This is a genomic window from Halovibrio sp. HP20-59, from assembly GCF_033052795.2.
GTDB lineage: Bacteria > Pseudomonadota > Gammaproteobacteria > Pseudomonadales > Halomonadaceae > Vreelandella.
Genome location: NZ_JAWJUW020000005.1, coordinates 1 through 230,686, shown reverse-complemented (window position 1 = coordinate 230,686; position 230,686 = coordinate 1). Strand labels below are relative to the sequence as shown.

215 protein-coding genes, 1 other RNA gene, 1 pseudogene and 1 riboswitch (1 of these 218 cut by a window edge) are annotated in these 230,686 nt (G+C 55.6%); of the genes and pseudogenes, 71 read left to right on the top strand and 146 right to left on the bottom strand.

From position 1 onward, the window contains the following. Positions 1-408: the end of a 3-deoxy-7-phosphoheptulonate synthase gene (locus RZA33_RS08290; protein WP_317507375.1), read on the top strand. The gene continues 669 nt to the left of window position 1, outside the view; the window shows 408 of its 1,077 coding nt (coding positions 670-1,077); its start codon lies beyond the left edge, outside the window; its stop codon occupies positions 406-408. A gap of 76 nt (positions 409-484) precedes the next feature. Here RZA33_RS08290 and dinG read toward each other — a convergent pair whose 3' ends face one another. Together dinG and rhlB are read right to left on the bottom strand one after the other, a co-directional pair. After that, positions 485-2,614 carry an ATP-dependent DNA helicase DinG gene (dinG, locus tag RZA33_RS08285; RefSeq protein WP_317507374.1) on the bottom strand — a complete coding sequence of 710 codons (2,130 nt, stop codon included), beginning with the start codon at positions 2,612-2,614 and terminating at the stop codon, positions 485-487. A 5-nt stretch (positions 2,615-2,619) separates the two neighbouring features. After that, positions 2,620-3,894: an ATP-dependent RNA helicase RhlB gene (gene rhlB / locus RZA33_RS08280; protein WP_317507373.1), complete on the bottom strand. Its 1,275-nt coding sequence runs from the start codon at positions 3,892-3,894 to the stop codon at positions 2,620-2,622. Between the two features lie 145 nt (positions 3,895-4,039). Here rhlB and RZA33_RS08275 point away from each other — a divergent pair, with 145 nt between their 5' ends. Together RZA33_RS08275 and xthA are read left to right on the top strand one after the other, a co-directional pair. Beyond that, entirely contained in the window at positions 4,040-4,297 is a 258-nt protein-coding gene (locus tag RZA33_RS08275; protein ID WP_317507372.1) for a hypothetical protein, read from the top strand. Next, positions 4,297-5,127 (top strand): exodeoxyribonuclease III, encoded by an 831-nt coding sequence (xthA, locus tag RZA33_RS08270; protein ID WP_317507371.1) that lies wholly within the window; start codon positions 4,297-4,299, stop codon positions 5,125-5,127. Before RZA33_RS08275 ends, xthA begins: the two co-directional genes overlap by 1 nt. Positions 5,128-5,138: 11 nt before the next feature. On the opposite strand, the gene RZA33_RS08265 is transcribed toward xthA, so the two are convergent. From RZA33_RS08265 to RZA33_RS08200, 14 genes are all read right to left on the bottom strand, one after another. Then, a complete protein-coding gene (locus RZA33_RS08265; RefSeq protein ID WP_317507370.1) occupies positions 5,139-6,218 on the bottom strand; it encodes a hypothetical protein in 1,080 nt (359 codons plus the stop codon). A gap of 4 nt (positions 6,219-6,222) precedes the next feature. Continuing rightward, positions 6,223-6,987 (bottom strand): TonB family protein, encoded by a 765-nt coding sequence (locus RZA33_RS08260; RefSeq protein ID WP_317507369.1) that lies wholly within the window; start codon positions 6,985-6,987, stop codon positions 6,223-6,225. Next, entirely contained in the window at positions 6,984-7,391 is a 408-nt protein-coding gene (locus RZA33_RS08255) for a biopolymer transporter ExbD (protein WP_317507368.1), read from the bottom strand. The genes RZA33_RS08260 and RZA33_RS08255 overlap by 4 nt, the downstream gene beginning before the upstream one ends. Then, a complete protein-coding gene (locus tag RZA33_RS08250) occupies positions 7,384-7,926 on the bottom strand; it encodes a MotA/TolQ/ExbB proton channel family protein (protein WP_317507367.1) in 543 nt (180 codons plus the stop codon). Before RZA33_RS08250 ends, RZA33_RS08255 begins: the two co-directional genes overlap by 8 nt. Before the next feature lies 1 nt (position 7,927). After that, positions 7,928-9,286, bottom strand: coding sequence for a MotA/TolQ/ExbB proton channel family protein (locus RZA33_RS08245; protein ID WP_317507366.1), 1,359 nt, complete (start codon positions 9,284-9,286; stop codon positions 7,928-7,930). After that, positions 9,283-10,065 carry a DUF3450 domain-containing protein gene (locus RZA33_RS08240; protein ID WP_317507365.1) on the bottom strand — a complete coding sequence of 261 codons (783 nt, stop codon included), beginning with the start codon at positions 10,063-10,065 and terminating at the stop codon, positions 9,283-9,285. Before RZA33_RS08240 ends, RZA33_RS08245 begins: the two co-directional genes overlap by 4 nt. A 209-nt stretch (positions 10,066-10,274) precedes the next feature. Next, complete coding sequence (locus RZA33_RS08235) at positions 10,275-10,676, bottom strand: NUDIX domain-containing protein (RefSeq protein WP_317507364.1); 402 nt, start codon at positions 10,674-10,676, stop codon at positions 10,275-10,277. A 64-nt stretch (positions 10,677-10,740) separates the two neighbouring features. After that, complete coding sequence (gene nrdF / locus RZA33_RS08230) at positions 10,741-11,712, bottom strand: class 1b ribonucleoside-diphosphate reductase subunit beta (RefSeq protein ID WP_317507363.1); 972 nt, start codon at positions 11,710-11,712, stop codon at positions 10,741-10,743. Positions 11,713-11,830: 118 nt separating this feature from the next. Further along, the gene (gene nrdE / locus RZA33_RS08225; protein WP_416337854.1) at positions 11,831-13,936 is read right to left on the bottom strand and encodes a class 1b ribonucleoside-diphosphate reductase subunit alpha; all 2,106 of its coding nucleotides are present in this window, start codon (positions 13,934-13,936) and stop codon (positions 11,831-11,833) included. Positions 13,937-14,001: 65 nt separating this feature from the next. Next, positions 14,002-14,451, bottom strand: a complete 450-nt coding sequence (gene nrdI, locus RZA33_RS08220) for a class Ib ribonucleoside-diphosphate reductase assembly flavoprotein NrdI (protein WP_317507361.1) — start codon at positions 14,449-14,451, stop codon at positions 14,002-14,004. 9 nt (positions 14,452-14,460) lie between these two features. Beyond that, positions 14,461-14,682 (bottom strand): glutaredoxin-like protein NrdH, encoded by a 222-nt coding sequence (gene nrdH / locus RZA33_RS08215; RefSeq protein WP_096280553.1) that lies wholly within the window; start codon positions 14,680-14,682, stop codon positions 14,461-14,463. Between the two features lie 249 nt (positions 14,683-14,931). After that, a complete protein-coding gene (locus tag RZA33_RS08210) occupies positions 14,932-15,543 on the bottom strand; it encodes a superoxide dismutase (protein ID WP_317507360.1) in 612 nt (203 codons plus the stop codon). Between the two features lie 201 nt (positions 15,544-15,744). Further along, positions 15,745-16,671 (bottom strand): electron transfer flavoprotein subunit alpha/FixB family protein, encoded by a 927-nt coding sequence (locus tag RZA33_RS08205; RefSeq protein WP_317507359.1) that lies wholly within the window; start codon positions 16,669-16,671, stop codon positions 15,745-15,747. Between the two features lie 57 nt (positions 16,672-16,728). Beyond that, positions 16,729-17,478 (bottom strand): electron transfer flavoprotein subunit beta/FixA family protein, encoded by a 750-nt coding sequence (locus tag RZA33_RS08200; RefSeq protein WP_317507358.1) that lies wholly within the window; start codon positions 17,476-17,478, stop codon positions 16,729-16,731. A gap of 487 nt (positions 17,479-17,965) precedes the next feature. On the opposite strand from RZA33_RS08200, the gene RZA33_RS08195 reads away from it, so the two are divergent. Further along, on the top strand, positions 17,966-19,630 hold the full coding sequence (locus RZA33_RS08195; protein ID WP_317507357.1) for an electron transfer flavoprotein-ubiquinone oxidoreductase: 1,665 nt from the start codon (positions 17,966-17,968) through the stop codon (positions 19,628-19,630). Positions 19,631-19,701: 71 nt separating this feature from the next. Here RZA33_RS08195 and RZA33_RS08190 read toward each other — a convergent pair whose 3' ends face one another. From RZA33_RS08190 to RZA33_RS08105, 18 genes are all read right to left on the bottom strand, one after another. Further along, entirely contained in the window at positions 19,702-21,879 is a 2,178-nt protein-coding gene (locus RZA33_RS08190; RefSeq protein WP_317507356.1) for a putative bifunctional diguanylate cyclase/phosphodiesterase, read from the bottom strand. Positions 21,880-21,988: 109 nt separating this feature from the next. Next, entirely contained in the window at positions 21,989-22,426 is a 438-nt protein-coding gene (locus tag RZA33_RS08185) for a phosphate ABC transporter substrate-binding protein (RefSeq protein WP_317507355.1), read from the bottom strand. A 12-nt stretch (positions 22,427-22,438) separates the two neighbouring features. Further along, positions 22,439-23,668 carry a porin gene (locus tag RZA33_RS08180; protein ID WP_322976194.1) on the bottom strand — a complete coding sequence of 410 codons (1,230 nt, stop codon included), beginning with the start codon at positions 23,666-23,668 and terminating at the stop codon, positions 22,439-22,441. Positions 23,669-23,828: 160 nt separating this feature from the next. Next, on the bottom strand, positions 23,829-26,039 hold the full coding sequence (locus RZA33_RS08175; RefSeq protein WP_317507353.1) for an ATP-dependent helicase: 2,211 nt from the start codon (positions 26,037-26,039) through the stop codon (positions 23,829-23,831). Beyond that, complete coding sequence (locus tag RZA33_RS08170) at positions 26,036-26,608, bottom strand: DUF1285 domain-containing protein (protein WP_317507352.1); 573 nt, start codon at positions 26,606-26,608, stop codon at positions 26,036-26,038. Before RZA33_RS08170 ends, RZA33_RS08175 begins: the two co-directional genes overlap by 4 nt. 37 nt (positions 26,609-26,645) lie before the next feature. Then, positions 26,646-27,476 (bottom strand): TatD family hydrolase, encoded by an 831-nt coding sequence (locus RZA33_RS08165; RefSeq protein WP_317507351.1) that lies wholly within the window; start codon positions 27,474-27,476, stop codon positions 26,646-26,648. 43 nt (positions 27,477-27,519) lie between these two features. Further along, positions 27,520-27,855, bottom strand: a complete 336-nt coding sequence (locus tag RZA33_RS08160; protein WP_317507350.1) for a PilZ domain-containing protein — start codon at positions 27,853-27,855, stop codon at positions 27,520-27,522. A 57-nt stretch (positions 27,856-27,912) separates the two neighbouring features. Then, positions 27,913-28,899: a DNA polymerase III subunit delta' gene (locus RZA33_RS08155; RefSeq protein WP_317507349.1), complete on the bottom strand. Its 987-nt coding sequence runs from the start codon at positions 28,897-28,899 to the stop codon at positions 27,913-27,915. Then, entirely contained in the window at positions 28,890-29,543 is a 654-nt protein-coding gene (tmk, locus tag RZA33_RS08150; RefSeq protein ID WP_317507431.1) for a dTMP kinase, read from the bottom strand. Before tmk ends, RZA33_RS08155 begins: the two co-directional genes overlap by 10 nt. Positions 29,544-29,595: 52 nt before the next feature. Continuing rightward, positions 29,596-30,603 (bottom strand): endolytic transglycosylase MltG, encoded by a 1,008-nt coding sequence (mltG, locus tag RZA33_RS08145; protein ID WP_317507348.1) that lies wholly within the window; start codon positions 30,601-30,603, stop codon positions 29,596-29,598. Positions 30,604-30,680: 77 nt separating this feature from the next. Then, positions 30,681-31,508, bottom strand: coding sequence for an aminodeoxychorismate lyase (pabC, locus tag RZA33_RS08140; RefSeq protein ID WP_317507347.1), 828 nt, complete (start codon positions 31,506-31,508; stop codon positions 30,681-30,683). A gap of 21 nt (positions 31,509-31,529) precedes the next feature. Then, a complete protein-coding gene (gene fabF, locus RZA33_RS08135; RefSeq protein ID WP_317507346.1) occupies positions 31,530-32,768 on the bottom strand; it encodes a beta-ketoacyl-ACP synthase II in 1,239 nt (412 codons plus the stop codon). Between the two features lie 192 nt (positions 32,769-32,960). Then, positions 32,961-33,194 carry an acyl carrier protein gene (gene acpP, locus RZA33_RS08130; RefSeq protein ID WP_317507345.1) on the bottom strand — a complete coding sequence of 78 codons (234 nt, stop codon included), beginning with the start codon at positions 33,192-33,194 and terminating at the stop codon, positions 32,961-32,963. A 124-nt stretch (positions 33,195-33,318) separates the two neighbouring features. Continuing rightward, entirely contained in the window at positions 33,319-34,062 is a 744-nt protein-coding gene (fabG, locus tag RZA33_RS08125) for a 3-oxoacyl-ACP reductase FabG (protein WP_317507344.1), read from the bottom strand. 73 nt (positions 34,063-34,135) lie between these two features. Next, positions 34,136-35,095, bottom strand: a complete 960-nt coding sequence (fabD, locus tag RZA33_RS08120; protein ID WP_317507343.1) for an ACP S-malonyltransferase — start codon at positions 35,093-35,095, stop codon at positions 34,136-34,138. 137 nt (positions 35,096-35,232) lie between these two features. Beyond that, entirely contained in the window at positions 35,233-36,258 is a 1,026-nt protein-coding gene (gene plsX / locus RZA33_RS08115; RefSeq protein WP_317507342.1) for a phosphate acyltransferase PlsX, read from the bottom strand. A 43-nt stretch (positions 36,259-36,301) separates the two neighbouring features. Further along, positions 36,302-36,472 carry a 50S ribosomal protein L32 gene (rpmF, locus tag RZA33_RS08110; protein ID WP_317507341.1) on the bottom strand — a complete coding sequence of 57 codons (171 nt, stop codon included), beginning with the start codon at positions 36,470-36,472 and terminating at the stop codon, positions 36,302-36,304. A 35-nt stretch (positions 36,473-36,507) separates the two neighbouring features. After that, complete coding sequence (locus RZA33_RS08105; protein ID WP_317507430.1) at positions 36,508-37,038, bottom strand: YceD family protein; 531 nt, start codon at positions 37,036-37,038, stop codon at positions 36,508-36,510. A gap of 183 nt (positions 37,039-37,221) precedes the next feature. On the opposite strand from RZA33_RS08105, the gene RZA33_RS08100 reads away from it, so the two are divergent. Further along, entirely contained in the window at positions 37,222-37,839 is a 618-nt protein-coding gene (locus tag RZA33_RS08100; protein ID WP_317507340.1) for a nucleoside triphosphate pyrophosphatase, read from the top strand. A gap of 18 nt (positions 37,840-37,857) precedes the next feature. Here RZA33_RS08100 and sppA read toward each other — a convergent pair whose 3' ends face one another. From sppA to RZA33_RS08085, 3 genes are all read right to left on the bottom strand, one after another. Then, positions 37,858-38,976: a signal peptide peptidase SppA gene (gene sppA / locus RZA33_RS08095; protein WP_317507339.1), complete on the bottom strand. Its 1,119-nt coding sequence runs from the start codon at positions 38,974-38,976 to the stop codon at positions 37,858-37,860. Between the two features lie 28 nt (positions 38,977-39,004). Further along, positions 39,005-39,655: an HAD-IA family hydrolase gene (locus RZA33_RS08090; RefSeq protein ID WP_317507338.1), complete on the bottom strand. Its 651-nt coding sequence runs from the start codon at positions 39,653-39,655 to the stop codon at positions 39,005-39,007. A 71-nt stretch (positions 39,656-39,726) separates the two neighbouring features. Continuing rightward, positions 39,727-40,668: an RluA family pseudouridine synthase gene (locus tag RZA33_RS08085; protein WP_317507337.1), complete on the bottom strand. Its 942-nt coding sequence runs from the start codon at positions 40,666-40,668 to the stop codon at positions 39,727-39,729. Between the two features lie 731 nt (positions 40,669-41,399). Here RZA33_RS08085 and rne point away from each other — a divergent pair. Beyond that, complete coding sequence (gene rne / locus RZA33_RS08080; protein WP_317507336.1) at positions 41,400-44,645, top strand: ribonuclease E; 3,246 nt, start codon at positions 41,400-41,402, stop codon at positions 44,643-44,645. Positions 44,646-44,724: 79 nt separating this feature from the next. Here rne and murB read toward each other — a convergent pair whose 3' ends face one another. Genes murB through RZA33_RS08045 form a run of 7 tightly spaced genes read right to left on the bottom strand, consistent with a single transcriptional unit; the run spans position 44,725 to position 52,360 of the window. Then, on the bottom strand, positions 44,725-45,732 hold the full coding sequence (gene murB / locus RZA33_RS08075; RefSeq protein ID WP_317507429.1) for a UDP-N-acetylmuramate dehydrogenase: 1,008 nt from the start codon (positions 45,730-45,732) through the stop codon (positions 44,725-44,727). Positions 45,733-45,757: 25 nt separating this feature from the next. Then, complete coding sequence (locus RZA33_RS08070; RefSeq protein ID WP_317507335.1) at positions 45,758-46,222, bottom strand: low molecular weight protein-tyrosine-phosphatase; 465 nt, start codon at positions 46,220-46,222, stop codon at positions 45,758-45,760. Between the two features lie 11 nt (positions 46,223-46,233). Then, entirely contained in the window at positions 46,234-47,037 is an 804-nt protein-coding gene (kdsB, locus tag RZA33_RS08065; protein ID WP_317507334.1) for a 3-deoxy-manno-octulosonate cytidylyltransferase, read from the bottom strand. Continuing rightward, complete coding sequence (locus RZA33_RS08060) at positions 47,037-47,246, bottom strand: Trm112 family protein (protein WP_317507333.1); 210 nt, start codon at positions 47,244-47,246, stop codon at positions 47,037-47,039. Before RZA33_RS08060 ends, kdsB begins: the two co-directional genes overlap by 1 nt. Continuing rightward, entirely contained in the window at positions 47,239-48,276 is a 1,038-nt protein-coding gene (gene lpxK, locus RZA33_RS08055; RefSeq protein WP_317507332.1) for a tetraacyldisaccharide 4'-kinase, read from the bottom strand. The genes RZA33_RS08060 and lpxK overlap by 8 nt, the downstream gene beginning before the upstream one ends. A gap of 24 nt (positions 48,277-48,300) precedes the next feature. Further along, a complete protein-coding gene (gene msbA / locus RZA33_RS08050) occupies positions 48,301-50,037 on the bottom strand; it encodes a lipid A export permease/ATP-binding protein MsbA (RefSeq protein WP_317507331.1) in 1,737 nt (578 codons plus the stop codon). Between the two features lie 55 nt (positions 50,038-50,092). Further along, complete coding sequence (locus RZA33_RS08045) at positions 50,093-52,360, bottom strand: DNA internalization-related competence protein ComEC/Rec2 (protein ID WP_317507330.1); 2,268 nt, start codon at positions 52,358-52,360, stop codon at positions 50,093-50,095. A 97-nt stretch (positions 52,361-52,457) separates the two neighbouring features. On the opposite strand from RZA33_RS08045, the gene RZA33_RS08040 reads away from it, so the two are divergent. Beyond that, positions 52,458-53,015: a DUF2062 domain-containing protein gene (locus tag RZA33_RS08040; protein WP_317507329.1), complete on the top strand. Its 558-nt coding sequence runs from the start codon at positions 52,458-52,460 to the stop codon at positions 53,013-53,015. 31 nt (positions 53,016-53,046) lie between these two features. Here RZA33_RS08040 and RZA33_RS08035 read toward each other — a convergent pair whose 3' ends face one another. Next, positions 53,047-53,766 carry an ABC transporter ATP-binding protein gene (locus RZA33_RS08035; protein ID WP_317507328.1) on the bottom strand — a complete coding sequence of 240 codons (720 nt, stop codon included), beginning with the start codon at positions 53,764-53,766 and terminating at the stop codon, positions 53,047-53,049. Between the two features lie 13 nt (positions 53,767-53,779). Then, positions 53,780-55,021 (bottom strand): lipoprotein-releasing ABC transporter permease subunit, encoded by a 1,242-nt coding sequence (locus RZA33_RS08030; RefSeq protein ID WP_317507327.1) that lies wholly within the window; start codon positions 55,019-55,021, stop codon positions 53,780-53,782. Between the two features lie 213 nt (positions 55,022-55,234). On the opposite strand from RZA33_RS08030, the gene RZA33_RS08025 reads away from it, so the two are divergent. Both RZA33_RS08025 and RZA33_RS08020 read left to right on the top strand, forming a co-directional pair. Next, entirely contained in the window at positions 55,235-56,323 is a 1,089-nt protein-coding gene (locus RZA33_RS08025; protein ID WP_317507326.1) for an agmatine deiminase family protein, read from the top strand. Between the two features lie 28 nt (positions 56,324-56,351). Beyond that, on the top strand, positions 56,352-57,254 hold the full coding sequence (locus tag RZA33_RS08020; protein WP_317507325.1) for a carbon-nitrogen hydrolase: 903 nt from the start codon (positions 56,352-56,354) through the stop codon (positions 57,252-57,254). Positions 57,255-57,348: 94 nt separating this feature from the next. On the opposite strand, the gene RZA33_RS08015 is transcribed toward RZA33_RS08020, so the two are convergent. The 4 genes from RZA33_RS08015 to RZA33_RS08000 all read right to left on the bottom strand — a co-directional run bounded on the left by RZA33_RS08015 (position 57,349) and on the right by RZA33_RS08000 (position 62,931). Continuing rightward, the gene (locus RZA33_RS08015) at positions 57,349-58,305 is read right to left on the bottom strand and encodes a Nudix family hydrolase (protein ID WP_317507324.1); all 957 of its coding nucleotides are present in this window, start codon (positions 58,303-58,305) and stop codon (positions 57,349-57,351) included. Positions 58,306-58,412: 107 nt separating this feature from the next. Continuing rightward, positions 58,413-59,642 carry a bifunctional glutamate N-acetyltransferase/amino-acid acetyltransferase ArgJ gene (gene argJ, locus RZA33_RS08010; RefSeq protein ID WP_317507323.1) on the bottom strand — a complete coding sequence of 410 codons (1,230 nt, stop codon included), beginning with the start codon at positions 59,640-59,642 and terminating at the stop codon, positions 58,413-58,415. 58 nt (positions 59,643-59,700) lie between these two features. Further along, positions 59,701-62,433, bottom strand: coding sequence for a preprotein translocase subunit SecA (gene secA, locus RZA33_RS08005; protein WP_317507322.1), 2,733 nt, complete (start codon positions 62,431-62,433; stop codon positions 59,701-59,703). A gap of 126 nt (positions 62,434-62,559) precedes the next feature. Next, positions 62,560-62,931, bottom strand: coding sequence for a hypothetical protein (locus tag RZA33_RS08000; protein WP_317507321.1), 372 nt, complete (start codon positions 62,929-62,931; stop codon positions 62,560-62,562). Positions 62,932-63,051: 120 nt separating this feature from the next. Between RZA33_RS08000 and RZA33_RS07995 the strand changes: the two genes are divergently transcribed. Beyond that, on the top strand, positions 63,052-63,543 hold the full coding sequence (locus RZA33_RS07995; protein WP_317507320.1) for a DUF721 domain-containing protein: 492 nt from the start codon (positions 63,052-63,054) through the stop codon (positions 63,541-63,543). A gap of 161 nt (positions 63,544-63,704) precedes the next feature. Here RZA33_RS07995 and RZA33_RS07990 read toward each other — a convergent pair whose 3' ends face one another. Continuing rightward, positions 63,705-64,148, bottom strand: a complete 444-nt coding sequence (locus RZA33_RS07990; RefSeq protein WP_317507319.1) for an Hsp20/alpha crystallin family protein — start codon at positions 64,146-64,148, stop codon at positions 63,705-63,707. A gap of 166 nt (positions 64,149-64,314) precedes the next feature. Between RZA33_RS07990 and RZA33_RS07985 the strand changes: the two genes are divergently transcribed. After that, entirely contained in the window at positions 64,315-65,619 is a 1,305-nt protein-coding gene (locus RZA33_RS07985) for an ATP-grasp domain-containing protein (protein ID WP_317507318.1), read from the top strand. Between the two features lie 4 nt (positions 65,620-65,623). Further along, on the top strand, positions 65,624-67,636 hold the full coding sequence (locus RZA33_RS07980) for a CocE/NonD family hydrolase (RefSeq protein ID WP_317507317.1): 2,013 nt from the start codon (positions 65,624-65,626) through the stop codon (positions 67,634-67,636). 85 nt (positions 67,637-67,721) lie between these two features. On the opposite strand, the gene lpxC is transcribed toward RZA33_RS07980, so the two are convergent. The 17 genes from lpxC to rsmI form a co-directional block, all read right to left on the bottom strand. After that, positions 67,722-68,633 carry a UDP-3-O-acyl-N-acetylglucosamine deacetylase gene (gene lpxC, locus RZA33_RS07975; protein ID WP_317507316.1) on the bottom strand — a complete coding sequence of 304 codons (912 nt, stop codon included), beginning with the start codon at positions 68,631-68,633 and terminating at the stop codon, positions 67,722-67,724. A gap of 135 nt (positions 68,634-68,768) precedes the next feature. Then, a complete protein-coding gene (ftsZ, locus tag RZA33_RS07970; RefSeq protein ID WP_317507315.1) occupies positions 68,769-69,944 on the bottom strand; it encodes a cell division protein FtsZ in 1,176 nt (391 codons plus the stop codon). Positions 69,945-69,978: 34 nt separating this feature from the next. Further along, a complete protein-coding gene (gene ftsA, locus RZA33_RS07965; protein ID WP_146873899.1) occupies positions 69,979-71,268 on the bottom strand; it encodes a cell division protein FtsA in 1,290 nt (429 codons plus the stop codon). 327 nt (positions 71,269-71,595) lie between these two features. Next, a complete protein-coding gene (locus RZA33_RS07960; protein ID WP_317507314.1) occupies positions 71,596-72,309 on the bottom strand; it encodes a cell division protein FtsQ/DivIB in 714 nt (237 codons plus the stop codon). Between the two features lie 24 nt (positions 72,310-72,333). Continuing rightward, positions 72,334-73,269, bottom strand: a complete 936-nt coding sequence (locus tag RZA33_RS07955) for a D-alanine--D-alanine ligase (RefSeq protein WP_416337853.1) — start codon at positions 73,267-73,269, stop codon at positions 72,334-72,336. A gap of 2 nt (positions 73,270-73,271) precedes the next feature. Further along, positions 73,272-74,720 (bottom strand): UDP-N-acetylmuramate--L-alanine ligase, encoded by a 1,449-nt coding sequence (gene murC / locus RZA33_RS07950; RefSeq protein WP_317507428.1) that lies wholly within the window; start codon positions 74,718-74,720, stop codon positions 73,272-73,274. A 17-nt stretch (positions 74,721-74,737) separates the two neighbouring features. Further along, positions 74,738-75,835, bottom strand: a complete 1,098-nt coding sequence (gene murG, locus RZA33_RS07945; protein ID WP_317507312.1) for an undecaprenyldiphospho-muramoylpentapeptide beta-N-acetylglucosaminyltransferase — start codon at positions 75,833-75,835, stop codon at positions 74,738-74,740. Positions 75,836-75,868: 33 nt separating this feature from the next. Next, positions 75,869-77,050 (bottom strand): putative lipid II flippase FtsW, encoded by a 1,182-nt coding sequence (ftsW, locus tag RZA33_RS07940; RefSeq protein WP_317507311.1) that lies wholly within the window; start codon positions 77,048-77,050, stop codon positions 75,869-75,871. Then, entirely contained in the window at positions 77,037-78,437 is a 1,401-nt protein-coding gene (gene murD / locus RZA33_RS07935; RefSeq protein WP_317507310.1) for a UDP-N-acetylmuramoyl-L-alanine--D-glutamate ligase, read from the bottom strand. The genes ftsW and murD overlap by 14 nt, the downstream gene beginning before the upstream one ends. 55 nt (positions 78,438-78,492) lie before the next feature. Beyond that, positions 78,493-79,575: a phospho-N-acetylmuramoyl-pentapeptide-transferase gene (mraY, locus tag RZA33_RS07930; protein ID WP_317507309.1), complete on the bottom strand. Its 1,083-nt coding sequence runs from the start codon at positions 79,573-79,575 to the stop codon at positions 78,493-78,495. A 9-nt stretch (positions 79,576-79,584) separates the two neighbouring features. Further along, a complete protein-coding gene (locus tag RZA33_RS07925) occupies positions 79,585-80,943 on the bottom strand; it encodes a UDP-N-acetylmuramoyl-tripeptide--D-alanyl-D-alanine ligase (protein WP_317507308.1) in 1,359 nt (452 codons plus the stop codon). Next, the gene (locus RZA33_RS07920; RefSeq protein WP_317507307.1) at positions 80,943-82,436 is read right to left on the bottom strand and encodes a UDP-N-acetylmuramoyl-L-alanyl-D-glutamate--2,6-diaminopimelate ligase; all 1,494 of its coding nucleotides are present in this window, start codon (positions 82,434-82,436) and stop codon (positions 80,943-80,945) included. Before RZA33_RS07920 ends, RZA33_RS07925 begins: the two co-directional genes overlap by 1 nt. A gap of 17 nt (positions 82,437-82,453) precedes the next feature. Continuing rightward, a complete protein-coding gene (locus RZA33_RS07915; protein WP_317507306.1) occupies positions 82,454-84,160 on the bottom strand; it encodes a peptidoglycan D,D-transpeptidase FtsI family protein in 1,707 nt (568 codons plus the stop codon). Next, on the bottom strand, positions 84,157-84,492 hold the full coding sequence (gene ftsL, locus RZA33_RS07910) for a cell division protein FtsL (RefSeq protein ID WP_317507305.1): 336 nt from the start codon (positions 84,490-84,492) through the stop codon (positions 84,157-84,159). The genes RZA33_RS07915 and ftsL overlap by 4 nt, the downstream gene beginning before the upstream one ends. A gap of 8 nt (positions 84,493-84,500) precedes the next feature. Then, a complete protein-coding gene (gene rsmH, locus RZA33_RS07905; RefSeq protein ID WP_317507304.1) occupies positions 84,501-85,457 on the bottom strand; it encodes a 16S rRNA (cytosine(1402)-N(4))-methyltransferase RsmH in 957 nt (318 codons plus the stop codon). A gap of 84 nt (positions 85,458-85,541) precedes the next feature. Then, positions 85,542-85,900, bottom strand: an RNA gene (gene rnpB / locus RZA33_RS07900) — RNase P RNA component class A. A gap of 32 nt (positions 85,901-85,932) precedes the next feature. Next, entirely contained in the window at positions 85,933-86,790 is an 858-nt protein-coding gene (gene rsmI, locus RZA33_RS07895) for a 16S rRNA (cytidine(1402)-2'-O)-methyltransferase (protein WP_317507303.1), read from the bottom strand. A 134-nt stretch (positions 86,791-86,924) separates the two neighbouring features. Between rsmI and RZA33_RS07890 the strand changes: the two genes are divergently transcribed. From RZA33_RS07890 to RZA33_RS07875, 4 genes are read left to right on the top strand one after another with little or no spacing between them, the layout of a single operon-like run. Further along, the gene (locus tag RZA33_RS07890) at positions 86,925-88,445 is read left to right on the top strand and encodes a penicillin-binding protein activator (protein WP_317507302.1); all 1,521 of its coding nucleotides are present in this window, start codon (positions 86,925-86,927) and stop codon (positions 88,443-88,445) included. Then, positions 88,435-88,806 carry a YraN family protein gene (locus tag RZA33_RS07885; protein WP_317507301.1) on the top strand — a complete coding sequence of 124 codons (372 nt, stop codon included), beginning with the start codon at positions 88,435-88,437 and terminating at the stop codon, positions 88,804-88,806. The genes RZA33_RS07890 and RZA33_RS07885 overlap by 11 nt, the downstream gene beginning before the upstream one ends. Positions 88,807-88,842: 36 nt before the next feature. Continuing rightward, positions 88,843-89,433, top strand: coding sequence for a phosphoheptose isomerase (locus tag RZA33_RS07880; RefSeq protein ID WP_317507300.1), 591 nt, complete (start codon positions 88,843-88,845; stop codon positions 89,431-89,433). Between the two features lie 54 nt (positions 89,434-89,487). Next, complete coding sequence (locus RZA33_RS07875; protein ID WP_317507299.1) at positions 89,488-90,060, top strand: BON domain-containing protein; 573 nt, start codon at positions 89,488-89,490, stop codon at positions 90,058-90,060. Positions 90,061-90,160: 100 nt separating this feature from the next. Here RZA33_RS07875 and RZA33_RS07870 read toward each other — a convergent pair whose 3' ends face one another. From RZA33_RS07870 to zapE, 8 genes are all read right to left on the bottom strand, one after another. Further along, entirely contained in the window at positions 90,161-90,691 is a 531-nt protein-coding gene (locus RZA33_RS07870; protein ID WP_317507298.1) for a ClpXP protease specificity-enhancing factor, read from the bottom strand. A gap of 66 nt (positions 90,692-90,757) precedes the next feature. Further along, on the bottom strand, positions 90,758-91,384 hold the full coding sequence (sspA, locus tag RZA33_RS07865) for a stringent starvation protein SspA (RefSeq protein ID WP_317507297.1): 627 nt from the start codon (positions 91,382-91,384) through the stop codon (positions 90,758-90,760). 168 nt (positions 91,385-91,552) lie between these two features. Beyond that, positions 91,553-92,320 (bottom strand): cytochrome c1, encoded by a 768-nt coding sequence (locus RZA33_RS07860; RefSeq protein ID WP_317507296.1) that lies wholly within the window; start codon positions 92,318-92,320, stop codon positions 91,553-91,555. Continuing rightward, positions 92,320-93,579, bottom strand: a complete 1,260-nt coding sequence (locus RZA33_RS07855; protein WP_317507295.1) for a cytochrome bc complex cytochrome b subunit — start codon at positions 93,577-93,579, stop codon at positions 92,320-92,322. The genes RZA33_RS07860 and RZA33_RS07855 overlap by 1 nt, the downstream gene beginning before the upstream one ends. After that, a complete protein-coding gene (gene petA / locus RZA33_RS07850) occupies positions 93,579-94,178 on the bottom strand; it encodes a ubiquinol-cytochrome c reductase iron-sulfur subunit (protein WP_317507294.1) in 600 nt (199 codons plus the stop codon). Before petA ends, RZA33_RS07855 begins: the two co-directional genes overlap by 1 nt. A gap of 207 nt (positions 94,179-94,385) precedes the next feature. Further along, positions 94,386-94,775, bottom strand: a complete 390-nt coding sequence (gene rpsI, locus RZA33_RS07845) for a 30S ribosomal protein S9 (protein WP_146873943.1) — start codon at positions 94,773-94,775, stop codon at positions 94,386-94,388. A gap of 13 nt (positions 94,776-94,788) precedes the next feature. Continuing rightward, on the bottom strand, positions 94,789-95,217 hold the full coding sequence (gene rplM / locus RZA33_RS07840; protein ID WP_146873944.1) for a 50S ribosomal protein L13: 429 nt from the start codon (positions 95,215-95,217) through the stop codon (positions 94,789-94,791). Between the two features lie 182 nt (positions 95,218-95,399). Beyond that, on the bottom strand, positions 95,400-96,584 hold the full coding sequence (zapE, locus tag RZA33_RS07835; RefSeq protein WP_317507293.1) for a cell division protein ZapE: 1,185 nt from the start codon (positions 96,582-96,584) through the stop codon (positions 95,400-95,402). A gap of 206 nt (positions 96,585-96,790) precedes the next feature. Here zapE and RZA33_RS07830 point away from each other — a divergent pair, with 206 nt between their 5' ends. Beyond that, entirely contained in the window at positions 96,791-97,249 is a 459-nt protein-coding gene (locus tag RZA33_RS07830) for a YhcB family protein (RefSeq protein WP_317507292.1), read from the top strand. Between the two features lie 70 nt (positions 97,250-97,319). Here RZA33_RS07830 and RZA33_RS07825 read toward each other — a convergent pair whose 3' ends face one another. After that, entirely contained in the window at positions 97,320-98,081 is a 762-nt protein-coding gene (locus RZA33_RS07825) for a Nif3-like dinuclear metal center hexameric protein (RefSeq protein ID WP_317507291.1), read from the bottom strand. A gap of 131 nt (positions 98,082-98,212) precedes the next feature. Between RZA33_RS07825 and RZA33_RS07820 the strand changes: the two genes are divergently transcribed. Beyond that, complete coding sequence (locus RZA33_RS07820; protein WP_317507290.1) at positions 98,213-99,472, top strand: Do family serine endopeptidase; 1,260 nt, start codon at positions 98,213-98,215, stop codon at positions 99,470-99,472. Positions 99,473-99,522: 50 nt separating this feature from the next. On the opposite strand, the gene hisD is transcribed toward RZA33_RS07820, so the two are convergent. The 9 genes from hisD to RZA33_RS07775 all read right to left on the bottom strand — a co-directional run bounded on the left by hisD (position 99,523) and on the right by RZA33_RS07775 (position 106,397). After that, positions 99,523-100,875: a histidinol dehydrogenase gene (hisD, locus tag RZA33_RS07815; protein ID WP_317507289.1), complete on the bottom strand. Its 1,353-nt coding sequence runs from the start codon at positions 100,873-100,875 to the stop codon at positions 99,523-99,525. 13 nt (positions 100,876-100,888) lie between these two features. Next, the gene (gene hisG / locus RZA33_RS07810) at positions 100,889-101,542 is read right to left on the bottom strand and encodes an ATP phosphoribosyltransferase (RefSeq protein ID WP_317507288.1); all 654 of its coding nucleotides are present in this window, start codon (positions 101,540-101,542) and stop codon (positions 100,889-100,891) included. An 89-nt stretch (positions 101,543-101,631) separates the two neighbouring features. After that, a complete protein-coding gene (gene murA / locus RZA33_RS07805) occupies positions 101,632-102,894 on the bottom strand; it encodes a UDP-N-acetylglucosamine 1-carboxyvinyltransferase (RefSeq protein ID WP_317507287.1) in 1,263 nt (420 codons plus the stop codon). An 11-nt stretch (positions 102,895-102,905) separates the two neighbouring features. Beyond that, a complete protein-coding gene (locus RZA33_RS07800; RefSeq protein WP_146873961.1) occupies positions 102,906-103,157 on the bottom strand; it encodes a BolA family protein in 252 nt (83 codons plus the stop codon). A 93-nt stretch (positions 103,158-103,250) separates the two neighbouring features. Further along, a complete protein-coding gene (locus RZA33_RS07795; RefSeq protein ID WP_317507286.1) occupies positions 103,251-103,589 on the bottom strand; it encodes an STAS domain-containing protein in 339 nt (112 codons plus the stop codon). After that, positions 103,586-104,245 carry an ABC transporter substrate-binding protein gene (locus RZA33_RS07790; protein WP_317507285.1) on the bottom strand — a complete coding sequence of 220 codons (660 nt, stop codon included), beginning with the start codon at positions 104,243-104,245 and terminating at the stop codon, positions 103,586-103,588. The genes RZA33_RS07795 and RZA33_RS07790 overlap by 4 nt, the downstream gene beginning before the upstream one ends. Before the next feature lie 48 nt (positions 104,246-104,293). Then, positions 104,294-104,758 carry an outer membrane lipid asymmetry maintenance protein MlaD gene (gene mlaD, locus RZA33_RS07785; RefSeq protein ID WP_317507284.1) on the bottom strand — a complete coding sequence of 155 codons (465 nt, stop codon included), beginning with the start codon at positions 104,756-104,758 and terminating at the stop codon, positions 104,294-104,296. Positions 104,759-104,774: 16 nt separating this feature from the next. After that, positions 104,775-105,575 carry a lipid asymmetry maintenance ABC transporter permease subunit MlaE gene (gene mlaE, locus RZA33_RS07780; protein WP_317507283.1) on the bottom strand — a complete coding sequence of 267 codons (801 nt, stop codon included), beginning with the start codon at positions 105,573-105,575 and terminating at the stop codon, positions 104,775-104,777. Then, a complete protein-coding gene (locus RZA33_RS07775) occupies positions 105,576-106,397 on the bottom strand; it encodes an ABC transporter ATP-binding protein (RefSeq protein ID WP_317507282.1) in 822 nt (273 codons plus the stop codon). Between the two features lie 282 nt (positions 106,398-106,679). Between RZA33_RS07775 and RZA33_RS07770 the strand changes: the two genes are divergently transcribed. The 10 genes from RZA33_RS07770 to RZA33_RS07725 all read left to right on the top strand — a co-directional run bounded on the left by RZA33_RS07770 (position 106,680) and on the right by RZA33_RS07725 (position 113,918). Next, positions 106,680-107,666: a KpsF/GutQ family sugar-phosphate isomerase gene (locus RZA33_RS07770; protein WP_317507281.1), complete on the top strand. Its 987-nt coding sequence runs from the start codon at positions 106,680-106,682 to the stop codon at positions 107,664-107,666. A gap of 41 nt (positions 107,667-107,707) precedes the next feature. Continuing rightward, complete coding sequence (locus RZA33_RS07765; protein WP_317507280.1) at positions 107,708-108,250, top strand: KdsC family phosphatase; 543 nt, start codon at positions 107,708-107,710, stop codon at positions 108,248-108,250. After that, entirely contained in the window at positions 108,251-108,820 is a 570-nt protein-coding gene (gene lptC / locus RZA33_RS07760) for an LPS export ABC transporter periplasmic protein LptC (protein WP_317507279.1), read from the top strand. It abuts the gene before it with no gap. Between the two features lie 11 nt (positions 108,821-108,831). Continuing rightward, positions 108,832-109,350 carry a lipopolysaccharide transport periplasmic protein LptA gene (gene lptA, locus RZA33_RS07755; protein WP_317507278.1) on the top strand — a complete coding sequence of 173 codons (519 nt, stop codon included), beginning with the start codon at positions 108,832-108,834 and terminating at the stop codon, positions 109,348-109,350. A gap of 44 nt (positions 109,351-109,394) precedes the next feature. Further along, positions 109,395-110,120, top strand: a complete 726-nt coding sequence (lptB, locus tag RZA33_RS07750; RefSeq protein WP_317507427.1) for an LPS export ABC transporter ATP-binding protein — start codon at positions 109,395-109,397, stop codon at positions 110,118-110,120. 144 nt (positions 110,121-110,264) lie between these two features. After that, positions 110,265-111,686 (top strand): RNA polymerase factor sigma-54, encoded by a 1,422-nt coding sequence (locus RZA33_RS07745; RefSeq protein ID WP_317507277.1) that lies wholly within the window; start codon positions 110,265-110,267, stop codon positions 111,684-111,686. A gap of 97 nt (positions 111,687-111,783) precedes the next feature. Continuing rightward, positions 111,784-112,092, top strand: a complete 309-nt coding sequence (gene hpf / locus RZA33_RS07740) for a ribosome hibernation-promoting factor, HPF/YfiA family (RefSeq protein WP_007114683.1) — start codon at positions 111,784-111,786, stop codon at positions 112,090-112,092. Positions 112,093-112,096: 4 nt separating this feature from the next. Then, positions 112,097-112,567: a PTS sugar transporter subunit IIA gene (locus RZA33_RS07735; RefSeq protein ID WP_317507276.1), complete on the top strand. Its 471-nt coding sequence runs from the start codon at positions 112,097-112,099 to the stop codon at positions 112,565-112,567. 103 nt (positions 112,568-112,670) lie between these two features. Further along, positions 112,671-113,603, top strand: coding sequence for an RNase adapter RapZ (rapZ, locus tag RZA33_RS07730; protein WP_317507275.1), 933 nt, complete (start codon positions 112,671-112,673; stop codon positions 113,601-113,603). Between the two features lie 45 nt (positions 113,604-113,648). Continuing rightward, entirely contained in the window at positions 113,649-113,918 is a 270-nt protein-coding gene (locus RZA33_RS07725; protein WP_317507274.1) for an HPr family phosphocarrier protein, read from the top strand. Positions 113,919-113,931: 13 nt separating this feature from the next. On the opposite strand, the gene pmbA is transcribed toward RZA33_RS07725, so the two are convergent. Further along, the gene (gene pmbA, locus RZA33_RS07720; RefSeq protein WP_317507273.1) at positions 113,932-115,272 is read right to left on the bottom strand and encodes a metalloprotease PmbA; all 1,341 of its coding nucleotides are present in this window, start codon (positions 115,270-115,272) and stop codon (positions 113,932-113,934) included. Positions 115,273-115,367: 95 nt separating this feature from the next. On the opposite strand from pmbA, the gene yjgA reads away from it, so the two are divergent. Further along, positions 115,368-115,901: a ribosome biogenesis factor YjgA gene (yjgA, locus tag RZA33_RS07715; protein WP_317507272.1), complete on the top strand. Its 534-nt coding sequence runs from the start codon at positions 115,368-115,370 to the stop codon at positions 115,899-115,901. A 21-nt stretch (positions 115,902-115,922) separates the two neighbouring features. Here yjgA and tldD read toward each other — a convergent pair whose 3' ends face one another. The 7 genes from tldD to RZA33_RS07680 form a co-directional block, all read right to left on the bottom strand. Next, positions 115,923-117,374, bottom strand: coding sequence for a metalloprotease TldD (gene tldD, locus RZA33_RS07710; protein ID WP_317507271.1), 1,452 nt, complete (start codon positions 117,372-117,374; stop codon positions 115,923-115,925). After that, on the bottom strand, positions 117,371-121,219 hold the full coding sequence (locus RZA33_RS07705) for a YhdP family protein (RefSeq protein WP_317507270.1): 3,849 nt from the start codon (positions 121,217-121,219) through the stop codon (positions 117,371-117,373). The genes tldD and RZA33_RS07705 overlap by 4 nt, the downstream gene beginning before the upstream one ends. A gap of 3 nt (positions 121,220-121,222) precedes the next feature. Beyond that, positions 121,223-122,686 carry a ribonuclease G gene (rng, locus tag RZA33_RS07700; protein ID WP_317507269.1) on the bottom strand — a complete coding sequence of 488 codons (1,464 nt, stop codon included), beginning with the start codon at positions 122,684-122,686 and terminating at the stop codon, positions 121,223-121,225. A 69-nt stretch (positions 122,687-122,755) separates the two neighbouring features. Then, positions 122,756-123,337 (bottom strand): nucleoside triphosphate pyrophosphatase, encoded by a 582-nt coding sequence (locus RZA33_RS07695; protein ID WP_317507268.1) that lies wholly within the window; start codon positions 123,335-123,337, stop codon positions 122,756-122,758. Continuing rightward, positions 123,334-123,822 carry a rod shape-determining protein MreD gene (mreD, locus tag RZA33_RS07690; protein ID WP_317507267.1) on the bottom strand — a complete coding sequence of 163 codons (489 nt, stop codon included), beginning with the start codon at positions 123,820-123,822 and terminating at the stop codon, positions 123,334-123,336. Before mreD ends, RZA33_RS07695 begins: the two co-directional genes overlap by 4 nt. Continuing rightward, entirely contained in the window at positions 123,822-124,811 is a 990-nt protein-coding gene (mreC, locus tag RZA33_RS07685; RefSeq protein ID WP_317507266.1) for a rod shape-determining protein MreC, read from the bottom strand. Before mreC ends, mreD begins: the two co-directional genes overlap by 1 nt. A 24-nt stretch (positions 124,812-124,835) precedes the next feature. Next, positions 124,836-125,873, bottom strand: coding sequence for a rod shape-determining protein (locus RZA33_RS07680; protein WP_146874007.1), 1,038 nt, complete (start codon positions 125,871-125,873; stop codon positions 124,836-124,838). Positions 125,874-126,102: 229 nt separating this feature from the next. Here RZA33_RS07680 and gatC point away from each other — a divergent pair, with 229 nt between their 5' ends. The 3 genes from gatC to gatB all read left to right on the top strand — a co-directional run bounded on the left by gatC (position 126,103) and on the right by gatB (position 129,389). Further along, positions 126,103-126,390 carry an Asp-tRNA(Asn)/Glu-tRNA(Gln) amidotransferase subunit GatC gene (gatC, locus tag RZA33_RS07675; protein WP_317507265.1) on the top strand — a complete coding sequence of 96 codons (288 nt, stop codon included), beginning with the start codon at positions 126,103-126,105 and terminating at the stop codon, positions 126,388-126,390. Positions 126,391-126,474: 84 nt separating this feature from the next. Further along, complete coding sequence (gene gatA, locus RZA33_RS07670; protein ID WP_317507264.1) at positions 126,475-127,935, top strand: Asp-tRNA(Asn)/Glu-tRNA(Gln) amidotransferase subunit GatA; 1,461 nt, start codon at positions 126,475-126,477, stop codon at positions 127,933-127,935. Further along, positions 127,935-129,389: an Asp-tRNA(Asn)/Glu-tRNA(Gln) amidotransferase subunit GatB gene (gene gatB, locus RZA33_RS07665; protein WP_317507263.1), complete on the top strand. Its 1,455-nt coding sequence runs from the start codon at positions 127,935-127,937 to the stop codon at positions 129,387-129,389. Before gatA ends, gatB begins: the two co-directional genes overlap by 1 nt. A 52-nt stretch (positions 129,390-129,441) precedes the next feature. On the opposite strand, the gene sixA is transcribed toward gatB, so the two are convergent. The 4 genes from sixA to RZA33_RS07645 form a co-directional block, all read right to left on the bottom strand. After that, the gene (gene sixA / locus RZA33_RS07660; RefSeq protein WP_317507262.1) at positions 129,442-129,924 is read right to left on the bottom strand and encodes a phosphohistidine phosphatase SixA; all 483 of its coding nucleotides are present in this window, start codon (positions 129,922-129,924) and stop codon (positions 129,442-129,444) included. Beyond that, the gene (locus RZA33_RS07655) at positions 129,917-131,044 is read right to left on the bottom strand and encodes an NAD(P)H-dependent glycerol-3-phosphate dehydrogenase (protein ID WP_317507261.1); all 1,128 of its coding nucleotides are present in this window, start codon (positions 131,042-131,044) and stop codon (positions 129,917-129,919) included. Before RZA33_RS07655 ends, sixA begins: the two co-directional genes overlap by 8 nt. Positions 131,045-131,193: 149 nt before the next feature. After that, positions 131,194-133,113 carry a molecular chaperone HtpG gene (gene htpG / locus RZA33_RS07650; RefSeq protein ID WP_317507260.1) on the bottom strand — a complete coding sequence of 640 codons (1,920 nt, stop codon included), beginning with the start codon at positions 133,111-133,113 and terminating at the stop codon, positions 131,194-131,196. Between the two features lie 119 nt (positions 133,114-133,232). Then, positions 133,233-133,565 carry a YkvA family protein gene (locus RZA33_RS07645; RefSeq protein WP_317507259.1) on the bottom strand — a complete coding sequence of 111 codons (333 nt, stop codon included), beginning with the start codon at positions 133,563-133,565 and terminating at the stop codon, positions 133,233-133,235. 132 nt (positions 133,566-133,697) lie between these two features. Between RZA33_RS07645 and RZA33_RS07640 the strand changes: the two genes are divergently transcribed. Next, a complete protein-coding gene (locus RZA33_RS07640) occupies positions 133,698-135,662 on the top strand; it encodes a transglycosylase SLT domain-containing protein (protein ID WP_317507258.1) in 1,965 nt (654 codons plus the stop codon). Between the two features lie 34 nt (positions 135,663-135,696). Here RZA33_RS07640 and RZA33_RS07635 read toward each other — a convergent pair whose 3' ends face one another. Beyond that, positions 135,697-136,353 carry a LysE family translocator gene (locus RZA33_RS07635; protein WP_317507257.1) on the bottom strand — a complete coding sequence of 219 codons (657 nt, stop codon included), beginning with the start codon at positions 136,351-136,353 and terminating at the stop codon, positions 135,697-135,699. Between the two features lie 133 nt (positions 136,354-136,486). Here RZA33_RS07635 and RZA33_RS07630 point away from each other — a divergent pair, with 133 nt between their 5' ends. Beyond that, positions 136,487-136,690, top strand: coding sequence for a cold-shock protein (locus RZA33_RS07630; RefSeq protein WP_007114660.1), 204 nt, complete (start codon positions 136,487-136,489; stop codon positions 136,688-136,690). A gap of 72 nt (positions 136,691-136,762) precedes the next feature. On the opposite strand, the gene RZA33_RS07625 is transcribed toward RZA33_RS07630, so the two are convergent. From RZA33_RS07625 to RZA33_RS07610, 4 genes are read right to left on the bottom strand one after another with little or no spacing between them, the layout of a single operon-like run. After that, positions 136,763-137,548: a hypothetical protein gene (locus RZA33_RS07625; protein WP_317507256.1), complete on the bottom strand. Its 786-nt coding sequence runs from the start codon at positions 137,546-137,548 to the stop codon at positions 136,763-136,765. 44 nt (positions 137,549-137,592) lie between these two features. Beyond that, positions 137,593-138,552: a lipid kinase YegS gene (yegS, locus tag RZA33_RS07620; protein WP_317507255.1), complete on the bottom strand. Its 960-nt coding sequence runs from the start codon at positions 138,550-138,552 to the stop codon at positions 137,593-137,595. A gap of 47 nt (positions 138,553-138,599) precedes the next feature. Beyond that, positions 138,600-141,233, bottom strand: coding sequence for an aminopeptidase N (gene pepN, locus RZA33_RS07615; protein WP_317507254.1), 2,634 nt, complete (start codon positions 141,231-141,233; stop codon positions 138,600-138,602). A 58-nt stretch (positions 141,234-141,291) separates the two neighbouring features. Continuing rightward, entirely contained in the window at positions 141,292-141,777 is a 486-nt protein-coding gene (locus RZA33_RS07610; RefSeq protein WP_317507253.1) for a YajQ family cyclic di-GMP-binding protein, read from the bottom strand. A gap of 250 nt (positions 141,778-142,027) precedes the next feature. On the opposite strand from RZA33_RS07610, the gene cobO reads away from it, so the two are divergent. Then, positions 142,028-142,627 (top strand): cob(I)yrinic acid a,c-diamide adenosyltransferase, encoded by a 600-nt coding sequence (gene cobO, locus RZA33_RS07605; protein WP_317507252.1) that lies wholly within the window; start codon positions 142,028-142,030, stop codon positions 142,625-142,627. Between the two features lie 99 nt (positions 142,628-142,726). Here cobO and RZA33_RS07600 read toward each other — a convergent pair whose 3' ends face one another. The 11 genes from RZA33_RS07600 to RZA33_RS07550 form a co-directional block, all read right to left on the bottom strand. Continuing rightward, complete coding sequence (locus RZA33_RS07600; RefSeq protein ID WP_317507251.1) at positions 142,727-144,022, bottom strand: adenylosuccinate synthase; 1,296 nt, start codon at positions 144,020-144,022, stop codon at positions 142,727-142,729. Then, the gene (locus RZA33_RS07595) at positions 144,022-145,218 is read right to left on the bottom strand and encodes an ATP phosphoribosyltransferase regulatory subunit (RefSeq protein WP_317507250.1); all 1,197 of its coding nucleotides are present in this window, start codon (positions 145,216-145,218) and stop codon (positions 144,022-144,024) included. Before RZA33_RS07595 ends, RZA33_RS07600 begins: the two co-directional genes overlap by 1 nt. Positions 145,219-145,418: 200 nt before the next feature. After that, entirely contained in the window at positions 145,419-146,306 is an 888-nt protein-coding gene (hflC, locus tag RZA33_RS07590; RefSeq protein WP_317507249.1) for a protease modulator HflC, read from the bottom strand. Continuing rightward, a complete protein-coding gene (gene hflK, locus RZA33_RS07585) occupies positions 146,307-147,557 on the bottom strand; it encodes an FtsH protease activity modulator HflK (protein ID WP_317507248.1) in 1,251 nt (416 codons plus the stop codon). Between the two features lie 147 nt (positions 147,558-147,704). Beyond that, positions 147,705-149,015 (bottom strand): ribosome rescue GTPase HflX, encoded by a 1,311-nt coding sequence (gene hflX, locus RZA33_RS07580; RefSeq protein ID WP_317507247.1) that lies wholly within the window; start codon positions 149,013-149,015, stop codon positions 147,705-147,707. A 37-nt stretch (positions 149,016-149,052) separates the two neighbouring features. Then, positions 149,053-149,301, bottom strand: a complete 249-nt coding sequence (gene hfq / locus RZA33_RS07575; RefSeq protein ID WP_317507246.1) for an RNA chaperone Hfq — start codon at positions 149,299-149,301, stop codon at positions 149,053-149,055. A 189-nt stretch (positions 149,302-149,490) separates the two neighbouring features. Next, positions 149,491-150,429, bottom strand: a complete 939-nt coding sequence (gene miaA / locus RZA33_RS07570) for a tRNA (adenosine(37)-N6)-dimethylallyltransferase MiaA (protein WP_317507245.1) — start codon at positions 150,427-150,429, stop codon at positions 149,491-149,493. Positions 150,430-150,475: 46 nt separating this feature from the next. Beyond that, positions 150,476-152,407 carry a DNA mismatch repair endonuclease MutL gene (mutL, locus tag RZA33_RS07565; RefSeq protein WP_317507426.1) on the bottom strand — a complete coding sequence of 644 codons (1,932 nt, stop codon included), beginning with the start codon at positions 152,405-152,407 and terminating at the stop codon, positions 150,476-150,478. Between the two features lie 18 nt (positions 152,408-152,425). Then, positions 152,426-153,886 (bottom strand): N-acetylmuramoyl-L-alanine amidase, encoded by a 1,461-nt coding sequence (locus RZA33_RS07560; protein WP_317507244.1) that lies wholly within the window; start codon positions 153,884-153,886, stop codon positions 152,426-152,428. Beyond that, positions 153,877-154,374: a tRNA (adenosine(37)-N6)-threonylcarbamoyltransferase complex ATPase subunit type 1 TsaE gene (gene tsaE, locus RZA33_RS07555; RefSeq protein WP_317507243.1), complete on the bottom strand. Its 498-nt coding sequence runs from the start codon at positions 154,372-154,374 to the stop codon at positions 153,877-153,879. Before tsaE ends, RZA33_RS07560 begins: the two co-directional genes overlap by 10 nt. A 10-nt stretch (positions 154,375-154,384) precedes the next feature. Further along, positions 154,385-155,878, bottom strand: coding sequence for an NAD(P)H-hydrate dehydratase (locus RZA33_RS07550; RefSeq protein ID WP_317507242.1), 1,494 nt, complete (start codon positions 155,876-155,878; stop codon positions 154,385-154,387). 117 nt (positions 155,879-155,995) lie between these two features. Here RZA33_RS07550 and queG point away from each other — a divergent pair, with 117 nt between their 5' ends. Continuing rightward, positions 155,996-157,129 (top strand): tRNA epoxyqueuosine(34) reductase QueG, encoded by a 1,134-nt coding sequence (gene queG / locus RZA33_RS07545; RefSeq protein WP_317507241.1) that lies wholly within the window; start codon positions 155,996-155,998, stop codon positions 157,127-157,129. Between the two features lie 13 nt (positions 157,130-157,142). Here the strand turns inward: queG and orn are convergent, their stop codons facing one another. Further along, positions 157,143-157,727 carry an oligoribonuclease gene (gene orn / locus RZA33_RS07540; protein ID WP_317507240.1) on the bottom strand — a complete coding sequence of 195 codons (585 nt, stop codon included), beginning with the start codon at positions 157,725-157,727 and terminating at the stop codon, positions 157,143-157,145. A gap of 156 nt (positions 157,728-157,883) precedes the next feature. Here orn and rsgA point away from each other — a divergent pair, with 156 nt between their 5' ends. The 3 genes from rsgA to asd are packed head-to-tail and all read left to right on the top strand — an operon-like array spanning position 157,884 to position 160,607. Next, positions 157,884-158,903 (top strand): small ribosomal subunit biogenesis GTPase RsgA, encoded by a 1,020-nt coding sequence (gene rsgA / locus RZA33_RS07535; protein WP_317507239.1) that lies wholly within the window; start codon positions 157,884-157,886, stop codon positions 158,901-158,903. Between the two features lie 18 nt (positions 158,904-158,921). Continuing rightward, positions 158,922-159,764: a sulfurtransferase gene (locus RZA33_RS07530; protein ID WP_317507238.1), complete on the top strand. Its 843-nt coding sequence runs from the start codon at positions 158,922-158,924 to the stop codon at positions 159,762-159,764. 9 nt (positions 159,765-159,773) lie between these two features. Beyond that, positions 159,774-160,607 carry an archaetidylserine decarboxylase gene (gene asd / locus RZA33_RS07525; protein WP_317507237.1) on the top strand — a complete coding sequence of 278 codons (834 nt, stop codon included), beginning with the start codon at positions 159,774-159,776 and terminating at the stop codon, positions 160,605-160,607. On the opposite strand, the gene epmA is transcribed toward asd, so the two are convergent. Next, positions 160,604-161,584: an EF-P lysine aminoacylase EpmA gene (gene epmA / locus RZA33_RS07520; protein WP_317507236.1), complete on the bottom strand. Its 981-nt coding sequence runs from the start codon at positions 161,582-161,584 to the stop codon at positions 160,604-160,606. The two genes, asd and epmA, sit on opposite strands and share 4 nt — an antisense overlap. 82 nt (positions 161,585-161,666) lie before the next feature. Beyond that, positions 161,667-162,233 (bottom strand): elongation factor P, encoded by a 567-nt coding sequence (efp, locus tag RZA33_RS07515; RefSeq protein ID WP_317507235.1) that lies wholly within the window; start codon positions 162,231-162,233, stop codon positions 161,667-161,669. A 134-nt stretch (positions 162,234-162,367) separates the two neighbouring features. Between efp and epmB the strand changes: the two genes are divergently transcribed. The 8 genes from epmB (at position 162,368) to atzF (ending at position 173,557) form a co-directional block, all read left to right on the top strand. Further along, on the top strand, positions 162,368-163,390 hold the full coding sequence (epmB, locus tag RZA33_RS07510; RefSeq protein WP_317507234.1) for an EF-P beta-lysylation protein EpmB: 1,023 nt from the start codon (positions 162,368-162,370) through the stop codon (positions 163,388-163,390). Between the two features lie 232 nt (positions 163,391-163,622). Beyond that, positions 163,623-163,745: riboswitch (guanidine-I (ykkC/yxkD leader) on the top strand. Between the two features lie 57 nt (positions 163,746-163,802). Further along, a complete protein-coding gene (locus RZA33_RS07505) occupies positions 163,803-164,906 on the top strand; it encodes a putative urea ABC transporter substrate-binding protein (RefSeq protein ID WP_317507233.1) in 1,104 nt (367 codons plus the stop codon). A 60-nt stretch (positions 164,907-164,966) separates the two neighbouring features. Further along, positions 164,967-165,794 (top strand): ABC transporter permease, encoded by an 828-nt coding sequence (locus RZA33_RS07500; RefSeq protein WP_317507232.1) that lies wholly within the window; start codon positions 164,967-164,969, stop codon positions 165,792-165,794. Then, positions 165,791-166,585 carry an ABC transporter ATP-binding protein gene (locus RZA33_RS07495; RefSeq protein ID WP_317507231.1) on the top strand — a complete coding sequence of 265 codons (795 nt, stop codon included), beginning with the start codon at positions 165,791-165,793 and terminating at the stop codon, positions 166,583-166,585. Before RZA33_RS07500 ends, RZA33_RS07495 begins: the two co-directional genes overlap by 4 nt. After that, complete coding sequence (locus tag RZA33_RS07490; RefSeq protein WP_317507230.1) at positions 166,582-167,313, top strand: urea amidolyase associated protein UAAP1; 732 nt, start codon at positions 166,582-166,584, stop codon at positions 167,311-167,313. The genes RZA33_RS07495 and RZA33_RS07490 overlap by 4 nt, the downstream gene beginning before the upstream one ends. A 15-nt stretch (positions 167,314-167,328) precedes the next feature. After that, positions 167,329-167,970, top strand: a complete 642-nt coding sequence (locus tag RZA33_RS07485) for an urea amidolyase associated protein UAAP2 (RefSeq protein WP_317507229.1) — start codon at positions 167,329-167,331, stop codon at positions 167,968-167,970. A gap of 80 nt (positions 167,971-168,050) precedes the next feature. Continuing rightward, positions 168,051-171,665: an urea carboxylase gene (gene uca, locus RZA33_RS07480; RefSeq protein WP_317507228.1), complete on the top strand. Its 3,615-nt coding sequence runs from the start codon at positions 168,051-168,053 to the stop codon at positions 171,663-171,665. A 71-nt stretch (positions 171,666-171,736) separates the two neighbouring features. Beyond that, positions 171,737-173,557 carry an allophanate hydrolase gene (atzF, locus tag RZA33_RS07475; protein WP_317507227.1) on the top strand — a complete coding sequence of 607 codons (1,821 nt, stop codon included), beginning with the start codon at positions 171,737-171,739 and terminating at the stop codon, positions 173,555-173,557. A gap of 73 nt (positions 173,558-173,630) precedes the next feature. Here atzF and RZA33_RS07470 read toward each other — a convergent pair whose 3' ends face one another. Next, on the bottom strand, positions 173,631-173,855 hold the full coding sequence (locus tag RZA33_RS07470; protein ID WP_317507226.1) for a type II toxin-antitoxin system prevent-host-death family antitoxin: 225 nt from the start codon (positions 173,853-173,855) through the stop codon (positions 173,631-173,633). A 217-nt stretch (positions 173,856-174,072) separates the two neighbouring features. Between RZA33_RS07470 and RZA33_RS07465 the strand changes: the two genes are divergently transcribed. From RZA33_RS07465 to RZA33_RS07455, 3 genes are all read left to right on the top strand, one after another. Beyond that, positions 174,073-174,438, top strand: a complete 366-nt coding sequence (locus RZA33_RS07465; RefSeq protein WP_317507225.1) for a hypothetical protein — start codon at positions 174,073-174,075, stop codon at positions 174,436-174,438. A gap of 13 nt (positions 174,439-174,451) precedes the next feature. Beyond that, positions 174,452-176,470: a pyrroloquinoline quinone-dependent dehydrogenase gene (locus tag RZA33_RS07460; RefSeq protein ID WP_317507224.1), complete on the top strand. Its 2,019-nt coding sequence runs from the start codon at positions 174,452-174,454 to the stop codon at positions 176,468-176,470. Between the two features lie 219 nt (positions 176,471-176,689). Continuing rightward, positions 176,690-176,908, top strand: a complete 219-nt coding sequence (locus tag RZA33_RS07455; protein WP_317507223.1) for a hypothetical protein — start codon at positions 176,690-176,692, stop codon at positions 176,906-176,908. A 48-nt stretch (positions 176,909-176,956) separates the two neighbouring features. Here RZA33_RS07455 and RZA33_RS07450 read toward each other — a convergent pair whose 3' ends face one another. After that, positions 176,957-178,075 carry a hypothetical protein gene (locus tag RZA33_RS07450; RefSeq protein WP_317507425.1) on the bottom strand — a complete coding sequence of 373 codons (1,119 nt, stop codon included), beginning with the start codon at positions 178,073-178,075 and terminating at the stop codon, positions 176,957-176,959. A gap of 272 nt (positions 178,076-178,347) precedes the next feature. Between RZA33_RS07450 and ftsH the strand changes: the two genes are divergently transcribed. Then, a complete protein-coding gene (gene ftsH, locus RZA33_RS07445; protein ID WP_317507222.1) occupies positions 178,348-180,246 on the top strand; it encodes an ATP-dependent zinc metalloprotease FtsH in 1,899 nt (632 codons plus the stop codon). Positions 180,247-180,259: 13 nt separating this feature from the next. Here the strand turns inward: ftsH and leuA are convergent, their stop codons facing one another. Next, positions 180,260-181,966, bottom strand: coding sequence for a 2-isopropylmalate synthase (gene leuA / locus RZA33_RS07440; RefSeq protein ID WP_317507221.1), 1,707 nt, complete (start codon positions 181,964-181,966; stop codon positions 180,260-180,262). A gap of 15 nt (positions 181,967-181,981) precedes the next feature. Further along, positions 181,982-182,884: an ion transporter gene (locus tag RZA33_RS07435; RefSeq protein ID WP_317507220.1), complete on the bottom strand. Its 903-nt coding sequence runs from the start codon at positions 182,882-182,884 to the stop codon at positions 181,982-181,984. 182 nt (positions 182,885-183,066) lie between these two features. On the opposite strand from RZA33_RS07435, the gene RZA33_RS07430 reads away from it, so the two are divergent. The 6 genes from RZA33_RS07430 to RZA33_RS07405 are packed head-to-tail and all read left to right on the top strand — an operon-like array spanning position 183,067 to position 188,934. After that, positions 183,067-185,907: a monovalent cation/H+ antiporter subunit A gene (locus tag RZA33_RS07430; protein WP_317507219.1), complete on the top strand. Its 2,841-nt coding sequence runs from the start codon at positions 183,067-183,069 to the stop codon at positions 185,905-185,907. Beyond that, positions 185,907-186,239: a Na+/H+ antiporter subunit C gene (locus RZA33_RS07425; RefSeq protein WP_317507218.1), complete on the top strand. Its 333-nt coding sequence runs from the start codon at positions 185,907-185,909 to the stop codon at positions 186,237-186,239. The genes RZA33_RS07430 and RZA33_RS07425 overlap by 1 nt, the downstream gene beginning before the upstream one ends. Continuing rightward, positions 186,236-187,747, top strand: coding sequence for a monovalent cation/H+ antiporter subunit D (locus RZA33_RS07420; protein ID WP_317507217.1), 1,512 nt, complete (start codon positions 186,236-186,238; stop codon positions 187,745-187,747). Before RZA33_RS07425 ends, RZA33_RS07420 begins: the two co-directional genes overlap by 4 nt. Beyond that, positions 187,744-188,241, top strand: a complete 498-nt coding sequence (locus RZA33_RS07415; protein ID WP_317507216.1) for a Na+/H+ antiporter subunit E — start codon at positions 187,744-187,746, stop codon at positions 188,239-188,241. The genes RZA33_RS07420 and RZA33_RS07415 overlap by 4 nt, the downstream gene beginning before the upstream one ends. Next, positions 188,235-188,504 (top strand): K+/H+ antiporter subunit F, encoded by a 270-nt coding sequence (locus tag RZA33_RS07410; RefSeq protein WP_317507215.1) that lies wholly within the window; start codon positions 188,235-188,237, stop codon positions 188,502-188,504. Before RZA33_RS07415 ends, RZA33_RS07410 begins: the two co-directional genes overlap by 7 nt. A gap of 43 nt (positions 188,505-188,547) precedes the next feature. Then, complete coding sequence (locus RZA33_RS07405) at positions 188,548-188,934, top strand: Na+/H+ antiporter subunit G (RefSeq protein ID WP_317507214.1); 387 nt, start codon at positions 188,548-188,550, stop codon at positions 188,932-188,934. A 285-nt stretch (positions 188,935-189,219) separates the two neighbouring features. On the opposite strand, the gene serB is transcribed toward RZA33_RS07405, so the two are convergent. The 4 genes from serB to pgi form a co-directional block, all read right to left on the bottom strand. Continuing rightward, the gene (serB, locus tag RZA33_RS07400; RefSeq protein ID WP_317507213.1) at positions 189,220-190,140 is read right to left on the bottom strand and encodes a phosphoserine phosphatase SerB; all 921 of its coding nucleotides are present in this window, start codon (positions 190,138-190,140) and stop codon (positions 189,220-189,222) included. A 3-nt stretch (positions 190,141-190,143) separates the two neighbouring features. Next, the gene (parC, locus tag RZA33_RS07395; protein ID WP_317507212.1) at positions 190,144-192,396 is read right to left on the bottom strand and encodes a DNA topoisomerase IV subunit A; all 2,253 of its coding nucleotides are present in this window, start codon (positions 192,394-192,396) and stop codon (positions 190,144-190,146) included. Positions 192,397-192,402: 6 nt separating this feature from the next. Then, positions 192,403-194,298 (bottom strand): DNA topoisomerase IV subunit B, encoded by a 1,896-nt coding sequence (gene parE, locus RZA33_RS07390; RefSeq protein ID WP_317507211.1) that lies wholly within the window; start codon positions 194,296-194,298, stop codon positions 192,403-192,405. Between the two features lie 271 nt (positions 194,299-194,569). After that, positions 194,570-196,252 (bottom strand): glucose-6-phosphate isomerase, encoded by a 1,683-nt coding sequence (pgi, locus tag RZA33_RS07385; RefSeq protein WP_317507210.1) that lies wholly within the window; start codon positions 196,250-196,252, stop codon positions 194,570-194,572. A 147-nt stretch (positions 196,253-196,399) separates the two neighbouring features. On the opposite strand from pgi, the gene cmoA reads away from it, so the two are divergent. From cmoA to cmoB, 3 genes are read left to right on the top strand one after another with little or no spacing between them, the layout of a single operon-like run. Further along, positions 196,400-197,140, top strand: a complete 741-nt coding sequence (gene cmoA / locus RZA33_RS07380) for a carboxy-S-adenosyl-L-methionine synthase CmoA (protein WP_317507209.1) — start codon at positions 196,400-196,402, stop codon at positions 197,138-197,140. Further along, the gene (locus RZA33_RS07375) at positions 197,137-198,567 is read left to right on the top strand and encodes a phospholipase D-like domain-containing protein (protein WP_317507208.1); all 1,431 of its coding nucleotides are present in this window, start codon (positions 197,137-197,139) and stop codon (positions 198,565-198,567) included. Before cmoA ends, RZA33_RS07375 begins: the two co-directional genes overlap by 4 nt. Before the next feature lie 25 nt (positions 198,568-198,592). Further along, positions 198,593-199,579: a tRNA 5-methoxyuridine(34)/uridine 5-oxyacetic acid(34) synthase CmoB gene (gene cmoB / locus RZA33_RS07370; protein ID WP_317507207.1), complete on the top strand. Its 987-nt coding sequence runs from the start codon at positions 198,593-198,595 to the stop codon at positions 199,577-199,579. A 19-nt stretch (positions 199,580-199,598) separates the two neighbouring features. Here the strand turns inward: cmoB and RZA33_RS07365 are convergent, their stop codons facing one another. The 4 genes from RZA33_RS07365 to RZA33_RS07350 all read right to left on the bottom strand — a co-directional run bounded on the left by RZA33_RS07365 (position 199,599) and on the right by RZA33_RS07350 (position 203,031). Further along, entirely contained in the window at positions 199,599-200,273 is a 675-nt protein-coding gene (locus tag RZA33_RS07365) for a zinc metallopeptidase (protein ID WP_064236477.1), read from the bottom strand. A gap of 65 nt (positions 200,274-200,338) precedes the next feature. Then, positions 200,339-201,457 (bottom strand): App1 family protein, encoded by a 1,119-nt coding sequence (locus tag RZA33_RS07360; protein WP_317507206.1) that lies wholly within the window; start codon positions 201,455-201,457, stop codon positions 200,339-200,341. Beyond that, positions 201,457-202,020, bottom strand: coding sequence for a type 1 glutamine amidotransferase domain-containing protein (locus RZA33_RS07355; protein WP_317507205.1), 564 nt, complete (start codon positions 202,018-202,020; stop codon positions 201,457-201,459). Before RZA33_RS07355 ends, RZA33_RS07360 begins: the two co-directional genes overlap by 1 nt. Before the next feature lie 123 nt (positions 202,021-202,143). Next, positions 202,144-203,031, bottom strand: coding sequence for a helix-turn-helix transcriptional regulator (locus RZA33_RS07350; RefSeq protein ID WP_317507424.1), 888 nt, complete (start codon positions 203,029-203,031; stop codon positions 202,144-202,146). A gap of 138 nt (positions 203,032-203,169) precedes the next feature. Between RZA33_RS07350 and RZA33_RS07345 the strand changes: the two genes are divergently transcribed. From RZA33_RS07345 to RZA33_RS07335, 3 genes are read left to right on the top strand one after another with little or no spacing between them, the layout of a single operon-like run. Next, a complete protein-coding gene (locus RZA33_RS07345; RefSeq protein ID WP_317507204.1) occupies positions 203,170-203,874 on the top strand; it encodes an ABC transporter permease in 705 nt (234 codons plus the stop codon). Next, complete coding sequence (locus tag RZA33_RS07340; protein WP_317507203.1) at positions 203,871-204,602, top strand: ATP-binding cassette domain-containing protein; 732 nt, start codon at positions 203,871-203,873, stop codon at positions 204,600-204,602. The genes RZA33_RS07345 and RZA33_RS07340 overlap by 4 nt, the downstream gene beginning before the upstream one ends. Positions 204,603-204,630: 28 nt before the next feature. Beyond that, on the top strand, positions 204,631-205,440 hold the full coding sequence (locus RZA33_RS07335) for a substrate-binding domain-containing protein (protein WP_317507202.1): 810 nt from the start codon (positions 204,631-204,633) through the stop codon (positions 205,438-205,440). An 81-nt stretch (positions 205,441-205,521) separates the two neighbouring features. On the opposite strand, the gene cysN is transcribed toward RZA33_RS07335, so the two are convergent. From cysN to RZA33_RS07305, 6 genes are all read right to left on the bottom strand, one after another. Further along, positions 205,522-206,964 carry a sulfate adenylyltransferase subunit CysN gene (gene cysN / locus RZA33_RS07330; protein ID WP_317507201.1) on the bottom strand — a complete coding sequence of 481 codons (1,443 nt, stop codon included), beginning with the start codon at positions 206,962-206,964 and terminating at the stop codon, positions 205,522-205,524. A gap of 1 nt (position 206,965) precedes the next feature. Beyond that, a complete protein-coding gene (gene cysD, locus RZA33_RS07325; RefSeq protein WP_317507200.1) occupies positions 206,966-207,928 on the bottom strand; it encodes a sulfate adenylyltransferase subunit CysD in 963 nt (320 codons plus the stop codon). 203 nt (positions 207,929-208,131) lie between these two features. Beyond that, entirely contained in the window at positions 208,132-208,878 is a 747-nt protein-coding gene (locus RZA33_RS07320) for a phosphodiesterase (protein WP_317507199.1), read from the bottom strand. Then, positions 208,878-209,324, bottom strand: coding sequence for a DUF1249 domain-containing protein (locus RZA33_RS07315; protein ID WP_317507198.1), 447 nt, complete (start codon positions 209,322-209,324; stop codon positions 208,878-208,880). Before RZA33_RS07315 ends, RZA33_RS07320 begins: the two co-directional genes overlap by 1 nt. Before the next feature lie 2 nt (positions 209,325-209,326). Further along, the gene (locus tag RZA33_RS07310) at positions 209,327-210,031 is read right to left on the bottom strand and encodes an NUDIX domain-containing protein (RefSeq protein WP_317507197.1); all 705 of its coding nucleotides are present in this window, start codon (positions 210,029-210,031) and stop codon (positions 209,327-209,329) included. 72 nt (positions 210,032-210,103) lie between these two features. After that, complete coding sequence (locus RZA33_RS07305; RefSeq protein WP_317507196.1) at positions 210,104-210,763, bottom strand: TRAP transporter TatT component family protein; 660 nt, start codon at positions 210,761-210,763, stop codon at positions 210,104-210,106. Between the two features lie 171 nt (positions 210,764-210,934). On the opposite strand from RZA33_RS07305, the gene greB reads away from it, so the two are divergent. Continuing rightward, the gene (gene greB, locus RZA33_RS07300; protein WP_317507195.1) at positions 210,935-211,465 is read left to right on the top strand and encodes a transcription elongation factor GreB; all 531 of its coding nucleotides are present in this window, start codon (positions 210,935-210,937) and stop codon (positions 211,463-211,465) included. Positions 211,466-211,520: 55 nt separating this feature from the next. Here the strand turns inward: greB and RZA33_RS07295 are convergent, their stop codons facing one another. The 5 genes from RZA33_RS07295 to RZA33_RS07275 all read right to left on the bottom strand — a co-directional run bounded on the left by RZA33_RS07295 (position 211,521) and on the right by RZA33_RS07275 (position 216,751). Continuing rightward, entirely contained in the window at positions 211,521-212,249 is a 729-nt protein-coding gene (locus tag RZA33_RS07295; RefSeq protein ID WP_317507194.1) for an SIMPL domain-containing protein, read from the bottom strand. A 159-nt stretch (positions 212,250-212,408) separates the two neighbouring features. Next, positions 212,409-214,046 carry an altronate dehydratase family protein gene (locus tag RZA33_RS07290; RefSeq protein WP_317507193.1) on the bottom strand — a complete coding sequence of 546 codons (1,638 nt, stop codon included), beginning with the start codon at positions 214,044-214,046 and terminating at the stop codon, positions 212,409-212,411. After that, positions 214,043-215,080, bottom strand: coding sequence for a zinc-binding alcohol dehydrogenase family protein (locus tag RZA33_RS07285; protein WP_317507192.1), 1,038 nt, complete (start codon positions 215,078-215,080; stop codon positions 214,043-214,045). The genes RZA33_RS07290 and RZA33_RS07285 overlap by 4 nt, the downstream gene beginning before the upstream one ends. Before the next feature lie 23 nt (positions 215,081-215,103). Continuing rightward, positions 215,104-215,946 carry a fumarylacetoacetate hydrolase family protein gene (locus RZA33_RS07280; protein ID WP_317507191.1) on the bottom strand — a complete coding sequence of 281 codons (843 nt, stop codon included), beginning with the start codon at positions 215,944-215,946 and terminating at the stop codon, positions 215,104-215,106. A 64-nt stretch (positions 215,947-216,010) separates the two neighbouring features. Next, on the bottom strand, positions 216,011-216,751 hold the full coding sequence (locus RZA33_RS07275) for an SDR family oxidoreductase (protein WP_317507190.1): 741 nt from the start codon (positions 216,749-216,751) through the stop codon (positions 216,011-216,013). 245 nt (positions 216,752-216,996) lie between these two features. Here RZA33_RS07275 and RZA33_RS07270 point away from each other — a divergent pair, with 245 nt between their 5' ends. Then, positions 216,997-217,752: a FadR/GntR family transcriptional regulator gene (locus RZA33_RS07270; protein ID WP_317507189.1), complete on the top strand. Its 756-nt coding sequence runs from the start codon at positions 216,997-216,999 to the stop codon at positions 217,750-217,752. A 22-nt stretch (positions 217,753-217,774) separates the two neighbouring features. Here the strand turns inward: RZA33_RS07270 and RZA33_RS07265 are convergent, their stop codons facing one another. Together RZA33_RS07265 and RZA33_RS07260 are read right to left on the bottom strand one after the other, a co-directional pair. After that, positions 217,775-218,794: a methyltransferase gene (locus RZA33_RS07265; protein WP_317507188.1), complete on the bottom strand. Its 1,020-nt coding sequence runs from the start codon at positions 218,792-218,794 to the stop codon at positions 217,775-217,777. Beyond that, positions 218,791-219,630, bottom strand: a complete 840-nt coding sequence (locus tag RZA33_RS07260; protein ID WP_317507423.1) for a methyltransferase domain-containing protein — start codon at positions 219,628-219,630, stop codon at positions 218,791-218,793. The genes RZA33_RS07265 and RZA33_RS07260 overlap by 4 nt, the downstream gene beginning before the upstream one ends. 287 nt (positions 219,631-219,917) lie before the next feature. Between RZA33_RS07260 and RZA33_RS07255 the strand changes: the two genes are divergently transcribed. The 5 genes from RZA33_RS07255 to RZA33_RS07235 all read left to right on the top strand — a co-directional run bounded on the left by RZA33_RS07255 (position 219,918) and on the right by RZA33_RS07235 (position 225,516). Then, a complete protein-coding gene (locus RZA33_RS07255; RefSeq protein ID WP_317507187.1) occupies positions 219,918-221,651 on the top strand; it encodes an HD domain-containing phosphohydrolase in 1,734 nt (577 codons plus the stop codon). 65 nt (positions 221,652-221,716) lie between these two features. Beyond that, entirely contained in the window at positions 221,717-222,733 is a 1,017-nt protein-coding gene (locus tag RZA33_RS07250; RefSeq protein ID WP_317507186.1) for a LacI family DNA-binding transcriptional regulator, read from the top strand. A 105-nt stretch (positions 222,734-222,838) separates the two neighbouring features. Beyond that, entirely contained in the window at positions 222,839-223,819 is a 981-nt protein-coding gene (locus RZA33_RS07245) for a sugar kinase (protein WP_317507185.1), read from the top strand. Between the two features lie 42 nt (positions 223,820-223,861). Beyond that, on the top strand, positions 223,862-224,836 hold the full coding sequence (locus tag RZA33_RS07240; RefSeq protein ID WP_317507184.1) for a D-glycerate dehydrogenase: 975 nt from the start codon (positions 223,862-223,864) through the stop codon (positions 224,834-224,836). After that, positions 224,833-225,516: an HAD-IA family hydrolase gene (locus RZA33_RS07235; RefSeq protein ID WP_317507183.1), complete on the top strand. Its 684-nt coding sequence runs from the start codon at positions 224,833-224,835 to the stop codon at positions 225,514-225,516. Before RZA33_RS07240 ends, RZA33_RS07235 begins: the two co-directional genes overlap by 4 nt. Positions 225,517-225,770: 254 nt before the next feature. Here the strand turns inward: RZA33_RS07235 and RZA33_RS07230 are convergent, their stop codons facing one another. Continuing rightward, a complete protein-coding gene (locus RZA33_RS07230; RefSeq protein WP_317507182.1) occupies positions 225,771-226,883 on the bottom strand; it encodes an RNA-guided endonuclease TnpB family protein in 1,113 nt (370 codons plus the stop codon). A gap of 95 nt (positions 226,884-226,978) precedes the next feature. Between RZA33_RS07230 and kduD the strand changes: the two genes are divergently transcribed. Beyond that, on the top strand, positions 226,979-227,704 hold the full coding sequence (gene kduD, locus RZA33_RS07225; RefSeq protein ID WP_317507181.1) for a 2-dehydro-3-deoxy-D-gluconate 5-dehydrogenase KduD: 726 nt from the start codon (positions 226,979-226,981) through the stop codon (positions 227,702-227,704). Positions 227,705-227,731: 27 nt separating this feature from the next. Here kduD and uxuA read toward each other — a convergent pair whose 3' ends face one another. The 3 genes and pseudogenes from uxuA to RZA33_RS07210 form a co-directional block, all read right to left on the bottom strand. After that, a complete protein-coding gene (gene uxuA, locus RZA33_RS07220; RefSeq protein WP_317507180.1) occupies positions 227,732-228,910 on the bottom strand; it encodes a mannonate dehydratase in 1,179 nt (392 codons plus the stop codon). 25 nt (positions 228,911-228,935) lie between these two features. Next, positions 228,936-230,405, bottom strand: coding sequence for a mannitol dehydrogenase family protein (locus tag RZA33_RS07215; RefSeq protein WP_317507179.1), 1,470 nt, complete (start codon positions 230,403-230,405; stop codon positions 228,936-228,938). Between the two features lie 2 nt (positions 230,406-230,407). Further along, positions 230,408-230,554: pseudogene (locus RZA33_RS07210) on the bottom strand (C4-dicarboxylate ABC transporter permease); the annotation flags it as partial. Positions 230,555-230,686: the final 132 nt, after the last annotated feature.

The window sequence follows — 230,686 nt, the reverse complement described above, 5'->3', positions numbered from 1 at the left end:
ACCCGCGGCAATGCCTACGGCCACGTCGTTCTACGCGGCGGCAACGGCAAGCCTAACTACGACAGCGTCAGCGTTGCGCTGGCAGAAAAAGAGCTTGAGAAGGCCAAGCTTTCGGCCAACATTATGATCGACTGCTCTCACGCCAACTCCAATAAAGACGCGGCGCTACAACCGTTGGTGCTGGAAAACGTCACCAACCAAATTTTGGAGGGCAATACCTCCATTATTGGTCTGATGGTTGAATCCAACATTGGCTGGGGCAATCAAAAACTCACCCAAGACTTAAGCCAATTAGAGTACGGTGTTTCCATTACCGATGCTTGTATAGACTGGGATACGACGGTGGAAACGTTTAACCGCATGAACGATAAACTTGCCGCCACGCTGGCCAAGCGCATCGACAAATAACGGCATAGCCGCTATGAAAACGACGATAAACCCCGCCGTAGCGGGGTTTTTTGTATCCCAGACCACCGAATAATCGCTAGCAACTAATTTCGCGCCGAAACGGTGGCAGTGCATCCAGCAGTGCTTGCCCGTAGCGGCGGGTAATCACCCGCTTATCCAGCAAGGTGATCGTCCCGCGATCACTCTCTTTACGAATCAAGCGCCCGCAAGCTTGCACCAGCTTAATAGACGCATCGGGCACGCTAATGCGCATAAACGCATTGCCGCCCTGACTCTCTATCCACTCCGCCAACGTAGCACCCACCGGGTCGTCGGGTACCGCAAAAGGTAGCCGCGTTATCACCACGTGCGTCAAATAGTCGCCGGGTAGATCGATCCCCTCGGCAAAGCTCGCTAGGCCAAAGATAATACTACCCTCACCCCTGTCCACCGCCGCCCGATGGCGCTCGATCAATTCACGCTTGGGCAGCGCATCCTGAGCGAGCACGCGCGCCTTCACCGCCGCTGGCAAGACTTTATCAACCGCACGCAGCTGGGCACGGGAAGAGAACAGCACCAGCGCCGCCTCTTTGTCGGCCAACTGCGTAACAAAGGTGACAATCGCCTGCTCATGGGCTTCCCGGTCACCAGGGTCGGTGGCCTCTTTAGGTACGCGCAACACCGCATTGGCATAATCAAACGGGCTTGGCAGCGCCTGATAGCGATAGCGATTGGCCAGTCCTGCACGCTCTTGCAGGCGCTCGAAGCGCCCCAGCGCGGTCAAAGTTGCTGAGGTAACCACCGCCCCATGGCAGCGACCCCATAAGTGCTTGGCAAGCGTGTGCGCCGCTGACACTGGGCTGGCTGAAAACTCAACTTCTGGCTCCCCGGCCACACGGCTCAGGGTGATCCAGCGGGCGCTGGGCGCTTCATTGGCTACATCCTGCTCGCTAAATGCCTGCCACAATGCATGCGCCTCTAAGGCCCGCCCATGTAGCAGCGCAACCAAGGGTAGCCAGGCTTCGGCCTGTTCGCGATCTAAGCCGGTCTGCTTATCAGGATCAAGGCTTTCGCGCAGAATATCACTGATACTTTCGAGACAACGCGACATAGAGGCAAACATCATTAACAGCTGCTGCGCCTGTTCACGCAGGGCATCGGGGACTTGGCCCTTCTCAAAGCGCAATTGGTGAGTAGCTTCTTCGTCAGCCAAACCATTCGGGCGCCCTGCTAACTGGTGCCCCACGCTAAACACATCGCCCAGCGCGGGTTCCAAGCCCTGAATCAACTCTGGAAGGCTTACCAGCAGGCGCGCCACCGTAGGCTGAATGGCCAACGCTTGATGCAAGTCGGTCAAACTGCTTTTTAGTGTTTTCAACCAGCGCAAGCAGCCGTGCACCGCAAAGCGGTGGGCAAAGTGGGAAAGCGCTTTCTCGGGCAGGTGGTGGCCTTCGTCAAACACAAAAATGCAGTCCGCCGGGTCGGGCAGAATTGCGCCGCCGCCCAAGGCCAAGTCAGCCAGGACAAGGTCGTGATTGGCGACAATCACATCAGCGTTTTCAAGCTCGCGACGAGAGCGAAAAAACGCGCAGGCACCAAAGTGCCCGCAGCGCCGCCCCGTGCACTGGCGATGGTCAACCGTTAGCCGCCGCCAGTGGGCATCATCAATCGCCTCGGGCCAGTTATCGCGATCCCCCTCCCATTCGCCCTGACCGTAAGCTTGCGCCATATCGCTGGCAATCACGTTGAAGTCGCTACTTTGAGTCTGCAGCGACTGCTCAAACAGCGACAGCGTGGGGTTGGGTTCACTGCCTTCGAGCGCCTGATCCAGGCGCGCCACGCACACATAGCGGCCACGCCCTTTGGCTAACGCGTAGCGAAAGGCTATGCCGCTGTGACTGGCCAGCGAGGGTAAATCCTGATTGAGCACCTGCTCTTGCAGAGCAACCGTAGCCGTGGAAATAATCAACCGTTTGCCGCGCGCTTTAGCGATTGGCAAAGCGGCAATCAAATAAGCCAGCGTTTTACCCGTGCCAGTGCCCGCTTCGAGCACACAGACATGGGTATCACTGGTTCGCTTACCCTCGCCGTCGCTTTCTATGTTACCCAGCGTCCGGGCGATTTCGGCAATCATCATGCGCTGACCGTAGCGCGGGGTCAGCTCAAGTGTGTCCACCACGCGACGGTAAGCGTCTTGAATCTCGCTTTTGAGGGCTGTATCAAGCATGTGGCTTAAAGCATACCTTCCGGCGGATGCACGCAGGGCAACTTGTCGTTGATATAACGCTCGATTTCAGGCAGCGAGAAGGCATCTTCTTCACCGACAAAGCTGATCGACACACCCTTGGCGCCAGCTCGACCGGTACGGCCGATACGGTGTACATAGTCTTCTGGGTCTTCGGGCAGGGTGTAATTGATGACGTGGCTAACGTCTTCAATATGAATGCCACGGCCAGCAACGTCGGTGGCGACCAATACCTGAATATCGCCTTCGCGGAAGCTTTCCAGGGTTTTGATACGCTGGTTCTGCGGCACATCGCCTGAGAGCATCGCAACGCTGACACCGGCCTTTCTAAGCAGGTCATCCAGCTTGCGCACTAAATCGCGACGGTTACCGAAAACCATCACACGCTCGAAGCTTTCCTGTTTGAGCAAGTTAACCAGCAAGCGCTGCTTGTCGTCATCGGACACCAAATACACTCTCTGATCGATATCCGCCTGATTCTCGACGGTCACTTCGATTTCAACGTGGGCAGGATCCTGCGTCCATTGACTGGCAAGGCTTAAGATATCGTCGGTAAAAGTAGCCGAGAAGAGAAAGGTCTGGCGCTCTTCTTTTTTCGGCGTGTAGCGAATAATCTGCTTCACGTCAGGGATAAAGCCCATCGACAACATACGGTCGGCTTCATCTAACACCAGCACTTCAACTTCATTGAGGTCGATATCACGCTTCTGGTGGAAATCCAACAGACGCCCTGGCGTTGCCACCAGAATATCGATTTTGCTGCCCAGGCTTTCACGCTGCTTCTGGTAGTCCATACCGCCGACCACACTGGCCACATTGAGCTGTGTAAAACGCGCTAAGGCTTTGGCGTCTTTTTCAATCTGCAGTGCCAGTTCGCGGGTAGGCGCAATGATCAACGCGCGCGGCGCACCGGGTTTTTGACCCTCCGGCGTGGGCTCTTCCAGGAAGTAGGCCATCACTGATATTAAAAAGGCGGCTGTTTTACCGGTTCCCGTTTGCGCTTTACCGACAATGTCGCCACCCAATAATGTTTGGCGCAACGCCTCAGCCTGAATAGGCGTGCAGTATTCAAACCCTTGGGCATGAATAGCGCGCATCAAAGGTAGCGGCAGGTCAAAGTCATGAAAGCGCCACTTGCCGGCCACGGCAGGCACCTGAAACTGACGAAGATCCCAGTTCGACTGGCGACGACGCGGTTTACGGCGGCGGCGTTTTGGCTTGCGATTCTGGGCCGGGGCTGTGGTCTGTTCCGACTCGCTCATAGGCTATCTATCTGTCCATTGCTGTGGAAGTTGGCATCATGAAGCGCGTATTGTACCAGGGCTTGGCGATAAGAGCGCGTCCTGCTGTCGAAGGAGTCCCAAGGCCTGTTAGAATAGCGTTCAAATTGACGTTAAGGAGCGCGACATGACGCGTAAGAAAAAAACTCGCTCACTGGCCGACAAGGTGACTATTCGTACCGGTCGGCGTAAAGATTATAAAAAGTGGCGCCACGACAACCCTGATCAAGTGGCCCCTTCGCGCCGTTTTGTGGCTAAAAAGCAGCAGCAGCGCAAGCTTCAGGCGGTGAGAAAACTCGCCCGCCAACAAAGCGGTCAGCAAATTGCCATCCACCCGGATAAAAATAACAGCGGCACCGACAAACCTCACGGGGACGATTCGTAATGCGATTGGTTTCGTTCAATATTAACGGCATTCGGGCACGCCTTCACCAGTTACAGGCGCTGATCGACACTCAGCAGCCGGACGTCATTGGCCTGCAGGAAACCAAGGTGCAGGATAGCGAGTTCCCGATCGCCGACGTGGAAGCCATGGGCTACCACGTGTTTTATCATGGCCAGAAAGGCCATTACGGCGTTGCCTTAATGTGCCGCCAAGCACCGCAAGAGGTGTTTTATGGTTTTCCCGACGATGGAGAAGATGCTCAGCGCCGTATGATTGGCGTTCGCCTGTTGGCTAACGATGACAAGGCCGTAACGGTCTGGAACGGCTATTTCCCGCAGGGTGAAAACATCACACACCCGACCAAGTTTCCCTATAAAAAGCATTTTTACGGCCAGTTAGCACGAATGCTTAACGAGCAGTGCCGCCCTGACGAGCGGTTAGCAATCATGGGTGATTTTAACATCTCACCGGAAGATCAGGATATCGGCATCGGCGAGGCCAATCGTAAGCGCTGGCTGCGCGAAGGCAAAACCAGCTTTCAACCCGTCGAGCGCGAATGGCTTGAGGGTATCAAAGCCTGGGGGCTCCACGATAGCTATCGCCTCTGCCACCCTCACAGCGATGACCGTTTTAGTTGGTTTGATTACCGCTCGAAAGGTTTTGATCGTGAGCCCAAGCGCGGTCTGCGTATCGACTACATTCTAGTCACCCAGGCGCTGGCCGAACAGGCTACTGGCGCTGGCATTGATTACGACCTGCGCGGCATGGAACGGCCCTCGGATCATGCGCCTACCTGGAGTGACTTTTCGCTAACCCTTAAAGCAAACTAACTTAACGCAAACTAATAAGTAGGGCTTGACTGAAAACTGGCCAGCCATTGTTCCGCCTTCTCATCGCCTAGCTCAGAGGCGTGGGTAAAGGCTTGTTGGGCTTGCTCATCCTTCCCCCAAGCGTAAGCGAGCTGACCATAAGCACGCCAATCATCGCTGGATTGGGTCGTTACTGCCAAAGCACGCCGGGCATTAAGCGCCTTTTCGACGTCTTTAGCCTGTTGCCAGGCGTTGGCAAGCAAACGCAGATGGGACTCATCGCGGACAATGTCACCCTCACTCAGCGCCTGCTCTAGATGCTCTGCTGCCCTTGCGGGAGTGCCGCCTGCAAGATGGAGTTGGATCAATAGCCAAAAATCCTCCTGCTCGGTTAACTTGCCTAATTGCCACGCTGTCTCCCACAGGCCAGCGGCAACGCCTGGCTGGCCGGCCTGCTGGGCAAGTCCGGCGGCTTGGCGCCATTGGCCTGCATCGCTTTGCACATTCAAGCCATCCAGCAGCCAGCTCAGCGCCTGCTCGCCTTGCCCCGCATTGCGATACACAGCAAGCGCCAGCGCCTGCTGTACTTCGCTTAGCTCTGGGGTCTCATTAAGTGCCTGCTCAAGCCAGTCGGCGGCTTCTTCCCAACGCGCCTGTTGCGCCAGCAGGCGCGTTAACTGCCAGATAGCATCACTGTCTTGCTGATTGGACAACCACTCACTGAGTAACTCAATGGCCTGATCACGCTGGTCAGCCGCACGGCGTAGCATGGCTTCCTCACGTAGCCAGCGAGTTGCTTGAGCGTCATCAACGCCATTTAAACCACGGGCAATCGCCAGCCGATCCGCTGCCGCTGCTGGTTTTTCCTGCCGTGCCAGAGCACCTGCCGCCAGCTGCTGATAAAGCGCGCTGGCCCATTGATCCGATTGATTGCCCGGCTCTAACCGCTGCGCCTGAGCCGTTGCCCGCTCAATCACCTGGCCCAACTGGCCCGCCTGCAACTGGCTCTGCAGCGCCTTGAGATCGGCAATCACATCGCCTTGCAGCGCCGGGTTGGCCTGCGCCGAGAGCGACCAAATGCATAGTAACAAAAACGTTAAAGGACGCTTCATACGGCTACCTCAACTGAAACTCGATCCGCTGGGTGGCATTGCGCAACCGATCACTGGGTTCAAATTGCCACTGGCTAATGGCATCCCGTGCGGCATCGTCAAATACGCGACGCGGCTGGGCATTGGTAATGCGTATAGAAGAACTGTCGACACTGCCGTCGCGACGAATCGTGAACGCCACTTCCACAAAACCCTCCATACCCCGCCGCTGCGCGCGTGGCGGATAGTTTGGGTTGACCCGGCTGGTCGGTGTCGCCTGGCCAACGCTCACCGGTTCGTTAGAGGGCGCGGGCTTAGCCACTGGAGCTGCCTCGCGCTCAGCAGGTTCGCTTGGCTCAGCAGTGGTAGCGGCGGGTGCTGGCTCAACAGGCGTTTCTCGCGGCGGCTCCGGCGCTGGTTCGGGAGTAGGGTCAGGCTGTGGCTCCGGCTCTACTTCGGTAAGCTCAGGGAGTTCACTGTCCATTTCAACCGGTTCAACGGGCTCATCCGGTAGCTCCACCTCCGGTAAACTAATAGTGCTTTCCGCTACCGGGGGCGGCTCGGGTGCAGGCATGGGCGGCGGCGCTTGCTGGGGTGTCGCTTCAACAGGTGCAGGCGTGGGCGCCTCCTGCTCCGGGGCCACCTCCGGCGCATCAACCATCGTCATCGCCATGCTCATGGTCAGCTCTTCGGGCTCCCGCTCAGGGGGTGCCACTAGCTGGGCAAGCAGCCAGAATAAGCCCACCGCCAGCACGACGCCTCCCAATAACGACAGCAGGTGGCGCATCATGACCCACTCCGACTCGCCGCCACCGCTACTTGGTCAACGCCCGCTTCGCGCAGCCGATCCATCACCTCGATTAGCAGGCCGGTAGTGGATTCACGATCCGCCTGAATCACCACCGAGCCATCATCACTCAGCATATCGGCGACCTGTTGGCCGACCCGGTGGGCATCCACGGGACTGCCATCTACCCACACCGCGCCTTCCGGGGAAATCGCCACGAGCACCTGGGCGTCCGGGCGCGGTGTGGCGGCGCTGGATTCCGGCCGCTCAATTTCGACACCGCTCTCTTTAACAAAGCTGGTGGTCACAATAAAGAAAATCAGCATGATAAATACCACATCGAGCATCGGCGTTAGGTTCACCTCATTGCTCTCACCAGTGGCATCCATGGAACGGCGTCTACGCATCACTCTCCTCCAGTGCCCGCGCCAGGCGATCATGCAGCCGCTGGTCTTCGCGACGAATGACATGCTCTAAACGACTAATAAATAATAGCCCTACCACGGCAATCGCCATGCCGGTCAAGGTCGGCAGCGTCGCTCGGGCGACGCCGTCCGCCATAGCGCGGGCTTGATGGGTCTCGCTCAACGACAGGCTATCGAAGACGCTAATCATGCCCGTCACCGTGCCTAACAACCCCAACAATGGACACAACGCGACTAACAACTTTAGCCATGGCAACGGTTTACGTAGCCTAGCGACTAACGCTTGTGCCCACACATGACGCAGCGTGCGAGCGCTCCAGCTGGTGTGGTCGCTGCGCGCCGCCCAGCGGCGCAGCAGTTGTCGCCGGGCTATACGCCAGGTAATGCGGTAATACCACCAGCGCTCCATGGCCATGGCAAACACCAGCACGGCAACCACTGCCAGCACAACCAGCACTACGCCACCCGCTTCAACCAGACGCTCAACGGGCTCGAGCCAAAGAGGAAGAGTGGCCATATTAAGTCACCGCAGGCGTGTGTGTTTGCGTCTGGGACTCAAGGTGGTCGGCCAATGCTGCGCTCGCCTGCCCTTCAATCACATGGGTTAGGTAACGGCTACGGCCCGATAATGCGGTCTGCACAAACAGCAGCGGCACGGCGGTAATCAGACCCAGCACGGTGGTCACCAACGCTTGGCTGATACCGCCCGCCATTAGCTGTGGGTCACCGGTACCAAACACGGTAATGGCCTGAAAAGTCACGATCATACCGGTCACCGTACCCAGCAGACCGAGCAGCGGGGCAATCGCGGCAAGCAGCTTCACCATCGGCTGGCTGCGCTCTAGCTTGGGCAATTCGGCCAATACTGCTTCATCTAGCCGCGCTTCCAGGGCTTCCGGGGTTTGATGCTTATCCATGCCTTCAAAGCGCAGTAAAACCCGCCCCAGGGGGTTATTGGTCCGCAGCTGGTCGAGGGATTGCCGCTGGCGATTAACGCGCAGACTGACCAGAATCAGATAGCCGTATTGGCCCAGGCCGATAATCAGACCTAGAATACCCAGCGCCACGACCACATAGCCAACGTACCCGCCCTGCTGAAAACGCTCCCATAGGCTGGGCTGCTGCGCCAAGGCGTTGAGTACGCTTCCCTGGGTGGGATCCACCGCAAGCACGTTGCTTTCGCCTTGGTAGTAATCTGCCAGCAACCCGCCAATGGCATCGGGGGTGCGCGGCAAAACCACGAGGTTGCCGTCATTTTCACCGCGCTCTAAAAGCTCGTTCTCGGTAAAGGCCGCAAAATCGCCCAGTCGAACCAGCTCGCGGGTGGCTACCTCGCCGCTGGCGTCCGCCACCGGCATTGAAAGCCGCTCAGCACGACCAGTGCGCGCGGTTAGCGTCGCCAAGCGGTCTACCACGTTTTCCAACTGATGGCGCTCAAGTACTTCCACATCATCTAAGCGCGGCGGCAGCGATTCTTCTTCGAGAGTAAGCAAGCTCTCTTCACCCAGCGCATTGCGAATCTCAGAGCTATGACGAGCAAGATTACTCAACAGCCCCGAAAGCGCTTCGCCCTGCTCTGCTTGGCGCGCATTCAGCTCGCTGGCTTGCTCGGCTTGCTCGGCCTGCTGTTCCTCTAGCGCCTCTTGCTGCTGCTGGGCCTCTTCATGCTCAGCGCGGGCCTGCTCCAGCGCGGCCTCTAAAGCTTGCTGATCATCCAGGAAGCTCATTAGCCGCTGCTGGTCACGCAACTCTGCGGCCTCTCGGGCTTCGCGCAGCGACGTTGCGCTTTCAGTTTGCGCCATTGATACGCCACTGATCGCTACCAGCCCCAATACAACGCAGGCATAACAAAGTTGACGGAGAGTTGGTCGACTCATGGTTGCTCTCCCTGCAAGTCATTGGCACTAATCGAGAGCGGCAAAGTGAGTAGATCCGGGGCGCGCTGATCGTCTGCCATGCGCAACCCACTTCGCACTTCACGCAGATACTCGTCATCCAGCGGCTGCCATGCGCCGTTCTCAGCGCTCCACACACCGCCCTCACGACCATCGGGGGTTAGGTAGTAAAAGCCGATACGCCCGATGCGCAAGAAATCCACTTCGCGCTCGCGGCCATCTTGACGTAAACGCCCTCGCCAGCTATCCATTTCCTGTCCATAATCAAGTTCAACGCGCCACGCTTCGAGCAGTCCATTAATACGCTCAATAGTGTTTTGCCCCTGCTCATCTGGCTGACGCTCAACCCGCGCCAACCGCTCATCGCGCAGAAAGGGCAAGTCATGCTCAATCCATTGGCTCAACTGCGCAAACATATTTTGCTCGATCACGGGCAGCGCTGAGCGCGTCTCGTCGAGGGTATCCAACGCCGTCGCCAGGCGCTGCTGGCGCTCGGCCTCTTCCGCTAAGCGCCCCGTCAGTGAGGCGTTGTCAGCCTTCAACTGCCGGGTTTCACGTTCCAGTCGGCGCAACGCTTCCAACTGCTCACGGGTTTGCTCATCGGCAGCATCAATCTGCGCTTGAAGCGCTGCCTGGGTTTGCTGGGCTTCGACACTTTCGGCCGCTTGAGCCACTGCTTGTTCACTTGCCATCAGCGTGCCACTGGCCAGCACTGCCGCTAGCCACCATCCACGCAAGGCAAAGAAAGGCCTGTTCAGCACGTCGACTCTCCGTCACTGAGTAGCGGGCGGCGGGCACCGCGCCACTAAAACTAATTGGGTATTAGAACGATTTGCGTTTATCTTTTACGCCGCATAGCCTACCACTAACAGAATAAATGACAATATTTATCATTAGCAATCAATCGATTTGGCCCACCTACTGCGCATAAAAAAAGCGCCAACGGCGCTTTTCATCACAACATTCACGATTAATAATTTACCACCACGCACTCTTTTGTCAGCGGCGCCAGCTGTAACTGCCAAGCCTCTTCACGGGTCACCCATCTTGCTTCAGCGATTTCAGCCGCTGCCTCGACAGACTCGTCGATAACAAGGCTAAACAGGTGCGCTTCGAGCATCATGCCCGGCTCATTGGCAGCGGGGGTGGAGTGTATGCCTAACGGCGAAAGCTGATCGCTATTCACGCTCAAGCCTAACTCCTCTTTCAACTCACGGCACAGCGCCTCTAATGCGGTTTCACCCGCATCGATCTTGCCGCCGGGCTGCATAAAGAAGGACGTATTGTGCTTACGCACTAATAGCAAACGACCATCGGGGTCACTTACTACAGCAGCGGCAATTTTCAATACGTCAGCAGGGCTGTCTGGCATACCTCCTCCTTTATGCACATTTATCGATACCACTAACTCATCTACCACCTACTCAATATTGCTTTTAAAACGCCCAGTCATCGTCTTCGGTGGCGACGGCTTTGCCGATCACGTAGGAAGAGCCGGAGCCGGAGAAGAAATCGTGATTCTCGTCGGCGTTGGGGGAAAGCGCCGCCATGATGGTGGGATCTACATCGGTGACGCTGCTGGGGAACAGTGGCTCGAAGCCAAGGTTCATCAGTGCTTTGTTGGCATTGTAGTGAAGGAATTTTTTCACGTCTTCGCTTAGACCTACCTCGTCATACAGCGACTCGGTGTAGCGCACTTCGTTGTCGTAGAGCTCAAGCAACAATTCGTAGGCGTAATCTTTGACTTCCTGCTGACGCGCAGGCGTCGCTTCTGCCATTGCCTGCTGGAATTTATAGCCAATATAGTAGCCGTGCACCGCTTCGTCGCGAATGATCAGGCGAATCAGGTCGGCGGTGTTGGTTAACTTGGCGTGGCTTGACCAATACATCGGCAGGTAGAAGCCGGAGTAGAACAGAAACGACTCAAGGAAAACGCTGGCGACTTTGCGCATCAGCGGGTCGTCCGAGCGGTAACGCTCTAAAATAAGATGCGATTTTGCCTGCAGCGTAGGATTCTCTTCACTCCAGCGGAAGGCATCATCGACATCGCGCGTGGTGCAGAGTGTCGAGAAAATCGAACTGTAGGAGCGCGCATGCACTGATTCCATAAAGGCGATATTGGTGTAAACCGCTTCTTCATGGGGAGTGCGCGCGTCGTCCATCAATACCGGCGCGCCCACGCTGCTTTGAATCGTATCCAGCAGCGTGAGACCGGTGAACACACGGATCGTCAGCTGCTTTTCTTTCTCGGTCAGCGTATTCCACGACTGAATATCGTTCGACAGCGGCACCTTCTCGGGCAGCCAAAAATTACTGGTTAAACGGTTCCACACTTCCAGGTCTTTATCATCCTGAAGCCGGTTCCAGTTAATCGCATCAACCCGCGATAAACGTTGCATGGTATTCATATCACTCTCTCAAAGCCCGGCTATAAGAGCCGGGCTAGCAAAGCTTGTTTATAAGAGCTTGTTTAAAAAACGAAGGCTCAATAAGGGAGACAAAACATATCGGCAGAAATCAGTGCTATTACAGAGTGCACGACACGCAGCCTTCCACCTCGGTGCCTTCCAGGGCACTTTGACGCAGGCGGATGTAATAAAGCGTTTTAATGCCTTTTTTCCAGGCGTAAATCTGCGCTTTATTGATATCCCGCGTGCTTGCCGTATCAGGGAAGAACAGCGTTAGCGATAAGCCCTGGTCAACGTGTTGCGAGGCTTCCGCGTAGGTGTCGATGATCTTTTCCGGGCCGATTTCGTAAGCGTCCTGGAAGTAGTCAAAATTAGCTTCATCCAGGAAAGGCGCCGGGTAGTAAACACGACCGAGCTTGCCCTCTTTACGAATTTCGATTCTCGCCGCCACCGGGTGAATGCTGGAGGTGGAATTATTGATATAAGAGATCGACCCTGTCGGCGGCACCGCCTGCAGATTACGGTTGTATAAACCATGGGCCATGACCGAGTCTTTTAGCTCTTGCCAATCCTGCTGGGTGGGCAGCGCGATGCCGTTGCGCTCGAACAGCTCACGTACTTTATCGGTGCGCGGCAGCCATGCCTGGTCGGTGTACTTATCGAAGAATGATCCCGAGGCATAGGTAGAATCGGCAAAACCAGCAAAGGTATCGTTGTGCTCAATCGCCAAGCGGTTCGACGCGCGGATCGCATGGAAGGCCACACAGTAGAAGTAAAGATTGGTAAAATCCAAGCCCTCGTCGGAACCGTAGTAGATATGCTCCCGCGCCAGGTAGCCGTGCAGGTTCATCTGGCCCAAACCAATCGCCCGGGACTTGGCATTGCCTTCGGCGATCGAGGGCACGCTGCGCAGGTCGCTCATCTCTGATACGGCGGTAAGGCCGCGAATGGCAATGTCCACGCTGGTGCCGATATCGCCGGCATCCATCACCTTGGCGATGTTCATGGAACCCAGGTTGCAGGAAATGTCCTGACCGATATGACGATAACCTAAGTCATCGTCATACTCGGTCGGCGTGTTGACCTGGAGAATTTCCGAGCACAGGTTGCTCATGTTAATGCGGCCAGCAATCGGGTTGGCGCGATTAACCGTATCTTCAAACATCAGGTAAGGATAGCCCGACTCAAACTGGAGCTCGGCCAGCACCTGGAAAAACGCCCGGGCGTTAATTTTGTGCTTACGGATGCGCGCATCCGCAACCATTTCCTGGTACTTCTCGGTGACGCTGATATCGCCAAACGGGACGCCGTAAACGCGTTCGACATCGTAAGGCGAGAACAGATACATGTCGTCGTTACGCTTGGCGAGTTCAAAGGTAATATCCGGAATAGTCACGCCCAGCGAAAGCGTTTTGATACGGATTTTCTCGTCGGCGTTTTCCCGCTTGGTATCCAAAAAGCGCAGGATATCCGGGTGGTGAGCGTTGAGATACACCGCACCCGCGCCCTGGCGCGCGCCCAGTTGGTTGGCGTAGGAGAAGGCGTCTTCCAGCAGTTTCATAATCGGGATAATGCCCGATGACTGGTTCTCAATGCGCTTGATAGGCGCCCCGGACTCGCGAATATTGCTAAGCAAAAACGCTACGCCACCGCCACGTTTGGAGAGCTGCAGGGCCGAATTAATCGCCCGGCCAATCGACTCCATATTGTCTTCAATACGCAGTAGAAAGCACGACACCAGCTCGCCACGCTGCTGCTTGCCGCAGTTCAAAAAAGTGGGTGTCGCGGGCTGGAAACGGCCACTAATGATTTCATCCACCAGCGACTTCGCTAACGTTTCATCGCCCCGCGCGAGAGTCAACGCGACCATGCAAACGCGGTCTTCGTAGCGCTCTAGATAGCGCTTGCCGTCAAACGTCTTCAGCGTGTAGCTGGTGTAATACTTAAAGGCGCCCAAAAAGCTCGGGAAGCGAAACTTATACGCATAGGCCTGCTCGAACAGCGCCTTGATAAAAGCAAAACTGTACTGGGCCAGCATCTCGGCTTCGTAATACTGCTCTTCGACCAAGTAATCGAGCTTTTCCTCCAGCGAGTGGAAGAACACCGTGTTCTGGTTAACATGCTGTAAAAAGTACTGACGGGCCGCTTCGCGATCTTTATCCAGCTGCAACTCGCCATTGGTACCGTAAAGGTTGAGCATGGCGTTGAGGGCGTGATAGTCCAGAGTGCGCGCCTCAGCCGCTGCTGGCCGTTTCGTTTCTGCCGCCTCTGGGGTGGTGTTTTTAGAGGCTACGTTGTTAGAGACTGAGCTTGTCGTTTCCAAAACTCTTCTACTCCTTTGCGGACGTTGGTCACGTCGTCGTCGGTGCCAAACAGTTCGAATCGATACAGCAGCGGCACGTTGCACTTTTTAGCGATAATGCGGCCAGCTAGGCCATACGCTTCGCCAAAATTTGTATTTCCCGCTGCAATGACCCCCCGCAGGAGGCTCCGATTATGTGTGTCGTTGAGAAAATGGATCACCTGCTTAGGCACCGCACCCTGCTCACTTCCGCCACCATAAGTGGGGGTAACTAAAATATACGGCTGGGTGACACGTGGAGCAGGCGCTTCTCGATTCAGCGGCAGTCGCTTTGCGGCAAAACCAAGTTTTTCTATAAAACGATGGGTATTACCTGATTTAGTAGAGAAGTACACCAACGTGCCGACTTCGGGTGTGGGTGCGCAACTTGCCAGCATTTGGATGACTTATGCCAGCGCTTGAATGCGGTCTGGGCGGAAACCCGACCAGTGATCCTCGCCGACAACGACAACAGGAAGCTGGCGATAGCCCAGCGCTTCGACTTCCTCTTGGGCGCCGGATTCAGCGGTAATATCTATTACCTTGTACTCAAGCCCCTGCTTGTCGAGCGCGCGGTAAGTCGCGGTGCATTGAACACAAGCGGGCTTGCTATAAATTTGGATTTCCATGGCTATTTTCCTTTTCATAGCGGCATTTTTCGGGTAGAGCACATCTAGTGCCCGCCCCCTCTGAAAGATACGATGCATACTATATATAGACCAATGGAAAATCAATTCAAGCATATGTGGTATTTTTTACCCACAGGTTATTGACAGCTAATGCCCTGGGCTATACCCGGCAACAAAAAAACCGCCCACTAAAAAGTGGGCGGTTTTTCACAGCGCCAGCGCTGGCGCCGCTAGCAGTTCATAGCCGTATTAGCTAATTGCTGCTTGGTAACGACGCTCAACGTCTTCCCAATTAACCACGTTGAAGAACGCAGCAATATAGTCAGGGCGCTTATTCTGGTACTTCAGGTAGTAGGCATGCTCCCAAACGTCCAGACCTAGCAGCGGCGTGTTACCGTGCATCAAAGGGCTGTCTTGGTTTAGCGTATTCTCTACCACCAATTTCTTTTCAGGGGTCATGGATAGCCATGCCCAACCGCTGCCGAAACGACCAACGGCGGCTTTCTTGAACTCTTCTTTAAAAGTATCCAGACCACCCAGCTCAGCATCAATTGCTTTGGCAACGTCGCCCTGTGGATTGCCACCGCCATTAGGCGACATCATCTGCCAAAACATGGAGTGGTTGGCATGACCGCCACCGTTGTTGATAACAGCTTGACGCTTGGCCTCTGGAACGCGATCTAGATTGGCGATCAACTCTTCAACAGGTACGTCTTCAAGGCCTGTGCCTTCCAGCGCGGCATTCAGGTTGTTGACGTAAGTTTGATGATGACGAGAATGGTGAATTTCCATCGTCATTGCATCAATGTGTGGTTCGAGAGCGTCATATGCGTACGGCAGTTCGGGTAATGTATGTGCCATATCATCATCTCCTTGAGTGGCTTTCGTTGCTTTCAATTACTTATGTGCGGTCAGTCCGCTACCTTTTCAACCACTGTGGTGGTTTTTCTTACCTTTTGCCCAAGTACTTTAGTCAACTATGAACAGTTTATCTAATCTACCAAAACCTAAAAAGCCGACTTCTGACGAAGTCGGCTTTTTGTTTATCCACCATGTAACCGCTTACAGCTTGCTTTCAAGCTCCGGCAGCAGCTCAAACAAATCGCCCACCAGCCCGTAATCCGCTACCTGAAAGATGGGCGCTTCGTCGTCTTTATTGATCGCAACGATCACCTTGGAGTCCTTCATACCCGCCAGGTGCTGGATGGCGCCTGAGATACCCACGGCAATATACAGGTCCGGCGCGACGATTTTGCCGGTCTGGCCCACCTGCATATCATTGGGTACAAAACCTGCGTCTACGGCAGCGCGAGAAGCGCCAATGGCTGCCCCTAGCTTGTCGGCGATCCCGTCGAGCAGTTTAAAGTTCTCGCCGTTACCCATACCGCGGCCACCGGAAATCACCACCTTGGCACCGCCCAGTTCGGGACGGTCCGATTGGGCTAGGTCTTCGCTGACAAAGCTTGATTGGCTGTTATCAACGACGGTGTCTACCGCCTCAATCGGCGCGCTGCCACCAGCGCCAACCGCGTCAAACCCGGTAGTGCGCACGGTGATCACTTTGAGCGTGTCGTCGCTTTTTACCGTGGCGATGGCACTACCGGCGTAGATAGGCCGCTTAAAGGTATCAGGGCTAACCACGTCAATGATGTCTGAAATCTGGCTCACGTCTTTGAGCGCCGCTAAGCGCGGCAACACGTTTTTACCGTTGGTGGCAGCGCTCGCCAGCACATGGGTGTAGTCATCCGCCAGGGCCACCAGCAATGCGCCCATAGGCTCGGCGAGCTGGTGAGCGTACACGGCATTATCCGCTACGCGCACCTTGCTCACGCCATCGAGCTTGGCAGCGGCATCAGCGGCAGCTTGCACGCCTTCGCCGGCGACCAGCACGTCAATATCACCACCCATCTCTTTAGCCGCCGCTACGACGTGGGCCGTAGCACCCGCCAGTTGTCCTTCATGCAGGTCGGCAAGTACCAAAATGCTCATAAAAATCAGCTCCTTTCAAAGCGCTTATCTCAAAGTTATGGTTTTAAAGAACCGACCTTAAAGAACTTTGGCTTCGTTTTTCAGTTTGTCGATCAGCTCGTCTACCGAGGCCACTTTGACGCCGCCTTTACGCTCAGCTGGTGATTCCACTTTGAGCAAGCTCACCTTGGAAGCAACCTCAACGCCGTAGTCGGCGGGGGTCTTAACGTCCAGGGGCTTTTTCTTGGCCTTCATGATGTCCGGCAGCTTGGCGTAGCGGGGTTCATTCAGGCGTAGGTCGGTGGTGACAATAGCGGGTAGCGTCAGGGCGATGGTTTGCAAACCGCCGTCAATTTCCCGGGTCACGTGTACCTTGTCGCCGTCGACCACCACTTCCGAGGCAAAGGTAGCTTGTGGCAGGTTGGTCAGCGCAGCGAGCATTTGGCCAGTCTGGTTGTTATCGGTATCGATTGCTTGTTTACCGAGAATGACCATACCCGGCTGCTCTTCGTCAACCACTTTGGCGAGCAGCTTGGCCACCGCCAGTGATTCGGCGCGCTCGTCGGTTTCGATATGAATAGCGCGGTCGGCGCCCAGCGCCAGCGCGGTACGCAGCTGCTCTTGGGCAGCCTTAGGGCCGATCGTTACCGCCACAACTTCCGTTGCCACGCCCTTTTCTTTTAGGCGCACCGCTTCTTCCACTGCAATCTCGCAGAAGGGGTTCATGGCCATTTTGACGTTAGTGAGATCAACGTCGGTGTGGTCCGCTTTGACGCGAATTTTGACGTTGTAATCAATGACGCGTTTAACCGCGACGAGTACTTTCATAGCTTCCTCGCTTGGCTTTTGGTGAGAGCCGTTAACCTGAGACGGCACCCGCTCTGCGGATACCTCTTTTTAAGACGTATATTGAAGCCTTGGCAACGTCGCCGAAACGATCCACCTGCCTCAACACAGACGCTACCTGCAAATGGTAGCGCTTTTAAATTCAATGCCTAAAATTCATTCAAGCGTTTGATAGGTACGCAAATGAAAAACGTTACTAATTTGCCACAGCCTGCCCACTAGCAACAATACTTATTAGCTAAGGCCTTGGTCGTAGCACTGCACGGCGGCTAGCGAAACATACAGCCAAGAAATGCCGTTTTCACCATCGTAGGCGTGACCTGACACGGGTATTATGCCTATGATGAGGGATAACCAGAAGCAAACGACCGTTTAAAATTAAGGCCATCTGTTTATAAGCATGTTCTCGAACCGTTACCCGTGACGCGCTTTTAGAAAACATGGCACTTAAGTGAATAGGAGAAACCGGGTGGAAACTGTTGAACGCGATGTAATGGATTTTGATGTCGTCATTGTCGGCGCGGGCCCATCCGGGCTTGCCGCTGCTTGCCGCCTAATGCAGCAAGCCAACGAAGCAGAGCAAGAGTTCACGGTCTGCGTGGTTGAAAAAGGCTCCGAAGTGGGTGCGCACATTGTTTCAGGCGCCGTTTTTGAACCGCGTGCGTTAACCGAGCTATTCCCCGATTGGCAAGAGCGTGGCGCGCCCCTCAATACCCCCGCGATTCGCGACGATGTTTATCTGCTGAAAGACGCCGAAAAAGCCCAAAAGCTGCCCAACGCACTTGTGCCTAAAAGTATGCACAACACCGGTGACGATCAGCAACGCTACGTGATCAGCGCAGGCAATCTGTGCCGCTGGCTGGGCGAGCAGGCTGAATCGCTGGGCGTTGAAATATTTCCGGGCTTTGCTGCTCAGGAAACCATTGTCGAAGATGGCGCGGTGCGCGGTATTGTTATCGGCGACATGGGGGTTAGCGCCGACGGCACCCCCAAAGATGGCTATATGCCGGGTATGGAATTGCGCGCCAAATACACCCTGTTTGCCGAAGGCTCCCGCGGCCACCTAGGCAAGCGCTTAATCGAAGACTTCTCACTGGATGCCGGCTGCGATCCGCAGCATTACGGTATTGGCCTTAAAGAGCTATGGGATGTGCCTGCCGATCAGCATGAGCCCGGCCTGGTATTACACGGCTCGGGCTGGCCGTTGGATAGCAACACCCACGGTGGCTGGTTTCTCTACCACGCTGAAAACCAGCAGGTGGTGGTCGGGCTAATCATGGATCTCAGCTATCAAAACCCCTGGTTGTCACCGTTCGATGAGTTTCAGCGTATGAAGCATCATCCAGTCCTTAGCCAATACCTAGCGGGCGGTAAGCGCGTTGCCTATGGGGCCAGGGCAATTACCAAAGGTGGCTTTAACTGCCTGCCTAAAATGACTTTCCCCGGCGGCTTACTAATTGGCTGCGATGCGGGCACGCTCAATTTTGCCAAGATTAAAGGCCTGCATACCGCCATGAAGTCTGGCATGGTCGCTGCGGAAAGTGTGTTTGAGGCCATTAAGGGCGGTGATGAAGGCGCGCAAGAACTGACCAGCTTTACCCAAAAATGGCAAGCCAGCTGGGCTTATCAAGAGCTTAAAGACAGCGCCAGCTTCGGTCCGGCGATCCATAAATATGGCACCGTGGGCGGCGGCGCGTATAATTTTATCGACCAGTTGCTGGGCGGCAAGCTGCCTAACCTACACGACACCACTACCGATCACGGCGCCCTCAGGCCTGCGGCCGAGTTTGAAAAGATCAACTATCCCAAGCCGGATGGTAAGCTATCCTTTGATAAGTCCACCTCGGTATTTGTATCTAATACCAACCATGAAGAGGACCAGCCCTGCCACCTGCGTTTGGCTGACCCAGAACTGCCGGTTCGCGACAACCTGCCTAAATACGCCGAGCCAGCGCAGCGCTACTGCCCGGCCGGGGTCTACGAGGTAGTAGAAGACAGCGCAGGAGAACCGCGCTTTCAGATCAACTTCCAAAACTGCGTGCACTGCAAAACCTGTGATATTAAAGACCCCGCCCAAAACATTACCTGGGTAGCGCCTGAGGGCGGCGGCGGGCCCAACTATCCCAATATGTAAGGGAGTCGGCTAAAACCTGTGCACTGCTTGCCCGGCATTGGCTGTAAAAGGGTAAGCAGTGTCAGCCTAAGCTACTTTTCCCTTTCGCAGCTCTCCTCTGCTGACAACGGTCTATTACTATAAAAGCCATGAAAAGAGAGATTGGAGTGGCTGCCTATGAAGCGGGTCTGCTCATGAGAAGCGACCCCTTTCGCGAACACCTGCATACCCAGACACTTACCCAACTCAACGACCGATGCCGATAACTGCTGGTCACGACGAGTACCTGATAAGCGCTTAACTAACGAAGAACTTACTTTTAACGTATCTACAGGCAAAGCGTTTAAGTCAGATAAAGAAGAATACCCTGTACCAAAATCGTCAATGACTACCTTAACCCCCAGTTTCTTAATCTCGGCAAAGATACTTGCCGTACGCTGAACATCCTGCAGCAGCATGCTCTCAGTAATTTCCAACTCAAGCAGCTTGGGATTCATCCCGGTAGTGGTTAATGCCTCCTTGATATTCTCCGCAAAGCTATTGTCATAAAATTGGCGTGCAGAAATATTGACGGCCATCGTTAACGCGGGAAACCCTTCTTGTTGCCACAGCATGTTTTGCCGACAGGCATTTTCGAGCACCCATTGACCAATGGGCATAGCCAAGCCGCTCTCTTCAGCCAGGATCATGAATTGGGTGGGTTCCAGTAATCCAAGCGTTGGATGCTGCCAACGCAGCAATGCCTCCATGCCAAGCGTGCTGCCTGCTTCGATGTCATGCTTTGACTGGAATAACAACCTAAACTCATGGCCTGCAAGCGCCCGATGCAGGCCAGACTCCAAGGTTAAACGCACATCCATTTCCGCACTTAATTCGTCGGTATAAAACTGGGCATTATTTTTCCCCAGCTGCTTCGCCTGATACATCGCCATATCGGCTCTTTTCAACAATGTTTGCTCATCAAGCCCGTCAAACGGATACAGCGAGACGCCAATACTTACCGAGACATGACACTCCTGGCCCGCCAGCACAAAGGGCTCTCTAACGGAGAAGAGAATTTTTTGGGCGATGGGCTCAATCTGCTCTCGTCGGCTGACCTTACTTAAAAGGATGACAAACTCATCACCCCCTAACCGAGCGACGACATCACTTTCACGCACCGAAGAGGTCAGTCGCCTAGCCACTTCTTGCAGAAGATGGTCGCCGGCGTCATGACCCAAGGTGTCATTGATTAACTTAAAGCGGTCAAGATCCAGGAAAAGCAGCGCGAAGGCGTCACCGTGGCGGCCGCCACGCTTCACGGCCTGAGTAACCAGGTGGCTCAAAAAGCCTCGATTGGGCAAATCAGTTAGCGTGTCATGGAAAGCTAAGTGTTCAAGTTGCTGAGCATGTAATACACGCTCTTCCATTACCCGCTGCCGCTCCCGCTGAAGCTGCAAGCTCAAACGGCCGAGTATAGCCAGAATGATAAGCAGCAGGCCGCTTGTCCAACCGGCCCGCTGCCAATAGTTTCGTGCAAGCTGTTGATCCGCCTCCAACTGCTCTTGGGCAGAGAGCCCTACGACAATCGAAAGGGGAAAATCATACAGTTTGCGTACCAGCGTGTAGCGCTCAACTCCTTGCCAATGTGTCAGAAAGGGCACGCTATCGACAGTGCTTCTTTCCCAAAGCGCTATATCCATCAGTTCGCCTGTATGGATAGTATCTCCTGTGCGTCTAACACGTACGATGCCCTCCGAACTCACTAGTGCCAGCATCCCCTGCTGGCCCAACGACCGAACCTCATAACTGCTCACAAAGTAATTGGCATCAATAGCCATAACGACCCAGCCCGAGCTTCCCTCTTGCTCAGGCATTAATGGCCGGGTAAAGGTCAGCTGCTTATCCTGATAAGGATCTACATCCCCCACGGCTAGGTAATCGTCGCCCAGTGTTCTTTGTGAAGGAGGCGTTAGGCGCTGCCCAAGCAGCCCCGAATTAGTGGTCTCGATAACCATGCCATGCTCATCAACAATGCTGATGGTAAATAGCAGGGAAGGCGGCAATAACCGCTGCTCATTTAACACATTGAGCACATTTTCATGATCGGTACTGTTGGCGGTAAAACATACTAATTTCAGAGCAGTGTCAATTTCTCTTAAAGCTCTTACCACCCGGGCTTCATAAGTGTCGGTAATTTCTCCTACGGACAGCTCTGTCTGACGCTCAATGGCCATACGCTCTTTATTGACCAAAAAATAAGTACTTCCCCATATAACCAACAACATCATTAAAGCCACTAGGCTAAATAGTACCAGTGGCTCTACAAGATGATGTGACCACCGATTAATGAAGCTTTTGGATGGGATGAACCGGCTAGGTCCTGTTTGATCATTGAGGCTACTCAATTGTCACCACTCTCAAACGCTCATCAAGAAAAGAAGGGTCTATATAGCCCAGTGCTTTTGCGTCACTGACGAGTCGCTCTACCATGGCGCGACTATTAGTCAGCGTTTGAGGCGGCTGCCCTCGCCCGGTAAATATCTGTTTAGCCCAGTGTGCCTTGATTTGCGCCGGAGTTTGTCCCGTGTAGTGAAAATAGAACTCACTTCTCGCCGCAGTACCCTCAACCTGATCCAAGGGCTCCACTTGTACTCCGCTGGCTATTAGCGTGCGACGCCCTAAATAAATATCCCTTAAATCGCTGCGGGTAAGGCGAGTAAAGGGTGCCTCGGCTGATACAACCACCAACACCTCGGCCCTAGCAGGGTGATTAACCATAGTCAGCGCTGCCCCCAATAACAGGCTGACCAAGGGCGCAGTAAGACGTTTAAGCATTTGTCACTCTCCTTAAAACACAAAGTCGAGCGCAAGGCTGAACAAGTTGATGCGTCCACCTGGGGTAAATTCGGGCTGTTGATTGATCAGCCCCCCCGATGACTCTGAACGCATATTGATATGATCGTATTGGGCCGTAAAAGCCATACCTGGCCTGAAATCCCAGCGAGCCCCAACCGTAATGCTCTCTTGCTGCATTCCGCTAGATATGAGCTCATTCAATACACCATTTAGTAACTGTGCGCCTTCGGTAAAGGGCGATGGATAAAGGGCAGCATTCAATCCCGGCTCTGAGGTATTACTGGTGACTTTTGCTCGCGCCACGCCCACATACGGCGTCCATTCGGCTATGCGGTAGCCGAATGTCATGTAGGCCCCTTCACTATCCCCTAAAAGAGAAGGTGACGAAGAGCGCGACCACTCTCCCATAACAAACCATGAGCCAGGGTCGTAACTCACCCCTAAGCTCAGTAGACTCGTACGCTTGCCATCAACTTCGTAGCGGCTAGCAATCTCTTCACCGGGTAGGCCAAAAAGACGGTATGCATCGAAGAATCGTGAGATTTCATCTGCGCTCACTTTCAGCTCGCCATAGCTAGCAAACAGAGTAGTGCTGCCCCAATTTGTACGGTGGGAAATGCCCCAGGAATCTTTGGCGTCGATACTTCCGGACTGGTAATCAGCGCTGCCACCACCAAAATTCAGCTGCAGTTCGTTACTGGCGCTCTCACTGTGGTATCGATAGCGAACATCAACGCCATCGAAATTAGCCACCGGAATTAAACGGTACACTTCTTGTGGAGGCCTAACCCAAGGAGTGGCGTAGTTAACCTTACGGTGCTCAGAGGACATAAATGAGCTCTGCACCATACGCCCAGCTCTGAAGCTAAGATTAGGGGTAATGTCGTATTGCACATTGGCCCATTCAATATCCGGTGCGAATGAGCCGTCATACCGCTTCTCGCTGACGACCTGCACAACGGAGGAGAGCTGAGGCGTCATACGCAACGTAGCTTGGAGGCCTAAACGGCTATCTACTTCAGCGCTCCAGTCATCACTATAACCCGCACCTTCTGAAGCAAAGAGGTCGGCAACGAAGTCAGCATTACGCTCGTCAGAATGAACAACCCCCAGCGTGCCGTAACCATTAAATTCCAGATTAGGCAGACCGCTATCGGCAAGCAAGACGCCGCTTTGGGTGACGATCAAAATGGCGCAGAGCCAAGTGGCTTGCCTTACCATGCCCGTTCCCTATTTCATAAGTTATATGCGATGAGCTGCTGAGTATTAGCTCGGTAGGAGTTGAGGTATTAAATCGGCAGGGGCATGCTAAGTCAAACAGCCCTAAAGCTTAATTCGACTGCAAATGTGAAAGAGTGTGTCTTAGTTTTTAATCAACGACTTACCCAGCAAGCGTTGAACCATTTTCCAATAGCTCAATCGGTGCACGGCGGGCAATGAGCCGCCTTCGACCTGCCTGATCAAAGCGCACATCGATGACCGGGTCGCTGGCATTCCCCTCTACGGCGGCAACTTCGCCCTCACCAAAAACGGCATGATGCAGCCGCTGACCGGGGTAAAAATGCGCGCCAGCAGAATAAGCCGCTTGCGTTTCTTCAACCTGCGCTGGCGCAAGCACAATATCGTCACGCCCTAGCCGCGCCAGATAGCGCTCCACCAACCCCACAGAAGCAACTTGTAGGTCAGCCGCAGGCGCGGTAGCACTCGCCAAACAGGCGGCAACCCGCATACTGTCTTGCCAGGCACTCTCGGCGATAAAGCGACTCGGCCGATGCGCGCCGCCGTCATGAAGCACTAAGAGCTGCTCTTGGGCACGGGTAATCCCCACGTAGAACAGCCGCCGCTCTTCTTCTAAACGCTCATCGCTAAGGGGATTATCGCGACTATAGTGAGGAAAATCTTCTTCATTAACCCCAGCGACCGCGACCAGCGGCCACTCAAGCCCTTTAGCACCATGTACGGTGCTAATCAGCACCCCGCCGGCCTGATTTTCTACCGGTCTTTCAAGTAGCTCGATAAAGGCATCAGGGTCTTGCACGCTTTGCGCTTGTTCGATCAGCACGTCGAGTAAGCGCACGTCCTCTTCGCCTTTATCCCGCCGCGCCGCTGCTCGCTTCAGCGTCTTTTCGGCATCAATGCTATCCACCACGTGGCGTAATAGTTTGGCGGGGGGCCATGCATTCAGTTGCGGCAATTCGCACAGCAGCGCCCAGCGCTTTTTCAGCGTGCGCCGCTGGATCGGCTTTAACGCCGTTAGCATAGGATCATGCCGCTCGGGCCATTGCTGGGTAGTTGCTAATTGCTGAGCTAATCGCTGCAACCGCTCGCGAGCAACGAAAGGGGTCGGCTGGGAAAGCAGCAATAACAATTGCTGTGGATCGCGGAGAAGGTCAGGTTGGCGCGACAGTTTTAAATAGCCCGCCAGCGCCTGCACCAGCGGCAGACGAAACACAAAACGGTCCTCGCGCTGGAGCCGAAACGGAATGCCTGCCTGTAATAGCGCCAGTTGAAACGGCACCGATAGTGCCCAGCTGCGTACCAGCAGGCTGGCTTCGTTAAACGCTCGCCCCTGGGCCTGCCAATCCATCAACGCATCAAGTAGCAAGCGGCTGCCCTGCCCCACGGAAACACGCGTCTCCGGGTTATTAGCCGCCGCCAGACATAGCTGGTTGGGACGCCGCTGGTTAGCGGCAATGGCATGATTGGCGGCCAGGGCTAAGGCATGGCCATGACGGAAGGTCGTCGATAACGGATAGTCGGTTGCCTCGCCAAAAGTGGCGGTAAAATTCTCCAGCATGGTGTCGGGCTTGGCGCCACGCCACTCATAAATGCATTGGTTAGCGTCGCCCACCGCCATTACCTCGGCCGTGCGGCCCACCAGCACGGATAAAAGCCGTTGCTGCGCGGCGTTAATGTCCTGATACTCGTCAATAATGACATGATCGAGAAACCCTTCCACGCGACCACTTAGGTCGCTGTCTCCCTCTAAAGCCAACAGCGGGCGGTAGAGCAGATCGGCATAGGTCATCACCCCTTCGGCTGCCAGTAGCCGCTCTCCCTCGGCAAAGGCCGCCGGAAAATAGTCCGTATCGGGGTCTAAATTGAGCCGCGCATAGAGAGCTTCGGGGGTGATCATTTCCGCCTTCACCAAGCCACAGAAATGGGCCAGGGTTTCAAGCCGATCCCCTTCCAGGGCAGCATCGCGACGTTCAACCGCATCGTGAAGCACGTTGAGGCTCGCCTGGCGCAGCAGCCTTTCTAACTGCCAATCGGCGGATAATAGCTGGCGCGGGGTCAGTGCGCCCCAGCGGCACAGGCTTTGGGTCAAGCGGTGGCCCAGGGAATGAAAGGTGCGCACATCCGGCAGCGCTTGCCCAGATGGCGCCATGGAAGCTAACCGGCGCTGAAAATCGTCTTTGGCTGAACGGTTAAACATCAGCACCAAAATCCGCTTCGGCGGCACGCCGCTAGCCAATAGATGCAGCACCCGGGCAGCCATGGTGGTGGTTTTACCCGCCCCCGCCACAGCCGCCACTCGCGCGTGTCCTGCTTGATGATTGACTACAGCTTGCTGTTCGGCGGTTAGTTTCACGGCGCCTCGCCCACGGATGCGTCGTCCAGTTGGCCCAGCGCAAACCAGCACCCGGCACTCATGACGCCAACCTCATTGACACCCTCGCCTACCTCACGGGTTTCAGCGGCGTCAACCAACTGGTAATAAACATGCCGGTGCAGTCGCGCAGCCAACCCAAAACGTACCGGTAGTTGCGGCACGGCCTCGCCTCGGGGAGTTAAAGTAACAGACAGCGGATGTTCAGCATCAAGACGAACCACGTCATCAAACTGAGTAGTCAACCACCAGGCGCCGTCGTGAAAGTCAGCTTCCACGGCAACCAATGGCAGGTCTTCCACGTGAATACGCCAGCGCTCACTGGGAGTCACCAAGCAGTAGCCATCGTCGTCATGGCGCAACAGTGTTGCCAGTAAACGTGCCACCTTGGGCCGAGCAAACGGCTTACCCTCGTGCCACCAGCTGCCGTCGGCGCGAATGGTCAGATTCATATCCCCAGAGAGCGCAGGCTGCCACTCATCAAGTGGTGGAATCGTAACCTCGCGCTCTTCCTCTAGACTACTTTGCTGCAACAATCTATCCAGATTCATCACCCACCTCGCTCATCATATCGGTGACACTACCTGGCTACAAAAGCCCGGACTGAGCCAGCGCTTGCTTAACATTGGCGGGCGCATCGGGCGCAGCGGCACGGAACAGCTGATAAAAGTTGACGGTGGTCTGCATCGCGACCTCATCAACGCTAATGCCCCGCTCATTGGCAATGCACTCGGCGACTTCTACCACCCACGCTGGCTGGTTGGGCTTGCCGCGATAAGGCACTGGCGCTAGGTATGGGCTGTCGGTCTCAATCAGCAGGCGATCCAGCGGCAGCTGACGGGCAAGCTCACGCAGCGATGCGGCATTACGAAAGGTAATGATGCCGGAGAGTGAAATATAAAAGCCTAGCGCTACTGCTTCACGGGCCATCGCCAAGTCTTCCGTAAAACAGTGTAATACACCGCCCACACGCGGGTCGCTATATTCGCGCAACAGTTCGAGGGTGTCTTGCTTGGCTTCCCGGGTATGAATAATCACCGGCAGCTCCAACTCCCGTGCGGCCAGCAAATGGCGCTTAAAGCGCTCACGCTGTACCTCGACAGGCACGCTGCCGGCGTAGTGGTAATCGAGACCGGTTTCACCAATCGCTACCGCGCCATACTGCTCGGCGGCGTCAGTGATATCCGCCACGCTAGGCTCGCTAACCGGCGTATGCAAGGGGTGCAGGCCTGCGGAAATTACCACGTCCTGATGGGCGCGGGCGATTGCCGCCAGCTGCGGCATATCCTCTAAAGTAACGGCAACAGCCAGAAACTGACTCACATGCGCTGCGCGGGCGGCCGCTAGGGTGGCGGCAATATCGCCCCCGTGGGTTTGGTCGGATAAGCGATCTAAATGACAGTGGGAATCGACAAACATGCAGGTCTCAATAACGGGTGGGTAAGCGTTTTAACCATTGGGGTCAGAGCGTAAACGACGGTGCCGCTTTGTCTAGTTGACCGGCTAGCAGCGTCTCAATGCGATCACGCACGGGATAATCTTCCTGACTAAAATGCAGGCCAATGCCCGGCATACGCCGTCCGCTCACGCCAGCGGGGGATACCCACACCACATATCCAGAAAGTGAAAGTCGTTCACTTTCCCCCGGCAGTGTGAGCAATAAAAATACCTGCTGACCAAGCGCGTAGGGCGTCTGAGTGGGAACAAAAATCCCACCACGATCCAGAAAAGGCATATACGCGGAAAGCAGTGTCGGCACATCCGGAACGGTAAGAGAAAGCGCTTTCTGAGCTGCCATGAAGACCTCGCTGCCTTGCCTGAGGTAGCAAACGTTAAGATAAGAAAGTGCTCACTACTAGGAGCGCAATAGCGCTGCCCAGCGCACTAGCCATGCTTCTAACACTAGCTGGGGGTTGGGATTAGCCCCCACCGCCAGCAAGCGACGCTGCTCACGGGCGTAATCCAATAAACGAAACCAGTCTTGTACGCGACCATTCTTGACCGCCTGGCGGTAGAGCGGCTCAAGATCGGGATTATGCAACACCGCGGCTTCCCCGGATAAGCCCAATCGAATCAGGTCTTCCAGCCAAGCGATACCGTACCATAAGATGGCATCAATCGCCTGGCGATCCAAGCGGGCCGCTTCTGAAACTGGCTCCGCGCCGCGTACTAACTGTTCAAAGCTGTCGTGGATTTGGTGGCGCAAAGCGCGCTCTTCGGGGGCGGCTAGCTCTACTGCGAGAAGAGGCAGGCCGCCAGCGACCTGCCACCAAAAGTAAGCTTCATCCACGCTGCCCAACTGTTCAATTAGCCATCCGCGACATGCTTCAAAGGTAACGCTAGGCAGCGACCACTGCTGGCAGCGGGAGCGAATCGTTGGGAGCATCCGCGACGGTACGTCGGAGAGCAAAATAAACAGCGTTTTATCGCCGGGCTCTTCAAGGCTTTTAAGCAGCGCATTGGCGGCAGCCGTGTTCATAGCCTCGGCGGGAGCAATCACAATTACCCGATAGCCGCCTTGCTGGGCCGTTTGCGAGACAAAACGGTTGACCTCGCGGATCGGGTCAATACGGATCTGGCGTTTGCCCTCTTCCGGCGAGACACGCAACAAGTCTGGGTGGTACCCGGAGGCCAACATGGCGCAGCTATGGCAATGGCCGCAGGCTTGATCCGCAGGCTTGGCGCATAGGGTGCGGGCGATTAACGCCTCGGCCAGCTGCTGCTTACCCACGCCATGAGCACCGTGAATCAGCAACGCGTGGGGAATTCGCCCCCCCTCAGCCAAACGCATTAATTGCTGCCAGGTGGCCTGATGCCAGGGCATAACGCCAGTTAACACCATGCGGTTACTCGCGCAGACAGGGTTTGCTCGATTTGTGCCTGAACATCCACTAACGCGTGCTGGGCATCAATCACTGCAAAACGCTCGGGGGCTTGCGCCGCACGCGCCAGATAGGCTTCACGCACCGCCTGAAAGAAGTCGCCTTGTTCCTTTTCAAAGCGGTCCCGCTGTTCTTGGCGATCGTTCAGGCGTGACTCTAAGCGCTTTGTGGCAGCTTCTTTGGGCATATCCAGCAGTAACGTCAGATCAGGCGCAAGCCCTTGCTGAACAAACGCTTCGAGAACGGCGATACGCTCCTTGGCAATGCCTCGCCCACCGCCCTGATAGGCAAAGGTGGCATCGGTAAAGCGATCGCAGACCACCCAGGCGCCACGCGCCAGCGCAGGCAGAATTTTTTCTGCTAAATGCTGCGCTCGTGCAGCGAACATGAGCAGCAGCTCTGCGTCCACGTGCAGCGGTTCTTGCGGGGCGGGGTCCAGCAGTAGTGCACGAATGGCTTCGCCACGAACGGTGCCGCCCGGCTCACGGGTGCGCACCACTTCCAGCCCCTGAGCTTCTAAACATTCGGCGACAAAGCTCACGTTGGTGGATTTTCCCACGCCTTCGCCGCCTTCCAGCGTAATGAAGCGTCCACGCTTAGTCATCATGCTCCCTTACTTTGGTGTTTGATCAATGATGGCTGATGGATCATGACGTTTACCGATTACGAATGTAGCGGTTAACGGCGTTATTATGTTCGCGCAGCGTACGCGAGAAATGATGCGTGCCGTCACCGCGAGATACGAAATAGAGCGTTTCCCCTGGCAATGGATTCACCGTCGCCTCTAACGAAGCGCGCCCCGGCAGAGCAATCGGCGTGGGGGGCAGGCCGTCAATCACATAGGTATTATAAGCGGTTGCTTCCCGCAAATCGCTGTGGGTAATCTGGCCTTCATAGCGCTCGGCCATTCCGTAAATCACCGTTGGATCGGTTTGTAAGCGCATGCCCTGTTCCATACGGCGTTTAAATACCCCGGCAATCTCCGGCCGTTCTTCGGGCGCGCCGGTTTCCCGCTCAATGAGGGAGGCCATGATCAACGCCTCGTAAGGGGAGTCAATAGTGAGATCATCATCGCGCTCTGCCCATACTTCTTCCAGAATACGCTCCATGCGCTGCAAGGATTGGCGCAAAATATCCACGTCGCTCATGCCTAGGTGGTAGCGATAGGTATCGGGGAAAAACCAGCCCTCCGGAAAGGTGCCTTCACGGTCGAGCAGCGTCATCACCTCTGCATCGCTCATATCAGCGGTACGATGATCAAGCTTAGGCGCCGTATTCAGCAGCTCGCGCATTTGCCTAAAGGTCCAGCCCTCTGGAATCGTCAATGGGTAGCTAACCACGTCGTTACTGCCCAACAGGGCCATCATCTCAAGACCACTCATGCCCGGTAACAAGCGGTACTCGCCGCTGCGTAGGCGCGGTACACGGTCAGGCTCGATGCGTGCTAACAGCTGAAAAGCCCAAGCGTCATCTAGCACGCCCTGCGTCTCTAGTTCCCCCACCACTTGGTTAAACCCGGCACCCGAGGGAACTTGATAGAGCATAGGCTCATCAAGGGCGAGCGGCGTCTCTAAACGGCTCTGCCAATAGGCATAACCACCTACCGCAGCAGCAGCCCCTATCACCACCACTACCAAAAAAGCGGCTAATAACCGTTTCACCATGACACCTCAAAGACCGTTGTAGAGCGATATATTTTTAAATCTTAATATTTACGGAAAGTCATACTTGGCAACGAACGCTAAAGAATCGACGTCTCGTAGCCTAATAAGGGATGCGCTAAACACTGAAGTGGATCGCTGGCAGGCAAGCGCCAGCGCTGTAGCTGTGAACCATTAGCAGAAAGCAGCGTGGTGACAGGCCACACGCCCTGTACCGAATTAGCCACCCAAAGTTGATCAACAACGCTTAGTTCACCCAGCGGCAAGGCAGCCTGAGTCACAACGCCTTGATCAATCAACGCCGCGCGCAGCGTACCGGCCACACCGCACTGGTCAAGCAGCGGGGTAAACAGCCCCCCCGCCTGCTGCCAAAAAACATTCATGCTGGTGGCTTCCACTACACTACCAGCGCTATCAGCAAGCAGTCCTTCTGCGATACTGACATCACGCCATTCACGACGCGCCAGCACGTTTTCCAAACGATTCAGATGTTTAATGCCCGCCAAACGCGGCTGGTGACCAAGTCGCAAGTCACAAAGCCGTACCTTAACGCCTGCCTCCCAACGCTTAACCATTGGCTGGAAAGGCGTGCGTCGGCTAAGCAAACGGGGTGTAACGTTATCAGGTTCGGCGTAGCCGCGGCCCCCACTACCTCGGGTCAGTATGAGCTTAAGCACTTCGAGCTCAGCGGTAGGTTCGCCCTGCCAGCATGCCTCAAGCGCCTCCTGGCAAGGGAACGGTATCCCTAAACGATCACAGCCTAGCGCCAGACGTGCTGTGTGATAGCGCCACAGTACAGGTGCGCCAGCGCGCAGCAGCACCGTTTCGAACAAACCATCACCATACGCTAGGCCGCGGTCATCGAAAGGCACCCAAGCATCAGCAGAGGCTTGATGATCAAAATACACTGGGCGCGGCCTCATCGTTTACTAGACTTTCTTAAACAGCAGCGAGCCGTTAGTACCGCCAAAGCCAAACGAGTTGGAAAGCGCCATATCGATTCGCATATCTCGCGCGGTATGCGGCACGTAATCGAGGTTGCAACCTGCCTGGGGGTTATCCAAATTGATCGTAGGCGGCGCTACCTGATCACGAATGGCCAAGATACTAAATACCGCCTCTACCGCACCAGCGGCACCCAGCAGATGGCCAATCATTGATTTTGTCGAACTTACCGCCACGCTCTTGGCAGCTTCGCCCAGGACGTTCTCAATGGCACGACTTTCAGCTAAATCGCCTGCGGCGGTAGAGGTGCCGTGAGCATTAATGTAGTGAACCTCAGACACGTCCACCTGGGCATCTTTGATCGCGTTGCGCATCGAAAGCGCTGCGCCACGGCCATCTTCCGGGGGCGACGTCATGTGATAGGCGTCATCGCTCATGCCAAAGCCAACCAGCTCAGCATAAATATTTGCGCCGCGAGCCTTCGCATGCTCATACTCCTCCAACACCAGCACACCGGCGCCGTCGGATAACACGAAACCGTCTCGCTCGGCGTCCCAGGGACGGCTGGCCGCTTCAGGGTCATCATTGCGCGTTGAAAGCGCACGCGCGGCTGAGAAGCCGCTAAGGCCTAACGGCGTCGTCGCCATCTCAGCACCGCCACAAATCATCACATCGGCGTCGCCATAGGCAATCGTACGCGCACTGTAGCCAATATTGTGGGTCCCCGTTGTACAGGCGGTGGTAATCGCGATATTCGGCCCTCTAAAGCCATGCTGGATCGCCATATTGCCCGATATCATATTAATGATAGAGCCCGGCACAAAGAACGGCGAGACCTTACGCGCGCCACCTTTGTTGAGTGCATTATGGTTATGCTCGATCATCGGCAACCCACCAATGCCTGAGCCAATCGCTACCCCAATACGGTCAGCATTTTCCTCAGTGCATTCGATACCCGAATCGTCAACAGCCTGGGCACCAGCCGCCATGCCGTATTGAATAAATAAATCCATCTTGCGGGCATCTTTAGGATTTAAATACGGACTGATGTCAAAGTCTTTAATCGAACCACCGAAGCGAGTGTTAAAACCGCTGGTATCGAAATGCTCTATGGGCGTAATACCGCTTTTACCAGCAACGATATTGGCCCACGACTCATCCACCCTATTGCCCACTGGGGTCACCAGGCCTAACCCAGTTACCACTACCCTTTTCCGTGCCATAAGCTTTCCTCCAGGCATCCATGGTGACGCGACCCACTTGGGGTCATCTGCTGCTTAAATTTGGTCAACAGTATAACGGAGATTGAACGTTATAAGCAGTGTGGCAGCAAAGCAAAAAAGCCGCCCTGAAAAAGGACGGCTTTTAAGGCGGGCGATAATCACCCCACCTAGGTTCGATGCATCAACGCAGCCCTACTGGTGAGAGTTTACGTAATTGATAGCCTCTTGAACCGTGGTGATCTTCTCAGCTTCTTCATCGGGAATTTCAGTGTCAAATTCCTCTTCCAAAGCCATTACCAGCTCAACGGTGTCGAGCGAATCAGCGCCCAAGTCTTCTGTAAAAGAAGAGCTGTTTTGGATGTCTTCTTCTTTAACGTTCAGGCGCTCCGCTACCACTTTCTTCACGCGCTCTTCAATAGTACTCATTAACGTACTCCAGTCGTTCACATTAGCCGTTTTTGATAACCAGCTATTTGGAAACCGCAAGCCAAAAGCTGCGGGGTAGTTTATAGACGCCCTTAGGTCGACGCAACCGCCAAACCTAAGGCCATCAACGCATATTCATGCCGCCATTCACGTGAAGTGTCTCACCGGTGATATACCCGGCGGCATCACTGGTTAAAAACCCCACCGCGGCGGCGATCTCTTCCGGCGCACCTAAACGGGCCAACGGAATTTGTTTAAGCAGCATCTCGTGCTGCGCTTCCGGCAGCGCCTCGGTCATATCGGTGGCAATAAAGCCCGGTGCCACTGAATTCACCGTAATCGCCCGCGAAGAAACTTCGCGAGCCAATGCCCGGCCAAACCCTTCCATACCCGCCTTAGCCGCAGCATAGTTAGTTTGACCCATGTTGCCCATGGTTGCCACTACCGAGCTGATCGACACAATACGCCCAAAGCGCGCTTTAGTCATGCCCCGCAAACAAGCTTTACTGACACGATAGACAGATTTAAGGTTGGTATCCATAACGGAATCCCACTCGTCTTCTTTCATGCGCATCAGCAAATTGTCACGGGTGATACCAGCATTATTGACCAAAATGGTCGGTGCACCAAAGCGCTCCGTAATAGTTTTTAATACACCATCAATGCTGGCTTGATCGGTCACATTGAGGCACAGACCCGCGCCTTCAATGCCGTTTTGCTTCAAATAGGCATCAATTTTCTCAGCGCCTGATTCACTGGTCGCTGTGCCAATGACGATACGCCCCTGGCGACCCAGCTCGTAGGCGACTGCCTGACCGATACCACGACTCGCCCCTGTTACCAGAGCAACTCTACGTTCTTGTGTCATAACGTTCTGCCTTTAACCGAGTTAACCAGCAAGGATAGTGCAATCAAGAATAGGCCAAGACCATACCCCATATTCACCCCTTGTCAGTTAACGTTTCACGCGCCAGCTCCAGCGCGGCAATCAAGCTGTCAGGATCATTCACCGCCAGCCCCTTACTGCCCTTCACGATACGCTTATTGAGCCCTGTCAACACCTTTCCTGGACCACACTCAATAAACACTTCTACACCCTGATCCGCCATTGTTTCAACGCAAGAGCTCCAGCGCACCGGCTGATAAAGCTGTTCAATAAGCCGCGTTTTGAGCGTAGCAATATCGGCGTGCGCCTGCGCGTCGACATTTTGAACCACGGTGTAGCGCGGGGTACGCAGTTCAATCGTCTGCATCGCCGCCGCCAAACGCTCGGCAGCTGGGCGCATTAATGCACAGTGCGAAGGCACTGAAACGGGCAGCGCCATGGCACGCTTGGCCCCTGCTTCTTGGCAGGTAAGCATCGCCCGCTCAACGGCCGCTTTGGACCCTGCGATGACTACTTGGCCAGGGGAGTTATAGTTGACAGCAGAAACCACGTCGCCTTGGGCAGCTTTTTCGCAGGCAGCCTCAACGGCATCGTCTGCCAAGCCTAGTATCGCCGCCATTCCCCCTTCACCCGCGGGCACCGCTTCCTGCATTGCTTCGCCACGCAGGCGCACCAAATTTACGCCCTCGGCAAAGCCCATCACACCAGCGCACACCATCGCACTGTATTCGCCCAAACTATGACCAGCCATCACACTGGGGCGAGGCCCTTCCAGCTCCTGCCATACGCGCCAGATAGCGACGCTTGCAGAGAGCAGCGCAGGCTGGGTGCAGGCGGTGGCATTAAGCGCCGCTTCCGGGCCCTCTTGGACGACTTTCCATAAGTCGTAGCCCAACGCTTCTGACGCTTCCTCAAATGTCGTTCCCACCACACTATAACGCTCGGCTAGCTCTCGCAGCATTCCAAGCTGCTGAGAGCCTTGCCCGGGGAAAATGAGGGCAAGGGGTTGAGACATGTTGTTCACCTTTGCTCTTTTAGGCATTTGCTCATATGAGCGATAGGCAAGGTTATTGGCACATCCTAATGCCATCTATAACCCGCAAAAAAAACTAGCAGTATTATTATCCAATCACGTCGATCAGAAATCATCGGCTACAAAGATGACGCCTGCCAGCGGCCTGCAATACGCGCAGGCAAGTCATGTTCGACTTCTTGCAGGGCGCGATGGATAGCGTAGTAGAAACCATCAGCGTGCGCACAGCCGTGACTTTTCACCACGATACCTCGCAACCCTAACAAGCTGGCACCGTTGTAGCGCACAGGATCAAGCTCTTGCTTTAATCGCTTCAACACAGGCTTGGCCAGTAGGCTTGCCAAACGACCGCTTAGCCGCGATTCAAACGCCAACTGCACGCGCTCTACCAGCATACTCGTCAAACCTTCGCTTGCTTTTAGAACGGCATTACCTACAAAACCGTCGCACACTACCACGTCGAGCTGGCCTTTAAACACATCGCCGCCCTCCGCGTAGCCGTGGTATACAAAGGGATCGCGACCCGCGCGTTCACGCAGCAAACGATCCGCCTCCCGCACGCTTGCACTGCCTTTGGTAGCTTCGGCACCCACGTTAAGCAGCGCAACCCGAGGCTGAACCGTGCCGTCGACACACTGCGCCATCGCCGCGCCCATCAGGGCAAAATCAACTAGCCGATGCGCGGGCGAGTCTACGTTGGCACCCAAATCTAATAAATAGCAGCGGCCGCCATTGCGCGCGGGAATGGCGGTACTGATCGCGGGACGAGACACGCCCTCGACCATACCTAGCTCGCGTCGCGCCAGCGCCACCAGCGCGGCCGTACTGCCCGCACTGACGCCAGCAACTGTATCTCCTAGCGCAACGCTTCGCAGCATCTGGCCCATGCTGGTTGCCTGCCCTCTGCGCAGCGCCCAGGCAGCCGTTGCCGATGATGCAACGCTATCTGGCGCATCATAGACCACTAAACGTGACGTTGCCGCAGCCAAGGGCCGCGGCAAGCGTGATAGTTCAGCAGCAATTTGCTGATGCGGGCCAAACAGGACCAGTTCAAGGTGGGGATGTTCCACCGCCGCCATGGCGGAGCCTGCGATAATCGCCTGGGGGCCTTGGTCACCCCCCATCACATCAATCGCTAGGCGCATACCGCACCGAGTCCGTTGAGCCGCTTAGTAACGCAATTGAGGCTTATACCTCAATCACTTTACGCCCACGGTAAAAGCCGTCCGGAGAAACGTGGTGACGCAGGTGAGTGGTACCGGTTTCTTTGTCCTGAGACAGTGTCGCTGCGGTCAGCGCATCGTGGCTACGACGCATGCCGCGCTTGGAACGAGTTTTACGGTTCTTTTGAACTGCCATGGGGTTTACTCCAAGGTATTTAAGGTAAAGGGTGCTTATTTTTTGCCTTTCAAGGCATTAAGCACCGCGAAAGGGTTTGTCGCTGACGTTGTGTCTGACGCCGCGCCTTCTGTTTTGCTGACCAGCTGCTCCGCCGAGACATAACAGTCGGCTTCATCGTGATAAACCACCTGGGGCAGACTGAGAATTAATTCATCCTCTACTACCGTCAGAAGGTCCAGCTGTTCCTTTTCCACTAGCACCGGTTCATGACTGGCAGGCAGCTCGGACGCTAAGGCTTCGTCAGTGACCATGCCAAGCAAAAAGTCGCTGCTTACCTGTTGGGGCAGCGGCACTAGGCAGCGGCGACAGGCAAGCGCTAACGTCGCCTGCAAGTGGCCACGAATTTCACGGCGACCTTGAGCATCGACGCCAAACTCAAGCACGACATGACAGTCGCCGGTTTGGGCACCCGCTTCTTCGGTAAGACGTGGCAGCTTATCAAGCGCTACCAAGCCTTCGATTCGTTCGTGGCGGGCTGCAAGCTTATAAGGCTCAACCCGACTGGGGAGTTGTGAGGTCAACATAGGCGCGCAATGATAGGCACTCCCCCCGTTGGTGTCAAAGCCGTCGTTATATTTCTGCATACTTTCCTCAATAAATAACCTGCATAGGCTGCCATTAAGCCGCCTACATACACCTCTTCGTGGTTTCGCTACACTCCATCTTTTGGCTTTCAAAAGCGTTACAAAGCAATTCAGGAGATAGTTGTGACCTCAGCATCCTTGAAAGAATCCTCGCCAGCCGAGCTTGTACTTGCCTCCAGCTCACGTTGGCGCCGCGCGCTACTGGACCGCTTGCAACTCCCCTACCAGTGCCTTTCGCCGCAGATCGACGAAACCCCTTACAGCGGCGAAACGCCCCATGCCCTGGTGCATCGGCTGGCATTGAGCAAAGCTAACGCCGTTGCCGCTCGCTTTCCCCAGCACTGTATTATCGGCTCCGACCAAGTAGCGGTCTTTGAGGGTGATATTCTTGGCAAACCGCATACTGCCGAAAAAGCCTGCGCCAACCTGGCTCGTTTCTCGGGTCAGCGGGTCACCTTTTTAACCGGTTTAGCGCTACTGGATACACGGCATCAGCGCCATCAAGTTCACGTCGAGCCCTTCGAGGTGGTGTTTCGCACATTGAGCACGCCGGAAATCGAAAACTACGTCGCCAAAGAGCAGCCGCTAGACAGCGCTGGCAGTTTTCGCATGGAAGGCCTAGGCATTGCACTGTTTGAGAAGCTGGAAGGCCGTGACCCCAACGCACTGATCGGACTGCCACTGATTGCGCTTTGCGACATGCTACGCCAAGCAGGCCTGGACCCGCTTGGCGCTCACTAACCAGCCGACCCTAAAAAGCTAGAAGCGCATAGGCGAGCTGGGCGCACTCACGCCCAGTGCCTCTGCTGCCATCTGGGTAAAACGCCGCGTAAAACGCTCAAACGGGTCTAGGCTCGGGGTGTAGTCCACCCAATCGGTGTTACCCACTTGACTACGAGACAGCTGTTCGAGGCTACCCAACTGATCGACCAAGCCCAGCTCAATGCTTTGCTCACCACTCCAAATCAGCCCCGAGAAAATATCCGGGCTATCGCCGAGCCGCTCACCGCGCCCGGCGCGCACGTCATCAATAAACTGGCGATGGGTTTGGCTGAGAACGCCCTGCCAGAACTGCTCTGCTTCTTCATCTAGCGGCTGAAACGGATCAAGGAAGGCCTTATTCTCACCAGCGGTAAGCACGCGACGCTCAACACCTAGACGCGATATTGCCTCCTCAAAACCAAACCCCGCGTAAATGACACCAATTGAACCCACTAAGCTCACCGGCGAGGCCACAATCTCGTCAGCCGCAGCGGCAATGTAATAAGCACCGCTGGCACCAATATCCTCAATCACCGCAATAATGGGCTTATCGCCCTGATCACGCAGGCGCATGATTTCAGCATAGATGCGCTGAGACTGGACCGGACTGCCGCCGGGGCTGTTAATGTGCAGCACTACGGCGGCAGCGCTCTCCGCCTCCCAAGCACGGCTTAAACCTTGAATGATACGCTCCGCATTGGCCGGTGAGTCGCTAGCGATCACTCCATTGACTTCAACAATACCCAAGTGTCGCTGCGCGGGGGTAGAGACACTCGGCGAGTCCCAAAACAGGCTGTAAAACGTGGTAAACAGTGAGGCCAATACGATGGCGGTTAGTATCAGTCGGAAAAACAACTTCCAGCGACGGGTGCGCCGCTGTTCGGTTAACACTCCGCCAACCCAGTGATCCAACATTTCTATTTGTGCCAACCGCTGGCGTTCGCGTAACGTCTCTGCATCGTCACCAGGCCAGCCAGCAGCAGACTCGGAACTGCTTTTTTTACCTGGAGTCACCTCTGGCCCTTGGGTCCAACGGTCCTCTTTTGGCTGTGTATCGTGCGGAGAATCGCTAGGCTGATCGCCAGCGTCACCTTGGCGTGTTTGATCGTCGCTCATAAAATATCCTTATGCAGACTCAGGCCACTTAACCGTGCAGCCAATCAAAGAGTTCATCTACGTTGTGGGCTATCCACTTGGGGTGGCTAAGCGCCAAACGCGACGGGGTATGCACGCCATAAGTCACCCCTACACTATCCATGCCAATTGCCCGCGCCATTTCCAGATCGTACTCAGTATCACCCACCATCACCGCCCGCTCGACAGGCACTGAAAGTTCAGCGAGCAGCTCTGAAAGCATCTGCGGGTGCGGCTTAGAACGGGTTTCATCGGCCGTGCGGCTGGCATGAAACCAGTCACCGCTGCCGGTTTCGGCAAAAATACGCGCTAGCCCGCGACGGCTTTTCCCCGTCGCCACTGCCAAGCGTTGCGCTTCACGACCGCGCAAACGGGCGATATGGGCTTCCACGCCGCTAAAAAAAGCCATCGGCGTGGTATTCGCCGCCACAAAGTGATGCGCGTAGCGCTCGCGTAGCCGTTCGGCCTGGGCAGGCAGAATGCCGGGGCACAGTTTGTTGATCGCCTCGGGCAACCCCAGACCGATAATCTCTTCGACCTCAGCGGATGTCAGCGCCCCCCACTCAGCCTCTAACGCGGCGGCCTGCATGCACGAGACAATACGCGGCACGGAGTCCATCAAGGTGCCGTCCCAATCGAAAATAATCAGCTCGTACTGCATGGCTGCTCCTCTGTTAAAGGCATAAAAAGTTAAAGAGTAAAGAGTGGAAGGACAAATCAACGACAAAAACGTTATTGACGAGCGCGTTTGAGCGCTTCTTCCAGGGCTTCGGGCAGCGGCGCTTTCACCGTCACCGGGCGACCATTGGTGGGTTCAGGGAAGGTCAGCGCTCGAGCATGCAAAAAAAGACGCCCAAGGCCCAGCTGCTTAGTAAGCAGACCGCTTTCACGAGTGGCGTACTTATCGTCACCCAACAGCGCATGGCCTGCATGGGTCGCATGAACGCGAATTTGGTGGGTACGGCCGGTGACTGGCTCAGCTTCAATCAGCGTGGCTTTTTCAAAGGTTTCAACTACTGAAAAATGCGTCCGCGATACTTTACCGTTGGGGTCTACCCGCACTCGACGTTCGCCGTTACCGGCGTCAAAGCGGTCCAAACGGGCACTTTCATAGGTCTTACGGGCTGGCCAACGACCGCTGACTAACGCCAAATACCGCTTGTCCATGCCGTGCTTTTTCAGCGACTCGTTCAGCGTAACCAGTGCATCGCGGGATTTAGCAAGCAGTAAACAGCCTGAGGTGTCTCGATCCAGACGGTGCACCAGCTCTAAAAAACTTAAATCATCGCGTACCTGGCGCAGCGCTTCGATCAAGCCAATTTTAACCCCGCTGCCCCCATGCACCGCCAAGCCAGAAGGCTTGTTGAGCACCATCCAGTCGGGGCCTTCCATAATGACGCTACCTACCAGAAGATCGCGTAAATTATCGCTCACTTCCTTCACCGCCTCGCGGGGCGCCAAACGTAGTGGCGGCACACGCACTAGGTCACCCGCTTGCAAACGATAATCAACCTTAACGCGCTTTTTATTAACCCGCACTTCCCCCTTACGCACAATACGGTAAATAAGCGCACGCGGCGCACCTTTGAGGCGCGTCATGAGAAAATTATCAATTCGCTGCCCTGCTTGCTCCGGGGCGATATCCACCCACTGTACTTCACGCCCTTCGGACATTCCCGCTTGCTCCTGCTGTAGCTCGATGACATCGGCCTTAAAATCGCATTCTAACGTAGACCCAAGCGCATTGCGTCAATTGCTGGTCGTTCTCTTTACTGTTATATTCCAAAACGTTCACCAGCCAAACGCAGAGAGCACTCTTGTCTAGCGCTAGCAACCAGTCGATAACAGCTATTTGCTTAGCAGAAAACTATTAACGCTGAGTTTGGTGAATGCGCCTGCCCGACTAACACGCAGGCCTGAACACGAAAAACGCCGCTAGTGTACGCATTGCACGTTTTTCCGGTATTAAAATCTGATCTTAAAAACTGATCTTAAAATGTAGCAACTCTGCCGCCCGTTTTTCATGTCGGCAGAGGAAATAAGCCTTGCCCTCAACGGCAGGCAGTAACTTAACAACGCCACGCCCAGAGCAGCGTCGCCTTTTCGTCACAAGGCGCTGACTGTCTCCGGGCGCCAAGTTCAACGCTGTGCCGGTGGCCGGCGTTGGTGAATCGATGAATGTCAGGTGTTGGCGGTGTCAGCAGGGCCGGTTGGATGTGACAGCCACCGGAATATGTCCTGCCTCCGCCACGTACTCAACGCCCAATTGGCCGGGTTGGCGCTAACGCCTACCCGGCTTGACGCGTCAGCATAGCAATGCGCCGAGCACAAGCACGCTGCAACCAGCGATTCGCCTACGTCTCCCCCTAGGCGGTTCGCCGACACGCAACGCTATGCGAGACACTATGAAACGGATGCTTATCAATGCGACCCAGCCCGAAGAGCTGCGCGTCGCATTAGTAGATGGACAACGCCTGTACGATTTAGATATCGAATCCGGCGCTCGAGAACAGAAGAAAGCCAACATCTACCGCGGCAAAATCACCCGCGTAGAGCCCTCACTTGAAGCTGCTTTTGTCGATTACGGCGCTGACCGCCACGGCTTTTTGCCGCTCAAAGAGATCTCAAAAGAGTACTTTGTGAGAGACGTTTCTGGACGTCCCAGCATTAAAGAAGTACTCAAAGAAGGCCAGGAAGTCATCGTTCAGGTTGACAAAGAAGAGCGTGGCAACAAAGGTGCCGCGCTAACCACTTTTGTTAGCCTAGCCGGCCGTTTTTTGGTGCTAATGCCTAATAATCCGCGTGCGGGCGGCATTTCACGGCGTATTGAAGGCGATGAGCGCAGTCAGCTCAAAGATGCCATGGGCCAACTGACCGTGCCCGACAAAATGGGCCTGATTGTGCGCACCGCTGGCATTGGCCGTAACCCGGAAGAACTGCAGTGGGACTTGGACTATCTGGTTCAGGTGTGGGAATCCATCACCACCGAAGCTGCCAAGCGCCCAGCCCCTTTCCTGATCTACCGTGAATCCAACGTCATCATTCGCGCGATGCGCGACTACTTGCGTCAAGACATTGGCGAAGTATTGATCGACAGCCCCGAAATTCATGCTGAAGCGCTGGCCTTTATTCGCCAGGTGATGCCGTCTTACCAGCAAAAGATCAAGCTGTACGCGGATGAAGTACCGCTATTTTCGCGTTTTCAAATTGAATCGCAAATCGAGACCGCTTATCAGCGCGAAGTAAAACTTCCCTCTGGTGGCTCGATTGTGATCGACCACACAGAAGCGCTGGTCTCCATCGATATCAACTCCGCCCGGGCCACCCGCGGCAGCGATATCGAAGAGACCGCCCTGCAAACGAACTCCGAAGCCGCCGATGAAATTGCCCGTCAGCTACGCCTGCGCGATATTGGCGGCTTGGTGGTGATCGACTTTATTGATATGGGGCCTGCGCGCAACCAGCGTGAAGTTGAAAACCGCATGCGCGATGCACTGAAACTGGACCGCGCGCGAGTGCAAATCGGCCGTATTTCGCGCTTTGGTCTGATGGAAATGTCCCGCCAGCGGCTGCGCCCCTCGCTGGGTGAAACCAGCGGCGTGGTCTGCCCACGCTGTAACGGCCAAGGCACCATTCGCGACGTGCGTTCGCTTTCGCTGTCGATCATGCGCCTGATTGAAGAAGAGGCCATGAAAGAGAATAGCGCCCAGATTCGCGCTATTTTGCCAGTACCGGTAGCCACCTACCTGCTTAATGAAAAGCGTAGCGTACTCGCCGATCTTGAGTCGCGCCAGGGTGTGCGTGTGGTACTGCTGCCCAATCCCGAGATGGATACGCCGCACTACGACGTACAGCGTCTACGCGATGACCATCTGGACGAAGATGACACGCAAAGCCTATCGAGCTTTGAACTCTCCACCGACACCGAAGTCGGCAAAGAGCCAACGCCCAGCTTCGTACCCCCGGCAATGCGGGCAGAAGCCGCGGTAAAAAGTGTCAGCCACAACGCCCCTGCGCCAGCTTCGTTGCAAAGCGAAGAGCAACCGCCAACGGCTGCTCCTTCAGCTGAAGCAGCACCGGTTGCCAACGAGCAGCCCAGCGTTATTGGCCGCTTTATGCGCAGCTTCGCCAAATTATTGGGTGGCGACGAGGGAACTACTGATCCCACGCCAGCGCCCAAGGCTGAAACACCGGCACCGCGTAAGCAGAGCGAACGCAAGACCCATCAGCGCGGTAGCGAGACGCGCCAGAAATCATCGCGCGATGAGCAGGGTAACACCAGCAATCGAAACGAACCGCGCAGTGAGAACGCGAGCAAAGCCGAGTCGAAAAGCAGCGAGCAACGCGACAACACGCCGACGCCGAGTCCTGCCGGTGACGATAATAGCGATAAGCGCAGCGGCCCCAGCCGTACCCGCAATCGCCGCCGCCACCCCCAACAAGACGATGCCAATGGGCAAGCGTCGAGCCAGAAAGCGCCACGTAAAGATAGCCAAGCTGACAGCTCTTCCAAAGACGGCGCTGTCAAAGACAACGCGGCAAAAGAGAGTGGCAAGAGCAAGCCTAAGAAAGCTGCGCGTCGCGAGCCCGCGAGCGACAACAGCGCTGACGAACAGCGTGATGAGGCGGCCAAGCAGCCACAGCCAGCGGCTAAACAGGATGATGGCAAGCCAAAGCGGACGCGCAACAACCCGCGCAACCGCTCGCGCAGCCAAGCAATTAATCCCAAGGCAGAAGCTGAGCAGCTAAAACTTCAGGCCGAGGCAGCCCAAGCGCCTGAGGAAATGCCGACCCAGCCCAGCCAAACGCCCGCCGCAGAGGCGCCGGTGGAAGAATCGGCAAATTCAGCGCCGATTAGCGACAACGCCCAGCGCGAGGAAGGCACAAAAGCCTCCGAAACGGCTGAAGCTGATAGCACTGAGGCTCAAGCTGGTAGCACGACGGAATCACCCGAGCAAGCCGACAGCAGCACCACCGCTGAGCGGCCGGCGGCTGAGAATGCCAAAGCGCGCAAGTCGACGCGTCAGCGTCGTCAGCCTGAAGCAGCCTCGGACGCCGACGCTAGTGAACCGGATGCTGCCCCCGCTCAAGCACCCGACGATGCCGTTGACGAAGCAGCTGCTACACCTGCTCACGCTGAAGACAAAGCCAGTGACGCACCCGCTGAAGCCTCTAGCACAGAAGCGCCTGACGCAGAAACGTCTGCCGCTGAAACGTCTAGTCTCAGCCACGATGCGCCCAAAGCGGAGAGCCAACGGCCCGAAGATAGCCAGCCCGAGGCATCAAGCGAGGCTCCCCAACAGGCCGCCAGTGCTTCTGAGGTAGCGGACACTCAACCAGCGTTACAGGAGGTTGCAGAGCCCTCTAAAGCAGAATCTTCTCAGGCAGACCAACCGCAGGCGCCAGAAACGCAAACGGCTGAGCCTGAAGCTGCACAGCCCGTCAGCGAAGCAGCCGCCGAGACACCCACTGAAGCAGCTTCAGAAGCGCCCGCTGAAACGACCGAAACGCCTAGCAAAGCGACTGGCTTAGCAAGTGGTGAAGCAAGTGGCGAAGAGAGCATGCCCAAACCGCGCCGTCGTCGCACCCGGGCCCACAATGACCCGCGCGAGAAGCGCAAACAGGCGCAGCAAGACACACGCTCCGAGTAAGTCGGTCGTCTGTTGTAGTAACAAAAATCCCCGCTTCGGCGGGGATTTTTGCGTTATGAAAGGTCCACTGGAAAAAGCGTCAAGGAGTGATTAACCGCGGCTCTAGCTCCAACCGCACAGCAAAGCGCGCCTCAACCCGGTCGGCAATATAGTTCGCAATCCTCATCAACCCCTTGCGGTCACCGCCGCCAAAGTGCACCAGCACCAGCGCTTGATGCTGATGCACACCAAATGCACCGTCACGCATGCCTTTCAAGCCACACTGATCAATCAACCAACCTGCCGCCAGCTTAGCCCGCCCGCCTCCCTGAGGAAAATGCGGCATCGCCGGATACTGACGCAGCAGCTGTGCCACCTGCTCATCGGTTACTAGCGGGTTTTTAAAAAAACTACCCGCATTGGCAAGCTCCTGTGGGTCCGGAAGCTTTTCGCGACGAATGGCGCATACCGTTTCAGCTACTGCAAGCGGCGTGGGTGCGCTGGGTGTGCGTGCGGCGAGATCACCATAGCCAAGCCGAGGGGCTGGCGTACGCGACAAACGCAGCACCAGCTGGGTAATCACCACTCGACTGGCCAGTTCGCCTTTAAAGATACTGTCACGATAGCCAAAAGCGCATGCTTCAGCGCTCAACCAATAGACGCGGCCGCTGGTGAGTTCCATTACCTGTACCGCTTGCAGGGTGTCAGCAAGTTCAACGCCGTAGGCGCCAATGTTTTGCACCGGCGCGGCACCGCAGCTTCCTGGAATTAGCGCCAGGTTTTCGATCCCCCACAGGCCGTGCGCTGCCGTTGCCATGACCAAGCGGTGCCAATTAACCCCGGCGCCAACATAAACCAGCACCTGCCCTTGATGCTCGGCCAGCCACCACTGATTCAGCGCAGGGCGCACCACCAAACCGGGTAACCGTTCGGGGAGTAGCACATTGCTGCCGCCGCCTAACAGCGTCACTGGCCAGCCTTGCTGGCGCGCCTGAACGAATGCCGCGCGTAGTGCTGATAACGTTCCCGGCGCTACATAGCGCTCCGCTTGGCAAGGCAGCCTCAGCGTATTCGCGGTGGACAAATCGACATTGCTGAGAATATTCATCTGTTTAGCCACGCCGCTAGTCCCATTAAAGCTCACGTTTGAGCTGTCGAATCAGGCCTTCTGAGGCAGCTTCGATCATATCCAGAACGTTCTCAAACCACTCATCACCGCCAAAATAGGGGTCTGGGACTTCGGCACCGGGGGTACCAGCAAAATCCAAAAACAGCCCAATATACGATTGGCTATTGGCGGGCTTAAGGTCGCGCATAGCGCGTAAATTGTCCTGATCCATGCCCAGCACGTAGTCGAACTCAGCAAAATCCTGCTCGCTTAACTGACGAGCGCGCAGGTCACTCAAGTTAATTCCCCGGCGCTGCGCAGCCTCCTGCGCTCGCGTATCCGGCGCCTTACCTATATGCCAATTACCCACACCGCAAGAATCTATTTCAACGTCATTGGCCATCCCCGCCTGCTCCAAAGCGCGGCGAAAAACGCCTTCAGCAGTGGGCGATCGGCAGATATTTCCCAGACAAACAAATAACACTTTCAACACTGCTCTCCTTAAACGCTTGGCTGAGCAAGTAGCGCTCTTACCCGCGCTAGATCTTCGGCGGTATCGACACCCGAGGGGTTTAGCTCGCAGGCTAACGCCACTTGAATAATGTGGCCGTGCTGCAGCGCGCGCAGCTGTTCAAGCTGTTCGAGTTGCTCAAGGCTAGCAGCTGGCCAGTCTCGGTAGGCAGCTAGAAAGCTCGCACGGTAGGCATATAAGCCGATATGGCGCAGCCAGGCATCAGTCGCCAGCAGGGTCGGCGGCGCTTTGAAGTGCTCGCGGTCCCAGGGGATCGGCGCCCGGGAGAAATACAGCGCGCGGCCCTGCAGCGTGCGCACCACCTTGACCACGTTAGGATTAAACAGTGAGGCAACGTCGCTAATCGGCTCCGCCAAGGTGGCTATCGACGCTTCGGGGTCCTCGGCTAAGCGCAGCGCTACCTGGTCAATTAAAGCCGGTGGAATCAGCGGTTCGTCACCCTGCACATTGACCACCAGGGCGTCGTTCGCCAAACCTAAGCGCTCAGCCACTTCGGCTAAGCGATCGGTTCCCGAAGGGTGATCGTCGCGGGTCATAATCACTTCGGCCCCGTAAGGCAGCATGGCATCGACAATGCGGCTATCGTCAGTAGCCACCACAACTCGGCTGGCGTGGCTTTGGCAAGCGCGACGCCATACGTGAGCGATCATCGGCTCGCCAGCGATTTCCAGCAGCGGCTTACCGGGCAATCGCGTGGAGCCATAGCGAGCAGGCACCACGACGGTAAAGTCAGGTACACCCATATCAGACACCGTGCCGTCTGGAAAAACCATCAAGCGTCTCCCGAACGTCCTGGTGAGGTGTGCAATTTCTCATCGGCATCCATCGCGCGAGCCTCTTCCGGCAACATCACCGGAATCCCCTCTTGGATGGGATAGGCCAAACCATCGTAATGGCAGCGCAGCTCTTGAGCCTCGCGATCGTATTTCAACTTGCCGTTACATAACGGGCAGACCAGCATTGCCAGCAGCTCTTTATCCATTCGTGTGTCTCCTTTTGGAAAGTGCCGACAGCCGCGCTGCCAGCCAGTGCTCAAATTCTGATGGAAGCGTTGCTTCAACGTCTAATACCCAGCTATTGGCTGGTGCAAAAGCATGACACTTTACCGCGTCCTTAGCGGTCATAATAACCGGACGACGATGGCTAAAGTTTAGCGCCTCAGCGCTAAATCGCTGGTGATCAGCCAATGGGTGCCAGTCACCGGCTACCCCCAAAGCGCGCAACGTGCGAAAAAAACGTTCAGGATGCCCGATACCCGCTACCGCGTGCACCGGCAGCGTAAACGGCAGTGGCCCTAGTGGAAAGCGTACGCCATCGTTAACTCGGCGCCAGCACAGCGGGGCTAACTGCATGCTGGTGGTAGGCGCTTGCATTGGCAGCGGATGCTGCAAATCGCCGTTAACGATCACCGCATCCACGCGTTGTAGCCGACCAAACGACTCGCGTAGCGGCCCAGCGGGCAGGCAGCGCCCGTTACCCAATCCGCGGGCCCCATCGACAACGACAAGCTCGATATCGCGACCTAGTGCTAAATGCTGTAAGCCGTCGTCGCTCAGGATAATATCGCATCCCGCCTCGATCAGCGCCTGAGCGCCCCGCACGCGCAGGGGGTCCGCGACCACGGGTAGCCGCGTTTGCTGTGCGAGCATCAGCGGCTCATCGCCGCTCTCCATAACGCTGCTATGAGGGGTGACAAACAGCGGGTAATGTGGGGCTTTGCCGCCATAGCCACGGGTGACAATCCCCGGCGACCAGCCTTGAGACACTAGCCAATGAGCTAGCCAAGCGACCAGCGGTGATTTGCCCGTTCCGCCTAACGTAATATTACCGACGACGATAACCGGCACCGGCGCTTGCCAGACGTCTTTTTTACCCCGTCGGTAGGCGCTTTCACGCCTCGCCATGGCCCATTGATAAAGCGCGCCCAGCGGTTTCAACGGCCATAGCCAGCGGCTGCCTTGATAAGCGCCTTCCAGCCAGCGTTGGGCCAGCGTTCTCTTGGCTACGCTCATAGTGATGGGCTCATGTTAATCGGTTCATGGCGCGTCTTGAAACTGCAGCTGATGCAGCGCCGCGTAGGCACCATTGGCCTCCAGTAGCGCCTCGTGGGGCCCCTCTTCAACAATACGGCCTTGGTCCATCACCACAATCCGGTCGGCCCGCTCAATGGTCGACAGGCGGTGGGCAATCACCAGCGTGGTACGTCCTTCACAAACGCGCTCAAGGGCTTTTTGAATATAACGCTCAGATTCCGTATCCAGCGCCGAGGTAGCCTCATCCAGCACCAGTAACGGCGCATCTTTAAAGATCGCTCGGGCTATCGCCAGTCGCTGGCGCTGACCGCCGGAAAGCATCACGCCGTTTTCGCCTACGGTGGTGGCGTAGCCATTGGGAAGCTTGTCAATAAACTCATTGGCATAGGCGGCTTCGGCGGCGGCTTGAATGGCCTGAGGATCAGGATTGCTCACCCCATAAGCAATGTTATCGGCGATTGAGGCATTAAACAGCGTTACCTGCTGGGAGACCAAGGCAATTTGCTGGCGTAGCGGCCCCAGCGCGTACTCGTCAATATTAACCCCATCAATGCTGATACTGCCTTCGCTAAGCCGGTAAAAACGTGGCAGCAGACTCACCAGCGTCGATTTACCACTGCCCGAACGCCCGACAATTGCCACTAACTCGCCGGGTGCCAGGCGTAAATTAATGTTATGCAGCACATTAGGCTGATCATCGGCGTAGCGGAAGCTCACATTATCAATCACCACCTCACCGCTTAACCGGCTGGCGATGCGTTTGCCCTTATCTTTTTCAGGGGTCATATCGAGTAGCCCGAAGAGCTCGGAGGCGGCCGCTAACCCTTTTTGTATCTCACCGTTAATTTCGGTCAGTTGGCGGACTGGCTTAATCATAAGGGCCGCAGCAGTAATAAAGGCGACAAACTCTCCTGGTGTCATGTTCTCCATCAGCGAGGGTGCCATGGCGAGCCACACCAGCAGCGCCATGGAAATGGCCACTAGCATCAAAATCACCGGCGAACTAACCGCCCGGGTCATGGCTTCTTTCATACTCTGGCGGCGATTCTCTTCACTGACCCGTTCAAAGCGCTGCTTTTCATAGTCTTCCGCGCCGTGAGTACGCACTACGCGGTAACCCGACAGCGCTTCAGAGGCCACATGAGTGACATCGCCCATTGAGCTTTGAATACGCTTTGAGATACGCCGAAAACGCTTACTGACGTAACTCACGACCACAGCAATAATCGGCGTTACACCCAAAAAAAGCAGCGTTAACATCCAGTTGGTCCACAGCAGATAGAGCACCAACCCAATAACAAACAGGCCTTCGCGCAGAATAATCGTCACTGCCTTGGTGGCCGCCCCGGCGACTTGCTCAACGTGGTAGGTCACCCGCGAGACAAGCTGACCGCTGGAGTGGTGGTCAAAAAACCACCCCGGCAGATGCAGAAGATGACCAAACACGTCGCAGCGCAGGTTATGAATCACATAACGACCCACATAGGCCATAAAATAGGTGCTTAAAAAGGTACCTAACCCCCGAGAGGAAAACATAATGATGACAAATAACGGCAGCAAGAGCCGGAAAGCAGCATCCGGATTTTGAATACCATCAATTAAGCGCTTCATCATTTCCGCCAGCGCCGTACTTGACGCGGCATACACCACAAAACCAACTACCGCCAGCGCAAACGCGCGCCAGTATGGCTTCACATAGCCCAATAACCGCTTATAGATATTCCAACCTGAATCAGTCACATGCGCTCCTGGCAATATGTGCAGTGCGCAAGATTCTACCTGATGGCGCAACGCTTCAACACTGGTTGCGACGACCTGGCAGCTTGCGCGTTGTTGTCATCTGGATAGGATGGCCCGCGTCCAGCCAAAAACGCAGCGCCCCATCTTGATCCGTGCTCCACAGACAGCTAGCTTGCTGGCGAAAAAGCCGGACAACGGAATCCACCGGATGGTGAAACGAATTATCCCGCCCGGCACTAAAAATCACCTGCTGAGGCGCCACGCGACGCACGAACTGAACACCTGAACTGCTACCACTGCCGTGATGCCCGGCCACCAGCACATCGACCGGCGAGCCCACATCAAGCAAAAAGCGGCGCTCTACCTCACTACTCACATCGCCGGTGATCAATAGCCGCTGCTCGCCCACGCTCACCTCCAGCACACAGGAACGATCATTGGCAGACAACGCGTTAGCGCCCGCGGGCGGCCAAAGAAAGCGATAGTCAATGCCATCACGCTGCCACGCTTGCCCGCGCTGACAGGCAATACTCGACACTGGCAGCGCCTCGCCAACGGGCGCTATCCACTGGCTGACCTGATGATCGGCTAGCAACGCGTCAATGCCGCCCGCGTGGTCGTTATCGGCGTGGCTGACAATCACCTGATCAAACTGCTGCCCTGGCGACCATAACGCCTCCAAGGGCATAAAACCGCTCCGAAACTGCGGGCCGGTGTCATAAAGAAGCCGATAATGCTGGCTACGTAGCTCGATTAACTGCCCCTGCCCCACATCATGCACGCTGACTCTGAGCGCATTGGAGGGAACTGATGACGGCAGCGACCACCACGGCAGCGCTAAGGCCAGCGCAGTAGCCGCCAGCCGTAAACCTGGCATCACGGCAGGCAGCCCCCAGCATAACGACACCAGCAGCAACGCCAAGGCAAGCGGATACGCTAACGGCCGCTCAGGCTCCCAAAGCGGCCAGTGTTGAACCCCAAACGTCAGCAATATATGCAAAATATTGAGCGCCAATTCAAACAGCCACCACACCGCCTCTCCCACCCAGGGGAACGGCGCAAGCAGCCAACCCAGCAGTGCCGTGGGCACCATTACAGAGCTCACCCACGGCACGGCGACTAAATTAATCAACGGGGCGGCGGGTGCAACGCGCCCAAAGGCCACTAATACGGCGGCGGCCATCAGCGGCGCCAAGATTAGCTGAGTTCTGACCAGCGCCCAGCACCAACCTTTTATACCCTGCGGCCGTTGACGTCCCTGCCAGATCATAATCAGCCATGCCACGGCCACAAAAGATAGCCACATCCCCGGGCGCCATAGCGCCAGCGGATCAACCACCAGCACCAGCGCAAACGCCAACCACCAGCCTTGCCAGGGGCTCGGCGCGTGTCGCCCGCTGAGCACCCATAGACCAATTAAACTCATCACCATCGCCCGCATGGCGGGTGGGGCCATGCCAGCGAGCGCGGCATAGCCGACGCAGGCTAGTGCAGCCAACCACCACGGCCAAGTGCGCATGCGCCAGTTAGTTGGCGTCGTCAAACGGGCGCCAAACGTCGCCAATAGCAACACAAACGACGCCACCAGCCCGACATGCAGTCCCGACACCACCACCAGATGCGTGGTGCCGGTAGCATTCAGCAGTGACCAATCATCTTGGGTAAGCTGTTCGCTCTCGCCGAGCGTTAGCGCTGCCAACCAGCGCTTGGTTCGCTCATCAAGCGGCTGATCGGCTAAAAAATCCAGGGCTAGCTGGCGTATAGAAGGGCCAGCGGGAGATAGCCGCAGCGGCGGTGGTTCCAGGCGCAGGTAACCGGTGGCATGAATCCCTTCACGCCACAGCCACTGCTCATAATTGAAGGTACCGGGGTTGGCAAACCCGCTGGGCGGACGCAGGCGGAGGGTCATTTGCCATTGCTCGCCGGGTTTGAAAACGTCATCGCCATAGGCCGATACGCGCACTTTACCCAACATTGCGCAGCTTGGCCGCTTAACAGGCCCCTGACACTGATCAATACGTAATAACAGGCGCGTTGCATCGCCGTTCGGTTGGGCGGCCACAATAGTCGCCTCAACGGCGATATCTTCACCGCCTAGCCCCGCTGGCAGGCGGCTGCCCCATTCGCTTTGCACGCCGACAAACACCCACACCCCAATCAGTAGCCACACACCTAACCGCGGGCGCCACACCATGGCCAATAACGCCGCTAACGACAGCCCCCCGAACGCATTGAATGGCATGCCAGCAGCGATGCTATACCACGCAAAAAGACCTCCGATGAGCGCCGCAACCGCGGCTGGCATGGCAACGCCTAACCGCATAGGACCCTCCTTGGCGGGTGTTCATTGGTGGCTTAGCATAGCCGAAAGGCAATGCAATATGGATAATGGTCAATACCAATAAGTAAGAGTATCCGTTATGCCGCGCCGGTTCCTGCAGCGCTACATGCCCAAACCGGACACTATCAGGAAACAGCGCTCGTTACGCTTTATAGCGCCGTTGATTGCCGATCCGAGGTTGTGGCTTTTAACCCGCCGAAGCGTTGCCAATGCATTTAGCGTGGGCGTTTTTTGCGCGATGCTCCCCATCCCTTTTCAAATGGTGGTCGCGGCCCTGGGCGCTCGCGTAACCCGCTGCAATTTGGCCCTGTCGATTGGCTTGGTGTGGATTACCAATCCATTGACGATGCCACTGATCTTTTACGGTAATTACTGGATCGGCACCTTTATACTCGGCGCGCCAGTGCGCGAGGCCCCATCCCGGATTTCAACGCGTTGGATTGCCGAGCAAATGTACGACATTATGCCGCCACTGATCGTCGGCTCTTTGGTCACAGCGGTTATCCTAGCCATTGTTGCCAATATCGCTATTCGCCTTATCTGGCGTTGGCATGTCTCGCACCATTGGAAACGCCGCCGCCTAATACGACGGCAGCGGCGTGAGCAGATTGAAGCAGAGTTTGACGATGAGGCCTAATGGCTCAACTAGCTCATTAAGCCCCTGACGCTTATAACGCTGGCGTTTGCTCTACTAATTTCCCCGCATCCAGCTTAAGCACGCGGTCTTGGTGAGCCGCCATACTTACATCGTGAGTCACGATCACAAAGGCGCACGCGCTCTCTTTGGCCAGTTCATCCATCAATGCCAGAATAGTCGCTGCCGTGGTCTGATCCAGATTACCAGTCGGCTCGTCCATCAACACCAAACTTGGATCAGTCACCAGCGCCCGAGCAATCGCCACGCGTTGACGTTCACCGCCGGACAGCTCGCCAGGCTTATGGTCAGCGCGGGGCTGCATACCCACTCGCTCGAGTATCTGCATCGCCCGCTGCTCAGCCGCTTTCTTAGACTGGCCGCGAATAATCAGCGGCAAAGCGGCGTTTTCAACCGCAGTGAACTCTGCCAGCAAATGGTGAAATTGGTAAACAAACCCAATATAGCGGTTGCGAAAGCTGCCCAGCGCGGCTTCATTCAATCCTGACAGCGATTCGCCAGCGATGATCACGCCCCCCTCGCTGGGCCGATCGAGACCGCCCAATAGGTTGAGCAGCGTCGTTTTACCCGACCCGGAGCTCCCCACGATGGCAACGCGCTCGCCAGCGCGCACCTGCAAATTGAGCTTATCCAATACCGTCAGGTCTTGAGGACCTTCGCTATAGGTACGGGTTAAGCCCTGGCAATCGAGCATAATGGCGGGTTCTTGCGGTGTTTCCGTTGGCATACTCATGTCGGCATCCTGATTATTCATAGCGCAATACATCGGCTGGCTGAACCCGCGCCGCACGCCAAGCGGGATAGAGCGTCGACAGGAACGTCAGTCCAAAAGCGGCCAAAACGATACGGCTGACATCATTCCACTGCAGGCGCGAAGGTAGATCGCTAATGAAGTACACCCCAGCATCCAGGAACTGAATACCCAGCGTTGCTTCCACCCAGCCAATCAGGTCGGCAATGGTCAGTGCCAGCAGCACCCCCACCGCCACTCCGACGGCGATGCCGATAAGCCCAATGGCCATGCCTTGAACAATAAAAATGCCCATAATCGAGCTGGGTTTAGCCCCAATGGTACGCAGAATGGCGATATCAGCACGCTTGTCGGTAACCACCATGACTAGCGTCGAAACGATGTTAAACGCCGCCACGGCGATGATCACCGTTAACAGTAGCGCAATCATGCGCTTTTCCATTTGTATCGCCTGGAAAAGGTTGCCTTGGGAGAATGTCCAATCGCTGCCGCGATACTCAGGGCCCAGCTCATTGAGAATCGCCTGAGTTTCGCTACTGGCGGCAAACAAATCATCCAACTCCAGGCGTAGCCCACCTACCGCATCGCCCAGGCGGGCAAGGGTTTGCATATCTTCGATATTGGCGTAAGCCAAGTTGGCATCTAGTTCGGCGCCAACGCTAAAAATACCGCTGACGGTAAAGCGCTTTAAACGTGGAAAAACACCGGCAGGGGTAATCGATGCTTCAGGCACCAACAGTGTCACCCGGTCCCCCACACCAACGCCTAAGTTGCGCGCCAGCATTGAGCCCAGCACCACGTGCCATTCACCGGGCACCAGATCATCTAGCTCACCTTGGCGCATATGCTCGCCGATAATCGAGACCCGAGACTCCCATTCAGGGTTAATGCCATTCACCATGGCCCCCTGGTTGCGACCACTTGCGGAGAACATACCCTGCTGCTCAACGTAAGGTGCCGCACCGATGACGCGCTCGCGCTGCATCAGCTCTTCAGCCAAGGGTTCCCACTCGACCATACCCACCCGGGACTCAATTTTGGCGTGGGGCACCATGCCCAAGATACGCGTGCGTAATTCGTGATCGAAGCCATTCATCACCGATAGCACCAGGATAAGTACCGCGACCCCGAGCATTAACCCCAGCATCGAGGTGAGCGAAATAAACGAAATAAAGTGGTTCCGGCGTTTAGCGCGCACGTAGCGCAGCCCCACCAGAAAAGGCAAACGATCAAGCATGGCGTGATTCCTTATCAATAAGCGCTCATGGTACGGTTTTTTTAGTGTCTCTGCATGCGCAAACGGCTATTAGAGCGGTTAGCATCGCAGGCGTTCACACGGCGCTTGCAACTTGCCCCGCCACGCCCTACATTGCGCCGATTTACTGCCTGGGTGGGGCTGCTGTTCTGATTAAGCTCCGCGTTGGTTTATTGATGGCAACAAAAGGCCTTTATGACATTGGCGACCACGACTTATCGTTTGTTACCCGAATGGCATTCCCAAGATGGGATACAACTAACCTGGCCCCGCCACGACGGCGATTGGGCACCGCTTCTCGCGCGCATCGAAGCGACGCTTGAGCGCATTGTGATAGCCACCGCGCGCTATCAGCGCGTACTTATTTGCGTCCCCGACGCGCTCACTAAAGAGCGCTTAGCCGCCACCTTTGACGCCTACGGGGTGCCTGCCTCAAAGCTGCAACTGATTGTCGCACCCACCGACGACACCTGGGCGCGGGATCACGGCCCGATCAGCGTGGTCGACGAAAATGGCCAATTAGCCATGCTTGATTACACGTTTACCGGCTGGGGCGGGAAATTCCCCGCTGAGCGTGACAACCAGCTCACCCAGCGGCTTGCCAATGCCGGGGTTTGGGACTGCCCGGTGACGGCGCGGGATTTTGTGCTCGAAGGCGGCGGCATCGAAACCGACGGTGAAGGCACTCTGCTCACCACCGACGCCTGCCTGCTTAACCCTAACCGCAATCCCACACTATCCCGCGAAGAGGTGGAAGCGCAGCTGGGCGAGGATTTCGGCGTTGACCGCGTACTGTGGCTCACCAACGGCCATTTAGAAGGCGACGATACCGACAGCCATATCGATACCCTGGCGCGCTTCTGCGATCCAACCACCATCGCCTACGTACGCTGTGATGATCCCAATGACCCGCACTACCCAGCTTTGACGGCCATGGAGAAAGAGCTTCAGGCTTTCCGACAGCGCAATGGCGCCCCCTATCGGCTTATCCCACTGCCCTGGCCCCAGGCTTGCTTTGACCCAGATGACGGGCACCGCCTACCGGCCACCTACGCTAATTTTTTAATTATTAACCACGCCGTCCTAGTACCCACCTACGGCGACCCAGCGGATGTGGCGGCGTTGCAAGCGCTGGCGTTAGCGTTTCCTGAGCGCACACTAATTCCTATTGAGTGCGCCAGCGTAATTCGTCAGCATGGCAGCCTGCATTGTTTAACCATGCAGCTTCCACAAGGCACGCTTGCCCGGGGCACGCTTGCCAAGCGCTCGGCTGGTACTGATTAAATAATACTGACTGAATAAAGGAGACGTTATGTCGAACATATTAACCGTCGGTGTTGTGCAGCAGCCCGCATGGCCCGATAAAGCACAAAGCCTTGCCCTCAGTGAACAAGGTATTCGTAGTGCCGCTGAACAGGGCGCACAGCTGGTACTACTGCAAGAGCTGCACGCCACCCATTATTTCTGCCAATTTGAAGACCCGGCACAGTTTGATCTAGCTGAGCCCCTCGATGGCCCTACCGGCCAGCACTTGGCCGCGCTCGCCAAGGAGCTGAATATCGTGCTGGTCGGGTCGCTGTTTGAACGCCGCGCGGCGGGAATTTATCACAACACCGCCGTGGTCTATGACCGCGCCAAAGGACGCGTCGGCCAATACCGCAAAATGCATATTCCCGACGACCCAGGCTTTTACGAGAAGTTTTACTTCACACCGGGTGATTTTGATAGCGCTCGCGGAGAAGGTTTTACACCGATTGAAACGTCCGTAGGGCGCCTTGGCGTATTGATATGCTGGGACCAGTGGTATCCCGAAGCGGCGCGGCTGATGGCGCTGGCCGGTGCCGACTTGCTGCTCTACCCCACCGCCATTGGGTGGGACCCCAACGACGACGGCGAAGAAAAGAGCCGCCAGAAAGATGCCTGGACGGTGATTCAGCGCGCCCACGGCGTCGCCAACGGCTTGCCCGTACTGGCGGCCAACCGTGTTGGCTTTGAGGCAGATCACTCCGGCGTCGGCGGCGGCATTCAGTTCTGGGGCGGTAGCTTTATCTGTGGGCCCCAAGGCGAGCTACTGGCTCAGGCGGGCGAAGAGCTCGAGCAGCTCGTTGTTCGGCTTGACATGGCACGCAGTGAAAATACGCGGCGTATTTGGCCCTACCTGCGCGACCGCCGCGTGGATGCTTATGGCGACTTAACCCGCCGCTACCGCGACTAAGAAACCTTGGCTTATTGTTAAGTACAAAAAACGCCTGCCTTGGGTAAGTACCGAAGCAGGCGTTTTTTATTAACAACAGATAGCTAGCGCTATCTTACTTCCAGAAGTCGCGGATGGAGGCGATGCCTTGCGCACCCACGGCGCGGGCGTGGTTAGCATCAAAACGCGTCATTCCGCCGAGAGCAAATACCGGCATACCGGCGCGTTCGACCAACTGCTGAAAATCATGCCAGCCGAGCGGGAACACTTCAGGGTGTGAGGGCGTGGTGCGTAACGGCGACAGACTCACAAAGTCGCAGCCTAACGCTGCCGCCTGGGTAAGCTGCGTTTGGTTGTGCGTTGATGCAGACAGCCATTTGTTTTCGGCAATCGGGCGACGCTCAAGCTGCATCAGCCGTTCGCTAGTCAGGTGGATACCGTCGGCATCAACCTGTTCGAGCAACGCTGGCTCGCCATTGAGCAGCAGCCGCGCACCGTACTCGCGGCACAGCGCCAGAGCTCGCTGGGCACGAGCCACATAGGCAGCCGCGTCTAGCTCCTTCGCGCGCAATTGCACCAGGCGGACATTGTCTTCACGCAGTGCACGCTCCAGAAACCTATCGAAACGCGTTTCATCAGCCTCTTCAGCGGTTATCAAATACTCAGTAGGCAGCCTCACCGCACGCAAAATGGGCAGATTAGCCGCTGGGAAAGGATAGTTGGATACCTCGCTCATGGCCACCCAGCGCACCGCCTGCCCTTCACGGCCAAAGGGCTCACCGGCAAACGCGTGTACCTGCCATACGTCGAGCAGAATGTGCTTGTCAGGGTATTCATGATGGACACGAATTAACGGCTGGGCAGATACAATTTCAACGCCCAGCTCCTCATGCAGCTCTCGCTTTAAGCCTTCAAGCCCTGTTTCATAAGGGGCCAGCTTGCCCCCTGGAAATTCCCAAAGCCCGCCATGATCAACGTTTGACGGCCGACGAGCGATCAATACTTGCTGTTGATCGGCGCTGATAATCGCAGCTGCCGCGACGTGAACCCGTCGTTTTACCTTTACACTCATTAAGTCTTTATCCACTGTCTGCGCGCCATCATTCTACATGACGGCGCTATCTCGCTGCGTTTGCCCATTACCACCGCTAATCTGTCATCCCGCTTAGGACAAACAGACTAGCTGCGATAATCCGCGTTGATCGACACATAGTCATGGGAGAGGTCGGAAGTCCATACCGTAGCACTTTCTTCGCCGCGCCCCAGATTAATGCGAATGGTAATATCTGATTGCGCCATCACGGCACTACCGGCTGCTTCGGTGTAACCGGCGGCACGCCCGCCGTCTTCGACGAGGCGCACGTCGCCTAAGTCAATCACCACGCGGTTAACGTCAAAGTCGCTTACCGGGGCGCGACCCACGGCCGCTAAGATACGTCCCCAGTTAGCATCCGAGGCGTAAAGCGCTGTCTTCACCAGCGGTGAGTGAGCAACCGTAAAGGCCACATCAAGCGCTTCCTGGCGACTCTCAGCCCCTTCCACCTGAAGCGTTACGAACTTGGTTGCGCCTTCGCCATCACGAATAATCGCCTGGGCAAGCTCGGTCATTACACGCTGCAAGGCATTGCGGAACACGACGACCTGCGCTTCATCGACGAGGCGCGGGCCTGTCCCGGTTGCCGCTAACATACAGGCGTCATTGGTCGAGGTGTCACTGTCGACGGTAATGCAGTTAAAAGAACGCTCCACGGTTTCGCGCAGCAAACTATCCAACAACGGTTGTTCAATAGCTGCGTTAGTCACCACAAATCCCAGCATGGTCGCCATATCGGGCTTAATCATGCCCGACCCTTTGGCGATGCCATTAATACTCACCTGCTGACCGGCGATTTCCAATGTAACGCTAGCGCCTTTAGCGCGGGTGTCGGTCGTCAAAATACCCAGCCCCGCGTGATGCCATGCGGCGCTATCGCTGGCCAGTGTCTGAAGCGCGGAAGGCAAGCCTGCCAACAGCCGCTGCATCGGCAGCGGCTCACCAATCACACCGGTTGAAAACGGCAGCACCTCTTCGGCCGATACGCCGACTTGCTCGGCAAGTGCTGCACAGCTAGTGCGTGCATCGCGCAGGCCTGCTTCGCCCGTGCCAGCATTCGCATTGCCGGTGTTGATCAGCCAGTAGCGCGGCGAAATACCTGCCGCTCGACAGTGTTCAATATGCTGTTTTGCCACCAAGACCGGCGCTGCGCAAAATGCATTGCGGGTAAAGACGCCTGACACCGTTGCTGTATGGGGTAGCTCTATCACCACCACATCACGGCGATCCGGCTTTTTAATACCCGCCATTGCATGCCCCAGGCGCACCCCGTCAAGGGGCGGCAACTCTGGAAAAGGAATATTTCCCACCGCCATGATTTTCTCCTTTAGGCAGACGCTCTCTCAGGCGTCATCTCATCAGACACCATCGCGGTTAGCTTAATTTGCCGCAGCACTGCTTATATTTTTTACCCGAGCCGCAATAGCAGGGATCATTACGACCGACTTTTGGTCCTTCGCGCCGAACCGGACGTCCATCAGCGCCAGGCGCTTCTGAAGGAGTGGCGGGCGTTTCATCGGCCGGGTCATCGTGCCGGCTCGCCGCGCTGGCGGTCTCCCGCTCCAGCGTTTCGCGACGTTGACGCTCAAGCGCATCGACTTCCTCGGGCTGGCGTACCTGCACGTGGCTGAGAATACGCGTTACGTCTTCCTTAATATGGTCGAGTAGCTGTTCAAAGAGCGCAAAGGATTCACGCTTGTACTCCTGCTTGGGATTCTTCTGCGCATAGCCGCGCAGGTGGATACCGCGACGCAGGTGGTCCATTGACTGCAGGTGTTCTTTCCAGCGCGTATCCAACACTTGCAGCATCACCTGCTTCTCAAAGCGTCGAATCAGCTTTTCACCCGCGGCTTCAACTTTGGCTGCATAGGCGTCGCGATGCATGGTTTGCAGCCGTTCGCGTAACTGCTCTTCACTGAAGCGATCATCCTCAGCGGCCCATTTCACCAGCGGCACATCAAGGTTAAATTCGGTTTTAAGGTGTGCTTCCAGGCCTGGCAGATCCCACTGTTCAGGCAAACTCTGAGGCGGCACATAGTCGCTGATTGCCGCTTCCATCACCTCTTCACGAATGCCGATAACGGCATCAGCGACATCGTCTGCGGCGAGAATTTCATTGCGCTGGTCGTAGATCACCCGGCGCTGGTCGTTGGCCACGTCATCGTACTCAAGCAGCTGCTTGCGAATATCGAAGTTACGTCCCTCAACTTTCTTCTGAGCGCGCTCAACAGCGTTAGAAACCATTTTATGCTCAATGGCTTCACCGTGTTCAAGGCCCAACGCCTGCATGAGACGTTTAACACGATCTGAGCCAAACAAACGCATTAGACTATCTTCTAGCGATAAGAAGAAACGCGTCGAACCGGGGTCGCCCTGGCGCCCGGCACGGCCACGCAGCTGGTTGTCAATACGCCGCGACTCATGGCGCTCAGAGCCCACCACGTGCAACCCGCCAGCTTCCAGCACGCCATCATGACGCGCCTGCCACTCGGCTTTCAGCGCATCAACCTGTGCTTGGCTGGGATTTTGCAGTTTGGCGACTTCTGCCTCCCAGTTGCCACCCAATACAATGTCGGTACCGCGACCGGCCATGTTGGTGGCGATGGTAATCGCTCCCGGCCGGCCTGCTTGGGCAATAATCTCAGCTTCACTCTGGTGCTGCTTGGCATTGAGTACGTTGAACGCCAGCCCAGCCTTTTGCATCAGGTTGGCGAGATACTCAGATGTTTCAATCGAGGCAGTACCGACCAAGACGGGTCGCCCGGCCTCGGTCTCGGTTTTGACATCTTTAATGATCGCTTCGTATTTTTCTTCAGCGCTCAAATAAACCAAGTCATTAAGGTCTTTACGTACCAACGGGCGATTGGTGGGAATTACCACCACATCAAGGGCGTAAATTTGCCGAAACTCAAAGGCCTCGGTATCCGCCGTGCCGGTCATACCGGCTAATTTTTCATACAGGCGGAAGTAATTCTGGAACGTCGTTGAAGCAAGCGTCTGGCTTTCCCGCTGCACTGTAACGCCTTCTTTGGCTTCAACAGCTTGGTGCAAGCCTTCCGACCAGCGACGCCCCGGCATAGAGCGCCCGGTATGCTCATCAACGATGACGACCTGATCCTCAGACACGAGATAGTCGACATCACGGTGATAGAGGTGACGAGCGCGTAGCGCTGAATGCATGTGCTGAAGCAAATTGAGATTTTGCGCGGCGTAAAGCGACTCGTCATCGCCGAGTAGCCCTTCAGCGCGCATTAGCTCCTCAACTTTGTTGTGCCCCTGCTCTGTCAACTCGACTTGCTTTTGTTTTTCATCGACCAGGAAGTCACCCACTATCGTGGCCTCCTCGTCTTCGAGTTCTTCTCCCTTTTCAAGCTGCTGGGCGAGCTCGTTGACGACTTTATACAGGTCGGTGTTTTCGTCGACGGCCCCAGAAATAATAAGCGGCGTGCGCGCTTCATCGATAAGAATTGAGTCAACTTCGTCGACAATCGCGAAATGCAGCCCACGCTGGACTTTATCGTCTAGCGAGAACGCCATATTATCGCGCAGATAATCGAAGCCAAACTCATTATTGGTGCCGTAAGTAATATCGCACTGATACGCGTGGCGTTTCTCTTCGCCGGTTTGTCCAGAAAAGATAACCCCGATACTAAGCCCTAAAAACTCGTAAAGAGGACGCATCCACTCCGCATCACGACGGGCCAGGTAATCGTTCACCGTCACGACATGCACGCCTTTGCGGGTCAAGGCATTGAGGTAAACCGCCAATGTGGCCACCAGGGTTTTACCTTCCCCGGTTTTCATTTCCGCAATGCGGCCACGGTGCAACGTCATGCCGCCGACCATTTGCACGTCAAAGTGACGCATGCCCATTACCCGCTTACTGGCTTCGCGCACAACGGCAAACGCAGGGGTCAATAAGGTATCTAAAGGCTCGCCCGCATCTAAGCGCTGGCGCAGATCTGCCGTTTTGCCCTGCAGATCTGCGTCGCTCAGTGCCTCAAACTCGGCTTCAAGCGAATTAATAGACGGCACATGTTTGTGCATGCGCTTTACTTCGCGCTCGTTTTTTGACCCAACGACTTTACGTAATAAATTATTAAGCATGAAATATTCCAGTATTCACGAGCGACCCATCCAGCCTTGCTCTATGTATGCAAGCCCTGTTTTTACAAGCCCTAGTGCCATCTACACATTGGTTGGCAACGTGTTAGGTGCAAAAGCAGGGACAACCTATCTATATTGACGAGTATCGTGGTGGGCGGGTGGACCACGTTGGGTCAAAACGTCGCGCGCCGCTACCAGCATTGCCATCGGGGGAAGCCAATTAAATACCCGCTGCACGGGAGAGAAACGCTGGAGACGACGCGACCAGCGGTGCAGAGCGCGCCGCCTTTTGGCAATCCAGTGCGATTGAGCACGTAAAATCGCAGGCACCCAAAAACAGATAGTGACGCTGCGTTCACCACTGCGAAAAGTGTCCGTAGGGCCTAAACTGGCGGGTAAAAGACAGCTTACTAGCAAGCCAGCCAGCCACCAACGCGCCATACCGTAACGGCGTTGGCGCCGAGGCAAAGCAGATTGAACTTCAAGCGTGGGTGACATGCTGTAGACCGGCTCCTGAGCGTGGTAAAGTCTGCTAATAGGTCAACTCGGTAAGTATGACCAACATCATTATTAGCATTGGCGGCACCTTAAGATAGTGGCACCTTAGGAATTAAGCGTATGAGTATAAAGGTTAAGCGTTCTCACGCCCAGCCCATCGCCCGTCTACTCTCTAAGTCCGGCGATATTAGTCAGTTAATGCGTCTATCGCGGCTAATCGATCAGGCGCAACGGCACCTACGCGCGCATTTGCCCGAAGAGATGCGTGAATATATCTTTGTCGGCGGCTTTCGCGAGGGTCGCCTTACGCTGATTAGCGGTCAAGCGAGCTGGCTGACGTGGCTACGTTTTGAGCAGCGACGCCTACTAGAATTGCTTCACCAACTGCCCGGTTTTGAAGGCGTTAATGGTTTTACCTTCAAGGTACGCCCTGTCCACCCTATCGTGGCGCCTAAGCGCAATACCCGCAGCCTGTCGGCAGGTGCTGGTAAAACCTTGGCTGAATGCGCCGAAGACACCACCAACCCGGCGCTAAAACGGGCGCTGGAACGGCTGGCCTCTCACGCCCCTCAAGACCATGGGCGCAGCAGTGAGAACAACCAGAAACACTAAACCGAATAACCCAACCCGACACCACGGCGGTAAAGGAAATGCGCTTGAGCGCCTCAGGGGTATTTGTGTGCGTCGTTTAAGTTACTAATAAAAAACGGGAAGCCGAAGCTTCCCGTTGAGATAGTCATTGGGATAGTCGATGAGATCGACACAGTGCCAGCTTACCCTTGCACTTCGATGCGTCGCTGCCCGCTCTGCTCCTTCTTCTTGATACGCAACTTCAGTACGCCCTTGTCGGCGCGGGCCTCTACCTCTTCATCGCTGGCGGCTTCCGGCAAGGTAAATCGCCGCACGAAAGCGCCATAGGAACGCTCCACGTGCCGAAGACCGTTGCTTTCTTCCTCATTTTCTTCTTGGCGTTGCCCGCGAAGCGTCAACACGTTGTTTTCGAGTGTCACCTCTAGATCCTTGGGATCAATACCCGGGACTTCCGCCTCGACCCGATATTCATCGGATTCTTCACGGATATCTACCGCCGGTGTCCATTGCCCAGAAAGCGGAGAGATGCCGGGTCGATCCTGGTCGAAAAGCCGCTCTATCTCGCTGCTAAACTGACGTAGCAAGCTGCTCGGTTCATAGTCACGAACGGAAGGTAAACGTGCCATTGAACTTCACCTCCTTTAGTTTCTCCTCTTGGCCTTACAATTCTAAACATAGTGTCACAAACGCTATTTTCAAGTCCTTTTCTCGCTTGAATTCACGTTTTTTTTAACCTATAGAGAAGGGCATAAGATTCGTTTCGTCTTTCCGGGAAATACGATGGAGGACACCATGAGTAATGGCAAAAATATCGCCGTGATTGGGCTAGACGATTTCCATCGTCAGTTTCTGGAAGGCGTACATGACGCAGACCACTATTGTTTTCACGGCCTGATCCCCTACCACCATATCGTCAACCCGGATCGCTATCCCATTGAAGAGTTCCTGCACAGCGCACAACGGGAACTATCGGAGATTGAAGGCGGCGTGGACGCGATAATTGGCCACTGGGATTTTCCCACTACCAGCCTACTCCCCTTGCTGCAGGCGCAATGGGGTCTTCTCGGCCCATCGCTGGAATCGGTCCTGCTATGCGAAAACAAATACGCCGCTCGCCTGGTCGGGGCGGAAATCATTCCCGAATTGATGCCGCCGTTTGCGCTGGTCGACCCTCGTGATGACGCTGTGGCAGACGATCCACCGTTACCTTATCCTTTCTGGCTGAAACCGGTCGTGGCGTTCTCCAGCACCCTTGGTTTCCGGGTGGATGGACGCGAGGATCTCAAACACGCCTTGAAGCAGATCCGCGCTGGTATCGACAAGTTCGCCACCCCTTTCAATACCCTGATGCAACGCGCCCATATCGGACAGCGTCGCGCTTTGCTAAACGGTAAGTTCTGCATCGCCGAGGACATCATCAGCGGACGCGGCACAACGGTGGAAGGCTATGTGCTCGACGGCGAGCCGCGGGCATACGCGATTATCGATTCACTGCGCGGGCCCAACCAGGTAAGTTTCGTCGGCTATCATTATCCGTCGGATCTGCCGAAAGAAGTAGGTCAACGCATGGAAGAGGCCAGTTGCCGGATAGTCCGCCATCTCGGGCTTAGCTACACGCCCTTTAATATCGAGTTTCTATGGGACGAGGAAGGCGACAAGCTGCATCTTCTAGAAGTTAACCCACGGATTTCTAAATCCCATTCTCCCCTGTTCATGCTGGTGGACGGCGCCTCGCACCATGAGGTGGCCATTGACGTGGCACTGGGCCGTGAACCTCGTTTCCGTCGCGGAGCGGGCCGCTGGCGCTATGCCGCCAAGTTTATGCCGCGGGTCTACGCACCCGCCAGAGTTACCCGGGCACCCACCGACGCCGACTTGGCAAAACTGCGCCAGCATTTCCCCGACGCCCTGTTTGTCAGCCATGTCCATGAAGGCATGGAACTGTCCGACCTGCCTAACCAGGACAGCTACAGTTTCGAACTCGGCGACCTGTTCCTGGGCGGCGACAGCCAAGAGGAGCTGACCCGCAACTTTCATGAAGCCATGCGGATACTGGGCTTCCGGTTCTCACAACGCGTGACCACCAACTACGAATGAGGTGATGATGGAATCCAAACATCGCGTACAGCAACTCGAACATGTCACCATCCCCATGGACGACGGGGTGGAACTGGCTGCCCGCATTTGGTTACCGGCGGATGCTGAAAAGCAACCAGTGCCGGCGATCCTCGAATACATTCCCTACCGCAAGCGTGACTTCACCCGTGCCCGGGATGAAACCTTACATCCTTGGTTTGCCGCCCACGGCTACGCCAGCGTGCGTGTGGACCTGCGCGGCAGCGGCGACTCCGGCGGCGTGCTGCGTGACGAATACCTGCCACAGGAACTTGACGACGGTGAGAAAGTGATCGACTGGCTCGCCGCTCAGCGTTGGTGCAATGGCCGTGTCGGCATGCTGGGTATTTCCTGGGGCGGCTTCAACGGTCTGCAGCTTGTCGCACGACGCCCTAGCGCCCTACAGGCGGTGGTTGCCGTGTGTGCCACCGATGACCGCTACGCGGACGACGTGCATTACATGGGCGGCTGCCTACTGGGCGACAATCTTTCCTGGGCGTCGGTGATGTTCGCTTTCAACAGCCTGCCACCCGACCCACAACTGGTCGGATCACAATGGCGGGATCTTTGGCATCAGCGCCTGGAAGGCAGTGGCTTGTGGATGGAGACATGGCTCTCCCATCAGCAACGCGACGATTATTGGCGGCACGGTTCCGTCTGCGAAGACTACGACGCTATCCGTTGTCCGGTCATGGCTGTCAGCGGATGGGCGGATGGCTACACCAATGCTGTTTTCCGCCTACTTAAGCACCTGAGCGTTCCCAGGCTCGGCTTAATCGGCCCCTGGAGCCACAAATATCCGCACCAGGGCGTGCCAGGCCCGGCTATCGGTTTTCAACAGGAGTTACTGCGCTGGTGGGATCGCTGGCTAAAGGATCGCGATACCGGTATCGACCGCGAACCCGAGCTACGTGCCTGGGTACAGGACAGCATGCAACCCAGCACCCACTACCGGCACCGACCTGGCCAGTGGGTGGCAGAGCACAGCTGGCCATCTGACAATGTGGCCGCCTGCCCTTATCGACTAGCGCCTGGGCGGCTGATACAAGATCAAGACGAACCCATGCAAGCCGCCGCGCTTACTGTGCAGTCGCCACTCAGCGTGGGCTTCTTTGCTGGCAAATGGTGCTCCTACGCCGCCGGCCCCGATCTCCCCCATGACCAGCGCGAGGAAGACGGCGGTTCGCTGGTATTCGACAGCCAACCTTTGGAACAGGATCTAACGCTGCTGGGCGCCCCGGAGGTGGATCTTGTGCTTGCCTGCGATCAGCCAGTAGGGATGATTGCGGTGCGCCTCTCGGATGTAGCTCCCGATGGCAAAGCCACCCGCTGCACCTATGGCCTGCACAACCTCAACCACTGGGCCGGCCATGACCGCGCCCAGCCACTGGAACCGGGCCGGCGCTATCGCATCCGGGTCAAACTCAACAACCTTGGTCAAGTATTTCCTGCGGGTCACAGCCTGCGACTAGCGGTATCCAGCTCCTACTGGCCACTGGCTTGGCCATCGCCACAGCCCAGCCAGTTAACCCTACATACCCAGGACTGCTGCCTGTGGCTACCTGTACGCCAGCCAAGGTCCGAGGATGCCGAAGTGGCTTTCGAGTTGCCGACTGCACCGACGCAACCCCCAATGACCCAATTGGAACCGGGCGAGCATCGCTGGTTGATTCACCGGGACCTGCAAACCAATCACTCCACACTGGAGGTCATCAAGGATGAGGGACGCTATCGCCTTGAGGACATTGATCTGGTAATAACGGATCGCACCGTGGAACGTTATTCGTATGAAGGTGACGACTTCCAGTCGGTACGTGGTGAGGTGACGGCCGAGCGTCGGCTGCAGCGCAAAGGCTGGGACGTGCGCACTCGCACGCGCACTTTGCTTACGTCGGATCAAGAGCTTTTCCGGCTGGATGCCGAGTTAGACGCCTTCGAGAACGACCGGCGGGTGTATTCACGCAACTACGCCAGGCGCGTCCCCCGCCACTTCCTTTGAAGCCGCTGCGCCTCTGCCTATCGCATAAACGCAAAACGCACCGCCTAGACGGTGCGTTTTTTCACAATGAAGGCGTACCCGGCAATCATGCCATGGCGGGCGCTGAATAAGAAATAGGTGCCACAGCCTTGTCTTCTTCAAACGTGACGATCTCAAAGGCGTCAGGCTGCGCCATCAGCTCGCGACACAGCTGGTTGTTCAACGCATGGCCAGATTTCACGCCGCGGAATTCACCAATCAGGCTGTAACCCAACTGGTAAAGATCGCCAATGGCGTCCAGCACCTTGTGCTTTACGAACTCATCTTCGTAGCGCAAACCGCCTTCATTCACAATGCGATAATCATCGACCACGATAGCATTGTCTAAGCTTCCGCCCAGCGCCAAGTTATTAGATCGCAAAAACGCCAAGTCACGCATAAAACCAAAGGTGCGCGCACGTGAAACCTCTTTAACGAAAGAAGTGGTGGAAAAATCAATCAGCGCGGTCTGTTTCTGCTGATCAAAAACAGGATGGTCAAAGTCGATCGCAAAGGAGACCTTAAAGCCCTGATGCGGCAGGAATACAGCCTCTTTGTCGCCGTCGGTGACGGCAACGCGGTGCTTAATACGAATAAATTTCTTCGCTGCATCCTGCTCTAAAATACCCGCTGACTGAATCAAAAAAACGAACGGGCTCGCACTACCATCCATAATCGGCACTTCGGGCTCGCTAACGTCCACATAGGCGTTATCGATACCCAGACCCGCAAATGCAGACATCAGGTGTTCTACCGTGGCTACTTTCACCCCGTTGTACGAAAGAGCCGTACATAGCGTGGTATCTTCTACCAGCTCAGCTCGCGCAGGCACATGAGCCATGGGGTCCAGATCGGTTCTGACAAACACAATCCCAGTGTTGGCTGGCGCCGGTCGCAGAGCCAAGTGGACTTTTTTGCCAGAATGCAGGCCCACTCCGGTAGCGCGAATGACGTTTTGAAGGGTGCGTTGTCTGATCATGGATAGTAGTCGAACTCTGAAGACGGTAATGACCGTAAGGGAAAAGGTTATCAAACAGTGTTCACTTTAACAGCTAGCGAGCGTTTTAGCCAATAAAACGCTCGCTAGCTATTGCATTGAACCTGATAAAGGCGATCAATCCGCCTGGCGGCGAAGAAACGCCGGGATATCTAGATAGTCATCGGCTTCGCTAGCGCGACGTTTTTCAGGACGTGGGTTGGCGGATGCCTCGCTTGCTTCAGCGCGTGCCGTTGCCTGCTGACGCATCACCGTCGGCTGCTGTAACTTGCGATAATCCGATGATTCCGCTGCGGAACGACGCGCTGGCTCGCGTGCGGCTGCCTGCGGTTTTTGCCCATCTAAGCCGGCAGCAACAACGGTGACACGCAGTTCGTCAGACATTTCCATATCAATGGAGGTGCCCACAACGATGGTGGCATCTGGGGAAGCAAATTCTTGCACCGTGGCCCCCACGTCATTGAACTCGCCAATCGATAAATCGGGGCCGGCGGTAATATTGACCAGGATGCCGCGCGCACCGTGCAGATCAATATCTTCCAGCAAGGGACTGCGGATAGCTTTCTCAGCAGCTTCACGAGCACGATTTTCGCCCGTAGCCCCACCAGTGCCCATCATCGCCATACCCATTTCAGACATGACGGTGCGCACATCGGCAAAGTCGACGTTGATAATGCCCGGACTGGTGATCAATTCGGCAATGCCCTGAACAGCACCCAGCAGCACGTCGTTCGCCGCACTGAAGGCCGTCAGCAGCGTAGCGTTTTTACCCAGTACGGAAAGCAGCTTTTCGTTGGGAATCGTAATCAGCGAGTCAACGTGCTCAGAGAGCTCTTTCATGCCCTCTTCTGCGGCACGCATACGCTTCGGCCCTTCGAAGGGGAAGGGGCGCGTTACAACCGCCACGGTAAGAATACCCAACTCTTTGGCGACCTGGGCAACCACTGGTGCACCACCGGTGCCGGTACCACCGCCCATGCCGGCAGTGATAAACACCATATCGGCGCCTACCAGAAGTTCCGCAATGCGTTCACGATCTTCCATGGCCGCCTGGCGACCCACGTCGGGATTGGCACCGGCGCCCAACCCTTTGGTAATTTCAGCGCCTAGCTGCAATACCGTTTTCGCCGACACGCGTTTCAACGCCTGGGCGTCAGTGTTTGCGCAGATGAATTCTACGCCTTCAATATTGCTTTCGACCATGTGGTTAACAGCATTGCCGCCACCGCCGCCAACACCAACCACTTTGATGACCGCACTGCTCGAGGGTGCGTTATCTACCAATTCGAACATAAGCCCCGTCTCCTGAACCGCGCTTGCGGCCCTGTCAGAAATTTCCTTTGAACCAGCCTTTAAATCTTGCCAGCGTCGAATGGTCTTCCTTGATATCACGCCGGGCAAGCTCGTTGCGACCCTTGTGCACCGCAACGACTCCCCCGTGGCTTTTTAGACCTTGCCCATGACGCGTTTCCTGCAAGGCATAATGCAGCAGACCAACGCCCGTCGCATAAATGGGATTACGCACAACGTCCGCCAAACCTCTTACATTCTGGGGACATGCGATACGAACGGGCATATGGAAAATCTCCTCCGCCAATTCGCTAACTCCTTCCATACGCGAAGTACCACCGGTAAGTACTATCCCAGCAGCCACCATATCTTCGTAGCCGCTGCGACGTAATTCGTCTCTTACTAGCGTAAACAGTTCTTCGTAGCGCGGCTCTACCACTTCAGCGAGTGCCTGCCGCGATAAATCACGTGCCGGGCGATCACCGACGCTAGGAACCTTAATCATTTCATCGCTTGCGGCTAGATGCGTCAATGCACAAGCGTATTTAACTTTTATTTCTTCAGCGTGCTGCGTTGGCGTGCGTAATGCCATGGCAATGTCATTAGTCACTTGGTCACCGGCGATGGGGATAACCGCCGTATGGCGTATAGCCCCTTCGGTAAAGATCGCCATATCGGTGGTCCCTCCACCAATGTCGACCATACAGACGCCAAGTTCACGCTCATCTTCGGTTAGCACCGCCATACTGGAAGCAAGTTGCTCCAATATAATGGCGTCTACCTCCAATCCACAGCGACGCACGCACTTTTCGATATTTTGCACCGCATTGGCAGCGGCTGTCACTAAATGCACCTGCGCTTCCAAGCGTACACCGGACATACCCAGTGGCTCGCGAATGCCGCCCTGGGCGTCAATCGAGAACTCTTGAGGCAACACGTGCAGCACACGCTGGCCCTCAGAGATAGCGCGTGCGCGCGCAGAATCAATAACGCGCTCTATGTCGGAAGGTGTCACTTCACGTTCTTTGATGGCAACAACGCCATCGGAATTCATTGAGCTAATATGACTACCGGCCACGCCGACATAGACCGAGTGAATATCACAGCCCGCCATCAATTCGGCTTCTTCCACTGCCCGCTGGATAGACTGCACCGTCGACTCAATATTGATCACTACGCCCCGCTTCATACCACGTGAAGGGTGAGAGCCAATACCGGCAATTTCAATTCCGCCGTCATCGGTCGCTTGACCGACTATTGCGACGACCTTGGACGTTCCAATGTCCAGCCCGACCACCATATTGGATGCGTTTGGTGAGCCTGCCATGAGTCGGGAAATCTCCTTGCGTCATTTTTAAAAAGAAAGTAACTATAAAACTGAGTTGGCGCTTACATTGAAACAACATTTGAAAGCGCACGACCCAAAATAACCAATGTTTTTGCGAATATTCGCTAATTACAACTAGCTAAAACAATCAAGTTATAAAAACCACTTAGCCAGCATCTGGACCATAGTATAGAAACAATGGGCGTAATACGACCAGCATAAGTTAACAACAACACTCATCGGCAGCAAATCATCGCGGCCTATTGGCTTGCTCAGCGATGGCAACTACTTACTTTTACACCTTATTGGCATTCAGTAATAGCAATGTTATTCATCTTGCTCATCAAATTCACTTTGCCCATGCCACGCGACGGCAACACCATTAGGGTAACGTAGATCAATATAGCGGATCTGTTCGCCAAGCGAATATAACTCGCGCTGCCATGAAGCTGATAAACGCGCTAAACGCACTTCATGTTGGCGTCGTCCTAACATTACCCAAGCGCCATCATTTAACTGTAGCCGCCAGGCGCCGCGGGGCTCTAGACGCAATTGGGTAAGATCGAGCGACAACTGTTCAAAATGGGATTTTAGCCGACGATAATATGCCAACACCTCTTCGCTACTACCTGCGGGGCCTGCCAAATCCGGAAGGCCAGTCGGGGGTGATAAGGGCGCAAAAGCGAAAGGCTCTCCCTCATTGTTGAGCAAGAAATCGTCATTCCATCGCGCCGCGGGCTGCTGCTCAATCAACTCAAACACTAACGCATTGGGCCATTCACGTGAAATGCGCACTTCATACAACCAGCCGATTTTTAGCGCGCTATCGCGCAGCTCACCCAGATCAGCCGACAGCCAAGTGGCATCGACCACTAATGGAGCAAGCTGGGTGCGCAAGTAATCGGCGCTAACGTAGTCCCATTCGCCGCGAATAGACACCCGTTCAATCGGGCGGTCTAGCCACAGCCAAAGCGCACGACTGCCCGCCCCCACTAGCAAGGCTAATAAGATGATTCCCAACCAAGCATTACGCCTTTTCATAAGGTGCTTTTAATAGGCCATTGTTCATGCGGTGAACGGCTCGCTGGCAGTGTTGAGGATTTGAAGCACCAAGTCGTCAAAAGCAATGCCTGCATGCGCTGCCGCTTGGGGCACCAAACTGTGATCGGTCATACCAGGCACTGTATTGACTTCCAGTAGCCAAAAACGCCCTTCGCTATCGCGCATCACATCAACACGCCCCCACCCTTCTCCGCCAATGGCCATAAACGCCTGCTGGCAGAGCACCGCAAGCGCTGCTTCTTGTTCCGAAGGCAGTCCGCAAGGTAAGTGATACTGGGTGGTATTAGCGATATATTTGGCTTCGTAGTCATAAAACCCACCGGGCACTTCGACGCGAATCGCTGGCAATACCTGATCGCCCAACAGTGCAACGGTGTATTCTTCGCCCACAACAAAGCGCTCCGCCATTACGCGGGCGTCAAACTGCGAAGCCTCATGATAGGCGGCCTCAAGCGCCGCCTGACTCTTAACGATGCTAATGCCCAGCGTCGAGCCTTCATGTACGGGTTTCACAATCAGCGGCAGACCAAGTTGCGCGACCACGGCTGACCAGTCTGCTGAGGCCGCTAACATAACGCTTTCCGGAGTAGGTAGCCCAACCGCGCTCCATACCTGCTTGGTGCGCTGCTTATCCATCCCTAACGCCGAAGCGAGAACCCCGCTGCCGGTATAAGGGATATCAAGCAATTCCAAAGCACCTTGCAAGGTGCCATCTTCGCCACCGCGGCCATGCAGGGCAACAAAGACAGTAGAGGGAGCCAGTTGCGCTAAACCTACCAAGCCATTGTCACGGGGGTCATAGCCGTAGGCATCAACACCTTTACGCTGCAGCGCCTCAAGCACCGCCGCGCCGCTTTTAAGCGACACCTCACGTTCAGCAGAGTTGCCACCATAAACAACCGCGACTTTTCCAACAGACTGGGGGGATGCTTGGCCCACACTCACAGTTCCACCTCACTCATCACTAGCTGCGCCTGCGCTAGGCGCTGGGAAATGCCGCCCACATCACCGGCGCCCTGGGTTATTAAAATGTCGCCGGGGCGTAATACATTGGCTAGCAGCACGGGCAGCTCGTGTTTATCCTCGACAAATAACGGATCGACTTCGCCGCGCTGACGAATGGAACCCGCCAAGGTACGCCCTTCAGCGCCGGGAATCACCGCTTCACCGGCGCTATAGACATCCAGCAGCACCAGCGTATCGACTTGTGAAAGCACCCGCACAAAGTCTTCGTACAAGTCACGTGTGCGGGTATAGCGATGAGGCTGGTAAAGCATTACCAAGCGCCGTTCTGGCCAGCCAGCGCGAATCGCCTGAATGATCATGTCGACTTCGCGCGGGTGGTGACCATAGTCATCCACCAGCATGATATCGCCATTGCCTTTCGGCGCAGGGAAATGACCATGCACTTGAAATCGACGACCCACCCCAGCAAAACTAGCCAAACCGCTCAAAATAGCGCTATCACTCACGCCTGCATCGGTAGCCACCACAATGGCCGCCATGGCATTCAAGGCGTTATGACGCCCCGGCATAGCTAAACGGACATTTAAAGCCGCTGCCCCAGCGGGGCGTAGCGCGGTAAAGGACACCTCTGCACCACGCTGAGTAAAATCAACAATGCGATAATCAGCATCGCTATCAAATCCATAGGTCACGAATTGACGCTTTACCTGTTCGCACAGCACGCGTACGTGGGGGTCGTCAATACATAGCACCGCCAGCCCATAGAACGGGAGGTTGTGCAGAAATTCGATAAAGGTGCTTTTCAGACGCTCAAAGTCACCGCCGTAAGTGGCCATATGGTCTGCATCGATATTGGTAACGATCGACACCATCGGCTGTAGGTGTAAAAACGATGCATCCGATTCATCGGCTTCGGCCACTAAGTAGTCACCCTCACCTAGCCGGGCATTGGCACCAGCGCTGGTCAGTTTGCCGCCGATCACAAAGGTTGGATCCAGCCCGCCCTCCGCCAGTAGGGTCGCTGTTAAGCTCGTGGTGGTGGTTTTGCCATGAGTGCCCGCCACCGCGATACCGTGACGAAAGCGCATCAGCTCTGCGAGCATTTCAGCTCTTCGCACGACTGGCACACGGTGTTCGTGAGCCCAACGTATTTCTGGATTGGTTTCATCAATGGCGCTGGACACTACCACGACATCGGCGCCTTCCACATGAGCCTCGGCATGACCAATCGTCACGCTGACACCGCACTGACGCAGCCGCTCGACAACGGAAGAGGCTTTCATATCACTGCCGCTAACAATATAGCCTTGATTGACCAACACCTCGGCGATACCGCACATGCCAGCCCCACCGATGCCGACAAAATGAAGGCGGCGAATGCGGCGCATACCTGGGCCAGGAGTGCCGCCACGCTGGGCTGTCATGGACTTAACTGAATCGGTCACGCAGAGTCTCCTAATGGCACTAGCTCCAAACACCCTTTGGTTAAGCGCTCGGTCGCGTCTAAATGGGCGGCCTGACGTGCTTTCGACGCCATTGCCGCCAGGGTATTGGGGACGAGTAATTCATGTAAACATTCACTCAATCGTTCAACGGTTAGCTCAGACTGAACAACACACTTAGCAGCGCCCGCCTTGACTAATACTTGGGCATTAATACGCTGATGGTCGTCGACCGCAAAGGGGAAAGGCACTAGCAGCGATGGTTTAGCCGCCGCTGCCAACTCGGCAACCGTCAGGGCGCCTGAGCGACACACCACTAAGTCGGCCCACTCGTAGGCGGCGGCCATATCGTCAATAAAGGGACTAACCTCAGCGCTCACGCCGTGCTGTTGATAATTGGCGTCAGTGACCTCTTCGCGGCTCTTTCCAGCCTGATGACGCACCTGCGGGCGTTGTTCAACAGGCAACGCAGCGAGCGCTGGGGGCAAGCGTTCGTTAAGCGCTACCGCGCCAAGCGAGCCGCCCACTACCAGCAAACGCAGCGGCCGAGCGGAAAGCGTCGCGACATCTCGGGTCGTGTCTCCCAAGGCGGCAATATCTTCACGCACAGGATTACCGATCACTTCCGCTCGCTCCCCAAACGCCTCGGGGAAGGCCGCAAAAGTACGTTTGGCCAGGCGCGATAACGCGCGGTTGGTAAGCCCCGCCACGGCATTCTGCTCATGAATTACCATAGGAATACCCATGAGCCAAGCTGCCAAGCCGCCGGGGCCACTGGCAAAGCCACCCAAGCCGACCACCACATCAGGCTTAAAACGACGGATGACGGCGCGCGCCTGCCAAACCGCACGGCTAAGATTGAGAGGCGCTTTGAGCCAACCCGTCAGCCCATTACCACGCAGCCCGCTAATCGCGATCGTATGCAACGCAATACCTGCCTCGGGCACAAGACGGTTTTCAATCCCGCGTGGGCTACCCAGCCATTCAACGGCTACCTGCTGGGCTTGCAACGCCCGCGCGAGAGACAAGGCAGGAAACACATGGCCTCCGGTGCCACCTGCCATTATTAATACTCGTCGGCGTGAATTGGTCGTCACATCAAACTCCTGATAGCACCAAGCGCTATAGCGTTACGATAAACGCGGCTCATGGCGCGACTTGTACGGGGTGGATGCGCGCCGGGGTCGGTGACGGGTTTCCGCGTCCGTGCGCAGTAGCAGCCCCACCATGACGCCTGTCACCAATAGACTAGAGCCACCGTAGCTCATCAGCGGTAGCGTTAGCCCTTTGGTGGGCAGCAGCCCTGAGCTTACTGCCATATTAATAAACGCCTGTGCCGCCACCACAAAACCAATGCCGTAGCTGACGTAGGCACCAAAAAGATGCCCCGCAAGCTCTGCTTGACGGCCAATCCACATGGCGCGGGCAATTAACAAGGTAAACAGCAACACGACGATAATCGCGCCGATCATGCCCAGCTCTTCGGCGATAACGGCAAAAATAAAGTCGGTATGCGCCTCGGGCAGGTAGTGCAATTTTTGCACGCTGTTACCCAGGCCGGTTCCGGTCACGTGCCCGCGCCCAAAGGCGATCAACGCTTGGGTTAACTGGTAGCCGGTGGCGAATTGGTCCGCCCAGGGATCAAGAAAACTTGTCCAGCGGGCCAGCCGGTAAGGCTCAATCACCACCATCATGACTGCCCCAGAGCCCAGCAGTAGCCCGCTGCCACCCAGCAGCAGCAGCGACGCCCCACTCATCATCAACATGCCGATGACACATGCTGTCAGTACGACCATGCCACCAAAATCAGGCGCTAAAAACAGCAAACCCGCAGGAGCGGCCAGTACGGCCAGCGGGCGCCACATGCTGAACGCCCGCTGGCGCAGGTCGTAAGTGAAACGTGACATAAACGCCGCCATGTAAAAAATCAGTCCGATCTTTGCAAACTCAGACACTTGCAAACTGGGCAGCGGTCCTGGTAACGCTATCCAGCGCTTACTGCCGTTAATTTCCTGGCCGATTATCAACACCAGAACCAGCATAAAAATACTCGCGAGCATAATCAGCGCCGCATTTTGGCGCCAGAGCTCAAGCGGCACGCAGAGTACAAATAGGCAGGCCATAATGGCGAGGATCAAGAAGATACCGTGCTGGCGTGCGTAGTGGTAAGTATCTTCCAGCAAACCAATCGACGCTGAACTGACCATCACCCACCCCAGCCCCGCCAAAGCGACGGCGGCTATTACGAGCCAGATATCGCAGGGCAGATGACGCGTGCTCACAGCCTCACGCAGGCGCTCAATGCGGCTCATAACGCCCCCTAGCGGAATTCTGTGCAATTTGCGCTACACATTGACGAAAAACGTCGCCGCGCTCCTGGTAGTTAGCAAACTGATCCAAGCTAGCGCAGGCGGGTGATAACAGCACGCAGTCGCCAGGCTGGGCAAGCTTAAAAGCTATTTCAATCGCCTGGGTTAGATCTTCTACCTGCTGGATACTGACGTGTTCAATTAACGCGCTGGCTAGCCGCGGGGCATCTAAGCCAAACAACAGCACATGCCGAGCGCAATTCGCCAGAGGGAGGGCTAAGGGCGAAAAATCAGCGCCCTTGCCGACGCCACCTGCCAATAAAATCAAACGCCCTTCCAGCGTCGCGCTAATGCCGTTAATGGCCGCCAGGGTGGCGCCCACATTGGTGCCTTTGCTGTCGTTGATCCAAGTGACGCCGTTAATTTTCGCGATGACTTCACTGCGGTGCGCCAAACCTTTGAATTCGCACAGCGCATGGCACATGGGTTCAGCCGCAAAACCCAGCGCCTGACCCATGGCCAGAGCGGCCAATGCATTTAAGTGGTTGTGCTGACCTGCCATGGTTAACTCATCAACCGCCAGCCAGGGCGTGGCGCCCTGCATTAGCGTCAGCTTATTCTGGTGAAGCGCCAGCCCCCATTGGTTATCGGACGCGGGGGCTTTGTAAGAAAAGTCAGTCACTTGCGGAACGGGCTGGACGGGCCAGGTAAGAACATCATCGGCATTAACCACGGCGTGTTGGGCACCGATAAAGATACGCTGTTTGGCAGCCTGGTAACCGCGCATATCGCCATGGCGGTCGAGGTGATCTTCGGATAAATTCAAACACGCTGCACAGGTTGCGCCCAGATAAGGCGTTGTCTCCAGCTGGAAGCTGGAAAGCTCTAGAATATACAGCTCGGCATCGGGATGACTGGCCAATAGGTCCAGGGCGGGCGTACCCAGATTACCCCCTACCGCCGCTTTTACACCAGCGGCGGCGGCCATTTCTCCCAACAGCGAGGTCACCGTTGATTTGGCATTCGAGCCAGTGATCGCGGCGATAGGCGCCTTAGCCGCACGCGAAAACAGGGCTATTTCACCAACGACCAAGGGCTCCCCGGTATGCGGATTAGTTTGCTCGGCAAGTAACGCCAACCCCGGCATACGCGGGTCAAGCCCGGGACTCACTACCACCTCTTGAACGTCACGCAGGTCCAGCGCCGTTAACGCGCCGCAGTGAACCTCAATGCCTGGATGAGCCGCTTGAAAGTCATCCAGCCCTGGGGGTTCGGCGCGCGTATCCGCCACCATGAAAGGCACTTCTAAGCGGCTTAAATGACGGCAAATCGCACGCCCTGAGACACCTAGCCCCACCACCAGCGTCAAGCCTTTAGCTACCCGCACCATCCCAGGCTCCTTATCGCATCATACCAACGGCCAATCGGCACACTCGCCAGCTGCATTAACGAATTTTAAGCGTTGCGAGGCCGAGCAGCACCAGCACGACGGTAATAATCCAAAAGCGCACGATAACGCGTGGTTCCGGCCAGCCCTTCAACTCGTAGTGATGGTGCAAGGGCGCCATACGGAAAATGCGCCGCCCGGTGAGCTTGTAAGAACCCACCTGCAGAATCACCGATACTGTCTCCATGACAAAGATACCGCCCATTATAAACAGTACGATCTCTTGGCGTACGATCACAGCCACGACGCCCAACGCAGCCCCTAGCGCTAAGGCGCCCACATCGCCCATAAAGACCTGGGCGGGGTAGGTGTTGAACCATAAGAAACCAAGCCCGGCACCGGCAATGGTGGCACAAAAAACCGCTAGTTCGCCGGTACCGGCAATAAAGGGGATATGTAGATAATCGGCAAACAAGGTGTTACCGCTGGCATAAGCAAATACTGACAAACCCATGGCCACCAGTACCGTCGGCATAATTGCCAAGCCATCGAGACCATCGGTCAAATTAACCGCATTGGAACTGCCGACAATCACAAAGTAGGTAAGCACGATATAGAATAGGCCCAGCGGCAGCGCTACCTCTTTGAACATTGGCACTAATAAGCTGGTTTCGACTGGCGTTGAGGCAGTCAAATAGAGCAGTACTGCCGCCCCAAGCCCCACCACCGACTGCCAGAAATACTTCCAGCGAGCGGGTAAACCTCGCGGATTTTTCTCGACCACTTTGCGGTAATCATCGACCCAGCCGATAGCACCAAACCCAAGCGTTACGCCCAACACTATCCAAATATAAAGATTGGTTAAGTCGCCCCATAGCAAGGTGCTCATGGCGATGGCCAGCAGGATCATCGCGCCCCCCATGGTAGGGGTGCCTGCTTTAGAAAGGTGGGACTGGGGGCCGTCGTCGCGCACGGATTGGCCAATTTGGCCTTCGACCAAACGGCGGATCATCCAAGGCCCCAGCCATAAGCAGAGCATTAACGATGTGAGGGCACCTAAAATCACCCGCAGGGTTAAATAGTTAAAAACCTGAAAACTAGGTTGGTAGTGCGACAGAAAATTCGCCAAGTGAAGTAACATGTGCGGCGTTTACCTTATTTCATCCGCACGCAGTGCATTAACGACATTTTCCATGCCTGCACTACGTGATCCTTTCACCAGCAGCGTGGTGTCCGGTGGCAAAGTATTAGTGACATGGCGCTTTAGCGCCTCGTGATCGTTAAAATGCAGCCCACGACCAAAAGCTTCGCTGGCAACTCGCGCGGCATCGCCCAGCGTGAACAGCTCATCAATCCCCAAAGCGGCAGCATAGCGACCAATCTCCGCATGCAGGACCTCTGATTCACTGCCCAGCTCGCCCATCGCCCCTAAGGCGCACCAGCGTGGCGCCGGAAAACTCGCCAAAGTATCCAAAGCTGCTTTCACCGCTCCAGGATTGGCATTGTAGGTATCATCGAGCAACGTAGCACCGCGTATGCCGGCCACCACCGTTAACCTGCCCGCTAGCGCTGGCAGCGATTGCAAACGCTCGATTATCTGCGTAGGTGATACCCCTAGCGTTAACGCGGCGGCAGCGGCGGCCAGTGCATTGCTAACATTATGCTTACCTAGCAAGGGTAATGTTACATGGCCTAGCTCTCTGCCATGCTGCAATAGCGTGAAAGCATACCGCCCTTGGGAGTCACAAGAAAGCGCTGCGGCGCTCACATCGGCCAGCGAGTGGAAGCCAAAGCTGATGACGCGCCGCGGAGCCGCTCGGGCAGCCCAAAAGGCGTAGTAGCGGTCATCGCGGTTCAGGATGGCGGTACCCTCCTTGCCCAGCCCGGCTAACAGCTCGCTTTTCGCCTGTGCGATCTGCCCCATGCCACCAAATTCGCCGACATGGGCGCCAGTGACATTGGTAATAATGGCAATAGCGGGCTGTGCCAAAGGCGCTGTCCAAGCAATTTCGCCTAGATGGTTCGCGCCTAGCTCTATCACGGCGGCTCGATGCTGCTGGCGCAATCGCAGCAAAGTAAGCGGTGCGCCAAAATCGTTGTTCAGATTACCCTGGGTCGCTAACACCTCGCCTAAAGGCGCCAATAGTGCAGCGCACATTTCTTTTACCGTCGTTTTACCGCTATTGCCGGTAACCGCCACTAAGGGGCCGTGCCATGCGCGCCGATATGCACCGGCCAGTAGCCCTAGAGCTAAGCGCGTATCAGGGCACACCAGTTGGGGTATATCGCTCTCAACGGGCGTGTCGACCAACGCGGCTGCCGCGCCGAGTGATTGGGCACGTTCAACAAAGTCATGCCCGTCAAAATTAACGCCTTTTAAGGCAATAAACAGGCATCCAGGCTCAATTTTACGACTATCGGTAATAACCGAGTGAATGATTAATTGAGCAGTTTCTGGCGGTGCCTCGATCCCCAACGCCGCAGCCACCTGACCAAGCGCCCAGCGCATTACTGTTCTCTCCGTAGGGCAAAGGCGCGCTGAATCTCATCGCTATCGGTATAGGCGTGGCGTACGCCCTTAATATCTTGATAGGCTTCATGACCTTTTCCGGCGATCAGCACCACGTCCTGCGGGGCAGCCTGACGGATAGCGGCGGCGACAGCTTCGCGACGCTCACCTACTTCAGTCGCCTCGGCGTTAGCGGAAAATCCGGCCAGAATCTGCTGGCGAATTTGCGCAGCGGGTTCATGCCGTGGGTTATCGTCGGTGACCACGATATGATCCGCTAACGGCTCGGCGGCTTTGGCCATTTCAGCTCTTTTTCCGGTATCTCGTTCACCGCCACAGCCAAATACGCACCATAATTTGCCTGCATCGCCCAGGTGTGCGCGCAATGCTTTAAGCGCACTTTGCAAGGCATCCGGCGTGTGAGCATAGTCCACCACCACGCTGGGCGCGTTGGTGTCGCGATAGAGCTCCATACGGCCTGGCACAGGGGCAAGCGACGTCGCTGCTTCGAACAGCGCATTGAGCGGTTCACCTAAACCGTAAAGTACGGCCATCGCCAGCAGCACATTATCTAAATTAAAACGGCCGATTAAACCTAAGCGCAGCATTTTCTCGCCGTCGGGGGTCGCGATCATCGCCTGCTGGCCTTGCTCAAACGCCTGCCAATCCAACACTCGCAGCGTCACGGCTTCGTCTTGGCCGGTGGCCAATACCCGCATGCCCTTAGCGCAGCCCGCTAGCATTAAGCGCGCCAATGGATCATCACCATTCACCACCGCCAAACTAAGTTCAGAGCGGCGAAACAGTTTCGCTTTCGAGGCAGCGTAAGCCGCCATGCTACCGTGGTAATCCAAATGATCTCGGGTCAGGTTGGTAAAAACCCCTACGCTGACGCTCACCGCTTCCAAACGGTGCTGATCCAGGGCATGAGAAGACGCTTCTAAAGCAACTCGACGCACCCCCTGCTGCGCCAACTCACCCAACGTGGCTTGCAGCGCCAGCGGGCCTGGCGTAGTTAAGCCACTGTCCAGCAATTTACCGGGACGCCCCATGCCCAGGGTACCGATAATTCCCGCCGGTTTACCTAGCGCCTCGCTAAGTGCAGCGATGTAATGAGTGACCGAACTTTTGCCGTTGGTGCCGGTGACGCCTATCACTTCAAGATCATGCGGCACGTTGAATAAAGCCCGACCCAATTCACCTAGATGCAACGCTAGATGAGGTAGCCAAAGCACCCGCCCCTCCAACTGAACAGCACCGTGATTACTCTGCGCCAAGATTAGCGCAACGTGGGCATCAAGCGCTTGCTCAATAAAGTCGCGGCCGTCATGCTGGCTACCAGGCACCGCCACAAAAATATCGTCCTTAGTGAGCTTGCGCGAATCGGTTTCAATACGCATCTGATCCGGCAGCGCAGGCAACTCGGCGGGCAGTGGTGACTCGGGCCAAACTTGCTTGAGCGCCGTCAACACATCGCTTGGACTCAGCGTCATGCAATCTCCTTAAATAACTATTCCACTTCGTGATCGGGCGGAACATCCAACAAGCGTAAGGCATTACCCGTCACACTGGAAAACACCGGTGCGGCGACAGCGCCACCGTAAAACTCACCCGCTTTGGGGTGATCAATCATCACCACGGTGACAATACGCGGGTCAGAAATGGGCGCAATCCCGGCAAAAACACTCCGATAGGCATCCTGCGAATAGCCTTGCAGGCCGGTTTTACGCACCGTGCCCGTTTTACCGCCTACCCGATAGCCTTCCACACGAGCACGACGCCCACCGGTATAAGCCGCTACCGAGGTTTCAAGAATATTGAGCAGATCGTTGGCAACCGACGGCTCTATCGCGGGGAGGCCTTGCGGTGGTTCAGAAAGCCGCAGCAAAGACGGTGGCAAACGCACGCCATCATTGGCTAACGCCGTGTAGGCACTCGCCAACTGAACCGCTGATACAGACAGACCGTAGCCGTAAGAGAGCGTCGCTCGCTCACTACGCGACCAGCGTATGGGCACTGGCAAACTACCCGTTGACTCGCCGGGGAAGCCGGTACCAAGCGCCTGCCCCAGCCCTAACTGATTATACTTTTCCCAAATCGCGGTATCGCTCAGGCGCAGCGCCAAGCGAGACATACCCACATTCGAAGAATGCTCGAGGATGCCGGCCAAATCCAGCTCGCCATAATTACGAAAATCGCGAATGGTATATTGATCCAAGCGCATCCAGCCTGGGGACGTATCCACGATTGCGTCGCGATCCACCACACCGCTTTCCAACACGGCGGCCATGGCCAAGGGCTTCATGACCGAGCCTGGCTCAAAGACATCGACAAGCGCCTGGTTACGCAGCCCGCGCGGGTCAAGCCCCGCGCGGTTATTGGGGTTATAAGAAGGCAAGTTGGCCATTGCCAACACCTCTCCCGTCCGCGCGTCCATCATGACCAACACACCGCCATCGGCATCGTTTTCAACCACGGCTTTGCGCAACTCACGGTACGCCATGTATTGGATACGCTGATCGATAGCCAAGGTAAGCTCTCCCCCTGGCTGAGCTTCATCAATCACACCCAGTTCGCGCACCAAACGCCCACGGCGATCTTTAATCACCCGCCGCTGCCCCGGGCGGCCTGCCAAGTAAGGCTGGTAGGAAAGCTCTAAGCCTTCTTGGCCAACATCGTCAACGTTGGTCACACCAAGCAGTTGCGCAGCGACTTCACCAGCGGGATAGTAGCGTTTGTACTCGCGCTGCGGGTAGACACCAGGAGTGCGTAGATTGAGAACCTGCTGGGCAGCGGCAGGCGTCATCTGACGGCGCAAGTACATAAATTCGTGTTCGCTAAAGCGCGCCACTCGTGCCTCAAAGTCGTCCAGTGTCATGCCTAACGCCTGAGCCAGCACTATGCGCTGAATAGCATCGTCGGGCAACTCTTGCGGATTGGCCCAGAGTGTTACCACCGGCGTGGAAATCGCCAACGGTTCGCCATTGCGGTCTGTAATCATGCCACGGTGGGCGGGGATTGTTTCATGACGGAGAGTACGCGCGTCACCCTGGCTCTGGAGAAAGGGGCGATCAATGACCTGCAAAAGCGTAATACGGCCGATTAAGATGGCAGCCGCCAACCCAATCGCCAATAAAATAAACATAAACCGGCCGCCACCCAATGGCGGTGCAATCGGTGCCTGACGCGAGGTGCCGCCTCGGCGCTGGTGCTTCATGGCCGAATCACCTCAACGTCATTGACATCGGGGATACGCATACCCAGGCGCTCAGTAGCGATTTGTTCAATACGGGCAGGTGTTGACCATGCCCCCTCCTCAAGTAGTAACTGCCCCCACTCTGTTTGCAGCTGATTCTCTTCTTGCTCCAGCTGTTGCAGCTGTGCAAAGTGGACCCGCGTCATGTGGGTCGTGACAACCACGCCCAGCCCTGAAGCCATACAGAGTAAAAACAGCAGACCAATGATCACCGGCCAGATACGCAGTCGCAGCTTAAAAGGCCATTCGGCGCTTAGCGTGGTTGCCCACTGCTCAATCCGATCCATGCTCATGATGACATTTACTTCCGTTTGCGTGCAGCCCGCATGACGGCACTGCGGGCACGAGGGTTGGCATCTACTTCGCCATCACTCGGCCGCACACCCTTGCCCAGTGCTTCTATTCGCCGGTTCAATTGATCGTCGCGGATAGGCACCCCGCGCGGCAAATGGGTATCACCACGGACGTGGTGACGAATAAAGCGTTTAACACGACGATCTTCGAGCGAATGGAAACTGATCACCACTAAATGCCCGCCGGGGACGAGTGCTTCCAAGGCGGCGTCGAGCGCACTGTCTAACTGCTCAAGCTCTGCGTTAACAAAAATACGCAGCCCTTGGAACGCTTTCGTTGCCGGGTGGCGGCCTTTCTCCCAAGCGGGGTGGGCCACTTTGAGCACTTCAGCCAGGTCCACCGTATGAGTAAACGGTTTTTCTACCCGGCGAGTCACTACAGCGCGTGCAAGACGCTTGGCGTAGCGCTCTTCGCCGTAGGTTTTAAACACATAGGCAATGTCTGCCTCGCTGGCCCGCGCCAGGAAGTCGGCAACGCTCTGGCCTTGGGTTGGGTCCATGCGCATGTCCAGCGGCCCATCGCGCATAAAGCTGAAACCACGCTCAGGGTCATCTAGCTGAGGCGAAGACACGCCAACGTCAAGCAGCACGCCGGAAAGCTTACCAAACACGCCTTGCTCACGAGCAAACTCGCCAAGCTGCGCAAACTCGCGCTGGGCGATCTGGAAGCGCGGATCATCTATATCAGAGGCCGCCGCAATTGCCTGGGGGTCCCGATCCATGGCAAGCAGCTGACCTTGGGCACCCAAACGATCGAGAATTAGTCGTGAGTGACCGCCTCTGCCAAACGTTCCGTCCAAATAAATGCCTTGAGCATCGTGAACCAAGGCATCGACAGCACCTTCCAGGAGCACGCTGGTATGGCGAAAGCGGGAAGCAACCTGTTCAGCGTCAGGAGACGGCATGTTTTTCTCACACAAGAATATAAAAGACGATATTGTTAAAAATAACGCTACGAAGGGCGTGCAGGCACGCCCTGATATGAAAAATGGGGGAGTCGGCCGATAAGCCGGGTTCTGTCGTGGACAGCCATTCCTCTAGGCGCTGCGTTACCACAGCGCTCAAGCAACCTACCCGGACCCAGCGCGGGCCACGCCATTGGGTCCCTATTTGGTCTTGCTCCGAGTGGGGTTTACCTTGCCACGCACTGTTGCCAGGCGCGCGGTGCGCTCTTACCGCACCCTTTCACCCTTACCGGCCCCGAAGGGCTTAGGCGGTCTACTCTCTGCTGCACTTTCCGTCGGCTCACGCCGCCCAGGCGTTACCTGGCACTCTGCCCTATGGAGCCCGGACTTTCCTCCCCTAATACCTTTTAAGGGGTATTAGCGGCGACTGTCTGGCCAACTCCGGCGGCAAGCATACCAGCGCCCTTGGTTTGCCTCAATGCTCACCTTTAATTGCTTGCAAACGAGCATACCAAGCTTGCTTACGCCCACCCAGCATGCGTGCCGCAATGGCAGCGCTTTGCTTGACGCCTACACCTTCTGAAAGCAACGCCTCAAGCAGTGCCTGTGCAGATATATCCTGGTGCTCCCCCTGCTCTACTGGGGGAGCGCCAGCCACAATCACGACGAACTCGCCCCTAGCCTGATTAGGGTCGGCGCTTAGCTGCAAAAGCAACGATTCAGGCGTACCCTGCAAGAACGTTTCAAATGTTTTGGTAAGCTCCCGGGCCAACACCACCTCACGACCGGCCATCTGCTCCTGCAAAGCTTCCAGGGTCGCCACGATACGATGAGGTGATTCATAGAACACCACTGTCTCCTCGCGGGTCTTCCAGTTCTCAAGCGCCTGACGTTTGGCGCCTGACTTGGCAGGCAGAAACCCGGCAAACACAAACCGGTCAGTGGGCAGCCCCGCTCCCGACAAAGCGGTTATGAGCGCGCAAGGGCCAGGGATCGGAACAATATTACGCTTTCGAGCGCGAAGCTCACGCACCAGAACAAACCCAGGGTCGCTAATCAATGGCGTGCCTGCATCGCTGATCAAGGCAATATCTTCGCCTGCGGCAAGGTAGCTATCCAAGGCTTCTACCCGGTGCGCCTCATTGTGCTCATGCAGTGAGAGCATCGGCTTGTTCAGCCCTAGGTGCGCCAGCAGGCGGCCGCTATGGCGGGTATCCTCCGCCGCCACCCGCGCCACTTGTCCTAACACCCGAGCGGCACGCGCGGTTAAATCGTCCAAATTCCCAATTGGCGTAGCAACCACGTACAATGTACCCGGATTATGCTCTGTCATTATTGACTCTCGATTCGTTGATGACTTTCGATTCGTTGATGGCTTGCTCAGCCGATACGCTATGCTTGCACTGAGACCTCGGCAAACGTTGACAAGCAGCAACAGCGCAAATGGAAACTTTAAAGGAAGGATACATGAAACAGTCATTACGTGGCTTACTCGCCGCTGCCCTTGTGGCATTACTCGTTGCTGGCTGTGCGATGCAATCGCCTAGCGTGGTGGATCGCGTGCCCGATGAGGACCCTGGCCGGCTACTTAGCCAAGCGGAGCAACAAGCGCCCGAGCAAGCCGCCAAAACTCGCTTGGAAGCGGCCAATATCCTAGCCCGACAAGGGCGGCGCGATAACGCGTTCGACACTGCCGATGGCATTGATGAAAGCCGGCTATCAGAATCTGACCGTGTTCGTTGGGCCCTGCTATTTTCCGAGCTAGCGCGCGCCTTAGACGAGCCCCGCGCCGTACTGCGTGCTACCCAGGTACTCGACGACGAACTGCCGATGCAAGCCAATCAGCAACAAACCCTGTCCGAGCGTCAGCGCTGGGCCCAGGAAGCACTGGATCAGCCCAGCGCGGTCAGCATCGCGCTGCCCGAGCTTGAAGGGCAAGATATTCGCCGTATCGTGGTTGCATTGCCCGAATCAGGACCGCTTAGCAGCGTCGCTAACACCATTGCCATGGCCATGCGTCAGCACCATGAGGTTAAAGGCGACAATGTCGAACTCAACTTTCTAGACGCCTCACGCTACTCAACGGACGAGCTGTATGATCGCGCTCAGCAAATGAATGCGCAGCTGATTATCGGCCCATTGGCGAAAGACCAAGTCACCCAGCTGGAACAGCGCGCTAGCGTGCCGCTCCCCACGTTAGCGCTTAATTATGGTAGCGGTGACAGCAATCAGGCCCAGCGGCTGTTTCAATACGGCCTGTCGGCGGAAGACGAGGCACGCCAAGCCGCTCAGCGCGCCTGGCAGGATGGTCAACGCCAAATGTCCATGATGGTGCCCGATAATGACTGGGGCCGTCGGGTAGGCGAAGCCTTTTGGAATGAGTGGCAACGTCAAGGCGGAGAGATTACCAATGCCGTGCGCTACAACCCTGAAAGCTCGGTTGCTAATGCCGTTCAAACCGCCCTTAACGTTAGCGGTGACCGCGCCCGGCTGGGCAATATAGACGCGCTGTTTCTGCTCGCCCTGCCTGAGTACGCCCGCCAGGTGCCGCCTACCATGGACTACTACTACGCGCCTAACCTACCCATTTATGCCACTTCACATTTACACGAAGGGCGCCTGCAAACTCGCCTTGACCAAGATCTTAACGACGTGATGTTTATGGATATCCCCTGGCAAATCCCCGATGCGGCCGTGGGGGGCGAAGAAGTGCTGCCCTTCGCAGCGACCTACCAGAGCTTAAGAGACGAATCCGATGCTTCCATGTTTCGTCTAATGGCAATGGGCGTGGATGCTTACGAACTGGCCATCCGCCTTTCCAACCTCAACGAACTAAACGGCCTCAGTGGCAGCACCGGCACCCTCTACCTCAACGGTGACGGTCGCATTTACCGCGAACTGCCTTGGGCAAAATTCCAAAACGGCGTCCCTTCGCCTATTTTAGTACCTTCTCTCGGCGATACACCCCAGGAAAGCAGTGACGAATAACGCCCGGACCGCCAGGGCACGCGGCGCCGCCATTGAGCAAATCGCCGCTCAATGGCTATGCAAGCAGGGCCTCACCCTCATTGCGCAGAACCATCACGTCAAAGGCGGTGAACTTGACTTGGTAATGCGTGATGACGATATTCTTGTGTTTATTGAGGTCAAACATCGCACCACCGCGCGCTACGGACACCCCCTGGAAACCATCACCTATCAAAAACAACAGCGTCTAGTGCGAGCAGCCAGTTTATATCTCGCCCGCGGCGGGCTTTCATCGCCCTGCCGCTTTGATATCCTAGCGATTATTGGCAAATCGCCTGATCTCGATTTTCACTGGGTAAAAGCCGCTTTTGATGCCTTTTGAAACCAATTAATACACTATTTTAATCAGGAAGCCCTGATGGACTTTCAAGCTCGTATACTCGGTCACTTTAACGCCAGCATCGACACCAAGACCTATGCCAGCGAAGTGCTACCACCCTTTATCGAGGTGGCCAGCCAAATGATGGTGCAGTGCCTAGTCAGCGAAGGTAAAATTCTTGCCTGCGGCAATGGCGGTAGCGCTGGGGATAGCCAGCATTTCTCTTCGGAGCTACTTAACCGTTTTGAACGTGAACGCCCCAGCCTACCCGCGCTGGCGCTCACTACAGATACTTCGACACTCACCTCAATCGCTAACGACTATAGCTATAATGAGGTTTTTTCAAAGCAGATTCGCGCCCTCGGTCAGCCGGGCGATGTGTTATTGGCCATTTCTACCAGCGGCAACTCAGGCAATATTGTGCAAGCCATCCAAGCCGCCCACGACCGGGATATGACCGTGGTAGCGCTTACCGGCCGCGATGGCGGCGATATGGCGTCGTTGTTAGGTCAGGATGACTGTGAAATTCGCGTTCCTGCCACCTCGACGGCTCGCATCCAGGAAGTCCATTTGTTGGTGATCCACTGCTTGTGCGACCTCATTGATGAACAACTGTTTGGCAGTGCTTAAGCGCCTATCGGCTCCTTCTCACTGCGTTATCACTTACATTAAGGAGTCATAACGATGACCCAGCGCTTCTCCTCTCGTGGCCTAATCGCCGTCGCGCTTTGTGCGGCCCTCTTTATCAGCGGTTGCGCCAACAACTCAGCGTCCAACCAGTCCAACTATGCCCAACGTAGCGACGATGTTGAGGCCATTGATACAACTATTGAGCGTGAAGTTGATGCCGCACTGAAGCGCGCTGATGCGCGACTAGGCGATGCCCGCATTCGCGCTCACAGTTTTAACGGTGTTGTACTACTGGTGGGACAAGTACCTAGTGAGGAATTACGCGACATGGCAGGCGACGTTACCCGCAATTTACGTGGCGTTGACCGGGTTCATAACGAACTGACCATCGCCGCCCGCCTACCCACCACTCAGCGCCTTGCCGACACTTGGTTAACCACCAATGTGATCAGCCAGCTAGCTACTAATGACCGCATCGACTCCTCAAAAATAAAACTCACCACTGAAAATGCCAGCGTTTATCTGATGGGTCGCGTTAGCCGTGCAGAGGCGGATCGGATCGTCAACGCAGCCTCTGCTGTAGGCGGCGTACAGCGCATCGTTAAGGTATTTGAGTACCTCGACTAACACACTGCTGAACCCACTCACGCGAAATCAAGCCTGTTGGATTAAAAAAGCCTCGCCCTTATCAGAGAGCGAGGCTTTTTATTGTGCCGCGTCAGGCGCTTTACTTAATCACCCGCAGCGTCGGCTTTTTCTTCGACTTAGCATCTTTGTCAGCTGCTTGTGAAGGCGTCTTCGAATGATGATCACCATCCTTTGAAACCGGCTCTGTAATTGATAGCTCTGGCTTGGTTGAAGGCTCTTTCTTGCCCTTGGCTGAAGGCTCTGACTTATCAGAAGCATGGCCTTCGTCAATATCATCGGACTCAGCTCCATCCCCCAGCTCAGGCTCATGCCCGAATACCATGCCCGCACCGTTTTCTCGAGCGTAGATAGCAATTAACGCCGGTATGGGAATCATGACCTGCATGGGTTGCCCCCCAAAACGAGCATTAAAGCCTATCGCCTGATTCTCCATAAATAGATCGCGCACGGCGGTTGGCGCCACATTTAAGACAATCTGGCCATTTTGTACAAACTGGCGGGGCACCTCAACGCCAGGCAAGGTGGCATCGACCACCACATAAGGGGTTAACTCATTATCCAACAACCACTCATACAATGCTCGGGCGAGATAGGGGCGACTTGATTTCATCGGGACTCCCTCCTCCTAACAGATAAGGCTCCCTGCCTTGATCAAAAGCATAGGAGCCAAATGAATTCAAGCGCGCATCTCTTTTTCACGCTCACTTAAAGATGCCTTAAATGCTTCACGCTCAAATACCCGTGACATATAGGCCAGCAACGGCTTAACCTGTTTTTCGGGCAGCTCGATATTGAGCTCAGGCAAACGCCACAGTACGGGCGCTAAACAGCAATCTACCAGGGTAAACTCTTCGCTCATGAAATAAGGCATATCTTCAAAAATCGGCGAGATACCAATCAAGCTTTCACGCAGCTCTTTTCGCGCTTTATCCGCCTCTTTCTTACCGCCGCTGCGAATCTGGTCAACCATTGGGCACCACTCGCGCTCAATCCGGTGCATCCATAGCCGACTCTGCGCGCGCGCTACTGGATAAACAGGCAATAACGGAGGATGCGGAAAACGCTCATCCAAATATTCCATCATGACCTTGGATTCATACAGCACCAAATCACGATCTAACAACGTCGGTACGCTGTTGTACGGATTGAGGTCTGCCAGCTCTTCCGGCGGTTTTTCCTCGAGCACATCGACAATATCGACGGCAACCCCCTTCTCGGCCAGCACAATGCGCACACGATGACTGAAATGATCATCACCACCTGAGTAAAAGATCATCGACGACCGCTTGGCCACAACACCCATGAAAGCATCCTCGCATCAAATCAATCTTGGATAATAACATGCCAGCCCGCTCTTAGGGGAAGCTAGCTTGCTTTGCTTATATTGCTTTACCAATCCACTAGCGCCTTACCAACAAACAAAAGGCGCACAGCTTACGCCGTGCGCCTCCTTGACCGTCAGCGACTGTTATTAGTGAACGTCTCGCCAGTATTCACGTTTTAGGAAATAAGCAACCACCCCAAAAATAAAGATAAAGATCAAAACTTTAGGCGCTAATGCTTGCGCCTGCAGTTTGGAAGGCTCACCCACATAAGCCAAGAAGTTGGTTAAGTCATACACCGCCTCCTCGAACTCATCAGGCTCAAGCGCTCCAGGCTCAGTGACTTGCAGCACATCGCACGACTGATATTTACCCGAAAGAGGGTCAGGCTCTTGGCCCTCTACCGGATGATCGGTTTCAGCGCAGACCATTTCCTGAACGCCTTGCAAAGGCTCCAGCACGTTAGGCATTGCTACCAAATCAAATACCGTGTTGTTGACGCCGGTTGGACGGCTAGGGTCTTTATAGAAACCAAGCAGATAAGAGTAAATCCAATCGGTTCCTCGCAGACGCGCTTCAAGCGTTAAGTCAGGCGGCGCGGCACCAAACCAGCTCTCTGCATCGCCGCTGTCCATGGCGATATGCATCTGATCGTTAAAAGCCAAGTCGGACGAAAAAATCAGGTTTTCCTCAATTAGATCCTGAGGAATGTCCAAGTCGTCCGCTGCGCGGGCAAAACGCTGATGCTCCAGGGAATGGCAGCCCATACAGTAATTCACATACAGCTTCATGCCGTTCTGCAGCGAGGCCTGATCGTGTAGATCAGGATCCATCGAGTGGGACACACTAGCGCCCCCTGCAGCCATCGTGGTTACTGGCACTATCGCGAAAAGTAGTGCTAATAGATGCTTTTTCATTAGCCAGTCACCCTTTCCGGAACGGGTTTAGTCTTCTCTAGCCTGGTGTAGAAAGGCATCAAGACGAAGTAGGCGAAATAAACGACGGTGCACACTTGCGCTAGAAGCGTCCTCCCTTCGGTCGAGGGCAATACACCCAAGATGCCGAGAATGACGAAACTGATCGCAAACAGCAGCAGCATGGTCTTAGACATCCAGCCTTTATAGCGCATTGATCGAACCGGGCTGCGATCCAACCAGGGCAAAACGAACAGCACCGCGATAGCGCCGCCCATAAATATAACCCCCAGGAATTTGGCGTCCAAGCCGAACACCGAGAAGGTAATGGCACGCAAAATGGCGTAAAACGGCGTGAAGTACCAGACAGGCGCAATGTGATCCGGCGTTTTCAGCGGATTGGCTGGCTCAAAGTTAGGCTTTTCAATGAAATAACCACCCCCTTCCGGGAAATAAAACACCACTACACAGAACACAAACAGGAAGATAGCAATACCCACCAGATCCTTAACCGTGTAATAAGGATGGAATGCAATACCATCCAACGGCTTACCGGTTTCATCTTTTTTCTGCTTGATATCAATACCGTCTGGGTTATTAGAGCCCACTTCATGCAGGGCAATAATGTGTAGCACCACGAGCGCTAAAATCACGATCGGTAATGCCACCACGTGCAGCGCAAAGAAACGGTTAAGGGTAATGCCCGTAATCAGGAAGTCGCCACGCACCCATTGAGCCAAATCAGGGCCAATCGCTGGAATAGCAGAGAACAGCGAGATGATGACCTGAGCACCCCAGTAGGACATCTGACCCCATGGCAACAGGTAGCCCATAAAGGCTTCCGCCATTAGCGCCAAATAAATGGTCATGCCAAATATCCAGACTAACTCACGAGGCGCTTTGTAAGATCCATACAGCAAACCGCGAAACATATGCATATAAATAACGACAAAGAAGGCAGAAGCGCCCGTCGTGTGCATATAGCGAATCAACCAACCCCACTCGACATCGCGCATGATGTACTCGATGGAGTCGAAAGCACCTTCTGCGGAGGGGTTATAGCTCATGGTAAGCCATACGCCCGTTAATATCTGATTGACCAGCGCCAACATGGCCAGCACACCAAACAAATAGAAGAAGTTAAAATTCTTCGGTGCGTAATACTTTGTTAGGTGATCTTGCATCATCTGAGTAGCAGGAAAGCGGTCGTCTACCCAGCGCATGATGCCGCTTTCTGCTTTGGCTTTATTGGGATTGGCCATCAGGCAGTCTCCTCATCTTCGCCTACGATGATGATGTCATCATTTACGAAGCGATAGGGTGGCACCTCAAGGTTAGTCGGCGCGGGAACGTTGTTAAATACACGACCTGCCAAATCAAAGCGAGAACCGTGGCATGGACAGAAAAAACCACCCGGCCAGTTATCAACGCCCACACCTTCTGCGTCAGGTTCCGGCCGGAAAAGCGGTGAACAGCCCAGGTGAGTGCAGATGCCAATTAAAACACCGATTTCTGGTCTAATGGAGCGCAATTCGCTAGTTACATACCCCGGCTGCTGAGGCACCTCTGAATTAGGGTCTGCCAAGCTGTCGGCAGTCAGTGCTTCAGTGCGCTCGATCATCTCCGGTGTGCGGTTGATGATCCATATAGGACGACCACGCCACTCAACGGTCATGCGCTGCCCTGGTTCAAGCCTCGATATATCCGCTTGAACGGGAGCACCCGCCGCTCTTGCCCTGGCACTAGGCTGCCAAGAAGCCACAAAGGGGACCGCAACCCCGACAGCGCCCACCGCACCCACAACGGAGGTGGCGCCTACGAGGAAACGGCGTCGGCCTTTGTTTACGCCGTTATCTGCCATTTAAGGTTTCTCCCATCAGCTTACCCGTTCCGCCACAAAGGTGTCTGCGGCGACGAATATTAATTACGCTCTATGGTAAAAAAACAAAGCGCTGTGCACAAGAACAACCGCCCGTGACCATAGTGGTACGAGCAATATAATATTCTGATATACCAATAAAAAAAGCCCAGGTCGATGACCTGGGCATTTTGCCGCATAGCGTAAAAATTAACGCTTGGAGAACTGCGGACGACGACGTGCTTTGCGCAAGCCGACTTTCTTACGCTCAACTTGACGTGCATCACGCGTTACGTAGCCAGCGGCACGTAGTGAAGGACGTAGGTCTTCGTTATAGTTCATCAAGGCACGGGTAATGCCGTGGCGAATGGCGCCAGCTTGAGACGAACCACCACCGCCAGCGACGGTGACGAAAATATCGAATTGATTCAATGTTTCAGTCAACTCAAGCGGCTGACGAACAACCATACGACCGGTAACACGACCGAAATAAAGATCGAGGTCTTGGTTGTTGACGCTAATTTTGCCAGAGCCCGGCTTCATAAACACGCGAGCGGTGGAAGTCTTGCGGCGCCCGGTACCGTAATACTGCTGTGTCATGGCGAAGATTTCCTCAGAGGTTCAGTTCAAGCGGCTGTTGGGCAGCATGCGGATGCTCGGCACCGGCGTACACTTTTAACTTTGTGTACATGGCACGGCCCAAAGGACCTTTCGGCAACATGCCTTTAACGGCAGACTCAATGATGCGCTCGGGCGCATGATCAAGCATTTTGTCGAATGTCATGGAGCGCAGACCGCCCGGGTAACCAGTGTGGCGGTAGTAGGTTTTAGCCTTCGCCTTATTACCGGTTACGTGGACTTTCTCTGCGTTGATGACGACGATGTAATCGCCGGTATCAACGTGAGGGGTAAATTCGGGTTTATGCTTGCCACGTAGGCGGCGAGCAATCTCGGTTGCTAGACGACCGAGCGTTTTGTCCTTAGCGTCGACAACATACCAGTCGCGCTGGACGGACTGCGGCTTAGCACTGAACGTCTTCATGGATGAAATCACCAGATTAAATGTATGGGGTGACTCACACCGTTACACGGCGAAGCACCATCCCTATTCTTTTTGGTTGCAAGCATGGCAAGCAACATGTAGCGAGCGCATTCTACAGTAAGGAATATGACAAGTTAAGCCGTATCGCGACTTTTTTGTAGCGACCATGCCCACTGCTAAGATTACGGCTTATGCGCCATGGCAAGATACTCTTTAGACTGCATCTCTTGTAGACGCGAAAGCGTGCGCTGAAACTCAAAGGTGAGCTTGCCATCGCTATATAACGCCTCTATCGGCGCCTCCGCCGACATCAGCAGCTTGACACCGCGGTCATAAAACTCATCAACCATGTTAATGAAGCGGCGGGCCTGATCATCGTTTTGGGCATCCATCCGCACGACGTTAGATACCAGCACCGTATGAAATTCCCGAGCCAGCTCAATATAATCATTCTGACTACGCGGCCCATCGCACAGCTCGAGAAACTCGAACCACGCCACATCGTCATGCAGACGGCGTATTTTTAATACACGGTGATTCACCTCTAGCGACGCCTCTGCTTCGCCATCGTGCCCGGCTATTTCCCTAAAGCTACGTGCCAATTCACGCTCAGCTGTCTCATCCAGCGGCGAATGGAAGATGGCAGCACGCTCAAGCGCACGTAACCGGTAATCAACACCAGAATCGACGTTTACCACCTCGCAGTGGCGGTTAACAAGCGCGATAGCGGGCAGAAAACGCGACCGCTGCAGGCCGTTTTTATACAAATCGTCGGGTATGATATTAGAGGTCGCCACTAGCACGACCCCCCGCTCGAACAACGCCTCCAACAAGTTGGCTAAAATCATCGCATCAGTAATATCTTTGACAAAGAACTCATCAAAGCAAATAACCCGCGCCTCCGTGGCAAATTTACCAGCAATCAGCGTTAACGGATTTTTTTCACCCTTATAATGAGCCAGTTCGTTATGCACACGCTGCATAAAGCGATGAAAATGAGTGCGCATTTTATCGGCAAAGGGCAATGCTTCGTAAAAAGTATCGACTAAATAGGTCTTTCCACGCCCTACCCCACCCCAAAAATACAACCCCTTCACTTGAGGTAAGACGGGCTCATCAGGCGGCGAGGACTTCTTGCCTATAAAACCCGCCATTTTAGCTTTTAGCCCTTTATTAGCGACTAAGGCCTTAGGGGCGCGAGTGGGTGTGGCGACCAACTCATCGTAAAGCCTCTGAAGGTGTTTGACCGCAGCCTCTTGCGCTGGATCATATTGAAAATCATCGCGCTCTAAATCAGCTCGATAGCGCTCTATAGGCGTTTCAGGACGCGCTTTTGACAACGGCTTATCCGCAGGTGTTAATGACATGCAATCGCCTCCCAAACCATGAAACGCAGCCAACGGCATGACCGCCGACCCCCTAAGAAAACTGCGATTATACTCACTGATACGTCATCGCGCATGAGTGTATTGACCCAACAGGCTGACTGGCGCCTATAATAGCAGCCTGTTTGATTGTTAAGCTGCAGGCTATAAGCCGACAGTTATGGATACAAAGCGCCAGGGAGAACACTGTGGACGCAAGCTCACCATTAACATTTGCCATAATCGGACTTATCGTTGGCTTTATCGCTGGCATGGGTTGCTATCGCCTATTCAGCAAAAGCCAGCGCGACAGGGCTGCCTTGCGGCAAAAGCTACTCGAACACGAACATCAAATCGCTGAAATGAAAAGTAGCGTTGGCAGTCACCTGACAGGGATTTACGAACGCCTCAGCAAAATACGTGATGAAGCCAATCAGCTAGAGCGACAGTTAAAAGCTGACGCCGAGGAGTGGAATATTCGCGATGCCGCTATCCAACCTGGCCTTGACCTAACCAACATACCAGCGGACAAAAAATCACCGTCAACCGAGGACAGCGTCGCCCCGGCGACCCCCCGCGACTATGCTGACGGAAAAAACGGCACACTATCGGAAGATTTTGGTTTGAAGGGCGATGAGGCAGCAACGCCACAGCCGCCGCGTTACTAACTCACTCAACGTTACCGGCCTCTCCCCCCCCCCCCCCCTTAAATGTTATTGCCGTTTAGATGTCTATTCGTTAGGCGGGGTTATCGATATCCACAAAGCGATGCTCGACACCGTACGCATCGCTTAGCCATTCGCCTATGGCCTGAACACCGTAACGCTCAGTCGCATGGTGGCCCGCTGCAATATAATGAATACCCATTTCACGCGCTAGATGCGTAGTCCGCTCGGATATTTCACCCGACACAAAGGCCTGCGCACCGGCCTCAATAGCGGCCGTAATCATGTCCTGCGCACCGCCGGTGCACCAAGCAATACGTTCTATACTGCCCACTTGTGGAGCCTCAATCACCAACGGCTCACGTTGCAGCGTGTGTGCAACGTGCGAGGCCAAAGACTGAATGGTCTGCGGTTGCACTAAACGTCCAGACCATAACAATCCATCGCCAAGCTCCCCATCAAGACAACCTTCAACCTTCCAGCCAAGGCGCCTCGCCAATTCGGCGTTATTGCCCATCTCTGCATGAGCATCCAGTGGCAAGTGATATGCCAATAAACTGATATTGTGCTCAAGCAGCGTTTTAATCCGCCTCTGCTTCATGCCGGTAATCGCCACGGGCTCGTTTTTCCAAAAATAGCCGTGATGCACTAATAGCATATCCGCCTGCCAGGCGACCGCTTCATCCAGCAGCGCTTGACAAGCCGTCACGCCGGTCATAATACGCCTAACCTGGCCGCTACCTTCTACTTGCAATCCGTTAATCGTAAAGTCTTTAAACTGTGAGGCGCGCAACTGATGATCACAGGCTGCCACTAATTGGTCGCGATGAATCATAAAAAGACTCCGTTAATGATTAAAATGCACCCGTGAGGAACCTGCTCATAAAGTGTTACCATACTGCTATTATAAAGACTCGCCTCTTATTATCGCCAATAGCGAGACCGACCCCGTTAAGGAATGTTTGCATGCGACGCTATGTGCTGCCTTACCTATGGCCTGTCCTCACAGGCGTACTGCTCGCTATATTGATTTTAGTTGCTCTCCCCGAACGACTGCCTAATCCGATGAGTGATACGCCCCCCCAGACGTCGGCACCCGCTATTTCCACGACACCTACAGCCGTTGAGCGCGACACTAATCGCCCTGCGCCCGAGATCCACCAGGCAGCACCGCTAACTCGCAATCAAGGCCCAGCAAGCTACTCCCATGCGGTGAATCAAGCGGCGCCTGCAGTAGTTAACATCTATTCTTCGCGTATTGTTGAGCGTGACCAGCACCCACTGATGTCGGACCCGTTTTTCCAACAGTTTTTCGATAACCAAGGCGATGACGCGACAACTCATCAACGTATGCTTTCGAGTCTAGGCTCTGGGGTTATCGTTAGTGAAGACGGCTATGTACTGACCAATCATCATGTCATCAACGGTGCGGACGAGATCCAGGTAGCCTTGCGCGATGGTCGTGAGACACTAGCCGAAGTGATCGGCACCGATCCAGAGAGCGACCTGGCCGTATTAAGAATTAACCTGGACGACTTGCCAGTGATTGAACTGACGGACTCTGCTGACGTAGCGGTAGGCGATGTAGCGCTGGCCATCGGCAACCCGTTTGGCGTGGGACAAACCGTCACAATGGGCATTATTAGCGCGACGGGACGCAACCACCTTGGCCTTAACGCCTACGAAGACTTCATTCAAACCGATGCCGCTATCAATCCGGGCAACTCAGGCGGGGCGCTAGTCAATCCTGAGGGCGCCATGGTCGGGATTAATACCGCGATCTTCTCACGCTCAGGCGGCTCCCAGGGCATTGGGTTTGCGATTCCTGCCAACCTCGCCCATAGCATTCTTGATGAATTGGTCACCCAAGGCCGCGTGATCCGCGGCTGGCTGGGTATCGAGGCGCAGGCGCTGTCACGAGAACTAGCCGCCTCCTTTGGCCTGCGAACGCCGCAGGGGGTAATTATCGCAGGGGTCGTCAATGACGGCCCAGCCGACAAGGCGGGGCTAGAGCCGGGAGACGTTTTGCTCGCCGTCGATGGAGAGCCTATTTTAGATGCACGTACCGCCATGAGTGATATTGCCTCAATCCCCCCCGGCACGTCTCTTCCGCTGACTATCGTTCGCAGCGGCGAGCGCATGCAAATGACCCTAGAGGTGGGAGAGCGCCCGCGGCCCGTTTCCACGGTAGACGATGAAGGAATGCCACGCCAACGCGGATCATAACGCCCTAACGTAAAGCGCCTAACATAAATAGCTAGGCGCTTTTAGCGGCTTCAATCGCGAATCCGATACTCCGCTGAGCGCGCATGGGCGGTTAACGATTCACCTCGCGCCAATACCGAGGCGATTTTACCCAATTCAGAAGCACCGGCAGCAGAACAATGAATAATCGAAGAGCGCTTCTGAAAGTCGTAAACGCCCAGCGGTGAAGAGAAACGCGCCGTACCGGAGGTAGGTAAAACGTGATTCGGTCCGGCACAGTAATCGCCTAACGCTTCAGCGGTATAGCGCCCCATAAAGATCGCCCCAGCATGACGAATATCGTCCAACCATGCTTCAGGCTCAGACACCGAAAGCTCCAAGTGCTCAGGCGCAATGCGGTTAATCATGGCAATGGCGTCTTGAGCATCCTGGCAGTGAATCAACGCGCCCCGCTTACGCAGCGATTCACGTACAATCTCTGCGCGCTCCAAGCTCGGCAGCAGACGCTCAATCGCCGCTTCCACCGCATCCAGATGCTCAGCATCCCAGCTAACCAAAATCGATTGGGCGTCTTCGTCGTGCTCGGCCTGAGAGAATAGATCCATCGCCAGCCACTCGGGATCGGTCTGACCATCGGAAACCACCATAATTTCCGATGGGCCGGCAATCATATCAATGCCCACTTGCCCAAACACCGCGCGCTTTGCCGTGGCGACATAGATATTACCCGGCCCGACGATTTTATCGACCCGAGGAACACTTTCTGTGCCAAACGCAAGCGCGGCGACGGCTTGTGCACCGCCAATGGTGAAGACGTAATCAACACCGGCTAAATGTGCGGCTGCCAGCACCAGCTCGTTTAATACGCCGTCAGGCGTGGGTACGACCATCACGATTTCGCGCACACCGGCCACGTGGGCAGGAATCGCATTCATCAGCACCGAAGAGGGGTACGCCGCTTTGCCGCCAGGGACGTAGATGCCAGCGCGATCCAGCGGTGTGACTTTCTGCCCTAATACCGTGCCATCGGGCTCTTGATACTGCCAAGAATCAGGTTTTTGACGCTCGTGGTAACGCTTGATTCGTTCAGCGGCGCTAGAGAGCGCCTCGCGCTGCTCGGCAGGCAAGTGATCAAACGCTTTCTTTAGCTGTTCAGGGGTTAGCTGCAGCTCATCCATCTGGGTCACAGAGAGCCGGTCAAAACGATTCGTGGCTTCAATAACGGCAGCGTCGCCACGCTGCTTAACGCTGGCCAGTATTTCCTCAACCCGCGTTTGCACCGCCTTATCAGACACGCTATCCCAATCCAGCAGGCGGTCAAGCCGCCGATGGAAGTCCCCATCGTTCGTCGATAGCCGAGCAATCGTGGGCTGTTCGCTAACGTTTGTTTCACTGATCGCTTGTTCGCTAATAGGATCGCTCATAGGTCACCTCAAATTATTCGGCAAGCTGTACCTGACGCTTTTTAACTGCGCTGTCTAAGCGGGCCAGTAACGGTTTAATACGCTCATGCTTCATGGTCATGGCCGCCTTGTTGACGATCAAGCGCGTGCTGATATGGGCGATTAATTCACGCGGCTCCATGCCGTTGGCACGTAAGGTATTGCCCGTATCGACAATATCGACAATTTCATCAGCCAAATTCATCAAGGGCGCAAGCTCCATAGCACCATAGAGCTTGATGACCTCGGCCTGGATACCCTGCTCGGCATAATAACGACGCGCGATATTGACAAACTTAGTAGCCACCCGGCGCCGCGCACGGGCAGGCAATTCCCCGGTGACGCCAGCCGTCATCAATTTGCAGCGGGCAATATCGAGATCCAATGGCTCATAAAGCCCTTCAACACCGTGCTCAAGCAGCACATCTTTGCCTGCAATCCCCACATCGGCGGCCCCTAGCTGAACGTAGGTAGGCACGTCGGTGGCACGGATAATCACCAGTTTTACATCGGGCAGGTTGGTATCAAAGAGTAGCTTGCGGCTTTTGCTGAGATCTTCAACGGGCGCAATGCCCGCATCGGCTAGCAGCGGCAGCGTCTCTTCCAGGATACGGCCCTTCGAGAGGGCTAAAATCAGTTGCTTACTCATCGTGTTGGCCAATGGTTATTAGTATGCAAGGGCTTAGCAGAAGGAACTTAATAGCAGAGACTTTAGTAATAAAAACTTAGTAGCATGACTCAGCCAGGAATACGGCGAATACGCGCACCCAGCAACTGCAGCTTTTCTTCGATGCATTCGTAGCCACGATCAATATGATAGATACGATCTACCAGCGTTTCGCCTTCGGCCATCATTGCTGCAATGACTAGCGAAGCGGAGGCGCGCAGATCGGTTGCCATCACCGGCGCGCCGGAAAGCTTCTCAACTCCTTCAATCAGGGCGGTGTTACCTTCCAACACAATATTAGCGCCCATGCGATTGAGCTCTTGAACGTGCATAAAGCGATTTTCGAAGATGGTCTCTACCACTCGAGAATGCCCTACAGCGACGGCGTTCATGGCCACGAACTGTGCCTGCATATCAGTTGGGAACGCCGGGTAAGGTGCTGTGCGAATATTGACGGCGGTAGGGCGCTTACCGTGCATATCCAAAGCAATCCAGCCCTCGCCGCTAGTCACCTCGGCCCCCGCCTCTTCAAGCTTGGCAATCACGGCATCCAGGATATCTGCCCGGGTGCGTTTAACTTTAACGCGCCCACCCGTCATTGCTGCAGCCACAAGGAAAGTGCCTGTTTCAATACGATCAGGCATCACGTCGTGTTCGCAGCCATGCAACCTTTCGACACCCTCAATGGTGATGGTATCAGTGCCCTGGCCGCTGATGTGAGCGCCCATCTTGATCAAACACTCCGCCAAGTCGACGATTTCAGGCTCGCGGGCAGCGTTCTCTAAAACAGTCTTGCCGTCGGCCAAAGTCGCCGCCATCAGCAGGTTTTCGGTACCGGTTACCGTGACAGTATCGAAGTAAATCGTCGCCCCTTTCAAGCGGCCATCGACCCGCGCGCGGATATAGCCAGCCTCAACGCGAATCTCAGCGCCCATGGCCTCCAGGCCACGAATATGCAAATCCACCGGGCGCGAGCCGATGGCACAGCCGCCGGGTAACGACACATCAGCTTTGCCAAAATGCGCCAGCAGCGGGCCTAGCACCAGGATCGAGGCACGCATCTTTTTGACCAACTCGTAGGGCGCGTGGCAATGAGTGACCTGCGAACCATCCAGCTGGATACTCAGTTTTTCGCCCATCACCGGCTCAACGCCCATGCGGCCGAGCAGCTCTAGCGTGGTGGTAATATCTTGCAGGTGGGGCAAATTGCCAATCACCACCGGTCCATCGGCCAACAGGCTGGCACACAGGATGGGTAGCGCGGCATTTTTAGCGCCGCTTGCCCACACTTCTCCGTCTACCGCCCCGTTGCCGGTAATAAGTAATTTATCCATTTAACCGGCCGTTATTGGACGTTTTCCGGCGCAGTTTGCCACTGCGTCGGGGTGAACGTTTTAATGCTAATGGCGTGAAGCGCACCCGAAGCTATCTCGTCGCTAAGCGCAGCGTAAACAAGCTGCTGACGTTTCACCGGAGAAAGACCTTCAAAGGCATCGCCAACCGCAATCACCTGAAAATTACAGCCTTCACCCTGGATATGGAACTGACATCCATCGATGCGGGATTCAAGCAGTGCTTTTACCTCGTTGGGTTGCATGGCGCAAAAAACTCCTTTGGGGGCATCATTATTAAGAAACGTAATTGGATAGACATAATAAAGAAAAGCAACGCGCTTGGCGATGGCGGCGCATTAAACACCCAGCGTGGCCGCTGGGTGTTCGATTAAATCATCCAGCTCCGCCAGTGATGCCAACCTAAGCAAAGGCGCTGAAAAATGTATCGCCTGGACACTAATAGCGCGCCGCTGGCAAATACGTAGCCACTCAAACAAGACACTAATAGCAACGCTGCTAGCTTTATTAACTTGACTAAAATCCAACGTAACCGCGGCAAGTGACGTTGATTCCAGCCACTGAACGCCACTGGCGGCCACATCGGCCGCCAGTGTCACATCCACATCGCCTGTCACCGACAAGGTGTCACCCTTCTCAACCACAGTGACGCTAGCGCGCGAGAATAGGGCTGTCACGCATCGCCTCCCTGTTCCAACTCTTCAACACCAACATCAGGTGACCAGCCGTCAATGACCGCATCATAGTCACGGTTATTATCGCGCATGGCTTGATCAAACTGGTTGCGGAAAGTTAACCCCAGGTTGATCCCATTAACGATCACATTGACCACCCGCCATTCGCCGTCAGAAAGCCGCAGGCTATAGCTCACCGGGTAGACTTCACCGTCATCAGCTACTACCTCCATAGCGACGCTAGCCTGGTCCTCATAACGCTGAGACTGCTGGTTATCCAGCACCCGCAGCTCATTGTAATCAAACGTCACCAGACCGCGAGCGTACGTATCAATCAACGTTTGACGAAATACATCGGCAAACCGGCGGCGTTGCTCGGGCGTTGCATTGCGAAAATAATTGCCCATGACGCTAGCACCGATGTAGCGAAAATCAGCCACTTGATCCAAATTGCTATCAACCAATGCTTTAAGTTCGCCAGGGTTGTTAGCGTAATAATCCTTGCGGCCCTCAAGATCCGCCATCAGTGACTCAACATTATCGCGAATTAGCGCCTCTGGGGACTGAGACTGCGCTTGCACTTGCAACGAAGCCAATAATGCAATCATCGCTGTGACCGCCAGCAACCAACGATTTAGCACCCAACTTACTCCTTTCATAACTTTCACCTCATCACCCCAACCTACGTTGGATTGTTGGATTAGCTTTTAATTACTTGCCATATTGGACACAAATTGCTGGATAAGTTCTTCTAATACCAGCGCCGACTGGGTATCACGAATGGTATCCCCATCTTCCAACGGCTCGGGGTCCGCGCCCACGCTAATACCGACGTACTGCTCGCCCAATAGTCCCGCTGTCAGAATGGAAGCAATAGAATCTTGAGACAGCTGGCCTTCTAGCTCACTATCGAGGCTCATCACAACCCGCGCGTCAAACCACTGGGTATCCAATTCAATGGATTCAACTCGCCCCACCGTCACCCCCGCCATGGTGACCCGAGCACGGGGTTTTAAGCTGCCAATATTGGCGAAATTGGCCTCCAATTGAAACGACTGAGTGGGGGCAGAGAGTGTCAAACCACTGACACGCAAGCCGAGGAATACCAGCCCCAAGATGCCCGCGATCATAAACAGACCAACACCGAACTCCATGGTTTTACTGCGTTTCATGAAACTGCTCCACCCATTAAAGACCGCCAAACATAACGGCAGTTAAGACAAAATCAAGCCCCAGAACTGCAAGCGACGAATACACCACTGTACGCGTGGTTGCGCGCGAAATACCTTCAGACGTGGGCACTAGGTCGTAGCCCTGGAATACCGCAATCCAGGTCACCACCACGGCAAATACCATGCTTTTTATGACACCGTTGCCAATGTCGTTGATAAAAGCCACGTTAGCCTGCATGTTGCTCCAATAAGAGCCTTCAAACACGCCCAGCCACTCGACGCCTACCAAATAGCCGCCCCAAATACCTACCACGCTAAACCCGACCGTTAGTACCGGTAGCGACACAAAACCGGCCCATAGGCGCGGCGCCACCACTCGACGCAGCGGGTCAACACCAATCATTTCCATGCTAGTGAGCTGCTCGGTGGCTTTCATCAATCCTATTTCAGCTGTCAAAGCAGAGCCCGCCCTGCCAGCAAACAACAGTGCGGCTACCACTGGGGCGAGTTCACGCAATAGCGAAAGTGCCACCATTTGACCCAACGCCTGCTCAGCGCCAAAGTCGACTAGGATGGTATACCCTTGCAGCGCCAGCACCATACCGATAAATAGCCCCGACACCAGTACAATCGCGAGCGAGAGCACGCCCACAAAGTGCATCTGATGCAACCATAGCCGCCAACCCTCTCGAGAGGGCAAACCGATTGCCGACTGAGCAAGAAACACGCCAGCGCGGCCCCAGGCTTCGATTAAATCGCACCCTCTACGACCTAAACGTCTGATGCGCTCACTGCTGCTAGAAAAATTTGACTGCATTTACCCTGCCTTCGTGGTCATGGTGTCACCCAAGATATCGCGATAAAACGGGTCAGCGGGATAGTGAAATGGCACAGGGCCATCGGGCTCACCATGAATAAACTGGCTAACCCGCGGATCTTGGTTGGTATCCAGGGTTTGCGGTGTGCCATGAGCGATTACCTGACCATCCGAAATCAAGTAGAGGTAGTCCGCGATGCTCAAGGTTTCCTTGATATCGTGAGACACCACTACCGAGGTCAGTTGCAGCGCTTGATTAAGACGCTTAATAAGCTGGACCAACACGCCCATGGAAATAGGATCCTGACCCACAAACGGCTCGTCGTACAAAATCAGCTCAGGATCAAGCGCCACCGCCCGCGCCAGGGCCACCCGACGCGCCATCCCCCCCGACAGCTCAGCGGGCGCCAAGCGATACGCACCGCGTAAGCCGACCGCCTGCAACTTGAGTAGCACCAGGTCACGTACCATGGTATCAGGCAGGTCGGTATGTACCCGCAGAGGAAAAGCGACATTCTCAAATACATCCAAATCGGAAAAAAGCGCGCCGCTCTGGAACAGCATGCCCATCCGTTTACGCAACGTGAACAATGCTTTTCGAGATAGCCGATGAACGTCCTGCCCATCAATCAAAACCCGCCCCTGATCGGGCGTCAGCTGCCCCCCTATCAGCTTGAGCAACGTGGTTTTGCCGGAACCGCTGGGGCCCATGATCGCGGTCACCTTGCCCCGTTGGATGGTCATGTTCACACCGCGAAAAATCTCATGATCGCCGCGTGAAAAATAAAGCTCTTCAATTTCGATAAAGGGAGCGTCTGTCATAGCTTAGTTGACCCTTAGCGAGGCGCATATTAATTAGCTATCATACCCTACTTGCTGTCCTAGCAGTTAAAAAACAGCGTTTCTAAAACGTTATCAAACATTGTACTGTAATGCTACGCAACACTACCGCTCGATGGTGGGGCGCCTTAATCTGCAAATGACTTACTCAGCAATAGCGTCTAGCGGCTTAACTGCGGGCTCAGCACTGCCTATCAGGGGCGCCAAGATGTTATTCTAAGCAGCTATTCGCTTTTATATTTTCACTCGTTAAGAGATCACGCCATGCGTCAGCCTCTCGCCCCACCCAGCCTACTACGCGAAAGTGCACTGCGTACGCTGCAAATTGAGCAGGCAGCCATTGGCGGTCTCCAGGCTAAGCTTGACGAAAGCTTCGACCGCGCCTGCGAGCTGATACTGGCCTGCCAAGGGCGAGTGGTCGTGACCGGCATGGGGAAATCCGGCCATATCGCTGGCAAGCTCGCCGCAACGCTTGCCAGCACCGGCACACCGGCTTTTTTTGTGCATCCCGGGGAAGCAAGTCATGGCGATCTAGGCATGATCACCCGCACGGATGTAGTACTGGCACTCTCCAACTCGGGCGAAACCGCCGAAGTGACCGCCCTGTTGCCGCTGCTTAAGCGCCTGGGCACGCCGTTGGTGAGCATGACGGGGCGCCCTCAGTCTACCCTTGCCAAACACGCCGATGCGCACCTGAACAGCGGCGTTGAACGCGAAGCGTGCCCGTTGGATCTCGCCCCCACCAGCTCTACCACGGCGGCCCTGGCGCTGGGCGACGCGCTCGCCGTCGCGCTACTCGAAGCGCGCGGCTTTACCGCCGAAGATTTTGCCCTTTCCCACCCCGGCGGCAGCTTAGGCAAGCGGTTACTGCTGCGCGTTAGGGACTTAATGCACGAGGGCGAACGGTTGCCTCAGGTCGCGCTAGGCAGCCCGCTGCGCGATGCTCTATTGGAAATAACGCGACAGGGTTTAGGCTTCACCTGCGTAGTGGATAGTGAGGGACGTCTCGCTGGGGTGTACACCGATGGCGACCTGCGCCGCACCTTGGATCAATTTCACAATCTACGCGACGTGCTCGTCGATGATGTGATGACCCGTCCAGGCAAGCGCATTGGCCCCGATATACTAGCAGCAGAAGCAGTGCGCATTATGGAAGAGAGCCGGATTACGGCGCTAGCGGTGGTCGATGAACAGCAGCGTCCCATTGGTGCGTTACATATGCACGATTTACTGGCTAGCGGCGTTATTTAACCAATTAACAGCAAAACTTAACGATTTTTAATGGAGACCTTATGACGCTATCTGCTGCGCTACTTGACCAACTCCGCCGTGTACGCCTACTGGCGCTAGATGTTGATGGTGTACTGAGCGACGGCCGCCTCTATTTTCAGGCTGACGGTATCGAAATCAAAGCCTTCCATACCCAGGACGGCCACGGACTAAAATTGCTTAAGCGGGTAGGCATTCACGTTGCCCTGATTACCGGCCGCGACTCCCCCATGGTTAGCCAGCGCGCCGCTGCACTCGGCATTGATCATGTCCATCAAGGCTGCGAAGACAAACTGGCCACTCTGCGGGGGCTTTGCCAGCGTTTGGATTTAGCACTGGAGAACGTGGCCTATTGCGGCGACGACCTGCCCGACCTCGCCGCTATCAAGCGTTGCGGTGTCGGCATTACCGTACCCAACGCCCCCGACTATATGCACACCCATGCCGACTGGACAACGGAGCGACTGGGTGGCCACGGAGCGGTACGCGAAATTTGCGACACGCTGCTTGAAGCTCAGGGGCACTGGGGCGCGGTGCTCGATACCTACTTGCACGGTCGTGGCTAAATGTTTAAGCGGCTAAAAACACGCGCTTGGTTAGCGGGGCTCTTTATTGCCCTGGGCGCGCTGCTGGTATGGCTTGACCCAGGCGGACCGAAACAAATGGCCATCGACCCCGAAGCGCAGGCCCAAGAGCCAGGGCATGTGCTGGAAAACGCTGAACTAACGCTATTTGATGACGCTGGTAATATCATGCAGTCGCTAAAAACGCCGCGCCTGATTCATACCCCGCAACTCAGCGAAACCTGGGCTGAAGAGCCCAGAGCGGTATTGTTCGACAGCGACAGCCGCCAATGGCTGGCCAACGCCGATGAAGGAACGCTCAACACCGCGACTCAGGTGCTTGTTTTAACGGGCTCAGCACGGCTTATCGCCCCGAACGAAGGCTGGCAACTGGATACGCAAGAATTGCACTATGATGGGCTACAGCGGCATGCCTGGAGCCAAACACCGGTAATGCTGCAGCAACCTCCCCAGCAAATGACTGCGTCACGTATGGATGTGTGGCTTGACGATAGCCAGGTGCGGCTCACTGACAATGTCCGCGGCATCCATCCCCCGGCCACGCAACGCTAATAGGAACCGCCATGAAAGCGCTTATTTTCAACGCCCTCGTCTACACTGCTCTTTTTGCGTTTACGGCACCGCTAACCGCGGCAGCCCAAACCAATTCTTCCCCGCAACAAGCACCTGTGGAAGTTGAAGCCGACCGCTTAGATCTTGATCAGCGTGCCGGCACCGCCGTCTACACCGGGAATGTGGAAGTGCGCCAGGGCGAAATGCGGCTGCGCGGCGAGCGGGTCGAAATCCAACGCAATGACGCGGGCGAACTCTCGACAGCAACCGCCACCGGTGAACGTGCCTACTTACGCCATCAAGCGCAAGACCAGGACGGCCCTACCGAAGGCTGGGCACGACGGATTATTTATCACGTCGCCGAGCGCCGGGTAGAGCTGATTGATCAAGCCGAACTGATCCAAAGGCAAGACACGTTTAAAGGAGGACGGCTCGAATACTTTATTGACCGTGAAGTGATTCAAGCCCGCTCAAACGTTGAAGGCAGCGAGCCCCAGCGCATTCGCATGACCCTCCAGCCGGAAGAATAGGGAGTCAACTTGTGGCAACTGCTGAAACAACTGAAACTGCGCCGATCAAAACCCTCTATGCTCACCACCTGGCCAAAAGCTACAAGCGCCGCCGGGTGGTAAAAGATATTAACCTGGAAATTGCCCAAGGCAGCATTGTCGGCTTACTCGGCCCCAACGGTGCAGGGAAAACCACCTCGTTCTATATGATTGTCGGGCTAGTAAAAGCCGATGCAGGCAAGGTAGGGATTGACGCGACGGATCTAACCCACGCCCCGATGCACAGGCGCGCAGCGGCCGGGATTGGCTATCTACCTCAAGAGGCGTCTATTTTCCGTAAATTGTCGGTTGCTGACAATATTATGGCGATTCTCGAAACCCGCAAAGCCCTTAGCCGCAGCGACCGCGAACAGCGCTTGGAGGCGCTGCTTGAAGACTTCCACATCAGCCATATTCGTGACAACCTCGGCATGAGCCTTTCCGGCGGCGAGCGCAGGCGGGTCGAAATTGCCCGCTCGCTTGCCACTGAGCCTGCCTTCATCTTGCTCGACGAACCCTTTGCCGGCGTTGACCCCATTTCGGTGGGCGAAATTAAAACCATCATTCGCGCCCTTAAGCAACGCCATATCGGCGTGCTGATTACCGATCACAATGTGCGCGAAACCCTGGATATTTGCGACATCGCCTATATTGTCGGTGATGGTCAAATCATTGCCAGCGGGCCACCGGCGTCGATCCTCAACAACCAAAAAGTAAGAGATGTTTATTTAGGCGCCGACTTCCGCCTATAAGCTCACGCTTATCCTTATGCGCATTTTTTCTTCCTGTAAATAGCGCTCTGCAACAACTTTACGACCAATGGCATGCTTATTGCACTTGCACCTGCAAGCCACTCGCACTAGGGTAAACCTTTCCGATTAGCGAGTGGTTCTCAGATGGTCATGAAAGCTTCTCTACAACTGCGTATTGGCACACAGCTGACCATGACACCTCAGTTGCAGCAGGCAATCGCTCTGTTGCAGCTATCGACGCTGGATTTGCGTCAAGAAATCCAGCAGGCCCTAGATGCCAACCCGATGCTGGAGCAAGAGGACGAATTCAGCGAAGAAGAGGCTGCCAGCGAGCCTAAAGAGGAAGAGTGGTCAGACACTATTCCCACTGAGCTATCCGTCGATAGCGATTGGTCAGATACTTATCAAGACCTAGGCAATACGGGTAGCAGTGGCAGCAGTGAAGGTCCCGATTTTGAGCGCCAGGCCGCTGGGCAAAGCCTGCACGGTCACCTTTTATGGCAGCTGGCCATGACCGATTTCAGCGACCGTGAGCAGCTCGTTGCCGAAAGCCTCATCGACGCGCTAGACGCCAACGGCTATTTAACCCAGCCCATTAACGATATTCGTGAAGGACTCCGCGCTCAAGGGGTGGAGGGACTTAGCCAGCGCGAAGTCGAAACCATCCTGCTCAAACTACAGCAGTTCGAGCCCACCGGCATTTTTGCCCGGGACCTGCGCGAATGTTTAATGCTGCAACTCGCCGCCCTTCCCGATAACACCCCGCTGCTGGTGCCCGCACGCCGACTCGTACGCCAATTTCTTGAGGCGCTAGGCAAGGATGACATGCGCTTGCTAAAACGGCGGCTGGGACTCGACGACGTACAGCTAAACGAAGTTATCCAATTGATTCGCGGCCTTGATCCACGCCCTGGCAGTGCCTATGGCGACACCGATGATAGCTATGTAACCCCCGACCTTGTAGTACGCCACGACCACGAGGGCTGGCATTTAGAACTTAACCCTGAAGCCCTGCCGCGGCTGCGCATTCAGCCTGACTACGCCAGCTTGATAAAGCGGGCGGATAAAAGCCAGGATAATCAGTTTCTCAAAGAGCACTTGCAGGAAGCGCGCTGGTTAATTAAAAGCCTCTCTAGCCGCAACGACACCCTGCTGCGCGTCGGTCGAGAAATCGTCACCCGCCAAATTGGCTTCTTGGAGCGCGGCGAAGAAGCCATGAAGCCGCTGATATTGGCCGATATTGCCGAGGCCGTGGAGATGCACGAATCGACTATTTCGCGGGTAACGACACAAAAATATATCCATACCCCCCGGGGCGTGTTCGAGCTCAAATACTTTTTTTCAAGCCAAGTGAGCGGCCAAGACGGCGACAGCCACTCCAGCACGGCCATTCGTGCGCGGCTCAAGAAACTGATTCATGAAGAATCACCCGGCAAACCGCTTTCCGACAGCCGTTTAGTGACGCTATTAGGCGAAGGGGGGATTCAGGTAGCGCGTCGTACCGTGGCCAAATATCGCGAAGCCATGGGCATTCCCTCATCCAGCGAGCGGCGTCGCTTGCGCTAGGCCCTGCCACCGTTTCAGGAAACTCTCGACAAGGGGCTTTGCAACATGGCAAAAAGGGTTACAATCGAAGAACAGTCCGATAGAAAGGAGTACGTCAATGCAAGTCAATATCACTGGTCATCACGTAGAACTGACTGACGCCTTGCGTGACTATGTTAACGAAAAGCTAGAACGTGTAGAGCGCCATTACGACAATATAACCACGGTGCAAGTCACCCTATCAGTTGAGAAAGAGCGCCAGCAGGCCGCGTGTACGCTGCACGCCGCAGGTGCTGATTTACACGCGGAGGCCCTAGACAGTGATATGTACGCCGCTATCGACGCCCTGGCGGACAAAATAGACCGTCAACTCGTCAAACATAAGGAAAAAGCACAAGCGCGCGCCCAAGGCGCGGGTGTGCGTTAAATCAATGACGCTGGAAACCATACTCCCCCCGGAACGGGTGCTATTTGACGTTCCCGGAGGCAGCAAAAAAAGGGTGCTGGAGTTTTACAGCACCTTTATTGCCCAAAATATTCCCAGTCTAGACAGCCAAGAAGTGTTTAGCCGATTAATCGGCCGTGAGCGTCTGGGCAGTACCGGCATCGGTAACGGTGTGGCTATTCCCCACGCGCGTAGCCCCCATTGCACTGCTCCGATCGCTGGGTTTTTAAAACTCTCAGAAGCGGTTGATTTTGACGCCATCGACGGCGACCCGGTTGACTTGGTATTTGTTCTACTGGTGCCGGAAGAAGCCGATGACACCCACCTCTCCCTGCTAGGCCAGGTAGCCACCATCATGAATGATGGTGGTACGCGCCAGCAGTTGCGCAAAGCAGGCAGTCAGCGTGAGTTACTCGAACTTATCACCGCCAAAATTCGCGAGCTCTCCACCCCCTAACGGGGTGTGAGTTACTGTTACTGAAGGTGCCGATCATACGGCGATTGTTTATTCACTCACCCCTACCAATGAATGCAGCTTGAGCAAAGCAAAGAGAGATTCTATGCAACTGGTCATCATTAGCGGCCGCTCCGGGTCCGGTAAGTCTATCGCTTTACAAGCGCTGGAAGACCTCGGCTATTATGCGATTGATAACCTCCCCGCCATGCTGCTGGGATCATTGGTGGACGAATTACGCGGTCAGGGTAATCGTGCTCATTTGGCGGTCAGTATTGATGCGCGTAACTTACCTGGGGCGTTGGAACAATTACCTTCGCTTTTAGAAGAGCTGCGCCAGCGTCAAATAGATTTCCAAGTGATCTATCTGACCACCGATGCGCGCATTCTGCTAGAGCGTTATTCTGCCACGCGGCGGCGACATCCGCTGACTCGCGATAGCGAAATGACGCTTGAAGAAGCTATCAATAAAGAAGAAGAAACGCTGCACGATATTCGCGATCTGGCCGACCTTTTAATCGACACATCGCGCTTATCGGTACACGACTTACGCCGCCGTATTACCGATCAAGTGGCCCATCAGCAGCGCGACCAACTTACCCTGACGCTTGAATCGTTCGGTTATAAGCGAGGCGTGCCCTTGGATGCCGATCTGGTCTTTGACGTACGCTGCCTACCCAACCCTTATTGGGACCCGACTTTACGCCAGTTTACAGGCCGCGATGCCCAAATTGTCGATTTTTTGAGCGGCTATCCGATTGTCGACGCCATGAGCAACGACATACAGGCGTGGCTTGAGCGTTGGTTACCAGCCTACCTAAATAGCCAGCGTAGCTATATGACAATAGCCATTGGCTGCACCGGTGGCCAGCACCGTTCGGTTTATATGACGGAGCAGCTTGCTAAACGGCTGACGACTAGCATGGGTGAGGTTCAGTTACGCCATCGAGAACTTGGGCTGCATTACACGCTAAGCGAACAGCCTGCCGCATCGCTAGCCAACGTCCCCCATACCGACGAGCCACAAGAAACTTCTTAAGCGCTTTTTTTGATTAATGACACCACTCGGCGAAAAGGAACCAGGGTGCCAGAAAGAACACTTACCCTCACCAACCAACGCGGCCTGCATGCCCGCGCAGCCACGAAACTGGTCAAATGTGGTCAGCAGTTCGCGGCTGACATACGTGTTTATAAACAGCAGCAGATGGCCGATGCCGCTAACATTATGTCGCTACTAATGCTTGCAGCCCCGTGCGGCACCGAGCTAACGATCACCGCCGAGGGCGATGACGCCGAACAGGCACTTGATGCCATTCAAGCGCTGTTCGACGCTCGCTTTGAAGAGGACCCGTAGCCGCTTTTACTGATTAGTCACCTGCCACCGTCATGGCGTCAATCAACCAGCTACCCGTGTGAACACTGCCACGGGTATCGGTATCATCACCAATACCCACTAATCCCGCAAACATCCGCTCAAGATTTCCGGCGATAGTAAATTCCTCGACCGGGTACTGCACTTTGCCGTTTTCAACCCAGAAGCCCGCCGCCCCGCGCGAGTAATCGCCGGTCACGCCGTTGACGCCTTGGCCCATCAGCTCAGTGACCCAAATGCCCCGCCCCATTTCTTGTAGCAAGCTATCCCGGGATTGCAACGGTGCGTTCAAACGCACGTTGCGCGCACCACCAGCATTCCCCGTGGTTTGCATGCCAAGCCGCCGAGCACTGTAGGATGAGAGCATATAGCTGGCAATAATCCCCTGATCGATAAAACGATTGTTGCGCGTTTGCACCCCCTCGCCGTCGAACGGCGAGCTTGCCGTGGCGCCGATTTCCATCGGTCGCTCCTCAAGGCTAAACCAATCGGGAAACAGCGGTGTACCGAGCCGATCGCATAAGAACGAGGCCTGACGGTAGAGCGCCCCACCGGCTAAACCGCCCAGCAAGTGGCCGATCAAGCCACCGGCCAACGACGGGTCAAACAGCACCGGGAAGGTACCTGTTGGGGGACGTTTGGCTCCCAGCCTGCGCAACGTTCGGGTGGCAGCTTCGCGGCCCACCTCGGCGGGATCACGCAGCGCCTGGGGATCACGAGAGGAAGTATAATCGTAGTCGCGCTGCATACCTGCCGCATCTTGGGCAATCAGCATGCACGAAAGCGAGTGACGACTGCCCTTTTGAGTGCCTAAAAAGCCATGACTATTGGCATAAACGCGCACCCCTTCACCGCTGGAGAGCGACGCGCCATCCGACTGGTAAATGCCTTCAACATCGCGCCCAGCCTGCTCACAGGCAAGCGCCAACTCAATGGCTTCATCGGTGGTTAACGCCCAAGGGTGGTGAACCTTTAAATCGGGTAGCTCAGTCGCCATCAGGTCCGCATCGGCCAATCCCGAGGCTGGGTCTTCACCGGTATAGCGGGCAATCGACAGCGCTTTCTCAACCACCGCCTGGATCGATGCACTGCTGGCATCGGTAGACGAAGCACTGCCTTTACGTTGGCCCACGTATAGCGTGACAGCGATGCCTTGATCACGCGATAACTCTACCGTTTCAACCTCTCCCAAACGCACGCTGACGCCTAACCCCTGGTCAACGCTAGCGCCTACTTCAGCGGCATCAGCGCCCAAGCGCTTGGCCAGCGCGAGCGCCTCTTCTGCCCTGGCGGTCAGTAACGACTGCTGGGCGGATGCATCAAATGCCTGTGCCATATGGCCTCCTTTCTCAACCGAATGTCTTCGGTGGAATCAATGTTGTTCTCGCAGCTGGTATAATGCCGCATCGAATCTTGTCTGTGAGCCACACTATGCGTAAGCAACGTCCCGATACCGATCCTAATACTCATGCAGTAGAAGAGCAGGAAGAACGCCCTAGCAAGTCGCAACTCAAACGCGAAATGCATGCCTTACAGGCACTTGGGGAAACCTTAATCGCCATGCGGCCAGCGGAACGCGCCCGCTTCCCCCTCTCTGACGATATGCTGCGTGCGATCGAAGAAACAGCGCGCATTCGTTCCCATGAGGGTCGCCGCCGCCATATGCAGTATGTCGGCAAACTGATCCGTAAAGAGGATCTCACCGCCATTCAAGCCGTATTCGACTCCATCGATCAGGAGCAGGAGCAACGTGATCACGCGTTTCACCGACTGGAAAAATGGCGGGAACGCTTAATTGACGAAGGCGACGCGGCGGTTGATCTGTTTATGGCGGAGCATCCCGATGCCGATCGCCAGACGCTGCGTCAATTAGTTCGCAACGCCCAACGTGAGCGCGAACAGGGCAAACCGCCGACCAGCTCGCGCAAGCTATTCAAACACCTGCGCGAAAGCCTCGCTCTTTAAAGGCGGCTCTTTAAGGCCGTTTTAAGACTGAGTACCACCGACGGTCAGCTCATCCAGCTTCAGGGTGGGCTGGCCGACACCGACCGGCACGCCCTGCCCCTCTTTACCGCACACGCCAATCCCGGTATCCAGCGCCATATCATGGCCAATCATGGATACACGCCCCATCGCTTCCGGCCCGTTGCCAATCAGGGTGGCGCCTTTCACCGGCGCGGTCACTTTACCGTCTTCAATGAGGTAGGCTTCGCTGGCAGAGAAAACGAACTTGCCAGACGTAATGTCTACCTGTCCGCCGCCAAAGCTCACCGCGTAAATACCACGCTTAACGCTTTTAATAATATCGCTGGGCTCGTCTTGCCCGGCGAGCATAACGGTATTGGTCATGCGTGGCATCGGCAAGTGGGCAAACGACTCACGGCGTGCGTTGCCGGTGGGGGCCATACCCATCAAGCGGGCATTGAGTTTGTCCTGCATATAGCCGGTCAAAATGCCGTCTTCGATGAGCGGCGTGTATTGGCCCGGCGTGCCCTCGTCGTCCACGCTCATTGAACCACGGCAATCTGCCAAGGTGGCATCATCCACGACGGTCACCCCTTTCGCAGCAACCCGCTGGCCCATCTGTCCGGCAAAGGCGGAACTTCCCTTACGGTTAAAATCCCCTTCCAAGCCATGACCCACCGCTTCATGGAGCAAAATTCCAGGCCACCCGGACGCTAGCACCACCGGCATTTGCCCGGCTGGCGCATCAATGGCTTCAAGATTCACCAGCGCTTGGCGTACGGCTTCTTTGGCATACTGTTCTGCGACGTTTTCGTCGCGTAATCGAGCCATTGAGTAACGACCACCACCGCCGGCGCTGCCGCGCTCACGGCGGCCATTTTTGACCGCGATCACACTGACATTAAAGCGTACCAGCGGGCGAATATCCGCCGCTAGAGTGCCATCGCTGGCGCGCACCAGCACCACCTCATAGGTGCCTGATAAAGAAGCACTTACTTGGCTGATGCTGGGGTCTGCGGCTCGTGCCACGCGATCGGCCTGTTTGAGCATGGCGACTTTCTCATCGGCACTTAGCCCCGCCAAAGGATCAACCCCGACATAACGCGATAGTGCAGACACCGAGTGAACGACTTGCCCCGGTAAGCGTTTGCCACTGCGCACAATACCTGCCGCCGTGCGACCAGTATCTACAAGCGCATCGGCAGTGATTTGATTCGAGTAGGCAAAGCCGGTCTTTTCACCGGCGAGAGAGCGCACGCCGACACCGCCATCGATGTTATAGCTGGCCTCTTTGACCTCGCCATCCTCGAGCACCCAGCCTTCTTGCCAAGTGCGCTGAAAGTACAGGTCAGCGTAATCAATGCCCGCACCCATGGCGTAATCCAAGCCGGTTTCTAACGCGTCTAAATCCAGCCCACCGGGCGTCAACAAAATGGCAGCAGCCGTATCTACATCACTTTTATATGCGGTCATTGGGAGCCTTCTAAAGTAACCTGCGGCGAGGCCCAAGGGCCTCGCACGCGATAATGGAGTGTCGTGGCGCGATCAAGCGCGTCGCCAAACAGCTGGTCGGCGATAAACAGCGCGCCGCCCACGATAGGCGCACCAACGGCAATCGCCGCGATAGGCAAACTTTGCGTCACAGGCAGTGTGACGCCAAGCCGCTGGTCGAGTTCACGCGAAACAAGGTCTGCGCTGCCAGTCAGCGTTAGAGTGGTGGCCGGGGCGTCAATTTGCAATGGGCCGCGTAGCGTCAATTGGCCATCAGCCACATCGGCAATACCCTTGACGCGGTCGAACGCTGTTCCCTGCCCGGTAACATCGGAAAAATCCAAGCGCAGGCGGCGTAATATATTATCGAAATTTAGCAATCCAATTAACCGCGCCGGTGCGGACTCCAGCGTTAAAAAGCGCCCATCCCGAATATCAGTACGGATAGAGCCGTCGGCGCGGCTTAAGTCCAACTGCCAGGGTGCGCCCGGCCAATCGAGGTTGGCATCCACATCGGTATTGCGGCTACGCATGACCACAGGTTGATTTAGGCGCTCAAGGGCGGTACCAAGGTCTCCGCCTAGAATGGAAATGTTCGCGCGCGTATGGCTGGTTGCCGAATTTCCCTCCCAATATAGCCCCCCCCGTGCGGAGAGCTGTCCGATGGTCAGCCCCACAGGCGCCAATGAAAAGCGATGCCCATTGGTTTTCCAATACGCAGTTAAGGGCCCAAAGCGACGTGGGCCCATGGTAATCTCGGCTATCCGCAAACGGCCGTTGGGCACATCGGCAAGCCAATTAGGCATTGTCGCTAGCACCTCGCGCTGGGTTTCGACCGATTCTAACCAAGAATCGGGAACTGGTGCGTCGCTGTCGTGCTCTACATTGGCTAAACGCAACAGGCGATCAAGCCCCAACGCCCCAATGGTGATGTCCAGCGGATGCGGCGATTGAACATTGTAGTTTAATCGCCCGGTGACCAGATTACCGCTTAGCGCCATATCAATCATGCCAGGGTTAATGTCGCCGTTCGCGCTAAGACTGCCCAGGCATTCGTCTTGGTAAACCACACAGGGAGTGGTGAGCGATACCGCTAGCGGTATCTGTCCATCGCCGCCCCTTGATGGCGTTCCTGACCCCATTAGCGGCTTAATCGCCTGTTGCCAGGCTAACGGGTCCAATCGCGGCACGGTAGCGTCAAGGTTAATACCCGGGTGAGCGGGCCAGGCGGGCAAACGCTGCGCTTGGCTGCCTAACGTTAACGACCCGGCGAGCGTGCCATCGCGCTGCTGGAGTCGGGCAGAGGCAATATCAGCCAGTTGACTCTCGATACGCCCATCAGCGATATCAGCCGATAATACCCAAGTCCATGGCTGCTGCGCCGATTTGGCAAAGGGCTCGGGCAGATGACTAATGACACCCAGCAAGCGACTCTCCAGCCGTAACAAAGGCGTAGGCGTTAGATCGACCTCGCCTTGCCACTGCAGTTGGCCTTCCAACGGCAGTGGCTTTTGGCTTCTATCTAACCCAGCCAGATCGAAAAGCGCGCCGGTGGCGACACTGCCCCGTAGCTGTATGTGATCGCGCAGCGTATCAATATCCGCATTGATTTCGCCCCCCAGCAGCCGACCACTGGCATTGCCCACTAAGCCACCTCGCTCACCACTCTGCAGCCAAGCGAGATCGCCCTCGACCGACCGTAAGGGGAGATCCAGCGGCAGATAGACCACCTCCGAAAAGCGCGGCTGCGCATTGATTTCCAACTGCAGCGCCTCGGGGGTTTCCAATGGCAACGCCAGCGCAATATCGCCGTTAACATCACCCGTTAGGCTAAAATCACTCAGCTGCGAAAGATCAACCTCGGGTATTGCCTGTAAAAACGACGTTAGCGCTCGCCCCTCTGCCTGTAGCTGTCCCGAAAGATTGAGCGTCTCATTTTCCATCACCACCTCACCTTCTGAAGCAGTGATGCCATGGCTTTGAGCGTTATCGATTTCAGCTTCTAGCACTCTATTGTGCCATTTCAGGCGGCCTTCAACTTCATTCAGGCGCGGCCAGCCTGGCGCAATCGGCAAATGCCCTTGGGTAACCGCCAACGCAAGCGTCGCGGTCATATCATCGGCGGTTACGCTGTTGCCTAACGGCTGGCTGAGCTGCAAAGAGCCCTCACTGACGTAGCCGCCAATATCATTAAGCAGCCATTCACGAAGTTTGTCGTCCATCACGTTGAGCGGCAACCACTGGGCCAGCGGGCGTTCTAGCGCATCGACGTCGCTAAAATCAAGGTCTAAGCCAAAATGTCCACGCTGATTAGCCATCGCTAAACCGAAGCCACCCGACACCTGGGCACCGTCCCAATCAGCACTAAGTCGCTTGCCGCTCACCATGGTATTGGGGCCGTCGTAAACCCACTCAACTTCACCTTCGGCGCGCCGCAGCTGCATAGGTGTCGCAAAAAATCGCGGGAAGTAGAGCGTGCTGTCGCCATTGCTGCTAAACAGCACGCGGCCCCGTAAATCGCGCGCCTGCACCCAGGCGTCCAAAGGACCTCCCCCTGGCGCCTGCTGCCACGGCGACACTTTTAAACCGGTTATTGCTGCATTGACGCCCCAGTGCCCATCTTGCTGCCCCACGTGCAACCCCTGAACCTGCCCCCGGGGCGCAAGGGTTTGTAATACCCGTGTCACCGACTCGGGTAGCAGCACATAGTCGCGCCAGGCGGTAAGCGAAGCCAATTCAAACGCACTGGTGCGTACTTCCCAGCTCCCCGGCTGATGGGTGGCGTGCCAGTGGCGCGGCAGGGCGGGCCCAACGTTGCCCCCGGCGGGCTGTGCCCATTCGACGCTATCAGCATCGCCGCTTAACCAGGCTTCGCCCCCTTCACCGTCACGCTGCCACAAGCCATTGGCCTCAATATCCCTTAATACCGCGTACTGCACTTGATGGCGCAGTGTTAACTGAGGAATATCAACAGCCACACGCGCCTCCTCAAGGCGCGCTGCGCGCCATCGCCCCCAAAGTCGTGCACTGCCCCCCGCCTGTTCCAAATAGGCCGCATGATCAGGCCGAAACATATCGGCCAGCACCACTAGTTGGTCAAGCTGAATATCCAACTGCAAGGCAGCCGAAAAGTCCCTGAAACCATGCTGTCCAGGCTGCATTTCAACCTTTATTTCCGCCGCAGGCAGCGGCTCCTCGCGGGCTTTCTCGAGCGATTCGGCGATATTAATCGCCCCTTCTAAGCGCGTGCGCCGCTCATCGCCCGACAGCAACAAGGTTTGGGCATGCAACATCACCTTATTGTGCTGGCCGTGCAGCACCACCCGGGTGTCGTCAGCCCATAGGCGCTGGCGCAAAATCAAGCCCGTCCAGTCATCAATAGCGGCCAGGTCTACCTCAGGTTCCGCCGCCAGCAGCGGCAACTCGGCGGGATCAGGCCATTGCCACGCCATGCCGCTGCCTTGATAGAGGTGAAACGCTGTACCGCTAACCCGCGCATCACTGAAAATCGGCGCCCGATTAACAAGCGACCCCCAGGTATCCAAACGCAGCGCCAGGCTCTCCAAGGCAAACAATGCCTGGCCATCGGCGGTTTCCGCGCTGAGCCCATCCAGGCGCAACAGTAGGTCATTACGGGCAAGTGAAAGCGATAAATGCTCAATCGTCACCGGCGCGCCGATACGCGCTTCAAGCAATGCCTCAATGTGGGGAGTAAGCACGTCGGCTTGGCTCATTAATAAGCGCAACAGCAGCAGCACTACTGCGACACTGCCTAACAACCAGGCAGTGATTAGCCAACACCAACGCACCAGTGAACGAATTGCCATGGTTTACATCAGCACGATGTCGTATTGCTCTTGGGAATAGTGCTGCTCCACCTGGAAACGAATGGTTTTATTAATAAATGTTTCCAGGTCGGCCACCGCCGCCGATTCTTCATCCAACAAACGATCAACCACAGACTGCGACGCTAGTACCATGTAGGTTTCAGCACTGTAAGCCCTTTCCTCGCGTAAAATCTCACGAAAAATTTCGTAGCAAATCGTTTCAGGAGTTTTAAGCGTACCCCGCCCGCTGCACGTAGGGCACGCTTCGCAGAGGGTTTGCTCTAAGCTTTCCCGGGTGCGTTTACGGGTGAGCTGAACAAGGCCTAACTCGGTAACGCCGGTGCACTTGGTTTTGGCGTGATCGCGCTCCAAGGCTTTTTCCAACACGCGCAGTACTTGTCGTTGATGCTCCACATCGACCATATCAATAAAGTCGATAATGATGATGCCACCCAAGTTACGCAACCTGAGCTGACGGGCAATCGCTGTAGCAGCCTCAAGGTTGGTTTTGAAGATGGTTTCTTCAAGGTTGCGATGGCCAACATAACCACCGGTATTCACATCGATAGTGGTCATGGCCTCGGTGGGATCAATCACCAGGTACCCACCCGACTTCAGCTGTACCTTACGCCCTAGGGCTTTTTGAATCTCGTCTTCGACGCTATACAGATCAAAGATAGGCCGCTCGCCGGGGTAGTACTCAATGCGGTCAACCGCATTGGGCATAAATTCTTCAGCAAATTCGACTAGCTTGACAAAATTCTCCCGCGAGTCGATGCGTACTTTTTCGATGTCGTCGCGCATCACATCGCGCAGCGTGCGTATAAACAGCGGCAAATCGTCATAAATCACGCTTTGCGGCGTCGCGGTCACTTTTCGCTCGCTCACTTTGCGCCATAGCCGCAGCAGAAAATACATATCGCCTTTTAGCTCTTCGTCGCCAACGCCTTCCGCCGCCGTGCGGACAATAAACCCACCCGTCACTTCCAGCGTCTGTTCCGCTACGCTGCTATCCAGCAGGGCTCTTAAGCGCTCGCGTTCGCGCTCGTCTTCGATGCGCTGAGAAACGCCGTGGTGCGGCGACTCGGGCATATACACCAAATAGCGCGAGGGGATCGACAGGTGCGTAGTTAAGCGTGCGCCTTTGCTGCCGATAGGATCTTTGGTGGCTTGCACCACCAACGCCTGCCCTTCGTGGAGCAACTGACCGATGGTTTGCTGCTCATCGGCTGGCGTGCTTGGCGGCATGACTTCGTGAGCATGAATAAACGCCGCCCGCTCTAAGCCAATATCGACAAAGGCAGCCTGCATACCAGGCAGGACACGAACCACTTTGCCTTTGTAGATATTGCCCACGATGCCGCGCCGACGGGAACGTTCGATCAGTGCCTCTTGCAACACACCATTTTCCACCAGCGCAACGCGGGTTTCCATGGGTGTTAAATTGATGAGAACTTCACCGCTCATGCGAAAATCCTTATTGGTTGACGTATTCCTTGCCAGCTATACAGGCGTTGATACCTTTACTCCAAAGGCTTAGACGCGCTGCCAGATAGGAACTCCCTGTCGGCGCAGCAAGTGCGTCGTCTCAAACAGTGGTAGCCCTACCACCGCTGAGTGACTGCCGTGAATCTGTTGTACAAATACGGCGGCAAACCCCTGTATGGCGTAGCCACCGGCCTTATCGACAGGCTCGCCAGTCTGCCAGTAGTCACTGATTTCCTGCGCATCGATTTCACGCAGGGTTACCTGAGTAGCCACACAGCAGGAAAGCATACCTTCAGGCCCCTTCACGGCCACTGCGGTAAGCACCTCATGCTGCCTTCCCGAAAGCAGCCGCAGCATTTTGGCACCCTCATCAAAATCCGCCGGCTTCCCTAGAATACGCCCATCAACGACGACGGCGGTATCTGAACCTAGGGTAGGTAAGTCAGTTAATGGGGACGCGGCCTCGGCTTTGGCGACGGCTAAACGATGTACATAGTCCCTGGCAGGCTCATCCATCAGCGGCGTTTCATCAATATTACAAGAGTGAACCGTGACCGGCACACCAATTGATGCCAGCAAGGCTTTTCGGCGTGGAGAGGCGGACGCTAAGCACAACACAGATGCTTTCATGAGGCCATCAACCGGCGCTCAAGGGCCTGAAACATCGTCGCTAGCCAGGGCCACAGAAAGGCGCTGATCAATGCAGGAATCAAAAAGGCTAAATGAATCGAAAAATCGCCCACGATAGTGCGTAGCCACTGGGCGACCAGCTGCATCAAACCCAGCAGCACCAGCACAAGTGCCGACTGCTGCACCAGCGAATAGGCCCGAAAACGGGGATAAACCAAGGCGCATAAGAAAGCTAATAATGCATAAATTAACGCATGCTGCCCCAGCGCAGTACCTTCAATTAAGTCCATCAAAATGCCCAGCACAAAGCCATGGAAAACGCCGACTCTATCGGGGGTGCGCATACACCAATAAATTAGCATAAGCCCCAACCATTCGGGTCGATAGACTTGCCATCCATCGGCTAGCGGCATGACTTGAAGGCACAGCGCCAAGATAAGGCTAAACCAAATCACCAAGAGTGGAACAGCGGGTGCGCGGGGCATCAGGGCACCTCTTGAGATGATGCATTTTGTGCGGGCAGCGCTCTGTCGGGCAGCGTTCTTTCGGGCAGCGCTACGTCAGAATCAGAGAGCTGAAGCGAGGAGCGTAATGCCTCTGCCGAGATATCTAACGTTTCATCCCATGCCTGTTCGTCCACGTCCTCTTGCGGGGGCGGAAAAAGCAGTAAGAAGTGACGCGAGCGTTGCAGTTGCGCCATGGGTTCAGCCGTTACCCGCGCAAAGGGCTGGCCCGGGTCGTGATAAACTTCCGTCACGCGGGCCACGGGATAGCCTGGAGGAAAGCGCCCGGCCAAGCCAGAGGTAGTGAGCAAATCACCCTCGCGGATATCAGCGGTATCGGGCACGTGCTTCACATTAACACTGTTGTAACGCCCCTCCCCCTGGACAATAAAGCGCAGACCGTTGCGGTTCAATTGAACTGGCAACGCATGGCTAGCATCCGCTAGTAACAATACACGGCTGGAATAAGCCGACACCGCGGTAATTTGCCCTACCAATCCAGTGGCATCAATCACCGGCTGCCCCACGTAAGCGCCGTTACGGTGGCCACGATTAACCACCATTTGATGGCTGAAAGGATCGTTATCCAGCGACAATAGCTCAGCAGTAATATACGGAATTTTCCGCCGCTCGGCGGCCTTTAGCAGATCACGCAGTTGCTGGTTTTCCGCTGTTAGGTTCGCCATCCGCTGGCCACGATGGGAAAGGGCCAGAATCTGCTCGCGCAGGCGGCGATTTTCATCTACTAAGGCCTGCTGATCCGAGAGTGCCAGCGAGCCCCAATTCAATAAGTCGCTAGGCACGCTAACGACCCACTGAATCGGTGCAACGACCATCGACATTTGCGCACGCACTTGCTCCATGCGCGTGAAATGCTGGTCGACAAACATCAAGGCACTAGCGGCCAATGCGCAAAAGAACAGCCGATAGCCCGGCAGTGGTCCATGCGAAAACAGCGGTTTAATAGGCAATCCCCCCGCAATTGACCGCTGCGATTAGTCGCTCGACAGTAACTCAAAAGTGTGTTGATCAATCATTTCCAACGCTTTGCCGCCGCCGCGAGCAACACAAGTTAACGGATCTTCGGCAACGATGACCGGCAGTCCTGTTTCTTCAGCAATCAGCTTATCCAGATCGCGCAGCAAAGCGCCGCCACCTGTTAGCACCAAGCCACGTTCGGCGATATCGGACGCCAGCTCTGGCGGCGACTGCTCTAAAGCACTTTTCACGGCGGCTACAATGGATCCCAGCGTTTCCTGCAAAGCTTCCAGCGTTTCGTGGGAGTTGAGGGTAAAGCTACGCGGAATACCTTCGGCCAGGTTACGTCCGCGTACGTCTATTTCACGTAGCTCACCACCGGGGTAGGCACAACCAATCTCTTCTTTAATTCGCTCGGCCGTAGCCTCGCCAATCAGGCTGCCGTAGTGGCGTCGTACGTAAGCGGTGATGGCTTCGTCGAAGCGGTCGCCGCCCACCCGAATTGACTCGGAGTAGACCACGCCATTGAGTGAGATAATCGCGATTTCAGTGGTACCACCACCAATATCCACCACCATCGACCCTTGAGCTTCTTCAACCGGAAGCCCCGCGCCGATTGCCGCTGCCATGGGCTCTTCTATCAAGAACACCTCGCGAGCACCCGCACCTTCAGCAGACTCGCGAATTGCGCGACGCTCAACTTGCGTTGACATGCAAGGCACACACACCAGTACACGTGGACTCGGCGTCAAGAAAGTACTTTGGTGAACTTTGCGGATAAAATGCTGGAGCATTTGCTCAGTCACGGTGAAGTCGGCGATAACGCCATCCTTCATTGGACGGATCGCGGTAATGTTGCCAGGTGTTCGCCCTAACATTCGCTTGGCATCGGTACCGACTGCCGCGACGCTGCGCATATTGCCAGACTGGCGAATTGCAACCACGGACGGCTCATCAAGCACGATACCGCGACCGCGTACATAAATCAGTGTGTTGGCCGTACCCAAATCGATCGATAGATCGCTGGAAAACAGCCCCCTCAAACGTTTAAACATGGATGTTGTTACCTAGTGCAGACCGGGAACCCTATGCGGATGCAAACGGTATCACCGCAACCCCCTCGCAGCAAGCACGAGTCGTGCCTAACACTGCCCGTAGAGGCTAAGATGTGGTACCTTTTGCGGCTATTTTCCACGTCTGCTATACAAGACGTTTCTTTGATGCAGGTATGTATACCGCTTATTGTGGGATACGTTCCATCACGTTTGCGAGGAAATCTCGATCATGGCGCTTGAAGACTCTCATGTGCGCCGGGCCGCTCACTTGGCCCGACTCGCCGTCAGCGATGACCAAGCCAGCGGCTTTGTAGACGACCTAAGCCGGATTCTGGACATGGTCGATCAGCTACAAAGCCTTGATACTGAAGGCGTTATGCCGCTCGCCCATCCATTAGATGCGACCCAGCGATTGCGCGCCGATGAAGTCACCGAAGCCAATCAGCGCGACGCTTTTCAGCGCTGTGCTCCGGCAGTGGAAAATGGTTTGTATCTCGTCCCGCGCGTCGTCGAATAGGGCTGAATGAATCAACGCACTTTCGAGTGCACCCGAGCCACCCCTATCGGTTCTTTTTTTGCCCCTGAACGGAGCTTTCGGGTCATGTATGAGAAAACATTAACGCAACTCGCTGCGGCGCTAAAAAGTGGCGAGTTTTCCAGCCGCGAGCTGACCGCTCACTATTTACAGCGCATTGAAAAAGCTGACACCAAGCTGAACAGTTTTATCAGCGTGACTGCAGAGCAGGCGCTTGAACAGGCGGAAATAGCCGACAACGCACGTGCAAACGGTAATGCGGGAACGCTTGCGGGCATCCCCCTGGCGCTAAAAGATATTTTTTGTACCCGTGATGTTAAAACCAGCTGCGGCTCGAAAATGCTGGATAATTTTATTGCCCCGTACAATGCCACAGTAGTGGAAAAACTAAACGCCGCTGGCACCATCAGCCTGGGCAAAACCAATATGGACGAGTTCGCCATGGGCTCCTCCAACGAAAGCAGCTACTACGGCCCGGTCAAAAACCCCTGGGATCTCACTGCGGTGCCCGGCGGCAGCTCAGGCGGCAGTGCAGCGGCTGTCGCGGCAGGTTTAGTACCCGCCGCCATGGGTACCGATACCGGTGGTTCTATTCGCCAGCCGGCGGCGTTTTGTGGCATCACCGGCTTAAAGCCGACCTATGGTCGCGTGTCGCGATTTGGCATCATTGCCTACGCCTCCAGCCTCGACCAAGCTGGGCCAATGGCACGCAGCGCCGAGGATTGCGCCCACCTGCTAGGCGTGATTGCTGGCCACGACGGCCGCGACTCCACCAGCGTTGCCCGCGGCGTGCCCGACTATGTGGAAAACCTTGATGCCCCGCTCTCGGGCCTTAAAATCGGCCTTCCCAAAGAATATTTTGGAGACGGCTTAGCCCCCGAGGTCGAAAAAGCCGTCCGCGACGCGGTGAAAGTTTACGAATCGCTGGGCGCCACGGTGCGCGATGTCAGCCTGCCGCACACCCACTACGCGATCCCGGCCTACTACGTCATTGCCCCTGCGGAAGCCTCTTCCAATCTGTCGCGCTACGACGGGGTGCGTTTTGGCCACCGCTGCGACAATCCCAGCGATTTGATCGACCTCTACACACGTTCGCGGGCTGAAGGCTTTGGCGAAGAAGTCAAACGACGCATCCTAATTGGCACTCACACGCTGTCAGAAGGCTTCTTTGACGCCTACTACACCAAAGCCCAGCAGGTGCGGCGTTTGATCCGTCAGGACTTCCTGGACGCCTTTGAAGACGTCGATGTGCTGATGGGCCCCGCCTCGCCCACGCCAGCCTTTGACTTGGGTGCCAAAAAAGACCCGGTGTCGATGTACCTGCAGGATATCTACACCATTGCGGTCAACCTGGCGGGCATTCCCGGCATCAGCGTACCGGCTGGTTTTGTTGGCAATCGCCCGGTGGGCCTTCAGATTCTTGGCACCCATTTTGCCGAAGCGCAGCTGCTTAACGTCGCGCACCAGTTTCAGCAAGCGACCGACTGGCATTTACAACGTCCTGCCTTTGCCGAGGAGTACGCCTAATGCAATGGGAAACCGTGATTGGGCTTGAAGTCCACGTTCAGCTCGCAACGCGTTCAAAGATTTTCTCCGGCGCCTCAACGGCATTTGGCGCGGAGCCAAACACCCAGGCCTGCGCGGTGGATTTAGGTCTACCCGGCGTATTGCCAGTGCTTAATGAGCAGGCCGTGGCCATGGCCGTTCAATTTGGCTTGGCGGTGCATGCAGACATCGCCGAAGTGTCGGTGTTTGACCGTAAGAACTACTTCTACCCCGACCTGCCCAAGGGCTATCAGACCAGCCAGATGTATCATCCTATCGTCGGCCCCGGCGACGTTGAGATCACGCTTGAAGACGGCAGCACCAAGCATATCCGCATTCATCATGCCCATCTTGAAGAAGATGCCGGCAAGTCGCTGCACGAAGACTTTCACGGCATGACCGGTATCGATTTGAACCGAGCAGGCACACCACTGCTGGAAATCGTCTCCGAGCCGGATATGCGCAACGCGAAAGAAGCTGCGGCGTATCTCAAGGCGATTCACTCAATCGTCACCTACCTGGGCATTTCCGACGGCAATATGGCGGAAGGTTCAATGCGCTGCGACGTCAACGTCTCGGTTCGCCACAAAGGACAAGATGTATTCGGCACCCGCGCCGAGATTAAAAACGTTAACTCGTTTCGCTTTGTCGAGCGCGCAATCGCCTTTGAGGTCGAGCGACAAATTGAGCTGATCGAAGATGGCGGCAGCGTGGTTCAGGAGACACGCCTATTTGACCCTGAACGCGACGAAACCCGCAGCATGCGCACCAAGGAGGAAGCCAACGACTACCGTTATTTCCCTTGCCCCGACCTGCTGCCGGTAGTACTCGACCAAGCCTACCTGGATCACTTACGCAGCCAGCTGCCTGAGCTACCGGCGGATAAGCGCGCGCGCTTCCAAAACGAGCTGGGCCTGTCTGCTTATGACGCCAACGTGATCTCCGCCAGCCGCGATATGGCCGAGTTCTTTGAGGCAGTTCATAGCGAATGCGGCGACGCCAAGCAGGCCGCCAACTGGGTCCAAGGTGAGCTTTCCGGGGCGCTTAACCGTGAAAACCAGAGCATCGCCAATAGCCCGATTTCGGCGCGCCAGCTTGGCCAACTGATCAGCCGGGTGCTGGATGACACCATTAACGGCAAAGCCGCCAAAGAGGTTTTTCAGGCGCTATGGAATGGTCAGGGTAAGTCCGCCGACGAGGTGATTGACGCGAAAGGTCTCAAGCAGGTGACCGACACTGCCGCTATCGAGGCAATGATCGACCAAGTGATTGCCGATAGCCCCGCTCAGGTCGCCCAATACCGCGACTCGGAGCCGGAAAAACGCGGCAAAATGATCGGCTACTTTGTGGGCCAGGTGATGAAGGCGTCGCGTGGCACCGCCAACCCACAACAGGTAAACGGCTTGCTAAAAGAGAAGCTCGACGCCCTGCTGTAACACCTAAAAAACGGCTGCCTAGGCAGCCGTTTTTTAATGGCATAAAGCTGAACTATTTCAACTGACTTGGCTGAGTAATGCGCTTCAACTGCGCACAGCCTGCTGCCCATACGTCAGCTTCAAGCTCGGCGATGGCGGCCGTTGGAAAGCCAACCCCCTGGGCAGCGCTACCCTCGACCAACAGCCCTGTCAAATCGCCCACCAGCGGCATGTGACTGACCAGCATAATCGGCGCGCCCTCAGGCTGTTCAAGCAACCAATCGCTCACCCCACTGGGCGAGTCATCTGGGGTAATAATAGCCAGCGTTTCGAGCGAGGCTCCCAGCGCATCGCATAGCGTTTGCGCGGTTTGCTGCGCGCGCGCATAGGGGCTGGCATAAATTCTCGGCATTGCTAGCTCGCCCACAGCCACACGCTCGGCCAGCCAGCGCGCCATTTTTTCGACTTCCCGTTCGCCGCGGAAGGTTAAGCGACGAGCAGCATCGGAAGACCCCGGTGCGGCCTCACCGTGACGCATCATCAGCACATCAGGCATTGCTGCCTCCGTTGTCCTTGGAAACGCTGTCTTTAGAAACTTTGTTCTGAAAAGCCTGGTTGTGAGGAGCTTGGTCTCGATGGGCCTGCTGTACGGCTTCACGAGGCAGGATAAACTCGACGTCGCTACTCTGCTCACCCATCATGAGGGTACGCGCCATCTCCTTAGCCGCAACGCCGCCAAACAGCACGTGGGAAAGGCCTTCTGCAAGGGGCATGTAAACCCCCATTTCGCGCGCTTTGGCGCATACCAGCTTAACGGTGTTGACCCCCTCGGCGACCTGACCAAGCGCATCAACAGCCTCCTCCAGCGAGCGCCCCTCACCCATGGCATAACCCACCCGATAGTTACGGGATAAATTCGACGAACAGGTGACAATTAAATCTCCCACTCCCGCCAAGCCTAAAAAGGTCATGGGATTAGCCCCTTGGGCAACGGCGAAGCGGCTCATTTCCGCCAAGGCGCGGGTCATCAGCATGCTGCGGGTATTTTCGCCCATCCCTAGCGCGGCCGCCATACCCGCAGCGATGGCGTAAATATTTTTCAGCGCGCCAGCAAGCTCGACGCCGTGGCGGTCATTGCTGGCGTATACGCGAAAGTAACCACAGCCTAACGCCTGCTGAACCCGGGTACGCGTTAGCGGGTCGGCGCTGGCAATCACGGTAGCGGTCAGCTGCTTATCGGCAATTTCAGAGGCCAGGTTGGGCCCCGCAATCACCCCCACATGGTGATAGCCCGTCTCTTGCTCAAGCACTTGACTCATCAGCAAAAAACCGTCCTGCTCAATGCCTTTGGTGGTGCTAACCAGTATTTGCTCAGGGCGAAGCCAGCCTTTCGCCGCTTGAACGACACTGCGAAACGCCTTTGAAGGAATCGCAATCAGCACCAATTCAGCATCGGCCAGTACCGCTTGAAGATCCGTTGAGGCCTCCACGGCCGGGTTCATTGCGTAATGCGGCAAATAACGCCCGTTACGATGCTCTCGGTTGATTTGCGTGACCAGCGTTTCGTCACGCATCCACTGACGAACGCGAGCGCCGTTATCGGCGGCAATACTCGCTAGCGCCGTGCCGAAGCTGCCGCCCCCCAGCACTGCGACACTGATTTGTTGCTCAGCCATAATGATGTCCTAATCAATCGTGCAGAACGTATATCTACTTTAACAAACCTAGTCTATTAAGCTTGGTCTACCAAAACAGACGGCCCGCTTGGGGACACCAAACGGGCCGTCTTAGGCACAGATATAGCGCCCTAGCGATAAAACCTAAACTAGGCGGTCAGTACGCTATTCAAACGCTTCACATAGGCGGCAGGATCATCGAGATGACCGCCTTCAGCAATAATCGCTTGATCAAGCAGGATATAAGCGAGCTGGTTGAAGAGATCACCCTCTGCGCCTTCTAAACGCGCGACCAGAGCATGCTCAGGGTTAAGCTCTAGAATCGGCTTCACCTCAGGCAATGGCTGACCGGCGGCCTCCATGATGCGACGCATCTGGTAGCCCATCTCGTGTTCCGGCAATACCACACAGGCCGGAGAATCAGTCAGGCGGTGAGTCACTTTTACTTCTTGAACACCATCACCCAGCGCCTCTTTAACGCGCTTGACTAGATCCTCTTTGGCTTTGGCCGTCTCTTCCTGAGCTTTCTTCTCTTCTTCGTCCTCTACATCGCCCAGGTCCAATTCACCTTTGGCCACATCTGCAAAGGTTTTGCCATCAAACTCGGTCAGATGACTCATCAGCCAGTCGTCAATGCGGTCCGAAAGCAGCAGTACTTCGATGCCTTTTTTGCGGAAGATTTCCAGATGCGGGCTATTTTTGGCCGCATTGAAACTGTCGGCCACCACATAGTAAATCTTCTGCTGGCCTTCTTTCATGCGCTCAACATAGTCTGCTAGCCCATGCTCCTGGGCCGCCGTATCGCTGTGAGTTGAGGCAAAGCGTAGCAGGCCAGCGATTTTTTCGCGGTTAGCTGAGTCTTCGCCAGGGCCTTCTTTTAGTACGCTGCCGAAACTGTTCCAGAACGCTTGATACTGCTCTTTATCTTTAGTGAGCTTCTTGAGCATATCCAAACCGCGCTTGGTGAGCGCCGCTTTGATCTTATCGACCTTGGGGTCCTGCTGAAGCAATTCACGAGAGACGTTTAGTGACAGTTCGCGGGTATCGAGTACGCCTTTGATAAAGCGCAGATAGAGCGGTAGGAACTGTTCAGCGTCGTCCATGATAAAGACCCGCTGGACGTAAAGTTTGACACCTCGCGAGCCATCGCGGTCAAACATATCAAACGGCGCGCGACCCGGCACATAGAGAAGGCTTGTGTATTCGAGCTTGCCTTCTACCTTGTTGTGGCTCCAGGTCAGCGGGTCAGAAAAATCGTGGGCAACGTGCTTGTAAAACGCTTTGTACTCATCGTCGGTAATCTCGCTCTTGGGGCGTGCCCACAGCGCGGTTGCCTCGTTAACGGTTTCCCAGGTGGTGACTTCACTGCCTTCGATGCTGTTGCCTTCATCATCCTTCGCCGCCTCAGTTTTCGGCATGCGCACCGGCACCTCAATGTGGTCCGAGTACTTACGGACCAAGCCCTGCAAGCGATAGTCGTCGGCAAACTCTTTGGCGTCGTCTTTCAGCAGCAGCGTAATTTCGGTGCCGTGCTGAGCGCGCTCGATATCGGCAACGGTAAACTCACCTTCCCCTTTGGAACGCCATTCAACGCCTTCAGAAACGTCGGTGCCCGCTTTGCGCGTGCGTACCGTAATTTCATCAGCGACGATAAAGCCAGAGTAGAAGCCAACACCGAACTGACCAATCAGCTTAGCGTCTTTTTGCTGCTCGCCAGAGAGCTGCTTAAGAAACTCGGCAGTGCCTGAACGGGCAATGGTGCCTAGATTGGCAATGACGTCTTCGCGGTTCATGCCGACACCGTTATCACGCAGCGTGATGGTGTTGGCTTCTTTATCATGCTCAATTTCGATACGCAGCTCGCTGTCGCCTTCATACAGCGCATCGTTATCGAGTGCCGCGTAACGCAGCTTGTCGCAGGCATCCGCCGAATTCGAGATAAGTTCGCGTAGGAAAATCTCCCGGTTCGAGTACAGGGAGTTAATCATCAAATTCAGCAGCTGCTTGACTTCCGTCTGAAAGCCTAGCGTTTCTTCGTGGTTCGCTTTTTCGTGGGTAGCTGTCGTCATGCGCTTAGCCCTTATAGATCACGTTGAGTCATGCGCCTCTGCGCCATAGCAGCAGAGGCATAAAGTTAGTTCGTGAACCTGATATGGGGATAAGCCGCGTTTTTTCAAGCGGCTGAGCATTAAGAAGGGGTGATATCGGGGTCGCTATATTTCCAGATACGGTAATCTTCTAAGCGTTGATCGATACGGTTGAGTAGCCAACCGACAATCAACACGTCATCGACCACGCCGATCAGCAGCAAGAAATCGGGTATCAGGTCAAACGGCATTATCAGGTAGCCCAGCGCCAGGGCCATCATAGCGAAGGCCGACCAGGGAACAGGCCGAAAACTGCCACGCAGCACATCACGGGTCATGGGCAGAAACAGCTTTAGCGCACGCACAATACGTTTTGTCGCCCAAAGGCGAGATTTGAGTCGACGCAAGAACCACCAAGTGGATAATGGGGCCATTGTCATTGAATCCTCTGAGTACCTGTAATGTCGGATAGTCGCTGTCAATATTCTTTCATTATACAGCGCTCAGCTGTCGCCGCCCCTACTTCTCAGATCACAATAGCGTGACATCAATAAAGAGAGAGCACCATGCTGGTTTCGCCATTTCGCCATACCGCCCGTGCACTTTGTAGCGTTGTGCTGGGTACCGCCCTCTCGGCGGGGATGCCCGCCGTGTCGTGGGCCGCATCCGATAGTGAGCTACGCGACGCTCTTGCCGCGGCCCGAGAACAACAGTGGTCGCGGGTGAATGAACGCTCGATTGAAGACCATCCGCTGCGTGGCTATGTCGAATATCATCGCTTGAAAGGACAGCTGCCGAATGTCGCTCCCGAGCTAGTACAGCAGTTTATTGACCGATACAACGATTCTCCCTTGGCGGTGTGGCTCCGGGGTCAGGCGATAGCTCAATACGGCTATGCAGGTCACTATAGAAATCTGCTTGCGGTGGCCGATGGAGAGCCTGCCGGCACGGCTCGCCAGTGCTACTACTACACAGCGCTGCTGGATGAGCAGCCTCAGCAGGCGAGCGAAGCGGGGTTGGCTTTATGGCACGTCGGCAGCTCTCAGCCCGATGCTTGCGACCCGCTGTTTGACCGCCTGCGCGCCAACGGCACGATTGATGCCTCGGCGATCTGGGAACGCAAAATGCTGGCTTGGCAGGCGGGTGAGTCACGTCTATCCAGCTACCTGGGTGGGCTATTAAGCGGCCGGTGGCAAACCGCCCTTGAGACGGTGGAAAGCGTTACCGCGCGCAGCAGCGCGATTACCCAGGCGCCTTCCTGTCTAGGCCCGGAATGTGCAGCTACGGCAAGTTTTTATAAGGCCGTCATGCAGCGCTACACTCGGGAAGACACCCCCGCCGCGTTTGCCGCTTGGCAGGCTCTCTCGACACGCTTAAACCTGTTACCCAGCGACCAACAGGCCATTGAAGAAAAGCTGGCCTTTTATGCCCTGGTGCGCGAAGTACCCGGCACGCTAAGCTGGGTCGACAGCGTGCTACCCAACCTTCAAAGCGAACGTGTATTAGAGCTACGCGTTCGCCATGCGCTGGCCCACCGGGATTGGAACGGTGTGCTCCACTGGATCGCTGAAATGCCCACGACTCAGCAGGAAAATAGTCGCTGGCAGTATTGGCTGGGCCGTGCCAACGGGCAGCTTGGCAACGAAGCGGCCGCTGAAGAACGCTACCAGCAGGCCGCTCAGGATCGCAGTTTTTACGGCTTTGCCGCAGCAGAAAAACTTGGTCAACCGTATCAGCTAAATCTTGAGCGCCATCACTTTGATGAAGCATCGCGGCAGCGCATTGCCCAACTTCCCACCGTGCAACGTACCGAGGCCCTCCTGCGTATCGGCGAGAATGGTCTCGCCAACAGCGAGTGGTTGCACGCAGTGCAGAACGGGTCCCCTGAACAGGCACGGGCACTGGCCGACTACGCCGCCAGCCAGCAGTGGCACGCCCGCTTAGTGCAGACCACCATTGCCGCCGAAATGTGGGATGCGCTGGACTGGCGCTTCCCCCAGGCCTACCACGATGACTTTCAACACTGGGGCCGTCTCACCGGCGTTGACCCTTACTTGCTAATGGCGATTACCCGTCGAGAAAGCGCTTATAACCCTAATGCACTGTCGCCCGCCGGAGCGCGTGGTTTAATGCAGTTAATGCCGGGTACCGCCAGCCAAGTCAGCCGCGAGCTGGGTATTAACGACCCTGGCCCTTACGGCGTGCTCGACCCAGAGCTCAATATCCGCCTGGGTAGCACCTACTTGCGCGACAAGCTGCAACGCTACCAGGGCAACCGCCTGGCCGCCGCCGCTGCCTATAACGCAGGCCCTGGGCGCGTCGACCGCTGGCTTGGGGATGGCGTAGAGGCTTTTGATCTCTTTGTAGAAAGTATCCCCTACCGCGAAACCCGCAACTATGTACAGGCGGTGCTTAGCTATCGGGTTATTTTTGAGAGTCTCGCCAACGGCGGCAATAGCGAAGGCGTTTCACTGCTTAGCGATAGCGAGCAGCAGGTGCGCTACGATCGCGCCTTACTTACACGCCGATAAGCCACTTCGCTGTTCTGCTTGCATTCGCGCCCGGTTATACCGGGCGCTGAGTTAGCGCGAGCCGGACCCCAAAGGCAATCAACACCGTGCCAGTAGCGGCGTTTAAGGTTTGCGCAAAACGCGCGCTGGCCAACCACCGGCTGGCGCTTCCCACCATCAAAACAACGCTAATTTGCCAAATATTAGCGATTATAAAGTGTACCCCTGCTAACCATAGCGACTTCAGCAATACCGGGTCGCTCGGCGCGATGAACTGAGGCAAAAAGGCCATATAGAACACCACCGTTTTAGGGTTCAGTACATTGGACAAAAAGCCTTCTTTGACAGGCTGCCAGCGAGAGCTGGCTGAAGTACCTTCCAGTACGCCATTAACCGGTAGCGGCTGACCACGCCTTGCCGCCAATAAACTGGTAACACCCAGCCAGATCAAATAACCCGCCCCCACCAACTTCAGCGCATGGAACGCCCAGGCTGATTGCAGCAGGATGAGAGAAATCCCCAGTGCGGAAATAGTCGCATGGATAAACAGGCCACAGCAGATAGCAACGCTGGTGGTTACACCATCGCGAATGCCCCCGCGCGCCGTATTGCGAATCACCAGCAGCGTGTCGACCCCTGGGCTAATCGTTAGCAGCGTGATCGCCACCAGAAAAGAAACAAACTGCGCATCGATAAAACCAAACTGGGCCATATGAGCCTGCTCGCAATCAAAGAAAAAATCTTAGCAATGTCGCTGGACGACAGCGGTGTTTACATCTAGAGTAATTATAGCGGGTCAACAATTGAGTTGCCCGTGATTACTAAGCAAGTTAAGGAAACAGAAAATGGCAACTGGCACCGTTAAGTGGTTCAACGATACTAAAGGCTTCGGCTTCATCTCTCCTGATGACGGCGGAGACGATCTGTTCGCCCACTTCTCCGAAATTCAAGCTGAAGGCTTTAAGACCCTGCAAGATGGTCAAAAAGTCAGCTTTGAAGTGACTCAGGGTAAAAAAGGCCTTCAGGCTTCCAACATCCGCCCCGCTTAATTGCGAACGGATGGACAAAGGCCCGCTTATGCGGGCCTTTTTTATTGGCGATTATCATGGTCGCTTTAGGGATCAACCCCCACTCTGAGACTCTCCGCTAACACCCGTTCCGCGACTGTCTTCACCGGTTTCCAGTTCGCCGGGCTCCAATACGGCTCCGCTTTCAGGATCTCGACTTTCCAGCTCTTGAAACTGCTCTTCAAGACGCTGCTCCGCTTCTTCAAAGCGACGCTCGGTTTCCTCAATTAGGGCATCTACATCGGTAGACTCCAGGCCATCTTCTAGGGGCGTCCGCTCGGGCACACTGCTCTCAGCCTCCCAGCTAGACGAGAAGTCTTCGTCCTCGGTTGGCTCTAAGGAAGGCACCTGCTGCTCTACCTCTTGAAACTGCTCTTCCAGACGCTGTTCGGCTTCTTCAAAACGGCGTTCGGTTTCGGCGATCATCGCATCCACATCGGAACGGGTCGCCTCGCCAGGCATGGCACTCTCCTCATCGAGCACTTCGTCAGGATCAGCAGCCAGCGTCTCCTCCCCAGCGTCAACGTCTTCAGCAGGAGCGGTAGCCGCATCGGCACTTTCCGTTCCACTACTGTCAGCATCACTGTCTTCACGCATGGCCTCAGCCTGTTCAAGCTCTTCAGCGGCTTGTGCCTCGATGTTGTCTTCCACGTCGTCAGCGCTTGCTTGCGTGTTTTCGGCCGCAGTCGAGGCTTGTTCTTCCTCACCTACCGTTTCGCCATTAGAAACCGTCGCGCTTTCATCGTCGGATGACGCGGCGGGCTCCTCCTGGGAGTCCCCACAGGCACTCAACATCAGTGCCAGGGCGGCGAGTGCAGGTATCCATATACGATTAGTCACTTAATTTTTCTCCATATCAACAGTAAAACTTGGGTGCTCAACCATTAAGCCACATGGCTTGCCGACAGCAATGGGCAATCATCGGGTATTAGCACCCGCAGAGCGAGAGGCACCACTTCAGCACAAAAGTGTTCATAATGGCGCGCCTCACCATCCAACGTTAGCGGCCAAGCTTGTTCATTCGCCTCCGCCTTTACCGTCATTTTGGTCGTCGTGAAGTAGCGAACAAAGCGTCCATCGTAAGGAAAGCTCTGTAGCTCACTGATGAGCTTGGTCAATTCCGTAATCGATTTGAAGTCTTTGACCAGCAACACGTCCAATAGACCATCATCAAGCTTAGCGCGGGGGGCTAACACCTGCCCACCCCCCGACTGGCGGCCATTACCTAGCGCCAATAACAACAGTGATGTCTCCTCTTGTTTTTCATCCCAGTGCAATGAGCCGCGATAGCTACGGTGACGCCACGCTTTCAGCGCGCCCATTAACGAATAGGCGCCGCCACCCAGCATGCGTTTAAGGGTTTTCGGCGTTGACGAGGTTATTTCAGCGCCGAACCCGCCCGTGGTCGTATTGATATAATAGCTAGTAGACGATTCACCACCACGACCCGCCGACACTCGCACGACATCAATCGGGTGAGCTCTTAGCGTCATTGCCAACGCTAAAGCCGACCCAGGCTCCAGAGGCAGACCTACCGATGTCGCAAAGTCGTTGGCGCTGCCTAATGGCACAATGCCCAACGCCGGACGTTGATCATGGGGCAACCGCATTAAACCATTCATCACTTCGCTGACGGTTCCATCCCCACCACAGGCAATCACATGGGTGATATCCATTGCACCGCTTTGCTCGGCAATATCTTCCGCATCCCCTCCTTCCCAGGTGGCGCGGACAGAAATCAGCTTCCCTGCCTGGCGTTGTTCTTCGACTGCTTCACGCAATGCCAGATTCCCGGCCGATTTACCGTTGACAATCAGTAAATAATGCTGATGTGAGTCTGTCACTGTTGTTAATCCTTTCCTTGGTTAACCGCTTTAATCATCCCATCGCATTACTGCACTAGCGCCTTTTCGACCACTTCATACACATTGGCAGAAAGGGGCTGTTGTTTAATCCGCTCAAGTTGAGACCGCATTAATTCCTGACGGGTTTCATCAAAGCGCTGCCAACGCGTTAACGGAGTAATAAGTCGCGCGGCAATTTCGGGATTAAGCCGGTTGAGCTCAATCACCACATCAGCCAATAGTTGGTAGCCTTGACCATCGATGCGGTGGAAATTTACCCGGTTCTGAGCAAACGCCTCGATCAGCGCGCGAACCTTGTTGGGATTTTTGAGTGAAAAAGCGGGGTGCTGCATTAAGTACTTCACCCGTTCCAGCACGTCTGACTGAGGGCGCGACACCTGAATAGTGAACCACTGATCCATCACCAAGGGGTCGTGAGCCCACTTCTCGCCAAAGGCTTTCAATGCTGGTGAGGCGAGATCATCGCGGTCACTGTGCACCAGTAACGTGAGCGCCCGACGCACGTCGGTCATATTGTAGTCAGCGGCAAACTGCGCTTCACACAGTGCTAACCCCTGCTCGTCTTCAATCGACATCAAATAAGCAAGCGCGACATTTTTCAAACTACGCTGGGCGATTTGTGCCGGTGTCGGCGCGTATGACTCTTCCGACACATTCGCCTCATAGGTAGCCAGAAACTCATCGCGCAGGGCAACAGCTAACGACTGGCGCACAAATTCACGCGCAGCGTGAATGGCATCAACATCAACGATGGGTTGCTGCTCAGCAATATACGCTTCAGAAGGCAGTGTCAGCATCTCAGCCAAGACCGCCTTATCGTTCATTGGGCCGGTCAGCAATGCTTTAAAAGCATCCACAACGCGACTATCCATGACTTTTTCAACGCCGTTGCGATGAGCGGCAATCAGGTCTTCCAACGCCAGCAATGCTAATCTTTGACCAGCATCCCACCGATTGAAACCATCGCTGTCGTGGGTCAGCAAAAAGGCCAGATCTTCCCGGGAATAGGGGAAGTTCAGCTTAACGGGAGCAGAAAACTCGCGCAGTAATGAAGGTACCGGCGCTTCGGCAACGTCGGTAAAAACAAACGTCTGCTCGTCATCACGCAGGTGAATAACAGCGTCTTTACCGACCTTTTCGCCGTTGAGCGTCAGGGTTAGATCCTGGCCAGACTTAGTCCCCACCAGGCCCATACGGACGGGGATATGCAGCGGCTGCTTATTCGACTGCCCTGGCGTTGCCGGCGTGCGCTGATGTAGCGTTAGCTGGTATTCACCATGCACATAATCGTATTCGCCATGGGCGTCGATCTCGGGTGTGCCTGCTTGGCTGTACCAGCGCATAAATTGACTAAAATCTTCACCCGAGACCTCCGCCATACAGGCGACGAAGTCCTCAATAGTCACCGCCTGGCCGTCGAAGCGAGCAAAATAAAGGTCTGACCCACGACGAAAATTCTCCCAGCCGACCAAGTTGCGTAGCATGCGCACAATTTCGGCGCCTTTTTCATAAATGGTCAGGGTGTAGAAGTTAGTAATCTCAATAAAGTGGTCTGGGCGAACCGGGTGCGCCGTCGGGCTGGCATCTTCGGCAAACTGCGCAGTGCGGAAAAAGGATACATCCTGAATACGCTTGACCGGAGCAGAATTGGTGTCCGCCGAAAAGCATTGATCACGAAAGACCGTAAAGCCCTCTTTTAGCGAAAGCTGAAACCAGTCGCGGCAGGTGACGCGATTACCCGACCAGTTGTGAAAGTATTCGTGGGCGACTATGCCTTCCACGCTTTGGAACGCTGCATCGGTGGCGGTCTGGGGGTGGGTCAAGACCGCGGCGGAGTTAAAGATATTGAGGCCTTTGTTTTCCATCGCCCCCATATTGAAGTCGTTGACCGCCACAATCATGAACAGGTCCAGGTCATACTCGCGGCCATAGGTCTGTTCGTCCCATGCCATGGCGCGCTTTAACGAGGCCATGGCATGCTCAGTCTTGTCTAGGTTGTCTTTTTCTACCCAAATCTGCAGCGTGACATCCCGCCCACTCATAGTGGTGAAGTGATCTTCTACGCTATGCAGGTTGCCTGCCACCAGAGCAAACAGATAACAGGGCTTGGGATACGGGTCCTCCCAAGTAACAAAATGACGTCCGCCCTCCAATTTGCCACGCTCAACCGGGTTGCCGTTAGCCAGTAGGACCGGTTCACGCTGCTGATCGCCAATGACTGTGACCTTAAAGGTCGCCATGACATCCGGGCGGTCGGGATAAAAGGTAATTCGCCGAAAACCTTCCGCCTCGCACTGAGTGCAGTACATAGCGCTGGATTGATACAGACCCTCTAACGCCGTGTTCTCCTGCGGGGCAATTTCCACCTCGCTTTCCAACACGAACTGCTCGGGCACTTGCGCAATGCGTAGGCCTTGATCGTCTAGCGTATACGCAGAGGTATCCAGCGGCACTGCATCTATCGCCAGTGAGACCAGTTTTAAATGCTCGCCGTTTAGAACTAACGGTGCATTAGCGTCAGCCTCTGGGTGACGCTCTATCAACAGGCGCGCCTTCACGCGAGTCGCGGCGGGGTCAAGATCAAACGTCAGCTCGGCATGGGTAACCCGGTAGTCGGGCGGCTGGTAGTCGCTTAAATAAACCGGCTGCGGATCAGACATAGTGCGAGACTCCTGTATAAAACGAATACTGCTTAATTAAAGTAGTTGACATCACCGCTTAGTCGCGGAAGTTATCGAATTGAAGTGGCAAATCCGGCCCTTCTTCGCCGCGTAGTAACGCCATGACGTTTTGTAAATCGTCGCGTTTTTTACCCGTTACCCGTACCTTTTCGCCTTGGATTTGCGCCTGTACTTTTAACTTGCTGGCTTTGATGCGCTTGACCACATCTTTGGCTTCTGTGGGGTCGAGCCCCTGCTTCAGGGCAACTTCCTGGCGGGCTTTAACGCCGGAAAGCACCGGGTCTTGGATATCCATGCAGCGAGCATCAATCCCCCGAGCAATTAATCGGTTGCGTAACACGTCGAGCATTTGCTTGAGCTGAAAGTCGACCTCCGCCTCTAACAGAACTTTATCTTTTTCCAAAGTAAAGCTGGCATCGACACCTTTAAAATCAAACCGAGACTGCACTTCCCGGTTGGCTTGGTCGACAGCGTTAGCACCTTCGTGCTGATCGAACTCTGACACAATATCAAATGAGGGCATGATGTGATTCCTAACAAGACATGACCCCCTATTCTAGAGCAGCCAGCCCCCTACCGGCCAATTCTGTCGCTTAATGTTGGATTTCAGGGGGCATTATTAAGACAAATATTCACAGCAGCTGAAAAATATTTGTACAAAAATTGTCTTTAAGTAAGTCCATAGTGATGTTCAACCCACTGCGGATAGCTTAGGCTAGCGGTTTATAAAATGGATTATTGTTCAGCCTACTCTTTTTTACCTAGGAGATACCATGAGTGACCGCGATACCCGCCACAAAGCCTCCATGCAAAAGCTCAAGGCCCGCGTTGATGAGAAAGTCGCCAATGCCGATGAGCAGCGCGGTCTGATTATCGTTAACACCGGCAATGGTAAAGGCAAAACAACGGCCGCCTGGGGCACGGTTACCCGAGCGTTAGGCTATGGCTACAAAGTAGCAGTGGTGCAGTTTATTAAAGGGCTTTGGGAGTGTGGCGAACGCAACCGATTGGAGGAGGATGCCAATCTAGAGGTAGCAATAATGGCAACCGGCTTTACGTGGGATACGCAAAACCGCCAAGCGGATACCGACGCCTGCTTAGCGGTATGGCAAGAGGCCGAACGCATGCTGGCGGACCCGGACACCTATCTGGTGGTGCTCGATGAAATCACCTATATGCTCAAGTTTGGCTACCTGGATATCGCTACCGTCAAGCAGGCGCTAGAAAACCGCCCGACGGAGCAGACGGTGATTATTACTGGCCGCAACGCCCACCGCGAATTAGTCGACATGGCCGATACGGTGACCGAAATGCAGGAAGTGCGCCACGCATTTAACAATGGAATACAGGCGCGCCGGGGAATCGATTTTTAAATACGAACCGTTAATGCAAAAGGGGCAACGAAGTTGCCCCTTTTGCTATCTGCTCACTAATGACCCGCTTGAACCGCTGCTAGCTATCTAAAACCAATCTTAGCTATCGAACGGGTTGCGCAGCACGATGGTTTCCATACGGTCAGGGCCAGTGGAAATAATATCAATGCTGGTACCCACCTGCTCTTCAAGGAAACTGATGTAAGCGCGAGCATTGGCAGGTAAATCCTCTACCTTTTTAGCGCCCAGGGTCGACTCTTTCCAGCCTGGCAGGTCCTGGTACAGCGGCTCAATGGCTTCGTAACCTTCCGAATCCACCGGGTTATCCAGTACGTCGCCATCTTTGCTGCGATAGCCAACGCAAACGCGGATATTTTCCAGCCCATCCAGTACGTCAAGCTTGGTCAAACAGATACCGGAGACCGAGTTGATCTGTACTGCGTGACGCAGTGCCACGGCGTCAAACCAGCCGCAGCGGCGCGCCCGGCCAGTGGTGGCACCAAACTCGTGACCACGCTCGGCAAGGTGACGGCCATCGACGTCAAATAGCTCGGTGGGGAACGGGCCTGAACCAACGCGGGTGGTATACGCTTTGGTAATACCCAGCACGTAGTCTAAATACAGCGGGCCAACACCCGAGCCTGTGGCCGTGCCGCCTGCAGTAGTGTTGGAGCTGGTTACATAGGGATAGGTACCATGATCGATATCTAACAACGAGCCCTGTGCACCTTCAAACAGGATATTCTCACCGGCTTTACGCAGGTCGTGCACCATGCTGACGGTGTCACATACCATGGGACGCAGCTCTTCGGCCATCTGCATCGCGGTATCCAGTACTTCTTGGAAATCCACCGCAGGCTCGCCATGGTAATTCACCAAGACAAAATTATGGTAATCGAGCACTTCTCCCAGCTTTGAGGCAAAGCGCTCGCGGTGCAGCATATCGCCTAGGCGTATACCACGACGGGCAACTTTATCTTCGTAAGCAGGACCAATACCTCGGCCGGTAGTGCCAATTTTGGCAATACCGCGGGCTTTTTCACGGGCCTGATCCAAGCGCACGTGGTAAGGCAGAATCAGCGGGCAAGCGGGCGACAGGCGCAGACGCTCACGTACCGGCACACCCTTGGCTTCCAGCTCACGAATCTCTTTGATCAAGGCTTCCGGCGAAAGTACCACGCCATTGCCAATCACACAGGTTTTGCCTGGGCGCAGAACACCAGAGGGAATCAGGTGGAGGACGGTTTTTTCACCGTCAATCACTAGCGTATGACCCGCGTTATGGCCACCCTGAAAACGTACTACGGCGGAGGCTGACTCGGTGAGCAGGTCAACAATCTTACCTTTGCCTTCGTCACCCCATTGGGTGCCCAGCACTACAACATTCTTACCCATTATGATGCACTCGTCTCATGTGTCAGGGCCGTTGGCTGCCAACGACCATCGATAAGCTCAAGACGGCGGTCACAGTCATGCTCCGCCGGCCCAGTACGCTGCCCTGGCAGCGCTTGTATCACGCGTTCCCCTTGCTCACGCAGTGCGACCACGGCAGCGTTGAGCGACTCATCTTGCTGGGCAGGCGCCCAGATCCCTCCATGCCTTGGTGATGGCAACGCCAATGACGCCAACTGCTTCAAATCCATCGAAAAGCCGGTGGCCGGGCGGGCGCGACCAAAGGCTCTCCCGGTATCGTCGTAACGTCCACCCTTCGCAAGCGCATGTCCGTAGCCCGGCACGTAGGCTGCAAACATCATCCCCGTGTGGTATTGATAGCCACGCAGTTCTGCCAAGTCAACGTATAACGAAACGTCAAAGCGTGCCGACACACCCTGATAAAGCGCATCCAACTGATCCAGCGCCGCGGTGACTGACGCCGGTGCACCCGCAAAACGCTCTCGCGCTTGGCTTAAAACATCCGCGCCACCGTGCAGTTCGCCCAAAGCTAACAACATATCGGCGGTTGCCGGGTCGCTTACACTGGCATTGACAAGCTGCGCCAACTGGCTAGGCGACTTCAGCGCCAGCGCCTCGAATAGCGCACTCTCTTGTTCGTCACTGAGCGCTGCCGCCTCGGCAAGGCTACGGTAAATACCGATATGCCCCAGCGCTAAATGAATCTCCTCGGCGCCCGCTGCCTGCAGACTGGCCAGAGCCAAGTGAATAATTTCACCATCAGCTTCAAGCCCGGCATGCCCAAACAGCTCAGCACCAACCTGCACGGGGCTACGCCCACCTTGGTGTTGGTCTGCTTTGGCACGTAACACGTTAGTGCAGTAGCACAGGCGTACCGGCCCCTGACGCTTTAGCGAGTGGGCATCCATACGCGCCACCTGTGGCGTAACGTCTGCCGAAGCGCCCATCATACGGCCGGTTAACTGATCGGTTAGCTTAAAGGTTTGGAGATCAAGATCGGTACCGGTGCCAGTCAACAAGGAGTCCAAAAACTCCGCCGGCGGTGGCATTACCTGATCGTAGCCCCAGCGATGATAGAGATCGAGCAGCGCACGGCGCAGCTCTTCCATGCGGCTTGCCTGAGGCGGAAGTACCTCATCCATGCCGTCGGGCAATAGCCAGCGGTCAGCGATGGTCATGTGAACAATCCTGCAAGACGATAAAGGCCCAAGCCCATTTAGGCAGTAACGGCACTTGACCATTGACTGCATAAGCGTTGAATAAGGGCCACAAAAAAACCGGGCGACGCCCGGTTAATAAATTCTATCACGTTTATTGGCCGGATAAACCCCGCTTGGCAGTCAGTAAACCAAGGCGGGGGAGAGCGGTCAGTGACGAATTACTCGCTGTCGTTTTCTCGCTCTGGATTGCGCAGGTAGCGGAAGAATTGACTATCCGACTCCAAGACCATCATATTGCCATCGTCAGCGAAGCTTTCGCGATAGGCATTCAGGCTACGCCAGAAAGAGAAGAATTCCTGATCCTGACCGTAAGCCTCTGAGAAGATCGCAGCAGCTTGTGCATCACCCTCACCGCGCAGTGTCTCAGAACGCTCGTTGGCCTGGGCAAGCAAGACTTGACGGCGACGATCCGCATTGGCGCGAATACGCTCGGCCTCTTCCTGACCTTGGGCGCGCCATTCACGAGCTTCACGCTCACGCTCAGAACGCATGCGGTCAAACACGGCCGCCGAAACATCTTGCGGCAAATCAATGCGCTTGATACGAATATCGCGAATCGCCACACCCAGCTCGTCGCGCATTAACTCGTCAAGCTCTGCAGTAGGGCCGGTCATCAGATCATCGCGACGCTCGGCGATAATCTCCTGAAGATTAAGGCGACCAAATTCGTTACGCAGGCTTTCATCTACCCGCGGCTGAATCAGACGGATCGCCATTAACTCATCACCCGCCGTTGCTTCGTAGTAGCGAGTAGGGTTAACCACCTGCCACTTGACGTAGGAGTCGACGATCACCGCTTTCTGCTCAAGGGTCAGATAACGGCTGGTATCAGTATCCAGTGTCAGCAAACGCACATCGAATTTACGAATCGTCTGCGCGATCGGCACTTTGGTATGTAAACCAGGCTGAATGTTCTCTTCGATGACCTCACCAAAACGCAGTTTCACAGCGCGCTCGGTTTCATCTACCACGTACAAAGTGTTGCTCGCCAACCACGCCACGGCGGCTAGACCACCAACAATTAGCAGGGATCGATTATTAATCATTTACCGGCCCTCCCTGCGGATAGAGCTACTGTTGTTACTGGATGAAGAACTGCTGCCCTGTGTATTGCGCAAGCGATCAAGCGCGGCGGGATCTAGCGACTCGTCGCTATTAGCCTCATTACTAGAAGATGAGCGCTGGCTGCTACCACGCAGCTGATCCAGCGGGAGATACATCAACGGGGCGTTATCGCTTACATCAAGCAATACCTTCGGCGTATTACCAAAGACTTCTTCAATCGCATCCAGGTACATCCGCTCGCGCATGATGCCCGGTGAGTTGCGGTACTCGGTCAACAGCGAGTTAAAGCGGTTAGCTTGACCCTGGGCTTCAGCAACCACTGACTCACGGTAACCTTGACCTTGTTCAACTACACGCTGGGCCTGACCTTGCGCTTCAGGAATTATCGCGTTGGCATAAGCGATACCTTGGTTGATGGTACGCTGGCGATCTTCTCGGGCCCGGATAACGTCATCAAAGGCGTCAATTACGGGCTCAGGCGCCGAAGTAGACTCAATGTTGATGGTTTGCAAACTAATACCGGCACCATAGTTGTCGAGATAGGATTGCAAGCGGCTAGACACCGAGCTACCCAGAATCTCACGGCCCGAGGTAAGGATATCGATCATATCGGTACCGCCGACAACGTGGCGCAACGCCGAATCCAGCGCATTTTCAATCGAGACAGCAGGGTCACGCACGTTAAGGACAAAATCGCCTGGGTTAGCCACTTGGTACTGAGCAGAGATTTCCACCTCGACGATGTTTTCATCGCGGGTCAGCATCGACTGAGTCTGTGACAACGAGCGAACACGCGTCACATTGACCATACGCACTTCGTCAATCAACGGCGGATTCCATTGCAGGCCGGGGTCTACGACGCCCTGAAATTCACCAAAACGCAGCACGACGCCACGTTCAGATTGGTCGACTAAGTAGAAGCCCATGGCGGCCCATACCGCCAATGCGGCAACAATTAGCAAACCCGGTAGGGCGAAAGGATTGCGGCTTTTACCGCCACCACCGCCACCGGTTTTTTTGCCGCCGCCTTTCTTACCGCCACCTAGCATGCTATTTAGTTTATCTTGAAACTTTTTGAGCGCTTCATCCAAATCGGGAGGGCCTTGGTTGTTGCCTCCTTTATTGCCACCGTTATTTCCGCCACGGTTGCCATCGCCGTCGTTTCCACCGCGTCGGCCGCCACTGCTCCAAGGGTCGTGCTGATTGCCACCACCAGGCTCATTCCAGGCCATACTTCGTCTCCACTAAGGTATTCACTAACGCCAGTGGCGTCGCGATTAAACGATGCCACCACGTTTTGATATTATTGCTATATAAATCTTGTACCATATTTATACTAGATAGCATACTGCAGCGTACTAGAAAACACCGTGGATAGACTACCACTCATCGGTCTCACGCAGCGCTTCAGGTAAATAGGTATTGGCTCGCTCACCCAGCTGCGCCATCAACTGGTTAAAATCGCGGCGCGGCAATCGTACGTCCAACACCGAATGTCCCTGCTCGTCAAAGTCTTCCTCACGAACGGCATTCAACTCATGCAGGCCAGCGCGCAGCTTACCTTGCTCAGGGTTTAGTGTCAGCGAAAAGCCAATGACATCATTTGCCAAGCGTTCAGAAAGCGCCTCGTGCAGCAGCTCAAGACCCTGCCCCTGCTGAGCTGAAAGCCAAACAACCTCTGGAACACCCTGCCCGTCGCGCTCAATGCGCGGCGAACTGTCCAGTTTATCAATTTTATTCATGACTTTAAGCACCGGCACATCATCGGCACCGATCTCTTTGAGCACCAACTCTACCTGCTCAACGTTCAGCTCGCGGTCTGGGTCTCCCGCATCAATCACATGCACTAACAGGGTAGCTTCGGAGGCTTCCTGCAGCGTGGCTTGAAACGACTCGACCAGCTTGTGCGGCAAGTGACGAATAAAGCCCACGGTGTCCGCCATCACCACGGGGCCAACGTCTTCAATTTCAAGCCGCCGTAGCGTGGGGTCCAGGGTCGCAAACAGCTGGTCAGCGGCGTACACCTCGGCATTGGTCAACGCATTGAACAGCGTCGATTTACCGGCGTTGGTGTAACCTACTAGCGATACACTGTGAATCTCGGCGCGCGAGCGGGCACGGCGATTTTGGTCGCGCTGACTGCGGACTTTATCCAGCCGTTTATGAATCGATTTGATCCGACCTCGCAGCAGGCGACGGTCAGTTTCAAGCTGAGTCTCGCCTGGACCACGCAGACCAATCCCGCCTTTTTGGCGCTCAAGGTGCGTCCAGCCCCGCACAAGGCGGGTCGACATATATTCAAGCTGAGCAAGCTCAACCTGCAGCTTACCTTCGTGGGTTCGTGCCCGCTGGGCAAAAATATCGAGAATTAAACCGGTCCGGTCAAGCACTCGACACTTAAGCTCTTGCTCAACGTTGCGCTCTTGAGAGGGACTTAAACTGTGGTTGAAGATGACCAATTTTGCCTCGTGAGCAGCGAGCAATGCACGCAACTCTTCCAACTTGCCTGACCCAATAAAGGTACGCGAATCAGGGCGATGGCGGCTAGCGGTGAGTAGAGTCGCAGGCTCTGCACCAGCAGAGCGTACGAGCTCTAAAAACTCACCCGGGTCTTCACGTTTTTGTTCATCATGAAAATCGACGTGAACAAGAACTGCCGTTTCACCGGCGTCTGGGCGTTCGAAAAACAATCAATACCTCGTGGAATCTCTTGCTTATCCAGTGGTGTTAAATCTCCGCATCTTGCTCTGCCGGGTCTTGCACAGGCAAACGTACGTTACGAGATGGCACAACCGTGGAAATAGCGTGTTTATAAACCATCTGACTAACGGTATTGCGTAACAAAATAACAAACTGGTCAAAGGATTCAATCTGGCCCTGCAACTTAATGCCATTGACCAAAAAAATAGAGACCGGAATGCGCTCTTTACGCAAAATATTCAAGTACGGGTCTTGAAGGGACTGCCCTTTGGACATGTTGCTCTCCCTAAAACTGTCGTTGGGGTTAATTATCAATGGCGCGCCCTACTGGTGCTGCGCCGCACTATTCTTTACTGCCCGAAAGGCCAAGTGTTGCCTGAAAGGCCTAGTGTTACCCGAAAGGCCAAGCTAATAGCCCGGTCGAAAACACGCTTACTAAACACTATCCTAGAAGACTATCTTACGCTATGCGCTGCTTTCACGCACGAATTTCAGTACCTTATCCAGCGCGTCTGACCGTTGTGAATCTACCCACGTAAGCTCGGGCCAGCTTCTTAACCAGGTTAATTGTCGCTTGGCAAGCTGACGTGTGGCAATCACGCCGCGCTCAACAAGCGTGGCGTAGTCGTAGCTATCTTCCAGGTATTCCCACACCTGACGATAGCCAACGCTTTTCATCGACGGCAAACCTAAATGTAAGTCATTACGCTTTTTGAGGGCGCCAACTTCATTTATCAAGCCCTGTTCCAACATTAGTTTAAAACGCTGCTCAATACGACGATGCAAAAGGCTACGATCACTGGGTGCCAAGGCTATCGACAACACGCGCCATGGAAAGGTTTCCGGCTGCTGTTCAGCCCATAGTTCACTCATCGGTCGCCCACTGGCGTAATAGACTTCTAGCGCGCGCATCAACCGCTGCGGATCATTGGGGTGAATGCGCTGAGCCGATACAGCGTCCACTGCCGCCAACGTTTTATGCAACGAAGCAAGCCCTTGCGACTGCCACCGTGCCTCTAGTCGCTGGCGAATGGCAGCGTCCGCTGAAGGCAAATTGGCAACGCCTTCGATCAAGCGCTTGTAGTAGAGCATTGTGCCCCCTACTAATAAAGGCACGTTACCCGTCGCGCTGATTTGTCGCATATGGCTTAGTGCATCTTGGCGAAAATCGGCCGCTGAGAAGGGCTCTGCTGGGTCGCGAATATCGATCAAGCGGTGGGGCGCGCGGGCAAGCTCCGCCGCGCTGGGTTTGGCACTACCAATGTCCATACCACGGTACACCATGGTTGAATCAACACTAATCAACTCATGACCTAAACGCTCGTGTAGCGCTATCGCGGCATCGGTCTTACCGGCGGCCGTCGGGCCCATCAAAAAAATCGCCCAGGGGCGGGTATCAGCCATGCACGGTTCCATCAGGTAAGAAAAAGGGTGATTACTGATCGTGCCGCTATTGTCCGCGCAAGAACAGCCGATCAAGCGCTTTTAGCCCCATCTGGGTCCAGGTAGGACGCCCGTGATTGCATTGATCGCTGCGCTCGGTGCGCTCCATATCGCGTAATAGCGCGTTCATTTCGTCAATGGTTAGCCGCCGATTGGCACGTACGCTGCCATGGCATGCCATGGTCGAAAGCAGCTCATGCAACCGTGCCTCGACTTGATGGGTACGCCCGTAGCGCGCCAGCTCTTCCAGCATTTGACGCACCAGCGCCTCAGGATCAGCCTGAGCAAGTAAAGCGGGTAGTTGGCGTACCAGTAGCGTCTCTGGCCCGGCGATATCCAGCTCAATACCCAGCTTGGCAATTGCCTCTTGCTCGCTCTCGGCGGTGGCCACTTCGGCCCGGCTAGCGGCAATGGAAACGGGCACCAGCAGCGGCTGGGCATCCAATCCCGTGGCAGCAGCCAGCTGGTTTTTCATGCGCTCATAAACGATCCGCTCGTGGGCGGCGTGCATATCCACCAGCACAAGCCCCTCGGCGTTCTGGGCCAAAATATAAATGCCGTGCAACTGCCCCAGCGCAAACCCCAGCGGTGGTGGCGCAGTGGGGTCGTTGTCGGGCATCGCCAGGGGCGCTTCACGCACCTCACTACCTCGCTCACCGGGGCCACTCGACTGAGGCGTTAACAGCGTTTCTTCGTGATCGGGGTGCAGCGCCTGATAGCCTTGCATAAAGCGGCGCACGCGCTCGGCACCGGGGTGGCGATCCGGCGAGTGGGTCAGGGCAATCCCCTGCTGCTGCCAGCGGGGCTGTTCGGCGCCCACTTCTGAAACCGCGCCCTGTGGCGATGCGCCTGACGTATCGGCTAAATCGGCATCGCCCTCTTTAGTACTCTCTCCTGAGCCCTCTCCTGAACTCTCAGCGGGCTTAGCGGACGCTAGAGAGTGATGAAGGCTGGAGTAGAGAAAATCGTGAACCATACGACCATCACGAAAGCGCACTTCATGCTTGGTAGGGTGAACGTTAACGTCCACAACGTCTGGATCAAGCTCCAGATAAAGCACAAAGACCGGATGGCGGCCGTTAAACAGCACATCGCGATAGGCCTGACGCACTGCGTGGGCGACTAAACGATCACGTACCACGCGTCCGTTAACAAAAAAGTACTGCTGGTCAGCCTGAGAGCGCGAGTGGGTGGGCAGGCCTACCCAGCCACTTAGCCGTAAACCGCCCGCTTCGCGCTCAATATAGCGGGCGTGTTCGATAAAGTTCTTCCCCAGCAGTGAGGCAATCCGCCGCTCGCGAGCCGCCGCCGAATGCCCCGACGGAAGCTGATGGATCACTTTTTGATTGTGGCGCAGCACCCAAGCGATGTCATAGCGTGATAACGCCTGACGGCGAAATGCCTCTTCAACATGGGCAAATTCGGTTTTTTCAGTGCGCAGGAACTTGCGCCGGGCGGGGGTATTAAAAAACAGGTCGCGCACGCCAACGCTGGTACCCCGAGGGTGTGGTGCTGGGGTTACTCGTGCGTCCATGCCTCGCCCTTCCGCGACCACCCGCCAACCGTAACGGGGATCGTCTTCGGCGTTTGAGACCAGCTCCAGCCGTGAGACGGAGCTGATTGAGGCTAGCGCTTCGCCGCGAAAGCCTAACGAACTAACGCCCTCTAAGTCCTCCAGGCTACCAATCTTACTGGTGGCATGTCGGGCCAGGGCCAGCGGCAAATCCTCTTCACCGATGCCAATACCGTCGTCGCGCACCTTAATCAGCCGCGCGCCCCCCTGCTCAATTTCCACTTCAATGCGCTGGCTACCCGCGTCAATAGCGTTTTCAATCAGCTCTTTGGTCACCGACGAAGGCCGCTCAACCACCTCGCCAGCGGCAATCTGGTTAGCCAGCCGAGGATCAAGCACATGAATACGCGGCGCAGTAGCGGTTATATCAGTCAACTCGGCACCTCATGAACGGGGAATTTGTAACACTTGACCAACGCGAATCACGTCGCCGTTAATATCATTGGCCTGCTTCAGCTGATTTACCGGCACACCATGGCGCACGGCAATCGCCGACAAGGTATCACCCGATTGAATCCGGTACTCATTCCCCGAAGGACGGCGCTGATTATCGCGCTGCCAAGCAAGCAGGCTGGCAGGTGGCGGATAGCGTTCAAAATGCTCACGCAAGCCACTAAAAATAGCTTTCGAAAGCCCCGACTGGTGCACCGGATCGCGTAGACGACGCTCCTCATCGGGGTTAGAGATAAAGCCAACCTCAATCAGCAGCGAGGGAATATCGGGTGATTTCAGCACCATAAATCCGGCCTGTTCAACCCCTGATTTGTGCAGCCGATTAATTCGACCTAACTGCTCTAACACCTGCCCTCCGATCGACAGCGAGTCATTGAGCGTGGCGGTCATGGTCAAATCCAACAATACACCGCGCAGCACCTGATCTTTATCACGTAAAGAAAGGTTCCCATCGACACCACCGATTAGATCGGAGCGGTTCTCGCTATCCGCCAGCCACTGAGCGGTTTCCGAGGTTGCACCACGTTGGGAGAGCGCATACACCGAGCTACCTTGAGGGCGCGGGCTGGTAAAGGCATCGGCATGGATGGAAACAAAGAAATCCGCCTTCTGTTCACGGGCTAATGCCGTACGTTGACGCAGCCCTATGTAATAATCGCCATCCCGGGTTAACACCGCTTTGAACCCATCGGTACCGCTCACTTCAGCGGCTAGCCGACGGGCAATTTCCAGCACGACGTCCTTTTCTCGAGTACCTGAGGGGCCAATCGCCCCAGGGTCCTCACCACCATGACCAGCGTCGACGGCAATAATAATATCGCGCCTTGGGTGAGCCCTGGCTTGCTGCACTTCTACTGCGTCGTCCGGTGTCGACGCGCTTCCCGGCACCTGCTGCAGCGCAGTCGCCTGGCGCTGGGACTGAACCTCCTGATCCCGGATCATTGCCTCAATAGGGTCAATCGGGTTCTCAACGGCGCTCTCTCCGGGGTATTCAAGATCGACCACTAGGCGATGCCCATATTGATCATTGGGCCGCAAGGTAAAATGTCGCGGCTGTATTTCCCGGTTGAGCTCAAGCACTACACGCAAACCGCCGCCATCGCGAACGCCGGTACGCACCGAGGTAATCGCACTGTCATGTAGTGGCAGCGTGCTTGGGTCGGTGTCTATTTGGGTGTCATCTAAATCGATCACCAAGCGTGCAGGGTTCTCAAGCGAAAACACGTTGGCGTCTGTCGCAGCAGATAAATCAAACACCAGCCGCGCATGATCTGGCGCTGCCCAGAGGCGCATGCTGTCGACTGTAGAGGCTTGGACGTTAACCGCCACAAGGGCAAAAAAACTGGCGACTACGAGGCGACATACACTGGCCACTGTGCCCTTCATTTCCATTGAATTACACCGTTTCCCAGCTGTTCAGAGGTCACTTTGCTATGCAATAAAGTTAGCAAACGCTGGCCGTTATCACTACAGCCCGTTAACGAGATGAGCCGACCCTGAGGCGCCATCTCCAGCACCAGACGAAGATCAGGCGCTGGTAGCCACCCTTCGCCACGGCTGGGCCACTCAATAATGCTGAGCGCCTCATCGGCGAGTACGTCGCGACCGCCGATAAATTCAAGCTCCTCAGGGTCAGTCAAGCGATACAGATCTAAATGATAAACGCGCAGAGTTCCCAGCTCATAAGGTTCAACTAGCGTATACGTGGGGCTTTTGACCGCACCATGATAACCATAAGCGCGCAGAATGCCCCGCGTTAGGGTGGTTTTACCGGCCCCTAATTCGCCTTCTAGATAAACCCGCCCACGTGCTTGCAATACGTGCCCTAAGGCTTCGCCAAAGGCGACCTGGGCCTCTTCGTTATTTAATTGCACCTGCATAGGGCTGCCTTCACAGATTGATCAGTAGTCGCGCATAGGATGCCAGATCGCTAGCCAGCAGGCCACGCTCACCTTCTTCCGCGGCTGCACGATCAGCGGCTAGCGCATGCACCATGGTAGCTAGCCAGGCGCTGAACTCGACGTCACTGCGCTGGGCGATCAGCGACCCCAGCATACCGCTGAGCACATCGCCCATGCCGCCGCTGGCCATACCGGGATTGCCGTAGGGACAAACGACTAGCCCGCCAGGACCAGCAATCAAGCTACCCGCGCCCTTTAAAACCACCACGCCGCCGCGAGCGCGTTGAAGCGCCAGGGCAGCGGCGGGACGGTCGTCTTGAACCTCCGCCACGGAACAGCCCAACAGCCGCGCGGCCTCGCCAGGGTGCGGGGTCAACACCCAGTTTTCACGCTGAGTGTCCGGCCACTGGCTGGCCAATAAATTAAGCCCGTCGGCGTCGACCACCAGCGGCGCCTCTGACTGCAGCGCGCCTTGTAGCACCGCCTGCCCCCAGGCGGCTTGGCCAAGACCTGGCCCTACCACTACCACGTCCGCTGACGCTGGCAACTCGCCTAAATCAGCGCCGCCGCGTACGCCGTGCGCCATTACTTCAGGGCAGCGTAGCAAACTGGCGGTAATATGCTCGGGGGAAGTCGCCAGGCTCACTTTGCCTGCGCCCATCCGCGCAGCCGCTTGGCATGCCAGCAGCGCTGCACCGCCCAAACCGGGGGCGCCACCCATCACTAGCACGTGACCCATGTCGCCCTTGTGACTGGTGCGTAAGCGCGGGGAAAACGCCTCTGCCAGCAGCGAATCATCAAGCCGCCAAGCGGTGGGAAAAATGTCGAAATAGGCCTGAGATTTGACGCTCAGAGGGCGAAAATCGATCTCACCCGTGTAGGCTGGCGCATCACCGGTGTGCAAGCCGATTTTATCGCCGATAAACGTCACCGTGCAGTCGGCCTTTACCGCCACGCCCGGTGCGGCTCCCGTATCAGCCACTAAGCCCGAAGGGATATCAATCGACAGTACCGGGCGACGCGCGGCATTGATCATTTCAACCGCGCGGCGAAAGCGTCCCGCTACTTCGCCAGTCAAGCCCGTTCCCAGCAACGCATCAACAATCACTTCACCGGTTAATTCAATACCGGCGTGCCAGTCCTCGCAGCCGACGCCCGCCGAGGTGGCCAACTGTGCGGCACGTGAGGCATCGCCGCTTAGCTCTTCAAGGGGCTTGAGTGCTATTCGTTGTACTTTTAGCCCTGACTGCATGGCCAACGCCGCCAGCACATGACCATCGCCACCGTTATTACCGCCCCCACACATCACGGTTAAACTACGTGCCTGCGGCCAGCGTGAACGGAAGCTATGCCAAGCACTTGATGCAGCGCGCTGCATCAACGCAAAACCGTCGATACCACCGGCAATGGTGCGTCGGTCAAGCTCGCGCACCTGGGCAGCTTTGTATAGAGGGCGTAATGTGGAAGTATTGGGGACCGTCACGATCTCTCCTTGCGCATATTTTGATGGCTGCTAATGCGTTAGCATAGCGCGCTTAACGCCTTGCCGTTGACTCACTTGTAGACCAACTTATTTGAAGACCAACTTATTTGAAAAACCATGCCGGATTCCACCGCCTTTGCACGTTCTAGCGACGTATTTTCTGACCAAGCGCTTGCTCGTCTTGCCGACCTGATCAAAACCTGGGGCCGCGAGCTCGGTTTCCAGCAAGTGGGCATCACCGATACTGAGCTCTCAAACCATGAAGCTCACCTCGACGCCTGGATCGAAAAAGGTTACCACGGCGAAATGGGCTTTATGGCCAAGCATGGCACCAAGCGTACGCGACCCGCCGAGCTTGAGCCTGGAACGCAGCGTATTATCAGCGTGCGCATGGACTACCTACCCGCCGAGGTCGAAAGCGCCAAGGTGCTCGGTCAACCCAGTCGCGCCTATGTATCGCGCTACGCCTTGGGTCGTGATTATCACAAGCTTATGCGCAAACGGTTAGCCCAATTAGCAAAAAAAATAGAGTGCGAAGTCGGCCGCTTTGGTTACCGCGCGTTTGTCGATTCAGCGCCGGTCATGGAGCGCGCCCTGGCGCAAAAAGCCGGGCTTGGTTGGTTCGGCAAAAACGCCATGCTGCTCAACCCTAAAGCGGGATCGCTGTTCTTTCTGGGCGAACTGTATACCGACCTGCCGTTACCCGTCGATGCGCCGTTTACCGAAGAACACTGCGGCAGTTGCAGCGCTTGTCGTACCGCCTGCCCCACCGGCGCTATCGTCGATGATAAAGTCATTGACTCGCGCAAGTGCATTTCTTATCTCACCATCGAACTGGATGGCGCGATCCCCGTTGAGTTTCGCCGCGCGATAGGTAACCGTGTCTACGGCTGCGACGACTGCCAGCTGGTATGCCCGTTCACTCGCTTCACCCGCATTACGCAAGAAAATGACTTTGCACCGCGCCACGACCTGGATCGCGCATCGCTTATTAGCCTGTTCGCCTGGAGCGAAGCGGAGTTTCTGGACAAAACCGCCGGGAGCCCAATCCGGCGCATTGGTTACCAGCGCTGGCTGCGCAATATCGCTATTGGCCTAGGCAATGCGCCCTGGAGCGAAGCCGTAGAAGCCGCACTATGGTCACGCAGAGCCTACCCCAGCGAGCTAGTCCGTGAACACGTCGCCTGGGCACTTGAAGAACAGCGCGGGAAGCGCGTTAAACGTATTGCCACTGACGCCGCCGCTTCTTAGCTGCCGTTATTAGCTACTCCTCTTCATCGCTGCGCTGATCAACACGCAAAAATGTATTGCGGTAGTGAGCCAGCTCAGCAATCGACTCTTTAATATCGTCCATCGCCAAGTGGACATTCTTTTTACTAAAGCCCGCCAGCGCGCCAGGGTTCCAGCGCTTAGCCACCTCTTTCAAGGTCGATACATCGAGATTTCGGTAATGGAAAAAGTTAAGCAGCGCGGGCATTTCGCGCTCCAGGAAGCGCCGATCTTGATGAATGCTATTGCCGCACATGGGTGACGAACCAGCTACCGCGTACTGCTGCAAAAACGCCAGGGTTTGCTGCTCAGCTTCTAAGGTTTTCACTTGACTGGCTTTGACGCGTGCGACTAAACCGGACTCGCCGTGGGTTTTCTGATTCCAGTCATCCATCTGCGCCAGCAGGCTATCGGGCTGCTTGACCGCAATCACAGGGCCTTCTGCCACGACGTTCAAATCCGCATCGGTAATTAACGTCGCCACTTCAATGATGCGCTCTTTATTCGGGTCCAGACCGGTCATTTCCAGATCAATCCAGACCAGAAGGTCATTCCGGGGCGCAGTCGTTTGGTTACTCATTCGCTTCCTTCCTTTGCCAGATTGGCGGTTATCAACGTGCAATTGTGCCTTAAATTCAAAAAAGTGTCTTAAATCGCGTTGCCAAGCAGGCCACGCAGGACAGCTCGCCCCGTTGATAGGTACAATGACGTCTATTGTAGCGATCATCAGGTGGTCATGAGCAAACGTAAATTAAGTCGCCAGCAGCAGTGGCGCGTCGATAAAGTCCAGGCGGAACGCGCCCAGCGTGCTGAAAAGCGCGATGTGCAAGATGCTGAAAAGCTTGCCGCCGGCGAATACGGCGCCGAACAGCCAGGCCGCGTCGTTGCTCACTTTGGGCGAACCCTAGAGGTGCGTAACAGCGACAATGAACCGGTGCGCTGCCATTTACGCGCCAACCTGACGGGCCTTGTCACCGGCGACCGGGTGATATGGCGCGCAGGACAGGAAGGCGCTGGCGTGGTGGTGGCTCGTGAAGAACGTGATAGCGTGCTTAAACGCCCCGATGCACGGGGCCTGCTCAAACCCGTTGCCGCCAATATCGATCAGCTGTTGATCGTGTTTGCGGTGGAACCCGCGCCCCACGCCAACCTTATCGACCGCTACCTGGTCGCCGCCGAAGCCACCGGCATTGCGCCAGTGCTGGTACTCAATAAGACTGACCTACTGCCGGAGGGTGGTGGCGAGCTGGGCAAGCTGCTTGAACGCTATTCGGGCTTAGGCTACCCGGTGGTGCGCACCACCACCGCCACAGAAACCGGGCTAGACGAGCTACGCACCCAGCTTGAAGGGCGCACCTCCGTGTTTGTTGGCCAGAGTGGCGTCGGCAAGTCATCGCTGATCGACCTGCTGCTACCCGATGAAACGCTGCGCATTGGCGCGCTCTCGGAAGACTCCCGCAAAGGCACCCACACCACCACCACAGCACGGCTTTACACCATGAGCCGAGCAGAAGTGGCCGATGGCGATCTGATCGACTCACCGGGCATTCGCGAATTCGGCCTGGTACACCTCAACGAGCAGGAAGTCACTGAAGGCTTTATCGAGTTTCGCGACTATATTGGTCACTGCCGTTTCCGTGATTGCCGCCATCGTAATGAACCCGGCTGCGCTTTACTCGCAGCGGTTGAGGCAGGCAAGATTCATCCAGCACGCTTTGCCAGCTATCGACGCATTCTTGATAGCTTAGATGGCTAGGATTTATAGGAGTTACCCATGAGCACTGAAAGCCAATCGTCAGAAGCTAACCTGCTGCCACTGATCGTTGAACCCGAGCAGTTGCACGAACATTTAGACGACCCGCAACTGCTGATCATTGATGTGCCGGTTAACGGCGACAGCTATCGTCAAGGCCATGTGCCTGGCGCTGTTTTCCTCGATTTTCGCTATTTAATGCGCGGTGACGGTCCCGTGCCTAGCGATGTGCCGAGTGTCGAAGCGCTATCACAGCTATTTAGTGCGCTTGGCCTAACCCGTGATACCCACTTAGTGGCTTACGATGACGAAGGTGGCGGCTGGGCGGCCCGGCTGCTCTGGACGCTAGACCTAATCGGCCACACCCGCTATTCGTATTTAAACGGCGGCATTCATGCCTGGCGCGATGCGGGCATGGAAGAGAGCACCGAGCCCACAGCGCCGACTCCCAGCGATTACCATGCTGAGATTCTCAACCCTCAGGCGCTGATCACTGCGGATGAAATCAAAGAAAAGCTCGATGATAAGCAATTCGCAGTATGGGATGCGCGTTCCAAAGAGGAATACGATGGCGTCCGCGGTAACAACAAGCATCTGGGCCATATCCCCGGAGCGGTGAATATGGACTGGCTTAACGCCATGGATCGTCAGCGCGCGCTGCGCATACGCGATTACGCCGAGCTGGTCACCGAGCTGGACGCTTTAGGCTTAACGCCAGAGATGGAAATTGCCACCCATTGCCAAAGCCATCACCGCAGCAGCTTTACCTGGCTGGTAGGCAAGGCGCTGGGCTTTAACATGCGCGGCTATGCGGGCTCCTGGGGCGAATGGGGCAACCGCAACGACACACCGATTGAGAAGTGAAAAATTACTGTGACCCTTTCCCAAAAAGCATTTTCGCTACTCCAATACCCGCTGCCTCAACACGCGCTATCACGCCTGACGGGCAAGTTTGCCCAGTGCGACAACCCCTGGTTGAAAGATACCTTGATTAGGGCGTTCATCAAGCGCTTTAACGTCGATATGAGCCAGGCGCTGGAACCTGACCCCAGCGCCTACGCCACCTTCAACGACTTCTTCACCCGCGCGTTAAAAGCCGATGCACGCCCCCTGGGCGACGGCATTCTAAGCCCCGCCGATGGCACGCTTTCCCAGTATGGTCGCCTTCAGGCCGGGCAGCTGGTGCAGGCCAAGGGGCATACCTACTCTGCCCAAACCCTGCTCGGCGGAGAGACCGCCCTAGCAGAAGAATTCTTGGGCGGTAGCTTTGCCACGGTGTACCTCTCCCCCCGGGATTATCATCGCGTACACATGCCGATCACCGGCACGCTACGCGAAATGATCTACGTGCCAGGGCGGCTTTTTTCGGTCAACCAGGCCACCGCCAACTACGTGCCGGGCTTGTTTGCCCGCAACGAGCGGCTAGTGTGTGTTTTTGATACCTCCCAGGGGCCGCTGGCCATGGTGTTGGTGGGGGCGATGATCGTCGCCGCGATTGAAACCGTTTGGTCGGGTCAGGTCACGCCGCTTTCCGGCCAGCCCCAGCGCATGCAGTTTGGCCAGCCCATCACGCTAGAAAAAGGCGCTGAGATGGGCCGCTTCAAGCTCGGATCTACGGTGGTCATGTGCTTTGCAAAGCCGGTTAATTTTGAAGCAATACCTGTGCCCACCATGGTCAGCATGGGAGAGTCGCTAGCCGATAGCTAGCAACGGGGGGTAGCAAACGCAAGCACGTCTTCCAGGCGTGCTTTTCCCAGCGCCAGCTGAATCAAACGGTCAATTCCCAACGCGACCCCAGCACTCGCAGGCAGGCCGTGCTCAAGCGCCGCTAACAGGCGCTCATCGATATCGACTTCCGGCAACCCTAAGCGCTGACGCTCCGCGTTATCGTCAGTAAAGCGGGCACGCTGTTCAGCGGCATCGGTTAATTCATCGTAACCGTTCGCCAACTCAATACCGTTCAGATAAAGCTCAAAGCGCGACGCGACCCAATCACCACCTGCATCTTGATGACGACGCGCTAACGCCGCCTGGCTAGTAGGATAATCGGTTACCACGCTAAGCTCGTACTGGCCCAACTGCGGCTCAATCACCACGCTCATCAGCAAGTCCAAACAGGTATCGCGGCCTTCATCGGCTAACGCATGGGCAGGCATTTTCGCCCGCTGTGCGGCAACGGCCCTTAGCGTCTCCAAGGAAGTGGTAAAAGGGTCGACCGCTAAATGGGTATGAAATAGCTCGCGGTAACGGTAATGCACCACTGGACCAGGGAAGCTAGGTAGCAGCGTCATCACCAGTGTTGCTGTTTCATCAATCAGTTTATCCAGCGTAAACTGCGGCCGGTACCACTCCAACATGGTGAATTCAATATTGTGGCGGCTGCCTACTTCACCGTCGCGATAGCTCTTGGCGAGCTGAAAAATAGCGCCGCTGCCAGCCGACAGCAGGCGCTTCATGTGGAACTCCGGGGACGTTTGTAGCCACAGGCGGCGCTGGCCTTTATCCGTGCGCGCCAAGGTGTGCAGCGAGACCAAATGCACATCCGTGCTTCCCCCTTGCCCCAGCGTCGGTGTTTCTACTTCCAGCACGTCGCGCTCGGCAAAAAACGCCCGCACGCTAGCCATTAACCGCGCCCGTTCGCGCAGCGTTTCAATTGACGCCGAGGGTTGCCAATCAATGGCCATCACGACTCCTTAGCCAGACGTTTCCCAATTAAAAATGGCCACGCACTATGCGTGACCATTAAATAATCCCAACGGACAGTGGTTAAGCGCGGGAGACGTACTCGCCACTGCGCGTATCAATTTTAAGGACTTCGCCCTGGTTAATAAACAGCGGTACGCGAACCACGGCTCCCGACGATAGTGTCGCAGGCTTAGAACCGCCCTGGGCGGTATCGCCTTTCAAACCGGGATCTGTTTCCACGACCTCCAGCTCAATAAAGTTGGGCGGCGTGACGGAAATTGCCTTGTCATTCCAAAGTGTAATGATATAGGGCACCTGCTCTTTCAGCCACTTGATGGTATCGCCTAACGCTTTTTTCTCTACCGCATACTGCTCAAACGAGCCGTCAGTCTTCATGAAGTGCCACATATCTCCATCGTTGTAGAGATACTCCATCTCCAAATCCATGACATCGGCACCTTCCAGCGAGTCACCGGATTTAAAGGTACGCTCACCAACACGGCCGGTCATCAGGTTCCGCAGCTTAACGCGGTTAAACGCCTGGCCCTTGCCCGGCTTGACCAGCTCGTTTTCAACGATCGCACAGGGATCGCCGTCGAGCATTACTTTCAAACCGGCCTTGAATTCGTTGGTAGAATAGTTCGCCATAATGCCTCTCAATTATCCATTGCAGTTATCTATTTCAGCATGTGGTACGCGAAGGCATACTTCGCCGTAAAATGCGTCGTCATCAATAGTGTCGCTAAATAAGTCGGCGCATGATAACCCGAAGGAGGACTTTTTTGCAGGAGAACATCATTATCGCCGCTCAGCAGGCGTCTGCCCAGGTCTCTCTCTCCTGGCAGCAGCAGCTTTCCCAGGCAATTCGCGACCCTATCACCCTCTGCCAACGGCTGGGGCTGAGCGACCACTGGTTGCCAGGCGCGCGGGCGGGTGGGCAGCTCTTTGAGATCTGCGTGCCTGAGGCTTATCTTGCACGCATTGCGGCCAATGCCCCCAATGATCCATTACTGCGTCAAGTACTGCCTGTTAGCAATGAAACATTAACACCCCAGGGCTATGTGACCGACCCGCTGGCAGAAGCCGAGCATCGGCCGGCAAAAGGGCTGATCCATAAGTACGCTGGCCGAGTACTACTTATTGCCAGCCCTAACTGCGCCATCAACTGCCGCTACTGCTTTCGCCGCCATTTCCCCTACAGCGACAACTCACCTTCCCGAGCGCAGTGGCAGGAGGCGCTGGATTACCTGCGCGCCGACACAACGCTGCACGAGGCGATTCTCTCCGGCGGCGACCCGCTGGCCGCCAACGACCGCCAACTGGCCTGGCTGGTCGAGCAGCTAGAAAGCATCCCGCACCTCAAACGGCTGCGCATTCATACCCGCCTGCCAGTGGTGATTCCCGACCGGGTCGACGATGCCTTGCTTGGCTGGCTGTCTGCCACCCGCCTACAAAAAGTCGTCGTGCTGCATATCAACCATGCCAACGAGATCGACCACGCGGTGATTGATGCCTGCGCGCGCCTTAAACAAGCCGGTGCAACGCTACTCAACCAAAGCGTGCTACTGCGCGGGGTCAACGATAGCATCGATACGCTGGCCACGCTTTCCGAGCGGCTGTTCGAAGCCGGCATATTACCCTACTACTTACACGTGCTCGATCCGGTGCAAGGCGCTGCCCACTTTGATGTGTCTGATGACGAAGCCCGCGAGCTGGTGGCTCAACTGCGCGAGCACCTCCCCGGATTTTTAATGCCCCGCCTAGTGCGCGAAATTCCCGGCCAAGGGAGTAAAACGCCGTTATGAATAGCTTTACCCAGTATTCACCACGCCACAAACGCTTTAAACGAGTGCAAGTAGCGCCTTCAATGCACCAATATGGCTCATAATAAAAGTCTCGGCGGATTAAAAATAATTATTTATTTACTTCAAACAGCTGAATTAAAAAATATTTTAACTAATCGGCCATGTTTTTGCTTTAAACCTGAGTGACACAAACGGGGTATTGGCTGCAAACGCTGCCACACAATCTAGTTTTCCAAAAGATCGCTAGGGTTCCGACACCATCAACGTATTACCCCTGATAGGTGTGGCTGGTCCGAGAGCAATCGACCTAACGCTTAAGCGCTAGGTTACACGGCGGGACAAAAGCCCGGGAGGATAAGGCACAGTGATGCGCCGATGCCCCCGAGTTTTCCCCTAGCCGCTGGAGGCTTTCATGACCCGTTGCAACCGTATTCACTTAGACCGTATTTCCCCAACACGCCTATCCTTTGCCCCGCTAACTGCTGCACTGGTAGTAGCAACCCTCACGTCTCCCCTGTCTATCAGTAACGCACAAGCTCAAGAGCGCGATGATTTTAGCGTCTGCTGGTCGATTTATGCAGGGTGGATGCCCTGGGCCTACGCCGACGTTGAAGGCGTGGTCGACAAATGGGCCGACGAGTACGGTATTAGCATTGATGTAGTGCAGGTAAACGATTACGTCGAGTCAATCAATCAGTTCACTTCGGGCAACGTTGATGGCTGCGCCATGACCAACATGGATGCGCTAACGCTCCCTGCTGCCAGTGGTGTTGATTCTACCGCGCTAATCGTTGGCGATTACTCCGACGGCAATGACGGCATTGTCATGAAGAGCAGTGACGAGCTTGCCGATATCGAGGGTAGCGAAGTCAATCTGGTTCAGTTCAGCGTATCGCACTACTTGCTCGCTCGCGCACTTCAGAGCGTTGGTCTAACTGAACGCGATGTCGAAACCATCAATACCGCCGATGCCGACATTGTCGGACTCTTCACCAGCGAGTCTACCGAAGCCGTTACCACCTGGAACCCTCAGCTCAGTGCAATTGCCGAGATGCCAGACGCCAATGTGGTGTACACCTCTGCCGAAATTCCCGGCGAAATTCTTGATCTGATGGTCGTCAATACCCAAACCTTGGCTGATAACCCAGAACTCGGTCACGCCCTGGTGGGTGCTTGGTACGAGGTCATGGAGCTGATGGCCAATAACGACGAGCGCGCGCTCACGATGATGGCCGATGCCGCAGGTACAGATTTAGATGGCTATCGGAATCAGTTGGCGGCCACCTATCTATATACCGATCCCGCCGAAGCAGTTGAGTTTATGGAGAGTCCCGAACTGCTCGAAACCATGGAGCGGGTCGCCGAGTTCAGCTTCGAGCACGGCCTGCTCGGTGATATGGCGCCCAACGCAGGCGTAGTAGGTATCGAAACGCCGAGCGGCGTGTTTGGTGATGAGGGCAACGTGCAACTGCGCTTCGATCCAAGCTTTACGCAAGCCTTCCTCGAAAAGCAGTGATTAGCGATACGGGAGTGGCATCTGCCGCTCCCTCAGCTCTCCTATGCTATGGACACCGCCATGAAGCGATTAATCAATTTAACGCCCTCCCCGGGGGGCCGCTGGCTCTTGGGTCTGCTGCCTTTTTTACTATTGGGAATGCTTTATATCAGCCTGTCTAACGCTAGGCTGGCGGAAAATCCAGATGACCGCTTACTTCCTGCGCTTACCACCATGGCGCAGTCGTTTCACCATTTAGCGACGGCAGAGAACGTGCGCACTGGGCAAATCGTGCTGTGGGCCGACACTTTCGCAAGCCTTGAACGTATTGTTATTGGCGTCGGCATCAGCGCACTGATTGGTTTGGTGGTCGGTATCGTCAGCGGCGGCATTCCGCTTATCCGCGCCAAGCTTTCGCCTCTGGTCACCGTCGCCTCACTGATTCCCCCCATGGCGATATTGCCTATCCTGTTTATCGCCTTTGGTACCGGTGAAGCCGCAAAAATCGGACTCATTGTGATTGGCGTAACACCATTTCTGATTCGCGACCTTCAAGGTCACGCCCTGCGACTACCCGATGAGCAGCTGATTAAAGCGCAAACGCTGGGCGCCAGTTCTTGGCAGGTGCTGCTAAGGGTATTGTTGCCCCAACTGACTCCTCGACTATTAAACGCCACCCGTCTGGCGCTGGGCACCGCTTGGTTGTTTTTGATCGCCGCCGAAGCGATTGCCGCTCAGGAAGGCCTGGGTTACCGCATCTTTTTAGTACGCCGCTACTTATCAATGGACATTATCTTGCCCTACGTAGCCTGGATTACCTTCCTGGCGTTTTTGCTTGACCAACTGCTGGCTTGGGCATCGCGTCTTGCCTTTCCCTGGTATCACACGGGCGAAGGAGATAACTCATGAGCCTTCTCGCTGCCAAACGATTAGAGAAGCACTACGGCAATCACATTGTGTTGGAAAATCTTAACTTTAGCGTTGAGGCCGGCGAGTTCGTCACCCTAGTAGGTGCCTCGGGCTGCGGTAAAACCACCTTTCTAAAAATGCTATTGGGCACCGAAGCCATCTCTAAAGGCAGCTTAACACTTGATGATAAGCCCATCCCCAATGAGCCCGGCCCCGATCGAGGCGTGGTATTTCAGAAGTACTCCGTATTTCCGCACCTAACCGTGCTGGGCAACGTGATGATTGCCGACGAACTGCACAGCGCCAGATTGTTGGGCAAGAGTTTCGGTGCCGCCAAGCGTCGCGCAATTGAAAAGGCCCGCGCGCGTATTGACGAAGTCGGTCTAGACCAAGCCCTAGATAAATACCCGCATGAGCTTTCCGGCGGTATGCAGCAGCGCTTAGCCATCGCCCAGGCGCTAATGATGCGACCACGTATTTTACTGCTCGATGAGCCTTTCGGCGCACTGGACCCCGGCATTCGCCAGGATATGCACGTGCTTATTAACCGTCTTTGGCAAGAGCAGCAGCTGACAATTTTCATGATCACCCACGATCTTAAAGAAGCCTTTGAGCTGGGTACGCGGCTATGGGTCTTCGATAAAACCCGCCACGACCCCCAAGCGCCGGAGGCCTATGGCGCCACCATCACCTACGACCTGCCAATCTCCCGAGACCGCCCCTCTGAAGCATTGAAGGAGAAATTGCAAAAAGACGGTCTGCAAACCCACACCCAGGAGACGCTTTTATGACTTTTCTGAAAAACGAAGCGCACTACACTACCCATTTACCTGGCGGGCATCACTGGTCGCTGCGCCTGCGCCGAGGCACCACGCTCACCTTGACTGCCCAGCAGGCCGACAGCAATGTGGGGCTTTTATGCTACAACCCGGAAAACTTGCTGGAACGCTTAAATCTACCCGACACCTTAAAATGCCAGCACACTTTTAAGCTGACTCAGGGCCACTGTCTCTACTCGGACATGGGACGGATTTTTGCCTCCATCACCCATGATGATCTGGGCTGGCACGATAGCGTGGGCGGTAACTTGATGCCCCGCCACTTAGTTGAGAAAGGCTGGCAGCCCGTCAGCTACCAGCAGGCCCACAACGACTGGACACGCACTGGCTTCGACGCTTTTTTGGTAGAGCTTGCCAAGTACGGCTTAGGCCGCCGGGATATGGCGGCCAATCTAAATCTTTTCTCACGGGTAGACAGCGACGATGAGGGGCAACTGCGCTATGCAAGCGGTCACTGCCAGCCAGACAATAGCGTTACGCTGCGCTTTGAGATGGATACCCTCGTGCTGTTGCACACCTGCCCCCACCCGCTTGACCCAAGCGCTGACTACCCCCGTCGCGGTGTAGACATCACCCTCGGCACCGCCGAGCCGCCCACAGAAGACGACCCTTGCTACCGCTCACGGCCTGAAAACGCTCGCGGCTTTGCCAACAATCGCCTTTACCACCTCGGCCTATAAGGGGGAGACAACACCATGATTATTGAAAGTACCCTACGCCCCGAAAACGCCTTGAGCCGTACCACGGTTAATGCTGGCGATCATTACATTGGCACCGTCAAGCGCGGCCAAACCCTGCGCATTCTCGATTTAGAGGGCAACCAAGCCGCCGACACGCTGTTCTTCAGCGCTGACGATACCGCCGAGCGCTACAGCGCTATGGATACCGTGCGCGAACAGGGCGCCGTTTACCTCACCGCAGGCTCACCACTTATCTCCAGCGAAGGCCGCACCATGCTGACGATTACCGCTGACACCTGCGGCCGCCACGACACCCTGGGCGGCGCCTGCGCCAGTGAGAGCAACACCGTGCGCTACGATTTGGAAAAACGCCATATGCACTCCTGCCGAGATAATTGGATGCAGGCGATTGCCAACCACCCCGAGTTCGGGCTTACCAAGCGCGATATTACCCACAACATCAACTTCTTCATGAACGTGCCGGTCACCGCCGACGGCGGACTGACATTTGAGGATGGCATCTCCGCGCCGGGCAAATACGTTGAGATGGTCGCCGAGATAGATGTGATCGTGCTGGTCTCCAACTGCCCGCAGCTCAACAACCCCTGCAACGGCTACAACCCAACGCCTATCGAACTGTTGGTTTGGGAAAGCTGAAAAAGCAATAAAGCCCTGGGGACGACCCCAAGCGGCCAACTACCCAGCGGGACGACCCGTCATTGTTTGCAGGTAGTGCTATGTCCACAAATAAACTGTTTAGCAAAGTGCTCATTGCCAATCGCGGTGCCATTGCCGCACGCATTTTACGTACTCTGAAAGCGCTCAATCTCGGCAGCGTGGTGGTCTACGCCGATGCCGACCGGGACGCCCCCTACGTTCACCAGGCCGATGAAGCCTATTCCCTGGGCGAAGGCTCCGCCAGCGACACCTATCTTGATATCGACAAGCTGATAGCCATTTGTAAGCAAAGCGGTGCCCAAGCGATTCATCCGGGCTACGGCTTTCTGTCCGAGAACACCCGCTTTATCAACGCCTGCGACGCCGCCGGGCTCACCTTTTTAGGCCCCACCGCCGAGCAGATTGAGCAGTTTGGCCTGAAACACCAGGCCCGCGCCCTGGCCGAACAGGCGGGCGTGCCCCTTGTGCCAGGTTCTAAGCTTCTCGAAAGCGTTCATGAGGCGCTCACCAGCGCTGAGCAGATTGGCTACCCGGTGATGCTCAAATCCACCGCCGGCGGTGGTGGCATCGGTATGCAGGTGTGCCAAACCCCCGCCGAGCTTGAGCGTGCCTTTGATTCGGTGAAAGGCTTAGGTGAGCGCAACTTCGGCGACGGCGGCGTGTTTCTGGAAGCCTATATTGCCCGCGCCCGCCACCTGGAAGTCCAGCTATTTGGCGACGGCCAAGGCAGTGTGATCGCCCTCGGTGAGCGCGACTGCTCCACCCAGCGCCGCCACCAAAAAGTACTCGAAGAGTGCCCGTCCCCCAACTTGCCAGAATCTGTTCGCCAAGCGCTGCACGCCACGGCGGTTCAACTGGGTAAAGCAGTCAACTACCGCAGCGCCGGTACCGTCGAGTTTATTTACGATGCCGAACGGGAAGCGTTTTACTTTTTAGAGGTCAATACCCGCCTCCAGGTCGAGCACGGCGTCACCGAAATGGTCTATGGCGTCGATATCGTTGAGTGGATGGTTCGCCTGGGTGCCGGGGAACTGCCCGTTCTAGAAACGCTCGCAAACGACCTCGCTCCACGCGGTCATGCCGTTCAGGCGCGCCTCTACGCCGAAGATCCGGCCCACGATTTTCGACCCAGCGCAGGTTTGCTCACAGAGGTCGATTTTCCAAAGACTGATGGTCTGCGCATCGACCATGCCATTGAAGCTGGGCTAGAAATATCCGCGTTATTTGACCCCATGCTGGCCAAGGTGATTGTTCATGCCGACAGCCGAAACGCCGCTATCGAACAATTAGCAGGCACGCTGGATAACGCCAGCGTTTACGGCATTACCACCAACCGCACTTGGCTTGCCCATGCGCTGCGCGCTGATCGTTTCCGCAACGCCGACCTAGATACCCACTGGCTAAGCACCTTGGAGTGGGCACCGCCCGCCATTGAAGTGATCGCCCCGGGTACAATGACGACGGTTCAAGACTACCCTGGCCGCCAGGGCCACTGGGACGTAGGCGTACCGCCCTCCGGGCCGTTCGATGACTGGTCGTTTCGCCTGGGTAACCGTCTGCTTAATAACACCGCCGATGCTGCCGGGCTTGAAATCACCCTGACTGGGCCGACGCTGCGCTTTCACCGCACCACGCAAGTTGTGCTGACGGGTGCTGAACTCTCCGCCACGCTGGATGGCGAAACGGTCGAATTCTGGCAGGTACTCGATATTCCTGCCGGTGCCACGCTGACGTTGAGCAAAGCCGCAGCGGGTGCTCGCGCTTATCTATTGGTGCGAGGCGGTATCCAGTGTCCGCGCTATTTAGGATCGCGCAGCACCTTCACACTGGGTCAGTTTGGTGGCCACGGCGGCCGTGCGCTGCGCAGCGGCGATATGCTCGATTTACCCGCGCTTGCCGCCACCTCGCAAGCGCAGCTGGATGAATCGCTAATACCCACCTTTGGCCGCCAAGAGCGCGGGAAAACCTGGCAAGTGGCCGTGCTTTACGGCCCCCACGGCGCGCCGGACTTTTTTACCAATGACGATATCGAGCGCTTCTTCGACCACGAGTGGGAAGTGCACTATAACTCCAGCCGTACCGGCGTGCGGCTGATTGGACCACGCCCCGAGTGGGCAAGAGCCGACGGAGGCGAAGCGGGCTTACACCCCTCCAATATCCACGATAACGCCTACGCGTTTGGGACTATCGATTTTACCGGCGACATGCCAGTGATACTTGGCCCCGACGGCCCCTCGCTGGGAGGTTTTGTCTGCCCGGCTACCGTGGTGCGCGCCGAACGCTGGAAGCTAGGCCAGCTCACCGCAGGCGATAAGGTTCGCTTTGTGCCGGTGAGCCTCGACACTGCCCGCAGCCTGGAAGCTTGCCAGCTCGCCCAGCTGGAGACCCTTACAGCGGTGCCCGTCCAAGAGATCCAGCCAGAGCGCGATACCCCGGTCCTACGCGACGTCTCTGCAGAGGAGGCTGGTGAGCGCATTGTTTACCGCCGTGCCGGGGACGATTTTCTGCTCATCGAGTTCGGCGCGATGGAGCTGGACATCGCGCTGCGCTTTCGAGTACATGCCTGGATGCTCTGGTTGCAGAAACATTCGCTACCCGGCCTAAAGGAGCTAACCCCCGGCATTCGCTCGCTGCAAATTCACTACGAGCCGCTGGAACTAAGCCTTGATGCGTTGCTCGCCCACCTGAATACAGCCGAGCAGGCGCTGGTCGATATCGAATCGCTGGAAGTCGAGTCACGGATAGTGCACCTACCGCTCTCCTGGGATGACCCCGCCTGCCACGAAGCCATCGAAAAATACCAGCGCAGCGTGCGCCCGGATGCGCCCTGGTGCCCCAGCAATCTCGACTTTATTCGCCGTATTAATGCACTCGAAAGTGAAAAGGAAGTGCGCGATATCGTCTTTGATGCCCGCTACTTGGTGATGGGCCTCGGCGACGTTTATCTGGGCGCACCGGTGGCCACCCCGCTGGACCCGCGCCAGCGCTTGGTGACCACTAAATACAACCCCGCCCGCACCTGGACGGCAGAAAATTCTGTAGGCATCGGCGGCGCCTACCTATGCGTTTACGGCATGGAAGGCCCCGGCGGTTACCAGTTCGTTGGTCGCACGTTGCAAATGTGGAACCGCTACCGCACCACCCAGCACTTCGAGAACCCATGGCTGCTGCGCTTTTTTGACCAACTGCGCTTTTATGAAGTCAGCCACGACGAGCTTGAACAGATTCGCCGCGATTTCCCCCACGGTCGTTTTGAGCTACCCACCGAAACGGCACGCTTCCGCCTGGCAGACTACCAAGCCGACATCGACAAAAACGCCGAGGCGATTGAGACCTTCCGTGCCAAGCGCGAAGCAGCCTTCCAGGCAGAGATGGCCGCCTGGCGGGCCAACGGTCAGTTCACCTTTGAGGACCAAGCCCCGGCCAGCGCAGAAATCGAAACCTTAGGTGACGACGAAGTCGGCATCGAAAGCCCCGTAACGGGTAGCCTTTGGAAACTACTGGTCAAAGAAGGCGAGCAGATCAGCGCTGGTCAACCGGTGGCAGTCGTCGAATCGATGAAAATGGAGGTGGAAGTGACCGCTCACTGCGCAGGTCGTGTTGCCCGGCTGCCCATTAACGAAGGGGCATCAATTGGGCCAGGGCAACCATTGGTGGTACTCACCAGTGAATAGAGAAGCGATAAGCCATTGCATAAGCGTGTTTCTCACCGTCGGTCACGGTCAATAACGATAGGAATTTAGTCATGACGCAACCGTTATCACTCGATATCGAAAGCCTCCACACTGCCTACCAGCAGGGCGATATCACCCCAGCAGCATTAATCGATGATTTGCTCGCTCAAGCTGAGTCTCACGGCCAAGAGCCCGCCTGGATTACGCGCTTAAGTCGCGAGCAGTTGGCGCCTTATTTGAAGCGCCTGGAAGGCGAGTCGCCAGCAACGCTGCCGCTTTTCGGCATCCCCTTTGCGATGAAAGACAATATTGACCTCGCCGGGGTGCCCACCACCGCTGGCAGCCCAGCGTATGCCTATACGCCCACAGAAAACGCTTTTGTGGTGCAGCAATTGATCGATGCGGGCGCCATCCCGATGGGGAAAACCAATCTGGATCAGTTTGCGACAGGATTGGTAGGTGAGCGGGCGTTGGAGGTATACGGCACGCCCGCTAATGCTTTCGACCCAACGCTTGTACCCGGTGGATCTAGCAGCGGCTCGGCAGTCGTCACCGCGGCCGGCATGGTCAGCTTTGCGTTGGGCACAGATACCGCCGGTTCCGGCCGTGTGCCCGCTTGTTTTCATAACTTATACGGGGTTAAACCCAGCCTGGGGCTACTTAGCACACGGGGTGTGGTTCCGGCCTGCGCCACCTTGGATACCATTAGCCTATTTGCACTGACCGCGGACGATGCGGCCAAGGTGCTGCACATTTCCACTGTCTATGATGCCGAGTGCGCCTGGTCGCGCCAGCATGATTTTGCGGTGCACGGTAAACGCTATGGCAAAGCGCCCAATGCGTTTCGCTTCGGCGTGCCGCTGGAATCCCAGTGGCAAACCGATGCGGCATACACCCAAGGCATGCACCAGGCGATTGCTGAGTTACAAGCCCTGGGCGGTGAAAAGGTCGAGCTTGACTGTTCGCCTTTACTAGCCGCAGCGCGCTTGCTTTATGAAGGCCCGTGGGTTGCCGAACGTTACCATGTGATACGCGACCTAATGGAAAGCAATCCAGAGGCGGTACATCCGGTCACTTTTCAGATCACCCAGGGTGGCGCAACACCGCTGGCGGTAGACGCCTTCGATGCACGCTATAAACTCGCCGAGTACAAGCGTCAGGCCGACGCGCTGATCAGCCAGGTAGATGTAATGCTCACGCCGACCACGGTTACCCATCCGAGCAAGGCCGAGGTGGCGGCGGATCCCATCGGTATTAACTCCAGACTAGGCACCTGGACCAACTTTATGAACCTACTCGACTACAGCGCATTAGCGGTGCCGGTTGGCTTTAGCGAGCGTGACTTGCCAGTTGGTGTCACGCTGTTTGGGCCGGCATTTGCTGACTTAACCTTACTCTCAATGGCACGAGCGCTTGAAGCACGTTTGATGCTCCCGCTAGGCGCGACGGGCATAAAGCACCCAACGTTGGCCGAACTCCCCACTCCTGCTCTAAATGGCAACATGGAGTTGGTGGTATGCGGTGCGCACCTGCAAGGCTTGCCGCTGAATCACCAATTGACAGAACGCGGTGGCGTATTGGTTAACGCCACCCACAGCGCACCACGCTACAAGCTATTTGCACTGGCAGGCGGGCCGCCCAAACGCCCTGCCATGCTGCGTGACGAAAACGGCCAATCCATTGAGGTGGAAGTGTGGCGTTTGCCTATCGAGACTTTGGGCAGCTTTTTAGCGGGCATACCCGCCCCACTCGGTTTAGGCCAGGTGGAGCTCGCCGACGGCAGTTGGAAGTGCGGCTTTATCTGTACCGCAGGGGCTTTAAACGAAGGCGGTGAAGCAGAGGATATTACCGAGTTTGGTGGCTGGCAGGGCTGGTTGGCGAGTCAATCCTAACGCTGATATACAAGGCCCATGCGCATGTAAAACATTGCGGATGGGCCTTTTAAGCGAAACAGATTGTTAGCATTTAAGCTATCCAATCTTGACCCATTCGATCAAAGTCATTAGGTATCTTAAACTGGCCTGCCAGAAACCCCAGACGCTTTTGCTGGCCAGAAGCTGGGCTATCAATGTCCGTCAAGCGCGCCATCGGCTTGCCTGCTTTGGCAATAAGAAACCCCTCACCTTCGGCAGCCCTCGCAACCAGCTGAGACAAACGTGTTTTGGCTTCGTGGATATTGATAGCTTCCATATCAAGCCCTCCAAAATATAGCTTAGTTTAGTCGAGGTGGGCGCTTTTACAATGCCTCCCCCTTTGTAAAAACAGCGCTGCTTGCTGCTACGTTTGATTAAGTAATGACACTCAGATCGTAAAGGTATCGTTTTCTGCTAAAGTTATAGTGCTAACGATGTCTGACGTTGAATAGCCTCAACGTCAGGCACCTCACTCAGCAGGAGGCCATAGCGTTATGTCACCATCCCTTTCGTCCAAATCGGGCACTCTCGTCCTCTTAATAGCCTCGCTTGCTGGGCTTGCCGTCGCTTTATACGCCTATTTCACACCACTGACCGGAGTCACTGGAACACTCGGGGCACTGGTCGCCATTGTGGCCTGTTTCGCCCTAGCGGTGATGGCATTACTACTCTTTAAAGTAAAAGGGCGTGGTGTTTCCATCGCACTGCGGGTACTCATTCTGATGGGGCTTGCCGGTACATTTTTCGCCGGGATACTGCTGCATCAGTGGTGGATCAGCGCTGCCATGGTAGTCGGCCTGATCGGCTTGATTATTGACATGATTCGCCCATCGCGCCATGCCCATCTCACCCACACCTGAGGAGCCGCCGCCCATGCCGACTTTATTGTCCACCCCGTTTAAATCGATAATGCCAGGCTTAGGCGCAGTTACCGCCCTGGCGATGTGTCTTACGCCCTTGACGTTACTAGCTCAGGATCAACCAACTGAGCAGGAGAGTCCCGAGCAAGAAGAAGCGCCTAGTCGCGCTCCCATTCCGCTGGTCCCTGGAGAGCCAACCTGGGACAGCTTCCACGGCCAGCTCAACGCCCAGAAATATAGCCCGCTCGACCAAATCAACGCTAACAACGTTGGCGAGTTGGAAAAGGTTTGGGAAGTACATACCGGCGATATCGCGGATGGTTCGGGTGATTTACCAGCGACCGTTTGGTCAGCAACCCCGGTGTTCGCTAACGATACCCTTTATATTGGCACCCCCTTCTACCGCATCCTCGCGTTAGACCCCGGTAGTGGCGAAGAGAAGTGGCGTTTCGATACACAATCCTCTCTGGAAGCGCTAACCCAACCCGCCTTGAAAAACCGCGGTGTCGCCTATTGGGAAGCCGACGATCCGGTAGCAGGCGAGCCCTGCCAGAAAATTATCTATATGGGCACCATGGATGCACAACTCTTCGCGGTCGACGCCGATAGTGGCGAACGGTGCGCCGACTTTGCCGATAACGGTGTGCTCGACGTCAATCAGTGGAACGACACCAACGACCGCTGGCCGCTTTCGCTACTGCAACCGCCTACCGTGGTGGGTGACCACTTGATTCTCGGCTGGGCGGGGATGGACTGGGCCTACGAGCAAGCCCCGCCCGGTACGGTTTTCTCGATTAATGTTCGCACCGGGGAGCGTGAATGGACATTCCAGGCGCTTTCAGATGAGATGCGCGAACAGAGCGGTACCGCCAACGTCTGGACACATATGTCCGCCGACGAAGAGCGCGGCCTGGTCTATCTGCCAGTCTCTTCTCCTTCGCCGAACTTCTGGGGTGGCAACCGCACCGAAGAGGTGCCACTGGCAACCTCAACGACTGCCCTAGATATCGAGACCGGCGACGTCGTCTGGTCAAGGCAGTGGGTTCATCATGATATCTGGGACTACGATACCGTTGCCGCACCCACCCTAATGGACATCACCGTGGACGGCGATGAGATACCTGCGCTGCTCCAAGCAACCAAGATGGGCTTTCTATTCGTCGTCAATCGCGAAACCGGTGAAGACGTCTGGCCGATCGAGGAACGCCCGGTGCCCGGTGGCGACGGCAGCGTCGATGGCGAAGTTTACGCACCGACCCAACCCTTCCCCACCAAGCCGGCACCGCTACTTGATCAGTCTGAAAAACCCAATGTCTGGGCACTGGCCGATGCCGTAGGTTTCGGTGAATGCTCGGCGCTGTGGGAGGAATTGAGCTACGAAGGCATGTACACCCCACCCACCACCCAAGGTGAAGGCATGCTTGGCTACCCGATTACCGCCGGAGGCGCACAGTGGGGCGGTGTGGCGTTTGAGCCCGAAAGCCAAACAGCCATAGTGAACACCTCCCATATCGTTCAATACTTGAAGCTCTATAATCGCGAAGCGTATGAAGAGGCAGATAGCGGTTCGGGCAACGAAAGCGGCTTTGCGCCCCAGGAAGGCGCCCCATATGGGATACGCCTTGAGATCGCACGGAACTGGCTCGGCATGCCCTGCTGGGAGCCACCCTTTGGCGAGCTTGTCGCCCTGGATATGACCACTGGGGATGTTAAATGGCGTCGTCCAATGGGAGCATCGCAACAGTATGGCTTCTTTATGCCCGAAAGTTGGGGGTCACCGACCATCGGTGGCCCAGCGGTAACCGCTGGTGACGTTATCTTTATCGGCGCCTCCATGGACGCCAAGGTGCGTGCGTACTCACTTGAAACCGGTGAGGAGCTCTGGTCCGATCAGACCGAAGCCCCCTCGGTCTCGAACCCGGCAGTTTACGAGTACGACGGTCGCCAATATGTCGCCTTTGTTTCCGGTGGCAATACCATCCTGAAAGATCAGGTAGGTGACCAAGTCGCGGTCTATGCGTTACTTGAATAACCGACCTAGTTAACGGGGGGAGCGAGCTGCCCCGTTAACTTGGTACTGCGATGCGCACTAAGCATTAGTACTAATGGCAGCAGGCAGCTATGACTGATGACGGGCACTTACATACTTCTTGAACTACGCTAAAAGTAGGCAGGAAAGTTCTGCCTTCCATTATCAATAACCGGACATGACGTTCGTTATCAAACAAAACCGATATCAATGGAGGATGCTATGCCCCAAATCGTTTCCGCCACTTACGATAGCACCATGAAAGCCGTCAATGTCTATGACGAACTTATATCCATGGATTTTCCGCGGGATAATATACTTTTCGATAGAGGCTCTAACGTGATCAAGGTCATCGTTTCCGACCCCGGTCAGCGTGAAGCAAAAGAGATGCTCAATCGCCACGAACCTGAAGATATCCAGGTCATGCCCTACGAAGAATAGCTCTTTTGCCGCCGGGTCAGGCTATGGCTTTTCCCGGCAGTCTGCTTTTCAAGCGATCCCATTTCCCTGCTTCTGAACGCGTTTAGCTAACGTTTTATTAGCGGCTTTAAAACACAGCCTCATCAGTGGCACCAACAGCCACAGCAGCGGCGTAAGTAACCAGCGGTAAACAAAGCGCGCGATGAATAGGGTCGGCAACAACACAGTCAGCCAGATAAGAAACTGGCCGAACCAAATCGGCCAGCCAAGCCAGGTAGAGAGATTGGCGCCAAGTGCGCTCACTAAGCTGGGATGGCGCACCACCACATAGGCGGTGCCTGCTACCGCAGCTACTTTGGCCATGCGTGGCAAGGCAGCAAAACGCCCGCCCGTGGCGAGTACCCCTTGGCGCAGGCTCGTCCGAGCGCCCTGAACTTCGACGCTACCAACTCGAGCAGTACGTGCAGCCCTGCCTGCCCGCAGCACTTTGACAGTGCTCGCCATTACCAGCAGGTCGATACCGGCCCAGCCTAGATCGGCAGCGCCGATGGCGTCACCCTGTCGCCACTGGCTTTCAAGATCACGAAGTCCGCTGGTGAAGAAATCTCCAACCCCCGCCACCAGACGCTCCCCCTGTAGCCACTCCACGTCGCCCTGCTCACTGACCACAAACTGGTTAAGCAGCGCGTGACCATTGGCATCCAGCAGCGCAATGCCCATCTGGCCGCGACGGTAAGGCGTGAGCGCTGAATCCCCACCACCCTCCTCATCACTCCACCAGCGGTTGAGTTGCTGGTAGCGCTCACCAACCCAGTGCTGTGCCCGCAGCGTGGCAACATCGTGGCTGCGAAAGTAGCTGATGGGGAGTACCGCGTCAGCCCCATAGCGCACCAGTACGCGCTGAAAATCGGGCAGTAAGCCGTACGCCACCAGTACATCGCGGGCCATATCACCGTGGCGTAAAATCGCCAGCGAGGCGCTCATCCACAGCGCCTGATCTGAAGCGTAGCGAAGCAAGATCGCGTTAACCTCAGGCGACTCCTGCTTAAGCGTCGGCGCGAGCGCAGGCAGCGCTTGCTGTGCTTCAAGGCGCACCAGTTTAGCCTCAAAGGGTTCATTGGAAGCCACTGTTGACAGCAGCCCGGCGACTGCTATCGCCACTAACACTATTAACTGCCAAGGACGCATCACCACTTACCCCCTCAATAAAAATTCCCAACAGCGTTGCCACGCTATACAACAAATAATAGGTCATGGCTGGCTGTTACTCTTTCGATCAACACGGATAATGAACCTTTCACCCAACGACAATCTTGTAATAATCGGCGCAAGGGACCACTTTTAATACAGAAACTTTTTGTTGCGAGCCTGCGATGACACGATCACACCTCTTTTCACGCCCATTCAAAAATAAAGCCTCACGCGATTCCAATTCGCCACCGAAAGACTCCGATCGCTCCATGGATCCTTTTTCTGTACGTAAGCCTCCCCAGGGCAAGCAATCCAATCAGTGGGCACTGTTTGTCTGGATGACGTTTGCGATCCTGTTATTGTTCTATTACCTGCAGGACGTAGAACAGCAGGTGCAGGTGGATCTGGCCTATTCCGACTTTCTCTCAGCGGTAGAAAACGGTCATATTGATGAGGTGACCCTGCGCGGCCAATCAGTGGAAGGCAGCTTCACCGAAGCCGGCCGCGAGGCCATGGACGTGGGCGACGCCGACACCTTCGAGACCACGCGCCCAGTCATTGAGAGTGACCGCTTGCTTGAGCGTCTGGAGCAAAACGGCATCCAGGTGGCTGCCCGCCCGGTGGAACCGCCCTGGTGGCAGCAGATCCTGGTGAGAGCGTTACCCTGGATACTCATTCTGGGGCTGCTGTTCTGGTTCTGGGGACGCATGCAACAGCGCATGATGGCTGGCGGTGGCGGCCTCTTTAACATGGGCAAATCTCAGGCCCGTCAGGTACAAAGCGAGGACAGCGACGTTCTTCTAGCCGATGTCGCAGGCTCCGAAAACGCCAAACGCGAGGTCACCGAGGTAATCGATTTTCTCAAGCATCCCGAACGCTATCGCTCGCTGGGGGCGCGGATTCCTCGCGGCGTACTGATGATGGGGCCACCCGGCACCGGCAAAACGCTGCTCGGCAAAGCCGTGGCTGGCGAAGCAGAGGTGCCCTTCTTCTCCATCAGCGGCTCTGAATTTATTGAGATGTTCGTCGGCGTGGGCGCCTCTCGGGTCCGCGACTTGTTCAAGGAGGCTAAAAAACAAGCGCCCTCGGTGGTATTTATCGATGAACTTGACTCCATCGGCCGCTCTCGCGGCGCAGGCATGGGCGGCGGCCACGATGAACGCGAGCAGACGCTTAACCAGATTCTGGCCGAACTCGACGGTTTCGAGAAAGACGATTCGGTGGTCGTATTGGCAGCCACCAACCGGCCTGACGTCCTGGATAAGGCGCTGTTGCGTCCGGGGCGCTTTGATCGCAAAGTGACGTTGGAAAACCCCAACCGTCATGCCCGCCAACATATCCTTGAGGTACATACCCGCAAGATGCCGCTCGCTGACGACGTGAACCTTGAGCGCCTTGCCAGTATGACCGTAGGCTTTTCCGGCGCTGACTTGGCCAATCTAGCCAACGAAGCCGCCTTGCAAGCCGGGCGGCGTCAACAGGATACGATTGACTGGCGCTGCTTCTCAGACGCTCGTGACCGCGAGCTTTTAGGCCAGGCCAAAGATGTGGGTCTGTCAGACGAGGAACACCATATCGTGGCCTACCACGAAGCGGGGCACGCCCTACTGGCCTATTTACTGCCAAAAGCCGATCCGCTGGAAAAGGTCACCGTGCTACCACGCAGCCAAGCGCTCGGGGTTACTGCCCAGATGCCCGATGAAGAACGCCACAACCTAGGAGAAGCCTATCTGCGTGACCGCATCACCGTCATGTTCGGCGGCCGCTTGGCCGAGTCCATCGTGTTTGACGAAGTCTCGAGTGGTGCCGAAAACGATATCGAGCAAGCCACTCAAACGGCCCGGCGCATGGTGGGGCGCTGGGGCATGAACCACCGCATCGGCCCAGTCGCCTTCGCGCAAAGCCAGGAGCACGTCTTCTTGGGCAAGGAGTTAGGTCAGCCGCGCGAGTTTGGTGATGCTACGGCAAGCCTGGTTGACGAGGAAGTGCGCGAATTGTTAAACCACCTTGAAGACCGCGGCCGCAAGCTGCTCAAAGAAAACCGCCAAGCGCTGGATGCGCTGGCCTCAGCGCTTGAGGAGCGCGAAACGTTGGAAACCAGCGAGATTCACGAAGTGCTCCAGAGCCTGGTATCAGAAAACGACAATGACACCAGGCCTGAACGCTGAGTTAGCATTACGATCAGCCCAGCGTCTCTGCCGTGACATTGGCAGCGGGTACCTGGGTTGAGTGGTGACGGTTGATGGCACTAAGGACGCCTTTCATTGAGGCACTGGTGATACTCTCATCAGTGCCTACACCGAATACCGCTTTACCATCGATACGCACCTCCACATAAGCGATGGCTTCGGCATCGGCGCCCTGGCCGCGTGAATGTTCGTGGTAGTCGATGATTTCCACGCCGTGCCCGGCAGTGGCCAGCGCTTTAACAAAGGCGGCTAGCGGGCCATTGCCTTCACCGCTGAGCGTTTGCCTTGCGCCATTCTCTTCTACAAGAGCATCCAGTGTCACTTTAGGGCTGTCGGGCTCGGACGACAAACGGTGGCTCACTAACGCAAAGGGCGCGCCTTGCTCCAAGTACTCGTCAGTGAACGCCTGATAAATCATCTGCGAGGTGATTTCTTTACCCGTGCGCTCAGCCACTTCCTGCACCACTTGGCTAAACTCAATGGAAAGCCGACGCGGCAGCTCAATGCCGTGCTCTTGCTCAAGCAAGTAGGACACACCGCCTTTACCCGACTGGCTGTTAACCCGAATCACCGCTTCATAGCTGCGGCCCACATCCAGTGGGTCAATCGGCAGGTAGGGCACATCCCAAACGGCATCAGGGTTGGCGCGGCGATCCGCCATGCCTTTTTTGATTGCATCCTGGTGGGAGCCGGAGAAAGCGGTGAATACCAAATCGCCCACGTAGGGGTGCCGCGGATGCACCGGCAGTTGGTTGCAGTACTCAACTTCGCGCATGATGGGCGTGATATTGGAAAAATCGAGCTGCGGGTGAACGCCCTGTGTGTAAAGGTTCATCGCTAAGGTAACGATATCGACGTTGCCGGTGCGCTCACCGTTGCCAAACAGCGTACCTTCCACACGGTCGGCGCCGGCCATCAGCGTTAACTCGGCGGCGGCTACGCCGGTACCCCGGTCGTTGTGCGGATGAACGCTGACAATGAGATGATCGCGGTTGTTCACGTGGCGGCAGAACCACTCAATTTGATCGGCATAGTTATTAGGTGTGGCGACTTCTACAGTGGCGGGCAGGTTGACGATCATGCGCTTATCGACGCTGGTCCCAAAAGCGTCCATCACCGCTTCGACGATTTCAACGGCGAAGTCCATCTCGGTAGTCGTAAACAGTTCCGGCGAGTACTGAAACGTCCAGTGGGTGTCGGGAGCGGCGTCCATGGCCGCACGAATCTGCGCGGTGGCGTCGGTGGCAATCTTCACGCACTCGGCTTTATCCACGTTGAAAACCACGCGACGGAACATCGGATCGGTGGCGTTATAGACATGGACGATGGCGTTCTTGGCGCCCTTGAGGGCCTCGAAGGTGCGCTCAATCAAGTGCGGACGCGCCTGGGTCAGCACTTGAATAGTCACATCGTCGGGAATCTTATCCTGCTCAATCAGCGAGCGCACAAAATCGAAGTCAGTTTGAGAGGCAGAGGGGAACCCTACTTCGATCTGTTTAAAACCTACGTTGAGCAGCATGTCGAATAAGCGCTGTTTGCGCTCATGGTCCATGGGGTCAATCAGCGACTGATTGCCATCGCGAAGGTCAACGCTGCACCAGATAGGCGACGTTTCAATTCTTCGGCTGGGCCATTGGCGGTCGGGTAAATCAACAGCCACGAAGGGGCGGTACTTTTTGGCTGGGTCAGTCAACATCATGGCGGCTCTCCTAAATCAGTCAGTTGTGGGCTTATCAGTGTGCTTATCGTCCACGTTATTTTGGGTGACGTTGTGATGCCCAGAATGGGGTGGTGAATGCGGCTGAGCAAGCACGCTCTCCATGCGATCAAGCTGGGCGCGCAAATTGCGTACATCGTCGCGCAGCCCCTGCATCTGAGCGACATCACCTTCGTCATTATCCAGGTCAAGTAATGCACTCTCTTTCTGCATAACATCCAATACGATACCGATCATCATATTAAGGAATATAAAAGCAGTGAGAAAAATAAAGGTCAGGTAATAAAGCCAACTCCAGGCATAAACCTCTTGAGTGGCGTACATCACATCCGTCCAATCTTCAAAGGTCGCAATGCGGAACAACGTCAGCATTGATGTCGAAATATTCCCCCATAGAAACTCATCGATATCGGCAAACAAAAAGCTGCCAACGGCCGCGTAAATATAGAAGATGATAAACATCAGCAGCACCACATAGCCCATTCGCGGTATCGACTTCACTAGGGCACTGATCAGCATCTGTAGCTCGGGGATCATCGACACAAGGCGTAACACGCGGAAAATCCGCAGCAACCGTGCCAACAGAACCATTTCTGAGTCATCCATAGGGATCAGACTGGCGGTCACAATCAAAAAGTCGAAAATGTTCCAGCCGCGCTTGAAAAAATCACGCAAGGTGCGCTCAGCGGCCATCCGGATTAAAACCTCCACCAGAAAAAACACGGTGATAGCAATATCCAGATAACGCAGCCATTGCTCGACCCGGGTGGTTTCTTCGTAAGTCTTAGCGCCGATCACCAAGGCCGAGATGACGATAATGGCAATAACCACAGCTTCGAAAAGCTTGTTGGACCGCAGCTTTTCAAAGCGGGCCTGCCAGGTAGTAAAGGGCTCGCTCATGTAACGAAAAATCTCTTAACGGTTGGTTCGGCTAGGGCTAGTCACTTTATACTAAAATTACACACCTGCTACACAAGTGATATCCTGTTGTTCCACCTATTGTATCCTGTGCTGCTAGAACGCCTTCTTAGGCGCCCTATTGGCACCCTTTTGACTTTAAATTTAGCTGCTGGATGGAACCCATGACACTGCTGTGGATAGCCTTGTTGCCTCTGCTGGGCGTACTGGTGCCAGCACTTACCGCAGGGCGCAGGCGTAGTTATTGCTCACTGGCTACGGCCGTGCTGCCCGCTGTCGTCTTAGTGATGACGCTACTTAACGTGCCTGCTTTGCTAGACGGTGAGCAGCTACGTTTTTCGGCCACCTGGATGCCTGAACTGGCGCTCGATTTAGCCTTTCGCCTGGATGGGCTATCGTTGCTGTTCAACCTGCTGATTCTCGGCATTGGCCTGCTGATCATTTTGTATGCCCATTACTATTTAGCCAAAGATGAGCCCTTTGGGCGATTCTACGCTTTTTTGATGCTTTTTATGGCATCAATGGTGGGCATTTCGATGTCCGACAACCTGATTCTGCTCTGGCTATTCTGGGAGTTAACCAGCCTATCCTCTTTCTTACTGATTGGCTTTTGGTCGCACCAGTCAGATGCCCGTAAAGGCGCACGGATGGCGCTCACCGTTACCGGTGCGGGCGGGCTTGCCCTGTTAGCAGGCCTGCTGCTGCTGGGCGATATGGCGGGTAGCTTCAATATGAGCGACGTACTCGCCAGCGGTGACGTCATTCTTGCCGACTCGCGTTACCCACTCATGCTCGGCTTGGTACTGCTGGGTGCGTTTACCAAATCAGCGCAGTTCCCGTTCCACTTTTGGTTGCCCCACGCCATGGCGGCCCCCACGCCGGTATCGGCCTACCTGCATTCTGCCACTATGGTTAAAGCGGGCATTTTCCTGATGGCGCGGCTGCACCCCGCCATTGCGGGTAGTGAGCTGTGGAGCGTGGTGGTCTCTCTGGTCGGCATCGTGACGATGCTGTATGGCGCTTGGTTTGCGCTGATAAAAACCGACCTTAAAGGCATTTTGGCGTTTTCAACCGTCAGTCATTTGGGGTTGATTACCGTGTTGTTGGGCATCGGCAGTCCCATGGCGATTTTGGCCGCGCTGTTTCATATCCTCAACCACGCCACCTTTAAAGCCGCGCTGTTTATGAGCGCCGGTATTATCGATCACGAAACCGGCACACGGGAGCTGAAACAGCTCGGCGGATTGAAAAAAGCCATGCCGGTGACGGCGCTATTAACCACATTGGCGGCGGCCGCCATGGCCGGGGTACCGCTCTTTAATGGTTTCTTATCCAAAGAGATGTTCTTTACCGAGTCGTTAGCGACCCCTGTTTTAGGTGGTCTAAGTTGGCTACTGCCTGCGTTAGCGGCCCTCGGCGGGATTCTCTCAGTGGCTTACTCGCTGCGCTTGGTACACGCTGTGTTTTTCAAACCTGCCCGTGAAGCTCCCCCCAAGACACCCCACGAGCCGCCACATTTGATGCGCCTACCGGTGGAAATATTGGTAGCCCTGTGCGTGATAGTGGGGCTGTTCCCAGCCTTTATGGCAACGGGCTTACTCGACCTTGCCAGCCAGGCAGTGATCGGTAGCCCACTCGATTTCCACCTGGCTATTTGGCACGGCGTGAATCTGCCGCTCATCATGAGTTTGCTCGCCTTTGTGGTAGGCATTGCGCTGTATTGGCGCCATGGCGATGTGCGTCGCTTCACCCAGCAGTTTGCGAAGGTCGATGCCCGGCGTGTTTTTGAGCGTATTCTTGTTGCTATGGGCTATCGCGCCGAGCGGTTTATCGCCGCCCTGGAAGGCAATTCACTACAGCGCTATGTGGGCTGGCTCTGGCTAGGCGCATTAGTCATGGGTGGGGTCGGCCTGGTTCAGATCACTGACTTAACGGGTGCTGCCGGCAACCAAGACATTGATGGCATTCTTATCCTTGGCGCGGGTATGTTGATGTTTGGCGGCGTGGCAACAGCCGCTACCCACCGTTACCGGTTAATTTCGCTGTTGATGCTGTCGGTGGTGGGACTATTTGTAGCGCTGACGTTTGCACGCTTTTCGGCGCCCGATCTAGCGCTGACGCAGCTGTCGGTGGAAGTCGTCACTATGATTCTGCTGATGTTGGCGCTGTTTTTCTTGCCTCAGAAGACCCCGCGCGAATCCAGCCCGCTGCGCAACGTTCGCGACCTGCTCTTAGCCGGCACCCTAGGCTTAGTGGTCGCTAGCCTCAACTACGCGGTCATGACCCGCGAGACGCTGTCGATTTCCAGCTTCTTCATTGAAAACAGCAAGCCTGGCGGTGGCGGCTACAACGTGGTGAACGTTATTTTGGTCGACTTCCGTGGTTTCGATACGCTGGGTGAAATCACCGTGCTAGCTCTGGCGGGCCTTGCCATCTTCAAGCTATTGAACCGCCTGAGATTGTTTATCCCCCACAGCGACGGGGAAGGACGCGTATGGTCGCCTGACCGCTATCCGGCAGTTTTGACCTCAATCGCCATGACGCTATTGCCGCTGGCACTATTAGTCTCTGCGTTTATTTTCTTGCGTGGCCATAACCAGCCTGGCGGCGGTTTTATCGCCGGATTGATTACCGCCGTGGCGCTGATCTTGATATACATGGCGCGGGGCGTCGCCTGGGCGCAAGAGCGGCTGGACTTCCCCTTCCAACCGGTGGCCATCATCGGGGTAGCTATTGCCACACTAACGGGGCTGGGTAGTTGGCTGTTTGGTCATCCCTTCTTAACCTCCGCATTTGGCTACTTCACACTACCGCTGATCGGCACCTTTGAACTGGCGACCGCCCTGCTGTTTGACTTGGGTGTGTACTTAGCGGTGGTCGGCGCGACGCTGATGATTCTTGCTAATCTAGGCAAAGTCACCACCGCCCACCGACCGGTCACTGAAGCGACAGAAAAAGATGCCGATGCGACCGCCGCCTCTTCTACCCCACAGGAGCCTCGCTAATGGAACTGCTTTATGCGATGACCACCGGTGTACTGACCGCCTGTGGCCTTTACTTAACGCTGCGAGGCCGTACTTTTCCAGTCGTTGTTGGCCTCACGCTGCTCTCTTACGCTGTGAATTTGTTTCTGTTCTCGATGGGCGGACTAACCACTGACGGCCCCGCGATTGTGTCGGAGGAAGCGAACTATGCTGACCCGCTACCCCAAGCGCTGGTACTCACCGCGATAGTGATCGGCTTTGCGATGACCGCGTTTGTCGTGATTCTGGCCATGCGAGCGCGTAGCGAAGTGGGCAACGACCATGTCGACGGGAACAAGGAAGACCGAGAATGATGCAGCACCTGATTGTTTTTCCTATTGTGATACCGCTTGTTGCGGGCATATTGCTGCTCTATCAGCGCCAGGGGTTAGTCCGCTATAAACGCGCGGTGAGTGTTACCGCGTCGGTGTTGCTGCTGCTGGCGACGATTAGCTTATTAGGGCAGGCTGCCAGCGGTGATATCAGCTACTACGCCATGGGCGATTGGCAGGCGCCTTTTGGCATTGTGCTGGTGTTAGACAGGCTTTCAGCATTAATGCTGCTGCTAACTGCCGTTCTGGCCGTGGGCGCGGTGGTATTTGCCTGCGCAGGTGACGATGAAAAAGGCAGTAACTTTCACGGCCTGTTTCAGTGGCAGCTGCTGGGCATTAACGGTGCCTTTTTAACCGGCGATTTATTTAACCTCTTTGTATTTTTTGAAGTCCTGCTGCTGGCGTCTTACGCCCTGCTGCTGCACGGTGGTGGCAAAGCGCGCATTCAGGCCAGCGTTCACTACGTGGTACTTAACCTGGCGGGCTCTTCGCTGTTTTTGATTGCAGTGGGCATCCTATATGGCGCCACAGGCACGCTTAACATGGCCGATATGGCGAACCGGGTGGCTGAACTACCGGCAGAGCGCGAGGGGTTAGTGACCGCTGGCGCTCTGATGCTGTTGGTCGTGTTTGGGTTAAAAGCAGCGATTCTGCCGCTCTACTTCTGGCTGCCCAAAGCCTACGCCTCAGCACCTGCACCAGTAGCGGCGCTGTTCGCGATTATGACCAAAGTCGGCATCTACGCCATCCTGCGCGTCTATTCGCTGATTTTCGGCGATAGCGCGGGTGGGCTAGAAGCGTTGGAACAACCCTGGGTATGGTGGTTATCGCTTGGTACCCTGGCGGCCGCTGGCGTTGGCGTGATGGCCGCGCGGGACTTACGCCTGCTGGTGGCTTATCTGGTGCTGGTATCGGTGGGCACGCTGTTGGCGGGTATCGGTTTGCGCTCGCCTCAGGCGGTTTCGGCGCTACTCTACTACTTGATCCACACCACGCTGGTTACCGGTGGCCTATTTCTACTCGCCGAAATGATCGGCCTGCAGCGTGGTAAAGCAGGTACTCGCTTAGTGAAAGGCCGCCCCATGGTGCAAGGCGCAGGACTTGCTGTGCTGTTTTTTGTCGGTGCTATCGCCGTGGCAGGTATTCCGCCGTTTTCCGGCGCTTTCGGCAAAGCGTTAATGATGAATGCCGCCGAGGGAACGCAGCGCCTATGGCTCTGGCCGCTGCTGCTGCTGACCAGCCTGGCTTCGCTGATTGCCCTTTCACGGGCGGGCTCCACGCTATTTTGGCGCAGCCACCGTGGCAATGTCAGCGGTACGCCGTTATCTCGCCGCCAGTGGTTTGGGGCGCTTTGGCTACTTAGCGCGGCGCCGCTGTTAGTGGTATTCGCAGGGCCGGTAAGCAGCTATACGCAGGCAACAGCTGAGCAATTAACCAACCCGCAGGTGCTGATTCGCACACTACTGCCCGATGCTGGAGATGCCCAATGATCCCCCCGCGTTCCTGGCTGCCCACGCCTGTTTTATCGATCTTATTGCTTGTCGTTTGGCTGTTACTGGTACGCAGCTACGCCTTTGGCCAGTTTGTGCTTGGGGGCTCGTTGGCTATTTTAATCCCTCTCCTGACTCACCGCTTTTGGGACGCACGGCCACTGATTGCCAAGCCTTTTGCCCTGCTGCGGTTTATTTTTCGGGTGCTGGGCGACATCATCACCGCCAACTTTGAAGTGGCCTACTTGATTGCCAACCCTTGGCGCAAACTTAAGCCCCACTTTATTGAATACCCACTGATGCTCGAAGAGCGCTTTACCATTACGCTACTGGCCAGCACGATCAGCCTGACCCCTGGCACCGTTTCGGCCAACTTACGATTAGACGGTAAGTCACTGCTGATTCACGCCTTAAATGTAGACGATGAAGAAGCGCTGATTAGCCAGATTCGCGAGCGCTACGAACGTCCGCTCAAGGAGATTTACGAATGTTGAGCATTGCGCTTTACATCACCCTCGCCCTGGTCGTAATGGCGCTCCTGATGAATCTTTATCGACTCACCGTCGGCCCTAGCCTACCCGACCGAGTGCTTGCGCTAGATACTATGTACGTTAACTCGATTGCGCTAATCGTACTGTTGGGGTTGTGGCTTAACAGTAAGACCTATTTCGAATCGGCGCTTTTGATCGCGATGCTAGGTTTTATCAGCACGGTGGCCGTGTGCAAATATATACTGCGCGGAGACATCATCGAATGATGAACATGGGCTATCGAATGATGAATAAAAGTCAGGGGGCACTATGTCAGCCATAGTTGAAGTAATCATTTCGCTGCTGCTGATCGCAGGCGGTATTTTTGTGTTTATCGGCTCGCTGGGCATGGCCCACCTGCGCGATTTTTATATGCGCCTGCACGGCCCCACCAAAGCGACCACGCTAGGCATCGGCTGCATGCTAATCGCGTCGATGCTGTATTTCTGGAGCGTAGACGGTAAACCTGACATTCAAGAACTACTGATTACGCTGTTCTTGTTTATCACCGCTCCGGTCAGCGCTCACCTGCTCGCCAAATCTGGTCTGCACCTGCGTTTAAGGCATGTTGAGAAAACCCTGGGCAAACCGGTAGAGCTAAAATCTGAAGAAGTAGGCGATAAGCCGGTTCCCCACCCAGATAAAGGCCATGGCTGAAAGCGCGGCGATCTCGCTTTATCTTTGCGAGCGAAGCGCGGAAATCTCGGGGTTGGGTTTTGTCATCGCGAAGCGAAGCGTGGCGATCTCGGGGTTGTTTGCCACCGAAGGTTGAGATTGCCGCGTCGCTGCGCTCCTCGCAAGGACATGTAGTGGGTCATAGCGAAGCGCGGCAGTCTCGCTTTGTCTTTGCGAGCGAAGCGCGGCAATCTCGGGTTGGGCTGCGTAGATTGCCGCGTCGCAGGCTCCGCAATGGCATTTCGCGCGGTTGTGCCACAGCAGGATTTACGGCGTTAAGTCCTGCTGACGGTGGCCCAACAGATAGAGCACACCATCAAGGCCTACGGTAGAAATCGCCTGGCGTGCCTGGGCTCGCACCATGGGCTTAGCGCGGAAGGCGACCCCCATGCCCGCCTTGGCGAGCATTTTCAGGTCGTTGGCACCATCGCCCACGGCAATGGTTTGTTCCAGGCTAAAACCTTTACGTAGCGCAATGGTTTCCAGCAGCTCGGCTTTACGTTCGGCATCGACAATCGGTTCACTCACTTCGCCGGTTACCTTGCCATTTTCAATTACCAGCTCGTTGGCGTGAATTTCGTCAAAGCCGAGTTTTTCCTGCAAGTAGCAGGCAAAGTAGGTAAACCCGCCGGAGAGGATCGCGGTGCGGTAGCCCAAGCGCTTGAGATTGGCCATCAGCCGCTCAACCCCCTCCATCAGCGGTAACTCGGCGGCTATCTCGGCCAGCACAGACTCATCCAAACCGGCTAATTTGCTCATCCGCTCGCGAAAGCTCGCCTTAAAATCCAACTCTCCGCGCATAGCACGTTCAGTGACTTCAGCGACTTCGTCGCCCACGCCATGGCGGTGCGCCAGTTCGTCTATCACTTCAGCCTTGATCAGCGTGGAGTCCATATCAAAACAGACCAAACGGGGTTGAACGTGATTGCGAGTATCGGCTTGGATAACCACATCCACGCTTAGTGTTTCGCTGAGTACCAGCGCGGCGTTGCGAACGGCATCGACATCCACCTCACCCAACAGACGATGCTCAATGCAGTCGATACGTTCACCATGCTGTCTGTCGGCAAGGCGCTGAGTGCTCTTCTCCTCAAGACCAAACTGCACCACCAAGGCGTTTACCTGTGCCTGAATCTCCGCGGTCAGTCGCGGCGCTAAAACGGTTAAGATCAAATCACCGCTTTCCATCATTTATTCCCCAGCCTCTAACCGGTCAACTTTTTGGAAGCCGCGGGGCAGCTTGCTGCCGCGACGACCGCGCTCGCCGCGATAATACGCCAGATCATTGGCTTTAAGCGTTAGCTTACGCTTACCGGCATGAATAACGAGGGCATCGCTTGCCTCCAGCACCACAATGCCGGTAACAAACTCTTCCCGACGGGCAGCGCGCGGGCCTGGGATATCGAGCATTTTATTACCTTTGCCTTTGGCCATTTCCGGCAACTGATCCAAGGGGAACAGCAGTAATCGGCCTTCGTTTGAAACCGAGGCAACCCACAGCTCGTCGCCTTCGGGCACCTCAACCGGCGCCATGACATTGCAGCCTTTGGGCAGGCTAAGTACTGATTTACCAGCTTTGTTTTTACCGGTGAGCGTATCAAGCCGCGCCACAAAGCCATAACCGCCGTCGGTGGCAAGCACGAAGCGCCGTTCCAGCGGTGCGAACATCAGGCCCGCCATTTTTGCCCCGGCGGCCACGTTGGCACGCCCGGTGACCGGTTCACCTTGCCCCCGAGCACTGGGTAGGTTGTGCGCCGATAGCGTATAGGCGCGTCCGGTATCATCCAGCAGTACCAGCGGCTGATTGGTTTTACCTTTCGCCGCTAGTTGGAAGCTATCCCCGGCTTTATAGGAGAGCCCTTCAGGGTCAATATCGTGCCCCTTGGCGGCGCGGATCCAGCCTTTATCCGATAGCACCACGGTAATCGGGTCAGCGCCCAGCAACTCCACTTCTGAAAGCGCCTTGGACTCTTCACGCTCGACCAGCGGTGAGCGGCGCTCATCGCCGTGCTCTTTACCCGCCGCACGTATCTCTTTTTCGATCAGCGTGGTAAGTTTGGCTTCGCTGCCTAAAAGCCCCTCTAAATATTTGCGCTCTTTTTCCAACTCGTCCTGCTCGCCGCGAATTTTCATCTCTTCGAGCTTGGCAAGATGGCGCAAGCGCAGCTCTAGAATGGCTTCAGCTTGACGCTCGGAGAGACTAAACGTCGCCATCAGCGAGGCTTTAGGCTCGTCCTCCTCGCGAATAATGCGGATCACTTCGTCCAGATCAAGATAAGCGATCAACAAGCCTTCCAAGATATGCAGCCGGTCTTCGACTTTGCCTAAGCGGTGCTCTAAACGACGGCGCACCGTGCTGCGCCGAAACTGCAGCCACTCACCCAGCATTTCGGGCAGCGGCATCACCCGTGGACGGTCGTCCAGGCCGATCACGTTCATGTTCACCCGCACGTTCTTTTCCAGGTCGGTGGTGGCGAACAGGTGCGCCATCAGCGACTCAACGTCAATGCGGTTCGAGCGCGGCTCAATCACCAGGCGCGTTGGTTCTTCGTGGGTCGACTCATCGCGCAAGTCAGCCACCATGGGCAGCTTTTTGGCCTGCATTTGCGCCGCAATCTGCTCCAATACTTTGGCGCCGCTGACCTGATACGGCACGGCGGTGATCACAATATTGGCTTCTTCGCGGATGTAGCGAGCACGCAGCTTGACCGAGCCACGGCCGGATTCGTAGAGCTTCCGCAGATCCGCAGGCGGGGTAATAATTTCCGCATCGGTAGGGAAATCCGGCGCAGGCACAAATTCTATCAGATCGGTGGTGGTGGCCTTGGGGTTGCGCAGCAGATGGCAGGTAGCTTCGACGATTTCCGAGACGTTATGGGGCGGGATATCAGTGGCCATGCCCACAGCTATCCCCGTGCCGCCGTTGAGCAGCACATGGGGTAATTTAGCTGGCAGTACCAACGGTTCCTGCATGGTGCCGTCAAAGTTGGGCGCCCAATCGACGGTGCCTTGACCCAGCTCGCCGAGCAGCACTTCAGCAAACTTGGAGAGTTTGGCCTCGGTATAGCGCATGGCGGCAAAGGATTTGGGGTCATCGGGGCTACCCCAGTTGCCTTGGCCGTCTACTAGCGGGTAGCGGTAGCTGAAAGGCTGCGCCATGAGCACCATGGCTTCGTAGCAGGCGCTATCGCCATGGGGATGGAATTTACCCAGCACGTCACCGACGGTACGCGCTGACTTTTTGTACTTGGCGTTGGCGTGCAGCGCCAGCTCGCGCATGGCGTAAATAATCCGCCGCTGCACGGGTTTCATACCATCGCCAATGTTAGGCAAGGCGCGGTCGAGAATCACGTACATCGAGTAGTCGAGATACGCTTTTTCGGTGTAGTCGCGCAGGGAGAGTTGTTCTACATCTCCCTCCGCTACTTGAATATCCATGGTCATCGGGGGTTATACCTCAATGTCTGCGAGGTTGCCGTAATCTTCCAGCCATTTTTTGCGATCACTGGCGCGCTTCTTGGCCAGCAGCATATCCATCATTTCCATGGTGCCGTCGCCCTCCGTTAAGGTGAGCTGCACCAGGCGCCTGGTTTCCGTCGACATGGTGGTCTCACGCAGCTGTAGCGGACTCATTTCACCCAAGCCTTTAAAGCGCTGTACGTTAGGCGTGCCGCGTTTGTTGGCCAGTTGCTTGAGAATGGCGGCTTTTTCGCTCTCATCCAGGGCGTAGTGCACTTCTTTACCCAGATCGATACGGTAAAGCGGTGGCATGGCGACATACACATGGCCAGCGTCTACCAGGCTTGGAAAGTGACGCACAAACAGCGCACACAGCAGCGTGGCAATGTGCAGGCCGTCAGAGTCGGCATCAGCGAGAATACAAATCTTGTGATAGCGCAGTTTTTCCAGATCAGCGCTGCCGGGGTCGGCGCCAATAGCGACGGCGATATCGTGCACCTCCTGGGAGCCGTAGATATCGTGGGTTTCCACTTCCCAGGTATTGAGGATTTTACCACGCAGCGGGAGTATCGCCTGAGTTTCGCGGTTACGTGCCTGCTTGGCGCTGCCGCCCGCCGAGTCACCTTCAACCAGAAACAGCTCGCTTTGGGCAGGGTCTTGACCGGAGCAATCCGCCAGCTTGCCGGGCAACGCCGGGCCAGACGTGACCTTTTTACGGGCGACTTTTTTGGCTTTCTTTTGGCGATTCTGCGCCGCACTGATCACCAGCTCGGCAATCGCCTCGGCTTGATCCACGTGGTGGTTCAGCCATAGCGAAAAAGCGTCTTTAACGACCCCGGAAACAAAACCAGCAATCGTACGCGATGACAGCCGCTCTTTGGTTTGCCCGGCAAACTGCGGGTCGAGCATTTTTACCGAAAGCACAAAGGAGGTGCGCTCCCAGAGATCATCAGCGGTGAGCTTGATACCGCGGGGCAACAGGTTGCGGTATTCACAGAATTCGCGAAGCGCGTCTAGCAGCCCCGAGCGAAAACCATTCACATGCGTACCGCCCTGAGGGGTGGGGATCAGGTTAACGTAGCTTTCCATTAGCGCTTCGCCGCCTTCGGGCAGCCATTGGATCGCCCAGTCCACACCGTGCTCATCATCGCTAAAGTGGCCGACGAAAGGCTCCTTGGGCAGCACTTCGTAGCCGTCGGTCGCTTCAACCAAATAGTCGCGCAGGCCATCGGCGAACTCCCACTCGGTTGAGGTACCGTCAGGTTCTACCAGCGTGACTTTTAGCCCTGGGCAGAGCACCGCTTTGGCACGCAGCAGATGCTTCAGCCGAGTTAGTGCTAGCTTGGGGCTGTCGAAGTAGCTTTCGTCCGGCCAGAAACGCACCAGGGTGCCACTTGCGCGCTTGGGGGCTTTGCCGATTTCGTGCAGCTCTTCGACTTTTGCACCGAACTCGAAGGCCATGGCATGGCGGGCGCCATCGCGGGTGACTTCGACATCTAAGCGGCGCGAAAGCGCATTCACCACCGAAACGCCGACGCCGTGCAGGCCGCCCGAAAAGCGGTAGCTGGTGGATGAGAATTTGCCCCCCGAATGAAGCTTGGTAAAGATCAGCTCCACGCCCGATACGCCGTGCTCGGGGTGAAGGTCGATGGGCATACCACGGCCGTTATCCTGCACTTCGATCCCGCCGTCGCTATGCAGCACGACGTTAATCTCGGTGGCATGGCCCGCTAGCGCTTCATCAACGCTGTTATCGATGACTTCCTGAACAAGGTGGTTGGGGCGTGTGGTGTCGGTATACATACCGGGACGCTTACGTACCGGCTCGAGCCCCGACAGGACTTCGATGGAACTCGCGCCGTACTGAGAGGCATCAAACTGGGTCATGTAACGTCGGTTCCCTGAGAAATAGTGCTGGCAAGCCGTGCTGGATACTTAACTTAAATGAGTGAGTGGCGGCTGACAAAGAGGCACAGGATAGCGGAAAAGCAAAAAGCTGTATATCTAGCCATGCTTCATGCTTATGCCAGGGGCGCCGGGGATAGGTCGTAGAGGAGGTCATTTGCCATGGATGGCAAATGTAGCGCCCAAGGATGGGTTCACAGCGCCTCCTCGTAGACCTATCGCCGGGTTAGCCCCGGCTCACTATCTGCTTAATTCACTCATGTTCAGCCGCCCAAAACGCTTCAATCAAGCCCCGGCTGGACGCATCCATACGCGATAGATCGCCCTGGTGATCAATGATTTTCTGGGTATCGGTGGCAATTTTTTTGCCCAGTTCAACGCCCCACTGATCAAACGGGTTGATATCCCAAATCACCGCCTGAACAAAGACTTTATGCTCGTATAGCGCGATAAGCGAACCCAGGGTCGCAGGGGTAAGCTGGTCGAGCAGCACCGTGGTCGAAGGCTGGTTGCCCCGGTAACGTTTGTGCGCTGGCGTTGGGCCGTCTTCTTCCAGGGCATCGTCGCCAAGCATCAGCACGCGCGATTGGGCAAAGCAGTTGGCCAACGCTAGGCGGTGCTGGGTTTTCAGATGGCGACGCGTATCCGGGTCTTCCACTTCGTCATAGCGCTTCAGCGGTGCGATAAAATCGCACACCACCGGCTGGGTGCCTTGGTGCAGCAACTGATAGAACGCGTGCTGAGCGTTGGGACCCAGCTGGCCCCAGAGCACCGGGCAGGTGGAGTAGTTGATCGGCTGGCCTTGGCGGGTGACCGACTTGCCGTTGGATTCCATTTCCAACTGCTCAAGATAGGCGGCGAAATACTCTAACCGCCCGTCATAGGGCAAAATAGAGTGGGCGCGAATATCCAGGAAATTGACGTTCCAAATGCCCGCTAACGCCAGCAGCACGGGCAGATTTTCGGCCATTTCTGCCTTAGCGAAGTGGCGATCCATGGAATGCGCACCGGCTAAAAACGCGCGGAAATTTTCCATCCCCACCACCAGCGCAATCGGCAATCCAATGGTGCCCCATAGCGAGTAGCGTCCGCCTACCCACTCCCAGAAGGTTAACTGGTGGTCGTCAGCAATGCCCCACTCGGCCATTTTTTCTGGGCTCGCCGACACTCCGATAAAATGTTGGCGCACGACTAACTCAGCGCTGATCGGTGTCGCGCCGTGCTGGGTGAGTTGGCTCAATAGCCACTCCCGCGCGGTGTTAGCGTTAGACAGCGTATCAATGGTGGTGAATGACTTAGACGACAGTACAAAGAGGGTAGTTTCAGGGTTCAAGCGGCTGAGATAATCCGCTAACTGGGAGCCGTCCATGGTGGAAGCAAAATGCACCTCTACCGGATGAATATCTTTGGGACGATAATCCGCTAGCGCATGGGTAACCATGAGCGGCCCCAGATCGGAACCACCGACACCCAGATTCACCACGTGCCGAATCGGCTTGCCAGTGGCACCTCGCCACTGGCCGGCATGCAATCGGCCAACCAAGCGCTCCATCTGGGCCAGGCTCTCATGCACAGCCGCAACGATATCGTCACCCTCAACCTCAAGCGTGGCATCGGCGGGCAAACGCAACGCCGTGTGTAACGCTGGGCGATTTTCGCTGACATTCACCCGCTTACCGCTTAGCAGTGCCTCAATGGCGGAAGGCACGCCAGCTTCGCTGGCCAGGGTAAACAGATGTTCCAGCGTATCGTCATCCCAGCGCTGCTTGGAAAGATCCAGCGTCAAGCCCGCCACCTGGCGAGTAAAGCTTTCCCAGCGGGAAGGCTCGGTACCAAACAGTGTTTTCAAGTGAACATGCTGCAGCGTTTCAGCGTGATGTTTCAGCGTCTGCCACGCGGGTAAGGTATCGGGGGTAGCGTTTGATGCTGAGGCCATGTGGCATCTCCAGTGGCGTCGTTCCGTGCAGGGTCTGTTCCGGCATACTGTTCCGGCATACTGTTCTGACTTACTGTTCTGACTTGCTGTTCTGACTTACAAAGGACGCGTAAACTACGCAGCCTTATTATTAATTCTGGTTTGACCATGAGTGATGCATCTTACCGCGACGCTATCTTTTCGACACCCCTAGACAAGGTGGCGAGGTTTTCCTTTGATGAACAGGTCGTCGCGTGCTTCCCCGACATGATTCGTCGTTCGGTGCCCGGCTATGGGCAGATTCTAGGCATGCTGAGCTTAATCGCCCAGCGCCACCTGCGCCACGGCGCCCACGTTTACGATCTGGGCTGTTCGCTGGGCGCCTCGGGGTTGGCCCTTGCTGGCGCGCTGCCCGCCGACGCTTTTCGCTACACCGGGGTAGACCTGTCACCGGCCATGGTCGAACAGGCTCGCCAAACCTTTTTAGAAGAATGCCCGAACCATGCCATGCGCGTGGAAGAAGCCGATATTCGTACTCTCGAGTATGCGCCTTCGGGGATGATCATTCTTAACTTTACGCTTCAGTTTTTGCCCCCCGCCGATCGCGATGCGCTGTTAGCACAGCTATATGACGCACTGGAACCCGGCGGCGTACTCATTCTGTCGGAAAAAACCGTGGATGCCGACGAGCGCGACAACGCTTGGCGAGTGGAGCGTTACCATGACTTCAAGCGCGCCAATGGCTACAGCGATTTAGAAATCAGCCAGAAGCGCACGGCGCTTGAGAATGTGCTGGTGCCGGACACGCTCGAAGCCCTTCACGAACGTCTAAAGCAGGCAGGCTTTCCACGCTCAATGACTTGGTTCCAGTATTTGAACTTCGCCTCACTGATTGCCTTTAAGCCATGAGTATCTGGGTCTTGCTGGCCGCTGGTGCACTGGTTATCTATCTGACTACCGCTTGGTGGCATTCGCGCAAGCCCTTACCCCCTGGCCTTAGCGTCAAAGGCGAGTGGCGTTCGCCGATAGCGCCACGCCTGCTGCTCGACGAGACCTTTGTCGATGCCGACGGCCAGCGCCACTGCAGGCAGCAAATTTTCGACGAAATATTGCGCCTGATCGGACAGGCCGAAAAGCTGGTCGTACTGGATATTTTTCAGTTCAACGACCCCGCTGACGAACGCCACGACTGTCATCGTCAGGTATCGGTGGCGCTGCGCGATGCCCTGCTGGCCCGCAAGCGCCAATGCCCCGAGGTTGAGATCGTGATGATCACCGACCCTATCAACGCCGTCTACGGCGGGCGCGAGCTTGTCCATCATAGTCAGCTGGAAGCGGCTGGCATCCGCATCGCCACCACCGACTTGACTATCGGGCGCGACCCCAACCCCAGTTGGACAGCGCTGTGGCGGTTATGCTTGCGCTGGCTTCCCATCTCGCCGCGCGGCGGCTGGCTACCCAACCCTCTCGGGCCTGGCAAGGTTGGCCTGCGCAGCTACCTAACGCTGCTCAACCTCAACGCCAACCATCGCAAGACCCTCGTGGTTGATGAAGGCGAGCGCTGGACCGCCATCGTCAGCTCCGCCAACGCCGACGACGACAGCAGCGACTACCGCGATGTGGCGCTGCGCGTCTCCGGCGCTATCGCCCTCGACCTGCTTGCCTCCGAGCGCGAGATCGCCGCCCGCAGCGGGGTGACGATCGGCCACGCTCAGCCGCCAGCCGCTGACACCAACGCAAATAGCCGTGCGCCGCGCCTGAGGCTGCTCAGCGAAGGCGCCATCAAACGCGCGCTGCTGGCGATCATTGATGACGCCCGCGCCAGCGAGCAGCTTGATATTGAGGTGCTGTATCTTTCTCACCGCGGCGTCATCACCACCCTGACCAGGGCGGTGGCGCGAGGAGTCGGGGTGCGCGTGCTGCTCGACCCCAACCACCATGCCTTTGGCGTCGCCGGCAGCGGCATCCCCAACCGGCAGGCGGCCAACGACCTTCTCGCCGCCGGCATTCAACTGCGCTGGAGCGCTACCCACGGTGAACAGGCTCACAGTAAGGTGCTGCTACGCCACGCTGGCGATCGCCCTGCGCACCTACTGCTGGGCTCGGCTAACTATACGCGGCGCAGCCTCGACGATCTCAACTTCGAAGCCAATCTTGAGTGGGTCGCCGCGAGCGATGACCCGATAATCGCAACGGCCCAAGCCTCTTTTGAGCGCCACTGGCACAATACCAACGCCGAGTACTACAGTATTGGCCCCGAGGCATACCTCGACGCTTCCCGTCGCCGCTACTGGCAGTATCGACTGATGGAAGCCAGCGGCTGGTGCACTTTTTAGCCATACGTGAGACAGCGAGACACCCATGACCCACCCCCACCGCGAGCTCTACCATGCCTTTATTGACCAGGGCCTGGACACCTGGCTAGCGCGTCTACCGAAACAGCTGGCCCATGGGCTCGACCGCAACCGCCACGGCGACCTGCCCGCCTGGGAAAAGGCCGTCGCCAAACTCCCCGTACTGCCCGGTGGACGTCATGTTCAGTTGGACAGCGATACCGTCACCGTTGACCTCGCCCTTAGCGATAGCCAGCAGCGCCAGTGCTTCAACCTGCTAAGAAAGCTAGCCCCCTGGCGTAAAGGCCCCTTTCAACTAGGCGGCATTCATATTGACACCGAGTGGCGTTCAGACTGGAAGTGGCAACGAGTGGCTCCACACCTGGCGCCGCTAAAATACCGGAAGGTGCTCGACGTTGGTGGTGGCAGCGGCTATCACGCTTGGCGGATGGCGGGCGCGGGCGCAGCCTTTGTGCTGGTAATTGACCCTTCGCCACGCTTCTACTGGCAGTTTCAGGCAGTGCGCCACTTTGTCGGCGATGCCGATGGCGGGCGAACACAATTTTTACCGGTAGGCATTGAAGATGTACCGGAAAACCTGGGCTTTTTCGATACAGTTTTCTCCATGGGGGTGCTCTACCATCGACCTGCCCCGCTGGAACATCTTCAGCAGCTAAAAGCAGCCTTGACGCCCGGCGGCGAGCTGGTGCTGGAAACCCTGGTGGTTGAAGGCGACGAACAAACGGTATTTATGCCCGGAGAACGCTATGCCGCCATGCCCAACGTCTACTTCCTGCCCTCTTCCAAAGCGCTGTGCCACTGGCTGGAACGCTGCGGGTTTACCAACGTGCGCGTGGTAGATGAAGCCGTCACCACGTTAGACGAGCAGCGCTCAACCGAGTGGATGACCTACCAATCACTGGCTGATTTTCTTGACCCCAATGACCGCACCCGCACCATTGAAGGCTACCCAGCACCGCGCCGGGCGGTCATTATCGCTAACAAGCCAGAATAGAAGTTGCCTGCATTCAAACTCAGCGCCGCAAAATCACCAGCCAGCGGCCTAGGTTCATCACGCTGGCCAACGAAGCAGCCACGTAGGTAAAGGCGCAGGCGGTGAGAACGTGGCGGGCGCCAGGCATATCGTAAGGCGGCACGTACTCTTTGAGCAGCGGCAGTGCACGGTTAAAGCTGGCATCAAACTCGACCGGCAGGGTCACTAGGTGCACCAACGCGGCGGTACCAAAACTGATCACCGCCATGGCAATCACAATGGCTAGGCCACCGGGCAGGCGCGTCAACAGGAATAGAAACGGCGCGGCCATCATCAATAGAGCGCCGAGCTTCTCGGCTTTTTGGGCAACGCCCACTAAGCGACTACGGGCCAGTAGCGGCGCATAGCCCTGATGATGCTGAATAGCGTGCCCTACCTCATGAGCAGCCACCGTGACAGCGGTTAGCGAACGCCCATCGTAGTTATCCGGTGAAAGGCGCACGCAACGCGTTTCAGGGTCGTAATGATCGCCAAATTCGGTGCGCTCAACGCTCGCCCCCTCAATGCCTAGTCGGCGCAACAAGTGATCAGCAAGCTCGGCGCCCGTGCCTGGGTAATCATCACGGCCACGGGTATGGCGTTTGAGTACCCATTTAGCCCATACGTTCGGCAGCACAAAAACGGCCAGTGCAAAAATGATCAGCAAAACAACCATGGCGACCTCTAAAGGCGAACAATAGGGTTGGTTTTACCATGAGGGCTGACATGACAACAGCGTTGTTACGCGGGATCGTTGCGGTGATCGTCTACATCGCGTTGAACTGCCGCTAAACCGTGGGCGGAGATATCCCCCTGGGCATGGGCGTGTTCGGCAATCAGCACGCTATCGGCCGCGAGCACTAGCTCGCATTGAATGCCTGCTATCTCATCGCGCAAACGCTGGATCGCCACTTCCCGCTTCGGGTCTTTATCCACACGGCGAATATAAATCGCTTTAATTCGATTTGGGTAGGCTTTGACGATCTCGATATACACCTCGGGATCATGCTGGCCACTATCACCAATCAAAATGCACGGCATATCGCTATAGAGGGTCAGCATTCGGTCGATCAAGTCGCGCTTATGCTCTTCCGCACGGCGCGGCCAAGGTTTGCGCCACGAGATTCCCCACTCGCGTAAAAACAAAATAGGCCCCACGGGAATACGATTAATCTGAAAGAAGGTTTCAAGTATTTCGTAAATCGCCCATGGTCCACGCGACACATACAATATTGGCCGCTCGGCACGCCCATCAATGCCCCGGTGCAGCGCTTGATAGAGCGCTGCCACACCGGGAAAAGCAGTACGACGGTGAGGTTTTTTGACAAATAGGCGATAAAGCATTTTGAGCTTTTCCGCTACGCCAGTGAACATGACAGTGTCATCGATATCACTGATGATCAGCAAATCCGTCTCCGGCGGCGGCACGTAAACTTCGACATGGGTGCGTATTGGCGACTCGCCAGGACAATGCACCAAAATGTCGGCGCGGTGCCAGGAAATATCAATCGGGAGCGGGTCACTGATCGGCAAATGCACATCGAAATAACCATCGCGATCGGTGCTGACACAAAGCTTATTTTCGCCAATATGAACTTCTACATGGGCGTTGGCGAGCCCCTGACGAAAAATCCGCCTCGCCACGTCAGCGGTATCACGTAGCATGCCATGGCGTGGGATTGCTCGACCCAGGGCCGCTTGGCGAAACACCCGGCCCATAACAAATACTTCTCGCTGGGAGCCGTAACCGCGGTAAGGGTGCACCACCATCCCGCCACGGCTACCGTCACCTTTGATGGGTTTGGCAATAATGTGGACAAGCCTTTTAACAAAGCTTGCCCACTGGCGAAGTAGCCCCATCAAGCGTGCTGACCGGAGTGACGCCCTTCTTGAAGCTCTTCGAGTAACTTGGCGTTAAAGGCATCCAAATCTTTCGGCGTACGACTGGTCACAAGACCGCTGTCCACAACAACGGGCTCGTCGACCCACTCAACGCCTGCGTTGCGTAAATCCTGGGCCACGCTGGGCACTGAGGTCATACGGCGGCCTTCAACCACACCCGCATTAATTAAAATCCACGGTGCATGGCAAATAGCCGCCACTGGCTTGCCTGCCTGGAAAAACGCTTTAACAAAGTTTAACGCCTCTTCGTTGGTACGCAGCTCATCCGGGTTAAACAGGCCACCGGGCAGCACCAGCGTGTGATAGTCAGACTCGTTGACATCGGCAAGGGCTTTATCAGCCGCATAGGTGTCACCCCAGTCGGTTTCTGCCCAGGCGCGTATCCCTTTGCCATCAGGTGTGACCACGTGAACCTCGACACCCTCTTTTTGCAGGGCAGCGCGCGGTACGCTCAGCTCAGATTCTTCAAAACCGTTGGTAGCTAAAATAGCCACGCGTTTACCATTGAGTGCTTGCTTCATCATGCTCTCCTTTTCGTGATGATGTACATTCATATCGCACCACAAGTGTGGCGTATACAACAACAGCGTCAAGCTATCCTGCTAACGATACCGATTACCGAATAGAGACTAGCCATTAGCGCCCTAAGCGTTATGCAAAATCTTACCGGTCTCCGCAATATCGTAACCACACAGCTTTTTCGCTTGCTCGGCAAAACGCGCTTGATGAGCAAATACCATCAGCCGCTGTACTGAAGGTTCAAAATAGCTGCGCCGCTGCATAATTAAATCAAAGTGTTCCACGCAAAGTGGAACGAAGGCCAACTGCTGGCGATGGGCGGCAGCTTCTACCCCCAGACCAACATCCGCTTCGCCCTGGCCAATGCTGAGTGCTAAATCATCTTCACTTAAAGAAGCATGCGGCGCCCACTTTATCGCCGAGCGTTCAATGCCTGCTTGTTGTAATAAACAGCTCAGCAACCGCGCTGCTCCGGCGTCAGGCTGGCGGTGTGCGACGCAGACGCCGGATCGTTGTAAATCGCTCAGCCCGGTGATGCCCAGCGGGTTGTTAGCGGGCAAGAGCAGCCCCTGACGGCGCTTTGCCCAGCGCACCATTAATAGGTCACGCATGCCGCTCAAGCCTAGCGCGCCGGGCTCATTGTAGCGTTGGGTGGAAGCATCCAGCAGATGGATACCCGCCAGCATCGCCTTGCCGTCAAGCAACCGCCGAACACCGTCGCCACTGCCTTGGCAGAGCATCGCCAAATCAGAGCCGCTTTCCCGGACCGCCCATTCCAGCAGCGGGTCCTGGCTACCCGCAACCACTAGCGGCACTGATAAACGCTGAGCCTGATCACCTTCCAAATGGTTCAGCACCCATAAATCAATCTGTTGACGGGGAAACAGCAGCTTTCCTGTTACCCGGCTACAGGGAATCTGGCCCTGGCGAACCAAGTCATACACTTTGCGCTCTTTCAGGCGCAGGTAGTCGGCGACTTCCGCAGTGGTCAAATAAGCATGTCGTTCAGTCATCACAATGAGCCTCTTAGCGGTGGTGGTACACCACCAGCAATTTACTGCATAAGACTGCATTAATTTCAGCTAGCAGTGCAATCGGTCATTTTTCGGTACATTATGCCAAATCACACCTAATAACGACGCCAACGCTCAATGCTGACCAGTGACAACGCCTTTGGTACTGCCCTCGCGCTGATCCTAACGATGGATAGCGCGTTAATCTCTATCGTGATGCTCTCGCTACAGGTATCGCTGACGGCAGTGATGGCGGCCAGCCTGATAGCTTTGCCCCTAGGCGCCGCCTTGGCGTTATGGCGTTTTCCCGGGCATAACGCCGTGATTGTCGCCCTTAATGCACTTATGGGCTTACCCCCTGTGGTCGCAGGGCTGTGCGTTTACTTACTGCTTTCACGCGCAGGCCCCTTAGGTGAGTGGGGATTGTTGTTTACCCCCACAGCGATGGTGGTTGCGCAAGTAATTTTGGTACTACCCATTATCGCCGCCCTTACCCGGCAGCAGGTTGAAGCGCTCTACGGCGAGTATGCCGAGCAGCTGAACTCACTGGGGCTTACGCGCCTGCGTATGATCCCCACCCTGCTTTGGGACGCACGCTTTGGGTTGATAACGGTAATTCTAGCGGGCTTTGGTCGCGCCAGCGCCGAGGTGGGCGCGGTAATGATTGTGGGCGGCAATATCGATGGCGTCACCCGCGTGATGACCACCAGCATTGTGCTGGAAACCAGCAAGGGCAATCTCCCCATGGCGCTTGGTTTAGGGATCATTCTGCTTGCCCTGGTCACCCTGATTAATGCTATTGCCCATATGATTGGCGAAACGGCTAAAAGGCGGCTGGGATGAACGCCCATCACACGCCCCCCGTCGCCACTCTTGAACTCGATAACGTGGGCTTTGTGCACCGTGGTAACACGTTGCTCAAGCCAACTACGCTGCGCCTATCAGGTTGCCAGCGAACGCTAATCATGGGTCCGAATGGTGCTGGCAAGAGCCTGTTAATGCGTTTGGCCCACGGCCTGTTGACACCCACCTCTGGCACAGTGCGCTGGCAAGGTGATCAGCCTGCGCAAGCCATGGTTTTCCAACGCCCAGTGCTACTGCGTCGATCTGCGCTGGATAACCTTACCTATGTGCTAGCCATCAGCAAAGTGGCGCCACCAGAACTTAAAGCATTACCTCGGAAAGCGCAGGCGATGAGTGCGCTAGAAAAATTTGGCTTAGCCCATTTGGCCAAACGACCGGCTCGGGTACTTTCCGGGGGCGAGCAGCAGCGTCTAGCGTTAGCGCGGGCTTGGCTGCTTAACCCCCAAGTGCTGTTTTTGGACGAGCCTACCTCCGCGCTAGACCCCGCTGCCATCAAAGCCGTTGAAGATGCGGTACTTGAGTTTCACCATCGCGGCACACGCATCATTATGACCACCCATGATTTGCATCAGGCGCGGCGCTTAGCGGATGACGTGCTATTTTTGCATAACAACGAATTACTCGAACACACACCGGCTAGACACTTTTTTACCGCCCCCACTTCACGCGAAGCGGGGGCGTTTATTCGGGGCGAACTGGTTTGGTAGCCCTGGGACCACGAGCAAGGAGCGAGAAATGAACAAGACTACCGCATTATTAACCGCAGGCGCCCTGGGGCTGACTTGCAGCGGCACACTGATGGCTGCCGATGACTACATCACCCTGGCCTCAACCACGTCGACCGAAAACTCAGGTTTGTTCGATGCCATTATCCCGACCTTCACTGAAAAGACAGGTATTGAGGTACACGTGGTGGCCGTGGGTACTGGCCAGGCATTTGAAATTGCCCGCCGTGGCGATGCCGACAGCCTACTGGTTCACGATACCGCTGGCGAAGAGCAGTTTGTAGCCGATGGCTACGCCACTGAACGCCTGGATGTGATGTACAACGATTTCGTCATTGTTGGCCCCAGCAGTGACCCTGCGGGCATCAGCGATAGCGAAACCGTTATTGATGCCATGCAGCATATTGCTGAAAGCGAGTCGCCCTTCGCCTCAAGGGGTGACGATAGCGGCACTAATCGCGCGGAATTGCGCTTGTGGGAAGATGCGGGCGTTACGCCACAGGGTGAGTGGTACCGCGAGTTGGGCAGCGGCATGGGCCCCACGCTAAACACCGCCGCGGGCATGGATGCCTATGCCATGACCGACCGTGCCACCTGGGTCGCCTTTGACAACCCGCAAGACTTAACGCTGTTGTTTGAAGGCGATGAAGCGCTATTCAATCAATATGGCAGCCTATTGCTATCGGCAGAGCGTCACCCGCACTTGAAGCACGACCTCGCCGCCCAGTGGCACGAGTGGCTGGTTTCTGAGCAGGGCCAGCAAGCGATTGCGGATTTTGAGGTAGATGGTCAGCAGCTGTTTTTCCCTAACGCTGAGTAATATTTCAACTCATCCAAAAAAACGGCACGCCTTCAAGGCGTGCCGTTGTGCTTTGTGCTGCAGTGGGTGCACCCAAGCTTTTTAGCGGTTAAATAAGCCGCTAATATCTTTAGCTTCCCAGTGGGGGAAATGCTTACGTACCAGGGCATTTAGATCCTGCTCAAACGCTGCCCAGTCGGTAGCATTCGAAGTACTGCCTGGCGCGCTTGCTGTACCGCGAATCATGCCGGCACCCACGGTCACGTTGGTTAGCCGGTCAACGATAATAAAGCTCCCGGTGCCTGGGCTGGTGCGATAATTATCGACAGGAATAGCGGCGGTCAACTCCACGTCACAGCGAGCAATCGCATTGAGCCCTAGCGAGTGAGTGGGATGTTTCTCCAGGGTATTAACATCAATTTGGTAATTAATCGCACTGACTTGGCCGGAAAGATCCCGCGTGGCGAGTTTAAAATCAAACAATTTACCCGGCGTTAACACCTCCTCATGCATCCAAACAATATCGGCTTGAAAGGTATTCGAAAGCGGTAGTTCGCTATCCGCCGCTACCAGCCAGTCGCCGCGGGAGATATCGATTTCATCTTCCAGAGTTACTGTAATGGCTTGGCCTGGATAAGCCGCCGTCAGGTCGCCGTCAAAAGTGACTACCCGTGCAACCCGCGAGGTTTTACCCGACGGCAGTACTTTAACGGCTTGGCCTGGGCGCAACACACCCGCTGCTAAGGTGCCGCAATAACCGCGAAAATCAAGGTTCGGACGGTTCACGTACTGTACCGGTAAGCGCAGATCGCTTAGATTCTGGTCGCGGGTAATTTCGACGCTTTCCAATAGTTCGATCAGCGTCTGACCTTCATAATCGGGGGTAAAATACCAGGGCGTTTGTTCGCTGGGATTGACCACGTTGTCGCCATTCAGCGCCGACATGGGCACAAAGCGAATATCCGGCGCCTTCAGGTTTTCAGCAAACGCTTGGTATTCGGCAACGATTTCATTGAAGCGCTGCTCGGAGAAATCCACCAGATCCATCTTATTGACTGCAATCACCAAGTGCTGAATACCCAACAGGTCGGCAATAAAGCTATGGCGACGAGTCTGGGTCTGCACGCCATAGCGGGCGTCGATCAGGATAATCGCCAGGCTGGCCGTTGAAGCGCCCGTGGCCATGTTGCGGGTGTACTGCTCGTGCCCTGGGGTATCGGCGATAATAAACTTGCGCTTATCGGTGGAGAAAAAGCGGTACGCCACATCAATGGTAATGCCCTGCTCGCGTTCCGACTGCAGGCCATCCACCAACAGCGCCAAGTCAACGGTATCACCGGTGGTGCCGCTAGTTTTAGAAGCCTGCGTGATCGCTGCCAGCTGATCTTCAAAGATCATTTTCGAGTCGTGGAGCAGACGGCCAATCAGCGTCGATTTACCGTCGTCGACGCTGCCGCAGGTAATAAAACGCAGCAGGTCTTTGTTTTCATGCTCGTGCAGGTATTCTTCGATATTGTCGGCGATTAAAGTAGATTGATGAGACATATTAAAAATAGCCCTCGCGCTTTTTCTTCTCCATCGAACCCACTTGATCGCGGTCAATGGCACGGCCACTGCGCTCGCTGGTACGGGTCAGCAGCATCTCTTGGATAATTTCTGGAAGCGTTGCCGCTTCGGATTCTACTGCGCCGGTCAGTGGGTAGCAGCCCAGGGTTCTAAACCGCACCGACTTTTCTTCCGGCACTTCACCAGGCGCTAACGGCAAGCGGTCGTCATCGACCATTACCTGCATACCGTCGCGCTCAACGACCGGGCGCTTGGCCGAGTAGTAGAGCGGCACAATGGGGATCGACTCTAAATAAATGTACTGCCAGATATCCAGCTCGGTCCAGTTGGAGAGCGGGAACACGCGAATAGACTCACCTTTGTTAACCTTGGCGTTATACACGTTCCACAGCTCAGGGCGCTGATTCTTGGGATCCCAGCGGTGATATTTGTCGCGGAACGAATAAACACGCTCCTTAGCCCGCGTGGCCTCTTCATCCCGACGGGCACCACCAAAAGCCGCGTCAAACCCGTATTTATCCAGCGCCTGCTTGAGCGCCTGGGTTTTCATGATGTCGGTGTATTTGGCACTGCCGTGATCGAAGGGGTTGATATTGGCGGCTCGCCCCTCTTCATTGGTATGCACGATCAGCTCCATACCCGCCTCTTTGGCCATGCGGTTGCGGAACTCAATCATCTCGCGAAACTTCCACGTGGTGTCCACATGCAGCAGCGGGAATGGTGGGGTGCCGGGATAAAAGGCTTTACGCGCCAGATGCAGCATTACCGACGAGTCTTTGCCGATGGAGTACATCATCACCGGGTTGGAAAACTCGGCGGCGACTTCACGAATAATATGAATAGACTCGGCTTCTAACTGCTTGAGGTGGGTCAAGCGCGCCGCATCAGGAGCGCTTGGTGCCTCTCGCTGCGACGCTGAAGAAACAGTAGACAATTGGGTCATGGCCCCTTACCTCACAAAAACAAGCTCGTCACACAGGCTAAGAGCAGTGTACGTACTAGAAATATACATTTTAATAGAGGTAGGGTAACGCCAAGCTGATAATAACCCAAAAGAATTAATAACTATCTTTTTATTCCTAAATCACCTATCTAAAATCATCTATCTAAAATCATCTATCTAAAATCAATAATGCGATAGGCCTATTAATCAATACGCTCAATCCAGCTCTGCCACTCACTGCCCAGCGTATCGCTCCACGCTAAATCGATAACCCGATAGCCAGGCCGGGAAGTTTCATCAATAGCAAACTGCTCGGCACCGGGCAGAAACTGATCCGCTATCGCCGGGCAGCCATAAACATCAATAGTCGCTTCACCTACGCTGTGTTGTTCGGCGTAAGCTTGATGAACGTGACCAAACAGAATGATCTTAACGTGCGGGTGTTTACCTAGCCGCTGCCAAAACGCGTCGCGGTCTTGCAGGCCAATGGCATCCATCCACGCTGCCCCAACGTCTACCGGCGGGTGATGCATCGCGATCAGCGTGGGGCGATCGTCTGCTTTTAGTTGCTCATCAAGCAAAGCTAGCTGTTCGCTGCCCAGCGACCCAAACGGTTTGCCCTCCACCTGGGTTTTAAGCAGCAGGAAGCGCCACGAACCCACGTCCACTTGATCGACCAGCGGGCGTTCAGCCGCCATCAACTCAGGCTGGTCGTGATTACCCGGCAGCCAGTGCCAGGGGCAAGCCAGTGGCTCTAGCGCCTGTACAGCCAAGGCGTAGGAAGCGGCGGATTCGTCTTGGCTAATATCACCGGTAAACAGCACGATATCGGGCTGTTCAGCGACAACAGCACTCAGCACTTGCTGAAACTGACGCCAAGGCACACCCGCACGGGAACGCATTTGGGTATCCGCATAGAGATGGGCGTCGGTAATTTGAACCACACGCATTAAGGCGCCTCCGACGCATAGTGGACGTGACCGTGAGCAAGGCCATGCGCTAACCACTCGCCTAAGAAACGGTTGAGCTGAAGCTTTTCATCCGGCTGATGCATACGCGCATTGGGGTAGCGGTAGCGGCCATTAAAATGACGCTCGCGCTGAAAATCGGTCACCTCCGCCATACGCACATCGTGATACAGGTGCACGCGCATACGAGGCCCTTCCAACACTGTATCGAGCGGACCGGTTTGGGAGATATCCACCATAGTGGTATAAGGCGCCTGCTCGTGAATATAAAGCTGCAAATCACCAAAATGCTGTTTATTACCACGCAGGGCGATCTCACGGCGCTGGCCGGCCTCCATATCGCCCACCAAGCGCACCAAACGTAAATAGTTGGCGCTGCACTCCCCTTGGAGCGATTTTAAATCGGTGACATAGGCCGTTCTCGCCATGATCACTCCTCGTCTGTTTCGCTTTGCGTTAACGCTCGCTGAGAGGCGGCGCGTAATGAAGCTCGCTGGCTATTCAGCCAATGTAGACCAATTAAACACATGGCGTTGTCGAGCCGCCCTTGCGTTAAGAGTTCCCAAGCGTTGGCAAACGGCATGACATGAACACGAATATCCTCGTGTTCTTCGTCTAAGCCGTGAATCCCTCCTAGCCCCTGGGTATCTACCAAACCACAAAATAGGGTGACTTGCTCGTTACAAGCCCCGGGGCTTGGGTAGTAGGTGTGAAGTTTGGTCAGCTCGGCGACTTTACAACCCGCTTCTTCCCAAGCTTCACGACGCGCCACATCTTCCAACGACTCGCCGTCCTCCACCAAACCGGCCACAAGCTCAAGTTTCCAAGGCGACACGCTGTCGTCAATGGCGCCGGCTCGAAACTGCTCAATCAGCACCAGTAAGTCGCGTTCGGGGTCATAAAGCAGCACACCCACCGCATCAAAGCGGCTGTGTACTTCGCGGCGGATGGGTTCGCTCCAACCACCTTCAAATAGCCGGTGGCGCAACTCTAGAGCTTCGAGGCGGAAAAACCCCTGATGCAGCGTTTCTCGCTTAAACAGATCGACATCGTCGCGGTTTAAAAGCGGGACGCTAAGCGCCGTGCCGCGAAAAGGCGCATGTCGAAAAGTGTCGTTCTTGGGGGTAGACGCCATGGGGCACTCCCGGTGGTGATAATCGCTACATTATCAATGCTTGTCACCGGGAATGCCAATTCAGTCGACGGACTACAGCTGGTCGAGCAACGCCTGGGCATCACCGCGCAGCGCTTCGTCTGAGGCTTGACGGCTATCGCGGGCAGTACCCTGAACCGCCCGCTTTGCATGCTCGCGAGCAGCTTGTTCGTTGCCTTCTTCTGCTAGGAAAGCGGCATAATAATAGTTCACGTCAATGCCATCGGGGCGGATTTCCAAGGCACGCTGGAACATGCGTTCAGCGGTATCGCTATTACCAAAACCGAGTGGCCGCCCTGGAGCACGATCATAAAGTGCGCCTAGCGTCACGTAGGCTGAGCCGTTCAGGCCCCGTGGGTCTAATTCAATCGCTTTTTCTAGCACATCACGCGCATCACCGGCCGTTCCCAGGGCGCCTAAACCACCTCGCTCGCGGGCATAGGACGCTAAAATAATACCCTGCCAAACAAGTACGTCAGCTTCGTCGCTGTGTTGCTCAGCCAACTGCTCAACTTCACCGACCAACGACTTGAGCGTGCTTTCCCGCTCATTAACGGGCATCTCCGTCACGGTGTACTCCCAGCGGTTTTTGAGTGAGAAAAGCTCACCCTCAAAGGCGCTAGCGGTAAGCGGCAACAGCGCCAGCGTGCTGCCGATAGCAGTGGCGACCAGCAAGCGTGACAACGAAAGGCGTGAAAAAGAAAGCGTTCGCATAGTGTCTCCTCAATTATTGTTGTCTTGCGTAGACCTGCGAATAGCGGGCCTTTCACTAATATAGCAAAAAATATAACGAACGTTTGAATGATTCGCCAAACGTATGTTGTTTGGTATGCTTCCCGCAATTGACGTAAGGTGGTGGGCTCAAGACCTAATAGGGAAACGGTAATGAAAGGCCGCAATATGACCCGCTGGCGCGATCCAGCAAAAGATCCGCGTCAAGCCCCTAAGAGCAACCTGATTACACCTGAAGGGGCGGCACGTCTGCGCGCTATTTTGGATCACCTATCACGGGTGAAACGCCCTGCTATTTCAGAGAAGGTTGGCGAAGCGGCTGCCCAGGGCGATCGCAGTGAAAACGCCGATTACACCTATAACAAGAAAGAGCTAAATCGCATCATTGCGCGCATTACTTACTTAACAAAGCGTTTGGACGAGCTGCAAACCGTTGATCGCCTGCCCGCCGACACCAGCAAGGTGTTTTTCGGCGCTTATGTCAGCCTAGAAGATGAAAACGGCGAACAGGTAAAGCTCAGGGTGGTTGGCCACGACGAAATCGACACCCAAAAGCGCTGGATCAGCATCGATGCCCCCATGGCCAAAGCGTTACTGGGCAAACAGGTGGGCGATGAAGCCAAAGTGCTGACGCCTAACGGCGATACGTTTTATACCATTACTGCCATCGATTACACCGGCTAGTCATTAACCCTACAATCCCACTCTTCTAGCGTCCTAGCGACTACTTTATTAGCGCTTAGTCCTCCAGAGAATAGTCCACCGTGGTGACAACCCGCACGCGCTTGGTTTGCGGCGTATAGCTATCCATGTCATCAATGGAAAAGTAGCCTTGGGTGGCGTGGCGGATCTGGCCCACTTGGCTACCGGAATCCTCGGCGAATTGCTGGGCAGCGTTGCGCGCATCCGCCGTTGCCGCCGCAATCATTTCGGGTTTAATCGCCTCCAGGTCAGTAAACAAAAATTCCGTGCGGTATTCGTAGCTGGGCGAGAGCAGTACGCCCTCACGCACCAGCGAAGTCGCGCTAGGGATCGCTTCGATCACGCCTTCAACATCGGGTGAGCGCAGCAGCAAGGTCGCCTCTGCGCGGTAACGCTCGTCTGGGCGCTGGCCGCCATATTGGTTGCTGAATTGATCGGTGATCCGCGGCGGTGTAGAGCTAACATGTTCAGCGGCGAAGCCTTGAGCCTCAAGAAAGTCACGAATCGATTGCTCGTCGTTGGACAACTGTTGCTCAAGGTCGCTCAAACTATTGGCGCTAACGCTGTAGTTGAACGGCCACAGCACCAAGTCTGCCGCCACCTCTCGCTCGGCCAGGCCGCGCACCGTCACGCTTCGCGAAGACTGCTGCCATACTTCCGCAGCGCCTTTGATATAACTACCGCTCCAAACCAGCCCCAACGCCAGCAGCCCACCCAGCAAAACCGCACTTCCCAGTAACGTTGTATTACGCATACTTCCCGCCATTTTGGTTCCTCCACCCTCGGTCGCTTAAATCGCTTAATGCTTATTTAGCATCATAGCCGTGAAACTTCAGCGCGTCGGCGAAGGATTGAGAAAGGTTTGAGGAAAAGTATGCGGCTAACGCTTACATCAATCCGTTTAGAGCTATTTGCTTAAGCCGCACTATAGCGAGACACCGCGTTTCCACGGAATGAAGTCCAGCTGGGAGAGACGCACCGCCTTGGTCACATAACGGCCTGAAGCCGTGTCGATACATAAGCGCAGCAACTGATCGGCCAGCTCAGCGATATCGGCTTCGCCACGAATGATCGGGCCCGCATCAAAATCGATCACATCGCTCATCCGGCGCGCCAGCTCGCTATTACTGGCAATTTTGATGACCGGCGCCACGGGGTTTCCGGTAGGCGTGCCTAAGCCAGTAGTAAACAACACGAGATTGGCCCCGGAACCCACCAGACCCGTCGTGGATTCAACGTCGTTGCCAGGCGTGCACAGCAGGTTAAGGCCTTTGCGGGTCATGGGTTCTGTGTAATCGAGCACATCGACCACGGGGCTATCGCCACCCTTCTTAGCAGCCCCTGCTGATTTCATGGCATCGGTAATCAAACCGTCACGGACATTACCAGGCGACGGGTTCATGGAGAAATCTGCCCCCACGGCGTGGGCGTGACGCTGATACGCCGCCATTAACGCGGTAAACCGCTCAGCCACCTGCGAGTCACGGCAGCGGGCGAGCAACTCGTGCTCAACACCGCATAGTTCGGGAAACTCGCTCAAAATGCCGCTGCCACCCAACGCTACCAAGCGATCTACCACTGCCCCTACCACTGGATTGGCGGAAAGCCCGGAAAAACCATCCGAGCCGCCGCACTCAACGCCAAGGGTCAACTCAGAGAGCGGTGCTGGTTGCCGTGTGACCTGATTGGCCTGTTTAAGGCCATCAAAAATTGTCGTCAGCGCATCACGAATCAATTCTTCTTCGCTGGCAGTCTGTTGCTGTTCAAAATAACTAACGGGCTTATGACCGTTCGGGTCACGGGCATTGATCGCCTCTTGTAACATCGTGATCTGCGCTTTCTGGCAACCCAGACTGAGCACCGTGGCGCCTGCCACATTGGGATGACAGATGTATCCTGCGAGTAGATGGCAGAGCGCGCCAGCATCGCCATCCGTTCCACCGCAACCCAACTGATGCACTAGAAAGCGGACGCCATCCACATTGGGAAATAGCTGCTCACCTGCCGGCAGTGCCGATTCAGCGGCGTCGTCACCGTGCAGTAGCTGCCGTGCCATGCGCTTGTAGTCATAAAAAGGGTCATCCCCCAGCGCGTCCGCCACGCACTGTCGCAACACTTCGATATTGCGATTTTCGCAAAATACTAAAGGCACTACTAACCAGACATTACTTGTACCTACTCGGCCATCCGGCCGGTGGTAGCCTTCAAACGTCGTCTGCTCGAACGCGCTCACATCGGGGGGCTGCCATGTTTTTTGTTGAGTGCTGGCGGGTAAATCTTCCGTCGAGTGAACCAGATTTTCAGTGGTGATGGCGCCGCCCGCGGCAATCGGCTGCGTCACTTTCCCCACCCGCACACCATACATAATGACCATATCGCCGACGGCCATATCGCCGAGTGCGAACTTATGCTTATGGCGAACAGGGCCAGGGAGGGAAACGTTGATGCCCTGATCCTCAATCACCGTGCCAGCAGGTAAGTCAGTCAACGCGACGCGGACATTGTCCAGGGCATGAACCCGCAGCGTCAGGTGGGGTGTTTGGCTAGCAATCAAGTCGCTCATGGGTGCACCTCGTCAGCATCGATGGAGATCATCGCTTTGATGACCTGGTTAGCGGGGTCACACCACTGGGGCATTTGCGTAGGCACTTCGGCGAGAGGGGCACGATGCGTAATCATTGCTTTAGCGTTGATGCCCCCACTTTCCATCAGCGAGACCACGCAGTCAAAATCTTCGCGAGCGGCATTACGACTACCGATAAGCGTCAATTCTTTCTTGTGGAAGTCAGGGTCGCTAAAGGTAATGTCGGCTTTCACCACGCTAACCAGCACATAGCGCCCGCCATGGCCGACAAGATTGAAGCCCGCTTCCATGGCGCGCGGGCTGCCGGTTGCATCGAACACGACATCCGCTAGCGCCCCACCGTTCAGGTCGCTTATCAGGGCCGCAACATCGACGTCCTCTGGGTTTGCTATCGCATCGGCGCCCAGGACATCGCGGCAAAACGTTAGCCTGGCGGCGTTGGTGTCCACCATCAAAGTGCGTGCGCCTTGGCTTTTGGCTACTTGGAGAATACCCATACCAATAGGACCCGCCCCGACGACAACCACCCACTCATCGGCTTGAAGCTGGCTACGCCTTACCGCGTGGGCACCAATCGCCATGCATTCCACCAGCGCTAACTGATCAATACTTAGGGTGTCCGATACTACTAGGTGGTCGACGGGGACAGCCAGGTACTCGGCCATGCCGCCGTCCTGGTGCACACCAATCACCTGCATGTTCTGGCAGCAGTTGGTTTTATGCTGCAAGCAGGCGCGGCACTCGCCGCAATGTAGGTAAGGAATAACGTAAACTTGCTTGCCAATTAGGTGCTGGTCTTGTTCATCAGAGACTTCTACGATCTCACCGGCCAGCTCATGGCCTAATACTCGGGGGTATTCAAAATAGGGCTGGTTACCACCGTAAGCATGAATATCGGTTCCACAGATGCCGATGCGACGAATCTTCACCACGGCATGCCCAGGGGCACATTGAGGTCTGCTAGTGTCACGCAGCTCAATATGATGGGGTTTTGAACAGACAAGCACTTGCATTAGTGCGCTCCTCTTAGCCGTCATTAGGCCTGCACGACGCCCTGGCTCTGCTCACCCAAACCCTCAATGCCTAGCCGCATTTGTTGACCATTACGGAGATAAACCGATGGTTTCTGGGCCATCCCCACGCCGGGCGGCGTGCCGGTCGAGATCACATCGCCAGGCTGCAGGCTCATGAAGCGGCTTAGATAGCTGATGAGAAAAGGTACCTGATACACCATGGTGCACGTATTGCCATCCTGGTAACGCTTGCCGTCAACCTCAAGCCACATACTCAATTGGTGCGGGTCAGCGACTTCATCGCGGGTTACCAGCCAGGGGCCCAGAGGCCCAAACGTGTCGCAGCCTTTGCCTTTATCCCAACTGCCGCTGCGCTCCAACTGAAACTCGCGTTCAGAGACATCATTCACCACGCAGAACCCTGCCACATGCGACATGGCGTCGGCTTCATCAATGTAACGGCCGCCCTTGCCGACAATCACCCCCAGCTCTACTTCCCAATCGGTCTTCTTGGAGCCGCGGGGAATTTCAACATCGTCATTGGGGCCGCAGATGGCGCTGGTCCACTTGTTAAAAATAACTGGCTCGGGCGGGACTTCGGCACCGGTTTCCGCGGCGTGATCGGAATAGTTGAGGCCAATGCAAATAAACTTGCCTACCTGACCCACGCAAGGCCCCAGGCGCACATCAGCCGCAACTTCCGGCAATGAGGATAAATCCATATCGCCAAGCTTCTGTAACGCCTCGTCACTCAATACCGTACCGGCAATATCATCCACGACCGCGGAAAGATCGCGTCGCTTACCCTGATTATCTAGAATGCCCGGCTTTTCCTGACCTGGCTGACCAAAACGTAAAAGTTTCATAGCGCTACACCTTATAAAGCTATTAATTTGAAATTATTAATATAAAGCAATCAATTTAACGTCATCAATTTGCCCAGCCGCCATCAATCAATTGTGTGGTGCCGGTAATAAACTGCGACTCATCGCAGGCCAAGAAAGTCGCCAGGGCCGCCACTTCTTCCACTCGCCCTAGCCGCCCCATGGGCTGGCGTGCGATGAAAGACGCCAGCACCTCGGCATCGCTGCGTCCTTCTTTACGTGCCTGCTCAGCGATACGCTGTTTCAGGGAGGGCGACTCGACGGTACCCGGGCAAATTGCATTGCAGCGAATGCCTTGGGTCATAAAGTCAGCAGCGATTGACTTGGTCAGCCCGATTACTGCCGCTTTAGAGGTGCCGTAAGCGCAGCGATTGGGAACCCCTTTCACGCTCGATGCCAGAGAGGCCATATTAATAATGCTGCCGCTCCCGTTTGCCAACATACCGGGTAAAAAAGCCTGCAGCGTATGAAACATCGAAGTAACATTCAGCTCCATCGATCGCTGCCAAGTCGCCGCGTCGCATTCGAGCACCGTGCCTCCCGGCACCATACCCGCGCAGTTGAACAGTATGTCCAGGTTAGGTAGCGAGCTGGCCAACTCATGAATCGCGTGGCTATCGGTGACATCCAGGCGATACGCTTCAACACCCGTCACACCTTCTAACGCGGCAATATCAATGTCAGTGGCAAATACGCGCGCGCCTTCAGCAACGAAGCGCTCAGCGCTGGCACGCCCAATGCCGTTCGCAGCGGCGGTAATCAGTGCAGTTTTGTTTTTAAGTCTCATGCTGTAGCACTTCCCTAATAACGATGGCTTACCCAATCGCTATGGCAGCCAGTTAACAAGCGTGGGAACATACGTTAGGTCAAAACATCCAATCATCCAATGGCCTGACCAATGAACCGAGTATGGTCGAGAGACTTTGATCCTGGCAAGCCTTAGAAAGCCAAATAATGGCTTTTAGAGATGAACTTTAGTCGTCATCAACGTTAGTCAAAGATCACCACTGAAACGGATAGGAAATACGACGAATGCCGATTCAAACCATCCGCCCACAGCGACTCTATCGCCAAATTGCGGATCAGTTGCAGCAGTTAATTAATGATGGAGAGTTCCCGCCTGGAACGCTTTTACCCCCTGAACGAGAGCTTGCCCACTCACTGGGAGTTAGCCGTGCTTCGGTGAGAGAAGCGTTGATTGCGCTAGAGGTGGTTGGACAGGTCGCCGTCAAGGTCGGCCATGGTGTCATCGTGCTTGAGTCTCGCGCCACCTCCATGGAGCCAGTCATGCGCGCGGCGGCACGGACCGAGCCCTGGGCACTCGACCCAGAGTTCGAGAGTGAAATTGAGCTCAACCTAGACGAAGAAATTCCGCCCTTTTCACTTCTGCAGACGCGCCGCTACCTAGAGCCGGAGATTGCCGCGCTGGCGGCCATAAACGCCAGCGAAGAAGACATGAGAGCGATCCGTTTGGCTTTTGAGCGAAATGTTGCTGACAACGCCAATGGCGGCCGCAACTGCGCCGGGGATCGACTGCTGCATATCCGTATCGCCGAGGCCTCCGGCAATGCGGCCTACGCCCTGTTGATTAAACATTTGCTCGGCCACCAGTACGGTGCCATGTTCCGTCGCCTCCAGGCGCTATTTATGGAAACGGATATGCCGCAGCGCTCGCAAAGCGACCACGCATTAATCGTTGAAGCCATTGAGGCGCGCGACCCCGCTGCCGCTCGTCGTGCGATGGAAAAACATCTGGATCATGTACTCAGCGTTTTCTTTGCGACGTAAATGACGCTTAAAAGCCAACACCTTAGCGAGTTGGTTTAGTCGCCGCGTAAACCTTGAAGCGGCGATTATCTGCGAGGGTTTGAAAGTCCTGAAACGCACGCTGCAGGTGATCGGGATAAGGCAAGAAGCCATTGGCGACAATCACCAACCGCCCACCCGTATTGAGATGCTCCGGCGCTGCGCTGATCAAGCGCTGACTAGGCCCGTAGCTGATATCGCGCTCTTTATGGAAAGGCGGATTGCTAACAATCCAGTCAAACTGCTCGCCTTCTAACGCGCTAAATACATTACTAAGAAGTACGCGGCCTTCCAGCCCATTGGCTGCCAAGGTGCGTTTACAGGCCTCTACCGCAAAAGCGCTGATGTCCACAGCAGTCACATGATGGCCGCGCTGAGCCAACCAGGCGCTGATGATGCCGTCGCCACAGCCCATATCCAACACCTTGAGCGGCTTTTTCGGCAAGCTAGCCTCAATGCACTCAAGCATGATCAGCGTGCCCTCGTCGATTTTGCCATGACCAAACACGCCGGGATGACTGACCAGCGTCAGCCCGGTGGCCTCGACGTTCTGCCACGCGCTATTACTGGCCCTATTTCCACTGGCTAAGTCCAGCGCAACGGTTCGGGCGGCGAACAGCGAACAGCGCCGCGCGTTGTCGCGCTTATCCCAAGGCATGCCCAACTCGTCCAGCATCTTGGGAACGCGCTTAATGCCGCCTTGATGCTCACCGACAATTTCAATCGGTGTCCCTTCAGGTAGTTGCTCGCATAACCACTTGAGCCACCAAATACCTAATTGATGCGCTTTGGGCCAAAACAGCACAATTTCTTTACCTAGCGCTTCGCCCGCTGCTGAATCAAATGGCGTTAGGGCTTGCTTGCCTTTAGCGGCCCACTCATCCAGAACGTCCTGGTCACCGCTCACCACCCCTGCCGATTGGTCAATAAGCCAGCTATCGACTGGCGGGCCAACGACCCACAGCACTGCATAGTTATCCTTTTGGCGTTCTAACAGCTGGCACGCTGGGACTTGGGCGCTCATTCAACAATCTCCGGTTTAATCAATGTATAAAGCAAGTAACGGCCCAAACGCCAATGCGGGTCCTGGCGACAGTAGCGTTTTTCCAGCGCCAGCAGCGTGGCGTTTTCTGAGGGCGAGGCTGGCGGCTGGCGCAAATAGTCTTGAAAGACGCGAATCCCGGCAACGGCTTCTATACGCAAGCCATTTGCCGCGCTCCACTGCTCAATCTCCGCGTGACTCACGGGGGAAATAGGCGTCAGCCGCTGGCGCTTGCCCTTCCCTGCCAAGCGGTCGCTTAGCGCCTTCTCAAGATTGCCTTTTACCGCATTAGAAAAACGCAGGGCATCGCGGTTAAACACCATCAAACTCAGCTGGCCACCAGGTGCCATTAGCTGGCTCAAGGTGGTCAACGCCGTTTGTGGGTCGCCTAACCACTCTAATACGGCATGGCAAGTAATCAGTGGCCATGGTCCTGGTGCCTCGCCAGTGAGTACTTGCAGCGGCGACTGCAGATAAGTGATCGCCGATTCCGGCAGCGTTTTAGCATCCCGATGCCAGGTTTTGGCGTAACTCAGCATATCGCCAGAGGGCTCAGCCATCGTAACGTTGTGCCCTCGCTCAGCGAACCAGGCGGCTTGCTGGCCCAGGCCACCGCCGACATCAAGCACTTTCTGCGCGCGCAAATCGAGCATTTGCGGCAGTAAATAATCCAGCATCGCCAAACGCAGTTCGCCACGGGGCGCCTGATAGAGCGAACGAGAAAACTTATCGGCCAGGCCGTCGAAATAGCGATCGCCAGCTTGAGTTAGTTCATAGCTTGTTGGTTTCACGGGTATAGCGTTATCGTTTGGGGACATGCCTAGGGGCATCACTGTAAAAGAAAGCACGCAGTTTACCTGATTCAGCCTGCTCATCCGAATGTCATTCCATGACCCAAAAATAACAAAAAAAACTATTGAACAAGGCTCATTCATAAGCAAAATAAATTGAAAAAGGTTTGCAAAAACCAGTGAGATACTGGCTAATTAAGTAGTTCACTTTTTGGCAACTTGTTCATACATATTTATTACCGAGCGCTACCAAAGGTCGTTACACAACTGTTATCACTAAGCTATACAAAAACAATACATATGGTGGAATTGATATGCTTATCGACACTGCCGACCAAAATGCGGCTAGCCAAATAATTAAATCCTTGTTCAATAAAAATCACACCATTACTCTTTTTTCTAAAGAAGCTGCTCACGCCATTAAAGCGACAGCGGTTAAAGTAGAGCCAGATAACAAAAAAATCACCCTAGAAATACATTATACCGGTGCATCATTATCGTCTTATCTTAATAATGACACCATCTCTTTTGATATAGAGACTTCACGCCATGCGCATGATTCTGAAGAGATTTACAACATTGAGCACGTGCCAGCTAACATTATTCAGATAGACACCTGCACCTACCACCTAGAATGTCAGCTACCCAACTCTATTTTTGCTTCAGATAATCGTGGCGCCCTACGTGTGCCTTTTTTTCTTGGCATGCAAGCCCGTGTTCACTTAGAAGTTTTTGCCCATGAGCTTAATATAAAGGGCAAAGTACGCAACCTCTCAATAGGCGGTTGCATGGTCTACGTAAGCCTTGAAGACAGTATTGCACTTTATGTAAATCAAATACTTCCAGATGTAACGTTAGAGTTCCCAAATGGGGAAGTATTTAATTCCCCAGGACGGATATGCCATATGCGTCCTTTTGGCAACCACGGCCATGCCGCCATGGGTATCGAGTTTATTAATATGGACCCTACCTCAACGGAATTACTTTACCACTTTGTTTCCGAAGTTGAATTCGAGGCGGCGTTACGCTCAGGCGCTCAAAACAGCTCTCGGGCAAGGTCAAAACTATTTATAGCCGATGCGAAAGAGAAAAAAATGCAGCATCAAGAAGAGCATGACCAGCTGATAAATGCCCAAAACACCCCGTTGCTCAGAGGCGTTATCGAAATAGCCCAGCAGCTTCACATTATCTTAATGTTCATGAAAAACAAAGAATTAGTACCCGCTGATATTTTATATGAGTGTGTGGATAGTATCGTGTATATGGTTAACCAAGACCGTAAAGCCCTTAAGTATGCACTTACATACTTGCACCATGAGCCAGAGTGGGTACGCCACGCCATCCAGGTGGCCAGCCAACTCGCCATGATATTGATTAGCCGCGATCCATATGCCGCAAAAACACGGGAAGCAGTGCTGGGCGCCCTTATCCATACAATGGGTAAGCCGCTGCTAATTAGTGAGCAACTGCCCTCGCTGAAAGCTCGCATGTCGCCGTCGCAAGCGGCGTTACTCAAAAACCATGTGTATGCACTCGAAAATAAACTAACGAACCTCGACTGGTCACCTAGCCCCACCTGCCACGATATTATTGTCAACGCCAATGAACGACTTGATGGCAGTGGCTATCCAGCAGGAAAACAGGCCGCCGCGTTGTCAGAACACGTTCGCTTGATGAGTGTTATTAAAATAATTAACAAGCTGACCCATGAACGCAATGGGCAGCACCCACGGCAACCTTTAGATGCTTATCGGTGGGTTAATAACCGCCCTGAGATGTATGAAAAGTCATTGCTGGTTGAGTATATCCAGCACTTTGGCCTTTACCCTATTGGCAGCTTGGCCAAATTTTCAAACGGTTTTTTAGCATGGATTGTGGATGTTGATGCGAAGGGTATGCCTTGCAAAGTCGAGGTTGTCAAAAATTTAGCCTTTAAGGACACCTCTATTGATACTGTGCTGTTTAGTAACGATTTCAATCAAATAGGTCACCTAGAAGGGACAGTAAACCCGACTGATTATAATGTGAGTATGAAAAAGCATCATTGATATTGCATTGCGTTCGGCTTTCTCATCACCCAAAATGGAACCGATACCATTATTTGAAGTAGACGATGCCTTCCACCTTTCGCCGCGCTACCATTATTGAAGTCGCTCGCCTAGCTGGCGTGTCGAAAACCAGCGTTTCGCGCTACTTTGGCGATGAGCAGGAACGACTCTCTCCTTCGCTTCAGGCGCGCATTGCCCAGGCGGCAAAAGCACTGGGTTATCAGCCCAACCAAATGGCCCGGGGCTTAAAAGGCGGCCGCTCGAAATTGATAGGCATGCTGGTCGCGGATATTCGCAATCCGTTTTCGGTGGCCATTACTCACGGCGTTGAGCAAGCATGCCGCGACTACGGCTACTCGCTATTGATGGGCAATACCGACAACGACCCAAAGCAGGAGCGCCAGCACTTAGCTCTATTGGCCGCCTATCAAGTGGAAGGATTGGTGGTCAACGCGGCCGGTCGCCCTGAGCAACAGCTGGATAGCTGTATCCGTCAAGGAACGCCGATCGTGCTACTCGACCGGGAAGTCAGCCAGGTGGATGCGGAAGTGGTTGGCCTCGATAATCATTTAGCCATTGATATGGCGCTTGATCATTTGTCTGCCCAGGGTTACCAAGCGGTGCTATATGTCACTGAACCAACGGAGCAATCCAGCGCTCGCCAACAGCGACTGACCCGATTCATTACTAGCGCCCCCCTGCGCAAACTGAACCACGCAACGCTGCTGTTGACGGACACCTTCGATGCCACAGCAAGGGAGGCCTTCACTCGCTTTCTCAGCGCGCACAACACCCAGGCCTGCGCCGTGCTATGCGCAAACGGTAATGTAACGTTAGCTGTCACCAGACTTTTTCAGCAGCTTGGTTTGGCGCTTGGCAACGTCGGGTTGATGGGGATTGATGAGCTCGACTGGTGCGCACTTATCCCGCCTGGCATCACTACCCTAGCCCAACCCACCGAAGCGATTGGCGAAACAGCGGTGCACTGCTTGATGCACCGGATTTCACCGAATGAAGTCGCCATGCCGAGGCAACTACGCTTTTCACCCAAATTGATGGAGCGCGGATCCACGCAGCGCTAGGGTTTTTTGAAGTGCGGTTATTACTATAAAAAGAGCCATGAATTTTTACTCAAATGGTATCGTTCCCATTAGATTAAAACAAACAACATCAAGAGGTGATTGATCATGTCCCATCTGACTTACCCCCCAAAGGTTCTTACCTTTGGCGAAGCGATGGCCATGTTGGTGGCTGATACGCCAGGACATTTATCAGACATTGAACATTTTCATCGTCGCCTTGCCGGTGCCGACAATAACGTTGCAATAGGACTCTCCCGCTTAGATTTTCACGTTGGCTGGTTAAGCCGTGTGGGAGCCGATAGCTTCGGCGCGTTCATCAAACGAGCTTTGAAAAATGAAGGCATCGACGATCGGTACATTTATACCGATGAGCAGCACCCGACCGGGCTAATGTTCAAAGAGCGCGCCGTGGGAGGTACCGATCCTCGCGTGGAGTATTTCAGACGCGGCAGTGCCGCCAGTTTTCTGTCCATCGACGACGCCTCGGCAATCGATTTCTCCTCGCTCACCCATCTACACGCCACCGGCATTACGCCCGCTCTCTCAGATAGCGCCTATCAGCTATCTCGCCACTTAATGCAGCAGGCCCGCGCCAAAGGGGCAAGCGTTTCTTTCGACCCCAATTTACGCCCATCACTTTGGGCTAGCGAAAACGCTATGCGCACAACGCTAAATGAACTCGCTGGCCTTGCCGACTGGGTACTACCGGGGCTTTCTGAAGGCCAGCTGCTGACGGGGCAGAAGACGCCGTACGATGTGGCAGGCTACTATCTGGATCAAGGCGCTTCTGCAGTGATCATCAAGCTGGGGGCCGAGGGCAGCTACTATCGCGGCACACTAGATGGCAAAGAGGAAAACTTTACGATAGAGGGCTGCCACGTGGCAGAGGTTGTGGATACTGTAGGTGCAGGCGACGGTTTTGCTGTCGGTGTGATCAGTGCCCTGCTAGACGGGGGAACGGCTCGCCAAGCTGTCCAGCGCGGCAACCTCATTGGTGCCCAAGCCATTCAGGTGGTAGGCGATATGGAGGGGCTTCCCAATCGCCAGCAACTCCAAGCGCTCGAAGCCAACCCACCCCAAGCATAAGTAGCCTGATTGGTTTTTGGTTCTGAATTCATGGAGATAAAAATGCAAAAACGACTCGTGGTTCAAGGAAGGCTTAGCGATGACCAACTATCTACGCTAAGCGATCTATTTAAAGTGGACGTACTGCCGAACCCCAACGTGCTGGATGCCCCAGAAAATCGCGCGGTACTGGCGGGAGCGCACGGTATCATCGGTTCCGGCCTAGCGATTACTCCGGCATTATTAGATGCCGCGCCTCAGCTGGAAGTTATCGCGACCATCTCGGTGGGCTACGACAGCATCCCGGTTGATGAACTGACCAAACGCGGCATTATGCTCTGCAACACGCCGGATGTGCTTACTGAAACCACTGCCGACACAGGCTTTACACTGATCATGGCTACGGCTAGGCGCGCCGTTGAATTAGCCGAGTGGCTACAAGCGGGCAAATGGCAAGCCAGCATCGGCCCCGCCCAGTTCGGTAGCGATGTACATGGCAAGACCCTGGGCATGGTGGGCTTTGGCCGTATTGGTCAGGCGGTCGCTAGGCGCGGCGCTCTAGGCTTTGGCATGCAAGTCCTCTACTCCAACGCCTCACCCAAGCCCGCGTTAGAACGTGAGCTTGGCGCCCAGCGGCGTGAACTTAACGAGCTGTTGGCCGAGGCCGATTTTGTCTGTGTGACGGTTCCGCTCAATGCAGAGACTGAACATCTGATAGGCACTGACGAGTTCGCGCTAATGAAGCCCTCGGGTATCTTTATCAATATTGCCCGCGGCAAAGTGGTCGATGAAACGGCCTTAGTAAACGCTCTGGAAAACGGCGTTATTAAAGCAGCTGGGCTGGATGTATTTGAGCAAGAACCGCTCCCTGCCTCATCACCGCTGCCGAAGATGCCTAACGTGGTCGCCCTGCCCCATATCGGCTCTGCCACCCATGAAACCCGTGAAGCCATGGCCCAGCGGGCGGCGGATAATGTCCGCCTCGCACTGCTGGGTAAACACCCGATTAGCCTGGTCAATGAGGAAGCCTATCAATGACTGAGCCTTTGTCTTCACCGTTCTGCTTACTGTTCGATTGCGACGGCACCCTGGTTGACAGCGAGATACTGCTCGCCGAGGTGATGGGCGCTATTCTCCCCGAATTCGGCCTGCCATTTTCCCCGCGACAATATATGGATGAATTTCGCGGCGTACGTTTCCAGACCATCGTGCAAACGCTGGAAGCACGTTTTCAGGCATTGGAAGAAGATGATTTCAAACAGCTTGAGGCGGGCATGCGAGCGCGCATGGAAGCCCGCATGCAGAGCGAGCTGCTGGCGATCCCAGGCATACCCGCCGCGCTCGACCACTTAAGCCATCATGCCATGGCCGTGGTCTCCAATGGCCCCGAGCGCAAAATCCGCTGTGCGCTGGAAAGCACCCAGCTTGGCCACCACTTTGCAGGAAAGTTATTCAGCGCTTACACCCTCAACGTATGGAAGCCCGACCCTGAGCTGTACCGCAAGGCGGCGGCTGCCATGGGCTATGCACCTCACGCCTGTATTGTGATTGATGACGCGGCGGTGGGCGTAGAAGCGGGGTTAGCGGCTGGCATGCAGGTGATTCATCTCAACCACTTCCCAGACGAAGAAACCACCCCCGAAGGTGCTATGGGTATCCATCATGCCAATGAGCTACCCGCTGCTATTGCGCACTTATCAGCTAAAGTGAGTGCTTAAGGGTTGAAACTTATCGGTTTGAAATGCACAGCAGGAGGCATCAATGCGGTTATTTACATTACAAGGCCAAGTGGCGATGGTAACCGGTTGTATTGACATCCTCCGGCCACTAAATCGGAGATTGTAGTGGCGGATTCCCAGGTCGTTACCTTCCCGGTTCCTGCTTCGGTGTTCGTCGCCTTCAATGCCTTGGCATTGCCGGTCTTACACAAACTCCACAGGCGTAGATTCCCGAGTGCCCCTCGGTAGTTGCTTCAACTTTCGGCACCGGCTAATAGCGCGGTGCCTGCTTGTAGGATATTGCGCGCTGCATTGAGGTCACGATCTATGCCATGGGTGCCGCAGTCTGGGCAATCCCAGGTGCGAATATTAAGTGGCAGTGAAGCCATTACATAGCCACAGCCATGACAGCGTTTACTGCTGGGGTACCAGCGGTCGATCTGGACGAACTGGCGTCCCGCCCAGGCCGATTTGTACTCAAGCTGGCGTACCAGCTCTCCCCAGCCGACATCGCTGATGGATTTTGATAGGGACCGATTTTTGACCATATTCTTAACCTGCAAACTCTCCGCCGCGATCACTTGGTTCTCGTTGACGATCTGGCGGGTGAGTTTATGGAGGTGGTCTAGTCGGGTGTCAGCGATTTTAGCGTGGCATTTAGCCACCTTTAACCTCGCCTTGGCACGGTTATTCGAGCCTTTTTGCTTTCGGCTCAATTGTCGCTGCGCCCGCGCCAGCTTGTGGGAGTAGCGCGCCGTATGACGCGGGTTGTTAACTCGCTTTCCGTCGCTGGTCACGAACAGGTCTTTCAATCCAAGATCTATGCCGACCATCTTCGGCGTGATCGGGAGAGTGTCGGCCTCTACCTGGCACAAGCAACTGATGAAATAGCGACCGGCGGCATCTTTGGAGACGGTGACACTGCTCGGATGGGCGGGCAAGTCACGGCTCCAGCGAATATTCAGCGGTTCGCTACACTTCGCTAGCGTGATCTGGCCGTCACGGTAGAAAAAAGCCGTCTTTGCAAAGGTGGCCGATTGGCGATGTTTCTTGGATTTAAAGCTTGGATACCGCGCCCTCTTGGCAAAGAAATGCTTGAAAGCGTTTTGCTGATGGCGCAAGCATTGTTGCAAGGGCACCGAGCTGACCTCAGCCAGAAAGGCGGATTCAGGCTGCTTTTTCAACTGCGTTAGGAACGCGCTGGCGTCGTTATAGCCGATCTTTTCCTGGCGCTGATAGAACGCATCGGTGCGATAGCGAAGCACCGCGTTCCAGACAAACCGCACGCACCCAAACGTCCGCGCCAGCAGGGTTGCCTGCTCGGGCGTCGGATAGAAACGGTATTTGAAAGCGCGTTCGGTTTTCATTCCTTACAAATTATCTTATTTTATGTAAGCTTGCAAGGCACAAGGCGTCCTGTCGGACGCCGCGCTATCCATCTCCACCTAATACTGTGGCTTGGATGGAGTATTCCGCGCTTTTCGATAAAGGCTTAGGCCAAGGTCTGGCCCTAGCGCTGGCCGAAGCGGGAGCCGATATTGTCGGTGTTAGCCGTCGCCCAGCAGATGAAACACGCCACCAGGTGGAGGCTTTAGGGCGGCGCTTTTACGCAGTGGAAGCTGAGCTGGGCAGCGATGCGCCCAGTGATATTGTTAACCAAGCCATTGGCCAGGCGGGCAAGCTGGATATATTGGTCAATAATGCCGGCACGATTCGCCGCGCACCGGCCATTGAATTCTGCGAAGAAGACTGGGACGCGGTGATAGACGTCAACTTGAAAGCGGCCTTTTTTCTGGCCCAACAGGTTGCCAAACATCTCATTGAGCGCAAGGCACCGGGCAAGATCGTCAATATCGCCTCGCTGCTCTCGTTTCAAGGCGGTATTCGGGTGCCTTCTTACACCGCGAGTAAAAGCGGCATCCTCGGATTAACGCGCCTGCTGGCCAACGAATGGGCCGCTCACGATATCAACGTCAATGCGATCGCCCCAGGGTATATGGCGACGGATAACACCCAGGCCCTGCGCGACGACCCCCAGCGCCACGATGAAATACTCGGCCGCATTCCCGCCGGACGCTGGGGCACGCCCGAAGATTTGGCAGGCGCGGTGATATTTCTATGCTCCGACGCTGCCCGCTACGTGCATGGTCACGCCTTAGCGGTTGACGGCGGCTGGCTCGCGCGCTAATGATTCCAAATCCAAATGGCGCGCGAACTATTTAGCCGTTAACTGCCGCACCGCTAACTCTACACCGCGTAGTTCGGCTAGGCCGCGCAAACGGCCATATAGCGGATAACCGGGCGCCGTATTGCGCTGTTTGTCATCAAGCAGTTGGTGCCCATGATCTGGGCGTAGCGGTAAACGCGCCCCGCCCTCTCGCTCGCGCCGTCGCTCTTCGTCGACCAAGGCGTGAATCACGCCCACCATATCCACATCGCCTGCCAGATGCGGCGCCTCTTGGAAAGAGAGGCCATCCGCTTCACGCTGAGTGGCACGTAAATGAATGAAGTGAATATGCGGCGCAAAGTGGCGGGTCATGGCCACCAACTCATTGTCTTGTCGAACGCCGTAAGAGCCCGTGCAAAGCGTCAAGCCGTTCGCCGGGCTTTGCATACAGTCCAGAATCCACTGGGCATCCTCACGCGTCGAGACCACCCGCGGCAGCCCCAGCAGCGGCCGGGGTGGGTCATCCGGGTGGATGGCCATACGAATGCCCACTTCTTCCGCAACGGGAATAACCGCTTTAAGAAAGTAACCTAGATTTTCCCGAAGCCGCGCAGCATCAATATCAGCGTAGCCTTCTAATACAGTGCGAAACTGCTCAAGCGTATAGTGCTCTTCAGCGCCCGGTAGCCCAGCAATCAACGTATTGACCAGTTTGTCCCGCCCGGCATCACCTAACCCTTCCAGATAGTGAGCCGCCTGGGCTTTCTCCTCGGCGCTATACGCTTTCTCAGCGCCGGGCCGCTGAAGTAGGTAAAGATCAAAGGCCGCAAACGCCACTTGGTCAAAGCGTAGGGCCAAAGCGCCATCGGGCAGTTCGTGGGTCAGGTCAGTACGCGTCCAGTCCAGCACCGGCATGAAGTTGTAGCAAACGGTGTCGATACCGCAGGCCGCCAGGTTGCGTAGCGTCTGGCAGTAAGTGGCGATCAACGCATCCCGCTCAGGGAAGCCTTTTTTGATCGACTCATGGACCGGCACGCTCTCCACTACCGACCATGTCAGGCCAGCCGCTTCGATCATCCACTGACGTTCTTGTATCGCTTCAACCGACCAAACCTGATCGTTGGGCACCTCATGCAGTGCGGTCACGATGCCGGTGGCGCCCGTCTGGCGAATCTCGTCCAGACGAATCGCATCATTCGGGCCAAACCAGCGCCAGGTATGCTCCATGTTGATCTCCTTTTTTTGTTAGCCTCTAACCATGCGTCAGCGCTGCGAGCGCCCCCTCCAGGCCTTGCTGAGTCAACGTCTGGTACGCCGTCACCACGGCCTGGGCAAACGCCTTGTCCGTTGCCAGCGCGCTGGGCACCACATCGTTCATAGCCAGATACGCCGCCACCAGTGCGCCGGCATCGCCACCGTGCGCGTGATGTATCGACTGGAAACGCTGGGCGAGCGGGTCGTCGACGGTGTGGCGATTGCCCATCAAATCCTCGCCCGAGGTATAGCGAATCCACGCCGCCATGCCCAACGCCACGCACGGCGAGGACTGCCCGGCGCCTGTGCGCTTCAGCGCGCCGGAGAGCCAGCGCTGGGGGAGTTTTTGGCTGCCGTCCATGGCGATCTGATGCAGGCGATGGCGCAGGCTGTCATTGGCAAAACGGGCCAATAGCGAGTCCGCGTAAGCATCCAGGTCGATGCCCTTGGGCATGTCGAGCGTCGGCGCCGCCTCCTCGCGCATATAGCGGCGCAAGGCAGCTCGCAGCCCGACGTGATTGACGCCGTCAAACACCGTTTCAATCCCCGCTAATGCGCCTAAGTACGCCAGCAGGGAATGGCTGCCGTTGAGCATGCGCAGCTTCATGGTTTCAAACGGCGCCACATCGGCGACCATCTCGACGCCCTCGGCTTCCCAATCCGGACGCCCCAGCGGAAAGTTGTCTTCGACCACCCACTGTGTGAACGCTTCACACACCACGGCGTTTGGATCGGTAACGCCCAGCGCTGCTAAACGCTCGAAGTCGGCTCCCGTCATCGCGGGGACAATGCGGTCCACCATGCTGCAGGGGAACGCAACCTCATCGGCGATCCAGCGGGTTAAGGCGGGGTCACGCTGCTCGGCCAGCTGAACCACCGCTTGGCGGGTTCGCTTGCCGTTGTCCGGCATGTTGTCGCAAGAGAGCACCGTAAACGGGGCAATGCCCGCCTCGCGCCGCCGGGCTAGCGCTTCTACCAATAACCCTGGCGCTGTGCGCGGCTGCTGGGGCGATGCCATATCATCGACGATCATCGGGTCATCACTTTTTAACTCACCGCTAGCGGGATTTAAAAAGTAGCCTTTTTCGGTCACCGTTAGGGTTACGATACGGGTATCGACAGAGGCCATTCTGGCTAGCAGTGTCTCTCGGTCGCGGCCCCAATGACCGGCGCTATCACACCCCGAGAATAGCGTCTCCTCGATCGCACCTATTTCACGTAGCGTGAGAGTGTCGCTGTCAGCGTACTCGGCTACCTGATAACGGTAGTCAGCATCACGCAGGCTATCTACCAAGCCAACACTTGAGCGTAAATTCGCGCTGCAGACGCCCCAATCACCGTCACCACTACGCTGACGATAACGCTCTAGATACACCGCTTGATGAGCGCGGTGAAAAGCGCCTAACCCCAGATGAACGACACCGATCTGGCCGCTTTTGGGTGAGGCTTCAATACGCTGCAAAGCCATCGTTAATTACTCCCCATCAATAAGTTGGGTAGCCAGAGTGAAATGGCAGGAACGTAAGTGACCAATAACAGCACCGCCAAGTTACACAGCAAAAACGGCACGATGGCTCTTGCCACCGACAACATCGGCAGTTTACCAATCCCTGCTAAGTGACTCACTATAAATTTTCTTATATAAAGAGCACTTGTTCCCCCAGTCTAGGATCCCCTCATGACAAGGCTCTTTATCGCACTCACACCTAATGAGCAGCAGGTGCTAAGTGAGGCCTACCAGCGTGGCGA

Bases quoted from the DNA above. Each gene is read 5' to 3' on its own strand.
- RZA33_RS08170 (WP_317507352.1), bottom strand. From the start codon at position 26,608: ATGAATCTGGATAGATTGTTGCAGCAAAGTAGTCTAGAGGAAGAGCGC.
- mlaE (WP_317507283.1), bottom strand. From the start codon at position 105,575: ATGCAGTCAAATTTTTCTAGCAGCAGTGAGCGCATCAGACGTTTAGGT.
- RZA33_RS07630 (WP_007114660.1), top strand. From the start codon at position 136,487: ATGGCAACTGGCACCGTTAAGTGGTTCAACGATACTAAAGGCTTCGGC.
- RZA33_RS07240 (WP_317507184.1), top strand. From the start codon at position 223,862: ATGCAAAAACGACTCGTGGTTCAAGGAAGGCTTAGCGATGACCAACTA.
- sspA (WP_317507297.1), bottom strand. From the start codon at position 91,384: ATGGGTGTTGTGGCCAAGCGGTCGTCGATGATCTTTTACTCAGGTGGT.
- RZA33_RS07635 (WP_317507257.1), bottom strand. From the start codon at position 136,353: ATGGCCCAGTTTGGTTTTATCGATGCGCAGTTTGTTTCTTTTCTGGTG.
- RZA33_RS07880 (WP_317507300.1), top strand. From the start codon at position 88,843: ATGGACTTTCAAGCTCGTATACTCGGTCACTTTAACGCCAGCATCGAC.
- RZA33_RS07435 (WP_317507220.1), bottom strand. From the start codon at position 182,884: ATGAGCGAGCCCTTTACTACCTGGCAGGCCCGCTTTGAAAAGCTGCGG.
- RZA33_RS07645 (WP_317507259.1), bottom strand. From the start codon at position 133,565: ATGGCCCCATTATCCACTTGGTGGTTCTTGCGTCGACTCAAATCTCGC.
- RZA33_RS07245 (WP_317507185.1), top strand. From the start codon at position 222,839: ATGTCCCATCTGACTTACCCCCCAAAGGTTCTTACCTTTGGCGAAGCG.
- RZA33_RS07350 (WP_317507424.1), bottom strand. From the start codon at position 203,031: ATGACTGAACGACATGCTTATTTGACCACTGCGGAAGTCGCCGACTAC.
- RZA33_RS08235 (WP_317507364.1), bottom strand. From the start codon at position 10,676: ATGCCAGACAGCCCTGCTGACGTATTGAAAATTGCCGCTGCTGTAGTA.
- murC (WP_317507428.1), bottom strand. From the start codon at position 74,720: ATGACAGCCCAGCGTGGCGGCACTCCTGGCCCAGGTATGCGCCGCATT.
- RZA33_RS08155 (WP_317507349.1), bottom strand. From the start codon at position 28,899: ATGGTGTTAACTGGCGTTATGCCCTGGCATCAGGCCACCTGGCAGCAA.
- parE (WP_317507211.1), bottom strand. From the start codon at position 194,298: ATGACCCAGTTTGATGCCTCTCAGTACGGCGCGAGTTCCATCGAAGTC.
- RZA33_RS07230 (WP_317507182.1), bottom strand. From the start codon at position 226,883: ATGAAAACCGAACGCGCTTTCAAATACCGTTTCTATCCGACGCCCGAG.
- rapZ (WP_317507275.1), top strand. From the start codon at position 112,671: ATGCAACTGGTCATCATTAGCGGCCGCTCCGGGTCCGGTAAGTCTATC.
- RZA33_RS08255 (WP_317507368.1), bottom strand. From the start codon at position 7,391: ATGCGTAGACGCCGTTCCATGGATGCCACTGGTGAGAGCAATGAGGTG.
- RZA33_RS07320 (WP_317507199.1), bottom strand. From the start codon at position 208,878: ATGCGTGTGGTTCAAATTACCGACGCCCATCTCTATGCGGATACCCAA.
- lpxC (WP_317507316.1), bottom strand. From the start codon at position 68,633: ATGATCAGACAACGCACCCTTCAAAACGTCATTCGCGCTACCGGAGTG.
- RZA33_RS08035 (WP_317507328.1), bottom strand. From the start codon at position 53,766: ATGAGTATGCCAACGGAAACACCGCAAGAACCCGCCATTATGCTCGAT.
- RZA33_RS07415 (WP_317507216.1), top strand. From the start codon at position 187,744: ATGATCCCCCCGCGTTCCTGGCTGCCCACGCCTGTTTTATCGATCTTA.
- dinG (WP_317507374.1), bottom strand. From the start codon at position 2,614: ATGCTTGATACAGCCCTCAAAAGCGAGATTCAAGACGCTTACCGTCGC.
- RZA33_RS07495 (WP_317507231.1), top strand. From the start codon at position 165,791: ATGAGCCTTCTCGCTGCCAAACGATTAGAGAAGCACTACGGCAATCAC.
- nrdF (WP_317507363.1), bottom strand. From the start codon at position 11,712: ATGAATACCATGCAACGTTTATCGCGGGTTGATGCGATTAACTGGAAC.
- RZA33_RS07485 (WP_317507229.1), top strand. From the start codon at position 167,329: ATGATTATTGAAAGTACCCTACGCCCCGAAAACGCCTTGAGCCGTACC.
- sixA (WP_317507262.1), bottom strand. From the start codon at position 129,924: ATGCCTGATGTGCTGATGATGCGTCACGGTGAGGCCGCACCGGGGTCT.
- RZA33_RS07505 (WP_317507233.1), top strand. From the start codon at position 163,803: ATGACCCGTTGCAACCGTATTCACTTAGACCGTATTTCCCCAACACGC.
- RZA33_RS07995 (WP_317507320.1), top strand. From the start codon at position 63,052: ATGAGTATAAAGGTTAAGCGTTCTCACGCCCAGCCCATCGCCCGTCTA.
- sppA (WP_317507339.1), bottom strand. From the start codon at position 38,976: ATGAGCGACGATCAAACACGCCAAGGTGACGCTGGCGATCAGCCTAGC.
- hfq (WP_317507246.1), bottom strand. From the start codon at position 149,301: ATGTCCAAAGGGCAGTCCCTTCAAGACCCGTACTTGAATATTTTGCGT.
- RZA33_RS07260 (WP_317507423.1), bottom strand. From the start codon at position 219,630: ATGTCCCCAAACGATAACGCTATACCCGTGAAACCAACAAGCTATGAA.
- queG (WP_317507241.1), top strand. From the start codon at position 155,996: ATGCCGGATTCCACCGCCTTTGCACGTTCTAGCGACGTATTTTCTGAC.
- RZA33_RS07820 (WP_317507290.1), top strand. From the start codon at position 98,213: ATGCGACGCTATGTGCTGCCTTACCTATGGCCTGTCCTCACAGGCGTA.
- RZA33_RS08060 (WP_317507333.1), bottom strand. From the start codon at position 47,246: ATGGATAAAGAGCTGCTGGCAATGCTGGTCTGCCCGTTATGTAACGGC.
- zapE (WP_317507293.1), bottom strand. From the start codon at position 96,584: ATGTCATTAACACCTGCGGATAAGCCGTTGTCAAAAGCGCGTCCTGAA.
- hpf (WP_007114683.1), top strand. From the start codon at position 111,784: ATGCAAGTCAATATCACTGGTCATCACGTAGAACTGACTGACGCCTTG.
- miaA (WP_317507245.1), bottom strand. From the start codon at position 150,429: ATGGCTGATACCCGCCCCTGGGCGATTTTTTTGATGGGCCCGACGGCC.
- RZA33_RS08040 (WP_317507329.1), top strand. From the start codon at position 52,458: ATGCCGCGCCGGTTCCTGCAGCGCTACATGCCCAAACCGGACACTATC.
- RZA33_RS07365 (WP_064236477.1), bottom strand. From the start codon at position 200,273: ATGGTTGTTTTGCTGATCATTTTTGCACTGGCCGTTTTTGTGCTGCCG.
- atzF (WP_317507227.1), top strand. From the start codon at position 171,737: ATGACGCAACCGTTATCACTCGATATCGAAAGCCTCCACACTGCCTAC.
- RZA33_RS08185 (WP_317507355.1), bottom strand. From the start codon at position 22,426: ATGCTTAAACGTCTTACTGCGCCCTTGGTCAGCCTGTTATTGGGGGCA.
- tsaE (WP_317507243.1), bottom strand. From the start codon at position 154,374: ATGCAGGTGCAATTAAATAACGAAGAGGCCCAGGTCGCCTTTGGCGAA.
- RZA33_RS07490 (WP_317507230.1), top strand. From the start codon at position 166,582: ATGACTTTTCTGAAAAACGAAGCGCACTACACTACCCATTTACCTGGC.
- RZA33_RS07265 (WP_317507188.1), bottom strand. From the start codon at position 218,794: ATGAGCGCCCAAGTCCCAGCGTGCCAGCTGTTAGAACGCCAAAAGGAT.
- RZA33_RS08260 (WP_317507369.1), bottom strand. From the start codon at position 6,987: ATGATGCGCCACCTGCTGTCGTTATTGGGAGGCGTCGTGCTGGCGGTG.
- RZA33_RS07610 (WP_317507253.1), bottom strand. From the start codon at position 141,777: ATGCCCTCATTTGATATTGTGTCAGAGTTCGATCAGCACGAAGGTGCT.
- rsmI (WP_317507303.1), bottom strand. From the start codon at position 86,790: ATGACAGAGCATAATCCGGGTACATTGTACGTGGTTGCTACGCCAATT.
- RZA33_RS08030 (WP_317507327.1), bottom strand. From the start codon at position 55,021: ATGCTTGATCGTTTGCCTTTTCTGGTGGGGCTGCGCTACGTGCGCGCT.
- RZA33_RS07925 (WP_317507308.1), bottom strand. From the start codon at position 80,943: ATGCGCTGGGCGCTTGGTCAGGTGGCTGCGGCGTTGGGGATCGAGGCA.
- RZA33_RS07355 (WP_317507205.1), bottom strand. From the start codon at position 202,020: ATGAAGCAAGCACTCAATGGTAAACGCGTGGCTATTTTAGCTACCAAC.
- secA (WP_317507322.1), bottom strand. From the start codon at position 62,433: ATGCTTAATAATTTATTACGTAAAGTCGTTGGGTCAAAAAACGAGCGC.
- nrdI (WP_317507361.1), bottom strand. From the start codon at position 14,451: ATGCTGGCAAGTTGCGCACCCACACCCGAAGTCGGCACGTTGGTGTAC.
- murB (WP_317507429.1), bottom strand. From the start codon at position 45,732: ATGAATATTCTCAGCAATGTCGATTTGTCCACCGCGAATACGCTGAGG.
- RZA33_RS07680 (WP_146874007.1), bottom strand. From the start codon at position 125,873: ATGTTTAAACGTTTGAGGGGGCTGTTTTCCAGCGATCTATCGATCGAT.
- RZA33_RS08205 (WP_317507359.1), bottom strand. From the start codon at position 16,671: ATGAGCATTTTGGTACTTGCCGACCTGCATGAAGGACAACTGGCGGGT.
- RZA33_RS07375 (WP_317507208.1), top strand. From the start codon at position 197,137: ATGAGTATCTGGGTCTTGCTGGCCGCTGGTGCACTGGTTATCTATCTG.
- fabG (WP_317507344.1), bottom strand. From the start codon at position 34,062: ATGACACAAGAACGTAGAGTTGCTCTGGTAACAGGGGCGAGTCGTGGT.
- leuA (WP_317507221.1), bottom strand. From the start codon at position 181,966: ATGATGTTGACTGACCCAGCCAAAAAGTACCGCCCCTTCGTGGCTGTT.
- rsgA (WP_317507239.1), top strand. From the start codon at position 157,884: ATGAGCAAACGTAAATTAAGTCGCCAGCAGCAGTGGCGCGTCGATAAA.
- uxuA (WP_317507180.1), bottom strand. From the start codon at position 228,910: ATGGAGCATACCTGGCGCTGGTTTGGCCCGAATGATGCGATTCGTCTG.
- hflC (WP_317507249.1), bottom strand. From the start codon at position 146,306: ATGATTAATAATCGATCCCTGCTAATTGTTGGTGGTCTAGCCGCCGTG.
- epmA (WP_317507236.1), bottom strand. From the start codon at position 161,584: ATGGCCATTGATTGGCAACCCTCGGCGTCAATTGAAACGCTGCGCGAA.
- rne (WP_317507336.1), top strand. From the start codon at position 41,400: ATGAAACGGATGCTTATCAATGCGACCCAGCCCGAAGAGCTGCGCGTC.
- RZA33_RS07735 (WP_317507276.1), top strand. From the start codon at position 112,097: ATGACGCTGGAAACCATACTCCCCCCGGAACGGGTGCTATTTGACGTT.
- RZA33_RS07470 (WP_317507226.1), bottom strand. From the start codon at position 173,855: ATGGAAGCTATCAATATCCACGAAGCCAAAACACGTTTGTCTCAGCTG.
- murD (WP_317507310.1), bottom strand. From the start codon at position 78,437: ATGGTGCGGGTAGCTAAAGGCTTGACGCTGGTGGTGGGGCTAGGTGTC.
- ftsH (WP_317507222.1), top strand. From the start codon at position 178,348: ATGGATCCTTTTTCTGTACGTAAGCCTCCCCAGGGCAAGCAATCCAAT.
- cobO (WP_317507252.1), top strand. From the start codon at position 142,028: ATGAGTGACCGCGATACCCGCCACAAAGCCTCCATGCAAAAGCTCAAG.
- mraY (WP_317507309.1), bottom strand. From the start codon at position 79,575: ATGTTACTTCACTTGGCGAATTTTCTGTCGCACTACCAACCTAGTTTT.
- RZA33_RS08090 (WP_317507338.1), bottom strand. From the start codon at position 39,655: ATGCAGTACGAGCTGATTATTTTCGATTGGGACGGCACCTTGATGGAC.
- serB (WP_317507213.1), bottom strand. From the start codon at position 190,140: ATGGAAAGCGGTGATTTGATCTTAACCGTTTTAGCGCCGCGACTGACC.
- RZA33_RS07655 (WP_317507261.1), bottom strand. From the start codon at position 131,044: ATGGCTGAGCAACAAATCAGTGTCGCAGTGCTGGGGGGCGGCAGCTTC.
- nrdH (WP_096280553.1), bottom strand. From the start codon at position 14,682: ATGGAAATCCAAATTTATAGCAAGCCCGCTTGTGTTCAATGCACCGCG.
- RZA33_RS07765 (WP_317507280.1), top strand. From the start codon at position 107,708: ATGACGCTATCTGCTGCGCTACTTGACCAACTCCGCCGTGTACGCCTA.
- tldD (WP_317507271.1), bottom strand. From the start codon at position 117,374: ATGACCGCATATAAAAGTGATGTAGATACGGCTGCTGCCATTTTGTTG.
- RZA33_RS07640 (WP_317507258.1), top strand. From the start codon at position 133,698: ATGCTGGTTTCGCCATTTCGCCATACCGCCCGTGCACTTTGTAGCGTT.
- rpmF (WP_317507341.1), bottom strand. From the start codon at position 36,472: ATGGCAGTTCAAAAGAACCGTAAAACTCGTTCCAAGCGCGGCATGCGT.
- gatA (WP_317507264.1), top strand. From the start codon at position 126,475: ATGTATGAGAAAACATTAACGCAACTCGCTGCGGCGCTAAAAAGTGGC.
- hisG (WP_317507288.1), bottom strand. From the start codon at position 101,542: ATGAGTAAGCAACTGATTTTAGCCCTCTCGAAGGGCCGTATCCTGGAA.
- RZA33_RS07775 (WP_317507282.1), bottom strand. From the start codon at position 106,397: ATGACAGACGCTCCCTTTATCGAAATTGAAGAGCTTTATTTTTCACGC.
- RZA33_RS07990 (WP_317507319.1), bottom strand. From the start codon at position 64,148: ATGGCACGTTTACCTTCCGTTCGTGACTATGAACCGAGCAGCTTGCTA.
- RZA33_RS07560 (WP_317507244.1), bottom strand. From the start codon at position 153,886: ATGGAAATGAAGGGCACAGTGGCCAGTGTATGTCGCCTCGTAGTCGCC.
- RZA33_RS07960 (WP_317507314.1), bottom strand. From the start codon at position 72,309: ATGAAAAGGCGTAATGCTTGGTTGGGAATCATCTTATTAGCCTTGCTA.
- RZA33_RS08045 (WP_317507330.1), bottom strand. From the start codon at position 52,360: ATGCGGTTAGGCGTTGCCATGCCAGCCGCGGTTGCGGCGCTCATCGGA.
- RZA33_RS07250 (WP_317507186.1), top strand. From the start codon at position 221,717: ATGCCTTCCACCTTTCGCCGCGCTACCATTATTGAAGTCGCTCGCCTA.
- RZA33_RS07295 (WP_317507194.1), bottom strand. From the start codon at position 212,249: ATGGCGGGAAGTATGCGTAATACAACGTTACTGGGAAGTGCGGTTTTG.
- pmbA (WP_317507273.1), bottom strand. From the start codon at position 115,272: ATGGCACAGGCATTTGATGCATCCGCCCAGCAGTCGTTACTGACCGCC.
- ftsZ (WP_317507315.1), bottom strand. From the start codon at position 69,944: ATGTTCGAATTGGTAGATAACGCACCCTCGAGCAGTGCGGTCATCAAA.
- RZA33_RS08245 (WP_317507366.1), bottom strand. From the start codon at position 9,286: ATGAGTCGACCAACTCTCCGTCAACTTTGTTATGCCTGCGTTGTATTG.
- yjgA (WP_317507272.1), top strand. From the start codon at position 115,368: ATGCGTAAGCAACGTCCCGATACCGATCCTAATACTCATGCAGTAGAA.
- pepN (WP_317507254.1), bottom strand. From the start codon at position 141,233: ATGTCTGATCCGCAGCCGGTTTATTTAAGCGACTACCAGCCGCCCGAC.
- parC (WP_317507212.1), bottom strand. From the start codon at position 192,396: ATGACCATGGATATTCAAGTAGCGGAGGGAGATGTAGAACAACTCTCC.
- RZA33_RS07500 (WP_317507232.1), top strand. From the start codon at position 164,967: ATGAAGCGATTAATCAATTTAACGCCCTCCCCGGGGGGCCGCTGGCTC.
- RZA33_RS07360 (WP_317507206.1), bottom strand. From the start codon at position 201,457: ATGGGGCTACTTCGCCAGTGGGCAAGCTTTGTTAAAAGGCTTGTCCAC.
- RZA33_RS08105 (WP_317507430.1), bottom strand. From the start codon at position 37,038: ATGTTGACCTCACAACTCCCCAGTCGGGTTGAGCCTTATAAGCTTGCA.
- acpP (WP_317507345.1), bottom strand. From the start codon at position 33,194: ATGAGTACTATTGAAGAGCGCGTGAAGAAAGTGGTAGCGGAGCGCCTG.
- rng (WP_317507269.1), bottom strand. From the start codon at position 122,686: ATGAGCGGTGAAGTTCTCATCAATTTAACACCCATGGAAACCCGCGTT.
- RZA33_RS07875 (WP_317507299.1), top strand. From the start codon at position 89,488: ATGACCCAGCGCTTCTCCTCTCGTGGCCTAATCGCCGTCGCGCTTTGT.
- RZA33_RS07745 (WP_317507277.1), top strand. From the start codon at position 110,265: ATGGTCATGAAAGCTTCTCTACAACTGCGTATTGGCACACAGCTGACC.
- hflK (WP_317507248.1), bottom strand. From the start codon at position 147,557: ATGGCCTGGAATGAGCCTGGTGGTGGCAATCAGCACGACCCTTGGAGC.
- RZA33_RS07420 (WP_317507217.1), top strand. From the start codon at position 186,236: ATGATGCAGCACCTGATTGTTTTTCCTATTGTGATACCGCTTGTTGCG.
- rplM (WP_146873944.1), bottom strand. From the start codon at position 95,217: ATGAAGACGTTCAGTGCTAAGCCGCAGTCCGTCCAGCGCGACTGGTAT.
- RZA33_RS08180 (WP_322976194.1), bottom strand. From the start codon at position 23,668: ATGGTAAGGCAAGCCACTTGGCTCTGCGCCATTTTGATCGTCACCCAA.
- RZA33_RS07345 (WP_317507204.1), top strand. From the start codon at position 203,170: ATGCTGACCAGTGACAACGCCTTTGGTACTGCCCTCGCGCTGATCCTA.
- ftsW (WP_317507311.1), bottom strand. From the start codon at position 77,050: ATGAGCCGCATTGAGCGCCTGCGTGAGGCTGTGAGCACGCGTCATCTG.
- lptA (WP_317507278.1), top strand. From the start codon at position 108,832: ATGAAAGCGCTTATTTTCAACGCCCTCGTCTACACTGCTCTTTTTGCG.
- RZA33_RS07290 (WP_317507193.1), bottom strand. From the start codon at position 214,046: ATGAGCGACTTGATTGCTAGCCAAACACCCCACCTGACGCTGCGGGTT.
- RZA33_RS07985 (WP_317507318.1), top strand. From the start codon at position 64,315: ATGAGTAATGGCAAAAATATCGCCGTGATTGGGCTAGACGATTTCCAT.
- RZA33_RS08200 (WP_317507358.1), bottom strand. From the start codon at position 17,478: ATGAAAGTACTCGTCGCGGTTAAACGCGTCATTGATTACAACGTCAAA.
- efp (WP_317507235.1), bottom strand. From the start codon at position 162,233: ATGGCGAACTATTCTACCAACGAATTCAAGGCCGGTTTGAAAGTAATG.
- RZA33_RS08190 (WP_317507356.1), bottom strand. From the start codon at position 21,879: ATGATGTTGTTGGTTATATGGGGAAGTACTTATTTTTTGGTCAATAAA.
- RZA33_RS07790 (WP_317507285.1), bottom strand. From the start codon at position 104,245: ATGAAAGGAGTAAGTTGGGTGCTAAATCGTTGGTTGCTGGCGGTCACA.
- RZA33_RS07310 (WP_317507197.1), bottom strand. From the start codon at position 210,031: ATGGCGTCTACCCCCAAGAACGACACTTTTCGACATGCGCCTTTTCGC.
- RZA33_RS07915 (WP_317507306.1), bottom strand. From the start codon at position 84,160: ATGAAGCACCAGCGCCGAGGCGGCACCTCGCGTCAGGCACCGATTGCA.
- RZA33_RS07870 (WP_317507298.1), bottom strand. From the start codon at position 90,691: ATGAAATCAAGTCGCCCCTATCTCGCCCGAGCATTGTATGAGTGGTTG.
- RZA33_RS07455 (WP_317507223.1), top strand. From the start codon at position 176,690: ATGCCCCAAATCGTTTCCGCCACTTACGATAGCACCATGAAAGCCGTC.
- htpG (WP_317507260.1), bottom strand. From the start codon at position 133,113: ATGACGACAGCTACCCACGAAAAAGCGAACCACGAAGAAACGCTAGGC.
- RZA33_RS07305 (WP_317507196.1), bottom strand. From the start codon at position 210,763: ATGCGAACGCTTTCTTTTTCACGCCTTTCGTTGTCACGCTTGCTGGTC.
- xthA (WP_317507371.1), top strand. From the start codon at position 4,297: ATGCGATTGGTTTCGTTCAATATTAACGGCATTCGGGCACGCCTTCAC.
- cmoB (WP_317507207.1), top strand. From the start codon at position 198,593: ATGACCCACCCCCACCGCGAGCTCTACCATGCCTTTATTGACCAGGGC.
- RZA33_RS07285 (WP_317507192.1), bottom strand. From the start codon at position 215,080: ATGCAAGTGCTTGTCTGTTCAAAACCCCATCATATTGAGCTGCGTGAC.
- RZA33_RS07530 (WP_317507238.1), top strand. From the start codon at position 158,922: ATGAGCACTGAAAGCCAATCGTCAGAAGCTAACCTGCTGCCACTGATC.
- uca (WP_317507228.1), top strand. From the start codon at position 168,051: ATGTCCACAAATAAACTGTTTAGCAAAGTGCTCATTGCCAATCGCGGT.
- RZA33_RS08020 (WP_317507325.1), top strand. From the start codon at position 56,352: ATGTCGAACATATTAACCGTCGGTGTTGTGCAGCAGCCCGCATGGCCC.
- RZA33_RS07425 (WP_317507218.1), top strand. From the start codon at position 185,907: ATGGAACTGCTTTATGCGATGACCACCGGTGTACTGACCGCCTGTGGC.
- mreD (WP_317507267.1), bottom strand. From the start codon at position 123,822: ATGCCCCGCGCACCCGCTGTTCCACTCTTGGTGATTTGGTTTAGCCTT.
- rhlB (WP_317507373.1), bottom strand. From the start codon at position 3,894: ATGAGCGAGTCGGAACAGACCACAGCCCCGGCCCAGAATCGCAAGCCA.
- RZA33_RS07430 (WP_317507219.1), top strand. From the start codon at position 183,067: ATGACACTGCTGTGGATAGCCTTGTTGCCTCTGCTGGGCGTACTGGTG.
- RZA33_RS08160 (WP_317507350.1), bottom strand. From the start codon at position 27,855: ATGGCAGCTCAGAAAGCGCTTTCTCTTACCGTTCCGGATGTGCCGACA.
- ftsA (WP_146873899.1), bottom strand. From the start codon at position 71,268: ATGGCAGGCTCACCAAACGCATCCAATATGGTGGTCGGGCTGGACATT.
- RZA33_RS07825 (WP_317507291.1), bottom strand. From the start codon at position 98,081: ATGATTCATCGCGACCAATTAGTGGCAGCCTGTGATCATCAGTTGCGC.
- plsX (WP_317507342.1), bottom strand. From the start codon at position 36,258: ATGCGCCTAGCGATTGATGTGATGGGGGGTGACCAAGGCCCCCAGGCG.
- gatC (WP_317507265.1), top strand. From the start codon at position 126,103: ATGGCGCTTGAAGACTCTCATGTGCGCCGGGCCGCTCACTTGGCCCGA.
- RZA33_RS07770 (WP_317507281.1), top strand. From the start codon at position 106,680: ATGCGTCAGCCTCTCGCCCCACCCAGCCTACTACGCGAAAGTGCACTG.
- kduD (WP_317507181.1), top strand. From the start codon at position 226,979: ATGGAGTATTCCGCGCTTTTCGATAAAGGCTTAGGCCAAGGTCTGGCC.
- RZA33_RS07600 (WP_317507251.1), bottom strand. From the start codon at position 144,022: ATGGGTAAGAATGTTGTAGTGCTGGGCACCCAATGGGGTGACGAAGGC.
- RZA33_RS07920 (WP_317507307.1), bottom strand. From the start codon at position 82,436: ATGACGCTGAGTCCAAGCGATGTGTTGACGGCGCTCAAGCAAGTTTGG.
- RZA33_RS07855 (WP_317507295.1), bottom strand. From the start codon at position 93,579: ATGGCCAATCCCAATAAAGCCAAAGCAGAAAGCGGCATCATGCGCTGG.
- tmk (WP_317507431.1), bottom strand. From the start codon at position 29,543: ATGACTAAGCGTGGACGCTTCATTACGCTGGAAGGCGGCGAAGGCGTG.
- RZA33_RS07315 (WP_317507198.1), bottom strand. From the start codon at position 209,324: ATGGCGAGAACGGCCTATGTCACCGATTTAAAATCGCTCCAAGGGGAG.
- RZA33_RS07595 (WP_317507250.1), bottom strand. From the start codon at position 145,218: ATGACCATCGCTGACCGCTGGCTATTGCCCGACGGCATGGATGAGGTA.
- hisD (WP_317507289.1), bottom strand. From the start codon at position 100,875: ATGAGCGATCCTATTAGCGAACAAGCGATCAGTGAAACAAACGTTAGC.
- RZA33_RS08165 (WP_317507351.1), bottom strand. From the start codon at position 27,476: ATGTTTGTCGATTCCCACTGTCATTTAGATCGCTTATCCGACCAAACC.
- greB (WP_317507195.1), top strand. From the start codon at position 210,935: ATGAAAGGCCGCAATATGACCCGCTGGCGCGATCCAGCAAAAGATCCG.
- RZA33_RS08015 (WP_317507324.1), bottom strand. From the start codon at position 58,305: ATGAGTGTAAAGGTAAAACGACGGGTTCACGTCGCGGCAGCTGCGATT.
- fabD (WP_317507343.1), bottom strand. From the start codon at position 35,095: ATGTCTCAACCCCTTGCCCTCATTTTCCCCGGGCAAGGCTCTCAGCAG.
- RZA33_RS07695 (WP_317507268.1), bottom strand. From the start codon at position 123,337: ATGAAAGCATCTGTGTTGTGCTTAGCGTCCGCCTCTCCACGCCGAAAA.
- RZA33_RS07405 (WP_317507214.1), top strand. From the start codon at position 188,548: ATGTCAGCCATAGTTGAAGTAATCATTTCGCTGCTGCTGATCGCAGGC.
- lptC (WP_317507279.1), top strand. From the start codon at position 108,251: ATGTTTAAGCGGCTAAAAACACGCGCTTGGTTAGCGGGGCTCTTTATT.
- RZA33_RS07275 (WP_317507190.1), bottom strand. From the start codon at position 216,751: ATGAGACTTAAAAACAAAACTGCACTGATTACCGCCGCTGCGAACGGC.
- RZA33_RS07890 (WP_317507302.1), top strand. From the start codon at position 86,925: ATGAAACAGTCATTACGTGGCTTACTCGCCGCTGCCCTTGTGGCATTA.
- cysN (WP_317507201.1), bottom strand. From the start codon at position 206,964: ATGTCTCATCAATCTACTTTAATCGCCGACAATATCGAAGAATACCTG.
- RZA33_RS07280 (WP_317507191.1), bottom strand. From the start codon at position 215,946: ATGAAACTTTTACGTTTTGGTCAGCCAGGTCAGGAAAAGCCGGGCATT.
- RZA33_RS08210 (WP_317507360.1), bottom strand. From the start codon at position 15,543: ATGGCACATACATTACCCGAACTGCCGTACGCATATGACGCTCTCGAA.
- RZA33_RS07235 (WP_317507183.1), top strand. From the start codon at position 224,833: ATGACTGAGCCTTTGTCTTCACCGTTCTGCTTACTGTTCGATTGCGAC.
- RZA33_RS07460 (WP_317507224.1), top strand. From the start codon at position 174,452: ATGCCGACTTTATTGTCCACCCCGTTTAAATCGATAATGCCAGGCTTA.
- rpsI (WP_146873943.1), bottom strand. From the start codon at position 94,775: ATGACACAGCAGTATTACGGTACCGGGCGCCGCAAGACTTCCACCGCT.
- RZA33_RS07255 (WP_317507187.1), top strand. From the start codon at position 219,918: ATGCTTATCGACACTGCCGACCAAAATGCGGCTAGCCAAATAATTAAA.
- RZA33_RS07410 (WP_317507215.1), top strand. From the start codon at position 188,235: ATGTTGAGCATTGCGCTTTACATCACCCTCGCCCTGGTCGTAATGGCG.
- RZA33_RS08275 (WP_317507372.1), top strand. From the start codon at position 4,040: ATGACGCGTAAGAAAAAAACTCGCTCACTGGCCGACAAGGTGACTATT.
- RZA33_RS08000 (WP_317507321.1), bottom strand. From the start codon at position 62,931: ATGTCACCCACGCTTGAAGTTCAATCTGCTTTGCCTCGGCGCCAACGC.
- RZA33_RS07465 (WP_317507225.1), top strand. From the start codon at position 174,073: ATGTCACCATCCCTTTCGTCCAAATCGGGCACTCTCGTCCTCTTAATA.
- RZA33_RS07980 (WP_317507317.1), top strand. From the start codon at position 65,624: ATGATGGAATCCAAACATCGCGTACAGCAACTCGAACATGTCACCATC.
- RZA33_RS07335 (WP_317507202.1), top strand. From the start codon at position 204,631: ATGAACAAGACTACCGCATTATTAACCGCAGGCGCCCTGGGGCTGACT.
- RZA33_RS08250 (WP_317507367.1), bottom strand. From the start codon at position 7,926: ATGGCCACTCTTCCTCTTTGGCTCGAGCCCGTTGAGCGTCTGGTTGAA.
- RZA33_RS07705 (WP_317507270.1), bottom strand. From the start codon at position 121,219: ATGGCAATTCGTTCACTGGTGCGTTGGTGTTGGCTAATCACTGCCTGG.
- RZA33_RS07450 (WP_317507425.1), bottom strand. From the start codon at position 178,075: ATGCGTCCTTGGCAGTTAATAGTGTTAGTGGCGATAGCAGTCGCCGGG.
- petA (WP_317507294.1), bottom strand. From the start codon at position 94,178: ATGGCAGATAACGGCGTAAACAAAGGCCGACGCCGTTTCCTCGTAGGC.
- RZA33_RS07215 (WP_317507179.1), bottom strand. From the start codon at position 230,405: ATGGCTTTGCAGCGTATTGAAGCCTCACCCAAAAGCGGCCAGATCGGT.
- RZA33_RS07800 (WP_146873961.1), bottom strand. From the start codon at position 103,157: ATGCAACCCAACGAGGTAAAAGCACTGCTTGAATCCCGCATCGATGGA.
- pgi (WP_317507210.1), bottom strand. From the start codon at position 196,252: ATGGCCTCAGCATCAAACGCTACCCCCGATACCTTACCCGCGTGGCAG.
- RZA33_RS07270 (WP_317507189.1), top strand. From the start codon at position 216,997: ATGCCGATTCAAACCATCCGCCCACAGCGACTCTATCGCCAAATTGCG.
- RZA33_RS07860 (WP_317507296.1), bottom strand. From the start codon at position 92,320: ATGAAAAAGCATCTATTAGCACTACTTTTCGCGATAGTGCCAGTAACC.
- argJ (WP_317507323.1), bottom strand. From the start codon at position 59,642: ATGGCGGTGGGAAATATTCCTTTTCCAGAGTTGCCGCCCCTTGACGGG.
- mlaD (WP_317507284.1), bottom strand. From the start codon at position 104,758: ATGAAACGCAGTAAAACCATGGAGTTCGGTGTTGGTCTGTTTATGATC.
- orn (WP_317507240.1), bottom strand. From the start codon at position 157,727: ATGAGTAACCAAACGACTGCGCCCCGGAATGACCTTCTGGTCTGGATT.
- RZA33_RS08025 (WP_317507326.1), top strand. From the start codon at position 55,235: ATGACATTGGCGACCACGACTTATCGTTTGTTACCCGAATGGCATTCC.
- mltG (WP_317507348.1), bottom strand. From the start codon at position 30,603: ATGGTGAAACGGTTATTAGCCGCTTTTTTGGTAGTGGTGGTGATAGGG.
- RZA33_RS07340 (WP_317507203.1), top strand. From the start codon at position 203,871: ATGAACGCCCATCACACGCCCCCCGTCGCCACTCTTGAACTCGATAAC.
- ftsL (WP_317507305.1), bottom strand. From the start codon at position 84,492: ATGAGCATGGATCGGATTGAGCAGTGGGCAACCACGCTAAGCGCCGAA.
- cysD (WP_317507200.1), bottom strand. From the start codon at position 207,928: ATGACCCAATTGTCTACTGTTTCTTCAGCGTCGCAGCGAGAGGCACCA.
- murA (WP_317507287.1), bottom strand. From the start codon at position 102,894: ATGGATAAATTACTTATTACCGGCAACGGGGCGGTAGACGGAGAAGTG.
- kdsB (WP_317507334.1), bottom strand. From the start codon at position 47,037: ATGGTTTTTCCAGACGGCACGGTGTCTGATATGGGTGTACCTGACTTT.
- RZA33_RS08265 (WP_317507370.1), bottom strand. From the start codon at position 6,218: ATGAAGCGTCCTTTAACGTTTTTGTTACTATGCATTTGGTCGCTCTCG.
- lpxK (WP_317507332.1), bottom strand. From the start codon at position 48,276: ATGAGCGTAGCCAAGAGAACGCTGGCCCAACGCTGGCTGGAAGGCGCT.
- rsmH (WP_317507304.1), bottom strand. From the start codon at position 85,457: ATGCCGTCTCCTGACGCTGAACAGGTTGCTTCCCGCTTTCGCCATACC.
- fabF (WP_317507346.1), bottom strand. From the start codon at position 32,768: ATGGCACGGAAAAGGGTAGTGGTAACTGGGTTAGGCCTGGTGACCCCA.
- gatB (WP_317507263.1), top strand. From the start codon at position 127,935: ATGCAATGGGAAACCGTGATTGGGCTTGAAGTCCACGTTCAGCTCGCA.
- cmoA (WP_317507209.1), top strand. From the start codon at position 196,400: ATGAGTGATGCATCTTACCGCGACGCTATCTTTTCGACACCCCTAGAC.
- RZA33_RS08085 (WP_317507337.1), bottom strand. From the start codon at position 40,668: ATGTCCGAAGGGCGTGAAGTACAGTGGGTGGATATCGCCCCGGAGCAA.